This is a genomic window from Flavobacterium sp. F52 (assembly GCF_000278705.1).
GTDB classification, from domain to species: Bacteria; Bacteroidota; Bacteroidia; order Flavobacteriales; family Flavobacteriaceae; genus Flavobacterium; species Flavobacterium anhuiense.
In genome coordinates this window covers 1-230,686 of record NZ_AKZQ01000023.1, presented here as the reverse complement: position 1 = coordinate 230,686, position 230,686 = coordinate 1, and the positions used below count along the sequence as shown (strand labels likewise).

Genomic DNA, 230,686 nt, shown 5'->3' with positions numbered 1-230,686 from the left:
TGAAGCAATTTAATATAAGCAAATCCAAAGAAAGCACCGGCAAGATGCGAAATGTGTCCGCCCATATTACCTAAACGGAACTGCATTAAATCTAAAATTAGAATAACAGCCGTAATATGCCAAAGTTTCACATTTCCGAATAGAAACAAACGAACATTCATTAAAGGAGAATAGGTCGTTGCGGCCACCAAAATAGCCATAATTGCTGCAGAAGCACCAACAATAGAACCGCTGATATTAGAAAAATAAAAACTCAGTGCAAAAGCCACTCCTGCAAAAAGAGCGCTTAAAAGATACAATCCTAAATATTGCTTTTGAGTAAAATAAGTCAAAAACAAAGTGCTCGCAAAATTAAGCACCATCATATTGAACAACAGATGAAAAAATCCATCGTGAAAAAAAGCATAGGTTAAAAAAGTCCAAGGCTTAAACATAAAAACCTGAGGATCTGACGATAAAGCCAACCAACTTGGAAAAGCAAATTGACCTATTGAAAATTGATAGAAGAAGATAAGTGATACAATAAAACATGCTATATTCCAATACATAACACGCATAGCAATACCACCCAATCTATATTGTAATTTTAAATCGTCTAGAATATTCATAGAAACTCTTTTGTTTTAGAATTTGTACTTTAAAGTTAAAAATTAATTCCAACGGTTGTTATTAAACTGATTTTTTTTCCAGTACAACATCATTAAAAAACCAGCAATTGCACCGCCAACGTGAGCAAAATGCGCAATACCAGTTCCTCCGCTTCCAAATAAAGAACTTCCTTTAAAACCTAAAAATAAGTCAATTGCTAAAATTCCAGGAACAAAATATTTTGCTTTGATAGGAACGGGAATAAAGATCAATGCCAACTGAGCATTTGGAAACATAAATGCAAAGGCAGTTAATAAACCGTAAATTGCTCCAGAAGCGCCCAAAACTGGAGACTGAACTATACCGCTAGCCTGTGCCAAAGCATTAAATTGTTCTTGCGTGCAATGTGCTTTATTTAAAATTGTAGCGATTTCTCCTTGTACCATTCGGCCACTGGCATCGAATAAAGAAGAATAATTTGCATTCAAAATCAAGTGTAATTCTGATTTAGATAAATTCAATTCAGAAACAGAACTTAAAAGAGATTGCAGCTGAAGGTAGTTTACTCCAGTATGAAGCAATGCCGCACCTAATCCGCAAGAAATGTAGAAAAACAAAAACTTTTTTCCTCCCCAGAAATGTTCCAACGCAGACCCGAAGCTGTATAAGGCAAACATATTAAATAAAATATGCGCAAAATTTGGCCATGGTGCATGCATAAACATGTGCGTAATGATTTGCCAAGCTCTGAAACTTTCGCTTTCTGGATAGAACAATGACAAATATTCATAAGAAACTGGCACTAATTGAGCACCAATAAAGAATATTATATTAATAATTAGCAGTTGTTTAACTACTGGCGTGATATTCATCATAAAGCAAACTTTTTATCTATATCTTCTACACGCATAGTGATGAAGGTAGGTTTTTGAAAAGGTGAAATATTTGGATCTTTACAAGCAAACAAACCATTTACCAAATTATCTTGTTCTTTTTCGGTCAAATAACATCCTGTTTTAACCGCTAAACTTTTGGCCATCGATTTGGCAATTGTATCATTTTGACTGTAACTGTTTGCTGGAATTCCGTCTTGCAAGTCGCTCAATAATTGTTCTATTACCTGCGAAACTTCGCTTTCTGTAATATTTACAGGAATTCCGGAAATTACAATGTGATCTGTCTTACTTTCATCAAAAACAAATCCGGTAGTTTCCAAAGAAGGTTTCAATTCTTCGATCAACTTCATTTCTGAAGCCGAATAAAACAAATCTAAAGGAAAAAGCAATTGTTGGCTCGCCGCTTGATTGACAGTCATGTTCAGCAAAAATTGTTCATACAAAATTCGCTGATGCGCACGCTGTTGGTCAACAATAATCATTCCTGATTTTATTGGAGATACAATATATTTTCTATGAATTTGATACGTTTTCTGCGTTGCCTGTTCCACTTCTTCATCATCAAACAAAGAAGAGGTTACTTCTTCATTTTCGAATGTAAAAGGCGAACTTTCTATACTTTCAGGATTTTCGACATCCAAACCAACATACAAACTTTCCCAGCTTGCCGTTGGCTCAACTCTTTTAGAATAACCTGAATACGATGATCCAGAATATGACGATCCTGACGAAGAAGATGATGAACCTGAACTATATCCAGAAGATCCTGAAGTAGCTTTACTATAATGCTGATTGGTTTTATCATCAGTAAAAGGATTAAAAGTGCCGTCAACCTGAATTGTCGGAATTTCTGCTTCTACATCTTTATAATGATATGGTGTATCTAAATTGGCATCTCGATCAAAATCTAAAACTGGAGCGACATTAAACTGTCCTAAACTGTGTTTGATGGACGCTCTTAAAATAGCATATAATGCTTGCTCGTCATCAAACTTAATTTCTGTTTTAGTCGGATGAATATTGATATCAATTGTGTTTGGCGGAACCTGTAGATACAAGAAATAACTAGGTTGAGAACCATCTTTCAGCAATCCGTCGTATGCAGACATAACCGCATGGTGTAGGTAACTGCTTTTTATAAATCGATCATTTACAAAAAAGAACTGTTCTCCTCTATTTTTCTTTGCAAACTCCGGTTTACAAACAAATCCTTGAATGCTTATAATATCAGTTTCTTCATTTACTGGAACCAACTTTTCATTTGTTTTACCAGACATGATACCCACAATTCTCTGGCGATATCCCGCTGCTGGAAGATTGTACATTTCGCTTCCGTTATGATAAAAGCTAAAATGAATATTTGGATGCGCCAGTGCCACACGCTGGAATTCATCCATGACGTGACGAAACTCAACTGTATCTGACTTTAAGAAATTACGGCGAGCAGGAATATTAAAAAACAAGTTTTTAACCGCAAACGAAGTTCCCTTTGGCAAAACGGCCACTTCCTGCGAAATAAATTTACTTCCTTCAATTATGATATGCGTTCCCAATTCGTCTTGATCTTGCTTGGTTTTCATTTCCATATGCGCAATCGCTGCAATAGAAGCCAAAGCTTCTCCACGGAAACCTTTTGTCCCAAGCGAAAACAAATCTTCTGCCTGACGGATTTTGGATGTTGCATGACGGGCAAAACACAAGCGTGCATCGGTAACGGTCATTCCGACTCCATTATCGATAACTTGCACCAGCGATTTACCGGCATCTTTTATAATTAATTTAATATCAGTTGCTTTGGCATCAACAGCATTTTCTAACAACTCTTTTACGACTGAAGCAGGTCTTTGAACCACTTCTCCAGCAGCAATTTGGTTAGCAACGTGATCAGGAAGCAATTGAATAATACTCGACATTAAGCAAAAATAGGTTTTAAAGTTAGATTAGGTTTTTACAAACCAAGAAGTACAAATTTAATGAATTTTGGTTGGCTTTTAGAATAAGAATAATCATAAAAAAAACAAAAAAACCTATACCGTTATTACACAGTATAGGTTTTAATACTTTTAAAACAAATGTGCTTTATTCGTTCTCAATTTTTTTCGGAGAATCTTCAATTTGAAGTGCTCCCGAAGTCAATAAAGGCTGATTGTAAGCATGAGCTATTGAAGCTTGCTGACGTATGTAAGCCATTTTTATGGCCGCGATTGCAGCTTCGGTTCCTTTGTTTCCGTGCACTCCTCCGCTTCTATCAATTGACTGTTGCATATTATTATCTGTTAAAACGCAGAAAATAACTGGAATATCAGTCTGAACATTCAAGTCTTTAATTCCTTGTGTAACACCTTCACAAACAAAATCAAAATGTTTTGTTTCTCCTTGAATTACGCATCCAATTACGATAACCGCATCAACATTTTGAGTCTGAAGCATTTTTTTTGCTCCGTAAATCAACTCAAAACTTCCTGGAACATTCCAACGGATAATTTGCTGAGCCGGAACATCGCAATCAACTAGAGCGTCAAAAGCACCATTATAAAGTCCTTCAGTTATAGTATCATTCCATTCAGAAACAACAATCCCAAACCGAAAGTCTTTCGCGTTTGGGATTGTGTTTTTATCGTATTCTGATAGATTTTTATTTTGAGTAGCCATCTTATATATTTTAGATTTTTTATTTTAGAATTTAGATTCTTAATTACAAATCTACAATCTAAAATCTAAAGTCTAAAATTTTTATTGCGCTAATCCGATCAAAGCATCAACAGATGCCGCTTCTGGAGTACTGTCGTAATTATCTTTAATGTCGTTGAAATATTTCAATGCATCTTCTTTTTGCCCTAAAGCTAAAGCTGTTTTTCCAGCTTTTAACAAGAAACGAGGCGTTGTAAAATCATTTTTATTAGACTCAGCAGCTTTTACATAAAAATCTAAAGCTTCTTTTTGCTGATTTTTTTGAGAATAAGCATCACCTGTTGCCCCTTTAGCCAAAGCACTTAAGATTGCGTCTTCAGATTTAAATTCACCTAAATATTTAATTGCCTCATCAAATTTACCAGTATTTAGGTAAGCAATACCTGCATAGTAGTTTGCTAAGTTTCCAGCGTCTGTTCCAGAATATTCTTCAGCGATTTTAATAAATCCGAATTTACCTTCTGAACCGTTTAATGATAATTTGAATAATGAATCGCTAGAAACACCGTTTACAGCTTTTTCAAAGTTTTGCTGCGCAACAAACATTTCACTTGCAGCTTCTTCTTGTTTAGGAGTTTCAATAAATTTTTGGTAAGCCAAATATCCAATTGTAGCCACTGCAATACCTGCAACTAAACCAATAATGATTTTCTGATTTTTAGCCACCCAATCCTCAGTTTTTGAAGCCGTTTCATCTAATTTTGAGAAAACTCCAGCCGTTGTACTGTCTTTTTCGTCAATAATTACTTGCTGCTCTTCAGTAACTACCTCTTTTACTTCCTTTTCTTTTGGTGTCTTATATCCTCTTTTATTGTAAGTTGCCATTTAAAATTTATTTAGTGAACGGCAAAAATAAAATTTTTCTTGAAACTGAGGTAAAAAATTTCAATTTTATCACTATTTTAAAAAAAATATTTTCCGTATTGGCTCATACTTTCGCGGAAGCAATAAAATAAATATGCCCAAGAAAGCGCCAAAGCCAATTATATCGATAATTTTCGGTAATTTGCAGCCTCAAATTTTTACTGTTCAAAAAGGGTAAATTTTATACGTGGAAGTCCCGAAAAAATGCATTTAAACAAAATCTCATTATTCAATTATAAAAACTTTTCAGAAGCAAGTTTTGATTTTGACATCAAAATCAACTGTTTTGTGGGAAAAAATGGCATTGGAAAAACCAATGTGCTCGACGCTATTTATCATTTAGCTTATGGGAAAAGCTATTTTAATCCACTTGCTGTTCAAAATATCAAACACGGCGAAGAATTTTTTGTTATTGATGCCGAACTGGAAAAGAACGAAAGAACAGAACAGATTGTTTGCAGTTTAAAAAAAGGGCAGAAAAAGGTTTTAAAACGAAATGGAAAACCTTACGATAAATTTTCAGATCATATCGGGTTTATTCCGTTAGTAATTATTTCGCCAGCAGATCGTGATTTAATTATTGAAGGAAGCGAAACGCGCCGCAAATTTATGGATAGTGTGATTTCGCAGTTGGATGCCACATATCTCCACGAATTAATACAATATCAAAAGGTAATTACACAGCGAAATGCCCTTTTAAAGTATTTTGCCCTGAATCATGTTTTTGATAACGATACCTTATCTATATATAATGAGCAATTGCAAGGTTACGGAAAATCGATTTTTGAAAAGCGAAAAGATTTTCTTGAACAATTTATACCTATATTTAATAAACACCATCAGGTAATAACGGGATCTGAGGAAAGTGTACAACTGGTTTATGAAAGCCATTTATTTGAAAAAGATCTTTTAACGCTTTTACAGGAAAATATAAATAAAGACCGTGCACTTCAATACACAAGTGTAGGAATTCATAAAGATGATTTGTCTTTTGAAATCGACTCACATCCGATAAAAAAATTCGGATCGCAAGGACAACAGAAATCTTTTCTAATTGCTTTGAAATTGGCTCAGTTTGAATTTCTAAAAAAACAAAGTGGCGTAAAACCCATTCTTTTGTTTGATGATATTTTTGACAAACTGGACGAAACCCGCGTTGCCAAAATCGTTGAAATGGTAAACAGCGAAACGTTTGGACAGCTTTTTATTTCAGACACACATCCCGAAAGAACCGAAGCAATTGTAAAATCCACACATCAGACATATAAGATATTCAATTTGTGACTTGTGAAATTTGGTATAATTTGTATCAGTTTTTAGAAGTAATCACAAAATAGAAATCAGTAAATTAGCCTGAGCAAAAAACTTAAAGACAACTGCAATAAAATATACAAGGAATATGCTAACGAAAGAATCATTGCAATTTTTAGACGATTTAAAAAAGAACAATAACAGAGAATGGTTTCAGGACAATAAAAAACGATACGAAGTTTTTAAGAAAGACTACCATCAGTTGGTGAGTGATTTTCTAGATATAATGAAACCTCTTGATCCGTCGTTGGAACTTCTTGAGATAAAAGACTGCACCTTTAGAATCAATCGTGACATACGATTTTCTAAAGACAAATCTCCTTACAAATCTCATTTGGGCGTTTGGATGTCAGCAGGAGCAAAAGGTGCAAATCGTTCTGGCTATTACGTTCACATTGAAAAAGGAGGAAGTTTTATTGCTGGCGGATTTTATTCTCCTGATGCAGAAGAACTAAAGAAAGTCCGTAAAGAAATCGCTTTTTTCTATGATGATTTACAGGAAATCTTAAATGATAAAAACTTTAAAAAAGAATTTGGAAGTTTGGACGTAAACGAAAACAATTCATTAAAAAGCATGCCACGCGGTTACGAAAAAGACCATCCTGCAATTGAGTTTTTAAAATTAAAAAGTTTTACAGCAAGCCAAACCTACGATATTTCTGAGGTTACAAAAAAGGATTTTGTAAAAAAAATGAGCGAAAAACTCATTGCTTTAAAACCGCTAAACGATTTTATAAATCGCGCTTTAGATACTGAAGAATTTTAGACAAAAAAAATCGCCACGAATTCACGAATTATTCAAAATTAATTCGTGAATTCGTGGCGAAAAAACTTTTATAATGCAAAGGAAAATACTTTTTCTTGGAGAATCTTATCGCGCTGATGCCATCACTTGGATGAAAGGCCTTAAAGAATTTGGCGATTTTGAAATCATTACTTGGGAACTTCAAACATCAAACAATCGCAGATCTAAACGCATTTTAGAATATTTCTTCGCTCCTATTTCTATTCGAAGAATAATTAAAAAAGAAAAGCCAGATATGGTGATTGCAGAAAGAACCACCAGTTATGGTTTTCTTGCAGCATTATCTGGATCCAAAACCATTGCCATCGCACAGCAAGGCCGAACTGATTTATGGCCAGAAGAATCTAAATTATATCCTTTTAAAAAATTCATTCAGAAATACGCTTTCAAAAAAGCACATTTAATTCATGCTTGGGGTCCTGTAATGGCAATTCACATGAAAGCAACTGGAGTTGACATGAACAAAGTTTTGGTTCTCCCAAAAGGAATTTACCTATCACTTTTTACACCTTCAACCAATAATTCAAATAAAATTGAAGCGATTGTTACACGTTCGCTACAGCCAGAATACCGACATGATTCCATTTTAAAAGCTTTCGGAATTTTAAACCAAAAAGGAATTGATTTTTCTTTGACCATTGTTGGCGACGGAAACAGATTGCAATTTTTAAAAGATCTTGCAAAAGAACTCCAAATAGAAAACAAAGTAATTTTTACAGGAAGAATCCCGAATACAGAACTTCCAAAATTACTGCAGCAATCTAATATTTACATTAGTATGCCAACCACCGAAGGCGTTTCTGCCTCTTTATTTGAAGCAATGGCTTGCAATTGTTATCCTATTGTTTCTGATATTCCCGGAAATCAAAGCTGGATTACGCATCGAGAAAACGGGCAATTGATTGAAGTTGACAATATCGAAATGCTGGCCAATGAGTTAATTTGGTCTTTTGAAAATGCTGAATTACGAAACGAGACGATTATTCGAAATAGAAAATTTGTGGAAGAAAATGCGAATTACGATATTAATATGATGATTATTTCAAAGAAATATCATGAGTTGTTGAATTCTATAAATATTTAACCGCAAAGTTCGCAAGAGTTTACGCTATGAACGCGAAGCTTGGGTCTTTGCAATAAAAATTATTGGGGATAAACCATAGAAAGCTTTTCAGCATCCTTCAAAACCTTATTATTTGGAATCAATCGAATTGTTTCTCCTTCTTTATTAATGTAAAAAAAACCTAAATCTCTAATAATATCTTCTTTATTTAGATTTTTCATCTTGCAAGTTAAACCAATAAAATGAGCATCTTTTACAATCAATTGTATATGATCACTATCAACTTGCTTATAAGTTCCAGAAGTTAAAACGAAGCAATCATTAAGACATTTCACTGGCGCATCACAAAAAAATGTGCCATCTTGCTTAAATGTTACACTTCGTCCATTATTCTGTTGTTTGTCTTTTACTAAAGAATATTCAAGAACATCAGAATACCCAATTATATCTCTAGTCTCCCATTTCCCGACAATATCTGATTGAGCAAAAGAAGACAATGAAATAAACAGACCTAAAAAGAGTAAAATCTTATTCTTAAGAAAAAAAAGCTTCATTAATATAACATTATAATTCTTTCAAATTTACAAAAGAAATTGATTTAGTTTTCGAAACCTGATATTTATTTAAAACCCCTTCCGAATAAATTATAATCCTTACTTTTGACTCAGATTAAAAAGCCTTTTATTTATGGAAATCCAATCCAATTTTTCTTTAAAAAAATATAATACTTTCGGCATTGAAGCTAGCGCTAAACAATTTGTTGCCGTTCATTCTATTACTGAATTGAAAACCATTTTGTCAGCAAACAAAAACGAGAAAAAATTCATTCTTGGCGGCGGAAGCAATATGCTTTTAACCAAAGATATTGACGCATTGGTTATCCATATTGATCTAAAAGGCAAAAAGATCATAAAAGAAGACGACGATTTTGTTTGGGTTGAAAGTCAGGCGGGTGAAACTTGGCACGATTTCGTTCTTTGGACGATTGATAACAATTTTGGCGGATTAGAAAACATGTCTCTTATTCCTGGAAATGTTGGCACAACTCCAGTTCAAAATATTGGTGCTTATGGGACCGAAATTAAAGACACTTTTGTTTCTTGCGAAGCGATTAATATTGCGACTCAGGAAATGAAAACTTTCAATAACGCTGAATGCAACTTTGGCTATCGCGAAAGCATCTTCAAAAATGAGGTAAAAGACCAATTTATTATTACTTCGGTTATTTTTAAACTGACTAAACGCAATCATAAAATCAATACGTCTTACGGAGATATTTTGGCAGAATTGGCCAAAAACAACATTACAGAACCAACTTTAAAAGATGTGAGTAATGCTGTAATTGCCATCAGACAAAGCAAATTGCCAGATCCGAAAGAACTAGGAAATAGCGGCAGTTTCTTCAAAAATCCGATTTTATTGAAATCTGATTTTGAGAAAATCCATCAGAAATTCCCAGAAATGAAATTCTACGAAGTTTCAGAAACCGAAGTAAAAGTTCCAGCGGGATGGCTGATTGAACAAGCAGGTTTTAAAGGAAAACGTTTTGGCGATGCGGGAGTTCACAAAAATCAAGCTTTAGTTTTGGTAAATTACGGAAACGCAACAGGACAGGAAATTTTAGCTGTTTCGAAAGAAGTTCAGAAAACTGTTTTTGAAAAATTCGGCATTCAGATTGAAGCGGAAGTAAATGTGATTTAAAACACAAATTTCACTAATTGTCACGAAATTTAACCCATTGTCAGACTGAGCGGAGTCGAAGTCTTTGCTATAAAGCATTTCGACTCCGCTCAATGTGACAAATTGTATAAACAACAAGATCATGTATACACCAGATTTATACAAAAACGAAAATCAGGAAGAAATAAGAGCTTTTTTGAAAGAAAACAGTTTTGGAATCCTGATTAATCAGACTAACGGCAAGTTATGCGCAACGCATATTCCGATTGAATTGGAATTGAATGCTGATGGAAAAGAAATTCTGCAAGGTCATATTTCAAAGCTGAATCCGCAAGCTGAAGGTTTTAGCGAAAGTGACCAAGTTTTGGCTGTATTTACCGGTCCGCATAGTTATATTTCTTCTTCTTGGTACGATCATGAAAATGTTCCGACTTGGAATTATATAGCCGTACATGTTTATGGAAAAATCAAGATTGTTGATTATGAAACTTCAGTAGAGCAATTAAAAAAGCTTGTTGATAAGTACGAAGTGAATTCTAAGAATCCAGTACGTGTTGAAAATTTATCTGAAAAGACCATGCGCGAAGCAAGAGGAATCTTTGGTTTTGAAATCGAAATTGAAGAAATTCAAGCCACAAAAAAACTCTCCCAAAATCGTGACGATTACAATTATAAAAACATAATTTCGGAATTAGAAAAAACCGAAAACCCTCAGTCTATTGCTGTTGCAAAAGAAATGTCAAAATGCCGAAAGTAAATCGGCTTAAGCTATTGAATTTAGCGAATTGATAAGTACATTTGCAGTCGCAGAACGTGAAATTAATAGAACCTAATAAATCAGATGCTTATATACATATTTTACTTTTTTATTGCTATTGTCGTAGTTCAATTATTTTATTATTTAGGAGTTTTTGGCAAATTTGCTTTTGCCAAACCACAGCATGTGAAACCTAAAAATCTTCCGGTTTCTGTAATTGTATGTGCTAAAAATGAGGAAGAGAATGTAAAAAAATACGTTCCGCTTTTGGCACAGCAAGATTATCCAGATTTTGAAATTGTATTAATTGACGACGCATCTAGCGATGAAACTCTTGAAGTTTTTGAAGAATTTGAAAAAGAATTCTCTAATATCCGTCTAGTAAAAGTTGAAAATAATGAAGCTTTTTGGGGAAATAAAAAATACGCTTTAACGCTTGGGATAAAAGCTGCAAAGAAAGATTATTTACTTTTTACAGATGCAGATTGTTTTCCAAACTCTAAAGATTGGATCACTTCTATGACTTCGCAGTTTACGATGAACAAAACAATCGTTTTAGGTTACGGAGGTTATGAAAAAGTAGAGCGTTCGTTTTTAAACAAAATTATTCGTTTTGAAACTGTCCTAACAGCACTTCAATATTTTTCATGGGCAAAAATAGGACTTCCTTACATGGGAGTTGGAAGAAATCTTGCCTACAAAAAAGAAGAGTTTTTTAATGTAAATGGTTTTATCGATCATATTCAGATTCGCTCTGGCGATGACGACTTATTCATTAATCAGGCAGCAAATAAAGCGAATACTACAATTTCTTATACACCTGAAAGTTTTACCTATTCAGAACCTAAGAAAACTTATAAAGAATGGTTTACTCAGAAAAGGAGACATATTTCTACTGCAGAACATTACAAGTTTTTTGATAAAATGCAGTTAGGATTATTTTTCCTATCACAATTATTTTTCTTTATTTTAGTTATTATACTGTTAGCATTTCAATACCAATGGATCGCCGTATTAGCAATTTTAGCTACACGCTATACTATTGTGTGGACAGTCGTTGGATGTTCAGCAGGAAAATTAAAAGAAAAAGATATTAAAATTTGGTTTCCGGTTGTTGAGATAGCGCTTATATTAACGCAAATTAATATCTTTATAACTAATATCTTTTCAAAACCAGTATATTGGAAATAAATTCTAAAATAGAAAAAGCAAAAAAAGGCGATCAGATCGCCTTTACTTTTTTATTAGATCATTATTGGAATGAGGTGTATTCGTTTATGCTCAAACGTACCGAAAACGAAACCACCGCAGAAGATATTACGATAGAAACTTTCTCCAAAGCTTTTGACAAAATTGCTTCTTATAATCCAGAATTTCAGTTTAATACCTGGCTTATCGCCATTGCAAAAAACGTCTATATTGATTTGCTTCGAAAAAAGAAAACCAATCTTTTTATAGAAATCACGGACAACGAAGACCAACAGGCCTACAACATTGCCGACCCTACTCCATCGGCAGAAGATGCATTAATTAAAGAACAGAATCTTTCCCGCCTGCTTCAATGCATCAAAGAACTTAAACCACACTACCAAGAAGTAATTCAGCTTCGTTATTTTCAGGAAATGTCTTATCAGGAAATTGCTACTAAGATTGATGAGCCATTAAGCAGTGTTAAGGTAAAACTTTTACGCGCTAAAAAATTATTGGCCGAAATTATCGAACGTAATAGATAATTTATTATCTTTAATCAAAGAATAAATTATTCTCATATTTATTCTTAAAATAAAAACATTTCCACAACATTAAAACTACAACTTTTCGTTGCTAGCTCAAACCTAAACCTTTCTGCGCATGATTTAAAGTTACTTAACCTTAAAACCCAAAAATTATGTCTAAATTAAGCATTTATGAAAACAAGTGGACCGATCTTGTTTTCGAGAACAAAAACAAAGAATACGGCGCGTACCAATTACGCCAGGAGAACTCCAAAAATTCTGTTACAGCTCTCTTTATGGGTTTATTGTTATTAACGGCTTTAGGGAGTGCATCTGCACTTATTAGCAAATTTAATTCCTCAGTAGTTCCAGTCGAGCCAGAACCAATGATTTACGACCCGATAACGCCCGTAAACATTGACCCTACTGTTGTGCCACCGCCGCCAGCACCACCTGCACCGATTGTAGAACAAACTGCAGCAAGTCAAACAGATGCGGTTCAATTAACCAATCCTGTTGTTGCAAGAACTCAAGACGCTGTACAGGAAATCGCGCCTAATACAGAAAATGCACCAGTTGTTGAAAACGCTACCGGAACAGGAACTTCGGTAAATGTATTACCTACAACGGGAGGCGGAGGAGGAAATGGTGACGCCGCTACAGTTGCACCACCAAGCAATGAACCTGTTTCTACAGCTATATTGGATAAACTTCCTGAATTTCCAGGCGGAATTGCTCAGTTCTACAAGTATGTTGGAAACAATTTCCGCAGACCAGAACTTGACGTAGAAAAAACACTAAGAGTGTATGTTTCTTTTGTGGTTGAAAAAGATGGATCACTTACAGACATTATTGTAAAGAATGATCCTGGTTATGGAATGGGGAAAGAAGCCATTAGAGTTTTAAAATCATTAAAAACAAAATGGGCTCCTGGAATTCTAGACGGAAAACCAGTTAGAACTGCATACAATCTTCCTATCACAATAAAAACAGAAGTCGAATAATATAAATATTTTGAAAAGTCAAAGAAGCAGGACTTAGGTTCTGCTTTTTTGTTACATTTAATTCCTAAATCAAAACTAAAAATCAACTAAATGCCTTTCACTTTTTCGCATCCTGCAATAATTCTTCCTTTGAGATATTTACCAAAATCATGGTTCTCTCTAACAGCATTAGTAATTGGAAGCCTAACACCAGATTTTGAATATTTTTTGCGTATGAGAGTTAAAAGCGATTACAGCCACACTCTAAATGGTATTTTTTGGTTCGATTTACCTCTTGCTCTTTTATTGACTTTTCTTTTTCATAATCTTGCTAGAAATCTATTATTTCAAAATCTTCCTTCATTTATCAGAAGTCGAATTTTGATTTTTACAGATTTCAACTGGAATGTTTATTTTAAAAGAAATTGGCTTATCATCTTAATCTCTTTACTTATTGGAATATTTTCTCATATTTTGTGGGATGCCTTTACCCATAAACACGGCTATTTTGTGAATCAAATTGAAACTTTGAAAAGCACGATAGCAATCTTTGGAACAGAAATTCCATTCTGGAAAACAGCTCAACATTTAAGCACATTTATTGGAGCTGTAATCATATTAATAACTTTCTTTAATCTTCCGATAAAATTTACTTCTCCAATTCCGATTAAAAAATTCTATTGGGTTTCCGTGATTTTATTTACAACCGCAATCTTATTTATGAGATTTATAATAACCCCAAAAGATTTAAACATTGGGAATTTAGTTGTGACTTTTATATCATCTTTCCTAATTGCAATAACATTAGCCCCATTAATAATTAAATTTAATTCAAACCAAAAAAATTAACAAAATCCACTACATTTACTCCTTCAAAACGGAAATCATTTTAACTAAATTAAAACAAGGTAATGGGAATATTTTCAGCTATTCTTGGCAATGCAGGTTCTGTAAGTCAAGAAGATTTAATTAAAAAATACGGGCAGCTTTTAACAGCAAATGAAGAAATCGAAATGGGTTTTAAACTTATTCGCGACACTTTCATTTTTACGAACAAAAGACTAATCTTAGTAGATGTGCAAGGAATTACAGGAAGCAAAACAGAATACAAATCTATTGCTTACAAAAACATCACAAGATTCAGTGTAGAAACTGCAGGAACATTTGATCTAGATGCAGAATTAAAAATCTGGATTTCTAGCGAACAACAGCCAAGCATTGTAAAACAATTCAATAAATCCGTTAATGTTTATGAAGTGCAAAAGATTCTTGCTTTTCATGTACTAGGATAAAAAAAACAAACCCAGCAAATAGAAATTGCTGGGTTTTATAATTTAAGAAACAACTCTTATTTCTTTTTTGTGGTAGTTGTTTTCTTTGTGGTTGTCTTTTTTGCAACTGGAGCTGTATTTACAATTTTTTGCTGTACATACGGCTTATACAAACCATCTTTTTCTGCTCTTTTTTTGGCATCGTCAGCCCTTTTCTTTGAATCTGGATGCGAGCTCATCATTTGGTCAATAAATGAAGCCTCAGAACCTTCACTCATTTTTGCTAAAATTCTAAATGCAGATTCTTCAGCATTTACATCGTAGCCATTTTTCTTCATGAAATTGTAAGCAAATAAATCTGCTTCCGATTCTTGTTTACGGCTGTACTTGCTGTCAATAATTGCGCTTCCAATTTTCCCAAGTTGGCTGTCTGTAACTGTCGCCACAGTTGCCGATTGAGAAGCCGCACCATCCATTAATGCTTCTTTCTGATAAGCCGCACGAATTGCATCTCTAGAATCGTTGTTTGCTACGTGTCCAATCTCGTGCCCGATTACAGCGATTAATTCATTATCATCCATGATATCCATTAATCCTGAATACACACGAACGCTTCCGTCTGCGGTTGCAAAAGCATTTACTTCTTTTAATTTATATACTTTATAATTTAAAGTAAATCCGTCTCCCGATGCATGTTTTCCAAAAACACGATTTAATCGTATTGCATAACCATCAGTTGGCCCAGCAATTTCATGCTCTGCATCTAATTTAGCTACCGCTTCTTTAGATAATTTTGCTGCATCGGCATTACTAAAAGTAAAACCAGTGACCCCTTTTTGAACTGCCCCAATTGCTTTATCTCCAAAATTAATCTGTGCAGTCATTTTAGTTAAACCAAATGCTGTAAATAAAAGTCCTACTATTATAAATTTCTTTTTCATATTTTTTATAATTACAATTTAACAACAAATGTAGCATAACAAAATGCTATTTTAAATTCACACAAAACTTGTTTTTCAACAAATAAAGATATAACATTTTTATGAGCTGATAATCAACTATAACCGATTTTGATTCTATAATAAAAAAGAAAAAACCGGCCAATTATTAGATTTACCGGTTTGTATTATGTAGCGCTTATTTCTTCTTTGCAGTACTTGTTTTCTTTGTTGTTGCAGTTGTTTTCTTTGCTGTTACTGGAGCTGTATTTACAATTTTCTGTTGCTCATACGCATGATACAATCCATCTTTTGTTGCTCTTTTTTTGGCCGCGTCAGCTCTTTTTCCAGAATCAGGATGAGAGCTCATCATTTTAGTCATAAAAGACGCCTCCGCTCCTTCGCTTAAATTTTGAAGAATTCTAAAAGCCGACTCTACAGCATTCACATCGTAACCATTTCTTTTCATGAAATCATAAGAGAAATTATCCGCCTCAGATTCTTGTTTTCTGCTATGTTTGCTATCAATCATAGCGCTTCCTATTTGCCCTAATTGAGAGTTGGTAAGAGTTTCTACTTTTCCTGATTGAGACGACGCAACATCTAATAAAGCTTCTTTTTTATAAGCCGCTTTTATGGCATCTCTTGTATCATGATTAACAACATGTCCGATTTCGTGACCAATAACAGCAAGCAGCTGGTTATCATCCATAATATCCATTAAACCTGCAAACACACGAACACTTCCATCAGCACATGCAAAAGCATTAATATCTTTCACTAAATACACTTTATAATTTAAAGTAACTCCTTCGCTTGTAGTATGTTTCCCAAATAAACGGTCTAAACGAATTGAATATCCATATTTTGGATCTGCAACAGGATTGTTTGCATCCAATTCTGCAATAGATTGTTTTGCTAAAGCCGCAGCGTCTGCATCACTAAAAGTAAATCCTGAAACGCCTTTTCCTAAAGCTCCCATAGTTTTATCTGAAAGTATTTGTGCATTTGTTTTGGTGAGGCTTAAAATTGCAAATAAAGCTCCTAATACAATAATTCTCTTTTTCATGGTTTTAAAACTGTTAAATTAACAGCAAAATTAGTATTGCATGAATTTTGCAAGTTCCCAAGAAGCCAAATTTGTAACAGATTAAGACCGAACTTTTATATTCCACAAAAACCAAATGAAACATTAAAACATCAGACATAAATCAAAAAAAAGCAACCACAAAATACACTTAAAACAATTTATTAACACTTGATTTATATTATCCTCAATATCTTCTATAAATATGATATGTAAAGGAAAAGCAAATAAACGTCTCAAAATAAACTACATTCCGTATCTTTGTACTTTGAACATTGATATATGGAAACAGTCGCTGAAAATACACAAACCACAAAACCAAAATGGTTAAAAGTAAAATTACCTATCGGACAAAAATATACTGAACTTAGAGGTTTAGTTGATAAATATAGTTTAAATACCATTTGTACTTCTGGAAGCTGCCCAAATATGGGAGAATGCTGGGGTGAAGGAACAGCGACTTTTATGATTTTAGGAAATGTCTGCACGCGTTCTTGCGGTTTCTGCGGGGTAAAAACCGGAAGACCTGAAACGGTAGATTGGGACGAACCTGAAAAAGTAGCGCGTTCTATTAAGATTATGAATATCAAACATGCTGTCATTACAAGTGTTGACAGAGATGATTTGAAAGATGGAGGCTCTATCATTTGGATGGAAACTGTGAGAGCTATTCGTAGAATGAATCCTCAAACTACTCTTGAAACTTTAATTCCAGATTTTCAAGGAATTGAAAGAAACATAGACCGTATTGTAGAAGCAAACCCTGAAGTGGTTTCTCATAACATGGAAACAGTGCGACGTTTAACTCGCGAAGTTCGTATTCAGGCAAAATATGACAGAAGTTTGGAAGTGCTTCGTTATCTGAAAGAAAAAGGAATCAACAGAACCAAATCTGGAATTATGCTTGGTCTTGGAGAAACTGAAGAAGAAGTTTTCCAGACGATGAGAGATTTAAAAAATGCAAATGTTGACGTGGTAACAATTGGGCAGTATTTACAGCCGAGTAAAAAACATCTTCCTGTAAAAGAATTTATTACGCCTGAACAATTCGCCAGATATGAACAATTTGGTCTTGAATTAGGTTTCAGACATGTCGAAAGCGGACCTCTTGTTCGTTCTTCATACAAAGCACAAAAACATATTTTATAAATTTTTAAGTTAATCGTTTAATCGTAGAGACGTTTAACGGTTTGAAAACAATTAAGCGATTAACCAATTAAACGAATAAACCAAATAATTGAAAACAAGAATTGCTATTAATGGATTTGGAAGAATTGGAAGAAATTTATTCCGATTGCTTTTAAATCACCCTGAAATTGAAGTCGTTGCTATAAATGACATTGCTGACAACAAAACCATGTCACATTTAATTAAATATGACAGTATTCATGGGGTTTTGCCATATGAAGTAAGTCATGACGAAAATAGCATCATTGTAGACGGAAGGCATTTTTTCTTTTTTCACGAAAAAAGTATTTCAAATTTAGATTGGAAATCACACTCGATTGATATTGTTATCGAATCGACTGGAAAGTATAAAACGCATGAAGAACTAAATGCGCATCTTGAAGCTGGAGCAAAGAAAGTAATTCTTTCTGCTCCATCAGAAGTGGATACTATAAAAACAGTAGTTCTTGGAGTAAACGAACATATTTTGGATGGAAGCGAAAATATAGTTTCAAATGCAAGCTGCACCACAAACAATGCTGCTCCAATGATTAAAATCATTGAAGAATTGTGTGGAATTGAACAAGCTTACATTACGACTATACATTCTTTTACCACCGACCAAAGCCTTCACGACCAGCCACATAAGGATTTGAGACGTGCAAGAGGCGCCAGTCAATCGATTGTTCCAACAACTACAGGTGCAGCTAAGGCATTAACAAAAATTTTTCCTAAATTGCATAATAAAATGGGTGGCTGTGGTATTAGAGTCCCAGTTCCAGACGGTTCATTAACAGACATAACCTTCAATGTAAAACGAGCTGTTAGCATTGAAGAAATAAACAAAGCATTTAAACAAGCCTCAAAAACAAATTTAAAAGGAATATTAGATTATACCGAAGATCCAATTGTTTCGGTTGATGTAATTGGCAACACACATTCTTGTTTATTTGATGCTCAGCTAACTTCGGTTATCGACAAAATGGTAAAAGTTGTGGGCTGGTATGATAATGAGATTGGCTATTCATCAAGATTGATTGATTTAATTTTACTGATAAGAAAATAATAAGATTCATTGTAAAAGCATTGCCATACATGAAATACTGTCTTTTTATTGCTGTTTGTTTTTTTAACTCGCTTTTGTATTCTCAAGCCAAAAAGAATACGGATAGCTTGACCTATTATAACAAGCTGGCCAATTCTAATCTGAGCAATAAAAAGTACAATCAGGCTATTTTTTACACAGAAAAGTCAATTAATTTCTGTGAAGAAAATGGCAAAAAAGAGAATTTGGCCAATCAGACTTTTAAGCTTGGAAAAATTTACTACAATCAGGGAAAATTTGAAGATGCATTAAAAAATTTCCATAAAACGGTTTCTTTATTTGACACCTTAAAACCTAGCTGTACAAAAGTTTTAGCTCTGCATTATATCGGCGCAGCCAACACGGCCACAGGTGATTATAAAACAGCTGCCGCATATTACACAAAAGCTGCAGATCTACTAAAAGAACTGAACATCAATGACAATGCTCAAATTTTAGATTACCAGAAAGCCTTGGCATTTAAGACCAATAACGATCTTAAATCGGCAGCAAGGACTTTTAAGACCATTATTAAAAAACCTGACAATACTGCCAATATAAAAACCAAAACAGATGCGTATTATCAGCTTGGCTTAATTGAAAGCCAGCTTAAAAGAAATGATTCAACTATAATATATTTTAACAAAGCCTTAGATTACAACGCTAAAATCAATGATCTTCCCAAAAAAGCAAAAATCGTTTTAGCAATAAGCCAATACTACAAACAGAATAAAAATTATGATTTGGCGTATTCGTATCTAGATGAACATTATCAGCTGGAAAATTATCTTCTAAAACTAAAAAATGCCAAAATTGATTTGGACGAATATGAAAAATTCAAAAAAAATCAATCTTTAAGCAATAGCATAAAAAAAGAAAGCGAAGAAAAATTTCAGCTTAAAACCTATCGTTATTCTAAGTTAGTCAGCATTTTGGCAATTGCCTTGATTTCGATTCTATCTCTATTGAGTTTGGCTTTGTACAAAAACAATATCATAAGAAACCAAAACAATTTACTACTTCGCGAGAAAAACAAAGAATTAATTTTAGCCAAAAATAAAGCAGAAAAAGCATCAAAAGCCAGATCTGAATTTTTGTCGACAGTAAGTCACGAACTCCGGACACCGTTGAATGCCATTAACGGAATTACTCATATTCTACTTGAAGATAAACCAAAGAAAAAACAATTAAAATACTTAGAATCTTTAAAGTTCTCCGGTAATTATTTGACCACTTTTATCAATGAAATTTTAGAAATTAATAAAATTGATTCGACTAAAGCTGAAGTTGAAAATATCAGCTTTAATTTGAAAGAATTGCTTTTTAACATTCAAAGTTCGCTCAAAGAACTGGCGACAGCCAACAAAAACTACTTCAATTTAGAAATAGACAAAGCGATTCCAGACAATTTAATTGGAGACCCTACAAAACTATCTCAGATTATACTTAACTTAATCAACAATGCTTTAAAATTTACCCAAAACGGACATGTAAATGTAATTGCCAAATTATATTCGCAAGAAGAAGATAATGCAACAGTATATTTCGAAATTGTTGATACCGGGATAGGAATTCCAGAAGACAAGCTTCAATCTGTCTTTGAAAGCTTTTCTCAAGGTTCTATAGAAGTAAACAGAAAATATGGAGGAACAGGCCTTGGCCTTACTATTGTAAAAAAATTAATAGAACTTTTAGGAGGCGAGATAAAACTAAAAAGTGAAGTAGGTAAAGGCTCTACTTTTACCTTCAAATTAAATTTCAAAATTAACAACGAACCATTGGAAGTAATCGAAGAAGTAAAACCATATAACGATAAACAATTGAAAAACAAATCTATTTTATTGATCGAGGACAACAAAATCAATCAGATGATTACTCGTAAAATGCTCGAAAACAAAAACATTACCTGTGAGATTGTTGACAATGGAGAAGATGCTGTTGAGCTTTTAAAAATTAAGCGGTTTGACATGATTTTAATGGATGTCCATCTTCCTGGTATTAATGGAACTACAGCAACCAAATTGATTCGCGAATTTGACAAAGCGACTCCAATTATAGCTTTAACAGCAATTTCGCTTGACGAAAACCGCGATATGCTTCTTTCTTTTGGAATGGATGATGTAATTACAAAACCTTTTGTTCCAGACGATTTCTATAGCACTATTGCTAAGTTTTTTAATTAGCTAAGGTTCTAAGTTTTCTTTTACATACTCTAAAATCGTAGCATCGAAGTCTTGCTGATGGTTAATGAAAGAGCTTTTTATTGGCAGATAATATAATTGATCAACCAATTCGGAGTCTTTCAAGCGAACATAATCTTTCTCGGTTGTGATTATTTTTCTTCCGTTTGCTTTATTTCGAATGGCATCTAAATCTGCATCAGAAAAATGATGATGATCTGGAAAAGTAAGACATTCATCACTCTCATTTTTTAAACAATCAAAAAACGGTTTTGGTTTTGCAATTCCAGCCAGCAACAATTTTGATTCTGATTTAATTTCGTTGACAGCAATTTTTTCATTTTTACCGAAAATAACCATATCATAATCTATAAAAGTAAAAAAGACTTGCTGTGCAGCATTTAACTTCAATTTCAATCTAATTTTTGTCTGCTCTTCTTCAGTCAATATTTTAGGGCATTTTGTTACCACAACAATATTGGCTCTTGCTGCTCCGCTCCTGCTTTCCCTCAAATTTCCAGTTGGCAGCATAAAATCATCCGTATACAAATCTCCATAAGAAGTCAGCAGAATATAAAAACCAGCCTTTACTTTTCTATGCTGATAGGCATCGTCCAGCAAAATAATTTCAGGCTTTTCATCTTTCGAAAGCAATTGCTGAATTCCGTTTGCACGATTAGCATCTACGGCCACCATTACATTTGGAAATTTCTGATGAAACTGAAAAGGTTCGTCTCCCAAAATTTCAGCATTCGAATTTTCGTTAGCCAAAACAAAACCTTCCGATTTTCTTTTATAGCCACGGCTTAAAGTTGCAATTTTATATTTATCCGATAATAATCGAATTAAGTATTCTATCTGAGGAGTTTTTCCGGTTCCACCAACACTCAAATTTCCAACGGCAATAACAGGAAGATCAAATGAGGTCGATTTTAAAATTCCTTTATCAAAAAGAAAATTGCGGATTGAAGTGATGAATCCGTATAAAATAGCAAATGGAAAAAGTATTTTTCGAAGTAAGTTCATTTTACGAAAGTATAATTTTTTTCGTTAATTTGTTTTAGTTTTTGCACAAGTCAAACAACTTGAAACCTGAAACCTAAAACTTGAAACAAAAACTCAAAATGAAAATCAAAAATATTATATCGGTTCTTGAAGAAATGGCTCCTTTGGCTTACGCTGAAGATTTTGACAATGTCGGGCTTTTAGTTGGAGATTCCGAAACTGAATGCACGGGAGTTTTAGTCTGTCATGATGCGTTAGAAAATGTAATTGACGAAGCTGTTGCAAAGAACTGTAATCTTGTAGTTTGTTTTCATCCTATATTATTCTCTGGCATAAAAAAAATCACTGGGAAAAATTATGTTGAACGTGCAATTTTGAAAGCCATCAAAAATGATATTGCCATTTTTGCCGTCCACACCGCTCTTGATAATCATTCGCAAGGAGTCAATAAAATTTTCTGTGATGCTCTAGGATTGACAAATACAAAAATATTAGTTCCTAAAAATAATTTCATCCAAAAACTAGTCACTTATACTGTTCCAGAAAATGCCGATAAGGTTAGAAATGCAATGTTTGAAGCCGGAGCAGGAACAATTGGAAATTATGAAAACTGCAGTTTCAATTCTGAAGGAACTGGAACTTACAAAGGAAATGCAAATAGCAATCCTGTAATTGGTGAACGACATGAATTGACCAAAACTCAAGAAATAAAAATTGAAGTTACATTTGAAAAACACTTGCAATCCAGAATTTTAAAAGCGCTTTTTGCCAATCATATTTACGAAGAAGTAGCATATGAAATTTACAATCTCGAAAATTCGCACCAAAATATTGGTTTAGGAATGATTGGTGAATTTGAAAATGAAATGGACGAAAAAGACTTTCTTCGCTTTGTAAAAGATAAAATGATTGCCGATGGAATTCGCCATTCCGCTTTTTTAGGTAAAAAAATAAAAAAAGTAGCAGTCTTAGGAGGATCTGGAAGTTTTGCTATTAGAAACGCAATAAGCGCCGGAGCTGATGCTTTTTTGACAGCTGATTTGAAATATCATCAATTTTATGAAGCCGAAAACAAGTTGCTTTTGGCTGATATTGGTCATTTTGAGAGTGAACGCTATACAAAAAATTATATTGTTGATTATCTTCGAAAAAAAATTCTTAATTTTGCAATCATTTTATCGGAAGAAAATACAAATCCAGTTAAGTACTTATAAAATATGACGAATACGAAAGAATTAAGTGTTGAGGACAAGTTAAGAGCAATATACGATTTACAGCTTATTGACTCTAGAATTGACGAAATCAGAAACGTTAGAGGAGAACTTCCTTTAGAAGTTGAAGATTTAGAAGATGAAGTTGCAGGTTTGAGCACTCGTTCAGAGAAACTGAAAGGTGAACTTGAAGTGATTGAGGAGCAAATCAAAGCAAAGAAAATTGCTATTGAGGAGCATAAAGAGGTTATTAAAAAGTACACTAAACAACAAGAATCAGTACGTAACAACAGAGAATTTAATTCTTTGACAAAAGAAGTTGAATTTCAAGAATTAGAAATTCAATTGGCCGAAAAGCAAATCAAAGAAATGAAAGCTTCTATCGAGCACAAAAAAGAAGTTATTTCTAATTTAAAAGAAAAACTTGACGCTAAGAGCTCTCATTTAAAACATAAAAAATCTGAATTAGACGCTATTATGGCTGAAACTCAGAAAGAAGAAGCATTCTTAACTGAAAAGTCTGCTGAATTTGCTGCACAAATCGAAGAAAGATTATTGGCAGCTTACAACAGAATCAGAAGCAGTGTTCGTAACGGATTAGCTGTAGTTTCTATCGAAAGAGGAGCTTCTGCTGGATCTTTCTTTACAATTCCACCTCAAACTCAGGTTGAAATTGCGTCAAGAAAGAAAATCATCACTGATGAGCACTCTGGAAGAATTTTAGTTGATACGCAATTAGCTGAAGAAGAAAAAGAAAAAATGGAACAATTGTTCGCAAAATTCTAAATATCAAGTCCCGATTAAATCGGGACTTTTTTTTGCTTTTATTTTTGCTGTAATTCCACTAATTATCACTATTTACTTTTTTTACCTATTAATACTAAGAATAAAAATTCGGACTCATTTGTGTAATTCGTGACAGACCTTTTTTTACCTTTAGAAAAAAATTTAAGTTTTGGGAATTAAAAAAGGCATTCGTTTTATCACATTAAAATCAGTTGGATCTTATATTAACTTTTTGAGTTACGTGCGTCCGCAAAAGGCTATGGAACTTTCTTATGCGCTTTTCAGTCAGCCTCGAATTGGACGATTAAAAAAAGAAGAGCTTCCAAAAGTTTTGCGACATGCTGAAACAGAAATATTTCATCATAACGAACATCATTTTCAAACTTATGTTTGGAAAGGAAATGAAACTAAGATTCTTTTAGTCCACGGTTGGGAAAGCAATGCTGCACGCTGGAAAAAAACTTTGCCTCATCTTCAAAAATCTGGCAGCACAATAATTGCCATTGATGCGCCTGCACATGGACAAAGCAGCGGAAAAGAATTTAATGTGCCGCTTTATGCCGAATTCATCAATAAAGCGGTAGAAAAATATCAACCCGAAATTATTATTGGACATTCTATTGGCGGAGCTGCTTGTGTCTATCATCAATACTTATTTCCGAATACGAGCATTAACAAAATGGTTATTCTTGGCGCTCCTTCTGATTTAAAAACTTTGATTGATAATTATATTTCGATGCTTAGTTTGAATAGAAGAATACTACCTCTTTTGGAAAGCAAATTCATAAATCGATTCAATTTTAAATTAGAAGACTTTTCGGGACAAAAATTCGCATCAGAAATCACAATTCCTGGTTTCATTGCTCATGATACTTCAGACAAAATTGTTGCTTTCGCAGAAGGAAAAAAAATAGCGCAAGGTTGGAAAAACAGTCAATTTATTGAAACTAGCGGTTTAGGTCACGGTATGCATGATGATGATTTGTATAATAAAGTGATTGAGTTTCTTTTTGAAGGTTCTGAACCATTAAGTCGCTAAGACACTAAGTTTTTCAAATCCAAAATCTACAATTAAAATGATAGCTGTAATTTTTGAAGTTATTCCTAATGAAGGAAAAAAAGAAGAATATCTGGAAATCGCAGCGAGTCTGCGTCCGGAATTAGATAATATTGAAGGATTTATTTCGATAGAACGATTTCAAAGTTTTTCCGATCCTTCAAAAGTTTTGTCTTTGTCTTTTTGGCGAGATGAGGAAAGCATTCAGCAATGGCGAAATCTTGAAATGCATCGTGCCGCACAGGCAAAAGGAAGAAATGAAGTTTTTAAAGATTATCATTTAAGAATTGCATCTGTAGTTCGTGATTACGGAATGTTCGACAGAAAAGAAACTCCAGAAGACAGTTCCATCTTTCATGATTCGTAGAAAAAAGATGCTAAGATTCTAAGTTTTTTATAAAATCTAAAATCTAAAGTCTAAAGTCTGAAATCTAAAATTCTAAGAAGTCTAAACTTTTAGCTACTTTTGCAGTATGGAAGAAAATTTAAAACGTCTTAATAAATTTATTGCTGAAACGGGCTTTTGTTCTCGTCGCGAAGCCGATAAATTAATTGAAGAAGGACGCGTAACAATAAATGGTGCTGTGCCGGAAATGGGAACGAAAGTTTCACCAGAGGATGAAGTGCGCGTTGACGGAAAATTAATCGTTGAGAAAAACGAAAAAATGATCTATTTGGCATTCAATAAACCTGTCGGAATTGAATGCACGACCAATCTTGAAGTAAAAAATAATATTGTTGATTATATTAATTATCCTAAACGAATTTTCCCGATTGGAAGATTGGATAAAGCCAGTGAAGGTTTGATTTTTATGACCAATGATGGTGATATTGTAAACAAGATTCTTCGCGCTAGAAATAACCACGAAAAAGAATATACAGTTACGGTAAACAAACCGATCACTGAACGTTTTATTCAGAGAATGGGAAATGGAGTTCCGATTTTAGATACGGTTACTAAAAAATGTAAAGTCGAGCAGATCAGCAAATACACTTTTAAGATTATACTAACTCAGGGATTAAACCGCCAAATTAGAAGAATGTCTGAATATTTGGGTTACGAAGTTACTGCACTTAAACGTATCCGAATTATCAATATTTCATTGGATGTTCCTGTAGGCAGATATAGAGAACTAACCAATGACGAAATAAAAGAATTAAATCAGTTAATTGAACCTTCTAGTAAAACGGAAGAAGCTAGTTTTCCTAAAGTTGAAAGTTCGGCTTCAAGCGCAACTCCAACTAGAAGAAAAGCATTTATTTCAAAACACGATCCTCGATTTAAAAAAAGAGGTGATAATAAATAAAGAAAATCCCATTCGTTTAATATGAATGGGATTTTTTGTTATTTCTTTTCTTTATCCAAAAACTCATAATACAAAGCTTTTGACAAAAAACTTGAGTTTTGATAATTCAAAATCAATTCTTCTCTTACTGCTTCTACATATTTTCCATCCAGATTATTCTTTTGCAAATATTCACGACGAGCATCATCGTTGAAATTCAAACCGCTTAAAAAAACAGGTTCTACTCCTTTGTTTACAGAGATATTGTAATTTGTAATAAGGCTTCCCCAATTAATATAACTACACAAAAGAATTGTTCCGTAGAAATACCAAACCATCTGATTGAAAAGATAAGCGTTCGTTTTTTGTTTTCTTATCTTTTGAAATGAAACCACTAATCCGATAACAGCTAAAATTAAAAAAGCATAAACTCCAAGACGTTTGTATGTTAGGCCATAAAAAGAAACATACTCTGTATTCTTAACCATAGCACTCACAATTAAAACTAGATTTAAAACAAGCCAGGTTTTTGCCAAATTCTTTAAAGTTTTGGCTTTTTTATCAAAATTGAATCCTCCTTTAAAGTAAAACAAGATTATTCCAACTGCCATAAGAATTGAAAAAATTACAGCATTCACACGTTCGTGTGTATCTGCACTTAAATTTGTTTTTTCTACTGCTTCAAAAAACTGTTCATAGTTATAAGTTCCAATAAAAACCAAAAGCATGATATTTAGGAAAAACAATGTAATTTCTCCACTTTTCCTTTCGAAGTCCAAATCAAGAAATGAAAATGTGTTTTGGTTTGTAACTTCAGAAACATTTGTGAAATCATTATTCAATTTCGGATTGTATTCATAACAAGCATCTGGAACCCAATAATTCCAAAAACTGAACGAGATATAAAACCCTAAAATACACATTGCAATTAATTGCGGCAGATTGATATCTAACTCATAGTCTGTAAATAATGAAGAGAAATGATCGCTTCCAAAAGAATACACAATAAAAAACAGTCCTAAAAATAGCACTGGGATAACCACAAATGCTATTAGCTTTTTGGCAAAATCGTTGTGGATTTTTCGTTCAGGAAGCCATTGCGAAAAAATAAAAATGCGTCCTATTGAAGTAAATCCATTTAAAAATATGAGGGGAAAGATCTGTATGATTTTGAGCTCACCATCCTGCGTTTTAAATTGTAAAAATAGAATTGATAGTGCTAAAGCAAAAAACGATGCCGCATCTCCATACCAAGCAAAAGCAAAACATGACAGAATAGAAGTCATTACCAAAATAAGGTGTGATCTGTCTACAAGCTTTTCTTGAAAGAAATAGCTAATTAAAAGCGTTAGCAAAACGCCAAAAATAGAAATATTGATTCCGACAGATTCATTGTAAAAAAGCAGTATAAAAACCGCTGTACATGCGAAGATAATTTGATGTTTTTTCATGATTTTAGTTTTTAAAAGTACTTTGCAATTCAAAGTTTTTGGATAAAAAATTTTAGTTTCTAAGATTTCATTAATTTTTCGAGGTAAGAAAGGTGCTCTTTGAACGCCGCGCGGCCAAGCGGTGTTACCTGATAAGATGTTTTTGGCTTTTTGCCCACAAATTCTTTCTTAATCTCGATATATTCAGATTTCTCCAATGCGGAAGAATGACTCGCTAAATTACCATCTGTGATATTCAAAAGCGTTTTCATCTCGGTAAAATCTACCCAGTCATTAACCATCAGAACGGACATAATACCCAGTCTGACACGGCTTTCGAAATCTTTATTTAGTTTGTCAATAATTCCCATTCAATTATTTGTATTTTTTGAACATTACCAATCCGTATAAGATATGAAGAATTCCGAATCCAAGAATCCAGAAAATCAATCCATATCCGATATAGAAAAGAGCAATTAATCCTAAACAAAGTTCGCAGAAACCTAAATATTTTACATCAGAAAAAGTATATTTTTCTGCATTAATAAGTGCCAAACCATAAAACAGCAAAGTCGATGGCGCAACCAATCCGAAGTAACCGTGATACATCATCGCTAGACAGAATACACCTCCTGCAAAAAGCGGAACTGTTAAGTTGAATAGCATTTTTTTTGTTGCAGATGTCCAAATTGGCAAATTGTATTTTCGGCTTTTTCTAATAGTGAAAAAGATTCCGAATGCAAATGCGCAAACTAAAATTCCAATCCCAATCCAGAATAATTCCGAAACCAAATTGGCAGAATACAATCTATGCTCGTCGGTCAAATAATCCATTCCATTTGCTTTGAACAACTGGTATACATAGATCCCACCAATTAAAGCCGAAAGACCTGCGAAAACTCCTGAAAGTCCGCTTAACGATATAAATCTGGAAGAGCGCTCCATCATGGAACGAATATGTGCTAAATCTTCTTGGTGCTTTTGATTCATAATTAAAGTACTTTGCGTTACAAAGTTATTATTTATTTTGAATTGGCAAGTAAAAAACGTGAAAAAAATAATTGTTTTATATCGTAATCTGTACTCTGCCTTTTTAAATGTATAATCCCTACGGGATATCTTATGCGGGTATTTTGGGTTACCAATATTTAACTCCTAGCGGAGTTATCTCGGAGAGATTAAATATTGGCGCGCAAATTAATTTAATATTTGCCTTTTTGCCTGCCAAAGCCTACCGATATTTCACTCCTAGCGGGATTATCTCGGAGAGATTAAATATTGGTATAACAATAATTTACGTCGTTTTTTTTGTCCCGTAGGGACTATATTTAAAAGATATCCAACAAGACCTAACAGGTTTTAAAAACCTGTTAGGTCTCTCCGTAAAGTTGCGTGAGGGATAGTAGCAAGCTACCGAAATAGCGCGGATAGCCCGACCCCGACCCGTTGAGAGGGCGCATAAGCGAAAGTATATTTGCCCTCTCGATGGGTCGGGGTCACGCCCAAGATATAAAAACGAAAAAGCCCATTCTTAACGAGTAGGCTTTACATATTTAAAGTTTTAGAACCATCTTCTGCGTTTGAACAAAAAGACTCCAAAAGTGGATAGAATTATTGAAACTAAAAGTAAGATCCAGATGCCGTATTTGCTTTCTTCTAATCCGTTTGGGACGTTCATTCCGTACAAACTGGCGATTAGGGTTGGAATCATCAAAATGATTGAAATTGATGTCATTTGCTTCATGATGTTATTCATATTGTTTGAAATTACCGAAGCATAGGCATCCATCATTCCAGTTAAGATGTTGTTGTAAATATTGGCTGTGTCTTGCGCCTGATTTAATTCGATTTCAACATCTTCCAATAATTCGGGATCGTAACTAGCCTTGTGCGCTTTTAGATTTTTGATTCTTTGAAACAAAACGTCATTTGCTTTTAGCGACGTGATGAAGAATACAAAACATTTTTCGATTTGAAGCAGTGCCTGCAATTCTTCGTTTTTGATCGATTTCTCTAAATTATCTTCGGCTAATTTTATTTTCTGGTTGATTTGTTTCAGGTATTTTAAATACCATACGCTTGAAGACAAAAGCAATCTTAAAACTAAATTGAAGTTATCTTCTATGTCAATGTTTTTGCGCTGTGAATAAGCCACAAAATCTTTTATGATTTCTGTTTTATAAAAACTGATTGTAACGCAGATATGGTCTTTAAAAATGATCCCGAGCGGAACGGTATGAAATGGAATTTTCACATCGCCGCTTTTAATAGGAATGCGCATGATAATAAGTGTCCAACCGTCTTCGATTTCGATACGAGGTCTTTCGTCGATATCCTCTATATCATTGTAAAAAGCTTCAGGAATTTGAAGTTCTTCTAATAAATAATTTTTATCTGATTCTGTTGGAGATTCGATGTGAATCCAGCAATTTGAAGTCCATTTTTGGATTTCTACCAATCCGTTGTTGTTTGTGTAAAAGGCTTTCATTTCAAAATACAGGTTTTTAGCGCAGCATTTTGAAAATTTCAAAAGCTGCTTAATTTAATACTAACGAATAATAATAATCGTCCATTTGGAGAAGTGTTATTTTTAAAGTGCTGCAAAAGTATCCTTTATTTTTAAGACCCGAAACTTTAAACTATTAATTATATATTAAAATGACTGTTTCTGTTAGATTTTTAAACACATAGAAACATAGATATTCTAAATGCAGAAAAGGCGCTTCACTTTTTGTAAATAAACATAGCTTAGCTATGCGAGAGAAGTTTGTTTCTCTTTTATATTCTTTTTAGAAACCAATTCTATGTTTCTATGTGTTAGAAAATTTAACACAATAAAAAAAGCCTGCTCGACAGAACAGGCTTTCATAATATTTATAAAGAAATTATTGATTTCTTGCGCTTCTCATTTTTCTTGCTAAAAGCGTATTTTTAAGTAACATTGCAATTGTCATTGGTCCTACTCCACCTGGAACTGGTGTAATGAACGATGCTTTTTTGCTTACTCCTTCAAAATCAACGTCACCTTTAATAACGTATCCTTTTGGGTTTGAAGCGTCGTCTACGCGAGTAATTCCAACGTCAATAACGGTTACTCCTTCTTTTACCATATCTGCTTTTAAGAATTCTGGAACTCCTAAAGCTGTAATGATAATATCTGCATTTTTGGTGAATTCTGCCAAGTCTTTAGTTCGACTGTGCGTTAATGTAACTGTAGAATCTCCTGGATTTCCTTTACGGCTCATCAAGATGCTCATTGGACGCCCAACGATGTGGCTTCTTCCAATTACAACGGTATGTTTTCCTGAAGTCTCAACTTTATAACGCTCCAACAATTCCATAATTCCGAATGGTGTTGCTGGAATGAAACTTTCCATTTCAAGAGCCATTCTTCCAAAGTTTGTTGGGTGAAATCCGTCAACATCTTTGTCTGGATCGATTGCTAATAAGATTTTTTGCTCGTCGATATGTTTTGGCAAAGGCAACTGAACGATGTATCCGTCAAGATTATCGTCTTCGTTCAATTCCTTAATTTTTGTTAAAAGCTCATCTTCTGTAATCGTTTCTGGTAAAGCAACCAAAGTTGAATCAAAACCGATTTCTTGGCATGATTTTACTTTACTTCCTACGTAAGTTAAACTTGCTCCGTTGTTTCCCACTAAAACTGCTGCTAAATGAGGCACTTTTCCTCCCGCTGCTTTTATGGATTGAACTTCGGCTGCAATTTCGTTTTTAATGTCGTTAGATGTTTTTTTACCGTCTAGTAGCTGCATGTGTTGTGTTTATTTTGTTTCAAGTTTAAAGTTTCACGTTACTGGCGAAACTTAATAGTTATGTAATTAAAAAAGTTTCAAGTTTTGGCCCCTTAATTTGAAACCTTAAACTTGAAACTTTTTCTTATTTTATCTCGGCATTCCTCCTGGCATACCACCCGGCATCCCTTTCATACCTCCCATCATTTTCATCAGATTTTTTCCGCCTGGGCCCTGCATCATCTTCATCATCTTGCTCATTTGGTCAAACTGCTTCATCAGCTGATTTACTTGCTCGACTTTAGTTCCCGAACCTTTCGCGATTCTGGCTTTTCTTTTCACGTCGATAATGGCTGGTTTGCTTCTTTCAGCTGGCGTCATCGAATAAATGATCGCTTCGATATGTTTGAAAGCATCGTCTTCGATTTCAACATCTTTCATAGCTTTTGAAGCTCCTGGTATCATTCCAACCAAGTCTTTCATGTTACCCATTTTCTTCACTTGCTGAATCTGCGTTAAGAAGTCATCAAAACCAAATTCGTTTTTAGCGATTTTCTTTTGAAGTTTTCTTGCTTCTTCTTCGTCAAATTGTTCCTGAGCTCTTTCAACAAGAGACACAACGTCTCCCATTCCTAAGATTCTCTCAGCCATACGATCTGGGTAGAAAATGTCAATTGCTTCCATTTTCTCTCCTGTACCTACAAACTTGATTGGTTTGTTTACAACCGATTTGATTGAAAGTGCCGCTCCACCTCGAGTATCACCATCTAATTTCGTTAAGATAACTCCATCAAAATTCAAGATATCGTTGAAAGCTTTTGCTGTATTTACAGCGTCTTGTCCTGTCATAGAATCGACAACGAACAATGTTTCTTGAGGCTGAATTGCTTTGTGTACGCGAGCAATTTCGTCCATCATTTCCTGATCTACTGCTAAACGACCTGCTGTATCGACAATAACCACATTGAATCCGTTTGCTTTGGCGTGTTTGATTGCGTTTTGAGCAATCTCTACAGGATTTTTATTTTCTGGTTCTGAGTAAACCTCAACACCTATTTGATCTCCCACAATATGCAACTGATTGATCGCCGCAGGACGGTAGATATCACACGCTACAAGAAGTGGTTTCTTGTTTTTCTTTGTTTTTAAAAAATTAGCTAATTTTCCTGAGAAAGTAGTTTTACCAGAACCTTGAAGTCCTGACATTAAAATAACAGTTGGATTTCCTGATAAGTTAACACCAGCAACATCTCCACCCATCAATTCTGTCAACTCATCTTTTACCAGTTTTACTAATAATTGTCCTGGCTGTAATGTTGTCAATACATCTTGACCAATAGCTTTATCTTTTACTCTTGCTGTAAAATCTTTAGCAATTTTAAAGTTAACATCGGCATCAAGTAACGCACGACGAACTTCTTTTAAGGTATCAGCAACGTTTACTTCTGTAATTTTACCGTGCCCTTTTAATATATGGAACGCTTTATCTAACTTATCACTTAAATTATCAAACATATCATTTTCTTTATATGAAGTGCAAAGATAATCTAATTAGATATTTCAGGCAATTTTTATTTGAGCGCAATTTTTTGCCACAAAGGCACTAAGCCTCAAAGTTTTTTTGCCACGAATTATGCTAATTTCTCTAATTCCTTTAACTAATATTTTCCTCTCGCAGATTTTATAGATTATTTTTTGATTGAGAATATAAAATCTCTTAAATCTGCGTGATCTGCGAGAGAAAAAAACTTCGCGCCTTTTGCGCCTTCATGGCAAACAAAAAAAGGCGCAAAGAATAAAAACCTTTGCGCCTTTGTGCCTTCGTGGCCATATCTTTTTAGAATTGGAAATAAATAAACGGCTGTGAACCAGCTACTGCTGTTGCATAAACAATCCAGTATACAAATCCTAAGATTATTGCTTTTATCAGTAATGGCGTTTTGTCGAAAACAGATTTCATTCCGTTTGTGAAAGTTTCTGGCAAGAAATGCCAAACATAACCAAACAACATTAATCCGAAAACATTTTTATATCCAAGAACAATTGTTTTCCAAAGTTCTGGTTCGAAAGTCAATTGTCCGATATTATTAATTACTTGTAATGCTGTTTCAAAATCTCTTGCTCGGAAAAAGATCCAACAGAAAACTACAAAATGAAATGTAATTACGATTGAGAAAAATCTCCATAAGAAATTCGGACTTTTATCTTTTTTGGATGGAAAAAATTCCATGAATATTTTATGAACCGCCAAAGCCAATCCGTGAAGCGCTCCCCAAACAATAAACTGCGCTCCTGCTCCGTGCCACAAACCTCCTAAAAGCATTGTCGTAAACAAATTAAAATTGGTTACTAAGGTTTGTTTTATTTTGCTTGAAAGTAAAAATGACAAAGCGAAAATCAAAATACTGATTCCTGCAATGACAAGTGGAATTACACTTTCATTATAACAAGACATTCCCCAAAGCAATAATCCGAAGAAGAATAAACTTGGGAATAAAAATCCTGCGAAAGAACCTTCACGATTTCCACCAATCGAAATGTATAAAAAGTCTTTTAACCAAGTCGAAAGCGAAATGTGCCATCTTCTCCAGAAATCGGTAATCGAAGTTGATTTATATGGTGTTCTAAAGTTGACTGGCAATTTAAATCCAAGCAATAATGCAATACCAATTGCCATATCTGAATATCCTGAGAAATCGCAGTAAATCTGAATAGCATATCCGTATGATGCCATTAAGTTTTCGAAAGAAGTATAACTCATTGGCGTATCAAAAACACGATCAACAAAGTTTACTGATATGTAATTTGATATTACCGTTTTCTTGATTAAACCTCCAATAATCAAAAATAAAGCATTGTTTACATCTTGTTTTGTCAAATTTAATTTTTGATAAATCTGAGGAAGAAAATCTTTTGCGCGCACAATTGGCCCGGCAACTAACTGCGGGAAAAACGAAACGAAGAATAAATATTCGATGTAGTTTTTTGTCGGTTTGATTTCTTCTCTGTAAATCTCAATAATATAACTCATCGATTGGAACGTATAAAACGAAATTCCAACAGGAAGAAAAACATTATGCAGTTCAAAATTACCATGAAACATATCGTTGTATGTCACAATCAAAAAGTTCATGTATTTGAAATAGCCCAAAAGCGCCAAATTCAAAATAACACTTATCACCAAGTAAAATTTCTTGACGCTGTCTCTGCCTTCTCTGTAAATAATTTGGCTCAAACCATAATCTACAACCGATGAAAGCAATAAAAGAAGGAAGTAAATTCCACTTGATTTATAGTAAAAGAATAATGAGAAGAGGATAACATACGTTAATCTCAAATAAAATGTTTTGCGTAAAAAACCATACACAAAATAGAAAACCAGAAATAAACCTAAGAATAAACCGGTATTAAATAAAAGTTTTTCGTCTTCATTATAAACGAACCAACTTTTAACTTGTTCTATTGTAATTGCACCAAAGTTTTGAATGAACCAATTATTAATACTCTCTATTGTCGTCAACTTACTTCTTTAATTTAAAATTATCGTATGATCTTAAAATCGCTTGAGTAAACAAATCTCCTTGTTTCTCGTATCCTTTTTTTGAATAATGAACCCAATCTGGCCCAATTAATCCTTGCACTTTTAATTGTCTGATTCCGCTCATGCCTCCAAATTCGTCGTACAAATCCCAAACCGCAAGACCATCTTTCTGAGCTATATCTATAATTTGTCTCGCATAATTATCAATATAAGTATTGGGCTTTCTTCTTAGCAATGATGGCGGAGGTGTCATTACAATTATCGGTGCATCTATTTTTTGTGCTCTGATATTATTAATAAATTCTCGTAATTCTTTAATATAATTTTCCGAATCCAGATGATCATAGCTTTCATTTGTTCCCAGTGAAAAAACCAGCAGATCGGGATGCAACGATTTCAATTGTTCAAAGAATAATGGATATTTATTGTAATCTGAATATTTAGCTCCGTTTACTCCAATTCCGCTATAAATAATCCCTGGTGCATCTTTTTCCAAAACGATTCCGTTTAACTCATAATCCTTTGCTTCTTTGTTCGGAATCAAGAATATTCGGCTTAAAGCATTTTCCGAGTTGTAATAATGCGAAAAAGAATCTGATTCGATTGCTAACGGAACAAACTCTGACATTGAAATGGTCTTTGCTCTAGTTTCGTTTGTGGCAATTTTTAATGTTCTTCCTGCACGAATATTATTCCCTTTTAAACGATTGTCTCTTTTAATTTCAGCAATTGAAACATTGTATTTGTCTGCAATGGTCCCAAGTACTTCGCCTTTTTTAATCTTATGGGTAATAACTCTTCGCTCGGTTGTCTGAATAGAATTGATTTTAGACGAAATTGCCAAATCGAACATATTCTGATTCTGGGGCGTAATAATTTTAATTGTATTGAATTTATACGCTGGATCTTTAACATTCATTTCCAGAACAAATCCGCCAGAATCTCTCCAAAGCCCAATTCCGCTTATCCCAACCGGGCATTGTTTAAATGGGTGAATATTTCTATAGCTTTCCCAAGTTCTGTTAGATCGAAAACGTTCGTTGTAAGATCCGTTTGTTTTGGCCAATTGATATGGAAATACTAAACCACGCCCAGCATTACCAAACCTCTGCTGTAATTTTTTTCTGATTTCATTGGTCATCAAATCGCCTTGAATATGCGAATCGCCAATATGCACAATATTGATTTTTTGATTCTTCTGATCTTCGTTTTTTTCTAGTTTTTCAAAAAAATCACTTATCGCTTTTGCGTTATAAATCTGGCCATCAGAAGGAGCATCAATTGCTGCTGTATCCACTTTTTGAATCATACTTTTGGGTGTTGGCTGTACGTCTGTTTTAGGAGTTTTATCATTTGTTGTAAAAAAAAGACAACAAAAGAAAACCATAAGTTTATTTATCATACACTATCTTTTGTTACTGAAATAGAATCGGGTCTGGCTCTTTTTACTGGTTTTGGCTTAGTCCCTTCAGCATCTCTTTTTTGTCTGAGTACTTTATATTCTTCGTATCCTTTATTCAATTGTCCGTAAAGCAAATTACCAATTGCTTTTGCGCCACGCTGGTTAAAGTGCGTATAATCTTTATTTGCTTTTGCCGGAGTTTCGTCAACCCACTTTATCATAGAGCCGTCTCCACCCATCAAAGTATATAAGTTTACAAACCCTGCATGAGTTTCTAAAGCATAATGTTTTTGCGCTTTCATTAAAGGAACTACCGCAGAATCGGTTTTCATTTCCAAATCATATTTTGTCGATTTGTCAGCAGTTGAAACGATTAAAATTGAAACGCCTGGAAAAGATTCTTTAATTTTATTAACGGTTTTTGTCATTCCTTTTTCATACCAAGAATAATTTTTAGTTCCGTAATTTAAAACGTTGGTTCCGTAATGAAGGATAACCAAGTCATATTTCAAACTATTATTGAAAGCTCTCATTACATCAGCATTGAACATCGAAATCGGGAGTCCTGAATTTCCTCTCTGAGAAAAATTATCTACGTGAACTCCGCTTCCATTATCAAAATTAAAACCGTAAATCGGAATTGAATCTGCCTGAACAAAATTAGCTTTAAAAGCTTTTAAACTTCCCGATGAAACTTTTAACGTGTTCACTAAATTATTTGGAGAAAGGCTTTTCTTAATTGTATCTTTTCCGATAATGAAATTCACTTTTCCTGTTTTAGCAGCACGCCCATAAAATAATGTGGCGTTATCTAAAGAAGTTGAATATTTGTTCAATCCAGCTTCGTACTGAACCCAAGTCGGATTAGATTTATCATTTGCAAAAAACACATGTCCGTTAACTCCGAAAGGACTTGTCGGTCTTTTTACATTTAAGTAAGATTGCGTTTTCCAGTTTTTAGAATAAGTTGATTTTACAGAACCTCTCGAAGCAGCAGATTCTGAAGTAATAGGAACAAATCCAACTCCATTTCCTCCAAAACGTTCTTGATAATTGGCACGAACATCTTGAACGATTAAATCGCCATCAGTCATAGAATCTCCATAATAAGCGATTCTAACTTTGTTCTGCGGATTTTTCTCTAGCTGATACAGTTTCTCGTAAAAAGAAATCAGGTATTGATATCCTTTATAATTTTCGAATGTTTCAGCAGGAAATTCAATTCCTTCAGTTTCATCAAAAACAATTTTCTGCTGATTCAGTTCTCTTTCACTTTCAGCAATGCTGTCTTTGTCTATAGAAAGAGAATCTTCTGCCACAGATTCTAAAAGCAGACTGTCTATTAATATATTTTTAGAATCTAACTTACTCTCAGAAAATATTTTGTCTGGAAGGATTTGTTTGAATCCAATAAAAGCAACCAATGCCAAAGCAACAATCGCAAAAGACTGAAAAAAATAAGATTTTGTGTTCACTTAATAATTATAAAAAATATGAAGGACTGCATTCAAAAATTAAACCAATTCAATAATGTTTAATCTACAGCAGAAAAAATTTGTGCAAAGATAGAATAACATTTTGTTTCTATTTCATTTTAACAAGAAAGTAGAACAAAAAAAAGAGGTTAGAAAATTCTAACCTCCTTATCAAAAAAAAATAAAAAAAACAAAGCTAATGATTGACTAGATTTTTGATGTTTTTAAAAGTACCCTATATAAAATAATCTATTCGAGATTATTAGTTTTTATTAGAATGTAGTGGTACTGTTTGCTTGGTAAGCAAAATTAAAAGTGTAGTATGGCGACTCAGAAGTTAATGTTGGACTTGCAGGTGCATCTTTATAATAACTCAATATTTCAAATTTTGCATATTTACCATCGTGTGTTTTTACTACAAATACTTTTCCTGCAATAGGAGAAATAATATGAGTTTCTGCATTATAAGAATACCAACCTTTTCCGCTTCCTGTTGGAATTGAATAAACAGCAGCTGCATCTTGAGCAAAAGTACTAGCCGCAGGAAATGTAGTAATACTAGCAAATGTTCCAGATACAATACTTACTGCGCCAGACCCTGTTCTTTCTGGTTCATCTGTAAGACCAATTTTAGCTCCTCCATTTACAATGATTGTAGTCCCACGGAAAGCAATATCCCAGCTATTATCTGTTACCAACTTATTTTGAGAAAAACTAAATTTTGCAAATGCTCCACCTGCTGGTTGTCCCTGCCCGCCTGTCTGCGGTGCAGCAATATTAGAAACTTTTGTAGTTACTACTGGCACTACTTCATTTTTATCGTCATCGCTACTACAAGATGCTGTAAAAATAAATAATGCTAAAAGCGAAAGTTTTAAGAATTTTGTTTTCATTTTGAAAATGGTGTTAAATAAATATTGATTAAAAATTATATTGAATTCGTGCAAAAAACTGTCGACCTGCCAAATTGCTAATTTGGCTAGGATCTGTAAAATCAAATAGATTATTGGCTCCAGCTTGAAGCATAAATTTATCTGCGATATATTTTGAAATTGACAGGTTTGTTAAAAAGTAGCCATCGACAAATGTGTCATATTTGTCAAGTATCTGATTACCGTTTGTATCAAACATTCCGTATTTGCTTCTGTAAAAAACACGCAAATTAATGTCGGTCTTAATTTTAGGTATAGTGTAGGCTAACTTAACATTGGCAGTATGTTTTGATCTGTTAAACAATCCAAAATAATCGGATTTTTTAATCTGAATGGTCTGCAAATCTGAGTTGCGGATGTATTGGTAATTTTCGAAATTATCCAGAACAGATTTGTCTTTTGCTGTTAAAAACTGATACCCAAATGATACTGATAATTGTTTTGTAAAATCATAAGTTGAATTAAACTCTAAACCGTAGGTGAAAATTTTACTGATATTAAAATAACTGAAGACATTCTGACCATTATTTTTTTGAGCAACAACACGAGTATCAATTAAATTCTCTATTGAATTATAGAAAGCATTGACGTCCAATCTTAATTTATTTTTCTTATAAAAAGTTCCAAAATTGACATTAATTGAGCTTTCTGGCTTCAACGGCTCACCAAAACTTACCCCGTCAACTCTTGACAAAAGCTGTCCTTGTTCTTCAAGTTGATCTAAGCGATCTTCTGCAACGTTGTATCCTAAAACCGTATATCCAACTGATGGATTTGTAAAGTCAAAATACAATTGGCGAAAATCTGGCGCTTTATATCCATAGCCCACGGAAGACTTAAGAGAAAAGTTTTCATTAACCTTATAGTTGACTGCTAGTTTCGGACTAAACTGTGAAGCATATTCACTATGATTGTCATATCTAAATCCAGCAAGAACATTCCATTTTTCTGTCGGATTGTAATCATATTGAAGATAAAGATATTGCGAATTAAAATTGACTTGTTTCTCAAAATAAGTCCTGTCTAGAGTCTCATAATTTAATCCAACTCCACCAGTTAGTTTATCATTTTTCAGAGAAATTGTTGTTCGAAGTTCTGGTCGAATTAACCATTGATTGTAATAGGCACTTTCAAAAACGATATTATTCTGGTCTTTTAAAAATGAATCATTTTGATAGTTTGTAGCATAAAATTCATATTCAGAATATACTTTCGAACTCCATTTATGTTCAAATTTTAATTGCGAATTCCATTCTTTCTCTTTGGCGTCCCCCGTATAGTTTTCAGAATCTATAATTGCTCTATTATCCATTTTCATATCATAAAAACGGTTATTCACAATTAATTTTAGATTCTCCGAAAAGTCGTAATATATCTTAGGCTGAATAGTAAAATTGTAAAATGGTTCTAGATTCTTTAACGGTGTACTTTTATCTAAATCATAACCTTCTGTAGAATAAAAATTAGCAAAAAGATTAGCTGAGAATTTCTTCTTTTTCCACAGCAAATTTGTATTGGCATCACTGGTGTTAAAAGTTGCATATCGATAAGAAAGACTACCTGTAAACATATCTTTTTTTGGTCTTTTTGTAATTACGTTTATCACTCCTCCCATTGCTTCAGAACCATATAATGCAGAAGAAGCGCCTTTAACAATTTCGATTCTTTCTATATTCCCTACTGAAACCCTTGATAAATCTAAAACACCAGAACTTCTCCCTACTAATGGTACACCGTCAATTAAAATCATGGTATAAGCGGCATCCAATCCCTGCATTTGAATTCCTTCAAAACCACTTTCGTCTGGAATTAAAATAATACCGGTCTGTTCGCTTAAAATTTCATTTAATCTTGTAACGCCTGACTTCATAATCGCTTCAGATGTAATAATTGTCATTGGTAAAGGCAATGACGAAAGCACTCTTTCCGTTCTAGTTGCAGTAGTAACTTTAACTTCTGATAATTCATTTGTTTCGACACTATCTTTTTGAACCTCTTGAGAAACAGAAATTTGACAAAAAAGCACAACAGTAAAAAGAGTTATTTTAAAATTCATTATTTTTATTCAGTCTTAATAATCTATGCAAATATATAACTATTTTTAATTGTTCTAAATAAAATTTATATATTTGCGAAAATTTAAACAAAACAATAAGTTATGATTTCAAAAAGCCTTTTTTTGTCAGCCGCTATGGCTTTAACATGTGGTCTTGGTTTTAGTCAGGACAAAAAACAACAAGACATAAAATCTATTAAATCAATGTGTGGTTGTTATGAGGTAAAGTTTAACTTCACAGAAACTTTCTCATATCCAAAAGATTCTCTTACTTATAAACCTTCTGAAACGAAACACGAATCTGCCTTGGAATGGGTAGAGTTATTAGAAGACACTCCTAACAAAATTGTGATGCAGCACTTATTGATTGTAAGCGACGATATGATTATCAAACACTGGAGACAAGATTGGCTATACGAAAACACAGACTTATATACTTTTGATAAAGGCAATTCTTGGAAATACAAGAAATTAGACAAAAAAGCCGTTAAAGGTCAGTGGACTCAAAAAGTATATCAGGTAGATGATAGCCCAAGATATGAGGGATCTTCAACTTGGGTACATGTTGACGGACAAGATTATTGGGCAAACGTTGCTGATGCTCCACTTCCGAGAAGAGAGCAAACAAAACGTAACGATTATAATGTTTTGAAAAGAAGAAATATTCACGAAATCACTGCAACAGGATGGAATCACGAACAAGACAATGATAAATTAGTTCGCGACGATACTGGGAAAGATGTTTTACTAGCTCAAGAAAAAGGATTTGATGTTTACACTAAAGTTCCAGATGTAAAATGCATTGCTGCTCAAAAATGGTGGAAAGAAAATAATGCATTATGGAAAAACGTTCGCGATAAATGGCAAACTCTTTTTGACAGACATCAAGACTTAAACTTAGAGGCAAAAGTTGATAGAAAAGCACTTTACTCTCTTTTATTTGATTTAAAACCAGATACTGCAAAAGCAGAAACAGATAAAATCATTGACAAATTTGTTAAGTAATTAGAATTGGTTGTTAAAACGAAAAACCCGGAGGTTTAAAAACCTTCGGGTTTTGTTGTATTGCTAAATTTAAAACAGAAACTAAAGAATCCTATAAGGTGGTAATATGGATAAATTTGCAGCAATAATGTTCTATAAATTGAAAAAGCTGGTAACTTAAATTACCAGCTTTTTACTTAAATACATTTAGTATTCATCTTCTTTAAAACCTGTTCTTTTTGTTCCAACATAATCATACTTAACACCAGGTTCATTACTATACTCAACAGTAAATGAAATTTTATCGACAGTATGCCCTCCTTTTGATGTTCCTGCCTGTTTTTCAATTTTACCATTTGTAATCGTTACAGTTTGATTAGTCTGTCTCAGATTTGGAGTATTTGTATCAGACGCAAAATTTCCTGTACTCAAATTAATTGAATATTTGGCTTTCAAAAGTTGCGACGTAGGTTTAGTCTGAGACAAACCATTATCATCAATAAACATAGTATTGTCGTCTGCTGACGTATTGTAGGTAGAAAACCTGATAAACTTACTTACCCCTTCCACCTTTACATTAATAAACCAATCCCCCGCAAAGTCTTGCGTAGTCGTACCTCCTGCTTCAGGATCACCACCTGCATCACAAGACGCAAATGAAAACGAGACAAGAATACCGCAAAGTATTTTTATAATATTGTTTTTTAAATTTTTCATTTTCAATAATTTGTTTTTTTTATTATTTATTCCACCAAATTTTCACTGTTGCGGCTTGCAATTCAGGAGTATTTGGATTATAATTTCTTTCAGATAGGGGATAAGGAATTCTTTTTGGAAAAGTTCCATAAGGAACTACAACATCTGGACTTGCAGAAAAAGCAAATTGGCCACCTACATAACTTGAAATGTTTTGAGCCACTGGAGAAGTTCTCGGATAATCTGTTCTATTTTTCTCAAAAAAAGCTTCAAATCCATTTTCTGGAAAACTAGCTACCCATTTTTGAACAATAATTGCCTCTAATTTTTCATCGAATGTACCTGTTTCAGGGTAAGCGTACGTCCCACTAATAAAACTATTTGCTGTTGTAGAGTTAATACCATTTTTTCTGAAGTTTTCGACTATTGCAGCGTCATATTTTGTTTTCCCGCTTAAACCAATTCTTTCTAACGCCTCTGCTTGTAAAAACAAACTTTCTTCTAATGACAATAAATAGACTGGCTTTTTAGCCCCATCATAAATAACAGCAGGTATAGACGAATTTGTCGGCCCTTTTGCATATCCTAAACTTGAATTTACGTCGTAATTTCCTTGATCTTGAAAAACATAAGCTTTTGGACTAGTATTTGCAGGATTCCAATAAATAAACGGATCTTTTCTTGGATCAGCTTTATCAGTTAAAAACTGTCCCAATGTTCTGCTCATTCTTATATTTGTTCTCGTATTTAATTTATAATTAAACTCAAACAAAGGATTTTCATAATTCGGTGATCCTGTAAAATTAGATTCCGCAGCATCAGTATCTAAGAAAGAAACATTTGGATCATTAAGTAAAGATGCAATCCCGCTGTCTGAAATCGCTTTGTTTTTTTCTGACTGTCTGATGTAAATTTTTAATTTCAGTGTGTTGGCAAATTTCTTCCAAAGTGTCATATTTCCAAGAAAAATGAAATCATCTTTACCAGGAACAGCTCCTTTTGAAACTTTTAAATCTTTAGAAAGTGCATCATCCAAGTCTTTAATCATCAATTCATATACTTCTTGACCAGTATTAAATTTAGGAGTCAATATCGTTGGATTACATCCTTCTTCATAAGGAATATCACCATAAAAATCTGTCATTATTTGAGATGCTTGAACGTATAAAGTGGTAGCTATTAAATAATAATTCCAATTTTGTTCAGCTAAAGCCTTTCTCTGTATCATTCTTATATCGCTAAGTCCATCATACATAGTGGTCCATGCATAATTGTAGTCATTTGTCGTAATATTGTAAGAATCTATATTTCTAAATTGATTAGCACCTGATGACTGCGTGTAATATTGTGCCCAAAAACCTCCTATTATTGACATTATACCTCCTTCGGCACCAACAATACCAATAATTCCTGAAGGAAGTTGTGTTGCTAACGGAGTCTTTTCTGGAGTCAAAAGATCTGGATCTTGGTTAATATCCAAATCAGTACTGCATCCTATGAATACAGTAGATAAAATCAGTATGTTTATAATAATTTTTTTCATTTTATATTTTTTTAGAATGTTACTTTAAAACTTGCTCCATAAGATCTTTGAGAAGGATTCGTTGCAAATTCTCCAGCTTCACTCAACAATCCATCTCCATATGTTGATAATTCTGGATCCACATAAGGATTAGCTTTTGGTGTCCACATAAAAAGATTTTTCCCATATATACTTAAACTCGCAGTTGCAATCTTAAATTTTTGCACGAATGTCGTCGGAACGTTATATGTCAAAAACAAATCTCTCAAACGAATGAATGTTTTATCGATAACATGTCCAGCTTCTATACCAGGGTTTGAAGAAGTATTCCAAAAGCTAGTCACTTTACTTGTGGTCATTGGTACTGTGTTTTCAGCATAAGTAATATTTCCTGTCGCATCTTTTACCTCTATTACAGAGTTTGGTATAATATAAGTATTCCTGTCATTGAAGGTTGTTTCTATACCATTTCCAGAAAATTCGTTAATTCTTTTTGTATAAGAATACATTTTACCACCTTGTTTCCAATCAAAACTAGTACCTAATGTGAAGTTTTTATATTTAAAGTTATTTCGCAATCCCATTACAAACTTTCTCTGCGAAGTACCAACATTACTTTGATCGTTTCCAACAGTATAATAACCTGTACTAGGAGAAACAATTGGTCGTCCGTCTGGCGTTAACCTAGGGGTGAAGGCAGTAAACATACCTAAAGGCTGTCCTTTTTCTGCAACGAAATTTACTCCATACATAGATGCCAAAGTCAGTTTATCTAAGCCATAAGCTATATCAAGAACCTTTGATACGTTTTTAGAAAATGTAGTGGTAAAATCCCATTGGATTTTTTTTACCTTAACTGGCACGACGTTTAAAACCACTTCAACACCTCTATTTTGAAGATCTAAAATATTATCTGTCTGTGATGTAAATCCTGTAGAAGCTGCTAATGGTCTAGAAAATAATAAGTCAGTAGTTTTTTTATGGTACACTGAGAAATCTAGATTAACCCTTTTGTTAAAAAAATTGCTTTCAAAACCTAATTCATATTCGGTGGTTCTTTCTGGTTTTAAATTTGGATTACCTAAATTTCCGCTTAACTCATATCCGTTTACGCCACCGATTGGAAGAAGAATATTTCCAAATCCTAATGCAGCATTAGCAGGAATCATAGAACTTTTTGTTTGATAATACCCTGTATCATTTCCGATTGAAGCAATACTACCTCTTAATTTAACAAAGTGCTGGGTATTGTCTAAGACAACTCCACTTAAGCTTAACGAAGGATAGAAATAGGAATTTTTGCCTTGCGGAAGTGTCGATGTCCAGTCGTTTCGACCTGTTACCGTAAGATAAATTTTTTCTTTATATGAAGCTTCAACAGAAGCAAACACACCATAACTTCTTCTTAAATAATCATCTTGAACAACAATAGGTGACAATATTGAATTTGATAATTCGTAGAAGTTTGGAACATCTAAATTTGTAACATTTGCTTTTAATGAAGCCCCGCTTCTTTGGTTAGTATTAAATCCAATCATTCCATTAAAAGAAAAATCTTTGCCAACTGGAGTAACATACGTCAAATTGAAATTGGTATCTGTTTCAATATTTTCTGCTGTTTTTTCTGTAACACCACCCACTACAGGTGCTTTTGAAGCATCAGCATTTGCAGATCCTGGAAAATAATCCATTATTGCACCATATGATTTGATTTTTTCATTTCTGTAATCTCCTCCTATTTGGTACGTTGCCGTTAATTTATCAGTAATTTTATAACTCAAATTTACATTTCCGAAAAATCGATTTCCTTTAATGTTTGTTGAATTCTCTTGCAAATCCCAATATGGATTATCTACATATGGAGAGTAAAGATTACTTGGCGTATTGTATGGATTATTTTTATAATCTTTTAATCCAACAACATCAATATCTCTAGGAGTTTGCGCCAATGCTTGTGCAACTGTACCTCCTTCAGTACCACCTTGACCAGTATTAACTACATTTTGATTCTTGTTTATATAGTTAACACTCGTTCTTACAGTAAATTTGCCTGTCGAAATTCCAGCATTAATTCCTAAAGTATTTCTTTTATAAGCATCTGCTGTTGTTGGAAAAATACCGTCTGAATTAACTGTAGAAGCATTCAAAGAGAAATTAGAATTTTCGCCGCCTCCACTTATACGCATACTATTTGTAAATGTTGTACCCGTTGTGTAAAAATCTTTAATGTTATTAGGTAAAGCAACATACGGTTTAGCTTGCTGAACACCATTAATTATAGCGCCCCAAGGTCTTACTTCTCCATTATATTTTGCTCCCCATGAACCATTTTCATTACTTGCGGTATTATTGGCATTTGCAACTCCAGACCAAGTTGAATAAGAAAGCCCACTCCATCCTTGTCCAAATTCATTTTGTAAATGTGGCACTCTTGCCACTTGATTAAAGTCTGTTGAAGTTAAAAAATCGATACTAATTTTTGATTTGTTCTTTGCTGATTTTGTAGTAATTAAAACTACTCCATTTGCAGCTCTTGATCCATACAAAGCAGATGCTGCCGCGCCTTTTAGTATTGACATACTCTCAATATTATTTGGATCTAAATCACTAATACCATTTCCAGCATCAAAACTTCTAGTGCTATTAATTGATTTCCCATCGGCTGTTGTACCGCCACCATTACTACTATTATTGATAGGTGTTCCATCAACAACATATAGCGGACTGCTATTGGATAATGAATTAAAACCTCGAATAACAACCTTAGAGGAGGCTCCTGCTTGTGCAGGTGTTGTTATATCTGCACCCGCTACTTTTCCAGAAAGGGATTCAAATACATTAACATTGGTAACATCAGTCAAATCTTTGGCACTTACACTAGAAGTAGCATAACCAAGAGATCTTTTTTGTTTTTTAATCCCCATGGCAGTAGTGACAACAACACTTTCTAATTCTTGCGCTCCTGCATCTAACATTTTTACATTTATAACTGATGAATTTGCCGTAATTTCACTAGTTTTCATTCCAATGTAACTAAACACTAACACTTGATTTGATGATGCCTTAATCATATACTTTCCATCAAAATCAGTTTGAGTTCCCAATTTTGTACCCTTAACTAAGACACTAACACCAGGCAAAGGTATTCCCGCATTGTCCGAAACCACTCCTGTAATTTTTTTCTCCTGAGCAATGCTTGACTGCAGAATCAGAATGAAAAAAAGCATCATAAGTCCTTTTAATTTTTGTTTCATTATTTTGTTTTTTTAATTAGAGAGGGCGAACTTAAAAAATTTAAATAATTTTAACAAGAATAGATTTACTTTTAACATAATAATTTGAAATATTAATACTACAAATTGTGTACTAAATAACTTATGAGATATTAAAAAAAGGTTTTTATGATAGCTTATCGGAGTAGGAAATTAATTACTGAACTTTAATTAAGAATAAAAACCATCCAGTATATAGATGGTTTTTTCATTCTTTTCATCTCAACTAAAAGCGTACTAATTCAAAATAGTTAAAAATGAATATTTGAAGAATATAAATTGACTTGGAATTTATCACTTGCATTGTAACACTTACAAAGCCAGTGCAAAATTATCTAAGAATGAAACTACAGAAATGCCGGTAAAGCCAAAAAAGCAATAAAAAAAGCCAATAGTTTAAAACTACTGGCTTTTCTTCCTTAACTAGGTCTGTATTTTTTTTACATTCTCTCTGGAACTTCAATTCCTAGCAAATGAAATGCCGATTTAATTACTTCGGCTACTTTTTGAGACAGCTGTACTCTGAATATTTTTTTCGTTAAATCTACTTCTCCTAATATATGCACTGATTGATAAAAAGAATTGTATTCTTTTACTAAATCGTAAGTATAATTCGCAATTAATGCCGGACTATGATTTTGAGCCGCATTCTGAATTACTTCTGGGAAAAGCTCGATTTGTTTTACCAATTCTTTTTCCTTCTCGTGCAATTCTTCAATTTCAATTTTATTAGAAAAATCAAAATCGGCTTTACGGATTATGGACTGAATTCTCGCGTATGTGTATTGGATAAACGGTCCTGTATTTCCAGCAAAATCTACAGATTCTTCTGGGTTGAACAAAATACGTTTTTTAGGGTCTACTTTTAAAATGTAATATTTCAAAGCTCCTAAACCAATTGTTTTATATAGTTTAGCTTTTTCCTCATCAGAATAGCTGTCTAGTTTTCCTAAATCTTCTGAAATCTGTTTTGCTGTATCGGTCATATCTTGCATCAAATCATCAGCATCTACAACAGTTCCTTCACGGCTTTTCATTTTTCCAGAAGGCAAATCTACCATTCCGTATGATAAGTGATATAAACTGGAAGCCCAGTCAAATCCTAATTTTTTAAGAATTAAGAATAACACTTTAAAGTGATAATCCTGCTCATTTCCAACAGTGTAAACCATTCCTCCAACATCTGGCATATCTTTTACACGCTGAATCGCTGTTCCGATATCTTGCGTCATGTAAACCGCTGTTCCGTCAGAACGCAAAACAATTTTACGGTCAAGTCCTTCGTCTGTCAAATCAATCCAAACAGAGCCATCTGGATCTTTTTCAAAAACTCCTTTATCTAAACCTACCTGAACAACATCTTTCCCTAATAGATATGTATTGCTTTCGTAGTAATATTTATCAAAATCAACTCCAAGATTCGTATAAGTTGTAGCAAAACCATCATAAACCCATTCGTTCATTTTTTTCCAAAGTGCAATCACTTTTTCGTCGCCAGCTTCCCATTTCTTAAGCATATCTTGCGCTTCGATAATAATTGGAGCTTGCTTTTTGGCTTCCTCTTCTGTTTTTCCAGTTTCGATTAAACCGTTAATTTCGTTTTTGTATGCTTTATCAAACTCTACATAATATTTACCAACCAATTTATCTCCTTTTAAACCAGAAGTCTCAGGAGTTTCTCCGTTTCCGAATTTCTCCCAAGCCAACATCGATTTACAGATATGGATTCCTCTATCGTTGATAATTTGCGTTTTGTATACTTTTTTACCTGAGGCTTTTAAAATCTCTGCAACAGAATATCCTAACAAATTGTTACGAACGTGTCCTAAGTGCAAAGGTTTGTTAGTGTTTGGAGAAGAATATTCTACCATAACTGCTTTTTCATCTGGATTTGGAGCCACAAATCCGAATTGTTTTTGGTCTTTTATTCCGTTAAAGAAATTCACATAATAACTGTCTGAAATTACAATATTCAAAAAACCAGAAACTACATTAAAACGGGCAACTTCAGAAACATTTTCAACTAAATAATTTCCAATTTTATTTCCCAATTCAGCCGGATTGCTTTTAATCACTTTTAGCAAAGGGAAAATTACCATTGTAATATCTCCTTCAAACTCTTTTCTGGTAGTTTGAAACTCGATTTTATCAACAGTAACATCAAATAATGCTTGTATTGCTTTTTGTATAGAAGGTGTAAGAATTTGTTGTAATGACATGTAAACTTATTTTAAAGTGAGCAAAGATACTGCTTATTCATCAATTAGAGAAAATCAAAAACATATTAAATTAAAGAAAAGAGTTGCAATTTGACAAAAAAGAGCATTTTTTAATTGTTAAAATTATCAAAAAATTAAAACCCTAATCTCTTACAAAACAGCCAATGAGAAAAAAAATATATTTTTTTCTAGAATTTCTTGTAACATATCAACCGTAAAAGAGTCTTAATAGAGACTTTAATTTTTTGAAGTCAGGAAAAAACAAAAAAAAGAAAAACTAACAAAACGAAATCATCATCAATCAAATCAAAAAATAATCAGTAAAAAAATCATGAAATTAAAATTCTTTCTGTTTGCGTTATTAGGAATAATCGCAACTGCACAGGCCCAGAATACTGGAAGTGTTTCTGGAAAAATTACAGAAAAGTCAAACAACGCACCCATTTCTTATGCAACAGTTTCACTAAAAGAAAATGGAAAAGTAGTTTCTGGCGTAAACACAGACGATAACGGGGACTTTTCATTTAAAAATATTGCTTTAAAAAGTTATACGATCGAAATTCAATATATAGGATTTAGAAAATATATCGGTTCTGTGCTTTTGAGCGAAAACAAAAAAACGGCAACTATAAATGTTGCTCTTGAAGAAGAAGCAACACAACTTAAAGGTGTAAATATCGTTGCTGAACGTTCGACTATTGAACAAAAAATCGATAGAAAAGTGGTGAATGTTGGTAAAGATCTAACTACCGCTGGAGCTTCGGCGTCAGATATCATGAATAATATCCCTTCTGTGAATGTAGATCAGGACGGAAAACTTTCGCTTCGCGGAAATGACAATGTTCGTGTGCTAATTGACGGACGTCCAACAAATATTGATCCTGCTCAGTTATTGAAACAAATTCCTTCAACTTCTATCAAGAAAATTGAATTAATCACTAACCCAAGCGCCAAGTATAATCCAGAAGGAATGTCTGGAATCATTAATATTATTTTGCATAAAAATGCAAACACTGGTTTTAACGGAAGCTACAGTGGCGGTATTACTTTTGGTGAAACGGCAAAATACAATCAGTCTTTAGATTTAAACTATAAAACTGGAAAAGTAAACTTCTTCGGAAACGTGGGACAAAACTTTGGAAAATACCATAATAAAGGTTTCATTCAAAGATTTGATGAAGATATTACCCAAAAAATAGATGTTTTGAATGATAATGATTCATACTTATACAAAATCGGAATGGATTATTTAATCGATGATCACAATACTTTATCTATCTATACTAATCAGAATAAATCTACAGGAAAAGGTTATGTAGATACTGATATTGATTACAATAATGTAACCGGTTCTGATATTTCGAATATCTTTCAAAAATCAAGATATTGGGGGCCAGATCAGGTTGGGACATACAATTTAGCATACAAACACATTTTCAAAAAAGAAGGTCACACTTTAGATTTTGAAGCCAACTACAGTGACAATAAAGAAACTCAAAATGCTTCTTTTGATACTGAAACGAGAAAAACAGACAATACTGCAGGGAATGTCTTCTATGAAGATTATTTGAAAGGAACCCGAAAATTAAGCACAATAAACGTAGATTATGTTAATCCGTTAAACGAAAAAACAACGCTTGAAGCTGGTGCGGAAGCAAGAATTACAAGAACAGAAAATGATTATATTACTGGAAATCCTTTGCTACCTGTTGCAGATCAAATGTCTCACTATACTTATGACACAGATATTTATTCTGCTTATGTAACATTTGGGCAAAAATTCAAAAAACTAAGCTATCAAGTAGGTGCACGTTTTGAAAGCTATAAAGTTCAAGCCAACTTAAATTATGGTAAAGATAAATTTGACGATGATTACATTACTTTGTATCCATCAGCTTATTTAACATACAATATCACTGAGAAAAATACTTTACAGTTAAGCTACAGCCGTCGTGTTGACCGTCCGAGTTTAGAGCAGACAAAACCTATTCGTGAATTTGCTACTCCATTGGTGACTTCAATAGGAAATCCTGATTTAAGACCTCAGTTTACCAATTCTGTCGAGTTAAATTATACTAAAACCCTTGAAAAAGGAAGTTTTACAGCGGGTGTTTTTGTGAGAAGCATTAATGATCAAATTAGTAGAATTTTATATCCAGACCCTACGGATACAAGCGGGCAAAAACAGATCATGAGTTTTACAAATTTTGATCATAATACAGCTTACGGATTTGAAATGTCATTCAATTATAAAATCACAAAATGGTGGGATATTCAGCCATCGATTGATTTTTCTAGTATTGATCAATCAGGAGTTATATATGGTTTTATTCCAGAAAAAAATGAAATTGGGCCTAAAAACAAAACAGTTACTGTTTCTGCATTTAATGGACGTATGAACTCTAACTTTAAAGTAAACAAACGTTTAAGCTTCTTAGCTTTCGGATTCTACAGAGGCGCTACAGACGGACTTCAAAACAATAGCCACGAAATGTACAAAATGGATATTGGTACGCGCTACACATTGTTAGACAACAAAATGAATTTAAGTGTTCGTTTCAATGACGTTTTCAATACAATGAAATATGCTTTCGATACTGAGAATCCATATCCACAAGCTGGTCAGTTTAAATGGGAAAGTCAAACGGTTTACTTTGGTCTGACTTACAACTTTGGTGGTGGAAAAATCAAAAATTTACAGCGTAAACAAAGAGATGACAATACTAACAAAGGCGGGGGCGGAATGTTCTAACCTTGTCTGAGAAGATTTTTTAAATAATTTTTGAATAATTTCTTGTAGAAAAAAAGTCTGGAGCTTGCCAACTCCAGACTTTTTTTGTTTTATTTAATTCTACTAAAAATAATTTTGAAAATAATTTTTCACGCAGATTTAAAAAAGATTAAAGTAGATTTACACAGAGTAAATTAAGTAGCTTGGTAATATCACCCAACAAATTTTAATCTATAAAAAATTGCGTAATTCTTTTATTTCTTCTGGATTGGCAATTTCAGAATTATCTGTGATCGCAGAAGAATGATAAAAAGTTAAATCTAATTTTTCTTGCAGTAATTTTATATTTGAAGATCGCAAGCCGCCACCAGGCATAATTTCTATTCTATCTCCTGCCAATTCCTGAAGTCTAGCCAAAGCCTGAATGCCTTCTTCGACATTTACACCTTGCCCAGAAGTTAAAATTGTTTTGAAACCACAGTCAATGATAGATTCAAGCGATTTTTCGGGATTTTTTACCACATCAAAAGCACGGTGAAAAGTACAAGATAATGGGTGCGCCAAATGCACTAATTCTTTATTTTGCTTTTTATTTATTTTTCCGTTTTCTTTTAAGATTCCAAAAACAAAACCGTCAACCCCCAGCTTTTTATAGTGCTTAATATCTTGCTTCATTTCGGTAAGCTCTTCATCCGAATAAACGAAATCTCCTCCGCGAGGTCTTATAATGACATGCATTTTTATATTCAAACTTTCACGCACTTTCACTACCAAAATAGAATTTGGAGTAGTGCCTCCCAGTTTCATATTTTCACATAACTCAATTCTGTCCGCGCCATTTGCTTGAGCAATTAATGCCGATTCATAATTAAAACAAGCTATTTCCAGTTGATTTTTTTTCATTTTGATTTAAATAGTTTTTCTCCAAATGAAACCTAACAGGTTTTTAAAACCTGTTAGGTTTGAGTACGCAATTTATAAAAAAACCTGCTCCCAATAAGAAGCAGGTTTTAAAAAATATAAATGTAAGATGATTATTTTACCATTTAATAATAGCACTAGCCCAAGTAAATCCACTTCCGAAAGCTGCTAAAACTACAGTATCTCCAGATTTGATTTTTCCTTGTTCCCAAGCTTCTGTCAGAGCAATCGGAATAGATGCTGCTGTTGTATTTCCGTATTTCTGAATGTTGTTGTGAACTTGGTCGTCTGTTAATTTAAATTTGTTTTGAATGAATTGTGAAATTCTCAAATTTGCTTGATGTGGAATCAGCATATCAATGTCTGAAACTTGCAGCCCATTTGCTTCTAATCCTTCATTGATTACTTCTGCAAAACGAACTACTGCATTTTTGAACACAAACTGTCCATTCATATATGGATAATAACTTTCGTCATTTGGATCATTGTCTGCAATAATATCTGTTACCCAACGCGCACCCATTCCTGGCGCTTGCAAAGCTAACTCTTCAGCATGTTCTCCTTCTGAATGTAAATGAGTTGATAAAATTCCTTTTGTTAAGTCTTCTTCACGGCTCAAAACTGCCGCTCCTGCTCCATCTCCAAAAATTACCGAAACACCGCGTCCGCGAGTAGTCATGTCTAATCCTGTAGAGTGAACCTCAGAACCAATTACCAAAATATTTTTATACATTCCGGTTTTAATATATTGGTCTGCAACAGAAAGTGCATAAACAAAACCAGAACATTGGTTTCTAACATCTAATGCTCCAACTGTTCTTAAACCTAAATCTCTTTGAACCAAAACACCTGGTCCTGGAAAATAATAATCTGGACTTAATGTAGCAAAAACTACAAAATCAATATCTTCTTTGGCAACACCAGAACGCTCTATTGCAATTTTAGCTGCTTTTACTCCCATTGAAGTCGTGGTGTCTTCTCCACGAATGATGTGTCTTCTTTCTTGAATTCCAGTTCTTTCCTGAATCCATTCATCATTGGTATCCATTATCTTAGACAAATCATCGTTAGTCACCACATTGGAAGGAACATAATATCCTAAACCAGCTATTTTTGAATGATACATAATCAATTATTATTTATTAAAAATTTGGATTGCAAATTTACGCATACTTTAAAATATACGTATACAAAATACTATTTTTTTCGTTATTAGCAATTTAATATATTCTAATTATACAACCACTTATAATCATTTACTTCTTGAAAAGACAGCATTCAGACGCAAACATTGAAAAAAATTAAAAATCACGCATTAGATGTAACAACATAAAAGTATTTTAGACAAACATTTTGAATACTATTACAAACTCCTAAAATTTAAACTATGAAATTAAAGATTACGCTGTTTTTATTTCTAAATATAAGTTTTTTCTCTTTTGCTCAAGAGAATCTAACTTATCAAAAACCTTCTAAATCTATTTTAGATTTGGCAGATTACCAAAGAGTGCCTTCTGTATCTATGGATACCAAAAAAGAAAACATGCTTTTAATGTATCGCAGTACCTATAAAACACTAGATGACCTAAATCAAGACGAAGTTCGTTTAGCAGGTTTAAGAATTAATCCTGTTACTAATATCTCAAGTACTGTAACTTATCTAAACAACTTAAAACTAAGAAAAATAAGTGGTAAGCAAGAAATTCAGGTAAAAGGCCTGCCTGAAAATCCAAAAATAACAAACATTCTTTGGTCGCCAAACGACAAAAAAATCCTATTCTCCCATACTACAAATTCTGGGGTTGAACTTTGGGTTTTGGATGTGGCAACAGCACAAGCTACAAAACTTACAGAGGCTAGAGTAAATGCAAATCTTGGAAATCCGTTTAGCTGGTTTTTGGATAGTGAAACTATATTAGTAAAAATGCTTCCTAAAAATAGACAGCCACTTTTGGATTCTAAAAAAGATCTCCCAACAGGTCCGATTATTTCTAACACTTCAGGAGAAAAATCACAAAACAGAACCTATCCTGATATGTTGAAAAACAAAAATGACGAAGCTAATTTTGAAAACTGCATCACTTCTGAATTATATAAAATAAAACTAAATGGCGACGCTGTTTTATATAAAGAAGCGGCTATGTTTGCCGGAGAAAGAATCTCGCCAGATGGCAATTACATCATGCTGACAACCATTCAAAAACCATTTTCTTATGTAGTTCCATTAAATAGATTTCCATCCAAAACCATTGTTTATGATTTAAGCGGAAGAGAAATTAAAACGGTAAATGAGGTTCCTTTAAATGAAATTATGCCTAAAGGTTTTATGGCTGTCCGAAAAGGAAAAAGAGAAATGGCTTGGAGAAACGACAAACCTGCAACTTTATCTTATGTTGTGGCTCTAGATGAAGGTGATCCAGCAAATAAAGTTGATTTTAGAGATGAAGTTTTTCTTTGGGAAGCTCCTTTTGATAAAGACGCTTCTTCGTTGGCAAAAACGCCACAACGTTTTAGTGATATTATTTGGGGAGATGATAATCTAGCCGTTCTTTCAGAAGAATGGTACGACACGAGAAACACCAAAACATTTTTGATAAATCCATCAAATCCAAGTCAGCAGCCAAAATTGATTACTGATAGAAATTCTCAAGATGTTTATTCAGATCCAGGAGTTTTCGAAACAAGAAAAAATGCCTACAATAAATATGTTTTAGCTATCGAAAAAAATAATCTGTACAGAATTGGTGAAGGTTATACTAAAGACGGACAATTCCCTTTTGTGGACGAATTCAATCTGGAAACTTTAAAATCAAAACGTATTTATACTTCTCCATACAAAGACAAAAAAGAAGATATTTTAGAAATTGAAGATTTTAAATCTGGGAAAATATTAGTTCAGATTCAGTCAAAGACAGAATATCCTAATTATTATTTCAGAAATATTAAAAAACAAAACAGCTTAACACAAATTACTGATTTCAAAAATCCGTTTGAAAGCATTAAAAATGTTAGCAAAGAAGTAATTAAGTACAAACGTAAAGACGGTTTGGAACTTTCAGGAACCTTATATCTTCCTGCTGGTTACGATAAAGCTAAAAAAGAAAAATTGCCGCTACTGATTTGGGCTTATCCTGCAGAATATAAAGATCGAAATAGCGCTTCGCAATCGACTCAAAATTCTAACGAATTCACATTCCCTTATTATGGATCGTTTGTATACTGGGTTACAAAAGGATATGTTGTTTTAGACGATGCTGCTTTTCCAATTATTGGCGAAGGAACTACAGAACCAAACGACAACTTTATTTCACAATTAGTAGATAATGCAGCGGCGGCTATTGACGCGGTTGACGCTTTGGGTTATATCAATCGTAAAAAAGTAGCTGTTGGCGGACACTCTTACGGAGCATTTATGACAGCAAATTTATTGACGCATTCCAATCTTTTTGCCTGCGGAATTGCGAGAAGTGGGGCTTACAATAGAACTTTAACCCCATTTGGATTCCAATCTGAGCAAAGAAACTACTGGGAGGCTCCAGAAGTTTACAATGCAATGTCTCCATTTATGAATGCAGAAAAAATGAAAACTCCAATTTTATTGGTGCACGGAGAAGCTGATAATAACCCTGGAACTTTTACTTTGCAGACGGAACGTTATTTTCAAGCATTAAAAGGTTTAGGAGCGCCTGCAAGAATGGTTATTCTTCCAAAAGAATCTCATGGCTATGTTGCTAAAGAAAATATTCTTCATTTGCTTTGGGAGCAAGATCAGTTTTTAGAAAAGTATCTGAAAAACTAAATTTCTAATTTAATTCCAAAAGTAAACCCGACAGGTTTCAGAAACCTGTCGGGTTTATTATTTTAACAATTAGAAATTATCTAATATTCCCTAGTTATAAATAATTTAAAGCTAAAAACACTTCTTGTTCGAGCGGTAAATCTATTTCGCTTTCAAAGAAAATCAATTGCCTCTTATAAACCGTTTCAATCAAATAATGGCTTCCTCTAAAATAAGTTCTCCTAATTTTCACCATCAGTTTTGATTCTGAAACCATTTTAAATTGGTGTGGATAGACTAATGTTTTATGAGTTTCGTCTTCATATGACAATAATAAATGAGTTGGAATTTCATTCACTTCACCAAACAGAGAAGCGACATATTTAATTTTCGGGTCTTCATATATTTTTGCGGGATCATCCTTAACTAGCACTTCTCCGTTTCGCATCACTATGGCCTGATCTGCAAAAGACAAAGCATCGGTACTATCATGCGTTGCAATAATGCAGGTAATTCCTTTTTGCTTTAAATAACGGAACAAGTTACGGCGTAAAGCATTTTTTCTAAAAGCATCAATCTGACTGAATGGCTCATCCAGTAAAATCACTTCTGGTTCTAAAGCCAAAACTCTTACCAAAGCCACTCTTTGCTGCTGTCCTCCACTCAAGAATTTTGTTTTCACATTGGAAAACTGCTCCATTTCTACCATTTCCAATAATTCTTGAACACGAAGTTTTTTCATGTTTGCAAAACCATTTGATAGAAACTTACCGACGTTTTCTGCAACAGTCTCGTATGGAGACAAATCAAAATCCTGAGCCAGATATTTCATGTAAGGCATTCCTGGAATCAAATTAAACTTTGGTCCCAAAACTGGTTTATCCCCATAAAAAATCTTTCCCTCGTCTAGATCATAAAGTCCATATATAAGCTTGAGCAGCGTACTTTTTCCGCAGCCACTCTCACCAATAATGGCAATGTTCTGGCCTTTTTCAATAGAAAAAGAAATGTTTTTTATAACGGGACTTTCGGTGTACGAAAAAGATATATTTTGTATGTCGAGCATGAGTTGTAATATGAGACGTCAAATTTACAATGTTTAATTTCTAAAGTCAAAAAAAAGCTGCTTCAATTATGAAACAGCTTTTTTTATTATTTATTTTACTTGAAATTATTTTCCAGCTTCCGCTTTTGCGTCATTTACCATTTTGTCGTTTGCTGTAATGGCAAATTCAACACGACGGTTTTGTGCTCTTCCTTCTGGTGTATCATTAGTAGCAATCGGATCAGCGATTCCTAAACCTGAAGTTTTGAAACGGCTTGCTTTTAATCCTTTAGAAACTAAATAAGCCTGAACAGAAGCTGCCCTTTGACCAGAAAGCGTTAAGTTATATTCTGGTTTTCCTGTATTATCAGTATATCCAAAAATTTCAATATTAGTATCTCCGTAATCAGTAAATACTGGAACTAATTTGTCTAAGTTAGCTTTTGCCTGAGCTGTCAAAGTTGATTTGTTAGTATCAAAACGAACCGCATTTTCATTTAATGTCAAGTGGATTCCTTCACCAACTCTCTCAACATTAGCACCTGGTAAAGCTTGATCAATTTCACGAGCTTGTTTATCCATTTTGTTTCCAATCAAAGCTCCAGTTCCACCACCTACAGCAGCTCCAATTGCAGCTCCTAAAGCAGCGTTTCCGCCTTTACCTAAATTATTTCCTAAAATACCACCAATAACACCACCTGCTACAGCACCAATTCCAGCTCCTTTTTGTGTATTATTTGCATTTTTTACTGAATCGCAGCTTGTAAAAAAGCTAGCTAATACTAGTAAACTACTTAATCCTAAAACCGTTATCTTTCTCATTTTTTATACTTTAAAATATTAATTAGCTCTTTGAAATTGGTAAGTCACATCTTTTACTTGACCTCCAACATTAATGTTATCGATTAACTGAAAAGAGTTATCAGTCACACCAGCTACTTTTAGCAGATATCCTTCTTTAACGTTTTTAGATTTTGTTCCTGGATTTACAATTTTAAGAACAAAAAGACCTTGATTGTTGATACTCCAAACAATTGGCGAATTAAAAGCTGTACAACTAGGAGAATTTAAAGCCATTGTACCTTTATTATTGTTAGAAATAAAACTCCATGAACTTCCGATAAAACACTTAGAATCAGCCAAATCAAAAGAAGTTACTTTGATATAATCTGAACCAGGATAAGACACATTGGTAAGCACCCAATTTCCTTTTAACGCTACTTGAGTTGGTCTGTCAAGTTTTGTTGAAAGTGTAGTAGCCTCAGAAGACGAAGCTGTTGTCGACGAAGATGATTTACACGCAAAAAACAAAGCGGCAATCATACATATAAAAATACTCTTCTTCATTTTGTACAATTTTTTTAGATTAATAACTTGCCTTTTTAACAATTATTGTACCACAAATATACGATTCGTTGAGATAATTTTCGTTTTAGAATCTATTTATTTTCTTTCAAAATTAACATTTCCGACATTTTGTCACCCAAAAAACAATTGGTATTCTATTTGAATGAATGAAAATCATCAAATTAAATCAAAAAATAAAAAATATGGCAACAGGTAAAATTAATGTTTCAGTAGAAAACATTTTTCCTTTAATTAAAAAGTTCTTGTACAGCGACCATGAAATTTTCTTGCGCGAGCTTGTTTCTAATGGTACTGATGCTACTTTAAAATTAAAACACCTTATCAGCATTGGCGAAGCTAAAGTTGAATACGGAAACCCGATTATCGAAGTAAAAGTGGATAAAGAAGGCAAAAAAATCCACATTATCGATCAAGGTTTAGGTATGACTGCTGATGAAGTTGAAAAATACATTAATCAAGTAGCGTTTTCTGGTGCTGAGGAATTTTTGGACAAATACAAAGATTCTGCTAAAGATTCTGGAATTATCGGACATTTTGGTCTTGGTTTCTATTCAGCGTTTATGGTAGCTGAAAAAGTTGAAATCATTACAAAATCGTACAAAGATGAGCCAGCTGCACACTGGACATGTGACGGAAGTCCTGAGTTTACTTTAGGGCCTGCTGACAAAACTTCACGCGGAACTGAAATCATTCTTCACATTGCTGAAGATTCTCTTGAGTTCTTAGACGATTCTAAAATCAGCGGTTTATTAAACAAATACAACAAATTCATGCCTATTCCGATTAAATTCGGAACAAGAACTGAAACGCTTCCAAAACCAGAAGATGCTCCAGAAGATTACGTTAATGAAACTGTTGAAACTGACAACATCATTAACAACCCTAATCCAGCTTGGACAAAACAGCCTTCTGAATTATCTGATGAAGATTACAAAAACTTCTACAGAGAATTGTATCCAATGCAGTTTGAAGAGCCGTTATTCAACATTCACTTAAATGTAGATTATCCGTTTAACTTAACTGGTATTTTGTATTTCCCTAAATTGGGTACAGATATGCAGATCCAGAAAGATAAAATTCAGTTGTACCAAAATCAAGTTTACGTTACTGACAACGTAGAAGGAATTGTTCCTGAATTCTTGACGATGTTAAAAGGTGTAATCGATTCTCCAGATATTCCGTTAAACGTTTCTCGTTCTGGTTTACAGGCAGATGGAGCGGTTAAGAAAATTTCTAACTACATTACTCGTAAAGTAGCTGATAAATTAAAAGCTTTATTCAACGAAAACCGTGCTGATTTCGAGCAAAAATGGAATGACATTAAAATCGTTTTAGAATACGGAATGCTTTCTGAAGAGAAGTTCTACGAAAAAGCAGGTGCATTTGTTCTGTACCCAACGGTAGACGACACTTACTTCACTTTGGATGAATTAAAGGAAAAACTAAAAGAAAACCAAACCGACAAGGATGGTAAACTAGTTATTCTTTATGCAGGAAACAAAGATGCACAGCATTCTTATATCCAGGCAGCAAAAGATAAAGGTTACGAAGTATTGCTTTTAGATTCTCCGATTATCTCACACTTAATTCAGAAAATCGAAAACGACAATAAAGACTTGACTTTTGTTCGTGTCGACTCTGACCACATCGATAACTTGATCAAAAAAGAAGAAAATGCTATTTCTAAATTATCTGATGACGAAAAAGCAGCTTTAAAAACTTCTTTAGAAGCATACATTCCTAAAGCATACAGCGTTCAGCTAGAAGCTATGGATTCTCAAGCTGCTCCGTTTATCATTACGCAGCCTGAATTTATGCGAAGAATGAAAGAAATGAGCCAAACTGGCGGCGGAATGTTCGGAATGGGTAATATGCCAGAAATGTACAATTTGGTTGTAAACACAAATTCTGACTTAGCTTCAAGCATTTTAAATACTGAAGACAAAACACACCAAGAACATTTAGTGAAACAAGCTCTAGACTTAGCTAAATTATCTCAAAACCTTCTAAAAGGTGAAGCACTTACTGCTTTTGTTAAGAGAAGTTTTGAAATGATTAAATAATCATTCGAAAATAATATTTCTGAAATCCTGCAAATTAAGTTTTGCAGGATTTTTTTTTGATCGAAAATCGCTCTTAAAAAAGGGTCATTTTCCCCTTTTCTCAAAAACAAACATCACATATATTTGATTACCAGAATATTAAATAAAAAAATCTAAAATTCTAGAAATAATGGACAAGAGAAAGTTTACAGAAAACGGAGAAGTTCTAGCAATTATAAAAGATTTAAAAGAACAGATTAAAGGCAAAAAATTTTCTGATATTATAGATGATAATAACTGCCAATATGTTGATCTTGTACAAGAAGGCGGAGGCGTCCTCGGAATTGCATTGGTCGGCTATGTATATGTTTTGGAGCAAATGGGAATTCGGTTTTTAAGTCTGGCAGGAACCTCAGCAGGAAGTATCAATACCATGCTGATGGCTGCTGCAGGAACATGTGATATTCAAAAATCAGAATGGATCCTGGAATGTTTATGCAACAAAAATTTATATGATTTTGTTGATGGCGATCATGACGCCCGCGAATTTATCGACGCATTGCTAAGTGACGCCGGAAATCTGAAATTAATAATGAAAGGCTGTCAGGTTGTGGATAATTTTAAAGACGATTTAGGATTAAACCCTGGAAACAATTTTCATCAATGGATGACGAATCTTCTTTCGCAAAAAGGAATAAAAAACTATGCCGATTTGAGAGCTTTAAGAGAAAAAGGCGTTTCTGACAAAAACAAGTTATATCGAATTAATCTGCCAAATCACGGAGATAAAATAGAATATACCCGAGTGGATCATTGGAGCCAAATGGCAATAATAACTGCTGATATTACCACCGAAAGCAAAATCATTTTCCCTAAAATGATTGATTTGTTTTATTCGAATCCAGATGTTCAGAATCCAGCCGATTTCGTCCGAGCTTCTATGTCTATTCCTTTATTTTTCACTCCTTTTAAAATTACAAATATTCCAAGTGGAATTGACGCTTGGAACAAATGGAACGATGCAACTTGCCTAAGAACATCAGTACCATCTGAAGTTACGTTTATGGATGGCGGTATTATTTCAAATTTCCCAATTGACATTTTTCACGAAAATATGAATGTGCCCGCTTCTCCAACTTTTGGAATTAAATTGGGCTACGACAAAAACGAAATCAATAAAAATGAAAAATTTTCCAACCTAATAAGTTCAATGTTTGACACTGCACGCTATGGATATGATTATGAGTTCCTGCAAAAAAATCCAGATTTTAAAAACTTAATCGGATACATTGACACTGGAAGCCACAATTGGCTAAACTTCAATCTGACTGACGATGCAAAAATCGACCTTTTTATAAGAGGAGCTCAAAATGCGGCCGTTTTTCTAAACCGCTTTAATTGGGAAGAATACAAAAAAATCAGAAAAGCCAAAAGCAATTACTACAAGTCCGTTTAAAATTATTTCTAATAATACTAAACATAATTTTTTCTTCAAAAAGACGTTATGCAATCCTGTAAATAACCATTACAGGATTTTTTAATTGTAATTTATTTTTTTGTTACATTTGAACGCCTTATTAATCTAATCCAAAAACAAAACCATTATGAAAAAAACTGCTATTTTATTAACAGCTATTTGTGCTACAGCACTTTTATACGTTTCTTGTTCAAACGATAATCACGAAGAAACCACTTCAACAAGCCTTACAAACATTGGAGCTTCAGTGGCTGTAGACACTTCAAACGAAATGGATCTTAACACAGGTCTTTTAATCAGCACAAGCACCTCAACAACAGGAAAAACTGCTGAGACGCCTACTGGAATTTGCGCATCGATTACCATTTCATCCCCAAATGGAACTGAATATCCAAAAGTTTTTCTAGCAGATTTCGGAACAGTGGGCTGTACAGACAATAACAATCTTACACGCAAAGGAAAACTAAAAGTTACGCTTTCTGGACCAATCACTACAACTGGAAGCAAAATGACAATTGAAAGAATTGACTATTCTATAAAAGGCATCAAACTTGAAGGAACTATTGAATACACCAATACTACAACTGTTGCAACTGTACCACAATGGACCAGAAAAGTAACCAATGGTAAATTGACAGATTTGCAAGGAGGTGTTTATACCAATTCAGGAATTTATACTACTAAACAAACAGCTGGTGTAGATACACCACTTGTCTTATCTGATAATGTATATGAAATTACAGAAGGAACTCATACGGTAACGGCTTCAAATGGAGAAACGCTTACTTTGACTGTAAAAGAACCATTGATTAAAAAATATTCTTGCCTATTTATCTCTAAAGGACAACTAAAAGTTCAAGGTGGCATTTTAAACGGCGTAGTAGATTACGGAAATAACGACTGCGATGCACTTTACACTTATACGCACGAAAACGGATCTTCATTCAATTTATCGATGTAAGACCTTTTCCTGCACTATTTTAAAAATCCCAATCTATTCTAGATTGGGATTTATTTTTTTATAAAAATAAAACATCTGCCTCTTTACATTTAAACTATTTTCTTTATTTTGCACCAAAATCTCAAAAAACAATGAAAAAAACATTAATTGCTTTTGTTACTCTTGCAGTATTAGCATCTTGCAGCAAAAAAGAATCGGCTGCTGATAATCTACACATCACAGGAAACATTAAAGGTTTAAAAACCGGAACTTTATATATCCAAAGAATTGTTGACACTTCTCTTGTTGCCATCGACAGCATCAAAATTGACGGAAACTCGGCTTTTGAAAGAGACATTAAATTAGAATCTCCAGAAATGTTATACCTATATTTAGATCGTGGTGTAACAAACTCATTAGACAATAACATTTTATTCTTTGCTGAACCAGGAAATATCAATATTGACACCAACTTAGATAATTTCATCGCTGGCGCAAAAATTACTGGATCAAAAAACCAAGAATTATACGAAGAATATCAAAAAATAAATTCTCGTTTTAGAGATGAGAATTTGTCTATGGTTGAAGCAAAATTCAAAGCTTTAAAAAGAAAAGACCAAAAAGCTCTTGACAGTCTTGACGCAAAACAGCAATCAAATATCAAAAGAAAATATTTGTATGCAACAAACTTTGCTATCAACAATAAAGATCACGAAGTAGCACCTTACATTGCTTTAGCAGAAATTTACGATATCAATTTGAAGTTTCTGGACACGATTCAAAAATCGATGACTCCAAAAGTAGCACAATCTCTTTACGGAAAAAAGCTTACTAAATATGTAGCTGACATCAAAAAAGAAGAACAAAAAGCTCCTGCAGCTGCTAAAGCTGAAACGGCAACAACTGAAGCACAAAAATAATTTTTCGTTAAAAGACATTAAAAGCTCTGAGAAATTCAGGGCTTTTTTTTATGCTCTAAATTGAAATTTCAAACATAAAAAATAAACCCCACACTATTCAAAAAAGCCTCTTAAAAACAACAAAAGCCCCCAAATATTCAACTCTTGCATTTACCACCCGTTGAAAAAACTTTATAAGTTTAAAACTTGAAAGGTGATATTTGGAATTTAAAAATTGGAATTTAAAAATTGGAATTTATTTTCTTTTTGGAACAAAAAAAAACCACCACATTTCTGTGATGGTTTTTGAGCCGATAGAGGGACTCGAACCCACGACCTGCTGATTACAAATCAGCTGCTCTAGCCAGCTGAGCTACATCGGCCTATTTTGCGAGTGCAAAGATAGAAATGTTTTTTAATATTCCAAAAAAAATTTCACACCTCTCTCTATAATTAAAAAAACCACCACATTTCTGTGATGGTTTCCGTTTTTTGAGCCGATAGAGGGACTCGAACCCACGACCTGCTGATTACAAATCAGCTGCTCTAGCCAGCTGAGCTACATCGGCGTCATTACGGGTGCAAATATAAAGCGGTTTTTCAATTTCCCAAAATATTTTTGCACTTTTTTACGCTTTTTTTTTGCTTATAGTGCGTTGATTTTTTCAATCAATTGATTAGCAGCTTGTTCTAATTCAACATTAATTTGTTTGAAATGTGCTTTTTTATTTTCAACGTTTTTAGCGTTCACTTTTGTAATCAAAGTATCAAATACAGCAATAGCTTCATCAACCAAAGCATTCGTTTCTGGAGTTGGATTTCCTGTTGTTGACATCTCAAACAAGTAAACCGCCTCAATAATATCTCCTAATACAAAGTTGATGTCTTTCTTTAAATTCTTAACGTTTGCCATTTTTATTTTTATTTTAATTTGCGTCTGCAAAAGTACATATTATCTTTAAATTTAATGCTAAGAAATGTAAATTTCTAAAATTGAAGCTTTTCCGCTCAAATTAAATGCATTTATAGCAGCTGGAACCAAAACTGTATCGCCTTTTTTGTAAGCCTGTTTGAATCCGTCATATTCAATTTCAAAATCACCTTCAATACACATATATACCGTAAATGTTTCTCCATTTTTAGCAACTTCCAATTTATTTTCTAACGGAAGGAAATTAGTTGTAAAATAAGGACAGTCTACAACCGTATTTGAAGTATTAACCTTCGTCTCGTATTTTTTCTGAGTATCTACTTTATTATAGTTAATGGCATCTAGTGCTAAATCCACATGCAATTCTCTTTTGTTGCCTTGAGCATCTACACGATCAAAATCGTATAATCTATACGTTATATCAGATGTTTGCTGAATTTCGGCAACTACTAATCCTGCTCCAATTGCATGAACTGTTCCCGTTTCTAAAAAGAAAACATCTCCCGATTTTGCTTTCACATCGTCTAAGATTGAAACTAAAGTATTATCATGCAAATGTTTCAAATACTCTTCTTTGCTAGAATCTTCTTTAAAACCAACAATAATCCTAGCGTCAGCATCGGCTTGCATTACGTACCACATTTCTGTTTTACCAAATGAATTGTGACGCTCTTTTGCCAACTTATCGTTTGGATGCACTTGAATAGAAAGATCTTCTCTTGCATCTAAATATTTAAAAAGAAGCGGAAATTGTTTTCCAAATCTTTCGTAAACTTTAGTTCCTAAAATAGCGTCTGGTGTTTCATCAATTAAATCCATTAAAGATTTTCCTTTTAAAACTCCATTTGCAACCACACTTACATCTCCTTGTACAGTAGATAATTCCCAGCTTTCGCCCGTAATTTTAGAAACGATTGGTTTGTTTAAAATTGTTTTTAGCTTTTCTCCTCCCCAGATTCTTTCTTTCAAAATCGGTTCAAATTGCAAAGGGTATAAATTTTGATTCATGTTTTTAGGCTAATATATTTGTTTAATTAATTTTATTCTGATACTATTTTGGTATTTTATGATACTAATTCCTGTACGGCTTCTAAGGCTTTAGGTATATGTTTGGCTGCGTTTGCGCTATCAAATATCGAAATTACCAAACCATTTTTATCGATTATATAGGTAACACGCCCTGGCAGAAGTCCGAACAGATTATTGCGGACACCAAAAAGTTTTCTTAATCTTTTATCTTGATCTGAAAGCAAAATAAAAGGCAATTTATGTTTAGCCGCAAATTTATGTTGAGACTTCACACTATCGCTGCTAATACCAATTACCTCGGCCCCCAAATCTTTAAAATCTTCATATTGATCCCGAAAACTGCAAGCTTCAGTGGTACATCCTGGCGTATTATCTTTTGGGTAAAAATAAATCACCAGCGGCTTTCTTCCTAAAACGCTTTGGCTTTCAAAAAGGTCACCATTGTTGTCTTTCGCAGTAAAATTCGGAACTATATCTCCTATTTTTAATGACATTTTTTTATTCTCCTTTATAAGTTACAAAATTGCGTTCCGTTTCGTTCAGCACAACTTCAAGATCAAAGTCGGCATGAATTCGTTTTCTAATTTTATTCCATATCACAACAGCTATATTCTCTGCGGTCGGATTCAAATCTGCAAATTCTGGAACGTCCAGATTGAGATTTTTGTGATCAAACGGAATTTCTACTTCTTCTCGTATAATATCCGCTAATACTTTCACATCGAGGACAAAACCAGTTTCCGGGTCAATTTTTCCTGTAACACTTACTGTTAAACCATAATTATGACCATGAAAGTTAGGATTGTTGCATTTTCCAAAAACAGCATCGTTTTTTTCAAATGACCAATCCTTTCGATGCAGTCGATGTGCAGCATTAAAATGTGCTTTTCTTGATATGGTTACTCTCATTTATGTTTCTGGTTAGTTGGCTATAATTTATGGTCTTCGAGATAATGATCAAATTCATCAAAAATTATCTTAAACCATACGGTATAAATTTCGGGCTGTTTTTCAATATCTGCTTTCACATCTTCAATACTCATCCATTTCCAGTCTTCCACTTCATCTGGATTTATGTTTGGTTCTTCATTATAATAACCAATCATAACATGATCCAGTTCGTGTTCTGTCAAACCATTATCAAAAGGTGCTTTATAGATAAAATGAAATAATTCTTTCAATTCAGCTTTAAACCCCATTTCTTCAAACAATCTTCGGCTTCCTGCTTCAATATTGGTTTCGCCTTCTCTCTGATGACTGCAGCAAGTGTTTGTCCACAGCAAAGGAGAATGGTATTTATGATGAGCACGCTGTTGCAGCATAATTTCGTTTTTACTATTCAAAATAAAAACCGAAAAGGCACGGTGCAAAAGCGCTTTTTCATGTGCTTCTAATTTTGGCATTAAGCCAATCTGTTCATCGTTCTGATTAACTAGTATTACGTTTTCTTCTATCATAAGGCTTCTTAAGCAAACAAAAATACGAAAAAAGAAATGGCTTAAAAATGCTAATTCAGCTTGGCAAAAATTAAGGTTTTGACTCGATTCCTATTTCATTGATTTACAACGCTGTAATTTATACTAAATTTTAAAAGCAGTTAAAATTAAGACATAAAAACTACATTGCGTTGTTTTACGTAACTAATAAAAAGTTAAAACACACTTAAAAAAATCTCAATAATAACACACCTTGTATTTTGAAGCTAATTCTCAACGTATCTTTGATGTACAGATCAATTCACCCAAGAACTTATGAAATCTAAAAATCTAATTTTCAGTCTCTGCTTTTTACTCCCGCTTTTTGTTTTACAAGCCTGCGGACAAAACACAAAAAAACAATCTGCAAACACAGTTGTTATGGAAAATAAAATCAGCAAACCCGGAAATCCTTATTATTCTAATACTGACACGAAGAAATTAAACTTGAGCAATGCCGAATGGAAAAAGGTTTTACCAGAAGATGTCTATGCCGTAATGCGTGAAGCTGACACAGAAAGACCTTTTACTGGAAAATATTGGAACACCGATGAAAAAGGAACCTATTACTGCGCTTCTTGTGGCAACTTGCTTTTTAGATCTACAGCAAAATTCTCTAGCAGCTGCGGATGGCCAAGTTTCTATGAACAAGAAAACAAAAAAAGCATTGTTTTTAAAGAAGATAATTCTCTTGGAATGGAAAGAATTGAAACGCTATGCGGACGTTGTGGTGGACATTTAGGACACATATTTGATGATGGTCCTGCGCCAACGGGAAAACGCTACTGCATGAACTCGATTGCTCTTGATTTTATTCCAGATAATAAATAATTTAAAAATGAAAAATATACTTTTAATATATCTTTTTGCGCTTTCGCTAAATGGCATTTCCCAAAATAAAAAAGCCAATCTAGAAACAATTACACTAGGCGGAGGCTGTTACTGGTGCGTTGAAGCCGTTTACGAAAATCTAGATGGAGTAAAATCTGTTGTTTCTGGATTTTCTGGCGGAAAAACTGTAAATCCAACTTACGAAGAGGTTTGTACTGGAGAAACTGGTCATGCCGAAGTCGTGCAGATTACATACGATAAAAACATAACTGATATAAACGAAATCTTTAAAGTGTTTTTTACCGTTCACGATCCGACAACTTTAAATCGTCAGGGAGCAGATGTTGGCACGCAGTACCGTTCTGTTATTTTCTATAAAAATGACGAACAGAAAAAAGCCGCTCAAAGCATTATTGCTGAACTAAACAAAGCGAAGGTTTACAACAATTCGATTGTGACGAAATTGGAACCTTTTAAAGTTTTTTACAAAGCCGAAGATTATCATCAGAATTATTATGCTAACAATAAAAATCAGCCGTATTGCAAAATGGTAATTCAGCCTAAACTAGAAAAGTTTGAAAAGGTTTTTAAAGACAAACTCAAAAAGAAACAGTAAACGCAAACAAAAAAGGGGAAATGAATAATCATTTCCCCTTTTCTTATATTGTCATTTAAACTATTGTTTTGCTACTTTTTTAAATCGCATCATTGGTACGTCGCCCTGAATTAAATTTAATTTGCCGTCTTTATCAATAGAATAACTTGTAATTTGTCTAATTTGTTTTAGGAATACTTGCTCACCTCCACCCTCACAAAACATCATTGTAGTTGGTCCTTCTTCTCCAAAAGTCAAAGACTTTCCTTTTAAAGTATAAGACGCGCTATAACCGTTGCATCCATTATTGCCATATACTTTTGTTTCTTTTTCATCAAAAGTAAGCTGTGGTTTTTTATTTGGATATAATCCTTCAAAAGCAATTCTTGGTCCTGATATATATTCCAACTCCCAAGTTGTTCCAAACAAATCGCCTGTATTAGAAGCAGATTTTGATGCAGAACATGAAGCAATTAATAACGTTAAAACTGAAAGGACTGCAAATGTGTATTTTTTCATAAAAGTGGATTTTAAAGATTTATAATTTGTTTTTTGAAGTGTAAAATAATTCTATAAAAATTCTTTTCTCAATATTCATGCCCAGTTACAGGTTTATCGAAGTTTATTTTGAGGATAACCCGCAATTTTCTGTACCTAAGTTACTACAATTTATTTAAAGTTTTATCGCTCAAATGTTTAAAATAAAACAAGCGACATTATTTTTTTTGTAATTTGCATCGATCAAAAAACGAATAATCATCAGTAAAAAACCAAAAAATGAAACAATTTCTATTCTTGTTTGTATTTGCCTTGACTGCGCCATTTGCTCATTCGCAAGAAAACCTTCCAACAGATTACCTCACAAAAGAATTTCATCAAGGACGCCGTGAAGCTTTTAGAGCTTTAATGCCTGCTAATTCAGTTGCTGTTGTTTTTTCTTATCCTGAAAGAGTTTTTTCAAAAGATATTAATTACAACTATCACGGAAATCCTGATTTATATTATCTGGCGGGATATAAAGAACCAGACGCCATTTTATTGCTTTTTAAAGAACCACAGGGAACAGAAAAATATACTGAAGTGCTTTTTGTACGAGAAAGAAATGCTGCGCGCGAAATGTGGACAGGAAGACGTTTAGGGATTGAAGGCGCAAAATCTAAGTTAGGTTTTACAACCGTTTACAACGGAAAAGATTTTAATGCATTTCCAATTGATTTTTCAAAATTTGACAAAATCATTTATGACAAGTTTCCAACAGATGTTACAGAAAGTAATCATCCAGACAATTTGTTTGCATTGCTGAAATCGTTTACATCTAAAGCCGGAATTACAACAGAAAATGAAGCTTCGATAGATTTGTTTAACAATATCACAAATTCTCTTCGCGAAATCAAAACACCAGAAGAACTTGTTTTAATGCGCAAAACAGTAAAACTTTCCTGCGTTGCCCACAATGAAGTGATGAAAGCGGTTGGCCCTGATATGAGCGAAAATGAAGCTGACGGAATTCATGCATATATTCACAGGCACTATGGCGCCGAAGGCGAAGGCTATCCTCCAATTGTTGGTGCTGGTGCAAACGGATGTATTTTGCATTATGGAGAAAACAATGCTACAAAAATTGACAATCAATTATTATTAATGGATGTTGGTTCTGAATATCACGGTTATTCCGCAGATGTTACCAGAACAATTCCTGCTAACGGGAAATTTACCGAAGAGCAAAAAGCAATTTATCAGATAGTTTATGACGCTCAAGAGGAAGTTTTTAAACTTTGTAAAGAAGGAACTCCAATTCAGGATTTGAACAAAAAGGCAAAAGAAGTTATTGCCGCTGGATTAATTAAATTAGGAATTATTACAGATCCAAAAGACGCCCGAATATATTATCCGCACGGCTGCTCACACTTTCTTGGCCTAGATGTTCATGACAAAGGAAACTATATGGGAACTCTAAAAGAAAATATGATTCTAACTGTTGAGCCTGGAATTTACATTCCTGCAAACAGCAAATGCGATAAAAAATGGTGGAATATCGGCGTTCGTATCGAAGATGATATTTTAATGCTAAAAAATTCATACGAAAACCTTTCTGCAGAGTCACCAAGAAAATGGCAAGACATTGAGGCTTTAGCTAAACAGAAAAGCACTTTTAATGAAATGAAATTTCCTAAAATTTAATTTCTATTCTTTGCCACTCCCTATAGCTATCGGAGTGGCAAAGAAAAAATAAACCAAAGCCTCCAATTATTTTGAGGCTTTTCTTTTTGGATTTTTCACGAACTTTGCTTTCTTAAATATTAAAAAATGAAAGCACTTACCTTTTCTTCTTTTGGAGAATCAGATGTTTTAGAATATATAGAAATTCCTAATCCACAATTAAAACAAGATGAGATTTTAGTTGAGATGAAAGCCATCGGATTAAACTTTGCTGATGTTTACCGTCGAAAAGGGAATTATCATTTAAAAGGAAATCCTCCTTTTATTGCCGGTTATGAAGGCGCAGGAATTGTGGTCGATGCTAACAATCATCCAGAATTTAAAGTAGGTGATCATGTGGCTTTTGCCGACGTACCATTTGCCAATGCAGAATTGGTTGCCGTTAATGTAAATCACATTATTCCATTATCCGAAAAAATCTCTTTTGAAACTGCAGCTTCTGTTTTGCTTCAAGGCTTAACCGCTCATTATTTGGCTACAGACAGTCATAAAACGGCAAAGGGAGAAACTGTTTTAGTACATGCAGTTGCTGGCGGAGTTGGACAGATTTTAACTCAAATCAGTAAACTTTTGGGTGCGAGAGTTATTGGATTAACCTCATCTGCAGAAAAAGCCAAAATCGGTTTTGAGCAAGGTGCAGATCATGTTTTTCTTTATAATGAAGATTGGAAATCGCAAGTTTTTAAAGTGGTTCCAAACGGTGTCGATGCTGTTTACGACAGTATTGGGAGCACTTTAATGGAAAGTTTTGAAGTCACTAAAGAATGCGGACAAGTTGTTTTCTTCGGAATGGCAGGCGGCAATCCAGCACCTGTAGACCCGAGAATGCTTATGGACAGTTCTAAAACTTTGACTGGAGGCGATTTGTGGAGTTATTTAAATTCTAAAGAAGAACGAATCAAAAGAGCGACTCAGTTATTCAATTGGATTACCGAAGGAAAAATCAAACTTTCAGAACCAACATCTTTCAAATTATCAGAAGGAAAACTAGCGCACGATTTCCTAGAAAGCAGAAAAAGCACAGGGAAAATTATTTTGATACCGTAAAAATGTTTTTGCCACAAATTCACGAATTTTATTTTAAAAACTTTACGCATAGATTTTGAAATAAAATTCGTGAATTCGTGGCTATCTATTACAACTGAGCAACTTCAATTTTTGTAATTTCAGATAACTCTAGAATTCTTTCTACTTCATCTTTATTTGCCACAAAAAACAAATAATTGTCTCCATAGGTTTCGTAAGTCATTAGCTCTAGATTTAATTTTTCTAATTCCGACTGAATGTAAGGAAAAAGATCATGGCTATAAGTTTCTTCTGGATAATCGAACTTAAAATCTTTACCAATCAATTCAGAAATGAAATATTCAGCATCTTCGGGATCGAATTTCCAGTCACTGTTCCAAGCATTGATATTCTCAAAGAAATCAAAATGCCCCTCAACAATCGCGTGATATTCTTCACTGCCTTTTAGATAGTTTTTAAAAAGTATTTCTGACTGCTTTTTGAGTTCTTCTTCTTCAACATTTTCTCTAGAAACTAAATTGATAAATTCCTCAAAGGATTGTATGGTAGCTTCTTCTCTTTCTACTAAATTTTCAGACGAAGGAAGTTCAATTGTTTCTGGAATTTCAATATTTAAATATTGGCAGATTCCTTGTAAAACCACTTTAAGATCCCTAACGCCAATTGTCTCACTTTCATTCTTTGGATTATTCACATCAATAACTTCGCTCTCCAGCAACCCTCTTGTATAATCGAAGAAATGTTTCCCTGAATATAACATCCTAAAGTCATTTACATCCAAACTATTCGTACAGCAAAAAAAGATTACAAAGTTTTTTATAGAACGTTTAAAAAACTTTTTCTCCTCTGCAGTTGGCTCCGAATAAAACTGAATATGAATAAAATCATATTGTAAGTCATCTTGCATTGCTTCTTCTGACAGGCCTCCAATATTCAGTTTTTTATAAAGTTCGTTCAGAACTTCATACGCATTATTAAACCCCGCTTTTTTAATTTCTGCTCTTCCTTCTTCGTGATCTAATGAGGATGGAACAGAATATAAATTTACAGTAACATTTTCATGAACTCCTTTTACTTTGAATTCTAAACTATTAGATTCATGATACAAATGACTATAAATAGAATCAATCACATCAAAGGAAATAATCGATTTTGCATCATTATTTCTATTAAACAAATTGGAAAAAAAACCTGCCATTATATTGTTATTTTTTATGCAAATATAGTAGTATTTTTCTGTAAAGAATTATTCATTCGAATATTTAAAACTCTGATTCATTTTATCGAAAGGAATTACTTCATTAACAATCGATTCTAATTCGAAATCAGTCAGTAATCCTCTCGCAGATTCTACTATTTTTGGTGAAACATGTATTTCATAGTCAATGATGTTTCTTTTTAAAATGTTGGACAGGATGTCATTTTGCTGCTCAGTCAGATATTTTTTGTGCGATTTAAATACCGATTCTATATCTTCTCTAAATTCCTCGTCAGTAAGTCCATTATAAACATCTTGTTTTGACATATCGATCAATAAAACTTTAAAGATAAAATCCTGAAGGTTTTTAGCCAGGTAATTGACTTCGTTGGAGTCGTGCCAGACAAAAACAATCGGCACATCGTCATTGTTTTCTTCGTTTAAAAAGAAACAATAATGATCTCCACCTCCACTTTTGGCAAACGGAATAAATTTAAATTCTGGATTGATATTTCGATAATCCTCTGGATCTCTGAGCTCTTCTATTTCTTCGGCAACCGATTTCAAATTCAGCGATTCAAAATCATACGAATGCAAAAGCAGAGGCGGATTATCTTTTAAGGTTGGATAAACTTCTGTATACCAATTAGGACCATATTCTCCGACGTCCAACATACCGTCAGCGTCTAATTGCTTGTATAAAAGCGGAAAATTGAATCCGTATTTTTTTTCTATTTCTTGTATTGTCATCTTTGGGGCAAATTCTATTACAATCAAACCACTAAGATAACAATCTTTTTACTACACCAAAAAACCTGAAGTCAATTATTTCAAGGACTCCGCAATCATCAAGGCACATTTTTCTCCGTCAATGGCTGCAGAGATAATTCCTCCGGCATAACCCGCACCTTCTCCACATGGATATAATCCTTTGATTTGCAAATGTTCTAATGTCATCGGATCTCTCGGAATTCTAACTGGCGATGAAGTTCTGCTTTCTGGCGCATGCAAAATAGCTTCATTAGTTAAATAACCACGCATTGATTTTCCGAACTCTTGAAATCCCTGACGCATAATCTGAGTCAAAAATCCTGGAAAAACCTGACCCAATTCAACCGAAGTAGTTCCTGGCACATAAGAAGTTTTCGGAATATCTGCTGAAACTTTACTCTTAGTGAAATCAATCATTCTTTGAGCTGGAACTTTTTGGGTTTGCCCAGCCAAATGCCAAGCTTTTTGTTCGATACTTTTTTGAAATTCCATCCCCGCCAAAGCTCCAAATTTTGCAAAAGGCTTAAAATCTTCCAATTTTAATTCGACAACAATTCCTGAATTTGCAGTTGATTGATCACGTTTAGAAGGCGACCAACCATTTGTAACCACTTCTCCTGGACTAGTAGCACAAGGCGCAATTACACCTCCAGGACACATACAAAACGAATACATTCCGCGGCCGTTAACTTGTTTTACGATAGAATATGGCGCTGGAGGTAAATGTTCTCCACGGAAATCACAACTGTATTGAATGCTGTCTATTAATTCCTGTGAATGTTCTGCGCGAACTCCCAAAGCAAAAGGTTTTGCTTCAATTAAAATTTTCTTTTTATCTAATAATTCAAAAATATCACGAGCCGAATGTCCCGTTGCCAAGATTAATTTATTGGCGTGAATTTTATCTCCGTTTTGCGTTACAATTCCCTCAACTTCATTATTCTTTACCAAAATATCATCTACTCGGGTTTCAAACAAAACTTGCCCCCCGAATTCTCGGATTTTATTTCTGATATCTTCAATAATTTTAGGAAGCTTATTCGTTCCAATATGTGGATGCGCTTCTACCAAAATATCTTCAGAAGCACCAAAAGCCACTAAAAGTTCTAGAATTCGAGTTACATCTCCACGCTTTTTTGAACGGGTATATAATTTTCCATCAGAATACGTTCCTGCTCCACCTTCTCCAAAACAATAATTAGAATCCTCGTTTACGATATGCTCGCGGTTTATCGCTTTCAAGTCACGACGACGGCCTCGAACATCTTTTCCGCGTTCTAAAACAATTGGCTTTAAACCTAATTCGATTAATTGCAATGCCGCAAAAAGTCCGGCTGGGCCTGCTCCGACAACAATAACTTCCTGCGCATTGGAAACATCCTTATATATAGGAAGTTCAATTTTAGTTTCCTGAAAGGGTTCGCCTTTTAAATAAATAAGAACTTTCAAATTAATTTTAATTGCTTTCTGACGTGCATCAATAGAGCGTTTTAAAATTGAAACGTGCTGAATTTCTTGAGCAGAAACTTTAATCTGCTTAGACAAATAGTCTTTTAGCAATGATTCGTTTGCAGCAATTTCCGGTGTAACTTGAAGTAAAAGTTCTTTAGGCATTTTTGTATATTTATTCTATTAGCTTTTCTTTCTATGAAAAGAACATGCAAAAGTACTATTTTGAACTGACTTTATATAATTAACCGCAAAGTGCGCTAAGTTTTTTTAAAGGTATGGCTACAGAAAAACACAAAGTTCGCAAAGCTTTGTGTTGATATAGCTTTTCGAACTTTGTGTTTATTCTCAAAGAAAAATTAATCTTATCGCACTTTGCGGTTAGTTAAGCAGCAAATTTACTCTTCCTAAAATCTTACTATTTATTTTTAGCCACAGATTAATTGGATTAAAAAGATTTCTTCAAGAATGGTTACGCGCATTGCGGTTTGTTTTCTACAGAAAAAAGCTCAGAATCTTAGCTTCTCAGAATCTTTAATAAAGACTTTGTACCTTTGTCGCTATGTCACTTTGAAACTTAAAAAAATGTCAAGAAAAATAAAACTAATCTGGGATTTCCGCGGACCAGCTTCAGCTAAAACTGCTGAACACCACGAAATTCATTTAAAAGAATATATCGCAATAGAAAAATTGCCCTTAAATATTACGGGATATAAAGTCATAGACGAAATGTACGCCATTGCTTTTATGGTTGTAACAGACGAAAATATGATTCAAGTAAGAGATGCTTTGAAACCACATCGTGGGGAACTCTACGAGTAGTTTTCAGTTTTCGGTCACAGTTTACAGTTTTGCACTGAGACTAATTTTAAGTCGCAGTTTACTGAGACCGTAAACTGCGACTGTAAACTTTTTAATTCGCTACCTCGCTAATAAACTTTATACGCATTAAACGCAATTCATCAATATCGTAATCGCCATCAAATTCTTTTAGTGCGTCTTCGATTTTATCAGATTCAGATTCCATGAAATAATCATGAATTTCTTCCTGTTGATCGTCGTCCAAGATATCATCTAACCAATATTTGATGTTCAGTTTTGTTCCAGAATAAACAATCTGTTCCATTTCTTTGATCAAAGCATCCATCGTTAAACCTTTCGCGGAAGCAATATCACTTAATGGAAGTTTTCTATCAATATTCTGAATGATGTATAATTTGTTAGCAGAATTTACTCCTGTAGATTTAACAACTAAATCGTCTGGACGAATAATATCATTATCCTCAACATATCGGCTAATTAAAGCTACGAATTCGCTTCCATATTTTTTAGCTTTTCCTTCACCAACACCATGAATATTATATAATTCCTGAATTGTTATCGGATATTTTAAAGCCATATCTTCGATTGAAGGATCTTGGAAAACTACGAATGGAGGAACTCCAAGTTTTTTAGCTACTTTTTTACGAAGTTCGCGAAGCATTCCAGTTAAAACTTCGTCTGCTGTTCCAGAAGATTTGCCTCCTGTGACAATAGTTTCATCATCGGCTTCGGTATATTCATGATCTTCAGACATCATAAACGAAACTGGCTTTTTGATAAAATCTAAACCTTCCTTTGTAATTTTTATTACACCGTAAGTCTCAATGTCTTTTGACAAAAGTCCTGTTACCAAAACTTGTCTCAACAATGCCATCCAGTATTTTTCGTCGTGGTCTGAACCAGAACCAAAATAAGGCTGTGTATCTGTTTTATGCGCTTTAATAACCGCATTGATACGGCCAATTAAAGTAAATACAATTTCTTTTGATTTGTAAATATGTTTGGTATCGCGAACAATTTCAAGCAATTTAACTACTTGATCTTTGGCTTCAACTTTATGTTTCGGGTTGCGAACATTGTCGTCCATATCGGCTCCTTCGCCAGTTTCACTGTCAAATTCTTCACCGAAATAATGAAGAAGGAATTTTCTACGCGACATTGAAGTTTCGGCGTAAGCCACCACTTCTTGCAAAAGTGCAAAACCAATTTCTTGTTCGGCAACTGGTTTTCCAGACATAAATTTCTCTAGCTTTTCTACATCTTTATAAGAGTAATACGCTAGACAATGCCCTTCTCCACCGTCACGTCCTGCGCGACCGGTTTCTTGGTAATAACTTTCAAGAGATTTCGGAATATCATGGTGAATTACAAAACGAACGTCTGGTTTATCGATTCCCATTCCGAAAGCTATTGTTGCTACAACGACATCAACATCTTCCATCAAAAACATATCTTGATGTTTGGCGCGGGTTTTGGCATCTAAACCTGCATGATAAGGAACAGCACTGATTCCGTTTACTTGTAAAACTTCGGCAATCGATTCTACTTTTTTACGGCTTAAGCAGTAAATAATTCCAGATTTGCCTTTATGCTGTTTGATAAATCGAATAATATCCGACTCAATATTTTTTGTTTTGGTACGAACTTCATAATACAAGTTCGGTCTGTTGAACGATGCTTTAAAAGTATTGGCATCGGCCATGTCAAGGTTTTTCAGAATATCTTCCTGAACCTTTGGTGTTGCGGTTGCGGTAAGTCCAATAATTGGCACTTTACCCAGCTGCTTAATTATATTTCGCAGATTTCTATACTCTGGCCTAAAATCATGTCCCCATTCTGAGATACAGTGCGCCTCATCAATGGCCACAAAAGAAATAGGCACGCTTTGTAAAAAAGCAACATATTCTTCTTTTGTTAATGATTCAGGGGCGACATACAAAAGTTTGGTCAATCCAGATGTAATATCTTTTTTAACCTGAGCAATTTCTGTTTTAGTTAGAGAGGAGTTTAATACATGTGCAATTCCATTTTCAGACGAAAGGCTTCGAATTGCATCAACCTGATTTTTCATCAAAGCAATTAATGGAGAAACAACAATTGCTGTTCCTTCTTGAATTAAAGCCGGTAATTGGTAGCAAAGAGACTTTCCTCCACCGGTCGGCATAATTACGAATGTATTCTTTCCGTCTAAAATGCTCGTAATGACTTGCTCCTGCAAGCCTTTAAATTGGCTAAAGCCGAAATACTTCTTTAATTCTTTATGTATTTCAATTTCATTTGAATTCATTCTCTATATTAATGGTATTTTGTATAAATTTGCAACACATAAAGATACAACTTTCTTTTATACATACAAATTTTAAATATTCTGTTTTGATCACAAAAGAAAATATATTGGCGATCGCCAAGAAAACAATACTCTCTGAAAGTGAAGCAATTACAAAACTAATTGATTTTTTGGACGAAAATTTTTACGAAGCTGTCCAACGCATATACGAATCTAAAGGACGTCTAATCGTTACAGGAATTGGAAAAAGCGCCATTATTGCTCAAAAAATGGTAGCCACTTTTAACTCAACTGGAACCCCTTCTATGTTTTTGCACGCCGCAGAAGCTATCCACGGAGATTTAGGAATGATACAAAACGATGATGTTATTATTTGTATTTCTAAAAGCGGGAATAGTCCAGAAATTAAAGTCCTCGTACCTTTATTAAAAAGATTCGGAAATACTTTGATTGCCATTACAGGAAACACAACTTCATTCTTAGCAAAAGGCTCTGATTTGGTTTTAAATACAACTGTTGACACAGAAGCTTGCCCTATCAATTTAGCTCCAACAAATAGTACTACTGCTCAACTTGTAATGGGTGACGCTTTAGCAGTTTGTTTAATGGAAATGCGTGATTTCAAACCAGAAGATTTTGCGGTTTATCATCCTGGAGGTGCTTTAGGAAAAAAATTACTGCTTCGCGTAAAAGATATGATCGAGCATTCATTAAAACCAGCTGTTACTCCGGACACTTCTATCAAAAAAACAATTTTCGAAATCTCTGAAAAAAGATTAGGAGTTACTGCAGTAATTGAAGACAATAAAATTGTTGGAATTATTACCGATGGAGACATCCGAAGAATGCTAAACGACGTAGATACTATTGCAGATTTAACCGCAAAAGATATTATGTCAAAAAATCCAAAAGTAGTTTCGTCTGAAACTATGGCTGTGGATGCTTTAAATATTCTAGAAGACTTTTCAATCACACAATTGATTGTTGCGGATAATGGAGAATACAAAGGAGTTTTACATTTACATGACATTTTAAAAGAAGGAATCGTATAATGGCAAAGAAAAATCTTGGCGAGATGTCATTTTTAGATCATCTTGAGGAATTAAGATGGTTATTGGTTAGAAGTACACTTGCAACAATTATAATGGCAATTGTTACTTATTTTATTAGTGATTATTTATTTGATCAAATTATTTTGGGTCCAATTAGACCAACATTCTTTACGTATGTTTGGTTTTGTGACTTATCTCATTCATTAGGATTTGCTGACAGCATCTGTATTACAGAACTGAATTTCATTATTCAGAATACCGAAATGGAAGGCCAAGTAAACATCTTTGTTTGGATGTGCCTTCTAGCAGGTTTTATTTTGAGTTTCCCTTACATATTGTGGGAAATCTGGAAGTTTATCAGCCCAGCACTTTATGAGAAAGAAAGAAAAAATGCAAAATTATTCATCTTTGTTTCTTCTTTACTTTTCTTTTTAGGAGTATTATTTGGGTATTTTGTTGTAATTCCGATGTCGATAAACTTCGTTGCAACATTCTCTGTAAGTGATGTCGTAAAAAACCAATTCACGCTGGAATCTTATATGGGAATGGTAAAAACAAGTATTTTGGGAAGTGCCATCTTTTTTGAACTCCCAATTGCCATTTATTTCTTAACAAAACTAGGATTAGTTACTCCTGAATTCTTAAGAAAATATTGGAAATACGCTGTAATATTGATTTTGATCATCGCTGCTATTGTAACACCACCTGATGTTGTGAGCCAGACTATTGTTGCAATTCCAATGTTAATTATTTACGAGGTTAGTATCCTAATTTCGAAGATTGTCTATAAAAATAAATTAAAAGAAAATGTCTGATATAGTTCAAGAATTTAACGACTATCGTTCTAGAATGAACGAAAAACTGCTTGCTGACAACAACAAAATTGTAAAGCGAATTTTTAATCTTGACACTAATGCATACGCAGAAGGTGCTCTTGACGTAAAAACGAAAGAACTTTTAGGTTTGGTAGCCTCTACAGTTTTAAGATGTGACGACTGTGTAAAATACCATTTAGAAACAAGCTATAAAGAAGGTGTTTCTAAAGAAGAAATGATGGAAGCAATGGGAATTGCCACTCTTGTTGGAGGAACAATTGTTATTCCTCATTTAAGAAGAGCTTACGAATTCTGGGAAGCACTTGAAGAGCAGGGCAAATAATTAGAGAATAAAGATAATTAGTCAATTAGATAATTTTCATACGATATGTTAATTCGTTTAATTGATTAATTTATTTTATCTTATTTTGCCAACAGAGATAATAATTATCTCATTATCAAATTGACACATTATCTAATTAAGATATTATCTAATTAAAAAAATGAAGCTAAGAGCCGATAATTTAATCAAAACCTATAAAGGACGTAGTGTTGTAAAAGGAATTTCTGTTGAAGTAAATCAAGGAGAAATTGTGGGGCTTTTAGGGCCAAATGGAGCTGGAAAAACAACGTCATTCTATATGATTGTAGGATTGGTAAAACCAAATCAAGGAAATATTTTTCTTGATGATTTAAATATTACCGACTACCCAATGTACAAACGTGCTCAACAGGGAATTGGTTATTTGGCACAAGAAGCTTCTGTTTTTAGAAAATTAAGTATTGAAGACAATATCTTGAGCGTTTTACAATTAACGAAACTTTCTAAAGAAGCTCAAATTGCTAAAATGGAAAGCTTAATTGAAGAATTCAGCTTAGAACATATTCGCACAAACCGAGGCGATTTGCTTTCTGGAGGCGAGCGTCGTCGTACCGAAATCGCGCGTGCATTGGCAACTGACCCTAAATTTATTTTATTGGACGAACCTTTTGCTGGAGTTGACCCTGTTGCGGTTGAAGATATTCAGCGAATTGTAGCGCAATTAAAAAATAAAAATATCGGAATCTTAATTACCGATCACAACGTTCAGGAAACTTTAGCCATTACGGATAAAACATATCTAATGTTTGAAGGAGGAATTCTAAAAGCTGGAGTTCCAGAAGAATTGGTAGAAGACGAAATGGTTCGTCGTGTTTATCTTGGACAAAACTTCGAGCTTCGTAAAAAGAAATTGGAATTTTAGAAAAAAGTATTCAGTCGCAGTCTCAGTTTACAGTCTCAATAGAAACTGAAAACTGTGACCGTAACTGCAAACTAATTTAAAATGAAATCAGAAAAACCAACTCAGGAAGATTACGATAATTGGCATAAAGACCCAAAGAATTGGTATTTCTTCAATACCTGTTATTATAACCCAAAAGACAAAAGATTGCTTCCTCCTAAAAAGATTCAATGGATGGGTTATACTATAAATTTTGCCAATCCGTATTCTGTAATGCTTCTGTTGCCTTTTATAATAATTGTTATTTTGGTTTTATCAAATACTCTCTGAAAACTGAAGGCTTTTATTATTCCACTGTAATAAAATGCAATTGTTCTAAATCGCCGTTGTAAATATTAACATCAACGCGATGTTTGATTCCTGGCAGAGAAGCTTTTTCTGTAAACTGCCAAAACAGCCAATCATCTTCAATTTTCTCTCTGTAGAAATTATAATTCGCAATCCAGAACAAATAATCTCCGAATTCTTCTTTTAAAAAATCTGAATAATATCTTTCTCCAGAATAAATTATTGGGCGTACTTGATAATGTTTTTCAACTTTATTCAACCAACGTTTCAAGCCTTTTTTTAAACTGTCCAAAGGCTGATTTTTAGGTAATTTTTCAATATCTAAAACAGGCGGAAGATCTCCTTTCTGCAATTTTACTGTTTTAATGAATAGATCTGCCTGTTCAATAGAATTTTCGTTTGGGCGATAATAATGATAGGCGCCACGCATAATTTTATTCTCTTTTGCACCTTCCCAATTTCTTTTAAATTGCCTATCTACACGATCATTTCCAGCAGTTGCACGGATAAAAACAAACTGGACAGGATATTTTTCGTCCAAGATTTCGACTTCTTCCCAATCTACCTTTCCTTGAAATTCAGAAACATCAATTCCAATTACTTTTCCCTTATGATTTTCGAGAACTCGAATATTTCGCACATCAGAAAGATGTTTATCAACCTCATCCTCTTCTAAAACTTTTTCTGTTCTAAAACCTAAATAATAAGCAAGCCCTTTGCGATAATGATAAATTATCCCAATGAATAAAAGTCCGAAAAAAATCAATAAAAGTCCTCGAAAAAGTCTGCTTAGAAAAGATCTTCCAGCTGGTTTTCTTGAATATGTTTTACGATAAGTCGTTTTTCTTGCCATTAAACAGAATTACTTTTTCAAAAAAAGATTATTAATGATCGACAGCAATACATAAAAAGCAATAATCAATGGAATTGCCATATATTGAAGCAACACAATCATTAGTACAGAAATGATCAAAAATACAATTTGAAGTGCGTTTTCTTTAAAACTAAATTTTTTAATTTTTAAAGCAAACAACGGAATTTCAGCATTTAAAATATAAGCACTACACAGCGTTATCACCAATAAAACCCATTGATTGGTTAAAATTTCTAAAACCATTAACGAATCTGAAAATGAAATTACCAAAGGAAGGCTTAAAATAAACAAAGCGTTTGCAGGCGTAGGCAATCCGATAAAAGAATCCGTCTGACGTGTATCGATGTTAAAATTAGCCAAACGATAGCAAGATCCCAAAGTGATAATAAATCCTAAAAACGGAATTGCTGGATGCGATCCTAATTCATGTGCGCTGTTGGTAAACATGCTGTACATCACATATCCAGGCGTTACACCGCTTGTTACCATATCTGCCAAAGAATCCAACTGCAACCCAAGCGGACTTGACACTTTAAATAATCTGGCAAAAAAACCATCAAAGAAATCAAAAAAGATTCCTAAGCAAACCATATAAAAAGCCATTAAATAATCGTTCTGAGAAACATAAACAATTGCGACACAACCGCAGAAAAGATTTATTAATGTAATTAGATTTGGGATATGCTTTTTGATATTCATAGCTTAAAAATTTGATAATGGCAGAGAACAAATTTAGTATAATAACTGGATGCAAAACGAGTTTTTTCGAGAGTTTTTTATTTCGAAGCGCGACTTTGGGAATATTTAAGCAAAGGAACTTATTAGATGAGTAAAATATTATATTTTTGATAAAAATTTTTAAAACAGGCCTCGATCTGCAAAAACATATACGTTGAAGAAATATTTAGTGTTTTTATTCTTTTGGAGTTGTACTTTTCAGTATGCACAAACCGTTCGAAAATATTCGAATGAATTTATGAATATTGGGGTCGATGCTGCTGCTCTTGGAATGGCAAGTGCCGTAACTGCCTCTTCAAATGACGTAAATGCAGTTTACTGGAATCCAGCAGGTTTGACGCATCTCGAAGATCATCAAATCGCTTTAATGCATGCCAGCTACTTTGCCAATATTGCGCAATACGATTACATTGGTTACGCAAGTCCAATTGACGACAGAAGTGCTTGGGGAATTTCGATGATTCGTTTTGGGGTAGACGACATTATGGACACGACGCAATTAATCGATAATCAAGGAAATATTGATTATAATAGAATCAGCCTCTTCTCTACCGCAGATTATGGTTTTACTTTTTCTTATGCAAGAAAACTGCCTGTTGACGGATTTCAATACGGTGTAAACGCAAAAGTAATTCGAAGAGTAATTGGAAAATTTGTCAATTCGTGGGGTTTTGGATTTGATATTGGACTTCAATTTGAAAGAAATGATTGGAAATTTGGTTTAATGCTTCGCGACATCACTACAACTTACAACGTTTGGAATATTGATGAAGAAGAATATGAAAAAATCGCCAATGCAATTCCGGGAGAAAATAATACTTTGCCAGAAAGCACAGAGATAACATTGCCAAAAGCACAATTTGGAGTTTCAAAAAGATTTGATTTTCATAACGAATGCAGTCTTGTGACCTCAGCTAACTTAAATATGCGTTTTGAACAGACAAATGACATTATTTCTTCAAAAGCTATAAGTATAGACCCAGCTCTAGGGTTTGAGTTTGGTTATACCGATTTAGTTTTTGTGCGCGCTGGAGCAGGAAACTTTCAGAATGTAACGCAGCTGGATAACACCGAAAAAGTAAATTTTCAGCCTAATATTGGTTTGGGATTTAGATATAAAGGCATACAAATTGATTACGCTTTGACTGATTTAGGAAACCAAAGTACCGCATTATATTCTAATATTTTTTCGTTAAAAGTAGATTTGGGTATCTTTAGATAATTAGAAACCATAAAACATTTAAAATTTTAAATCATGAAAACTGTCATGTTCAAAAAAGCACTTTTTATTTTATTATTCTTAGCAAGTTTTATTGGTTTCAGCCAAAGTTTACCTTTATCTAAAGACGCCAAAATAAGCATTTTGACTTGCGGACTTGGAAATGAGACTTATTCTTATTTTGGACATACCGCTGTTCGAGTATTTGATCCATCAAATAATATTGATATCGTTTATAATTATGGCGCATTTGATTTTAGAACCCCTAATTTCGTTGCCAAATTCGCGAAAGGCGATTTACAATATTTTATTATTACTCATCCTTTTTCTGATTTTATAAGTGAATATAGCAATGATAAACGAAGTGTTTATGAACAAGAACTTCTCATTGGTCTTCCTTTAAAACAAAAAATATTTGACAATCTGAATCATTCTTTATTTTCTGAAGAAAGATATTATACTTATAAATTTATTGATAAAAATTGCACCTCGATGGTTGTTGATGTTATAAATAAATCACTAAATCAAAATGCAATAACTAAAAAAGGAGACACAGACAAGACCTATCGTTCTATCCTATTTCCTTATTTTGACGGACATTTTTATGATCAATTAGGAACTAGCATTATTTTCGGAACTAAAGTTGATCAAATGGGAACCAGAATTTTCCTTCCATTTGAATTGAAAAACAGTTTAGATAAAACCACTTTCCAGAATAAACCTCTTGCAGCTAAAAGCAAAACGCTATTAGAATTTACGAAAGAAACACCGAAATCTTGGTGGAATAACATTTACACATATCTCTTTATTCTGCTTTTTGTAATCTTTGCTAGAAACAAAACAGTAGATAAAATCTATTTTTTGATTTTATCCTTAATGGGGATATTCTTTGTAATAATGGGATTTTATTCATTCCACCAAGAGCTGGCGATGAATTATAATGTATTGCTTTTTAGTCCGCTTTTATTGGTTTTAGTTTTGTTTTCAATTTTCAAAAACAAACTATGGACGTATCGATTTTCGCTGATCAACTTTGTCCTGTTAGTGATTTACTTTTTATTTTTAATCAATAAGGCACATTTCTTTATCACTTTACCGTTGATCATTACAAGCGGAGTGGTTTTAGTGCGAACCGCAATCCGCAACAAAAAACCAATTCCGATTATAATCTAAAACTTTTATTGACCCCTGTAGAATAAAACCGTCGTAATGGTTTTGAAAGTAATACTTAGGTCGAGAAATATGCTTCTGTGTTTGATGTAATACAAATCGTACTGAAGTTTAACCAAACTTTCGTCAATTGATTCTCCATAAGAATAATTAACCTGTGCCCATCCAGTAAGTCCAGGTTTAATTACGTGACGTGTTTCATAAAAAGGCATTACAGCGGCAATTTCCTCAACAAAAAAAGGACGTTCAGGCCTCGGGCCAATTACGCCCATATCTCCTTTTAAGACATTAATAAATTGAGGAAGTTCATCAATTCTAGACTTCCGCATAAATTTACCAAATGGAGTAACTCTTTTGTCATTATGAGTCGCAAAAACAGCTCCATTTGCTTCTGAATTCTCAGTCATGGTTCTAAACTTATAAATCTCGAAGACTACTCCATTTTTCCCTACTCTTTCTTGAGTGTAAAAAAGGCTTCCTTTATTGGCAAATAGATTGCAGAGGAAAATTATCGGAATAAAAAATAGACTGATTAAAAGCCCCAGAATAGAAAACATGAGTTCGATAAGACGAACCAAAGACAAGTACAGTTTATTACTATTACTTCTGCTAAAGGGGAAAAATCTATAAAAATCTCTTTCTATGTGATGAACAGGAATTCGCTGTGTTTTGCTTTCGTAAACTTGTGTGTATTCGCGTATGATATATCCTTTTTCTAATAAATGAAGGAGCTGCTGATATAGGTCGGAAGTGATACCATCTGTTTTCTGAGAAGCAATTACAATTTCTGAGACATAATGTGTAGAGACGAAACGTTCTAAATCTTCTTTCTTTATTTCGCTTACATAATGAAAATCTAAATTTTCATCTGCAACAGAATCGGAATTAACGAAACCAATAATTTTGTAATGCGGATCAACGCTTTCCAATCCTAAGACTAATTTTTCAACTTCACTTTGATCACAAATCAAAACAACATTTTGCGAAAAACGATGAGAGGCTAGGAAATAGCAATAAAACAAACGCCAAAGCAATAATGTAATTAATATTGTAAAATAAAATATTACAATTACTAATCTTTGTTTGGGCAGTACCGGAGAAAGAACAGGCGTAAACAAATAAGCCAAAACAGTGGCTGTTGCGGTAAAAACGACATTTTGCAGAATCTGCAGATGATTGCTTGCTACCTGTAGATTATAGATTTCAAATATTACACCAAAGACAAAAAGATAGCTGACTAGTAAAAGTATGCTAAGCGAACTACTTAAATCAAAGGCGAAATAATGATAATCAAAGATTGCGCTTAATAAATATAAAGCAAATACAATAAAAACAGCATCGAAAGAAAGGAGTAAGATCTTCCTCTCCGAGATTTCGAAATGCATTTTCTTTTTTGATAACATCTCTTGTAGGTTTTAATTTGGTTAGGGCAAAGCAAATGTATCGCAAAAAAATATAACTAATCTATTAATTTTCTGTTTCTTCGGGAATTTTTATTTGCACTGAAAGTAGGCATAGTGCGTATACAAAAGCAGGGGCAGCTATTCGCATTGCCGCATGGTTAATAGTCAGTATCCAAAATATAAAAAATGATAGAAAATACAAATGCTGCTTGTTATTTATATAACTCACGATTGGTGTAAAAAAAAGAATTAAAAATGCAAATATGCCAAATACTCCATGTTCTGCACCTAGCCTTGTAATTTCACTGTGTGAAGCTACTTCCTGTCCTAATTCTTCAACTCGCTCAGATTTACTCATTCCAGCTCCTACGCCAAAAATAGGATTTTTCAAAAACAAATTTATTTCTGCATTCATAACCTCTTCCCTGCCTCCTAAACGATCTTTTTTCTCTCTCCCACGAGCATCTTTATTGGCATATCGTTTCTCAATTAGTCCATTTGTTCGTAAGGAACTGTAAGTCCATATTGCAATAGACATTAAACCCGTTAAAGCAAAAACTACAATAAATTTGCTCTTCCCTCTAGCATTAGAGAAATAATAAACAACCGCAAAAAGACAAATAACCATTGCTATTGCAGTGAAAACTCCTCCTCTTGAAAAAGTTACAATACCTCTATAGCTTATGAAGATAAGTAGGCTTCCATTAATAAAAATATCTTTTTTAGTTTTCGAAAATAAAATTAATTGCGTAAAGAATATAAAAATTCCAAGACCCAAAATAGTCGAAACCTGATTCGGACCAAAACCTCCAGAGGTTTCAAAATTTGACTGTGTTCCTGTTACAACATCTTTTATGCTTGGTGTGTATAAAAACAAATATACCGTAGTGCTAATAATAGGAAGTCCCATTGTAATTAACATATTCTGCAAATCCTTAAATAGAATTCTCCGTTTAAGCATATACAAAGAACATACGGCCAGACAAACAGGCCCGGATAGATTAAAGAAAAGAACCTTTTTTACATCAATAGATAGATTGGCAGTTGTGCTAGTAATTAAAATAGCTGGCAGTAATAAGGCAAGAAAAATTATATAGATGATTGCATCTCTGGAAAAATTGCTGTACATCATTCCATAAAACATAAAGAAGATAACGAGAAATTTGACATATTCATTATTAAAATTGCCATATGTCATTCTGAGAAAAACTTCTACTCCTATTAAGTATGCGGCAACAAAAAGTGCCTCATTATTCTTGTTTTGATTTTTATAGACTATATAAAAACCAATTATTGGAATTAAAGCACTATAAATTTTCGACAAAAAAGGAATAATAAAAACCGCAAAAGCAATGAAGGCATGAATTAGAATAAGGAAATTATATGAAATTGAATTATTTTTCATCTTATTATTTTAAGATATTCGACAAGAACTGCTTCTAGAATATTATTTTCACTATACATTCCTACAACAGAGCCTTTTAACTCCTCTGCTAAAATCAACCTTAACCCTTCATTTTGTGTTATTTTTTGAAATTGAGAAAATAGTTCATTCTCATTTTCAGGATCAAACAACAACCCGGTTTTACCATCTTCTATAATTTGCTGGCAATAACCTGAATTTGTAGACAAAACAGCTAGATTTGAGAAACCGTATTCTATCAGTGAAACTGGAAAACCTTCGTATGCTGAAGCCAAAACTCCAATAGAACATTGTGATAAGACAAAATCAACGTCGCTTATAACTCCGTAAAAAAACACATGACCATCGAGGTCATTAGTTTTTATAAAATCTTTTAATTTTTCAGAATACAAATCTAAATAATCTCTTCCTGCAAAATGAAGACTCCAATTGTCTTTATGCAATTTTAAATCAAAAAAAGCTTTTAAAATCTTAAAATGGTTTTTGGGATTTTTTAAATTTGCTAAAAGTATAATTCTTTTTCCCTGACTCCCTTTCAGATAAGTATTTTGTAATGTAAAATTTGTTTCTTTTATTATAAAATTTGGAACAAAGACTACTTTATGACAGTTTAAATTTAATTCGCTCCACTTTTTTAATTCATGGTTAGCTGCAAAAATTTTACTAAAAAAAAAGGAAAGAAAAACCAACATTCTATGGTGTTTTTTTGATTCGCGTGCACGATTCCCATAATGATCATGCCAAACAATTTTAATTTTTGGAAAAGTAATTTTAACCAAAGACGCAATAAAAAAAGAGGAACTATGAGCGTGAAGAACATCAATCTTATTTTTTTTTATAAATTTTCTTAATAAAAAAACAGATTTCAGATCGACTATTTTCCTTCGATTCAAAAAGAGATAAGGAACATTTTTATCTAATTGATGCAGCAAAAGTCCTTCGGCACGAGTTGCAACCAGCCCAGAAAAATCGATTTTTTTAGAAAGCGCATTTGCATAATTGACAGCCATTCTTTCTGCTCCGCCAATTTCTAAAGAATCTATAATTTGAACGACCCTCATTCAATCACAAGTTTTTTAATTTCAGATTCAAACAAATCTGTCGTATAATTCTGAGACCATTTTACGGACGCTGTACTTGCCTTTAAAAACTGCTCATCATTTTCAATAATTTTTTGTATTTCACTAACGTCCTTTTTCAGATCCATGCTAAGTAAAAGGCCTCTTTTTCCAAAATCAAGCATGTAAGGAAGACATGAAATCTTAGTTGTAATAGGGACACATCCCCAAAACATACCTTCTGCAATTGTTTTGGGCCAGCCCTCGCTTTTTGAGGGCAAAATTACAAAATGACTTTCTTTATAAGCTTCTTTTACAACATTTATATTTTGGTTGCCATGTAAAAAAACACTTTCTTCCAATTTATTATTTATGATATAATTTTCTAAAGATATTCTTTCTGATCCTTCTCCATAAATATTTAAAATGACATTAAATTGTTTCTTTTTTAGTTCATCTATAACTTTTAAAGCATATAATGGATTTTTACCTTCTACTAAACTTCCAGTAAAAATAAACCTCGATTCGTTTTTTAAATCTAATTTGTCAATGGCTTGCTTTTCTACATCAGAATAAGTAGCAGTAAAAAATGACTTTATATTTTTGGATTGATTTTCCCAATTGCCATATACCAAAACCTGCATATTCTTGGTTAAGAAAGTGTTGTTTAAAATATACTTCTGCAATTTATACGTCCAGGGTTGCTTACTTTTCGGATCCCAATTTCCTGCATATTTGGCAGTCTTTTTTTTCCATGGAAAAAGAATTTGAACCAAACACCCCAATAACCCCATATTTCCTGGACATCTTAAATGAATATGATCTGCTTGATACATTACAAAAAAAATTTTCCAAAAAACAACCGGCATTTTAAACATGGCGTAAAAAACATTTATTAATCCTATAAAATTAAATTCTGGAACCTTTTCAAAATGGATCTTTTGGTGTTTATAAGCGGCATCAATTGCCGTTATTTTATTATTCAATAATGGTGCTGCAATCAAAACTTCATCAACATAATTAAGCCAGATATCCATTTCTCGAACATATGGACCATACCCAAAATATTTATTGTCTCTTTTATTATGATTAACATGAGTAATTATTCCAAACTTCATTATTGCATTTTAGGTTTATTAAACAATAAAATCCACCAGCCAATTATTCTGCCAAGACTTTCATCAAAAGCAGCTTTCTTATTCTTTTCAGTTAAAATGTTTGTGAGACGAATAAAGGCTAACAATATAACTATTGCATTCCATTTAAATCGATCCTTTACAACGGGTTTCTCATTCTTAATTCTCCAGACATACCAGCCATTTCTAACAACCATTTTACCATATTTGTAATGATTTGGCCGGCCTGACGGCGCATGAAAATGATTTAATTTTACTTGTGTGTTGATAACATTTTTACCGAATTGTAATGCTCTTAGACTATAATCTGCGTCTTCATACAAACCATATCCCTCAAAGAATTTTGAAAATTGAATATTCTGATAAACATTTTTTCGAAATGCCATTGACATTCCGATAAGTAAATCAACTTCATATGTCTTATTATTTAGAGGAAATCCACAGGTTCTTCCATGCGAAAAATAAGGCATCTTTCCAGGTCCTAAATTTGATGCTAATCCTAAGTAATTTCGAACTACATTTCGCAATCCCTCTTTATAAACGTGTTCTTCAAAAGAATAATACTTTTTCTGATTATAAACTGTTTGTAGTTGTTTTTGCTGCCATCTGTTTTCATTAACAGCTATTCCTCCAACTGCTGTTACGTCAGGATTATTCTGGAAAGTCTCGACAATTTTAGCAAAATAATCATATTCTAAAACAGTATCGTCGTCTACAAACGAAATAAATTCAGAATTGGGATTCACCTTAGAGATCCCAAAATTTCTTTGTCTCGTAAGACCTCTATTTTCATTCGAAACTAAAAAATACTTTAGATTTGCAAAGTTTTTTTTTTGCAAAAGGATGTCCGTTTCATCATTTAGAGAACCGTCGATAATTAAGATTTCATCTGGATACAAGCTTTGTTTGCTAACCGATTTTAGCAACTCTAAAAGTGGTTCAGGACGCATATAAGTGCAGACAACTAAAGAAAAAATCATTTTACTTTTGATATTTGTTTTGAGAATTGAATAAAATAATCTATTCTATTTAATTTTTCTTTTATTAACTTTCTATTTCCAAATTGCATCGCTTCAAGTTCTACTTGAGATTTGGCATTATGAAAAGATACTATTTTTTCTAAAAGATTTTTTTCTGAAACCAGCAAACAATGTTTACTCCAATTAATTGTATTGGCAAACGGAAGACGCACATCTGTATCTACTAAAACAGGAATTCTTCCCATGATTAAAGCTTCATAAAAACGAATAGAAAAATTACCATTTCCTCTTAAACAAAAAACATATAAATTATTCTGAATATTGGTAAAGAATTCTAAAGTACTATCTTTTCTATTACCCGCATTTTTTTCTTTGGCTCTATACTTTTTTCTTAGAATAAAATTGCAATCGAGTTTAATACTTTTACTCATTTTATCAAGAAAACGGTATCTTTTATAACTAGACGGGTAAAAGCCATGATAATCCTCAAATTTACCAACTTTTATCGCTCGAAAGTTTCTACGCAGATAAAGAAAATATTCTTTAAAAAGTTTTAAAATTGAGCCGTCGGCATTACCAACAAAACCGATATTTGGCTTTGTTTTTTTTGGCAATGTATAAAAATCGTTTGTCATGATTTCATCGTAGGGATCATTTATAAATGCAGGCATGATTTGAGAATTAGTATTCATCTTTGAATCAAATCCTCCAAATCTAAATGTTTTAATGTTACTGCCTTGCAAATCTACACCAAAATCTCCAGCTGCATAAACCCAAATTTCAATTTCATATTTTGAAGCTTCATCAATCCATGTCTGAAGATATTTTTTTTGATCTCCATGTAAAAAAGAAATTATATCAACTGGAAATATCGCAACATTCGCGTCTTCTAAAGATCGTGTAAAGCAAAAATGTTCCTGCGTTTTGGGATTCGGTTTGTAAACCATATCGAAAAGCAATGGAAATATTCTTTTCCTATTATCTTCATTTAAATACTCATGATCAGTATATACTTTAATCATCTTATAATTTTGTAAAACGTTTTACCAATATTATTGGGTTATTATTTTAAAATTTGAATTACCAATTATAGCCGCATATTTTGAAAAATTGCTATTATGCATTTTATCCTGCATGACTAGAAAAACCTTTTCGCTGTTTATTATAAAATAAAAATCTATAAAGGTTTTTGCATGCGAATCTAAGTCATTAGGTCCTAATTCTATATGAGTTGGGGCTCCTTTTAAAACTTTATAATTCGTATTTTCTTTTATTGCTTCTAAAAAAGAAATACTGTCAGACAAAACATAAATCTCGTTACCTTGATGTATTAAGGCCTCTACATCAATCGATTTTAAAACCTTCCGAAGTAAAATTTGTCTTTCTTCATCGTCTAAGACCAAACTTACAGTATCTGAAAAATCCCCTAAGAGAGAAGTAAAACGAGTATGGAAGACAATATATGGAGTAATCGGTAAAAAACGCAATTGTTCTTTAAGATAATTTGATGTTTTGAAAAGTTCGTCATAATTATTTCTCCAAATTTCGTTTAATGCATCACGGCTTTTATCGGGAAACAAAACTGGCAAATAGTCTACATTACTATATACAAAAAATGTTTTTGACTTAGATTTTCGAATAATTTTTAAGGGATTTTTATCAAATTCATTAACCAAGTATAAAATTTTAGACGAAAACAGATAAAATTTTTCATCTTTTTCTATCGCTTCCCATTCAACTTGATTCGACTCCAAGAAGTATGACAATTGAAAAGGATGTTTAAAAATTATCTTAAACTCATAATCCAGCATTTTTGCAATTTGATAGAATGAAATGATTCCTTTTAATCTGTCAACCAAACCGCCATGCGAAATTCTGCCGTCAAAACATATAATTATTTTTGGCTTACTATCAGCGTTTATCCAGACACCTTTTCTAGAATGCGAGCCAATCAAAATCACTTTCTTAAGCCATTTTGATATTGTTTTTGTTATTCTAACTTTAATTTTACTTATCATTATTAAAGTAGTTTTTTACTCCACTTAATACTAAGATTCCATTTTTGTTTAGATTCAGTATAAAAATTAAACCATTTAAATAATGATTTCCCTTTAAGAGTTTTAATAAACAATAAAGTTCTATATCCAGAAATCTGTTCTAAACTAAAATATTTCTGTTTGACATACATTATGGTTGGTGAAGGTTTTGGAAATTCTCCTTCATTTTCCCACGGAAAAACAAACTTAGTTCTAAACCCTCCCATTGGAGCCTTTAAGTGCGTAATCTTTAATTCTGGAAAATAGATAATATCATTTCCTCCATTTCTAAGCTGTAATCCAAAATCAGCATCTTCTCCATAGCCAAATTCTAAAGCCATATTAAATTTAACAGAACTTAAAAATTTAGATTTTAAAAAACTATTACCTGAGCCGAAAATTCCTGATTGATGTATGATTTTAAACTTAAAAACTTCATTATTCTGAAGATAGGAAGTAGTAATACATTCTGCTCCGTATAGCGAAATGTTTTTCAGTGCATTTTCGAGCAGATTAGCTTCAAACCTATTGTCATCATCATTTAAAAACACCCATTCGCTTTCGACTTGCGATAATGCCAAATTTCTTGCATTACAAGCACCCGATTGATGTGTAAAAGTATGTTTAATGATAAATGGCCAGCTTTCTGAAACTAAATAATCAAGCTCGGAAACACTTTCTGGATTTGGATTTTGTTCAATAATAATTACATTGACAGGCAGATGAGTCTGTAATGTTAAATCTTTTAATACATCATATAGATATTGTTTCCTCCCAATCGTGGGAATTATGACATCTATAGTTCCTGTATCTATGACTTTCTTAGAAGAATTTACCTCAATAGTATCTAGACTATCATTTCTAATCTCCCGTTTTTTAAAAAAAAGTCCATATAGTAATGGAAATAATTTAATCTTTCGCTCATATAAAATTAAATTTAAAAATAACACAAGCGACCACCTTGTTTTATAATGCTGTTTTACAAATTGAAATAAAACAAAAAAGTTGTCTTTATATTCAATTAAAGATACTCGTTTGTTGTTGAGTAATTGAGGTTCCGAATAACAGAGAAGCCCCCTAACAGAAGCCAATTTACCCAAAGAAACTAAAAAATAATCGAAGCTTTTTGCTTTTCTAAAATCATTTTTTAAAGCTTTTAAAACAGAAGCATGAAGACCACCTACCCATGAGCTCATCATCCAAGTCGGATAGGTAACGTTTTTGTTAACATTCAAAAAAACAGATTCTTCTATATATCCTATAGCATTATTTAAAAAGAATTTTTCTCCTATATTATAAGAGGCCATTATTTTTCTATGATGAAAAATATCCGAAAGGCTTTCAGAACTTAGGCAGTCTTTTAAATCAATGTGACACCAAATAATAAAGTGATTTTCAAATTTCTCGGCTGCCTCAAATAAAACTTCTGTTGTATTTTTCTGTTGAAAACTAATGAAGCCTTGATCATTTTCAACTTCAACAACTTTATTTTTGTGATGATAAATAATTATCATGACCTTTTATTTGAATTTATAATCTGCTTGTAAAATTGTATGTTGTCTACAACCAGGTTGCTTATATCAAATTTTTCATTTACCCTTTCCTTTGCTGCTTTTCCTATTTGAAGTGCAATCGAATCGTTTTCCAAAATTTCTATTATTCGCTGTGCAAACAATTTATGATTCGTAGGATGCACCAAAAATCCGCTTTGCTGATCTACAATAAGTTCTTCCGCCCATCCCATACTACTGTTAACAACAGCTTTTTGCATTGCCATAGATTCTATAGTTACCATGCCTAAAGTTTCCGCATAAGTTGGAAAAATACAGGAGTTTGCTTTCTTTATATACTGTTGTACTTCTTGATACGGAATTTTTCCAGCATATATTACATTATTGAGATCATCTTCTGTAAATTGTTGCCTCATCAAATCCCATGTAGAGATCGAACCAGTCAAAATATCTGCTGCATCACCACCAATTAAAATCAATTTGGCTTCAGGAAACACTTGACGTACTTTGTTAAAAATCTCGGGCAGCTCTAAAACTCCCTTTTTTCGAATTAAGGTTCCTATGTATAAAATCATTCCTCTTTCAAAATTTTCAGGAGACTCATTCATAAATTTTTCCACTTCAAGTCCGTAATGTATGGTTTTGATCTCTTTGCCTTTAATTTGAAATAATTCCCTAGAAACTTTACCAGCAAATGCTGTTGGAGCTATAAAAGCTTTTGCTTTTGCAACCGCAGTTTTTTCAAACCAAAAGTTTTTACGTTTCTGCGGCCTGTTTTCTAGATGGCAGAAATAGGTATCACTTCCGTGAAAACGAATTACTAAAGGAATATGAAAATTCATAAAAGCAGTAATTCCTGTCCAGTCAGGAGCTTCTAACAATTGAATTTTTTCCTTTTTTATTATTGAATTTATATAGTTTTGAATGTGTTTTCTATGAAAAAACCAACCCAAAAATCTATATTTTTTATTCTGGATTAGATGAATGCTGAGGCCATTTTCCTCTAGAATTTCCTGAGTTTTCTGACCATAAACAAAAACAGTAACTTTAATATTTTTTTGTAGTAAAGCAGTCGTAAGGTTTTTTATACTTGTTCCTATTCCGGCAGCATGCGCCACTTTTGGATGAGGAAATTCGGGGGTTAGAAAAGCTATATGCATATTAAATTGTTTTTGAAAAAACAGTTTTTTTATTTTAATTATTATTTTCTGTCTTTAGAATTATTTTTTTAGCCAAATTCTGAAACGGGATTTCAATCAAACGGTAAGTTACAGTTGAAATAAGGACTGAAAAGGACAAGATTACTATAAATCGTAAGAATAAATTAATTAAGCTATCGTTACAGAAATCAATTAAATGAAACTTAGCTAACCATGCTATAACTATAAAATGTATTATGTAAATACTAAAACTTATTTTGCCAATATATCTTATGAATGATTTAGATAAAAAATTAAGTTTTCCTTTACTCAAAAGAAGAGCAAAAACTACGAAGATTAGACCGAAGATTATATGATTTAAATATAGCAAATCGAATTTTGATCCAATTTGCAATGGAAGCAAAATGAAAAAAGATACAAAATTTTTAGTCTTAACCAATTTTAAATTATCAGGATTTTGAATTAGAAAATATAATATTATACCTAATGCGAAAATTGGTAATTGACTTGGAAAATAATAAAAAATGAATTCTCTCCACAAATATGTGTCTGGAATAAAATTTCCATACTGAAAAAACTCTTGTAAAACCAATTTAGCTAATAAAGTAAAGTTTAAAAATATAACCCCAGAATTTATATTTTCTATTCTTTTAAACAAGAAAGGAAAAAGAATATAAAAAAACATTTCGACTGTTATGGACCACCCACCTGGAACAAGACTATTAATCCAATAAGGGCTTAAGCCATGACAATAAAAAAAATTAGAAATCACATTGCCAATTGTAATATTAGGTTGACTTGCCTGCCAATAAGGAAGATTGTACATTATCCTAAATATATAATATATAATGCCTAAATAATAAATTGGCGCAATTCTAAAAAATCTTCTGATGAAGAAGTTTTTAACTGAACTACTTTCAATTTTACTTCTTTTTTTATATGATCGAAACAAAGTAAAAGCACTGGCAATAAAGAAAAGCTGTACACCTCTAGCTCCAAAACTTAGAAATACAGATAACAGATGAGGCAATTTAAACAATCCCTGCTGAGCGGTATGGGTAATTACTACCATTAAAATAGCTATACCTCTAATAACATCAATGTAATCTAACTTTTCTAACTTAATTACATTCATAACAAAAAGAATCGTTTAATTTTTTTGCTGTAAAAACTTTCGCTCCCATATCATTCATGTGACTGCATGACGAAAAATATTTAGCTTCAGTCACATTGTTCTCATAATTGTAAATTTCAGGATACAGCTGATTAACTTTTTTGAAGTAATCTTTAACTATAGCCTTTTCACACATAGGTGTCATAATTGCAATGAGATTTATATTATTCACTTTACAGATCTTTTTATTATAAAAGGGATATAATAAAAACTATTAAAATCATCCAATTCTTAAAATGTTCCCTAATTGCATAAGATTCATTAAAATAGGGCGAAAATTTTAAAAAAGTTCCATCTGATTTATTTTCAGATTTTAGTATGACATCAACATCAATTATTACATTCTTGATTTTATCCCTTCTAAAAGCAATTTCAGAACCAAGTCAGATTCAAATAGCTTTGAGCCTTACATTCCGAAATTAAATGTTTTTAGCCCTTTATCTGTAAACATTTTTGTCATGAAATGATTATTTGCTCTAGACGAGTCCAACATTACAACATTATAATTTGTTGGTGGCGAATTATAGATAAAGCTAATTTTCACTTCTTTTATTTGATTGCAAATAAGCATATGAATAAACTTTGTCAATTAGAAACGTCAATACAAGAGTTAGTGCTAAAATTTTTAATACATAAAATAAAAAAGTTCTTCATTTCCATATATTAATTATTTCTCAAAAAAATCTTTAATAATTCTGGCCGTAAATAATCGTGCTCCTTCATTTGTCATATGCCCACACGAAGAAAAGTATTTATCCTCTACAACTATATTTTCGTAATTGTGAATTTCTGGATATAGTTTTTTCACTTTATCAAAGTAATTCATTCCAACTACATTTTCACACATTGGCGTCATAACAGAAATAAAATTGATATTATTTTTTTTACAGATATTTTTTATTTCTTCGTAATATTTATTGTGTGGCAAAGGATTTAAATTGACAATATTGTTTTTCATATTGCCATTTTTGTGTTTATCCAATGGATAATATCCTAAGTTATCCAAAGCATTTGTTTTTTCATTTACTTCTATTTTGTAAACTTCTCTAAAACCAATTTTAGAATCAAACTTTACATATCTGTAAAAAGGGATATAATACAATTCGTTAAAGTTTTCTTCTGTCGCAAAATGATCTTTTATAACTTTTGAGCAATGAATATAAGGCATAAATTTTGTTGCAACTCCTTCAGATTCTTGGTCATTTGAAAGATTTAAATCGGCTTCAAGAATTATATTTTTGATTTTATATTTTCTTTCTATCATCAATTTTAACATTAAAGATGCTTCAAATAGGTGTCCTCCACTCATTCCGTAATTAAACGTTTTTAATCCTTTATCTTCAAACATTTGCGAAACAAAGTGATTGTTGGCTCTTGAAGAACCTAAAATTACTACGTCGTATTTCTTTGCTGTAGAATTAAAAACAGTTTCTATTTTTCCACGATTTTTTGATTGCATAAAAACATAAGTATACAATCCGTCCAAAAGAACTGCAATCAGAACTGTTAAAAGAAAAATTCCTAATATGTATGATAAAAACTTCTTCATTAAAACTGGAAATAAATAAATTCTTTATAATCAGAATAAGTTCCGAAAGCAATAATTGCCATAATCGCCAGTGCCATTTTTAGCCAACTTCTTTTTCCTGAAATTGGTTCTACTTTAGTTTTATTATTCCATTCTACCAAAACAAACAGACCAATCATCAATAGTAATTCATAATTATATCGTTCGTTATCTAAATATTGAGGGCTAAACTCGCCATTTGTGAATATTCTTTTTAAATACAAAACTGCATCTATAATAGTTCTTGCTCTAAAAAACACCCAAGCAATACAGGTCAATAAAAATGTGGTTAGAATACTAAACAATACTTTCACAGAATCTAGATTCCATTTTAAAATTATGGAATCCATATTGTTTCTATTACTATTTGAAAGTAATAATGGAAGGAAATAAACAGCATTTATAAATCCCCAAACTATGTATGTCCAATTGGCACCATGCCAAAATCCGCTGACAATAAAAATGATGAATGTATTTCTAATTTTCATCCAAAGTCCGCCTTTGCTTCCTCCTAACGGAATATATAAGTAATCTCTAAACCAAGATGAAAGCGAAATATGCCAACGACGCCAAAACTCGGCTATATCTCTTGAAAAATAGGGGTAATTGAAGTTTCGCAATAAATCTAAACCAAATAATTTAGAAACTCCAAGCGCTATATCTGAGTAACCCGAAAAATCGCCATAAATCTGAAAAGCAAAATAAATTGCTCCCATAATTAATGAAAAAGAATTCATAGATGGATAATGATCAAAAATAGCATTTGCATATACAGCACAAGTATCTGCAATGACGACTTTTTTCACTAATCCCCAAACAATTTGATAAACTCCTTCTTTTGCTTTTTCAAGATTAAATTCGCGTTTTTCTTTTAGTTCCGGCAGTAAATGTGTTGCTCTTTCTATTGGTCCTGCAACTAAAAGTGGAAAGTAGCTTACAAAAAGAGAATAATCAATAAAGTTGTATTCTGCTTTTATTCTTTCATAATAAATATCAATTACATAAGATAATCCATGGAAGGTATAGAATGAAATTCCTACTGGAAGAATAACATTTAGCAAAAATGGACTTACTTTAAATCCAAAAGAAGTGAACATTTCTGCAAATGATGATGCAAAGAAATTATAGTATTTAAAAATTCCTAAAAAGCCTAAGTTTACTGAAATACTAAGCCAGAACCAAAACTTTCTACCTTTTTTGGAGTTACTCTTTTCGATTTGAATTCCTGTAAAATAATCTAGAAATGTAGAGAAAACCAATAAGAATAAAAATCTCCAATCCCAGCAAGAATAGAAATAATAACTTGCTACAATTAATAAAGCATTTTGTGTATTTTTCGTTTTATTGAAGACAAACCAATACAAGAAAAAGACTATTGGTAAAAAAACGGCAAAAGCCAGCGAATTAAAGAACATAAATAATTACTTTTTTAAAATGCTGTTTAAACTTGCCCAAATTTTTTCAGATGCCTGAGTCGGGTTTGGTCCAACGATAATTTCAAACCATTTCTTACTCTCTTTTACGCTTGAAGTTTTTCCGTCAATAATGTCTTTAATAATAGCTGTTAAATCCTTTTTATTTCTGACCCACAAAGCAGCTTCTTCGGAGGGTTGTGATCTAAAATGTATGTATTTGTAGTTTTGTCCAATATCACGAATTCCCTTTTTTAATTGTGGCTGTTCATAATCAAAAAAGAGGCAAGATTTATTGTGTGCAGAAAAATCAAATACCATAGAGGAAGCAATGTTTCCCACAAATTCTGTGTATTCACAAATATTTGTCTGTAGTGCAAAATCTTCTTTTGTTGGCATAATCTCATTCCAGCTTTGCCCAACAGGGCTCCATAATGGATTTATGTTTACAATTATATCCTTATATTTATTTAAAACCTCATCGTAACGATCTGTAAAATCGACAGGACATTTTCTATAAATGATGCCTAAAGAATATCCGTTTTGGTTTAACTCTCTTACCGATAATGCTAAATCTTCTAAATAATATTGATCTAAAGGAGAAGTCACAATATCATCTCCAGAATAGCAAATGTATTTTGTATTAAGATCTAGATTATGTGCTGCAAAAAACTCTTCTTTTGATTGTAAAAGAGTTTTATCAAAATGGCTTTCAAATTGAGGAGTTCCGGTAACAAAAATTTGTTCCTCTTTTACATACGGACAGTACATTAAAACCTCTTTTTTCATGTGCTCACTCCACACAAAATAGTAATCTGTTTCTACTAAAGTTGTTGCTTTTGGAAGATTATCCCATGAAAAAATAAAAGTACCTGTTGGAATTCCTAAATCCTGTGCAGCCAAAATAGAAGCAATTGCTTGAGTTGGACGCTGATTGGTACAGAATACAAAATCAGGTTTGTTTTCTTCCAACTGTTTTTTGCTTTCCTTATATTTACTAGTTGTACGTTCTCCTTTTTTTATCTGCTCACGGACAAACTTTATACCTTTTTCATTAGAACCAAAAGTTGTCAGAACATCAACCATTATACTTTTTACAGCATTATTTATCCCTTTATAAGATTGTGGAAAATTGTAAGTGTTATAAACTACTTCATTAAATTTCTTATCAAAAAAATTCAGCTCCATTCTTTTACGTGCACGACTATAAACTAAAGTCAAAGGATGCACTGACTTTTCCTGAAGCTTTAATTCCTTAAAACCTAATTTCTCTTCAATAGCAAATGGTGTGTTGTTCCAATACGTGATATCAAAACCATTCTTCTCACCAATTTCTTTGAAAGAAGTTAAGGCAAAATTACGAAGTCCTACTCCGTCTGGTAAAAAAATAAAAATGTTCTTTTTCATTAAAAATAAAAATCATTCAAAAAACGATTTGAGAAACAGCATTTATTTAAAAGGACAAACTTTCATTAGTCCATTACATAACTCATCTATTTTTTGTTTTTGAGGAAGGTTTGGTAATGAATCAAAAAGCATATTCATATCCTCTAAAGAATAAACTTCAGTTCTTATTTCTGGCTTATAAAAAGGAATTTCAACAGATTCCATATAATCCTGGTATTTTATATCATCTCCAAAAACCTTATCTGAGAACTTTTGCCAAACGGCTGGAATAGCGTAAGCATGCGCAACAATAATTCCATGAAGAGAAGATGAGACAATTTTTTCGCACTGCAGAAATTCAACCGTTTTTGATTCAATATCATTGGTCATCATATCGATAAGCAGTACTTCTGGATTATTCTTAAACCACTCTTGTACTTGTTTATAATCATTATAATGAGGCACAAAACCAAATTTATATTTTTTTTGGATTTTAGCGTTAAAATACCTTGGTAGTAATAACGCCGGATCTCCATAGACCTCTGGTACATCATACCCAAGATCTATGAGGTATTTTCTTGTCTGTGGCCCTCTAACAGCTAGAAAAATGGCTTTTTTTATTTTTATTTTTCTATCTATAATCCCACTTCCCCAGACAATGCATTTATGGTTGACATTTCCTAAAATACTTCCAATAGTAACATAAATAGGAGCTATAAAATCTAGTATCGAAAACTTTTTTGGCCAGGCAAATACAACTCTTTTTCCAGAAATTTTTTCAATAAGATATTTGCCAAGAACATCACCATAATTTTCTTTGGATTTGCCTTGAATTATCTTTTCATTCCACCAAAAAAGTCTGATTTTGTTTGAAAAAAACATACGATTTATACCTTTTTATTTTTCAGTTTATCTCTCTGAACTTGTTCAATTGGTAAAATATCAGCTGTTTTATATGTCAATGCTTGGTATACAGCATCAAGATCACGGGTTAATTTTCTAAGTCCCATTGGTTCAAGAGAAGCTGCATGATCAGTACCTTTCCAAGTTCTGTCAAGTGTATAATGTCTTTCGATAATATTAGCTCCTAAAGTAAAAGCAGCAATATCAACCGCGATACCTAAATGGTGGCCAGAAAAACCAATGTGTTTTACTTTGTGTTCGTACTTATCTCTAAGTAAGTTGATATCCAGAAGACAAACATCTTCAAAAGGAACTGGGTAGCCAGAAGTACAATTGTACAACACTAAATCTTTATTTCGTCCATTTTCGGTAAAAAAGTCAACTAAGACATCTGCTTCACTTTTGGTAGTCATTCCTGTTGAGATATGAATCTCTCCTCGGTAATTATCACAAAGCCATTTCAACATTTCATAATTATTATTGCACGCCGAAGGAATTTTAATAAACTCTGGATTCAAAGAAGCGATTTCTTTTGCCGATGTAGTATCCCATACCGAAGTTGAGTAAGTAATACCAATTTCTTCGCAATATGCTTTTAATTCTGCATGTTGATTCACGTCAAATTCTAAAAATTCTCTATGTGCTCCATAAGTATCTCCATAAGAATTAGAAGCATTTGGGTGTGGGGCATCATATTGTTCTTCAGTAAGAAGTTCTCTATTATTACGTTTTTGGAATTTTACAGCGTCCGCATTTCCGAAAATTTTAGCAATTTTGATTAATTCTTTGGCTATTGCCATTTCACCCTTATGATTACATCCAATTTCAGCGATTACATACGGTTTTTTAAATTCTTTCATATCGTTTATTATACTTTAGTAAAATTTCACAAGTTTCCCTTATTGCCCCTTCTCCAGATGCATAAGTCAGTACATAATCTGCGTTAGCTTTGACAATATCTGTTGCATCAGATGGTGTAAAAGACCAGCCAACACTGCATATATTAGCCAAATCGTTTACGTCATCACCTATGTACGCAACGGCGCCAAAACTACTATTTCTCTCTGAAAGAAAATGTGTTAATAAAGAAAATTTATCTTTGACCCCCAAAAAAGTTTCTTTGATCTGCAATTTCTTCATTCTTTGAGCCACCAACTCCGAGTTTTCAGAAGTCATTACTACAACTTCAACCTGATTTTGACGAAGAATTTCTAAGCCCATTCCGTCACGCATATCAAATTTTTTGGCTAATTCACCTTCTTTATCATAATAAACACATCCGTCTGTAAAAACCCCATCGACATCTAAAACCAAATAATCAATACGTTGATGTACCTTATTTCTTTTCTGGCGGTCTGCTAATAATTTTTCAACGATTTCCCAATCTGATAAACTATCAATTTCTACCAAAGATTCTTCTGGCATTTTTACTAATCCGATAGAATCGCTTATTCTGTTTTTTGATTTTAAAAATGCTGCTTTAGTAGTAGCATATACTGCTCCATTTTCTATTAAAAGACCTTCAAAATCCTGGCGTCTTGGCCTTTTAAAAACATCATAATTACTTGGAGTCCCATCAGAATTCCATATAAAACGATGCGTATTTACAACAGTCAAGGCCGAATCTTTTTTATTAATAAGAATTTCGTTTAATGCTGCATTGATATCTTGAGCATTTGTCATTGGAGAAGTTGCTTGCAATAGACACAAAATATCAAAGTCATTTTGTATCAATGCAGCAAATTCCAGCATCGCATTTTCTGTTGATGAAGTGTCGGATGCATTTTCATCATTTCTCAAAAGCGTTTTTACTTTTGGAGACCAAGAATATTCTCTTTTAATATAATCTATAATCTCTTGGTCATCTGTAAAAACGTATACCTCATCCAGTTCTGAAAAAATAGCTTCTCCTAAAACCCAAGAAAAAAGAGGACGTCCCAGCATCTTTTTTTTGTTTTTCCCTGGAATTCCTTTGGACCCTTTTCTTAACGGAATTATGGCAGTTTTTTTCATTTTTTATATTTTTACTATTAATATATAATTGCTTAGATTGAATAAAATTCTAAAAATTGATTAAATAGTATTTAATTTTTGAACAATTTTATCAAGCATTTTTATTCTTTCTTCCTTCACAAAAGCGGATCCTTTTTCATTAATTGAATTATAAACAGCAATACATTTGTTCATTCTTGATATATATTCCTTGCTATCCATTTTGTCAATATAGTCAAATAATTCTATTGGATTTTTAAAATTTGAATAATCTAAGAAACTGTCTTTAGGGAATAAATCATATGCATTTGTGTTTTTTCCATAATAAATGGGAAGGCAGTAATCTTGAATACTCCCCCATATTTTTTCTGTCATATAATTTGGTGAAGCTGTATTTTCAAAACATAAATTAAAGTTATATGGTTTTAAAATTTCTTTCTTTCTTGTCGGCCAGTCCCCTTCTCTCGAATCTTCTTTGGATACCCCTTCTGGCCAGCCTTTTCCATATACGTCTAATCTACCTAATTTATTTCCTTCTAATGCTATTTCTGTTCTTGCTGCTATTAAATCAATATTTTGATTGTTATAAATGAGTTTATCCGAATTTAATCCTTTATAGCAAGACATTAAAGCAACAATTTGTTTTGAACTTAATTGAAAATCTTCACTTATTGGCTCTAGTCTTGTACTCATCATTCCAGCATGAAATGTCAAATTAGAAACAAAAACATCCTGTGTATAAATATTCATGAAATGACATTTAAACAATCCAAAAAAATATTTTTTTGTAGAAAGAAAATGAGTGTCAAAACGAGGTTCTAATGTCCAAACAAGAAATTTTTTTCCTAATATGAATTTCCAAAAATGCTTTTTTATGTGTTTGAAATTTTGCGAGATAATTATGTCTGCTTCTTTTGAAGAATTTACAATTTCAATATTGTACGCTTTTAAATAATCTAAATCTCCTGGATTAAAATTATTAAACGGTGTGTAACTAAAATTAGAAACTTTAAATAATTTGATTTTATTTTGTGTCATCCACTAAATTGTATTTTTGATTAACTATCTTTTTAATGTGTTCAAAATCGTATTCTGAAGCGTCAATTTTACTATTATTGAGCAAAGAAAAACTTTTTAAAATTAAATTTTTAATTTCTTCACTGTTTTCACAATCTTCTATTAACAAACCATTTTTTTGATGCTGAATAACTTCTGCCGTTGCTCCTCCTGGATTTGATTGAATTGGAAAACAACCTAAACAAATTGCTTCTAATAAGGTGTTCGGAATTCCGTCAGAATTACTATTACCAATATAAATAAGAGATTTCCCCATTAATTCAAGAACCTCTGAGTGCGAAATTTTCCTAAAAATTGTTATATTTTTCCAGACACTTAAATCTGATGCATAGAAATAATCGCTTAATTCGATATCTGCACCGAAAATAACAACTTCAAAATTACTTAGTTCAATTTTTAATTTTTCAATCGCTCTAAGAATGTTAATTGCTCTTCCAGAACGGCCTTGAAATCCTTTTACTAAAATAATTTTTCGTTGTTCAAAAGGTATTTTATATCTTTCAATTTCATTAAGATCAAAACCACCGCCTCCTGGAAAAACCCCCAGAAACCTACCCTCAAAACCATATTTTTTTGCAATTTCTAGATCCCTTTTACAATCAGTAAATAAGTAATTAATTCTAGGCAAAACCTTTTTTATATCTTCTAAGTATTTTGATTTGTTCTGAAAGTAAAACAAGTCACTTCCCCATGATGAGTATATCCATTTTTGGTGTTGATACTTTTTCATAACATCGAAAATAGGAGTACAAGAAACATATAATGCAAAACTGTGTACTATGTCCGGTTTTATTTCATTTAGATACTTTTCAAAAACAGTTGCGGTTTCACGCTCATTAAATTTTTGAATATTTTTATAAATAATAGGAAATCGGTTTTTCATAAAAATTCGACCAGGATAATGATATTTTAGTTTCCAGTCAATTTTTTGATTTACCCAAGCTAATCGATCAACTTTAATGCTCATTCCCGAAATATCAAACCAATAGACTTCATGACCAGAATCCTGAAGCTGACTTGTCCATCTGAAGAAATGTAAAGTTGGCATTGAAACCATTAAAATTTTCATGATTACAATCTAATAGTTAGGATAATAATGTTTTTCTTACGATCAAAAGTATATTTATATGGGTTATTTCGGTAACCTTTAATAATTTCCAGCAAAATGCTGTTATTAATATCTTCCATTGAAAGAAATGACAAATATTTTTTATTTAAAAAATGCTTAATTCTATTTTTTAGTAATACAACAAAAGGTGCGTTAGTAATTTGAATTTGAATTGTTTCTCCCGCAAAATTAGCCATTTGAGCCAAAAGACCTTCAAAAGCAATTTGTGAATTATTGATATAAAAATTAAATTCTGTTTTTTGATTCAGTTTTTCATATTCTTGAGCTATAGGAGCTTTTCCAAAACCTAATTTATTGTTCGCAATTGTACGTTTTCCTTTTTGGGTCTGATACATATAATTATGATTTATACGTTCTAACTGACTGTGAAAAGGATGCTTACTTTCCTTGCTTCTGTATGCTTTTGGATGCCATTGATGCTTTACCAAAATTTCTTGATCATAAAATAAAACTGACAAACCAGCATTCCTCATTCTAATATGAATGTCAGTGTCTTCTCCTCCCCATCCATGATAAAACTCATCATAACCATTTAATTTTTTTAAAATTTCTGTTGGAAATGCAGTTGTGCCAGTTACTTCATAATTTCCCGCAAAATCAACTTGATAATCGTTAAATTCTTTATTTAATAATGACTCTTGTTTCGATAAAAATCCATATTGAAAATAATGAACCTCATTTGCTTTCATTAAACCTGAACATTTTTGAATAAATTGAGGACTAAAAATAAGATCAATATCACCTACCAAAAAGTATGGAGTTGTAGTTTGTTGCAAAGCAAGATTTATAGCTCTGGACTTATTCCATAACTGTCCAGAGACTGGACATGAAGTAAATCTTATTTTTGGAAATTGCAATAATAATTCCTTTAGTTCACTTAAATAATTTAATTCACTTCCATAATCAACTAAAAAACAGCAAAAGTTCTGATCGCTTTGCTGCATTAATGATTTAAGGCAGTTTTTTAAAATACGTAAATCACGATTTCGATTAGTTAAAACAAGGGTTAGCATTACAATATATTTAAATTTTGTATTAAAGATTTAAAAAGTGAAAACGTATAAAATTTTCCAGTTTTCCATTTATTTTCTTTCCTAATTATCATCTTAATGAATAATCTCAAACCTTTTAGGTATTTTTTTTCTCTATTATACCCAGCTAAAAGCGATATTTCTGTCGCATAAATACTTTTGATAATAATCTCTTTTTTGTTCTTAAAATTCGAATCTGCAAGTACATTTTTTAATATGTCTAAATTGATTTTTATAATAGCAGCAATACTTTTTCTAATTTTTGCTGATATTCCAATTTCCATTCTGTAAACAGCAGTAAAATCTTTTAAAATATGAATTTTGCCATTATTTTTAATTACCCACAAATAAGTTGGCCAATCGCCATAAGGGAAATTTAAAATCCAATTCGGTAAAGGTTCTTCTTTGGGAACATTTTTAAACAGTGCTGTAACAGACGGAACTACATTATTAAAAATTAAATCTGAAAATTCATAGTTAGACTTGAGCCCATCTTTCTGTGATTCTACCAGTCTGCCATCTGGATATAATTTATATAAATTTGTACCAACAATAGAAAAATCAGGATTATTTTCTAAAAAATCCACTTGTTTTTGTAATTTGTATTCATCTATCCAATAGTCGTCTCCATCACAAATCGCAATATATTTACCATCACATTCTTTTATGGTTCGCATATAATTTGCAATCAAGCCAATATTATTTTTCAATGAAGGCAACAACTTAATTTTTGAAGAATATAGTTCTACATATTTCTCACAAATTTCACGAGTAGTATCTGTACTGCAGTCCTCACCTATTACAAGTTGATAATCAAAATTTGTTTTTTGATTTACTATACTTTCTATGGTCTGAGCTATAAAACTTTCTTGATTGTAAGTAAGCATAAAAATGCTGACTGTATATTGAGTCATTTGATTAATTTTTAAATAATGAAACTCCAAAAAAAGTCTTTAGAAATAAATTCAATACTTTTTTTCTACCAATAATTCCTTCTGAGCAGTCTTTTTTAAAATCTTGAAAAGTTTTATTTAGCGCCATAAAAGATCCATATTGTTTCACATAAAAATCAGCATGTTTTACACTAATGTACTCAAATAAGTATTTTTTCTCTTCAGCTTTCAATTCTCTAATCATTGAATTGTTTTTTATTCTATAATAAAACCCAATGTAATCTAATTGCTTTACACCTCCACCATTTTTGAGAATTGCAATCCAAAATTCCCAATCTTCTAGACCATAGATCATATTAACATCATAACCTCCAACTTTTTCCCATTCTGATTTTCTATATAGGGCAGAACAAAAAATCATGTTAAAATAACCTAAGCTATCTAAACTAAACTCCGGCAAGTTCCAAACTGCAGATTCAGCTCCAAATTTTTCAGCTTTACAATAAACTAATTTGGTCCAACTCTCTTTCTTAAATACGGCAATTGATTTTTCTAAATATTCACTCCCAATTCTGTCATCTGCATCTAAAGGCAATATGAACTTTCCTATAGCTATATTAATACCATAATTACGTGCACTACTTAATCCTCCATTTTCTTTTTTTACATATTTAAACCTTGAATCTTTTGCTAACCACTTTTGTGCAATTTCCTCTGTATTATCAGGGCTTCCATCGTTTACTATTATACATTCCCAATCTGAGTATGTCTGTTCTAAAACAGATTGCAAGGTTTCGTCTAAAAATTTAGCCTGATTGAAACATGGAACTATAATGGAGATTGTTACCATTTGACTTAACTAATTTTTTTTAAGATTAGTCGTTTAAAAATATTGAAGCCAACCAAAAAACGTGACACAAAAATGCAGGATAAAATAAAATCATTGTAATTAAAATGCTTTAAATAATACTTTAGACTATCAATATTTGAAGGAGTTAAACATGTTTTAATCCATCTTCTAATCCATTTCGTTAAAAACAATGAGGCTTCTATTTGCTTAATATCAGAATAAGTAAAGTTTTTCGAAATAGATTTTAAAACTGAAATTGTTGCAAATCTATCTGCAGCAGTTGAAGAACTTTCCTGAACTCTGTAAATGGAAAGTGGATGGCTTACAGATTTGAACACATATCCCTCTTTTAAAAGCTTTAACCACAAATCGTAATCTTCTGCTGGCACACATTCTTCGTCAAAAAGACCAACCTTTTTCACAATATCTTTTTTTACCAAAACAGTTAAAATAGGAATTTTATTTCCATCAATAAAAGCTTTTATTGCGGTTTTGCCTCTATACTCTGTATCCAGAACATTCATTGTCTGAAATTTTGGCATAAGAGGATTAATTTCTGAATCACTTGAATAATATGAATTTGTAAAAATCAAGTCATAATTATTCTGATCAAAGAGATTTAAAGTCTTTTCGAGTTTATTAGGAAGCCACAAATCATCTGAGTCCAAAAAAGCTAAAATCTCACCTTTAGCATTTTTTATACCATTGTTTCTCGCTTTTGCTTGTTTGGAATTTGTTTGATATATGTATTTTATTCTATTATCTACTATTTGATTTTTTTTTATAATTTCAGCAGTAGAATCATTTGATCCATCATCAACAACTATTAGCTCCCAATTGCTGTAAGTCTGATTTAAAACGCTTTTTATACTTGCTTCAATATAGTTCTCGACATTATAAGCAGGCATAATAATACTCACTAATATTTCACCTTTCATTATCTCAATATTTAATTTTTCTAAGTATTATTTTAAGCGTTTTTTTTAGTCCAATAAATTTAAATCCATCTATAATTAGACTGAAATATTTCAAAGACAATTGCTTTGGATACAATTTCATGGAATCTATAAGTAAAGCATTTCTAATTGTTGTTAGGTTTAAATTATTACATTTTTTTATCTCACCTATAATTTCTTTAAGATTGAGATAACTATAATATTTTTGCTTAAAGATTGATGCATTTGAATAAATACCCCCTTCATGCATCCTGTAGATACTTGAGTAAAAATTCATTAATAGTCCTTTTCCCTTTGTTAAACAAATGAGGTATAAACTATTATCCTTACCATGTTTTAATTTTGCAAAAAAAGAAGTATCAAAACTATCTTTTCTAAACAAAACCGTTAAAGTATACGTACAATATGGAGTAAATATTGTGTTTAAATCTATGGTAACATTTTCATTACAATTTATTAAAGAAATCCAATTTGGTTCTTTGAGTTCTGAAGAAGTAATTGATTCTTGTTTAATTAGATATTTTGTCCAACAAATTGAGTAATCATTGTTTTCTCTTAAAAATTTAACTTGTTTTTGAAGTTTCAGAGAATCCGTCCAATAATCATCTCCTTCACAAACTGCAATAAATTCTCCTTTACATTGACCTAAAGCAAAAGCAAAATTAGGCATCATCCCTAAATTTTTGTCATGCTTAAAATATTTTACATAAGACTTTTTCGGATGCTTTTCTAAAATATCCTTGATAACAAAATCTGTTTGATCAGGCGAGCAGTCATTGGCAATAATTAGCTCAATATCAAAATCACATTCCTGCATTAAGACTCCCTCTATGGCCTGACGAATATAATTCTCATGACCATAAGTAATCATACAAACACTAACAGTGGGCGCTTTATTCATTTTAATTTTTGTCTTAAAACTCCAATTCCAATTAGTGATAAAAAAAGTTTGGCCCAAATTTGCATTGTTATTTTTCTACGAAAAATTTTCCAACTACAATATTTAAATATATCTATTATCAAGATGTTTTTTAATATTTTAATTACATCAGAATATTTATTTGCTATAAAAGCCTTATTTATCAAACCTCTATTGGTATTACAAATAAAGTCTGACAACCATAATGTATTTAAATTATTCCTTAGAACAAAAGATTTTCTACATAAATAGGAATCTTTTAATGCAAAAATATATTTATTAATTTCTTTTGGATGACTTGCACTACCTTCTAAAATTCTGTAAACTGTTGTTACTTCATTTAAATAAAACAATTTTGAATAAAATACTGTTTCAAGTATTATTCTAGTGTCTCCAATGACTTTGTTTTGTAGCTCTTCTTTAAGTATCAATACAACTTGATCTAAAACATCTTTTCTAAAAACAGTCGTTGCAAATTCAACAAATTTGCTTTTCAGCATTTCAGGAATAACTTCTGACTGATTTTTTACGTGTCTGGCTGGCAATTCTAGAAATTCACCCGTTTTGTCGATTAATTGTTTAACATTTGAGTAAACCAAACCGACCCCGCGATCAGCTTCCAAAATGTTAACTTGTTTTTGTAGTTTATCCTTAGTAATCCAAAAGTCATCTCCTTCACACATAGCAACATACTTTCCGGAACATTGTTTTAAGGCAAAAAACAAATTAGGCATTATACCTAAATTTTTATTTTGATTAAAATATTTAATCCATGACCTTCTAGGATGATCTTTTAAAATCCCTTGAATAATCACATCTGTTTTATCTGGTGAACAGTCGTTTGAAATTATTAATTCTATTTCAAAATTGCAATCTTGCATTAGAATTCCTTCTATAGCCTGACGAATATAATTCTCATGACCATAAGTAATCATGCAGACACTAACCTTTAGATTGTCATTCATTTAAAATCGTAATGGCTCTAATTCTTTCTTAATTCTTCCTGGAGATCCAACAATCAAACAATTATCAGGAACATCTCTGGTAATAACAGTGCCAGCTCCCACAATAACATTTGAACCAATATTAATGTCTGGCAATATAGTTGTATTTGCTCCAATTTGACAATAATTCCCTATCTTACAACGACCTAGGATTGTTACTCCTGGTGAGATTTCAACAAAATCTCCAATTATACAATCATGCGTTATAATTGAATTATAATATAAAATTGCACCTATACCAATTTTTACGCTATTTGAAATAGTCACACCTGATAGAAGATTTGAGCCCTCACCAATAATTACATCGTAACTTCCAATATAAGATTTGCTTATTGTTGAAGTAAAGATTCCTCCTAAAGCTGTAAATTTTTCATAAAGTTTTTTCCTTAAAAAAGGATTTCCTATTCCAATTGTAAATCGATTGTCGATAGTCTTAAAATAATTCGAAGTGTCTTCAATAGTTTTTAAAACAGGAAATCGATTAAATAAAGGTTCATTTATGTTATCATTAACATCATCATAAAATGCCAGATTTTCCAACTCATTTAATTGATGAGCAATTTCTAAAACCTCTTTTGCAAAACCTTTCGCACCTATAATTAACATAGACATGAATTAATTAATATTACAATTTTTTCTAATTGCTGTAGTTGTACCCCTACATACAAAGGCAAACACAATACGCGAGATGAGATACTCTCTGAGATTGGCATTTCTAAGCCTTTTGTATATTCAATTGTATTCAAAGAAGGATAAAAATAACGTCTTGGAAAAATTTGATTTTCGTTTAATTCTTTTTGCGCTTTTAGCAATTGTTCTTCTGTATCAAAAATTACTGGATAATAGCTATAATTCCAATTCGTGTTTTCTCTTAATTTTAAGCATTGTAACTTCGAAAAATCTAGGTTATCATTATAAAATTCAACTATTTTCTTCCTTTCTTTTATTATTTTATCCATATAAGGAAAAACAGCTAAACCCATAGCAGCCTGTAGCTCTGAAATCTTACCATTAATACCTAATCCATGAAAGGCCAAAGGACCATTATGTCCAAAGTTATGAGAATAAAATAATTTATGTCTTAAATCCATATCATTTGCAAACATTGCTCCTCCTTCTCCAGTATGGAATAACTTTGTTGCATGAAAGCTGCAAGTACTCACGTCCCCGTAATCAAAAATAGATTTATTATTGAATTTCACACCAAAACAATGTGCAGCATCATAAATAACTTTTAAATTATGCTTTTTTGCAATTGATTCAATTTCAACAACGTTGCATGGATTTCCAAAAACATGAGTAGCTAAAATAGCTTTGGTTCTGGGCGTAATTGCTACTTCTATTTTAGTTTCATCAATGGTTAAATATTCCGGATGAATATCTACAAAAACTGGTATACAATTCTCCCAAACTATTGACGCTGTCGTTGCTACATAACTAAAAGGTGTAGTTATAATTTCGCCTTCGCTTCCTAATAATTTCAAAGCAATTTGAAGCGGTATAGTACCGTTATTGGTTATTATAATATTTGAAACTCCTAAATACTTTTTCAGTTTTTCTTCCAGTTCTAATATTAACTCCCCCCTATTGGTTAACCATTCGTTATCCCATGCGCGTTTTATTTGTTTTTTATATTCCTGCAAAGGAGGAAGAAAGGTTTTGGTTACATTTATCATTTTGTTGTTTCAACTATTTCATTGAGTAATATTGCAATTCTTGGCTTCATTTGAGTTTCATTAGAATAAACCTGAATAAATTTTTCTTTACCATTTTGAGAAATTAAGTATAATTTTTGGGGATTCTCAATTAAATTAATAATGTTTTTTACAATAGAATCAATATCACTATCAATTAGTATTAAATCTACGTTCGGGACAAAAGCATTGTTTTGTTTCAACTCATCAGTAATTAAAACACAAACACCATTTAAAGCCGCTTCAACAACAGTTCCTAATGGGAAACCATCAAATGCGCCTTTACCTAGCATGAAAGCTTTATTTGGTGAAATTAATACATCCATTTTTTGAAAAATACTACTTAAAGAATCAAAATTTTGATACCCATAAAATTTCACTTTTTCTTTAAGCTCTGAAACGTCAATATCCTCCTCATTGAAGCCTCCTATAATATGAAAATTAATAAAATCATATCTGTTTACAATAGTTTTAGCAAACTCTATAAAAATATCATATCCTTTATCTTCTCCTTTAGATGTGTATTTTGCAGCACAAAAACATATATCAAATGTTGTTTTATTGATTAAGTAAGTTTTTTTATCTGTTAAGTCTTTACTTAATGAAATCTGAGGCACGACACAACCAAAAATAAATTCAATATTTTCTTTCTTACATAATTTTTTTTCAAGAAGATACTCATAAGTGATTTTTTGAGTTACTATAACTTTTCGAAACATAGGAGAAGTCAAAACTTTTTCTAATTTTTGATCACTTATATCTTCATTGATCTTAAAACCTCCTCCTGGATACAAAGTAAACACAAAGGGAATTTCGAACTTTTCTAACCATTTTAAATTTATTGATATATTATGAAGAAATACACAATAGAATAGTTTCGTATTAACATTAACAAATCCTTTTTTAAGATTTATTTTTTTTATTAAACCAGATTGAATTTCGAATTCCTTGATATGTATTTGATGATGTTTGATCGGCGTCTTAATGATTGAATATGCTGTTGGGTCTATTACAATTTTAGATTTTTTAAATACGTTTAGTAAAACTTTAAACTCTTCAAGCCTAAAACCTGAAATAGGGTGAGGAAAAATATCATCAAAAACTAGTATATCGTTCTTTCTTATCCCCTTAAACGGAATGAAAAAATCCTTATAGAAAAATCGTTTTATTAAAAGAAAATATTTTTTAAGTTTCTTTTTCAAAAGTCTTATAAACTTCATCTTCTATAATTCAATTTTATCGTTTCTCCATTTTAAATATGGCCGTACTATTCCTCCCCAATAACCAAAGTAATCTTTTCTATGAATACCTTCTTCATCAAGATCAATTGATAATATTTTATCTAATTGAGCAATTATTTCAAAATTATTCCCCACTAAAATTACAGTAAAATAATATTTTCCTTTATTTAAAAAATTCTCCGGAATCACACATACACTTCTATATTTACCTTCTTCCAGAAAACTTCGTTCTAAATTTGGAGAAGCCATGACATAATTGTTTTGATCATCAAAAATTGAAATGGAACAATTAATTCTTTGATTTTCAACTAAATTAAGATATTCTATCTCAATACCAATTTCATTTTCAATTAAGAAACGCTGGTTCTTAGATATCAATTTCGCAGAAGTAACTTTAGCGTTTAAATTACCTGGAGCTTTATCAATAGACCATTTAACTTCTGTTACTAAAGCATCTAAATTTACATTGTAAACATCTAATGCTTCGTGGATATTTCCCTCAAATTTTATTAATCCATGCTCCAAAACAATTCCTCTTGTACATAGTTGTTTTACTGCTGACATATTATGACTTACAAATAAAACAGTTCTACCCTGTCCTTTAGAGATATCTTGCATTTTCCCAATTGCCTTTTTCTGAAATTCAGCGTCACCAACCGCCAAAACCTCATCTACTACCAAAATTTCAGGTTCAAGAAAAGCAGCAACAGCAAATGCCAAACGAACAGTCATTCCAGAGCTATATCTTTTTACAGGAGTATCAATATAACGTTCACATCCTGAGAATTCAATAATCTCGTCTAGTTTTGAGGTAATTTCTTTTTTGGTCATACCTAAAATGGCTCCATTGAGATAAACATTTTCTCTTCCAGTCATTTCGCCATTAAATCCTGTACCCACTTCTAATAATGAAGCAATACGACCACGAGATTTAATGCTCCCAGTAGTAGGGGCGGTTACCTTCGAAAGTATTTTTAAAAGTGTAGATTTTCCAGCTCCATTCTTGCCAATGATTCCTAAAACTTCCCCTCTTTGGACTTCAAAATTAATATCCTGTAAAGCCCAAACATAATCTGAAGTTCCTTTTCTAGAACGATCATTAGTATCTCCAATTTTTAAATATGGATTTTCTTTTCCGCGAATTTTATGCCACCATCTATTCAAATCGTGACTTAAAGTTCCAGTTCCAACTTCACCTAAACGATATTGCTTCGAAATATTTTCGGCCTTTAAAATAATATCTTTCATTTATACGGTATCTATAAAGCTTTTTTCTGTCCTATTAAAAACCAATAATCCAGCAAAAAAAACAACTAAGGTAACTGCCATTGTATATATTAATCCTAAAATTGATATACTACCAATATTTAAAAGCATATATCGGGACGTTTCTATTACATAAGCCAATGGATTGTATTCTACAATCCAACCAATTTTTGGTAGTTTTTCTTTTATTAATTTCATTGGATACATTACAGCAGATATATACATTAGCAATTGCACTCCGAATCCAACCAAATTATTTAAATCTCGATATTTTGTAACCATTGAAGAAATGATCATTCCCAAACCTAGTCCCAATATTCCCATAAATATTATTAAGACCGGAAAAAACAAGAGCGATATATTTAAGCTTAAATCTGCACCTTGACAAAAGAAGAAAATATAAAAGACAACAAATATGCAAAATTGAATTCCGAATTTGACCAAATTTGAAATCACTATAGATAAAGGAGTAATAATCCTTGGAAAATAAACCTTTCCAAATATTCCTGCATTAGATTTAAATGTATCTGAAGTTCCATTTAAACAGGCAGTAAAATAATTCCAAACCATGATTCCAGCCAAATTAAATAAGAATGGTGGAATTGAGCCTGTTTTAATCCCTGCAACGTTATTGAAAATAATAGTAAAAGTTATAGAAGTAAATAAAGGCTGAATGAGGTACCAAAGCGGTCCTAAAACCGTCTGCTTATAAACCGTAATTATATCTCTTTTTACAAAGAGCATCAGTAAATCTCTATACTGCCAAATCTCCTTAAAATTCAGCGAGAAAAATTTATTCTTGGGTGTTATTTCAAACAACCAATCATTTGAGTTTTTAGAATCCATTAAAAAGAACTTTAAAATCTTGCATTATAAAATTTAACAAGATTTTTAACATTTTAGATTTGGGTTAAAAATGTCAAAAGGCGTTTTTAAAAAACACCTTTTGATTATATTTGATTTATAATTTAATTATTATACTATTTGTCTAGAACTTCAAAAGCAGAATTCATGCTCTTAAATTCTGGAACAATTTTTTTCATCTTTGCTACTATATCATCATTTTCGTAAAAATCAGCAATGCCAATTAATTCATCAACATCATTATGAAGGGTTTCGTACTCATCTTGAATCTCTTGTGCAATCATGATCTTATTATGATATGTTGGAAGAGTTTTAGAAGTATCATTCAATAATTCTTCATAAAGTTTTTCTCCAGGTCTTAGACCAACGATTTTAATTTTGATTTCTTTGTCTGGAATAAAACCAGCCAATTTAATCATTTTTCGAGCTAAATCAATAATTCTAACCGGCTTACCCATGTCAAAAATATAGATTTCTCCACCATTCCCCATTGCTCCAGCTTCTAACACAAGCTGGCAAGCTTCTGGGATTGTCATGAAATAGCGAATGATATCCTGATGTGTAATGGTTACTGGCCCTCCTTCTGCAATTTGTTTCGTGAACAATGGTACAACAGATCCGTTTGATCCTAGAACATTTCCAAAACGAGTCGTAATAAATTTCGTGCCTCCTTCAACATTCTCTCTTTGATTTTTTAAGAACAAAGACTGAACATATTTCTCGGCAATACGTTTACTTGCACCCATTACATTACTTGGATTCACAGCTTTATCTGTAGAAACCATTACAAATTTCTTCGCTCGATACTTACAAGCTAAATCTGCAAGGTTTTTAGTTCCTTTTATGTTAGTTTGAATTGCCTGAGCAGGGTTTTCTTCCATTAAAGGCACATGCTTATATGCAGCAGCATGAAAAACAACATGTGGATTATAATTTTTAAATACTTTCTCAAGTGCTTTCTTGCTTCGTACATCTGCAATTACAGCAACAATTTTTGTGCTGAAATTCATTGCTTGCGTTTCTAAGCACAAATTATGCAATGGAGTCTCAGCATGATCCAAAACAATAACATTTTTCGGATTGAAATTCAGAACCTGTCTTACAATCTCGCTTCCAATTGAACCAGCAGCGCCAGTAATTAAAATTGTTTTGTCTTTTAATTGTTTAGAAATTGATTTACTATCCAGAACTATCGGTTTTCTTTCCAATAAATCTTCAATCTGAATATTTTTTACTTTCTGAGAAATCTCTTTTTGGTTTTCCCAGTCGGAAATCAATGGAACGGTATATACTCTGTAGTTAAACTCTAAACACTGATCAACAATAATAAGTTGCTCGTCTTTAGTCAAGCTTTTGTCAGCAATAATTACACCTTCTGCAGCGACAGAGCGCATAAGAGCTGGAAGCTTTTTTCTTAAAATTAAGATAGGCAGATCAAGCATACGTTTAGACGCATTCTGATTATTCTTATCTACAAATCCAACAATTTTAAATCGTGAAGGAGTTTCAAATTTTAAAGCATTAGCTACTGAAATTGCATTTGCATCTGTACCATAAATAACTGTTCGCACGAGCTTTGTTGTAGCTTTTTCTGAAAAATACATTTCAAAAGTCTGTTTTACAATTACACGATATAAAAACAAACCACAAAAAGACAAAACTAAATTAATAAAAAGGGCAGTATTTAGAAAAGCTTTATGTCCTGTGTACAATTCAAATACTAAATTCACAAATAAGAAAAACACTAAAACTGACATCTGTGAAAAAAGCAGTTTTATGGCATCTATGTAGGAAGAGTGCCTAATAATGCCAGAATAGGTTCTAAAAAGCCAAAAGAAAAATATATTGACCGTTATTAAACTTGCCACAAAATAAAAATCATGGGATGTTATAATATATCCAATCGCCGTTCCGTCAAAAAGTAAATATGTAAATGAAAATGAAAAGAACAAAACCATCACATCAATTGCAACAATAATCCATCTCGGCAAATAACTCAAATTATTGATATTTGCCCTAAGATTTCTTGGAGAAAAGGTTTTATACAATAAAGAGGTTATATTATTTGGTTTATCCGTATTCAATTTAGCTTTTTTTAAGTCAGTAAAATTTGAACTTTATACAAAAATACAAATTAAAGGTTTTAAATAATTATTTAGAGGCACAAATTAAACTTTAACACCTTTTTTCTTTTGTTTAAGTAAATCTAACAAATATGCGCCATAGCCTGATTTAAGTAAAGGCTGAGCAAGTTTTTCTAATTGTTCATCACTAATAAAACCTTCTCTCCAAGCAATTTCTTCAATACAACCTACTTTTAAGCCTTGTCTGTCTTCTAAAACTTGAACGAATTGACCTGCTTGCATTAAACTATGGAAAGTTCCTGTATCAAGCCAAGCTGTACCTCGTCCTAATATCCCTACTTTTAGTTTACCCTCTTCTAAGTAAATCTTATTTATATCTGTTATTTCGTACTCTCCACGAGGACTTGCTTGTATATTTTTTGCAATTTCAACTACAGAGTTATCGTAAAAATATAATCCTGGAACTGCAAAATTCGATTTTGGTACTGCTGGTTTTTCTTGAATAGATATAGCATTTTTGTTCTCATCAAATTCCACAACACCATACCTTTCAGGATCAGAAACATGGTAAGCGAAAACCACACCTCCTTCAGGATCAGCATTATCTTTTAACAATTGGCGAAGACTTGTTCCAAAGAAGATGTTATCTCCTAAAACCAAGGCTACTTTGTCTGTCCCTATAAATTCTTCACCAATCACAAAAGCTTGAGCTAATCCATTTGGATTTGGCTGCTCTGCATAACTAAACTTACAACCTATTGCACTTCCATCACCTAAAAGCTTCTTAAAATTTGGCAAATCAAAAGGTGTTGAGATAACTAGAATCTCATTTATTCCTGCCATCATCAATGTTGACAACGGGTAATAGATCATTGGCTTATCATAAACAGGCATTAATTGTTTACTCACAGCCAAAGTTAACGGATGCAATCTTGTGCCAGAACCTCCAGCTAATATAATTCCTTTCATAATCTTAATTTCAGATTTTTAACCTCAAAAATTCTAGTCTTAGATTTTTAAACAAAACATTTTTTTTAAACTTTTCTTATAACCTGGGATATTCAGATTATAGACTGTTTTTATTTTTTCCTTATTTAATAATGAATAACTTGGTCTTTTTGCTGGAGTTGGGTAAGATGAAGATGGAATCCCTACAACTTTACAATTATACCCTCCAAGTTTTTTAATGCTTAACGCAAATTTATACCAGCTGATTTCTCCTTCATTCGAATAATTATAAATTCCTGGAATCCATTTTGCAGATCCGATAATATCAATCATTGCTTGCGCAAGATCGGCAGCATAAGTTGGTGAACCAATCTGGTCATTTACCACATTGATTTCATCTCTTTCCTGCATTAATCGTTGCATCGTTTTAACAAAATTATTTCCGAACGTGCTGTAAACCCAAGAAGTTCTAATAATAATTGATTCTGGGTTTTCTTTCAAACAAGCAATTTCACCAGCCAATTTACTTTCTCCATAAACATTTATAGGACTAGTTTCAGCTTCTTCATTTAAAGCTATAGACGAAGCGCCATCAAAAACATAATCTGTCGAAATATGAATTAATTTAACCTTCTTTTCTGTCGAATATTTTGCAATTAATTCTACTGCTAAATGGTTTATTTTAAAAGCTAATTCTTTTTCTGATTCAGCTTTATCAACAGCTGTATATGCACCGCCATTAAATATAATATCTGGATTAATTGTTTCTAATTGGGAATGTAGCAATTCTAAATTATCCAATGTCACTTTGGTGCGATCAGCAAATATCCATTTGTATTGAGGAAAAGCAGGAGCTAAAACTGAAAGCTCTGATCCTAATTGCCCTGTTGCTCCTGTTACAAGAATTTTTTTCATTAAAATAAGCTATTACAATTTTCGATAAAAGGCAGAATTTGATCTTTTTCTGAAACAATTGCATTTTTCAAATCCATTCCCCAATTAATATCTAACGATGGATCATCAAATTTAATTCCGCCCTCAGAAGCCTTATTGTAAAATTGGTCACATTTGTATAATACTGTAGCTGTATCGCTAATAACTGAAAAACCATGAGCAAATCCTTGAGGTACTAATAATTGTTTTTTATTTTCAGCTGATAAAAGCATTGTAAAAGGTTTTTTATAGGTGGGCGAATCCTTACGCAAATCAACGACCACATCAATAATTTCGCCATCCAAAACTCGTATCAATTTTGTTTGGGCAAACGGAGGATTTTGATAATGCAGCCCTCGTAAAGTTCCCCTTTTCGAAAAAGACTGATTATCTTGAACAAAATCAATATTAATTCCTAAATTTTCAAATGTACTTTTATTGTATGACTCGAAAAAATAACCTCTTTCATCACCAAAAACAGTTGGTTCAATAATTACTAAATCTTTTAGAAATGTCTCTACAATTTTCATATTTAAATTTGATGTTCATTTAAAGAAATTTATAATAACTCCTTTAATTCTGTCTTTATCTTCGTCACTCAGATTTGAACCAGAGGGTAAACATAGTCCTCTTTCAAATAAATCCTCAGCAACTTTATTTCCATAATATGGATATTGTTCAAAAATTGGCTGTAAATGCATCGGCTTCCATAATGGGCGACTTTCCATATTTGATTTTTCGAATGCAAGTCTCAAACTTTCCATTTCTTCTTTTGTCTCTAATAATATTGTATTTAACCAATAATTAGAAAAGAAATGGTTATTATCATTATCAAAAAGTTCTGCGTTTTTAATTCCTTTAAAAATTTCTCTATAAAAAAAATGGTTCTCTCTTCTTGATTTAATATTATCTTCTAATACTTTAATTTGCCCAAGACCAATTCCTGCGCAAATATTACTCATTCTATAATTATATCCAATTTCACTATGCTGATAGTGCACTGCTGGATCTTTTGACTGGGTTGCAAAAAAAATTGCTTTCTCCTTTATTTCCTTAGAGCTAGAAATAATTACGCCTCCGCTTGAGGTTGTTATTATCTTGTTACCATTAAATGATAGAATTCCTAAAGAACCAAAAGTGCCACATTTTTTCCCTTTGTAACTACTGCCTAGAGCTTCAGCACTATCTTCAATTATTGGAATGCCGTAACGATCTGCAATAGCATGAACTTCGTCAACTTTATAAGGCATACCATATAGATGAACTGCAATTATTGCTTTTGGTTTTTTACCTTTTTGTATTCGATCTTTTATCGCATTCTCTAAATTGTCTGGACATATATTCCATGTTTCACGTTCGCTATCAACAAATACCGGAATTGCATTTTTATATAAAATTGGGTTTGCTGAGGCTGAAAATGTCATGCTCTGACATATTACTTCATCTCCATCTTCGATTCCTAATAATATTAATGCCAGATGTATAGCAGATGTTCCAGAATTAAGTGCGGCTATATATGATCCTTGCTCAAAATAATCCTGAAGTTTATTTTCAAATTGATCCACATACGGTCCTCCAGAGGTAATCCAATTTGATTTTAAGGCATTTTGAATATACTCAAGCTCAAAACCACTTTCTTGACACAACGATAAATAAATTCTCTTGTTACTCATTAATTATTGACCAATAATCAGACGGATAACGAACGTCATCTTCACTCACATTTGCTAATGGCAATGTAGAAAATGACATTAATTTGGAATTTTCCTCCAACGATTCTACTGCATTTGCATAACCTGCAGGAATATGAACTATTTTACTGTCAGATTCCGAAACATTAACGGTCTTGACAACTAAATCTTTCGAAGGATTTTCCCAATTATCAATTTTTATAAAATGAATATTAAAAGCCCCTGAAAGACAATAGAAATTTTTAGCATCTAATTTATGTCCTTGCCAAGCTCGAATTGGATTTTCCTTCGAATTACTTATAATGTAAAACCTTTCAATATCAGTAAAGCTAAAATCATTTACATACGATATACTTCCTCGTTGATCTGAAAATTTTCCTCCCTGAATTATTTTAGGCTCCATGATTCAATCGTAAATTAATCTTGTTTAACAAATAAAATTTTGACGAATAAAGTAATAATAAAGGTAAAATTACAATTAAAAAAATAAGCGAATCTTGAACTTTTTGATAGAAAAGAATTACTATTAAAGAAATTCCTGTTTGAGTTAAGGCATAAAGAAGAGACACCAATCTATGTTGTATTTTATATTCATTGCTTAATACTTGATACAAATGCAATCTATGTGCTTCAAAAATATTCTGTTTTAGATAAAGCCTATGTAGAATTGTACAAACCGCATCAACCCCATATACAGCTAAAAACAACAGCCAAATAAGTGATTCGGTTATAAGAATTAGTTTTACAACCAAATAAATTATCCAAAAAGCTATAGCAATACTTCCAACATCACCAGCAAAACATTTTGCTTTTTTTCTATAATTAAAAAACAGAAAGATTAAACTAGCCACCATTGCATATTTTATGAACATTCCATCAGTAAAGAGCTGGATTTTTGTATTGACATACAATAATGCCCCCATTACGACTAAAGTATACAGTCCGGTAATGCCATTTATTCCGTCCATAAAATTATAGGCATTAATTAAGCCTATAGCAAAAACATAAGAAATTATGACTCCCCAGATTGGAATTAAAGTGAACAATTCTAAATCAAAGAATATTAATGTGATTGCAAGAAAGTGGATCGAAATCCTTATTTTATTTGATAGATTTTGAATATCATCCCAAAAACTAATCAAACTGACTAATGTTATTCCAGTAAAGAAAAAATAATTAGTTTGGATATGCTGTGCAAAATAAAGCAAAGCAGAAAACCAGAAAATTATTCCACCACCACGTAAAGTGATTTCTGTATGGGAACTTCTTTGATTTGGTTTGTCAATGATATTAAAATGATCTGCTACTTTAAAATAAAGTAACATAATAATCAATAAAACGACTCCTAAAATTATATATTCCATTATAATAATTTTTCTTTACTAAGATATTCTACAACTGATTCAGGTTTCCAATTTAATAATTCTTTTGCTTTAGAATCATCGAAAGTCAAATCTGATGTTATTTTTTTCACTTTTGATGTTGTAATTGGTGATTTATTACCAATATAATCTCCAACTTTGCCTATTACATTAGCTATACTTAGGGGCATGTTACGACTTTCTTTTCCAGAAATTGCAAAACTTAACTCAGAAAAACTGGGATGCTTCGTATCTGTCAAATTATAAATCCCTCCATATGAAGCTGATTGTCTTATAAAAACAGCTACATCCTTTGCTAAAACCATGCTTTTTCTTGCTTTTCCACCATCAATATTGAAATAATATCCTTTTTTAATTCCTTTCAACATTGCCCCCAAATTTCCTGGTGGGTTTTTACCAACCAACAATGGTAGACGCAAAATTGTACATACAATATTATTAGTCTTACACCATTCTGCAATTATTTTTTCTGCTTTAATTTTACTCAACCCATAAGGATCTTCTGCACTTAAATTAGAAGATTCTTTTATATGAGTTCCTGTTTCTTGACCATAAACCGAAACGGAGCTTATAAAAACAAACTGTTTTGGCATTCCTGATTTCTCTAGCCCCCTTAGCAAATTTAAAGTACCTAAAACGTTAACTTTATAAAATTCATCCTTTTCTTCTGTTGTACGAGGAATAGAATGTGCTTTTCCGGCAGCATGAATTACTAAATCGAAAGTTTCTAAAAAATCAGGAACTTCTTTATCAAGAGAAATGCTATAATTTGCTTCATTTCTAGACAGTGTTGCAATTTGAAAATTGCCTTTAAATGCTTCAACAATATGTTTTCCAAGAAATCCATTTGCTCCTGTCAATAATATTTTCATATCTTAATTTCTTAAAAAAGTATTATATACAAATAAAATAATTCTTGGGGGCAAAATGCGTAAAGGGAGCTTAGTCGAAATATAAAAAAGCCATTCAAAATAATTTAATTGTCTAATTTTCAACGCCAAAGCAGCAAACTTCCATTCGTTCTTCACATAAAAAAGTCCACTCCTCCTTTTTATAACTTCTATACCCAAACCTGTTCTAAAATTAAGTAATGATTCTTGAATGTTATAAAAATTAGAACCTTTTTTTAACATCCTTATGAATAATGAAAAATCTTCAAACAGAAGGATGTCTCCATTATAATTCCCAGCTTCTAAAACTTTCGATTTTCGATACATTACAGTAGGATGATTTAATGGATTTCTAAATTTAGAATACCTTAACAGCTCAACATCCTTTTCCGGCATTTTTCTAAAACGTTTCAAATCGCCAGGCACAACATTAAATTCTTCAACATTACTTCCAACAACATCTATGTGAGGGTTTAAAAGTAAAAAATCCATCTGTTTTTCAAAACGATTTGGATTACATATATCATCGGTATCCATTCTTGCAACAATTTCATTAGAGCATTCTAAAATACCAATTGAAAGCGCATTTCCTAACCCCTTATTTTCAGACAAGGAAATGATCTTAAATAAATTTGGAAATTCAACAACATAACGATTGATAATCTGATCTAAATCTTCAGTCAAAGGGCCGTCCTTAACTAAAACAATTTCATTTGCCTTCTTTGTTTGATCAATCAAAGAGTCCAGAGCCTTAATAAAAAAATCAGGCACCTCTTTATGATATATTGACATCAAAACAGAAAATTTTTCGGCTTCTTTAAACACAATTGATTTCATTTAATATTTAAATTATGGTAATTCTTTTAAAGCTTGTCTTTTAAATCTTCAATTTTAAACCATTTTTAGAATTTATTTCTACCAATAAAAATAGTAGTCATTAACATAGAAATAAAAAAAGACGCGAACAAAGTAAAGCAATAAAAGAGCAACTTTAAAAAATCTCCCTCCTGGGATTACTGCTAAACTTCCTAATAAAACAGGTTCTATTACAAAATAAAATAATGTTACTCGTCCAGATAATGCAGCAATAGGAGAAGTAAACAATGAAACCAAAAGAGTTATAATTCCAATCTTAATAAATCTTGTACGGTTAGCTTTGCTGAATGTAAAAAGAATTATTAGTAGACTAACAGTGCATATAATATATAGCAGAGAAACTAAAGAAATTGGTTCAACAAATTCACCTCCTCCCACATAATATTCAAATCTCGTAAATGAAACTAAATATTCGAATTGTTGAAATGCTAAAAAAGAAAAAATAAGTAAAAAGAATAGCACCAGAAAAGGCTTAATTCTATTTATTATAAAAAAAGAATCTGGTATTTTTCCAGCTATAAGACTTATGGCGCCTATTAAAACACCTCCATAATGAAATGAAGAAGCTACTACTATAGCGAAAAATCGAAATACGGGTCTAGAAACAGTAATCGAACAGTATGCTATTAATAATGCTGCTAAAGCATATCGCACTTGAGTACCATAAAAAAATTGACTCATTCCTATAATAGACGGAACTGCGAGAACGACCTGTATAAGAGTTTTATAAATTAACGCGAAAAATATCAATTCAAGAATCGATATTGAAAACCAAAATAAAAAAAAATCCCATCCTAAAAACTCTCTACAAAAATATGAATACCATTCATATAAAGGTTCATAAGTAAAATAACTATAAGCATAATTAGGAAAATAGTTTCCGTAATCCGCATTATATTCAAATGGAAAATTTATAAAGAATAAAAGGGGTGAAAAGATAAATATCCGAAATAGATACGGCAATTCTAATGAAAAAAAACGAAGACTTTTAATCATTATTAACTGTTCTTTATTTTAAACAACATCAATTTAATGTTTAATTTAAGAATTTGAAAAAAATCGGCCTTAAAAAAAAACGACTTTAGATATAAAAATAATTCTTTATAAAACCCTCTTAAATCGTTTGAAATAATCTTACTTTCAAGAACTTGATAGAGTTTCCCTTTAGGATTTAAAAGTTCTTCTTTTGACAATCTTAAAACTTCACTCGAAAAAAAAGAAGTAATTTCAGGATCTTCCCAATAAAAATTTTTAATTTTAGATGGATAAGCTGTAAAGATGCTTTTAACTAGTTTGTGTGAAAATATAAAAGAAGGATTACCATCTTTACTTAAAGTTAATGAGTTAGGCAATCGACGATAATTATAAAGCGTTTGAGGCAAACAAATGTATCTAAAAGTATTAGAGGTTCTCAACAACCATTCAAAATCTTCAGAACCGATTCTATCAAATAAAGGATTATACAGTCCAGAAATCTCTAGAACTTTTGTTCGAAACAAAACTGAACTACCGCACACATTAAAATTGTTAAGAGACACACTTTGGGGATATTTTATCCTTCTAATTGGTTTAGAATCTTTATCTATTAACATACAATAGCTCCCTACCAAATCGTAATCTGGATTATTTTTAAGATACTCCATTTGTAAAGAAAATCGATTTTTATCGCATGTATCATCTGCATCCCAAAATGCACAATACTCTGTTTTCACTAAAGAAAGTAAAATATTTGTAGATTTTAAATATCCTTGATTTTCTTCATTTCTAATAATTTCAAATCTAGCGTCATGTTTTGTCAGTTCATTGACGATTTCATAAGACTGATCTGTAGAATTATCATCTAATATAATAACATTAAATTTTTTATATGTCTGATCAATTATAGATTTAACCGTTTCTTCAATAAATTTATCTGCATTATACATAGGTATAATAACTGTTAAATCATTTATCATAACTTATTGCTTTTTTATATTCATATATTAAGCGCCTGCTTATTATATCCCAGCTAAAATTTTCAATCAAAAAAGTTTTGGATTTCTTAAAACCTCCTTTTTCTGATTCAATGAAAAATTTAAGCAACATCCCTTTGACACTTTCCGAATTTGCCTCACAGCTAAGTCCAAAACCATTATCTTCAATTAATTCAGCCATATTTGTCTCTTTTGAAACAAGACAAGGAGTATTAAAACTCAATGCTTCTAAAACACTAATAGGCAGTCCCTCGTATCTTGAGGTTAAAATATATGCAGATGCCTTACCTAAAAAATTAGTTTTATCCTGATTATTTGTTATTGATTCGCGAACGGACACTAAATCTTCTAAGTTATTCTTATTAACAAAATCATTAATAAATTTTAAAGAAATACCTGTAGGATCATAACCGTGCAAAATTATTTTATACCCATTATTTCTTAACTCATTATTTATTAATACTATAGCTTCCAAAAGAATATCAATTCCCTTGTGATTAATGTCATAACGCCCTAAATAAGCTATGTACTTTTCTCTAGTTTCTTCCTGTAAATTAGGATCAACATCTATACCATTTGGTACAATAAAACTATTAGAATAATATTTATAACTATTATCTTTTTCATTCTGATTTAAGAAATGAACAGCGGCAGATTTAAATATTAACTTTTTTAAAAATAAATTCATTACTAATTTCTTCTTTAACCTAGATTTTTTGAACGAAGAAACGGTAAGCCCTGAATGGGGAAAAATAATGTACGGAATATTTTTAAACAAACAATAAAAAATTAATATCCAAGACTTTATTGAAAAAATGCTATGAAATATAACAATTTCATTCAATTCAATTGTTTTTAACGAATTTAAAAGTGAAAAATTATTTAAATCAACCAATTCTGCGTTAATTCCTTCCTGTTCATTTTGATGCAACAAAAGCTTTTCAATGACATAGTCTATCCCATTAGTATTAGAACCAATCAAGCTTGCTATATGGAGTAACCTCATCAATATATTATTTTAATGTTTAAAACTTTAAAAATAGAATGCGAAGACAAACTCATTTATTATAAACTAAAAAAGTTAGCTTTCTATAAACACGATATGGTAGACTTAAGAAATCGTAAAAAAATTTAATTAGGGAATTGAATGAAGAATCATTAAACCTAAAGAAATAGTCCCTTAGAGCATAATAATAATCAAAAATTAATTTATCAAAAAAATTCACATTCTCACGAATATATTTTTCATAAATACTTTTTTCCACAGAATGAAATGGAGCAATTAAAAATTTATTTTCATTACTACTATAAACCGATTTTTCATGAATCCTATAAAGCACCATTTCTTTATTAAGAAAGTAAAATTTACTTCCATGATAAGTAAGTTTTAGCCAAAATGGCCAATCTTCACATAATTTTATTGACTCATCTAAATAGTCTAATCTTTCTAAAAGGTCTTTTTTCATAAATACGGTAGGAGCCAAAACCATCGTTGAAAACCTAAGCAATTTAAACTGAGTTTTAGGAAACATGTTTTGATGAAGTGTTTTTGGATACCTTTCAGCATTGATTTTCTCTATTTCACTCCCCCTATGAACCATTCTAACTACCTTAGAGTGAATAATCTCACACTCTTCATTTTGTCCTGCAAATCGAATATAATTTTCAATAGCATCAGGCAATAATATATCGTCACCTGCAATTATCTTAATCCAATCTCCTTTTGCAGCGTGTATTCCTCTATTGCAATTAGCAGGAATTCCAGAATTATTTGCAGTAACAATTATTTTTGAACTAGTAAATTCCTTTCTGTTTTCATCTAGCCATTTGTTACATATCTCAATTGTATTATCTTTTGACTTATCATCAGTAATGATTAACTCAATGTTTTTGTAGGTTTGATTTTTAATACTTTCTAACGTTTCCAAAACATAATCTGCAGAGTTGTATGTAATAACAATAATTGAAACTAATAATGTATCTTCTTTAATATTTTTCATATAATATTTACCCTAATGATAAATTTAACTTTTAAATACTTTATCTATTTCCGATTTTACTTTTGATTAAGGTCAAAATGCCTATTTTATCATCTAACTCTTTAAATGAAATGAAAAAACCTATTCCACATATAATAGTTCCCAAGAAATATTTATATGGATTTTCTATTTCTGTTACGATAAAAAACTGAGAAACTATCAATAATGTTCCTATTAAAAATACTTTCAATAGATTTTTATCAAAACTGTAATTATAAAATAGTTTTGTTGTAAAGTAGATTTGGATCGCATGTAAAAAATATATCGCCACAAATGCAATTCCAATTCCTTTTAAACCTAAAAATTTATATCCCAAAATATTCAGAGAGAAAATGTAAATTGTAGATATTAATTCACTCCAAAAAAATATTTTTGAATCTCCTTTTGCTAATAGAAGATAACCCATCGACCAAGAAATCGCCCTAAAAAACATTCCAAGTACCGCATACTGAATCATTTCTAATGCTGGTAAAAATTCTTTTGTATATAAAATAAGAATAATAAGATTTAAAAATAGTAGAAAAACGGTTAATATTGGTATTAGAAACAAAATAGCAATTTCGGTCTGTTGATTAACTTCACGGTTTCTCTCTACAACATCATTTGAAACCATACTTAGTCTGGGATAGTAATCTTTTGCCATTGCTGTAAATATTATTCCAACATATCCTTCAATAATTGCAAAACCTGCATTATAAAGACCAACATCAGCAAGACTTCCGTCTCGAGTAATAAATATTCTGAGCAAAAATGAACTACCTATAGAAATCAAGCCACTCATACTTAAAAGAAAACCCATTTTAAGCATATTTCTGCCTTCTACCTTGAAAACATCTTTATTAAATGAAACTTTCCCAATGTTAATTTTTTTTACTAAAAAGAAAGGAATAAGAAAATTAACAAATGCTGAAATTGTTATAGAAATTGCAATCCCATCTATACCCATAAAGTAATAAATTGGTACCGAAACAAAAAGCCCTGCAAATGAGCTTAAAACACTTGCTTTTGCTAAAAGTTTCATTTTTCGCATTCCCTGCAAAATGGCATTTTGTCCAACAGCAAGTTGCATAAATAATAATGAAGTTGCTGAAATAATAAATGATGCAGTATGAGTTTCGTTTTCAAAAACAATTGAACTAAGAAAAGGAGATAAAGACAAACACGTTAAAAAACCGAGTGTCCCAGTGTAAAATACCAATCTCCGAAATACTGAAATTGTTTTATATAGATAATCCTTGTTACCTGATGCCTCTGCTGAAGAAATGTTTTTTACAGCTGAAGATTCTAAACCAAAATTTGTTATAGCTGATAAAAAAGTTACAGTTTGAGTTAGTAGACCCAAAACCCCCATTCCTGATGCACCAATTAAAACGGCTACAGCCTTAGACTTTAATATTTGAAATAATATAACAACTATTTGTACTCCTCCAAATATAGTTGTAGCTTTTAATGCTTTAGCATAGGATTTTTTATGATTTTTATTCATCAATTTGGAAGTTCTTTAATTATTTTTGCAGGTACTCCTCCAATTATAACATTTGCTGGAAATCGCCCGCTGACAATTGCTCCTGCGGCAATTATCGTATTATCTCCAATTGATGAGTTTTTTAAAATAGTGACATTGTTACCAATCCAAACATTGTTACCAATTTCAACTGTACCAAATACACCAATCTGTTTTCTTTGATCTGCTCGTATTCCATGGCCTTCAAAATCAAAAATAGTTACCCTTTCTCCTATTACAGTATCAGCTCCAATAGCAATTTTTTTTGCACAACAAATAAATAGATTATTATTAGTACAAACATTATCACCTAAAATTATTTCAGAATCTTTGAACTTAACTTGAAATTCAGTTTCACCATAAGACCTTCCCCCTATTTCTGTACCTAAAAAACAATTGCAACCAATTTTTATTACACCAATTCCTCTAAATTTAATCTTTTGCTCAACGCCGTTAGGTTTACCGTCAACGATACTTAAATAATTTAAATTTGGTAAATAATAATATTTGACAAATCTATATTCAGAAGTTATTCTATTTAATATTTTTTTTAATAGCATTTTAAATTCTATCTATAATCTATCAATAAAATTATACTTCTTCACTTCAGCTTCAGAAACTTTAAGACCAATGAACTCGGCATAATTAATTCTTTTATTTGCGTTCCAAAGATCCAATAATTCTTCTAGTGAGTAATGACCCAAAATATTGTTGTACCCTTCTGTTTGTGTCAAATTAGTATGTACACAAGGAGTAGCTACATTTTCAAGACAAATCCCTCCTCGCTTAGTAAAATATGGTAAAAACATTTGTAAATTATGTTCCAGAGAATTAGGAGCTTTAAAATTTGTAGCTTTTATCATAGCCATAATTTCTAATCTAGAAAACATATACCCAGATACACCAATTGGGTAAGTCCAATCAGAAAACTCACTAATCTCATTCCATTTAAATTGATATAAATTTTCTGTGATTTTATTAAAAGAAGGAACTTCAAGTTTTTTAGCTAGAACTGTACTATAATTAAGATCTTTACCTCTAGACAGACAAACAATATTATTTAAGGGATCTATGTCTTTTAACCAGCTGTAGTCTATTTTCTGAGAAAAAAGCATGTCATCAACATAAAAAATAAGGCGATCTTCAGAAGATTTTTCTAAAGCATCAATTAGATTAGCTCTGAAATTTGTTTCCTGAATAAATTTTACAGGAAAATTTTCGTAAATTTTTTGCAGATCAAGATAAGATTTTTTATGTGCCTCATTGCTTACATGATACAAAACTTTTATTTCAGAGTAATTTTCAACATTTTCAAAATAGCTGGCCAAGAAACCATCAAGTTGCATAGCTCTGTCTTTAGAAAAAATTATAGAAACTATCTTATCATTTTTAGGAGTGAAAACATATTTCATTTGATCATATAGATTCACTTTGGGATCTTCGCCTATAGGTTTTCTTTGAAACCCATTTTTATCTAAGAAATTTAAAATTCTATTCTTAATATATTTTTTCATGTATAATAATTTACTGAAAGTTATTAAGTACTTTTATAATATGCTCAACCTCTTCATCTTTCATTACAGGGCTTATAGGCAGGCTAAGAACCTCTTCGTGAATCTGTTCAGTAATTGGGAAACTCAAATGATTATATATAGTATAAGCATTTTGCTTATGTGGAGGAATAGGATAGTGTATCAAAGTCTGAATGCCATTATCAGCAAGATAATTCTGAATTTTTTCTCTATTACTTGTTCTTATAACAAATAAATGCCATACATGTTCTTCTTCATTTTCAGGCATTTCAGGAAGATGAATTTTAGAATTTTTTATAGACGTAATATATTTTTTTGCTATATTTTTTCTTATATCATTTTCTTGATCTATATACTTTAGTTTCACACCTAAAACTGCGGCATGTATCTCATCTAATCGTGAATTTAAACCTTGGTAAATATTGATGTATTTCTGATTAGATCCATAATTTGCCAATGCACGAATTGTTTTCGCTAAAGTTTCATCATTTGTCGTTACCGCTCCCGCATCTCCTAAAGCTCCTAAATTCTTGCCTGGATAAAAACTGAAACCTGCAGCATCGCCTAAACTCCCAGCTTCCTTGTCTTTCCATTTTGCACCTATTGATTGTGCATTATCTTCAATAATTTTAAGGTTATTTTTCCTAGCAAGATCACTCAATTGTTCAGAAAAAATCACTCTTCCATACAAATGAACTATAAGAATTCCTCTTGTCTTCTCATTTAATTTTTCTTCAATTTTTGAAATATCAATATTATAAGTATTAATATCCGGTTCAACGAAGACTGGCACTAAGCCATTATCTGAAATTGCTAAAACTGAAGCAATATATGTATTTGCAGGAACAATGATTTCATCGCCCCTTTTCATAATTCCTAATTCAATATATGCTCTTAAAATTAATCTCAAAGCATCAAGCCCATTGGCTACGCCTATAGCGTGATTTACACCAATATATTTTGCTAAGTTATCTTCAAAAGCTTTAACTTCATTTCCTAACAAATACCAACCTGAGCGAAATGTATGAAGTAATCTTTCTTCTATTTCTTTCTGATGAGTAAGATTTATTTTTTGTAAATCAAGAAATTTAATCATTATTATCTTTATTTTATAAATAGGTAATTATTCCTTTTTCGTCTATAGTTCCTTTTTGTTTCGCAGGATTTCCAAACCACACAGTAAATGGTGGTATATCTTTAGTAACAACACTTCCAGCTCCAATTAGTGCATATTCTCCTATTGTATTTCCTGCAATTATTGTTGCATTAGCCCCAATAGAAGCTCCTTTTTGTATTGTTGTTCTCTCAAAAACCTCAGGATATTGTTTAGAACGAGGTATTAAATCGTTTGTAAAAGTGACATTGGGTCCAATAAAAACATGATCTTCCAAAGTAACACCATCCCAAATCTGTACTCCTGGTTTTATGGTTACAAAATTTCCAATTTTTACATCATTTTCAATAAATACTTGGCAATTGATATTACAATGATTTCCAATAATAGCATCTTTAAGTACTACACAATATTGCCAAATCGTAGTGCTTTCTCCTATATTTTGAGATTGGACATCCGAAAGTGGATGGATTTTAGCCATTTTTTCTGTAGTTTAAAAAGTCATCATAATTTCTAATATAATCCTCTTCATTGTAAACATGTGAAGCCAAAACCAAACAGATTGCTCCTGAAGAAAAATTAATCTCAGAAGCCCAAATTCCAGGCGGTATATGCAAGCCTATGTTTGGTCTGTTTAAAAAGACCTGTCTTTTATATTTACCATCGTCCAGACTCACTTCAAAACTTCCACTTGCCGCCAATAAAAATTGATGACACTCTTTATGAGCATGAGCCCCCCTACTTTCACCTCCTGCAATATCGTATAAATAAAAGACTCTTTTGACATCAAAAGGAAAATTAGAGTTCTCAACTACTGTTAAATTTCCCTCTTCGAAATCGATTTTACCTAAATCAATGACCGAACATTCAAAGACTGATAAATTATCCATTCTTCATAGTTTTAAATTGTTCAAAATCTCTCACATAATCACTTTCATCATATAATTTATCAGAAACAATCAATGCTAATGAATTAGTGGAAAAATTCTCGATACTTCTCCAATACATCTTTGGAACATACAAGCCCTTATATGATCGGTTAAGAGAGAATCTTTCCTCTTTCTCTCCATCATTTAATACCACATCAAAACTTCCAGAAAGTGCTATAATAAACTCCTTCTGCTGTTTGAAAGCGTGACTACCTCGAACTTGCCCACCAGGTACATCATATATCCAATAAGTCCTTACTATCTCAAAAGGCAGTTGATTGGGGTACTCAAAAAAAGACAGATTCCCCCTTTTATCCAAAATTTTTGGAAGATTAATGATTATCGGCTTATCCATGTTAGAACAATTTTAGATCACTTTGAATCATTTCTTTTACAAGAGCTTTTAAATCATATTGTGGTTCCCACCCCAATTTTGTTTTAGATTTTGTAGGATCTCCAATTAAAAGATCCACCTCTGTTGGACGATAATATTCTGGGTCTACTGATACAACTTTTCTTCCAATCTCTAATTGATACTGAGGATCATCACAAGAAATTACTTTTCCTATTTCATTTTCATTTTCACCTTCAAATACTAATTCAATACCGACTTCTTTAAATGCCATACGTACAAAATCACGAACAGAAGTTGTTACTCCTGTAGCTATAACAAAATCTTCAGGTTTTTCCTGTTGAAGAATTCTCCACATTGCTTCTACGTAATCTTTTGCATGCCCCCAGTCCCTAAGAGCATTCAAATTCCCTAAATATAGACAATCTTGCTTTCCTTTTGCAATTGCCGCAGTGGCCATGGTGATTTTACGAGTAACGAAAGTTTCTCCTCGTCTAGGAGATTCGTGATTAAACAATATACCATTGCAAGCAAACATATTATAAGCTTCACGATAGTTTTTTGTAATCCAAAAACCATAAATCTTAGCTGCACCATAAGGTGAGCGTGGATAAAACGGAGAATTTTCATCATAAAACCCTCTTTCGTTTTTGTTTTCAGGGAGACCTCCATATAATTCGGATGTTGAGGCCTGATAAATTCTGGTTTTTTTCTCTAATCCCAAAATACGAACTGCTTCTAAAATTCTTAGTGTTCCAATACCATCAACATTAGCAACATATTCAGGTGAGTCAAAAGAAACTTTAACATGAGACATTGCTCCCAGATTATAGATTTCATCGGGCTGTACTTCTTGTATAATTCTAATAATGTTAGTAGAATCTGTCAAATCACCATAATGTAATTTAAAATTCACATTTGACTCGTGCTGATCTTGGTATAAATGATCAATACGTTGTGTATTAAATGATGATGCTCTACGTTTCACACCGTGCACCATATATCCTTTTTCCAACAAAAGCTCTGCTAAATATGATCCATCTTGACCCGTTATACCTGTAATTAAAGCTATTTTCATATTATATTATCAAATGATTTTTTTTAAATCGTTACTTTTTTAATATTGTCAATATTTTCCAAAAACCAATTATAAGTTTTTCTAATGCCTTCTTCAAACTTCACTTGATGTTGCCATCCCAATGCATGCATTTTAGAAACATCCATTAATTTACGAGGAGTCCCGTCAGGTTTTGTGGTATCCCAAATAATATCTCCATTATGGCCTACAATATTTTGGATAATTTCTGCTAAGTCCTTTATTGTTAAATCTACTCCAGTTCCCACATTATATAAACTGTCAGGTAATCTATTTTCTAAGGCAAAAACAACAGCTTCAGCCATATCATCCACAAATAAAAATTCGCGCATTGGCGTTCCTGTACCCCATAGTGTAACAGATTCATGGTTGTTTAATTTCGCTTCATGAAATTTTCGGATCATTGCCGGTAAAACATGCGAAGTATTCAAATCAAAATTATCATGCGTTCCATACAAATTTGTCGGCATTAGACTAACATAATCTTTTGAAAACTGTTTTTTAATAGCTTCACAAACTTTTATACCAGCAATTTTAGCTATTGCATACCATTCATTTGTGGGTTCAAGAGTATCTGTCAGTAAATATTCTTCTTTCAAAGGTTGCGGGGCTAACTTAGGATAAATACAGGAGCTTCCTAAAAAAATAAATTTTTCTACTCCAGATTTAAGAGCCGAATCCATAAGATTATTTTGAATCTGCAAATTCTCCATAATGAATTGATATGGATAGTTATTATTTGCTAATATTCCTCCTACTCTTGCAGCAGCATCGATTACAACGTCAGGCTTTTCAATATTCAAAAAAGTGGCAACATCTTGATAGTTTCTTAAATCTAATTCAGCACTAGATCTGCCGATAAGATTTTGATATCCTTTTGCCTCTAAAGATCGCCAAATAGCACTTCCTACCATCCCTTTGTGACCTGCAATATAAATTTTAATATTAGTATTCATATTATTTTTTTTTGGAATCCCATCCTAAATTTTATAGCTAAAAATCTCGCCAAAAGCTTAATTTTCTTTTAATTGCGAATTTCAAGTTCACAATATAGTTATGAAACTTACAATAATTCTATTTAATTTTTTCCATTTCTTTTTGATGTACTTCTTGCCTTAAACCTGAACTAGAAAATCTATGATCTCTCGTATTAAAATATAATTCAATGCCTTTAGCTTCACAATACATCCTACCAGTAAAATTTTGTTCTTTATATTCATCCCCAACAATCCTAACGTCTATTTTAAAAGATCGTAAGATATCTTCTAAATCCTGCTCCGTTGCATAGGGTACAATTTCGTCAACAAATTTGCATCCTTTTAGCTGTATGTATCTTTCTACTACAGTTTGCGCAGGTCTATTTTTCTCGGGACGGTCTAAAGTTGGATCCGTTTGTAAACCAACAATCAGATAATCACATTGCCGTTTAGCTTCTTCTAACATTTTTATATGTCCTGCGTGCAGTAAATCAAAAGCACTAAAAGTAATTCCAATTTTCATTATTCTAATAATTATATAATAGCTTATAACTCATTCAAGATTTTCTTTACAGTTAACCCAATTACGCATAGTAATCCAGCTAAAATACCTCCAAATAGAATTCCTTTTGCTTTTCCAAATCTATCTATAGGCAGTGGCAAAATTGGTCTGTCAATCACTTGAATTAGAGGAGTCTCCTTTCTAAGAGTTACTTTGGCTAATTCACTTTGTTTCACTAATTCTGTCAATATAGCAGTATTAGCTTGAACATCAACTTGTCTTCTAGCTGATGGCGCTCTGCGAACATTTAAGGCTGGGTTCAAATTAAATGTATTATCATTAGCAATAGCAACTCCTGTTATAGCGCCATTTAATTCTGAACGTATAGAATCTACTTGATGTTCTAAAATTTCCATATTCATCCGAGCCTTTTTACTCTTCGTATCTATATAAAATTTCCCAACCTGCTTTGCGAGAGCTTGACAGAAATAAAGTGAAAACAATTCATTATTAGAAGTTACATCAATTGAAATAATTGAGATTTTTTTATCTTTTTGTGCTACTAACAATGAACTTTTAGATAAATTTTGATAAATCACACCTAATATACTATCGTTTACTCTAGTAAATTTTTTTCTATCAGCATTCGGCAAAAAAACTATCTTCTTCAGTTTTGGATTATCACTCCAACTAGTCCTCCATTTATTATTCTGAATATACATTTCTGCTAGTGAAATGACTTTTCCATCAATGGTAACCGGGCTTAATAAAGTTTGTTCCACCATAGAACGAGATTTAAAAAGTTCAGTTAAATTTGACCCTGTAAATATGCTTCCTCCTCCTCCTCCTAAATCAATCCCAAATGAGCTAGCTAGTCCTAAAGCACCACCAAGCCCACTTCCTGTTTTTTCATCTTCCAATGCAAATGTTAATGTAGCTGTATATAATGGTTTTTTTAAAAGAGAATAAGTTAATCCAAGAACTGCACCCAATAAAACTGCTAAACCAATAATTTTCTTCTTATGCAATAAATAAGACTTCCATTCATTTACTTTTTGAATTAACTCCTTTAACGAAACTTCATCTTTCTGTGTCTGTAAATTATCCATGCGAAATAATTATTTAAAAGCAGTTACAATTAACAAAGCTAAACTAGCAAAAGCAGTTCCAAGACCAGCCCATTCGCCAGCACTCATCTTTTTTCTTTCAGGTTTTTCTGGAACTACAATTTGTGAATCTGGTTCTACTTTAGGATAAGATCTAAAAAATAAAAATGAAGTTGTTACAGCCGCTTTACCATTGGGATAAATGATGTAAGCTTTTCTTTTCCATCCTTTATTATCAACCCCACCAACAGAATTAATATAATATTTAAACCCTTTTCCGCTCCTGTATGGAATTTCAGAAGTCAGTAGAACATTTCCCGTCACTTTTACGCCTTCATTGTATACAGCAACTTCTATTTCATCTCCAGGAAATAAGGTTACATTAGAATAATGATTTTTATCTTTTACAATTTTCTCCCAATTAACTGGAATGGTTGTGTATTTTAACTCATCTCTAAGTTTTTTTGACAATTTAGATTTAAGTGTATCTTTTCCCGTTAAATTAGATTTAGACTCGTCTTCAGAAATATTTTTTTTATCTAAATTTAGATTAATACTTTCCAATTGCTCAATCTGCTCTTCCTTAATTGGTCGTTTGATTTTCATACCATCCAAATTAGCTATAGATGTTAATCCTCCAGCTCTCATTACAACATTATAAACTTTTTCCTTTTTGTTGGCCAAGACATATTTTCCCGGATACGTAACAGCTCCGCTTACTTTAACCATTTCGGGTTTTTCATAAACCGCCATTCTACGAATATTAATAACATCGAAAGGTTTTAAAACAAAATTTTTAATTTGTTCATTATTGTCTGCGGTAATTTCTAACTCGACTAATTCTATACGTTTAGGATCTGCATCATCAATTGCGTCAGATTTGATCATTCTCGCGATCTCAACTCTTTTTGAAGCAGAACCTGTTAATCCACCAACCTGAACAACTAAATCATTTAAAGTTAAATTTTCAAAATATTCATATTCGCCAGGATTTTTTACTTCGCCATCAATTGTAACCTTGTATTCTTCCCTAAAATCTAAAATAGAATAGACCGTAACTATATCTTCCCTTTTCAACTCAATATCTGCATTTAAATCTCCCGACAAGGCAGCACCTAAATCAACATTAACAATTTCTGTTGTTAAATCTGTTTTTAAACGAATAATTCGTGCTCTTTTACTATATGCGTCTTCTTTTAATCCCTCTGCTCTTGTGACAAGATCTGAAATTCTCATTCCCTCTGTAAAAGAATAATAATCTGGCCTAAAAACAGCACCTTCAATTTTAATTCGATTCTCAAAACGATTTAAAATCTTTGTAACTCTAAAAACGTCTCCTGATTGAGGCTGATAGGTGTTATATTCACTCTCGTTAATATCATGCACTTTAAATTCTTTTCCTGTTTTTTGCAAAACATTTACTGAAGCTGTATAAGCAAACTCATTAAATCCTGAAGCGAAATTCAATAAATCAGAAAACTTTTCTCCTTTTTTCATTTCAAAGATTCCGGGTCTCTTTACTTCTCCTTCAACAGTAACTCTTTGACTATAGGCAGGAATTCTAATTACATCATTTTCTTTTAAGGCAACATTATCAGATTGATCTCCTTTTACTAAAAAACTATAAATATCGATATTCTTGTAAACCTTATTATTTCTTATTAATTCAATATTTCTATAACTTCCATTTTTTCCAGGTCCACCAGCTAAATGTAATGCATTGTAAACAGTTGCCAAAGAAGAAATAGAATAGTTACCTGGTTGTTTACCCCCAACTATTGTTACTTTTATAGTACGTATTTTTCCTAAACTAATGCTAACTTGAGATTGGCCAGAACGAACTGTACTGTAAACTCTAGCAATTGCCGCTTTTATTTTTTGTGTAGCAGCCTCAATAGACATTCCAGAAACAGAGATTTGTCCTACATAGTCTATACTTATCTTTCCTTCTACGTTTACGGGTATATTAGCATTATATTCTTGAACCCCATAAACGCTTACTTGTAATTCATCTCCAGGACCAAGAATATAATTCATAGGAGTAGCCAAATTCAAATCTGGCTCAAAATTTAAAGTAGGATTATCAAATAGCTCTGATCCAAAAATTAATGCATTTAAAGAATCTTTTACTTTCTCATTTTTTATCTCACCTTGTTTCCTTCCAAACTCTGAAGTTTTCTCTCCAGTTTTTGATTTACTATCCTTGTTTTTATCTTTAGCACTATCCTTAGTATTCTTCTTTTCATACTCATTAAGTTTGACTCTAAGTTTATTAAATTCTGTTTGACTCATACCTTTTGATAGAGCCATAGATTCAACTTGATCAATAGTTGCATTGTTACTTTTTAACTGGGCACTAATTTTTGCTAAATCATCATCAGATAAATAATCTACTTTTACTGTACTTAGATCTTTAGATCTCATTATATCCTGTGCAGTTGCATTAAAAGTAATTAATGTAAAAAAAAGAGTAAGAACGTATATTATTTTTTTCATATTAAATGAGAAATTAATTTAAAATATATTTTATTCCGAATATATCTTTATGAATATTGTTTTTGATAATAATCTTTGTAAGCTCCTGAAGTAACATTTTGAAGCCATTCTTGGTTATTTAAATACCAATTTATAGTTTTTTCTAATCCTTCTTCAAAAGTAACAGAAGGTTTCCATCCTAACTCTTTATTAATTTTTGAAGCATCTATGGCATAACGTAAGTCATGACCTGGCCTATCTTTAACATATGTAATTAGTTTTTCAGAAGCACCTGCCTCTCTTCCCAATTTTCCATCCATTATTTTACATAACAACTTAACCAGATCTATATTTTTCCATTCATTAAATCCACCGATATTATAGGTTTCATGATTCTTTCCTTCATGAAAAACCAAATCTATTGCAATTGCATGATCTTCTACAAATAACCAATCTCTGGTATAATTTCCATCGCCATAAACTGGTAGAGATTTATTAGTAATAATGTTATTGATAAAAAGTGGAATTAATTTTTCTGGAAAGTGATATGCTCCATAATTGTTTGAACAGTTAGTTAAGACATATGGCAAACCGTAAGTTTCTCCATAAGCTCTGACAAAATGATCCGAACTCGCTTTCGAAGCTGAGTATGGGGAGTTTGGATCATATGGCGTTTCTTCAGTAAATAACCCTGTGGCGCCTAGTGAACCATATACTTCATCTGTACTGATATGATAGAACCTCTTTCCTTCAAAGTTATCCTTCCATTGATTCTTAGCCGCATTTAACAAATTCATAGTGCCAATAACATTTGTCTTAACAAAAGCAAGAGGATCTTCAATTGAACGATCAACGTGCGATTCTGCTGCTAAATGTAAAATGCCATCGAAGTTATGAAGACTAAAAAGTTCATTTACAAAATTTTCGTCAACAATATCACCTTTTACAAATGTATAATTTGAATTATTTTCAATATCTTTTATATTCTCAAGATTTCCTGCATATGTCAATGCATCTAAGTTGAAAATTTGGTAATCCAAATATTTATTTACAAAACGTCTTACAACATGTGAGCCTATAAAACCAGCACCACCAGTTATTAGAATTTTTTTCATTCTGAAATGCTTTTTATTAATTTAATAAATCTGAATTTTGTTTTTCCAATTCGTTATATATATCTTTTACATCTTGCGAATTTTCTTTTTGCAAAATTAGATTTGCGGTTTCAGTGTAAACAAAAATAGTGTTTTTCAAACCTAAAAAAGTTGTATGTTTATTGCATCCAATAACCATATTCCCCTCTGAATCTGTCGAGTGTCCTTTTGAAAATAAATAATCATATACTGATTCAAATGAACCTAAATCTGACCATGAAAAAGAAGCAGGAACAACTTTAATTTTTTTGCTACGTTCCATTACTGCATAATCAATACTGATAGAAGGAATTTCCATAGACAGATTTAAATCTAAAAATCCTTCTTTACTTGCTTCCCACACTGCTTTTGATTTTTCATAAACATCAGGTTGAAATTTCTTTAACTCTTCCAAAAGAACACTTGCCTTAAAACAAAACATTCCACTGTTCCATAAGAAATTTCCTTTTGCAATAAACTCTTTAGCCGTAGTTTCGTTTGGTTTTTCACGGAAGGAAATTACATTGTCTCCTTCTGCTTCTATATAACCATAACCTGTTTCTGGTTTAGTTGGAATAACACCAAAAGTTACTATAAACCCATCATTAGCTTTTGCAACAGCTTCATTTATGGCTTGGTTATAATTCTCCATTTGATCTATAATATGGTCTGAAGGAGTAATTATTAAAATGTCATCAGGTTCAGATGCAAATGCGGCGAAAGCAATTGCAGCAGCAGTATTTCTCGGTGTTGCCTCAATAATATTTATATAAGAAGTACTCGTTTTTTCCATTACTTTCCCACTTAATTGATGATTATCAACATTACCCACAACCATTACTTTATTTGCTAAGTGGCTATTTCGTTCAACAGTCATCTCAAATAAAGATTTCCCTTCAAATATTTCAAGATATTGTTTTGGTCTACTTTTACGAGACAGTGGCCACAAGCGACTTCCAACTCCTCCAGTAAGGATAACATGTGTAATAGTTTTATCTGAATTCATATATTATAAATAAAAAAAGAAGCTAAAATCTACAGCCTATTATCAGCTAAAGATCCTAAAACTCCTTTTACGTCATAAATTAAACTTTTTTCTTTCTGCAAATTTGAAAATTCTAATTTTAAAAACTCCGCATGCGAAACTCCTAGAACTATTGCATCAAATTTATTATTGGGAACAGAGTTTAATGTTACTAAATTATATTCTTTTTTTACATCATGCACATCTGCTAGCGGATCAAATATCGTTACAACAATTCCATAATCTTTTAATGCTTTAACAACATCGACAATTTTAGTGTTTCGAACATCTGGGCAATTCTCTTTGAAAGTAATTCCGAGCATTAGTAACTCGGCACCATTAACAGAAATACCTTTTTTGATCATTAACTTCACTATTTGCGAAGCGACATATTCTCCCATGCTGTCATTCAAACGTCTACCAGCTAAAATTATTTCAGGATGATAGCCAAATTCTTGGGCCCTTTGTGCTAAATAATATGGATCAACCCCGATACAATGACCACCGACAAGACCTGGTTTAAATGGCAAAAAATTCCATTTTGTTGCCGCCGCTGTCAAAACTTCTTGCGTATCAATATTCATTAGATTGAAAATCTTCGCCAATTCATTAACAAAAGCGATATTAATATCTCTTTGAGAATTTTCAATAACCTTAGCCGCTTCTGCAACTTTTATAGTTGGTGCTAAATGTGTTCCAGCAATAATTACGGACTTATATAAAGCATCTACTTTTAATCCTATTTCTGGGGTTGAACCAGAGGTAACTTTTAGGATTTTTTCAACTGTATGCTCTTTATCCCCTGGATTTATTCTTTCTGGCGAATATCCTGCAAAAAAATCTTCATTAAATTTTAATCCCGAAACCTGCTCTAGCACTGGCACGCATTGCTCCTCTGTCGCACCAGGATATACGGTTGATTCATAAATAACGATATCTCCTTTTTTTAGAACTTTACCAACAGTTCCGCTAGATTTATAAAGAGGAGTTAAATCCGGCCTATTATTTTTATCAACTGGAGTAGGTACAGTAACTATATAATAATTGCAATTCTGAATATCATCTATCGAAGTCGTACAATATAGACCTGCTTCTTCATCAGGATTCGTAATCAATACTTTTTGTAAAACATCATCTTCAACCTCTAAAGTTGTATCGGTTCCCGATTTCAAAGAACTGACTCTAGACTCATTTATATCAAAACCAATTACTGAATATTTTGTTGCAAATAATCGAGCCAAAGGCAATCCTACATAACCTAAACCAATAACTGCAATTTTAATATTTTTATCTAATTCCATTTTCTTAATTTCTTTAGGCTTATAAAAACTCACGGCTTCGCCATTCCAAGTCACAATATTTGACTCAGATGCCTAAATTAATCATTTTCGCGCAAATATAGTATAATAAGTCTAGTTATTCAATACGGTTTCCCGTAATACTCACCAACAAATTGTTAAATAAAATGCTCTTAACCACAATCTATTATTAATCAGGCTGTAAATAATTCCTTCATAAAAAAAACAGAAGAAAAAATCTAAAAAAAGACTTCTCTTCTGTTAATTTTTATTTGATAACGTCGTTATTTATATTTTATTTTTAGAACACATCCTAAAGTTTCCAAGATTAGAGTATAATAATTATTAGAAACTTCTTGAACAATTGCATTTTGATTAATAAATGCACCTGATTCTAATTTGATTTTATCTCCCACTTGAAGCGCGGAAACAGTAACCTCACTAATATTTGTTGCTTTAAGACTATTTTTTATCGCTTCGATTTCCTGATCTTTTACAATTGCGGGCTTCCCTAACCAAAATAAATATCTTACAACTCCGGCAACCTGAAAAACTAAATTCCTGTCTGAATCTTCCAATTGAACAAAAACATAAGAATTAAAAAGCGGAGCTTCAATCTTTTTTTTTCTATCAGACCATTGCTTAATTTGGGTAATAAGTGGGCAATAGCATTCAATTCCTAATTGATTAAGCTTATCGGCAACTTTTTTCTCCCATTTAGGTTTTGTATAAACTACATACCAATTCATCATTTTATTTATAACGAAGCAAACCTTACTACTTCACATTTTCACATCCTTTTACTTCACCATCATACAAACTTACGAACCTATCCCATTGTAAACAAAACCGATTGATTCTAATTCTTTAGCATTTAAAATGTTTCTTCCGTCAAAAACAAAAGCGGGCTTATGCATAGAATCGTAAATCTTTTTCCAGTCATAAGTAGTAAATTCATCCCATTCTGTTAAGATTGCAATTGCATGAGCATCCTTACAAGCCTCATAAGCATTATCAAAGACATTCAACGCTTTTACGTTTTCTTCATTTGCTCTTGTTTCTAAATAGTTAAGATCGTTTAACATCTTATTTTCAGAGACTTTTGGATCGTAAACAGAAATATTGGCTTGCTCATTTATTAAGTCGTCAGCTACATAAATCGCGGCAGATTCTCTTGTATCGTTTGTATCTTTTTTGAAAGCCCAGCCTAAAAAAGTAATTTTTTTATCGGCTACTGTATTGTATAATGTTTGGACGATTTTATTTGAGAATCTTCTTTTTTGATGATCGTTCATAATAATGACTTGTTCCCAATAATCTGCAACTTCATTTAATCCATATGACTTTGCTATATAAACTAAATTCAGAATATCTTTTTGAAAGCAAGAACCACCAAATCCAACAGAAGCTTTTAAAAATTTAGAACCGATTCTGCTATCCATTCCTATTGCCCTTGCCACTTCATTGACATCAGCACCCGTTTTTTCACATAATTCAGACATCGCATTAATAGATGAAATTCGTTGCGCTAAAAATGCATTTGCAGTCAATTTAGACAACTCTGACGACCAAACATTTGTTGTTAAAATCTTTTCTTTGCTTACCCAATTTGCATAAACGTCTACTAAAGCGTTAATCGCTTCCTCGCCTTCAGGAGTAGTATCTCCACCGATTAAAATTCGATCTGGATTTAACAAATCTGTAACAGCAGTACCTTCTGCTAAAAATTCTGGATTAGACAAAATTTGAAACTGAACACCGTTTCCGGTATTATCTAATATACTTTTGATAGCTTCGGCAGTTCTAACTGGCAAAGTTGATTTCTCTACAACTATTTTATTTTGTTTTGCTACTCTTGCAATTTGTCTTGCGCATAACTCAATATATTTTAAATCGGCTGCCATTCCTTTCCCTTTACCATAAGTTTTGGTTGGAGTATTTACCGAGATAAATATCATTTGTGCTTCATCTATTGCTTTATCAACATCTGTAGAAAAAAAGAGATTTCTACCTCTTGCCTCTGCCACAATTTCAGACAAGCCAGGTTCATAAATTGGAATATTTTCAGGATTTGGGTCATTCCAATCTGCGATTCTTTGTTCGTTTAAATCAACAACTGTAACCTGAATGTGTGGACATTTTTGTGCTATAACTGCCATGGTTGGCCCACCAACATATCCTGCGCCAATGCAGCAAATTTTTGTAATTTTCATTTGATCTATTTTATTTTGATCTGTTTTTATTTTAAATTATTCCAATACCATCCCACAGCTTCTTTCAATCCATCTTGCAAAGAATATTTTGGATTATACCCTAATATCTTTTTTGCTTTTTCAATGCTCGCCAGTGAATGCGGAATATCTCCTGCTCTGTTTTCTCCATAAATAACCTGAACGTCCTTTATTTTCGGATCAAACTCTGATAAATATTCTTTTAAATATTTAACCAAATCATTTAATGTATTTCTATCACCAAATGCAGTATTGTAAACTGAATTAATGGCTTCTGGATTTTGAGAAGTCATTGCCAATTCATTCATCTGAATAACATTATCGATATAAGTAAAATCACGAGAGTAATTTCCATCTCCATTAATTACAGGACTTTCATGATTCATAAACTGTTTTACAAATTTTGGTATTACTGCAGCATACGCTCCGTTAGGGTCTTGTTTTCTTCCAAAAACATTAAAATAACGAAGGCCAATTGTTTCTAAACCATAGGTTTTACTAAAAATTTCCGCATACAGCTCATTTACATACTTAGTAATGGCATAAGGAGACAATGGTTTTCCTATAACATCTTCTACTTTTGGCAGTCCCTGAGAATCTCCATAGGTTGAAGAGCTAGCGGCATATACAAATCGCTTTATTTTAGCATCACGAGCTGCTGTAAGCATATTTAAAAATCCAGAAACATTTACTTCATTGGTCGTAATTGGGTCTTTTATTGACCTTGGAACAGAACCTAAAGCAGCTTGATGTAAAACATAATCTACTCCTTCTACTGCTAAATTACAATCTGCTAAATTTCGAATATCACCTTCGATTAATTTAAAATCAGGATTGCTTAAAAAATCTTTCAAATTATGACGATGCCCTGTGGAAAAATTATCCAAACAGACAACTTTATAGCCTAAACCTAAAAAATACTCGGTCAAGTTTGAACCTATAAATCCAGCTCCTCCCGTAATTAAAATTGTATTTTTTATTTTGTTTTCCATTTATCTAAATTTAGCTTTTTCTAACTCGATTTATAAATGCTTTCCAAAATCCAACTTTAGCTTCTTCATGGTAACCATTCGAATAAGCTCCATAGCCGTATCCATAACCGTAACCAGTACCATATTTAGCTTTATTTTCATAACCATTCAATACAATACTCACATTGCTTAACTCACCACGTTTCAGTCTGGTATTTAACAACGTTATCATATCTTTCTTAGTATAATTCTGCCTTACGATATACAATGTTACATCTGCAAACTGAACTAATTCTAATGAATCTGCCACTAAACCAACCGGCGGAGTATCCAAAACTATGTAATCATATTTCTGTTTCAATTCATCAATCAATTCCTTCATTCCATCACTTAAAATTAATTCTGAAGGATTTGGTGGAATTGGTCCAGAAAGAATTACATCTAAATTTGGAATTGGTGTCGAATTGGTAATTTCCTCTAAATTATTTTGTTTTATTAAATAATTGACAACACCCAAAGGTGATTTTATTTGAAATTCATCTGCCAATCTGGGTTTTCTCAAATCTAAACCAACAATTACCGTTTTCTTTTCGCTTAAAGCGAAAACCGTAGCAATATTTATAGAACAAAATGTTTTTCCTTCACCACTAATAGAAGAAGTAATCATTAATGTTTTTGATCCACTAACTTGCTGTTTTTTGTACAAAAACTGAAGTGACGATCGAATCCCTCTAAATGCTTCCGAAAGCGCTGATTTTGGCTTATCAAAAACTGCCAAACTTCCAGAATCCTTATTAACCCCAATTACACCAAGTAACGGAATTTGAGTCAATTTACTAATATCCTCTGTATTCTGAATTGAATTATTAATGAAAAAAATCACCAGGACAAACAGTAAAGGAATTAAAATTCCTAAAAATAAAGCCATTACATAATTTACAGAAGTCTTAGGACCTATCAAACCTCCTCCAATATCTTTTGCTGGATCAATAAAATGAATGTCTGACAAGTTAGACGCTCTGACAATTTCTGCTTCATTTCTTTTTTGAAGAAATTCTGTATAGATGTTATCATTTAAATCATATTTCCTTTTGATTTTCAATAACTCTTGCTGTTCAGCCGGAAGTCTTTTTACTGTACTTTCAGCTTGACCAATTTTTGCGTTTATCAAAGATAAGTCATATAACAAAGAAGCTTTTGCCGTAACAATATTCTCTTGGAGAACATTTTTTACTGCCGCCATTTGATTATCAAAATCTTTAAATATTTTTTCACTTTTTACAGCATAAGCCATTTCTGATCTTTGAGTAGAAAGTGCAATAAGTTTAGAAACATTCGCTACTATATTTGGATCTTCAATTCCTGCAACAGAAGGAGCAGGCAATCTCGAATAATCAACACTGCCGTTTAAATATGATTTTAACGAATTGTAATAAGCTATTTTTCTCGTTAACTGATCTTTTTGAACATCAAAATCCATTATTTTCTCTGAAACTCTGGAACCGCCGTCTTCTATTTCATAAATATTCTTATCCTTTTGAAAAGATTTTAGTTCGTTACCAGTCTGCTTAAGCTGAGATTCCATTGCCACAAGAGTACTATCAATAAACCTAATAGTATTTGTGGCAAATTGATTTTTGCCATCGAGCTGAATTTTGATAAGCATTTTTACAGTAGAATTCAAATAATCAACCATTCTGGTTTTATTTGTTCCCTGCATTGACAAAGTCAACAGTGACCCACCGCTTTTACCAGAATCTACATTTATTCCTTTATATCGAGATACCGTCCCGTCAAAATCATTAAATCTGACAAAATATTCTTTACCCTTGTAAAAACCTGGATTATCATTTATTTGTAGCTTCCAATTCAAAAACGGGAGATTTACGGTTTCCCCAACTTTGTATTTTTTTATGAAGGTTACAGGCTGTACAGAAGTATTGCTATAAGAATTATTGCTATATGTAATCAATGAAACGGAGTTGCTTTCAAATGGAATCTGAATTTGATATTCGTTTTCATTTAAAAACTTTATATTAATTAATGAATTTACAATCTGCCCTTTTGTCTTATCAATATCGATATAAAATGGAACAGCGCCGTAAGAGTCTATTAAATTGTATTTTCCTTGCTGCAAATAATCAATATAAAACTGAAGTTTATCTACAACCAATTCATTATGAGATCTTGACTGAAGAATTGTAGAAATTCCATTTACTTGATCAGAGATTCCTCCCCAATTAAAAACTAAACTTGTATTTGACGTAAAAAAAGGGTTGCTTTCTTCTTTGATAGAAATCATCGTCTGCATTTCGTAAATTTTTTCTTTACGAATATTTATCTGATAAGCAATTGTAAAAGTAATAATCAAACTGGCAAGAAACCATTTCCAGTAACTGGCAATTTTCAACAAAAACCCTTTAAAATCAAAATGAGAATGATTTTCAAAAATGGCGAAGTCTTTAATATCTAACATTTTTAAAATCTATTTTATTTTATAATTAGGTAAACTGTTGTAGCTAAAGATAACAATGTAATTATTGTCCCAATAGATTGTATTCCTGTTTGACCGGTTCCCCAAGTTTTTTGTCTCAATGGTTTTACATAAATATAATCATTCGGCTGTAAATAATAATAAGGTGATTTCATTACATTCACATCAGTAAGGTCAATATTATGCATTTGCACACCTGTTGGAGTCTGACGAATTACTGTTACTTCTTTTCTATTACCCACTGTTGTTATATCACCTGCATTTGCAACAGCCTCCAAAATAGTTACATTCTCTTTAAACAATGTTTTTGTTCCTGTATTTCCAACTTCTCCGTTAATGGTATATCTAAAACCCGCCAATTTAACAGTTACAAAAATATTAGCCTCACTTTTAAAATATTCTTCTAGTAATTTCTTTTCAATTTTTACGCGAACTTCTTCAAGAGTATAACCAATCACATTTACTTCTCCGAGAATTGGCATTCTAATATTTCCATGGTCATCAACTGTAAAACCGTCAAAGTATAACCCTGCTTCAGATTTACTAGTTTGACTAGATTGATTTTCTGTAGTATTAAAAATAGAAACTAGCTTAGAATCAATTGCTTTTATATTAATACTTAAAACATCATTGACTTGTAATCTATATGGTTTTGATTCGACAGCAGAAATTGCTGTTTGTTCTCCCGAATCATTTTTGTCCTGAAGATAAACTAAATCTTTAATCGGAATACATGAAGTAAATAATGTGGAAATTAATAAAAATAGAAAAAAACTTTTTTTTGTCATTCGTTCAGTTTATTGCAACTATATCCCCCTTCATCATCCAGGAAACATAGCTAGTATTTGGGGGTTAATTATTTTTAAATGTCTTCTCAAAAGGGACTCTGTGTAAAATACTTCGTCCTAACGTTATTTCGTCTGCATATTCCAATTCATCTCCAACCGATATTCCTCTTGCAATTGTTGAAATTATAATATCAGAATCTGCAATTTGCTTATAGATGTAAAAATTGGTTGTATCTCCTTCCATAGTTGAGCTTAATGCAAAAATAATCTCCGCTACATTTCCAGATTTTACTTTTGTCACCAAACTAGAAATATTCAACTGATTGGGGCCAACTCCTTCAATTGGAGAAATTTTTCCGCCAAGGACATGATATATTCCTTTAAACTGTCCAGTATTTTCTATTGCCATCACATCTCTAATATCTTCGACAATACATATTGTCTCGTGATTTCTAATTGGATTAGCGCAAATTTCACAAATTTTAGTATCAGAAATATTATGGCAGCTTTCACAAAATTTAATATCCTCTCGCATATTTAATAATGCTTGCGATAAAAAGGCCGTTTGTTCCTTAGGTTGTTTCAACAAATGAAGAACCAATCGAAGTGCTGTACGTTTACCAATACCTGGCAATTGCGACATTTCGTTTACTGCTTTTTCAATTAATTTTGATGAAAATTCCATGACGACAAATGTAATACTTTTAATGGTTTAGCCTACACTACAACCATTAAATTCAAGCCTTAACGATATTTAAAAATTATTACGAAACCCCTTTCTTTTCTATCCAAAATAAATGCATTATACAAACCTATTTCTAAGATATTTAAAAAGTTTAATATTGATTTGTAGCTAACAAAACTAAGGTGCAAGCAACTTCTACATCAATACTATTAGACTCTAACAATTGATAGAATTCTGGGTTTTCTGTTCCTGGATTAAAAATTACACGTTTAGGATGCGATTCTATAATATAATTATAATAATCTCTTTGACGAACAGGATTTAGATACAAAGTAATGGTATCGATATTTTTAACTGGCATTGCCTTAGTCTGAATTTTTACTCCTGCAACCTCTCCCGCTTTTTGTCCAATTGCTAATACTGAATGCCCTTTACCAACCAACATATTAACAGCTCTAAAAGAGTAACGTTCTGGATTTGTAGATGCTCCTATAACTAATGTTTTTTTACTTTTCATAGTTTTTATTTAGACTGCAAAAGTAATCAAAAAAGAATGATTAAGTCCTACATCTTTGATTCAGAATCGATAACCAATAAAAACATAATCATAACATATTTTCATGCAAAAGCATCAAAAAATAACTACATTTACTCCACTAACCAATATCATATGGAATTATTCATTTATCTATTTGCCGCATTGTTTTCGGTATTAAATCCAATAGGAACAGTACCCATTTTCGTCGGATTAACGCAACATGATTCGCAAAAAGAAAGATCCCGAATTTCTCTTTGGACTGCTATTAATGTTTTTATTATATTATTGGTTTCTTATTTTATTGGCCAATATGTTCTAACTTTTTTCGGCATTAGTATAGACGCCCTAAGAATAGCTGGCGGAATTGTAATTGTTAACTCTGGATTTTCTTTACTCTCTGGTAAATTCAATAAAAAACGAGGGATCAACAAAAAAATTGAAAATGAGGCACAACACAGAAATGATATTGCTCTTACACCATTAGCAATACCAATGCTTGCCGGGCCAGGATCAATGTCTCTTTTAATTGCTTTTTATCAGGAACATCATCAAATAAACGAAATCATAATTTCGTCATTAGCCATTTTTGCTATTGCTGTAGCTATTTTTGCTATTTTAAAAAGCGCACATTATTTAGCTAGAATTTTAGGAGCATCAGGAATTGTTGCTATTTCAAGAATTGTTGGTTTTATAGTTATTTCTATCGGCATTCAATACATTGTAAGTGCCATCGTTAATATTATTAAAGGAAATTTCTAGCTCAAATCATATTCTAAAAAAGAAAGGGATAAAATCTTAATGACTTTTATCCCTTTCTTTTTTACTAAATATTTTCTTTTAACTTCTTGGCAAGAAAACTTCTGCCATCATACATCTGGCGCTTCCTCCTCCACAAGCTTCGATTGTATCTAAACTTGAACTTAAAATTTCTGCATGATTTTCCAGTTGCGCAATTTGTTTTGGAGTCAAACTTTGATGTGCAGAACCACTCATTACAATATATCTCTTATCATCTTTCCCACGAACTTCAAGCATATTTCCAGCAAAATTATTTACCTGATCTTCTGTAATTAAAATAATCTCTTTCTTATCTTCTTTTAGATTATCCAAAACCATTTTGCGTTCTTTTTTATCATCAATAGAATCTGCGCAAATAACTGCAAAAGTTTCGCCCAAACACATCATCACGTTAGTGTGATAAATCAGTTTACGCTCACCATCAACAGTTTGAAAAGCTTCAAAAATTACAGGAGCATAATCAAAATCTTCACAGAATTCTATAAACAATTCTTCATCGGCTCTTGGAGATAATGCGCAATACGCTTTTCCGTTTGCTCTGTCTAATAATAAGCTCCCTGTCCCTTCTAAGAAAATACCATCTTCTTCTGCAGAAGTATAATCCATGATATTAGAAATTTCAAATCCTTTTTCTTCCAAAGTATCTAAAATATCTTCTCGACGTTCTTGACGACGATTTTCAGCAAACATTGGATAAAGAGCTACATCTCCATTTTCATGAAATGAAACCCAATTGTTTGGAAAAATACTATCTGGAGTATCAGTCTCTAAATTGTCATCAATAACAGTTACATCAACACCAACCGCTCTTAGCTTTTCTACAAAAGCATCAAATTCCTGCTGCGCTTTAGCATTAACTGTGCTAGCCAAAAGCCCATCCAATACTTTTTGATAATAGTTATTTACAGCCGTCTGTTCATTCATTCTGAATGCAACTGGCCTAATCATCACGATAGCATTAGTAGTTTGTTTCATTTTTATATTTTTTTGTTCAGGTTTCAGGTTTCAGGTCTTGTAAAAACTTGAAACAAAACTATTCTTAGTCTCTAATTAATGGAAGTGTTGAACATCTTAGTAATCCTTCTTGTTTCGAAATTTCAGCGTATGGAATCTCTTCAACCGTAAAACCATTTTCACGAAGCCAGTTATTCAATCTCGTAAAATTCTTCTCAGAAACCACTATATTTTCATCGATCGAAAATACGTTTGAGAACATATTATACATTTCGTTTCTCTCAATATGAAATAGATTTTCTTTTCCGAAAAGCTTCACTAGATAAAGATAATCTGCTTCTTCTCTAAAACCTCTTTTATAGATTATCCCTTTATCTTTTCCTACTGGCTGAAAACAGCAGTCTAAATGCAATGCATTATCTCTTGCTTCTAATTTTGATTTTACTAAATCAAATTCCTTTACAATCTTATTAGGAAACAAAGATTTAATATAATTTACGCCATGCATGTTTGTTCTTGCAGTTATGTAATCTTTATAATCGCTCCCTTTATAAGTCCCAATAAAAATATGATCATTCCAAAGCATAACATCTCCACCTTCTATATGAACTTCTTCTGGAGGACGAACTACTTTTAACGGATCAATCTGATCAATTACATATTGAATAGCATCCAATTCGCGTTCTCTATCTGGCAGAATATTAGATTTTACAAAAACATCGTCAATTACAAATCCAATATCACGAGCAAAAATCTGATTGTAATTTTCAATCATTTCTGGACGATAAACAGTTACATCATATTTCTGAAAAACAGCATTAAAAGCCTCCATTTCAGCAACCATATCTTTTTCTACAGGATAAGTTCCTGCCTTAATATGTTCCAATGATTTAGGGTCATAAGCCTCTTCTATAGTTGGAGTTGGACCATTATGAACAGCAGAACCCAGAACTACAGCACGAAGCCGAGACGTTTCGTTCTTTACATTTAATTGCAACATAACTTTATTATATTTTGAGCAAATATAAAAAAAGCTTCACAGTAAAGTGAAGCTTTCGTTTTTTATTTATTAGACTTAAATTCTCTTAAAGGATGCCCTGTATAAATTTGTCTTGGTCTTCCGATTGGCTCTTTATTTTCACGCATTTCTTTCCATTGTGCAATCCAGCCTGGTAATCTTCCAATTGCAAACATTACAGTAAACATATCAGTTGGAATTCCTAAAGCTCTGTAGATAATTCCAGAATAGAAGTCAACATTTGGATATAAATTTCTTGACTTGAAGTACTCATCTTCAAGAGCTGCTTTTTCTAATTTTCTTGCAATATCTAAAATCGGATCTTCAACACCTAAAGTTTCTAATACTTCTGTTGCTGCTTTTTTGATAATTTTAGCTCTTGGATCGAAGTTTTTGTAAACTCTGTGACCGAATCCCATTAAACGGAATGGATCATTTTTATCTTTCGCTTTCGCTAAAAACTTATCTGTATCTCCACCGTCTTTGTTAATTTCTTCAAGCATTTCAAGTACCGCTTGGTTTGCTCCACCGTGAAGTGGTCCCCAAAGTGCAGAAACTCCTGCCGAAACTGAAGCAAATAAACCAGCATGAGAAGAACCTACCATTCTAACTGTAGATGTAGAACAGTTTTGTTCGTGATCTGCGTGAAGAATGAATAATTTATCTAACGCATTTACGATTACTGGATTTGCTGCATAAGGTCCTGTAGGCAATTTAAACATTAATTGCATAAAGCTTTCTACATAACCTTTTGTATTATCATAGTAATTTAAAGGATACCCCATAGATTTTCTATAAGTCCATGTAGCGATCACTAAAAATTTTGCCATTGTTTTACAAATAGCTTCGTACATTTCTTTTTCGTTATCAACGTTAACTGCTTTAGGGTTAAAAGCTGTTAAAGCGCTTGTTAAAGCAGATAACACTCCCATTGGATGAGCTGTTTTAGGGAAACCGTCAATGATATTTTTCATTTCTTCGTTTACCAAAGAATGTTTTTTAATACCATTTTCAAAATCTTCTAATTGTGCAGCAGTAGGTAATTCACCAAAAATCAAAAGATATGAAACTTCTAGGAAGCTTGCTTTTTCAGCAAGATCTTCGATAGAATATCCTCTGTAACGTAAAATTCCTTCTTCTCCATCTAGGAAAGTGATTTCACTTGTACAAGATCCCGAATTCTTATAACCTGGATCTAGTGTAATATAACCTGTTAAATCACGTAATTTGTTAATATCGATAGCTGATTCGTTTTCACTCCCTGTGATTACTGGAAGCTCAACCTTTTTACCATCTATTTCTAATGTAGCTATTTTTGACATAATATACTGAAAATAATTCTTTAAATAATAATTTATCAAATCTAATGAATTTAAGACTAATTAAAAAAAGAATACTGCTATGAATTTGTTAAAAGTCCAAAAAAAAACCATCCGCCGCGGCGGATGGTTTTTTCCAATATATAATTTGCAGAATTATTTGATTTTAAAAGCATTTAAACCAGGGAAATAAGCTGTACTTCCTAGTTCTTCTTCAATTCTCAATAATTGGTTGTATTTAGCCATACGATCTGAACGAGAAGCAGAACCTGTTTTAATTTGACCACAGTTTAAAGCTACCGCTAAGTCTGCAATTGTATTATCTTCAGTTTCTCCAGAACGGTGAGACATTACAGATGTATATCCAGCGTTTTTCGCCATGTTTACAGCAGCAATTGTTTCAGTTAAAGTACCAATTTGGTTTACTTTTACTAAAATTGAGTTTGCAATTCCTTTTTCAATACCAGTTGATAAACGAGCAACATTAGTAACGAATAAATCATCACCTACTAACTGTACTTTATCTCCAATCTTTTCAGTTAAAGCTTTCCATCCATCCCAGTCATCTTCGTACATACCGTCTTCGATAGAGATAATTGGATATTTAGCCGCAAGTTCAGCTAAGTATTCAGCTTGTTCAGCAGAAGTTCTGATTTTTCCAGTTTCACCTTCAAATTTAGTGTAATCGTATTTACCATTTACATAAAACTCAGAAGCAGCACAGTCAAGAGCAATCATAATCTCGTCACCGAAAGAATATCCTGCTTTTTCAACTGCAAGTTTGATAGTATCTAAAGCATCTTCAGTTCCACCAGCTAAGTTTGGAGCAAAACCTCCTTCGTCACCTACTGCAGTACTTAAACCTCTGTCGTGTAATACTTTTTTCAAGTTGTGGAAAATTTCAGTTCCCATTTGCATAGCATGTGTAAAAGAAGTTGCTTTTACCGGGAAAATCATAAACTCTTGGAATGCGATCGGCGCATCAGAGTGAGAACCTCCGTTGATGATGTTCATCATTGGAACTGGTAATGTATTAGCAGAAACACCACCTACGTATCTGTATAACGGCAATCCAAGCTCGTTAGCAGCAGCTTTTGCAGCAGCTAAAGAAACACCTAAAATAGCGTTTGCACCTAATTTAGATTTGTTTGGAGTACCATCTAAATCAATCATTAATTGGTCAATTGTGTTTTGTTCGAAAACAGAAGTTCCAACTAATTCTTCAGCAATAATAGTATTTACATTATTCACTGCATTCAAAACACCTTTACCCAGATAAGCTTTACCTCCATCACGTAATTCAACAGCTTCGTGCTCTCCAGTTGATGCTCCAGATGGAACAGCAGCTCTACCTAAAACTCCATTTTCAGTTACTACATCAACTTCAATAGTAGGATTACCTCTAGAATCAAGAATTTGTCTTGCGTGAACTTTAATTATAATACTCATTATTTTTGTTTTTTATTAATAAATTATATTTTTTTTTCCGAAATTATAAAAATATTTAATACTATAAACGAGCTTTACTCATTAAACCCGTTTATTTATTAACTACATCGTTTTAGACTTTGCTAGTTTTAATATTCTCCACAAATTGATCAAATAAATAAGAAGAATCATGTGGTCCAGGACTAGCTTCTGGGTGATATTGGACTGAAAAACAATTCTTATTTTTCATTCTCATTCCAGCAACAGTGTCATCATTTAGGTGTATATGTGTAAGCTCTAATTCTGGATGACCTTCTAAAGCTTCTCTTTTTACAGCAAATCCATGATTTTGAGAAGTAATCTCTCCTTTACCAGTAAGAAGATTTTTTACAGGATGATTAATACCTCGGTGTCCACCAAACATTTTGTAAGTCTGAACCCCATTGGCTAAGGCAATAATCTGATGTCCTAAGCAAATTCCAAACAAAGGCTTATCATCTGCAATGATTTTTTTAGCAACATCTATTACTCCATGTAACGGATCTGGGTCACCAGGTCCATTTGATAAGAAATAGCCATCTGGATCAAATGCGCTCAATTCTTCATAAGTTGTGTCATAAGGAAAAACCTTAATATAACAATCTCTCTTTGCAAAGTTTCTTAGAATATTCTTTTTAATTCCCAAATCAAGCGCTGAGATTTTATATGTCGCATTTTCATCTCCAACAAAATAAGGCTCTTTCGTAGACACTTTTGATGCCAGCTCAAGACCTTCCATATTTGGAACATTTGCTAATTCTTTTTTAAGATCTTCAATTGAAGTTCCATCTGTACAAATAACAGCATTCATTGCACCATTATCGCGAATGTAACTTACAAGAGCTCGAGTATCAACATCAGAAATACAAATAAGATTTTGTTTTGTAAAATAATCCTCTAGACTTCCTGAAGCACCTTCCCTAGAATAATTAAAACTAAAGTTTTTACAAACTAAACCAGCAATTTTCACGCTGTCTGATTCAACTTCTAAATCATTTATACCGTAATTCCCGATATGCGGATTAGTAGTAACCATAATTTGACCAAAATACGAAGGATCTGTGAAAATCTCTTGATATCCTGTCATTCCAGTATTAAAACAAACTTCACCAAAAGTTTTACCGCTAATACCGATAGACTTTCCGTGAAAAATTGTTCCATCACTTAGTAATAAAATGGCGCTTTGTCGTGTTGTGTATTTCATTATTTAATTTGTATTGTTTTTTTAATCAAGTTATAAAACCTAATCAAGGTTTTAAGTGTAATTAGAATTTTGCAAATTTACTTCTTTAAAATAGCCCTTCCAAGATTTTTTAAAACTTTCACTCGTAAAAATAAAACCTATCATTTTAAATAAGTTAGATTTTTGCAGTTTCAAAAAAATCAAAAAAAAAGGATAAACTAAAAATTAGTTTATCCTTTATCTTTATAGAATGATTACTTTCATAATTATTCAGAAGCTTCAGTAGTCGTTTCTGATTCAGCAGCAGGGGCTTCAGGAGCAGCAGTTTCAGCTTTTTTAGCTTTACCACCACGACGGCTTTTCGCTTTTTTAACTTCTTTTTTACCTCCGTTGTAAAGTTCATTGAAGTCAACAAGTTCGATCATCGCCATATCAGCGTTATCTCCCAAACGATTTCCAACTTTAATGATACGGGTGTATCCACCTGGACGGTCACCTACTTTAGCAGCAACATCTCTGAACAAATCAGTTACAGCGTATTTGTTACGTAAGTAAGCAAAAACAATACGACGATTGTGAGTCGTATCCTCTTTTGATTTTGTGATTAAAGGCTCAACAAATTGTTTAAGCGCTTTAGCTTTAGCAACAGTAGTGTTAATACGTTTGTGCTCAATAAGAGAACAAGCCATATTAGCTAACATAGCTTTTCTATGTCCAGTCTGTCTGCTTAAGTGGTTGAATTTTTTTCCGTGTCTCATGACGTGTTTTTTTTATCTTCATCTTGCTACAATCCACCATGGAGAGCAAAATATGAAGTAAATTATTCTTTATCTAATTTGTATTTAGCTAAATCCATTCCGAAAGTTAAATTCTTCACTGCAACAAGTTCATCAAGTTCAGTTAAAGATTTTTTACCAAAATTACGGAATTTCATTAGGTCATTTTTATTGAACGATACTAAATCACCAAGTGTATCAACTTCAGCCGCTTTCAAGCAATTTAATGCTCTCACAGATAAATCCATATCAACAAGCTTAGTTTTAAGCAATTGTCTCATATGCAATGACTCTTCATCATACGATTCTGTTTGTGCAATTTCGTCAGCCTCAAGTGTAATTCTTTCGTCAGAGAATAACATGAAATGGTGAATTAAAACTTTAGCAGCTTCAGTAAGAGCATCTTTAGGATTAATAGATCCATCAGTTTTGATTTCAAAAACTAATTTTTCGTAATCTGTTTTTTGCTCTACACGGAAATTTTCGATTGCATATTTTACATTTTTTACCGGAGTAAAAATTGAATCTGTAAAAATCGTTCCAATTGCAGCATTCTGTTTTTTGTTCTCTTCAGCAGGCACGTATCCTCTACCTTTTTCGATAGTTAAATCGAAATTCAATTTGATTTTAGAATCTAAGTTACAGATAACAAGGTCTGGATTTAGAACTTGGAAACCTGAAATAAATTTCTGAAAATCACCTGCTGTTAATTGATCTTTACCAGAAACAGAAATAGTAACTGATTCATTATCGATATCTTCGATCTGACGTTTGAAACGTACTTGTTTTAGATTAAGGATAATTTCGGTAACATCTTCAACAACACCTGAAATAGTAGAAAACTCATGATCTACACCTTCGATACGAACAGATGTAATTGCATAACCTTCTAATGCTGAAAGCAAAACTCTTCTAAGTGCATTACCAACTGTCAATCCGTAACCAGGTTCCAAAGGTCTAAATTCAAATTTACCTTCAAAATCGGTTGAATCGATCATGATAACTTTATCGGGCTTTTGAAAATTAAATATTGCCATAAATTTCGACTAAGTCAATTATTATTTGTTGTACAACTCTACGATTAATTGTTCTTTAATGTTTTCTGGAATTTGAAGTCTTGCAGGTACAGAAACGAAAGTTCCTTCTTTAAGATCATTGTTCCAAGTAATCCATTCATAAACATGACTTGAATTTGATAAAGAACGTTCGATAGCTTCTAAAGATTTAGATTTTTCACGAACTGCAACTTTATCACCAGGCTTAAGGTGGTAAGAAGGAATATTAACTACCTCTCCATTTACAGTAATGTGTCTGTGAGAAACGATTTGACGCGCACCTCTTCTAGATGGAGCAATTCCCATTCTAAAAACAACATTATCTAATCTTGCTTCGCATAATTGTAATAGAACTTCACCAGTTACTCCTTTAGTCGCTGATGCTTTTTCGAATAAATTTCTGAATTGTTTTTCTAAAATTCCATAAGAATATTTAGCTTTTTGCTTTTCCATTAACTGAACAGCGTACTCAGATTTTTTTCCTCTTTTTTTAGCCATCCCGTGTTGTCCAGGTGGGTAATTTCTTTTTTCGAAAGATTTATCATCTCCGAAGATTGCCTCGCCAAATTTACGAGCGATTTTGGTTTTAGGACCAGTATATCTTGCCATTTTAAAAAAAATTTTAAGGTAGAAATTATGAATTCAGGTCTAATCCTTCGATAATTTATGTTCTACCTTGATTATACTATAAAATAAAAAATTAAACTCTACGTCTTTTTGGAGGACGACATCCGTTGTGTGGCATTGGAGTAACATCAATAATTTCAGTAACTTCAATTCCACCGTTATGAATAGAACGGATAGCAGACTCACGTCCGTTACCTGGTCCTTTTACATAAACTTTCACTTTTTTAAGTCCTGCCTCAAGTGCTACTTTAGTGCAATCTTCTGCTGCCATTTGAGCTGCATAAGGAGTGTTCTTTTTAGAACCTCTGAAACCCATTTTACCAGCTGAAGACCAAGAGATAACTTCACCTTTCTTATTAGTCAAAGAAATAATAATGTTATTAAAAGTGGCAGAAATATGAGCCTCACCCGTTGATTCAACGATAACTTTACGTTTTTTTGCAGTTGCTTTAGCCATATTACTTATTATTTAGTTGCTTTTTTCTTGTTAGCAACAGTTTTTCTTTTACCTTTTCTTGTTCTTGAGTTGTTTTTAGTTCTTTGTCCTCTTAATGGAAGACCAGATCTGTGACGAATTCCTCTGTAACATCCAATATCCATTAAACGTTTAATGTTTAAAGAAATTTCAGAACGTAATTCTCCTTCAATTTTGTAAAATGAAACAGCTTCACGAATTGCTCCGATTTCATCATCATTCCAATCTTGAACTTTTTTATCTTGGCTAACTTGAGCTTTTTCTAAAATCTCAATAGCTCTACTTTTTCCTAATCCGAAGATATAGGTAAGTGCAATAACACCTCTTTTGTTTTTTGGGATATCTACCCCTGCTATTCTTGCCATAATTATCCTTGTCTTTGTTTAAATCTAGGATTCTTTTTGTTTATTACGTACAGTCTCCCTTTTCTACGCACGATAATGCACTCGGCACTTCTCTTTTTTACTGATGCTCTAACTTTCATAGTGAATATCCTTTAATATCGATAAGTAATTCTTGCTTTTGACAAATCGTAAGGACTCATTTCTAGTTTCACTTTATCACCAGGTAATAATTTGATGTAATGCATTCGCATTTTACCAGAAATATGAGCAATTACAATATGTCCATTTTCTAACTCTACACGGAACATAGCATTTGACAATGCTTCTATAATTGATCCGTCTTGTTCTATTGCTGATTGTTTTGCCATAAATATATTAAGCTACCGCTTTTCTATTTTTACCAGTCTTCATTAAACCATCATAATGTTTGTTTAACAAGTATGAATTGATCTGTTGAATAGTATCTATTGCAACACCAACCATAATTATTAATGAGGTACCTCCAAAAAACATTGCCCAAGATTGTTGTACATCCATAATACTTACAACAATAGCTGGGAACACAGCAATCAAAGCAAGGAATAAAGATCCTGGGAAAGTTATTAAAGACATCACTTTATCAAGGAAATCAGAAGTTTCTGCTCCTGGACGTACGCCTGGGATAAAACCACCGCTTCTTTTTAAATCATCAGCCATTTTGTTAGTAGGAACGGTGATTGCAGTATAAAAGAATGTAAATACAATAATTAAAGTTGCAAAAACAAAATTATACCAGAAACCAAACATATTACTAAATGCACCAACAATAGATTGTGATGTATCTGATTTAGACAATCCAGCCACAGCTGCAGGGATAAACATAATTGCCTGAGCAAAGATGATTGGCATAACCCCAGAAGCATTAAGCTTTAGAGGAATCCATTGTCTATTACCTCCTGCCAAATCTTGTTCGTAATCTCCAGTTGTAGTACGACGAGCATACTGTACTGGGATTTTACGTACCGCCATTGTAAGCAATACACAAGAAATGATAACTAACAGCCACACAATAATTTCAATAACTAATAACATTGGACCTCCATTGTTATTGGTAACACGAGTTGTAAACTCTTGGATAAAAGCTTGTGGTAAACGAGCTAAAATACCAACCATAATTAACAATGAAATACCATTTCCAATACCTTTATCTGTAATTTTTTCCCCAAGCCACATAGCAAAAATTGTACCAGTAACTAAGATAATAACAGACGAGAACAAAAATTCAGGCGAATTAAAGCCTAGCAAAAATGCATTACTAGGCAATGTTCTGTATAAATTATAGATATAAGTTGGACCTTGAACCAATGTGATAGCGATTGTCAACCAACGAGTGATTTGATTAATCTTTTTTCTACCACTTTCCCCATCATTTTGAAGTTTTTGTAAATATGGAATCGCAATTCCCATCAACTGAACAACAATAGACGCAGAAATATAAGGCATGATACCTAAAGCAAAAACTGAAGCTTTAGAGAAAGCACCCCCGGTGAACATGTCTAGAATAGATCCTAGACCATTTTTAGTTTGTCCCGCTAAACCAGTCAATTGCGTTGCGTCAATTCCAGGAAGCGTAACGTGTGCTCCAAAACGATATACTAAAAGTAATCCTAAAGTAATTAAGATTCTATTCTTTAGTTCTTCGATTTTCCAAACATTACTTATTGATTCAATAAATTTCTTCATCTTAATAGATAAGTTATATAGTTACAGCTTCTCCACCAGCAGCTTCAATAGCAGCTTTTGCAGTAGCAGTAAATTTGTGGGCAGTTACTTTTAATTTTGCTTTCAATTCTCCTCTACCTAAAATCTTAACGATTTCATTTTTAGAAGCTAGACGATTTGCTACGAAATCTGCCATTGAAACAGAATCAGTAATTACACCGTTATCAACTAATAATTGAAGAGTATCTAAATTAACACCTTCGTATTCTTTACGATTGATGTTTTTGAAACCAAACTTAGGTACACGTCTTTGAAGTGGCATTTGTCCTCCTTCAAAACCAATCTTTTTAGAATAACCAGAACGAGATTTTGCTCCTTTGTGTCCACGTGCAGCAGTACCACCTTTTCCAGAACCTTCTCCTCTACCTAATCTTTTATTTTGATTGTGTGTAGATCCTTCAGCAGGTTGTAAGTTACTTAAATTCATAACAGTATTTGTTATTTAGCTTCTTCAACAGAAACTAAGTGTTTAACTTTGTTTATCATCCCAAGGATAGCAGGATTTGACTCATGCTCCACAACTTGTCCAATTTTGCGTAGACCTAAAGCCTCCAACCCTCTCTTTTGAGAAAGAGGACAGTTGATTTTGCTTCTTACTTGTTTTACTAATAATTTAGCCATAATTTCCTTGAATTAACCTTTAAAAACTTTCTCTAAAGAAACCCCTCTTTGTTTCGCAACAGTGTGAGCGCTTCTCATTTGCAATAAAGCATCAAAAGTTGCTTTTACTACGTTATGTGGATTTGATGATCCTTGAGATTTAGACAATACATCGTGAATACCTACTGACTCAAGAACTGAACGAACAGCTCCACCAGCAATAACTCCAGTACCATGAGATGCTGGAATTAAGAATACACGTGCACCACCAAATTTACCTTTTTGTTCGTGAGGAACAGATTGTCCATTTAAAGGAATTCTAACTAAGTTTTTCTTAGCATCTTCTACTGCTTTCGCAATTGCTTCAGAAACGTCTTTAGATTTTCCTAATCCGTGACCAACTACTCCATTTTCATCACCTACAACTACAATAGCAGAAAAACCAAAAGCTCTACCTCCTTTTGTAACTTTAGTAACACGATTAACACTAACTAGACGATCTTTTAATTCAAGACCACTAGGTTTTACCAATTCTACATTTTTGTATTTAGACATAATATATTAGAATTTAAGTCCAGCGGCTCTTGCGCCTTCTGCTAATGATTTAATACGACCGTGATATAAATATCCACCTCTATCAAAAGTGATGGTATCAATCCCAGCTTTTAACGCTTTCTCTGCAACTAGTTTTCCAACAGCAGCAGCTACTTCAACGTTAGTACCTTTTCCTATTTCTTTTTCTCTAGAAGATGCAGCTAAGATAGTAACTCCATTTACATCATCAATAATTTGAGCGTAAATTTCTTTATTACTTCTAAAAACAGAAAGTCTAGGTCTTGCAGCAGTACCACTAACCGATTTTCTAATTCTGAATTTAATTCTCTGTCTTCTTTCAGATTTTGTTAATGACATAATCTTATATTTTAAGCTGATTTACCTGCTTTTCTTCTTAATACTTCACCCACAAATTTAACACCTTTTCCTTTGTATGGCTCAGGCTTACGGAAACTTCTGATTTTCGCAGCAACTTGACCTAAAAGTTGTTTATCAAATGATGTTAATTTTACGATAGGGTTCTTACCTTTTTCAGATATTGTTTCTAAAGATACTTCTGGAGCAATTTCTAAAACAATATTGTGAGAATATCCAAGAGCTAAATCTAATTTTTGACCCTGGTTTGAAGCTCTGTAACCAACTCCAACTAATTCAAGTTCTTTTGTAAAACCTTCAGATACACCTACAATCATGTTATTGATTAAAGCTCTGTATAATCCGTGTTTTGCTCTTTGGTCTTTATAATCAGACGATCTTTCAACTGAAATCTGATCGCCTTCAACTTTTACAGTTACGTCCGAGAACTCCTGAGTTAGTTGACCTTTCTTTCCTTTTACTGTAACAACACCTTCGTTAACTTCAACAGTTACACCTGCAGGGATTACAATTGGACTTTTACCTATTCTTGACATCTTATTTAGTCTTTAAAAATTAGTATACGTAACAAATTACTTCACCACCTACATTTAATTGCTTCGCTTGTTTTCCAGTCATCAAACCTTTTGATGTAGAAACGATAGCAATTCCTAATCCATTAAGGATTCTTGGTAATTTGGCAGCACCTGCATATTTACGTAAACCAGGTTTACTAATTCTTTGGATATCTTTAATTACAGGCTCTTTAGTATCTTTATCATACTTTAAAGCAATTTTGATAGAACCTTGAACTGTGTTCTGCTCAAATTTGTAACTTAAGATGTAACCTTGATCAAATAAGATCTTAGTTATCTCTTTTTTAAGATTAGAAGCTGGAATTTCAACAACTTTGTGGTTTGCAGCCACAGCGTTACGAACTCTAGTCAAATAATCTGCAATAGGATCTGTATACATATGTATTTGATTGCGATTATGGTTTTCAGGAAGCACCCCGCTTCCTGAACCTTTAATCAATTTATAAACTTTTTTAAATTACCAGCTTGCTTTTTTCACACCTGGAATTAATCCATTGTTAGCCATTTCACGGAAAGTTACACGTGAAATACCGAATTGACGGATGTAACCTCTTGGTCTTCCAGTCAATTTACAACGGTTATGCAAACGAACAGGTGAAGCGTTTTTTGGTAATCTTTGTAAACCTTCATAGTCTCCAGCTTCTAATAAAGCTTTTCTCTTTTCAGCATACTTAGCTACCGTTTTCTCTCTTTTCACCTCGCGGGCTTTCATTGATTCTTTAGCCATGTCTTAATTCTTTTTAAAAGGTAATCCTAATTCAGCCAATAATGACTTCGCTTCCTTGTCAGTTTTTGCAGTAGTAACAAATGTAATATCCATTCCTGAAATTTTGTTTACTTTGTCAATATCAATTTCTGGGAAAATGATTTGCTCTAAAACTCCAAGATTGTAGTTACCTCTTCCGTCAAAACCAGTAGCTTTAATACCGTTGAAATCTCTTACACGTGGTAAAGCAGAAGTAATAAGTCTATCTAAAAACTCATACATTCTTTCTCCACGTAAAGTTACTTTTGCTCCAATAGGCATCCCTTTTCTTAATTTGAAAGACGCAACGTCTTTCTTAGAAATTGTAGATACTGCTTTTTGTCCAGTGATCTTTGTTAACTCATCAACTGCATAGTCAATAAGTTTTTTATCAGATACAGCTGCACCAACTCCACGGCTCAAAACGATTTTTTCAAGTTTAGGAACTTGCATTACGTTTGTATATCCGAACTCTTCTTTAAGAGCAGAGATTACTCTACTCTTATATTCTTCTTTTAGTCTAGGTGTATATGCCATTACTATAGTACTTGATTAGATTTTTTTGAAAATCTTACTTTCTTATCTCCTTCTACTCTAATACCTACTCTAGTTGTTTCCTTAGTTTTAGGATCAATTAAAGCAATGTTAGAAATTTGAATAGAAGCCTCTTTCTTAACGATACCACCTTGAGGGTTTTTAGCACTTGGTTTAGTGTGTTTTGAAACCAAGTTAACACCTTCAACTATCGCTTTGTTTTTTTCACGGTAAACACGTAAAACTTTACCTTCAGCACCTTTATGGTCTCCAGCAATAACTCTTACGATATCTCCTGATTTTATTTTTAGCTTTATCATCTTAAAACGAATTAAAGCACTTCTGGTGCTAATGATACAATTTTCATGAATTGTTTTTCACGAAGTTCTCTTGCTACCGGACCAAAAACACGAGTTCCTCTCATTTCCCCTGCAGCATTCAAAAGAACACATGCATTGTCATCGAAACGGATATAAGAACCATCAGCTCTTCTCACTTCTTTTTTAGTACGCACAACAACTGCAGTTGAAACAGCTCCTTTTTTCACGTTTCCGTTTGGAGTTGCATCTTTGATAGAAACTACAATTTTGTCACCAACAGAGGCATATCTTCTTTTAGTACCTCCTAAAACACGAATAGTTAAAACTTCTTTAGCTCCCGTGTTATCTGCTACTTTTAGTCTTGATTCTTGTTGTACCATAATTATTTAGCTCTTTCTAAGATTTCAACTAATCTCCAACATTTTGTTTTACTTAAAGGACGCGTTTCGCTAATTCTTACAGTATCACCAATGTTACAGTCGTTTTTTTCGTCGTGTGCAACATATTTTTTTGTTTTCAACACGAACTTACCGTATAATGGGTGTTTTACTTTTCTTACTTCAGAAATAACGATAGATTTATCCATCTTATTTGAAGTAACAACACCTATTCTTTCTTTTCTTAAATTTCTTTTTTCTTCCATCTTTCAGCAGAATACAATTATTGTAACTCTCTTTTAGTTAACTCTGTAGCTAGTCTTGCAACTGTTCTTCTAACGCTTCTGATTTGAAGTGGGTTAGCAATTGGAGAAATAGCGTGAGCCATTTTTAGGTCAGCATATACTTTCTTAGTTTGACTAAGCTTTTCTTGCAACTCCGCTGCAGAAAGATCTTTTATTTCTGATTGTTTCATAATAAATATAAATTATGCTTCGAAATCTCTAGCAACGACGAACTTAGTTTTTACTGGAAGTTTTTGAGCTGCAAGACGTAAAGCCTCTTTTGCAACTGACAATGGAACCCCTCCAACTTCAAACATAATTCTTCCTGGTTTAACAACAGCAGCCCAATACTCAACTGCTCCTTTACCTTTACCCATACGTACTTCAAGAGGTTTCTTAGTGATAGGTTTGTCTGGGAAAATTTTAATCCATAATTGTCCTTCTCTCTTCATGTAACGAGTTGCAGCGATACGTGCAGCTTCGATTTGACGAGATGTTAAGAACATTCCATCTTCATGTACAGATTTAATACCAAACATTCCATTTGAAAGTTCATGCCCTCTTTGAGAGTTACCCTTCATTCTACCTTTTTGTACCTTACGGTATTTTGTTCTTTTAGGCTGTAACATTTTTCTTTAGTTTAAAAATTTACTTTCTTTTACGAGCGTCTGGTTTTCCACCTTTGTTAAAGTTAGATTTGCCTCTAGGAGCATCTCCACCTTTTCCACCACCTGTACCAGATTGTTTTTTGTCCATTCCAGCAAGTGGAGAAAGTTCTCTCTTACCGTAAACTTCACCTTTCATGATCCATACTTTGATACCCATTCTACCATAAGTAGTGTGAGCTTCAGCCAAAGCATAATCAATGTCAGCTCTGAAAGTTGATAGAGGAATTCTACCTTCTTTGAAACCTTCTGAACGCGCCATCTCAGCACCATTTAAACGACCAGAAATCAAAACTTTGATACCTTCAGCGTTCATACGCATAGAAGCAGCAATAGCCATTTTGATTGCACGTCTGTAAGAAATACGGCTTTCGATTTGACGAGCGATGCTTGTAGCCACAAGATAAGCATCTAGCTCAGGTCTTTTAATTTCAAAGATGTTAATTTGAACCTCTTTGTCAGTAACTTTCTTAAGTTCTTCTTTTAACTTGTCTACCTCTTGTCCGCCTTTTCCGATAATAATACCGGGTCTAGCAGTAGTGATAGTAACGGTTACAAGTTTCAAAGTTCTCTCGATGATTACTTTTGATACACTAGCTTTTGATAAACGAGCATGGATATACTTTCTGATTTTGTGATCTTCAGCTAATTTATCGCCGTAATCATTTCCACCATACCAGTTTGAGTCCCATCCTCTGATGATACCAAGTCTATTTCCAATTGGATTTGTCTTTTGTCCCATGCTGCTTAAGAATTGCTTTGTGTGTTATTGATAGCTCCAAGCACGATTGTTACGTGATTAGAACGTTTTCTTATTCTGTGTGCACGACCTTGTGGAGCTGGACGAAGTCTTTTTAACATCATTCCACCATCTACTCTGATCTCTTTAACAAATAATCCAGCCTCTTCTAAATTACCTTCACTATTTTTTTGCTCCCAGTTATTGATTGCAGATAATAATAGTTTTTCTAATTTTCTTGAAGCTTCTTTAGAACTGAATCTTAAAATGTTAAGTGCTCTTTCTACCTTCTGACCTCTTACCAAGTCCGCTACTAAGCGCATTTTTCTAGGTGAAGTAGGGCAGTTATTCAATTTTGCGAAAGCGATAGACTTATTAGCCTCTTTTCTCGCATCTGCTGTTTCTCTTTTACGAACTCCCATTGCTTCTTTTATTTTTTACCTTTATTTTTTGCTCCAGCATGACCTCTAAAAGATCTAGTTGGTGAAAACTCTCCTAATTTGTGACCTACCATGTTTTCTGTTACGTAAACTGGTACAAATTGACGACCGTTATGAACTGCGATAGTTTGTCCAACGAAATCTGGTGTAATCATTGAAGCTCTAGACCAAGTCTTAACAACTGCATTTTTACCACTTTCTACGTTTTCTTGAACTTTCTTGTCTAATTTATAATGAACGAAAGGTCCTTTTTTTAATGAACGTGCCATATCTTATTATTTCTTTCTACGTTCTACGATATACTTGTTACTCGGGTTTTTCTTAGAACGAGTTCTGTAACCTTTAGCTGGCAATCCGTTTCTTGAACGTGGGTGCCCTCCAGAAGAACGTCCTTCACCACCTCCCATAGGGTGATCAACAGGGTTCATCGCTACTGGTCTAGTTCTAGGTCTTCTTCCTAACCATCTTGTTCTACCTGCTTTACCAGATACAACTAATTGGTGGTCAGAGTTAGAAACAGCTCCAATTGTAGCCGAACAAGTTAACAAGATTAATCTTGTCTCACCTGATGGCATTTTAATTGTTGCATATTTCCCGTCTCTTGCCATTAACTGAGCAAAAGTTCCAGCTGAACGAGCAATAACGGCTCCTTGTCCTGGACGTAACTCAATACAAGATATAACAGTTCCAAGAGGAATTCTGCTTAAAGGTAAAGTATTACCAATCTCTGGTTGAGATTCTGGTCCAGAAACTAATTTCTGACCAACTTTCAATCCATTTTGAGCGATAATATAAGTTTTCTCTCCATCAGCATAAGCTAATAAAGCAATAAATGCAGTACGATTTGGATCGTATTCGATTGATTTCACTGTAGCTGGAATTCCATCTTTAGTTCTTTTGAAATCGATGATACGATATCTCTGCTTGTGACCACCACCCGTATAACGCATGGTCATCTTTCCTTGACTATTTCTACCTCCTGAGTTTTTTATCGGTGCTATCAAAGAGCGTTCCGGCTTATCAGTTGTAATAGCGTCATAACCATTCACAACTCTAAATCGCTGACCCGGGGTAATAGGTTTTAATTTTCTTACTGACATTTTTCTATCTTAGATATTGTTGTAAAAATCAATTGTTTCTCCTTCTTGTACTTGAACAATTGCTTTTTTGTATGCATTTGTCTTTCCACTGATTAAACCACTTTTAGTGTATTTAGTAGATCTATCTGGTCTCACATTCATTGTGTTAACAGAAACGATAGTCACTCCATAAGCAGCCTCTACAGCTTTCTTAATCTCAACTTTGTTTGCTTTTTTGTTAACAACGAATCCGAAGCGGTTTAGAACTTCACTTTCTTTGGTTACTTTTTCCGTTACTATAGGTCTAATTATGATGCTCATATTCCTATTATTTACTTAAATTTTCTTCAATTAACTCTAAAGAACCTTCCAAAAGCACTAAATTATTAGCGTTTAATATTGCGTAAGTGCTTAATTCTGAGCTAGTTACGACATTTGAAGCCTTTAAATTACGTGACGACAAATATACGTTTTTATTTGACTCGCCCAACACAAATAAAGATTTTTTATTCTCTAACCCTAAAGCTTTCAAAACGTTAATGAAATTTTTAGTGTTTGGCGCTTCGAAATTAAAGTCTTCTACAACTACGATATTTGACTCTTTTGCTTTGATTGAGAAAGCAGATTTTCTAGCCAATCTTTTCAAACCTTTATTCAATTTGAATGAATAACTTCTTGGTCTTGGTCCGAAAACTGTTCCACCACCTTTAAACAAAGGACTCTTAACACTTCCTGCACGAGCAGTACCAGTTCCTTTTTGTTTTTTAATCTTACGCGTACTTCCAGTTACTTCAGCTCTTTCTTTAGCCTTGTGAGTACCCTGTCTCTGATTAGCAAGATATTGCTTAACATCAAGATATACTGCGTGATTGTTTGGTTCAATTGCGAATACTGAATCAGAAAGTTGAACTTTTCTTCCAGTATCTTTTCCGTTGAAATCTAATACTTTTACTTCCATTACTTCTGAATGATTACATAAGAGTTTTTGTGTCCAGGAACACATCCTTTAACAACAAGTAGATTCTTCTCAGCAACTACTTTTAAAACTCTAAGGTTTTGAACTTTTACATTTTCTCCTCCCATTCTTCCAGCCATACGCATTCCTTTGAATACTCTAGATGGATAAGAAGAAGCTCCTACAGAACCTGGCGCTCTTAAACGGTTGTGCTGACCATGAGTAGCTTGTCCAACCCCACCAAAACCGTGACGTTTAACAACCCCTTGAAAACCTTTACCTTTTGAGACACCTTGTACATCTACAAATTCTCCTTCTTCAAAAATAGTAACATCAATAAGATCTCCTAATTTTTGTTCAGTTGCAAAATCTTGGAATTCAACGACTTTTTTCTTAGCAACAGTTCCAGCTTTTTTAAAGTGACCTAAAGCCGCTTTAGTAGAATGTTTCTCGTTTTTGTCATCGAAACCAAGTTGTAACGCTTCATACCCGTCAACCTCATTGGTTCTGACTTGGGTAACAACGCATGGTCCAGCTTCGATTACTGTACAAGGAATATTTTTCCCGTTTTCGTCGAAGATACTAGTCATGCCGATTTTCTTACCAATTAACCCAGACATAAATATTAATTATTAATTACTAAAATTCCCTTCAATTTAAAAATAACAGAAATTTCCAAACAGGGAGTGCAAAAGTAGATATTAAAATTGAATAAACCAAACAGTTACAAAAATTAAATCGCTCATTATCAAAATCCAAGCACTAAAACAACAAGAAAACAAACTTCATCAACACCAAAATTCAAGCACTTCTTTTTATAGCAATAACATTTTCCATTTAAAAATTAAACAATAAAATCACAACTAAAAAAACTCGCACTACCCTAAAACAAAGGGATTTAGAATATTTAGAACATTAAAAAAATATTTAATTTTATTCTTTTTCAAATTAAAAACAACTTTTAAAAACAAAAAAAAGCGAGACAAAAAATGTCTCGCTTTTTATATAAAAAAATATAAAAAAATTATACTTTAATCTCAACTTCAACTCCACTTGGCAATTCAAGTTTCATTAAAGCATCAATAGTTTTAGATGAAGATGAATAAATATCAATCAATCTCTTGTATGACATTACTTCAAATTGCTCTCTCGCTTTTTTGTTAACGTGCGGAGAACGCAATACAGTGAAAAGTTTTTTGTGAGTTGGCAACGGAATTGGACCTGTTACAACTGCCCCAGTAGTTTTTACTGTTTTCACGATCTTTTCAGCAGATTTATCCACTAACATATGATCGTAAGATTTTAGTTTTATTCTGATTTTTTGACTCATTTTCTTAAAATTAAGCGTTACCTTTTGCTTTTTTGATTACCTCTTCTGAAATATTAGAAGGTGTTTCTGCATAATGAGAAAACTCCATTGTAGATGTCGCTCTACCAGATGATAATGTTCTTAATGTTGTAACATAACCAAACATCTCAGCTAACGGCACATCTGCCTTAATAGTTTTCGCTCCGTTTCTATCACCCATATCATTAACTTGACCTCTACGACGGTTCAAGTCACCTACGATATCACCCATGTTTTCTTCTGGAGTGATAACTTCGATTTTCATGATAGGCTCTAAGATAACAGCTCCAGCAGCTTTACCGGACTCTTTATAACCCATTCTTGCAGCTAACTCAAAAGAAAGAGCATCAGAATCCACAGGGTGGAAAGATCCATCTAATAAAGTCACTTTTAAACTATCAACAGCATATCCAGCTAAAGGTCCAGTTTTCATAGCTTCACGGAAACCTTTTTCAACTGCAGGAATATACTCTTTAGGAACGTTACCTCCTTTTACTTCATTCACAAACTGTAATCCAACAGGTACTTTTCCATCAACTTCATCAGCAGGCTCGATTCTAAATACGATATCACCAAATTTACCACGACCTCCAGATTGTTTTTTGTAAGTTTCTCTGTGTTGAGCAGATCTTGTAAACGCCTCTTTATACTCTACTTGTGGCTCACCTTGATTAACCTCTACTTTAAACTCACGTTTCATACGGTCAACTAAGATATCTAAGTGAAGCTCACCCATACCTGAAATAATAGTTTGACCAGAAGCCTCGTCAGTTCTAACCGTAAACGTTGGATCTTCTTCAGCCAATTTAGCTAAAGCCATACCCATTTTATCAACGTCAGCTTTAGTTTTTGGTTCGATAGCGATACCAATTACAGGATCTGGGAATTTCATAGATTCCAAGATAATTGGATGCTTTTCATCAGATAAAGTATCTCCAGTTTTAATATCTTTAAATCCTACAGCAGCTCCAATATCTCCAGCCTCAATAAATTCGATTGGATTTTGTTTGTTAGCATGCATTTGGTAAATACGAGAAATTCTTTCTTTATTACCAGAACGAGTATTTAAAACATAAGAACCTGCATCTAAACGTCCAGAATACGCACGGAAGAAAGCTAAACGACCTACGAATGGATCAGTAGCAATTTTAAATGCTAAAGCAGCAAACGGCTCTTTTACATCTGGCTTACGCAAGATTTTAGTTTGATCTTCTTCCAATAAATCAGCATCATCAGGATGAATTCCCTCAATACCTTCTTTATCTAAAGGAGATGGTAAATATTTACAAACTGCATCTAACATGAATTGAACCCCTTTGTTTTTGAAAGAAGAACCAGCAAGCATAGGAATGATCGCCATATCAATAGTAGCCGCTCTTAATGCATTGTTGATTTCCTCCTCTGTAATAGAGTTTTCATCCTCCATGTACTTATCTAAAAGATTTTCATCATAAGTAGCAATCTCTTCGATAAGGATAGAACGATAGTGCTTTACATCATCAACCATATCAGCAGGAATGTCAACAATATCAAAAGTAGCTCCTTGAGTTTCATCATGCCATACAATAGCTTGATTTTTAACCAAGTCAACAATACCTTTAAAATCAGCTTCATCTCCAATAGGCAAAGTAATTGCAACCGCATTCGATTTCAACATGTCCTTAACCTGTCCGCATACATTTAAAAAGTTCGCACCTTGACGGTCCATTTTGTTCACGAATCCCATACGAGGAACTCTATACTGATCAGCAAGTCTCCAGTTAGTTTCTGATTGAGGTTCAACACCATCAACAGCACTAAATAAGAACACTAAACCGTCTAATACACGTAAAGAACGGTTAACCTCTACAGTAAAGTCAACGTGTCCAGGAGTATCAATAATATTAAAGTGGTACGCTTTTGATTCTGGCAAAACTTTACCTTGCTCAGTTGGAAAGTTCCAAGTACAAGTTGTAGCAGCAGAAGTAATTGTAATACCTCTTTCTTGCTCTTGCGCCATCCAGTCCATTGTTGCAGCACCATCGTGAACCTCACCAATTTTGTGTGATTTTCCAGTATAAAAAAGAATACGCTCAGTTGTTGTAGTTTTACCAGCATCAATGTGAGCAGCGATCCCGATATTTCTTGTATATTTTAAATCTCTAGCCATTTCTTTACGAATTAAAATCTAAAGTGAGAGAATGCTTTATTAGCTTCTGCCATTTTGTGAGTATCCATTCTTTTCTTAACCGCAGCACCTTCTTCTTTAGCAGCAGCTAAACACTCAGCAGCTAAACGTTGCGCCATAGATTTTTCATTTCTTCTTCTTGAATAAAGTATTAACCACTTCATTGCCATAGAAATTTTTCTGTCTGGACGAATCTGCATTGGAATTTGGAATGTAGCTCCACCAACTCTACGGCTACGTACTTCTACGTGAGGCATAACGTTAGTTAAAGCATCTTTCCAGATCTCTAATGAAGTTTTCTCATCATTTTGCTTTTTAGTTTCAATGATATCAATAGCATCATAAAATACTTTAAAAGCTGTAGATTTCTTACCATCCCACATTAAGTTATTCACAAAACGTGTTACTAATTGGTCATTAAACCTTGGATCCGGTAAAAGTGGTCTTTTCTTTGCCGCTCTTTTTCTCATGTCTTTTTCTTAAAAGTTTTTAAATTACTTTTTTGCTTCTTTTGGGCGTTTAGCACCGTACTTAGATCTTCTTTGCGTTCTTCCTGCAACACCTGACGTATCAAGCGCTCCACGAACGATGTGATATCTAACACCTGGTAAATCTTTTACCCTTCCACCTCGCACTAATACTATCGAGTGCTCTTGTAGATTATGTCCTTCTCCTGGGATGTAAGCATTCACCTCATTACCATTTGTCAAACGCACACGCGCAACTTTACGCATTGCAGAGTTTGGTTTTTTTGGTGTAGTAGTGTAAACACGCGTACAAACCCCTCTTCTTTGAGGACAAGAATCTAAAGCAACCGATTTACTCTTCTTAGTGATCTGAGTTCTTCCTGTTCTTACTAATTGTTGAATTGTTGGCATAATTAATACTAAAAATTATTATGTTTATTAAATTCCCGCTTTTTACGGGGTTGCAAATGTATAAAATAATTTTCACTATACAAACGTTAAATCATTAATTTTCAACAACATTATTTATATCTATGATTTAACAAAGAAACATTAGATATTTGCTTTACATTTAACTAACAAAACAATTGCATTTGAAACAATTACAACACATACTTATTTTACTCCTATGCACAAATTGTTTCGCACAGTCATTTTATTTGAATATAAATGGAATTAACAAAAAACAAAGCCAAACAATCGACTCTCTTCCATATGCAAAAAAACACGTAAACATAAAATCATTAAACAACGAACTTTTTTCAGTAACAAACAAACTCTCAAAACAAGGCTATATAGATTCTAAAATATTAGAAACCAAAAAGATAAACGACAGCACTTATACAGCATTTATAGACTTAAAAACCAAAATCAAAGAAGTACATATATATATAGGTATAAATAGTTTTTTTAATGAATATAAGAAAAACACAAAAGACAGTATAATTATCCCTTTTACGGAGCTTGAAAACTTCCTTAATAAAGAAATTTCAAACAATGAAAAAGCAGGTTTTGCATTTTCCAAAATCAATCTAGCAAATATCAAAAAAAAGAATTCCATAATTTATGCTGACTTAAATCTTAATTCCGAAAAAAAAAGAACACTAAATTCCATTATTGTAAATTACACAGATCTCACTTTAAAAGACTACTTCCCAAAAGGAGCATTAAAACAATTAAATAAAAAATACACCAACAGAATATTCAACCAAGAAACTGTAAAAAGACTTTATGAAGATATAAACAGTTTTGAATTTGTTTCTCAAACCAAATACCCCGAAATTTTATTCACCAAAGACTCGACAAAAGTCTACACTTATATTGAAAAAAGAAAAGCAAACAATTTTGATGGCTATATTGGATTTTCGAACGACGAAAACAAAAAATTGATTCTAAACGGCTATTTAGATATTTCGCTAACTAATATACTTCACGCTGGCGAAAAGTTCTCCCTTTACTGGAAGAGCGACGGTAACCAACAAAAAACCTTTAACACTAAACTCGAAATCCCCTATTTATTCCAATCTCCTCTTGGAATAAAAGCGCAATTAAACATTTTCAAACAGGACAGCACATTTCAGAATACTAAAACAGATATCAATCTGGGATACTATCTAAATTATAACTCTAAAATCTATTTCGGATACCAATCTACCGAATCGAGCGACATCCAAAATACCAATAATTCTTTTATCAGCGATTTTAATAATTCTTACTTTACTTCCACATACGAATACAAAAAAATAGACTCTAACAACAATCTAATGCAGGGAAAAGCATTTCTGAGCTCAATTTTAGGTTTCGGAAAAAGAGAAACAAACAACGACCCTGACACAGCAAAACCAAGCAAGCAATTCTATGCAAATCTAAATGCGTCTTATAATTTTGAACTAAATAACAAGAATTTCATTAACCTAAATTCACAAAATTTCTATCTAGATAGTAAAAATTATATTTCAAACGAATTATTCAGATTTGGCGGAATGAATTCAATAAGAGGATTTTCCGAAAATAGTCTTCAAGGAAACTTTTATTCTGCAATTCTTACAGAATATAGATATATATTTTCAAAAAGCGCTTATATTCATTCTATTGCGGATTACGCTATATATCAAGACTTAACGAATATTTCAAATCCTAAAAAAATTATGAATTTAATAGGAATTGGAATAGGTGCAGGAATACAAACAAAAAATGGAGTTTTGCGAATTATTCTCACGAATGGCCAGCAAAATCAGCAAGAAATACAATTATATAACACTATCGTAAACATATGTTATAATGTTAAATTTTAAAGTTTACCAAAAAAAGATTTTTATTTATTAGGAAAGTTAACAAATTATTAAGAGTTTTGCGATACTAATTCAAAATATTTAAAAATGAAACTAAAGTTCAATGGATTCTTAGTGCTTTTATTAGTACTAGTTGCGCAACTTTCTTTTGCGCAAGAAAGAGCTGTTTCGGGAACAGTTTCTGACAATGCAGGAATGCCTTTACCAGGTGTTAGTGTATTAGTTAAAGGAACAAAAGCTGGAACGCAAACCGATTTTGATGGTAAATACACTATCAAAGCATCATCAAGCCAAGTATTGGTATTTAGCTACATTGGGATGAAAACTCAAGAGATAGCTGCAACTTCATCAACAGTTAACGTAAAATTGGCTGGAGATGCTCAAGAACTTGAAAGCGTTGTAGTAACAACAGCTTTGGGGGTTAAAAGAGAGAAAAAATCTCTTGGTTATGCAACACAAGAGGTAAAAGGAGGAGATTTAAGAAATGGTACTTCAAGTGGTAACTTCTTAAACGAGCTTTCTGGTAAAGTTGCCGGTGTTAACATTACAAGAAACACTAACTTTGGAGGTTCTACAAGTGCAATCTCTCGAGGAGTTAAAGCTATTGGTCAAAGCAATGAGATGTTAATCGTAATTGATGGTATGCCTATCAACAACGGTAACAACACAAACGATGGAACAACGGCTCAATCATCTGGAGCAAGAGGTTTTGACTATGGTAATAATGGTATGGATATCAATCCAGAAGACATTGAAAGCGTGAACGTATTAAAAGGTGCCGCTGCTTCTGCTTTATATGGATACTTAGCCGGTAACGGAGTTTTAATGATTACCACTAAAAAAGGTAAAGCTAGAAAAGGTTTAGGAATCACTGTTTCTTCTGAAGTAGTAACTGGTAGCCCAGACAAAAGCACTTTCGTTAAATACCAAAAAAATTACGGTGCTGGATACGGTTCTTCTTTTGACACTACACAAGACATTGATGGTGACGGTGTAAATGACAATGTTGTTTTCATGGGTGATGATGCATCTGTAGGAAATCGTTTTGATCCTTCTTTAAATGTTTACCAATGGGATGCTTTTTCTGCATATCCAGGAAATAACAATTATGGAAAAGCAACTCCATGGAAAGCTGGAGCAAACGATCCTTTTTCTTTCTTCAAAAACTCACTTTCGTTAGTAAATAGCATCTCTTTTGAAGATGGAAACGAAAAAACAAATGTTGTATTTAACTATACTAACACTGACCAAACTGGTGTTTTAATCAATAGTGAATTGAGAAAAAACAACTTTAGTTTAAAATTAAATCACCAATTTACAGACAGATTGTCTTTAAGCACATTTGCTAACTTCTCCGCACAACAAACAGTGGGAAGAAACATGACAGGATATAGTGACAACTTAGTTTCTGGTTTCCGTCAGTGGTGGCAAACTAACGTTGATATTAAAGAATTAGAAAGAGCATACAACAATTCAGGCGAACAAAACATTACTTGGAACAGAAAATCTGTTGAGGATGGAACTCCTGCATATTGGAACAACCCTTACTTTGAGCGTTACAAAAACTACCAAAATGATAGTAGAAATCGTTTTATTGGTTACGCAAACTTTACTTACAAAATTGCTGACTGGCTTTCTGCAACTGCAAAAATCTCTACAGATACGTATTCTGAGATTCGTGAAGAAAGAGTTGCTGTAGGTTCAGTATCAAAAACTTTTGGTATCAATGCTCTTGATGAGACTTCAGGATACCAACGTTACAATGGTAACTTCTCTGAGCAAAACTATGACTTACTCCTTACTTTCAACAAAAAGTTCGGAGAAGACTTTAGCTTAAGCGGAGTAGCTGGGGGAACAATTAGAAACACTTATTTTAACCAAATTACAGCTTCTACACAAGGAGGTTTAATCATACCTGGAATCTATAGTTTATCTAACTCTAAAGCTGCGAGCCCATATCCATATGAAAGAGAAACTAGAACATCTGTTAATAGTTACTATATTTCTGGATCTTTTGGATACTTAGACACATATTTCATCGATGCAACAGCACGTAGAGATGCATTTTCTAACTTGCCTGCTGATGATAACGCTTTAGCAAGTTACTCAGTTTCTGGCAGCTGGGTTTTCTCTAAAAACATAGATGCAAGCTGGTTAACCTTTGGTAAATTAAGAGGAGGTTACTCTGAAAGCCCACTTGGAACACCTGCATTAGCATTGGTTGATACTTATACTAAATACGATCCGTTCAACAATAACCAAATGTATTCAGTAAACTCTATTAAAAACAATCCAGATCTTAAACCTATTAAAACAAACACACAAGAGATTGGTCTTGAGATGCAATTCTTAAACAGAAGAGTTGGATTTGATGTGAGTTTGTACAAAAACGTGAATGACGGAGAAGCTGTTAGAGTACCATATTCTACTGCTACAGGTTATACTTCTAAATATGTAAATGCTGCTAAAGTAGAAAATAAAGGTATCGAGGTTCAGTTTAACGCTACACCAGTTAAGACAAACAACTTTTCTTGGGATATTAACGTAAACTGGTCTAAAAACGAGAATATGGTTACAGCTCTAGCTGATGGCGTAACTAACTTGCAAGTAGCTTCTTTCCCTGGTACAGTAACTTTAAATGCTGTAGTTGGACAACCATTTGGTGTATTAAAAGGCACTGATTACACTTATGATGCTAACGGACAAAGAATCGTTAACCCAGCAACAGGTAGATATGTAATCAATACTTCTACAAACAACATCATTGGAAATATCAATCCTGACTGGATTGGAGGTATTCGCAATAAATTCTCTTACAAAAACTTATCTTTCAGCTTCTTAATTGACACTAAACATGGGGGAGATGTATTCTCTACAGATCAATGGTATGGAGTTGGAACTGGTTTGACTGATGAAACAGGTGGAAACAACGATCTTGGAAATCCAAAAAGAAACAGCTTAGTAAATGGGGGTGGTGTAATCCTTCCAGGTGTTTATGCTGATGGAACTCCAAACACAACAAGAACTGCTTACTCAACAGGTGGAGCTATTACAAATGCTTATACTAACGGACCTAGAAGCCAATATGTATATGATGCTGGTTTTGTTAAATTAAGAGAGGTAAATATTACCTATACTTTACCATCATCTTTAGTTCAAAAAATGAAATTAGTTGATGCTAGAATTTCACTTATTGGATCTAACTTATGGATTATCCAAAAGAATCTTCCAGATGCAGACCCAGAAAGTGGATTAGGATCTAACGTAGGATCTCAAGGACTTTCTATCGGTTCTTTACCAACAACTAGAAATATTGGTTGTAACTTAACAATAAAATTCTAAGCTATGAAAAATAGACTAATAATATTAATATCGTTCATTGCCTTATTTTCATCTTGCTCAGATGATTTTGGGAACATGAACCAAGACACAAAAAATCCTACCACTACTTCTCCAGAATTCCTATTTACAAATGCTGAGAAATTTATGGTGGATCAAGTAACAAGTACATCTGTAAACTTTAACGTATTCAGATTATATGCACAACATTGGGCAGAGGTGCAATATCCGCAAGAAACTCAATACGATCTTACTGGACGTACAATTCCAGATCGTCACTGGGCAACTTACTACCGTGATGTACTTAGAGACTATAAAGAAGCTAAAAAACTTTTACTTGAGCAAAAAGCTAGTTATACTGGAGCTCCAGAAGGTTTAGTAGTACTTGATAATAAAATCGCAATTATTGATATTTTAACTTCTTACTGCTACGGTATCTTGGTTGACACTTTTGGAGACGTTCCTTACACAGAAGCTTTAGATATTGATGGCCATCCACAGCCTAAATATGATGATGCTCAGACAATTTACAGAGACTTACTTACTGTATTAACTGCTGCGTCTCATAAATTAGACACATCTGTTGGCAGTTATGGAGAGGCAGATCTTATTTACGGTGGTAACACTGCTAAATGGGCTAAGTTTGCAAACTCTCTACGCTTCAGAATGGCTATAATGATGGATGATGTTGATCATACTTATGCCAGTACTCAAGCTTTAGCTGCTCAAGCTGATGGTTTGATCTTAACAAGCGCTGACGGTGCATATATGCCTTATGCTACAAACACAACAAACAACAACCCATTATACCTTGATCTAGTGGCTAGTGGACGTGATGACTTTATTCCTGCTAATACTTTAGTAGATAAAATGAACTCACTATCTGATCCAAGAAGAGCTAAATACTTCACTGAATACCCAGAAGGCTCTGGATTATACAAAGGTGGTGTTTATGGAACCGTGAATGTTTATGGAAACTTCTCTCACATCACTGAAACAATTCAAGATCCTGTTTACCCTGGTGTACTTTTCACATACTCTGAAGTAGAATTCTTATTAGCTGAAGCTGTAGAAAGAGGTATTGCTGTTGGTGGTACTGCTGAATCTCATTATAATGCTGCTGTTACTGCATCTTTACAAGATTGGGGAGTGGCTTCTGGTGACATTACTACTTACTTAGCTAGAACCGACGTAGCGTATGCTACTGCTACTGGTACTTGGAAACAAAAAATTGGAGAGCAAGCATGGATAGCTTACTACAACAGAGGTTTTGAGGCTTGGACATCTTATCGAAGATTAGACTATCCTGCTTTAGTTGCACCTCCTGTAACTTTTGGTGATATCACTGAAGTTCCAAAACGTTACTCTTATCCGGGAATCGAGCAGACGTTAAACGCTGCAAACTTAGAAGCTGCTGTTGCTAAATTGGGTAACAATAATGTAACTACTAAACTTTTCTGGGACAAACATTAATATTTAATATTATAAACATGAAAAAATATATAAAACAGATCGTTGCATTTGCTTTTGTTGCTGTTGCATTAGTTTCTTGTTCTGCGGATGACAATACTCAATTAGGATCTGCAGGAGGAAATGTTATACTTACTACAACATCAATTAACAGAGTTGATACAAACGTAGACCTAAACTTAAAAATCAATACTAAAGCAGGAGTTACTGCAAGTAAAATTGAGGTTTACAACAATGTAGCTGTCACTACTGCTAGCGCTACAGTACCTACAACTACCATTAAATTGGGAACGAAATTTACTGACGCTACAATTGTTGACCCAACTGCAAGCGCAAAATTCAGTTCTTCAGTATTGACAACCAATGGTGTTTTTAATTTCCCATCACTTTCATCTGGAGTTACCCCAATTCAATTAGCAATTGTTGCAACTTATTCTGATGGGTCTACTACAACCAATGCATATGTATTAAGTGTAAAGGCTCCAGTAGCAAAATAAATAAAACTGACCTTTGATTAATATTTAAACCACCAGCTTAGCTGGTGGTTTTTTTATATAAACATATTACCTATATTTGTCCAATGGAAAAAGAACATCAAATATTTGGCATCAGAGCCATCATAGAAGCAATTCAGGCAGGAAAAGAAGTAGATAAAGTTTTCATTCAGAAAGACATTTCTGGTGAGCTTATGAAAGATTTAATGAAGGTAATGAAACGTACAAACGTTAACTTCTCTTATGTACCTGTAGAAAAACTAAATCGTCTTACTCCAAATAATCACCAAGGTGCCGTAGCAACCATCTCTCCTATTGGATTTATTGATTTGGAACATCTGGTTGAATCTACAATGGAGTCTGGTAAAAAACCTCTTTTTCTTATCTTAGACCAGATATCAGATGCTAGAAATTTTGGCGCAATTATTAGAACAGCCGAATGTACTGGAGTAAACGGAATTATTGTACAAAAAGCAGGTTCGGCTCCAGTAAATGGCGACACCGTTAAAACTTCTGCAGGCGCTGTATTCAATGTACCTATTTGCAAAGTTGAGCATATAAAAGATGCTATATTCTACCTGCAAGGCTCAGGAATCAAAACAGTTGCAGCAACTGAAAAAACCGATCAAAATATTTACGATATATCACTAGCAGAACCATTAGCCATAATTATGGGATCTGAAGATCGAGGAATAAATCCTTCTGTTTTAAAAATAGTGGACGAAAAAGCAAAACTGCCAATGTTTGGATCTATTGGATCTTTAAACGTGTCTGTTGCCTGTGGTGCTTTCCTATACGAAGCTGTTCGACAAAGAACCTAAAAATACATTTAGAGATTAAGATGCGAATGAAATAATTAAATACCTTTAATTAATGCTTTCAAAATCTAATTCAAAATCAAAAGTTATCATATTCCGATGCCTGTTTGTGATTTTATTGATTACAAACAGCTACGGACAAAATACTACGTATAATCAGTTTTGGAATGAAATTCAGTTTAACCAGACTTTAAGCAAAAAATGGGCAACTGAGATAGATTTTGCCGCAACTTATAGCAGTACTGAATCGTCACCAAATTTATTCGAAAATACAATCCAGAGATCTATTAGAGGCTGGGGACATTATTACTTTTCTCCAAGATGGAAATTTTCTGCATTTATCGCTTATTTCAATAATAGAGATGTTCCCGAAATTGGCCAATTCGAATCTCCTGAAACACGATTTGCTCTTCAAGGAATTTATTATTTTCATAAAACTGGATACACCTTAAGCACAAGAATGCGCACTGAATTCCGTCATATGAAAAATAAAGATGATGATTATGAAAATGTTTTTCGGTATCGCCAACAAATTAAATACATACAGCCTATTAACAGTAAGTTCTTAAGAAGCGGCGTAATATATGGAATTGCTTCAGATGAAATTTACTTTAAATCTGGAGCGAAAGTTACGGGTGAAAGTTTCTTCGATAGGAATCGATTCAATGTGGGGGCTGGTTATTTATTTACCGATGATTTTCAGGTCGAATTAACTTATTGCAACGAATACCTCCCACGAAACAACGGAAATCAAACCACTAACGCTGCATCCCTTACTATAACTTTCAATAACCTTACTCGAAATCTTCAAAAGAAATTTAAAGAAAGAAAAACTCCAGAGGCAAAAGATGAGGAGTAATCTAGTTTTCTTCTTTCTTTAAAAAGCATTTAAGCTGTTCAACAATTGCATTTTTATGAAGCTTAAAGTTATAGCTTCGCATAAATTCAGTACCCTGCATATTGATTTCTGCACTAACAGCCTCATAATTAGAAAATGCATCAAGATCTTTATCATCAATCAAATAAAGTACCTGCATTATCGAATCGTTACGTCTATATTGGGTATCATAATGCGCCAACTTGTACGTTTTACTATCTGCAAGATGAATTATTAAATCATCTTTGATTTTTTTTCCTTCTTTTTTTTCAGGAAATGGCATCGGCTGTAAGGCAACAAAATAGTGCTCTTTATCTGTAACAATATTAATTTTTAACGATTTTGACTTTGTAGTATAAAATACGGCAGGTTCAAAATAGTAAATCATACTTCCGTCTGCCTGTACCCTATTTTTTACTTCACATTGAGCATTTCCTTTTGCATGAACAAAAAAACACAAGAACAAAACCAAAAATTTCATTTTCTTCATAATGCTCAAAAGATTAAATAGTTATCTAACAAATTTAATCTTTTTATTTTAAAGACAGTTACTCATTATCTTTCTTCTTGCTCCTCCTGTTCTTCTTTTTTAATTACAATATAATTTACAGGATGACTAGAAAAAAAATATTCAAAACCTTCTTCTCCATCATGAGAACGGGGTACAAAATTTCCATTTTCGTCAAAATGCTTCATAAAAGGATCACTGCTGGGATCAAAATCAGGACGCTGCCAATCGTAAACAATCGGTTTTGCATATTCTGGTGCTTTATAGAATAGAGTGAGAACGAAACCTGTAATAAGTCCCGCCAAATGCCCTTCCCAAGAAATGGATCGATCAACATCTGGAAAAACATACCAAATCATTCCACCATAAAGCAAGATTACAGTTAATGACAACGCTACGAGTCTATAATATTTAGTCTGAAGCCCTTTAAAGAAAATAAAGCTCACGAGAACATAAATCAATCCACTTGCCCCAATATGGAAATTTTCTCGCCCAACAAGCCAAGTAATCAATCCTGAAAATAAAATACCATAACCGATTACACCTAATGTCTGTTTTGGATAAAAAAATCGCATCGCAGCTAATAGTATTACAAGTGGAATGCTATTATTATATAAATGATCTAAATTTTCATGAATAAATGGACTAAATAAAACACCGCGTAAACCAATTAGGTCTCTTGGGTAAATTCCGTATCGATAAAAATCAAAGTCAAAACGAATCTGAAGCCAATACACAATCCATAAAAAAAGGACAAAAAAAAGCGGAAGTCCAACAACCGAATTTGAAAACTTAAAATTAGTATTGCTCATATTTTTACAAAATAATATTTAACAGAACTCAAAAAACTATCCAAAAAAAAATTACTGATATTTTGTCATATCAAAATAAGAAATTGTCTCAAATTGGAACAATCCTTCTCCACGCGAAGTGTTTTAACTTTTGAATAAATGAAATTTAAATCTTAAAACAGTAATTTTGTAATATGGAAGCACCTTTAGCAGAGCGTATTCGTCCGCAGAAATTAGAAGATTATATCAGCCAGCAGCACTTGGTTGGACCAACTGGATCCTTAACTCAGCAAATTTCAAAAGGAATAATTCCTTCGTTAATTTTCTGGGGGCCACCTGGTACAGGCAAAACAACTTTAGCCCAAATCATTGCTCAAGAATCAAAAAGACCTTTTTATATTCTTAGTGCCATAAATTCAGGTGTAAAAGATATTCGCGATGTTATCGATAAAGCAAAACAAAGCGGCGGACTTTTTACTGCTAAAAATCCTATTCTATTTATTGACGAGATTCACAGATTTAGTAAATCACAGCAAGATTCACTTTTAGCCGCTGTAGAAAAAGGCTGGATAACTTTGGTTGGTGCTACAACCGAAAACCCGAGTTTTGAAGTGATTCCTGCATTATTGTCACGTTGCCAGGTTTACATACTAAATGCTTTTACAAAAGCCGATTTAGAAGCTCTTTTAGAGCGAGCAATGAAAACTGACACCTATTTATTGACAAAAAAAATAAATCTAAAAGAAACAGAAGCTTTACTTCGAATTTCTGGCGGTGACGGAAGAAAACTTCTCAATGTATTTGAATTGGTTATTAATGCGTCTGCAGGTGATGAAATTACTATAACCAATGATCGCGTTTTAGAACTTGTACAGCAAAATACGGTTCTTTATGATAAAACAGGCGAACAGCACTATGATATTATTTCTGCATTTATCAAGTCCATTCGTGGCAGCGATCCAAATGGAGCTGTTTACTGGCTAGCTAGAATGATTGAAGGCGGTGAAGATGTAAAATTTATTGCTAGAAGAATGCTAATTCTCGCGAGTGAAGATATTGGCAATGCCAATCCAACTGCTTTAATAATGGCTAATAATACTTTCCAAGCCGTTACCACTATTGGATATCCAGAAAGCCGAATCATATTAAGCCAATGTGCGATTTATTTGGCCACTTCTCCAAAAAGCAATGCTTCGTATATGGCAATAGGAAATGCACAACAATTGGTAAAACAAACTGGCGATTTGCCAGTTCCACTTCATTTGCGAAATGCTCCTACTAAATTAATGAAAGAACTAGGATATGGAGATGAATATAAATATTCGCATGATTATGTCAACAATTTTGCCGAACAAGAATTCTTGCCAGATGCCATAAAAGAAACGGTTCTTTACAATCCCGGAAACAATTCTAGAGAGAACAGTACCCGCGAATTTTTAAAGAACCGTTGGAAAGATAAATACGGTTACTAAACCGTATTTTGTATTTTAGAATTTAACTACAATTTTTTCTGAAACTAATTTATCATTCTGATAAGATTCAAAATACCATTGTCCATCTTCTTTCAAAATCAAAGAACCTTGAACATTATCTTTGGAAGCAATATAAACATTTGGTTGCGATGTTTTAAAAAGCTTCATAACCACTTTTGGAGTTTTATCAATCAATTGGTAACCTGATTCTGTAGGTTGAGCATACAATAAATTTGGATCTTTTAAATCTGGCGAGGGAGCTGCCGGTGTTGCTGCCACTTTTACTGCCGCTGCCGCAGGAGCAACAGAGGCTGTTGCTGCCAAACTTTCTGCTGTAATTTTCTGTGCAACTTTAGCCGAAGCAACAGGTTTACCGCTATATTTATAATGCAAAGCATAAACTGATGTAAAAGCATTGTCTAACGCTTCTTTATAGGCAACTTCATATTCTTTTTCTCTACTTTTACCTACCTCCGATGTATAAACCACCTGTCCGTAACAATCCTTAAATTCAACAAAAAGTTTAGTTACCAAAAAAGCATTATCTTTTTTCACGTCAATATACAAAACTTGACAACGATCAGTATAACCATCAGGAAGCTGTTCATTTGAATAAAAAGCCTCAAAACCAGCTTTAACTAAATTTTGTTTACTTAAAGTCGCCAAACGATATTGATTGTCAGTCTTCATAAACTCATATCTCAAAGGTATAATTACAGCTTTGTAATCATTAATAGATTGCGCAAATCCAACAACTGAACATAAAATTGCTGCGAGTAAAAATTTAATCTTCATCATTATAAATATTTTTTTAGTTCTAATAAATGGTTAATTTGTTTATATTCTCCCGAAACATCAACTTTTTTCTCATTAAAGAAAATAGCATCCAGACCTGCATTTAAAGCTCCATTTACATCAGCTTCAAAGTCGTCTCCAATCATTATACTCTTTTCTTTTGAAGTCTTTGCCAAATTTAAAGCATAGTCAAATATAATGCTATTTGGCTTTTTAACCCCTGCTAATTCCGAATTTGTAATCGTGCTGAAATAACCTCCAAGCGATGCATTATTAATTTTCTTTTCCTGCACATGTGCAAATCCGTTTGTAATAATATGGAGTTTATACTTCGGCTTTAAATATTCCAAAACTTCAATTGCTCCATCAAAAAGATAATTATTATCAGTAAGAAACTCAATATAGTCGTTGGCAATTTCCAAAATATTCTCTTCTGAAATCACATAATTCAAAGCATCAAATGAATATTTTAAACGATTATAACGTAACTCTTGATGCGTAATTTTATCATTCTGATACAATCTCCAACATTCTTGATTGATGGGAATATATTCCTTAATAAAATCTTGAGTAACGATTTCTTGATATTTACTTTTAAAAATTCGATCAAAAGCCATTTCTGAGTTTTTATCAAAATCCCAAAGCGTATGATCTAAATCAAAAAAGATGTCAGTAATATTGGTGTTCATGTATTAAAAAATTCCTTCATCTACAAAACTATAATATTTTGATTCAGTAATAATAACATGGTCTAAAACTTTAACATCTAAAATTTCTCCTGCAGTTTTAATTTTCTTGGTAATCTGCTTATCTGCGCTACTCGGAACTAAACTGCCCGAAGGATGATTATGGCACAAAATCAAGCCTGTAGCTCCATTTTCTAAAGCTAATTTAAAAACCAATCTTATATCTACAATTGTTCCCGCGATACCTCCTTTGCTTAATTGTGATTTATAAATTACTTTATTAGAATTATTAAGAAAAAGCACCCAAAATTCTTCATGCGGAAGTTCTCCAATGATGGGTTGCATAATATCAAAAACACCTTTACTTGAAGTTATTTTTTTAACCTTTAAAACGTCTTCTATTCTCTGCCTTCTGCCTAGTTCTAAAGCCGAAACTATTGAAACCGCTTTTGCTTCACCTATACCTTTAAATTGCATCAATTGCGAAATAGACATTTTTCCCAAAGCAGTCAGATTTTTTGTAGAGGCTAAAATTCGTTGGCTTAATGCAACCGCAGATTCGTTACGACTTCCTGACCCGATTAAAATTGCTAATAATTCAGCATCGCTTAAAGCATCTTTTCCTTTGAGCATTAATTTTTCACGTGGTTTGTCATCATCTGACCAGTTTTTAATAGCGAAATGTCCTACTTCCATAATAACAATTTAAAGAAGCGAAGATATTAAAAAAGAAGAAAATTCTTTCAATTAATTACAATTAGAAAATGTACCAATTTGATAATTATTTTTTTTTTAAAAAAAGTGCCAACTGCAAAGCAATTGGCACATTATCAAATTTCCTAATTTTCTAATTAATCAAACCTTTTACCTCATCAAAATTCAAACCTCCATAATTTCCAGAGCTCATTAATAAAAGTGCTGAATTGTCCAAATTCAAATTAAATAGATACTCTTTAAATTCAGCAGGATTAGTATAAATAATTAGATCTTTTCTATTAAATGCAGTAGCAATCTGTTCATAAGTTACTTCTTCCAATTGTTTTATTTTTACTGCGTCTGGGGAGTAGAAAACAACAGCAACATCAGCATATTCTAAAGCACCTTCATATTCTTTCAAAAATGACGCATTTAAACTGCTATAAGTGTGCAATTCTAAACAAGCCACCAAAGTTCTGTTCGGATATTGCTCTTTAACTGCTTTTGTTGTCGCAGCCACTTTACTTGGAGAATGTGCAAAATCTTTGTACGCTACTTTACCTTTTCCTTCAGCAATTTTTTCTAAGCGTTTAGAAGCGCCTTTAAAACTTGCAATTGCTTCGTAGAAATCAGCTTCGTCAACGCCCATATTTTGACAAATCCATTTTGCTCCGGCTAAGTTATTTAAGTTGTGTGCTCCAAAAACTTCAATCGGCATATCGCCTTCTGGAGTTTTTAATAACGTCACGCCATCGCTTACAGAATATTCTGGAGTTGAATATGCAATTTTTCTAATCGGATTTGTTGCTGCCTCAGAAACACGCTTTACTTCTGGATCATTTTCGTTGTAAACCAAAATTCCGCCATTTGTAATTTTTTCGATAAAAATCTCAAACTGCTCGACATAGTTCTCATACGTTGGAAAAACATTAATATGATCCCAAGCAATTCCAGAAATCAAAGCAATATTTGGCTGATACAAATGAAATTTCGGACGTCTGTCAATTGGAGAAGATAAATACTCATCGCCTTCCAAAACCATAAAATCATTTTCTTCAGTTAAATGAACCATCGTGTCGAAGCCTTCCAGCTGCGCCCCTACCATATAATCGACAGCGATATTATGATAATTCATAACATGTAAAATCATCGATGTAATAGTCGTTTTACCGTGAGAACCACCAATTACAACACGCGTTTTATTCTTAGATTGTTCGTATAAAAATTCAGGATACGAATAGATTTTCAGACCTAATTCTTGCGCTTTCAACAATTCAGGATTATCTGCTTTTGCATGCATTCCTAAAATAATCGCATCAATATCTGCCGTTATTTTTTCTGGAAACCAACCCAGTTCAGCTGGCAAAATTCCTTTTTTCTCTAATCTTGATTTTGATGGTTCAAAAATAGCATCGTCACTGCCAGTAACTTGATATCCTTTGTTATGCAATGCTAATGCTAAGTTGTGCATTGCACTTCCGCCTATCGCGATGAAATGTGTTTTCATTTAAATTCCAATTATTAAATTCCAAATTCTAATTGTATGAAGAATTTGTATTTTGAGATTTTTATTTTAAGCTTCGAATTTTCGTTTTAAATCCTGTGCTTTTTTTGTGTCTTTTAATTTGTTCAAATATAAATTATATAATTTTTGAAATGTGACTTTTGAATTGCCAATTTCATGTGCTTTTTTGTAATTTTTTTCAGCCGAATCATATCTTTTGAAATATTCATCAATTCGTCCTTTTGACAAATAACCATCAATTGGAGAAAACTGCGTCAATTCATTTGAATATGCAAGTGCTTTTGATTCGCTTCCGCCTAGAATTCCAGGCAATTGCAAATAAATTTCGATTAGTGCCCATCTGGCCTGAACATGTTTCGGGTTGAGTTCAATTGCTTTCTCAAAAGCTTCTTTCATATCGCCGACCATCCCAAAAGCTTTTATTTTATTTACTTCCAAAGAATGCATTGCCAGACAGCCCCCATATTTAAAAAAATAATCAGCCATAGTTGGCTTCAATTCTTTTAGTTTTTTGAAATATTCTGCGCCCTTCACCCAAGATTTTTGGTGCGCCGAAATTTCACCCAAATACTCCAAAGTTTTTATATCTGACGGATTATTTTTTAAAATTCCCTCGAAAAGCATTTGGGCTTCGCTGTATTTTTTTGACTGAAATAATTTTTCTGCTTTTTCAAAATTAGATTGCGACCAACAATACATTGGAACAACTAAAAAGAAAAGTAGCAGCTTTTTCATATATCAAAAATAGGGAAATATATAAAACAAAAACCCGACAAGTTTCAGAACTTGTCGGGTTAATTTTATATAGAAATTGAGATTATTTGGCAATCGTCAATTCGTCAATAATGTTTTTAGCTCCAGCGTATTTGTCGATAATCCAAAGCACATAACGAATATCTACGTTTATTGTTCTTTGCAATTTAGAATCGAAAATAACGTCTCCAGCCATAGCTTCGATGTTACCGTCAAAAGCAATTCCGATTAATTCTCCTTTTCCATTAAGAACTGGTGAACCTGAATTCCCTCCTGTAATATCATTATCTGTCAAGAAGTTTACTGGCATGTAACCTGCTTTATCAGCATATTGCCCGTAATCTTTTTTCTTGTTTAATTCTAATAAACGGGCTGGCAAGTCAAATTCCTGATCTCCTGCTTTGTATTTTTTAACCATACTTTCCATTGTAGTATAGTTGTTGATTTTAGCATCGTTACGAGGATCTGCTGGCAAAGCGCGAACTTTTCCGTAAGTCAATCTCAATGTAGAGTTTGCATCTGGATATTTAATTGCGTTTAATTTAGACTCTCTTAAACCTTCAACCAATTTACGGTAAGCTGTTGCAAAACCATCATCAGCTTTTGCTTGGTCGTCTGTTTTAGAACGGTATTTCGTCAATAAATCATTAGAAATAATATACAACGGATCGTGTACAATTGCCAATGGTTTTGGATCAGCTAAAAATGCTAATACTTTTTCTTTAGTTGAAAAATAACTTATTTCAGTTGCTTTTGCTACATCAGCAGTAAAGTCACCATTATTAGCCGTTTTCATTTTTGCAATTTCTGGAGCAAGTCCGTACTCAGCAGCTTTAGAAGCATATAAATTCAATTGGGCTGTTAGAACATCTTTTTCTAATGGAGCATAAAAATCTCCATAAATGCTTTCTACCATTGCATTGATTTTAGGAAGCATTTCTGCTTTCTTAGCGTCGTTTTCTTTGTAATAAGCAATCAATGCATTTCCTAAATTAGCTGGTCCTGTGGCATAAGCAGAAGTACGTAAAAGCTGAGTCAAATAATTATCATGGCGCGCTTTTAAGTTTGTTTCTCTGTAATAATCGTTGATAGTCGGAATTACGTTCTCGTACTTTTCTTTATTAGCAGGTTTACTCGCCCACTCATAAAATTTATCTTCTTGTTCTGCTTTTGTATCAACCGTTCCTGCTTTTGTTAAAGCATCGATCATACCTTGACGGTTTTTCCAGTAGTTTGCAGTCGAAGCATATTTAGAAGCATACTGTAAACGAACAGTTGCATCTTTATCCATATACTTTTTCATTACATCCATTCCTGTTTTTGCACCTTCAACCCATGCAGGATAAGCGTATTTAATGTTTTGCTCGATTCCTCCAGCTGGCATCCAACGGTTTGTTCTTCCTGGATAACCTAAGATCATCGCAAAATCATTTTCTTTTACACCTTTTAAACTAACAGGTAAATAATGTTTTGGTTTTAAAGGCACATTGTCTTTTGAGTAAGCAGCAGGATTTCCGTCTTTATCTGCATAAACTCTAAACATAGAGAAATCTCCTGTTTGACGAGGCCATTCCCAGTTGTCTGTATCTCCACCAAATTTACCAACGCTTTCAGGAGGAGTTCCAACTAAACGAACGTCTGTGTAATCTTGGTAAACAAAATAGTAATATTCATTTCCTTGAAAAAAAGGACGAACAGAAACTGTGTACTTTCCGTTTTCGCTATTTTCTTTTTCGATCAAAGCGATTTCTTGCTGAATGATTTTATTTCTTTCAGTTTCTGTCATGGTATCATTTACTTTTGACAAGATTCTTTTTGAAACATCATCCATACGAACGAAGAAACGAACAAATAAAGATTTTGGCTTCAATTCTTCAGAACGGCTTTTTGCCCAAAAACCATCTTTCAAATGATTTTGTTCTGCAGTCGAAAGTTCTGCAATCGCACCGTATCCGCAGTGGTGATTAGTCAATACCAAACCAGTATTTGAAACGATTTCTGCTGTACATCCTCCATTGAATTGTACAATCGCATCTTTTAAACTGTGGTGATTAATACTGTAAATTTCTTCGGCTGTCAATTGCAAGCCCATTTTTTCCATATCTCTATGGTTCAATCTTTCGATAAACATCAAAAACCACATTCCTTCATCAGCTCTCATTGGGAAAGCCATAAGGCACATGGTCAAGAATAAAATTACTTTTTTCATGTTATTTTGTTTAAGTGATGCGAATATAAACCATTTTGACAATTATCTCAACCTAAACAATCTTAAAATTAAAAATGATACTATATTTTTAGCAGTTTATTACGAATTTAACAGTATAAAACAAAAAAGGTACTCTGAGAACAGAACACCTTTTTTGAAAAGTTACTATGATACTAAGCAATTAAGATTCTAAGTTTTCTCTTTGAGCTTAGAATCTTAGAAACTCAGAATCTTATTCATTAAGCATTTTCCAAAGCCTGTCTTTCAAATCTGTTAAACCTTGCTGTGCAACAGACGAAATAAACATATATGGAACATCTTTGAATGATACATCTAATTCAGCTTTCAATTCAGCTTTTAATTCATCATCCAGCATATCGCATTTTGAAATCACGACAAGACGCTCTTTGTCCAACATTTCAGGGTTGTATTTAGTCAATTCGTTAACCAAAATATCATATTCTGCTTTAATATCTGCCGTGTCAACAGGAATCAAAAACAATAAAGTTGAGTTACGCTCAATATGACGCAAGAAATAATGCCCAAGACCTTTTCCTTCTGCAGCACCCTCAATAATTCCAGGAATATCAGCAATTACAAAAGATTGGAAATCTCTGTACGCAACAATTCCTAAATTTGGCTTTAAAGTCGTAAACGGATAATCGGCGATTTTAGGTTTTGCAGAAGTCAAAACAGATAATAAAGTAGATTTTCCAGCATTTGGAAAACCAACTAAACCAACATCGGCCAAAACTTTCAATTCCAAAATCACATCCATTTCTACACCCAACAAACCTGGCTGTGCATAACGAGGTGTCTGGTTTGTAGAACTTCTAAAATGCCAGTTTCCTAAACCTCCTTTTCCTCCTCTTGCAAGAATTTGTTTCTCTCCGTGTTCTGTAATTTCAAAAAGTGTTTCTCCAGTTTCTTTGTCTTTTACAACAGTTCCTAGTGGCACTTCAATGATTTTATCTTCTCCGTCTGCACCTGTACTTCTGTCAGAACCTCCATCTCCACCGTGACCTGCTTTAATGTGACGTGCAAATTTTAAATGAAATAATGTCCAGAGTCCTTTATTTCCAACCAAATACACATGTCCTCCGCGACCGCCATCTCCACCGTCCGGACCACCTTTTTCAATAAATTTCTCTCTATGTAAATGCGTAGATCCTTTCCCTCCTTTTCCGGAAGAAACATATATCTTAACGTAATCTACAAAATTTCCTTCTGTCATTTTTTCTTGTTTATGTATAGCTTCATGTTTCAAGTTTCAAGTCAACAGAACGTCAACTAACTTGAAACTTTAAACTTGAAACAAATTTTACTCTTTTAATGCTTTCACAAGCACTTTATCAATCTTAACACCATCCATATCGACAACTTCCAAGATGAATTTCTGCCAAATCAGTTTTTCACCTTCTTTTGGAATATGCGAAAGCTCAGTCATAATCATTCCGCTTACGGTGTTTACTTCGTAATCGTTTGTCAGTTCGTCTAACTCGAAATACGTTAAAAAATCGTGTAACGAATAATGTCCATCAACCAGCCATGAACCGTCTTCTCTTTCGATAAGCTGGAATTCATCTTTATAAAATTCTGAGGCATCTCCAACTAAAGCTTCTAAAATGTCATTCAACGTAATCATACCTTGAAAAACACCATATTCATCAGAAACTAAAGCGTAATGAACTCCTGTTTTCTTAAAATTTTCCAACGCTTTATAAGCCGTTGTCTGCTCCATCAAATAAGGCGCTTCAGTTATAATTGATGAAAAATCAAAATTATCATTTTCAATATTGGCAAATATATTTTTCAGTGTAGCAACTCCAACTATATCATCATAATTATCGTTGTACACCGGATAAACCGCATGAAGATCCTGAACTACAAGTTCTTTGATTTTTTCTTTGTCGGCTTTTAATGGCAACATGTCAACCGACTTGCGGTGCGTCATTAAAGAATTTACTTTTCTATCTCCAATATGAAAAACACGCTCCACAATATCTTGTTCAATTTCTTGAACTTCTCCAACTTCTGTTCCTTCTTTAATGATGGCTTTAATTTCTTCCTCGGTCACTTTTCCGTCAGCAGTTGGTTTAATCTGAAGAACATTCAATAAAAAATCTGTTGATGAAGTCAACAGCCAAATAAATGGTGCCGTAATAATAGAAATCACTTTCATTGGCATTGCAACCATTTTAGCGATAGCTTCTGGATAATTTAATCCGATTCGTTTTGGAAGTAATTCTCCCAAAACCAATGAGAAAAAAGTTAAAACTACAACTACAATCCCCACCGCAATTGAATGTGCGTAAGGTTTTAGAACTGCAATTCCTGCCACAAAAAGTTCAACATCTGCTGTGATTTTGTCACCAGAATAAATACCCGTCAAAATCCCGATTAAGGTAATTCCGATTTGTACTGTAGATAAAAACTTATTTGGGGAGTTGGCTAAATCGAGTGCCGTTTTAGCACTTTTGTTGCCTTTTTTCGCTGCTGTTTCCAACCTGTTTTTACGGGCCGAAATCAAAGCGATCTCTGACATGGAGAAAACTCCGTTTAGTAGAATTAGAAAAAATATTATTAGTATTTCCAATTGATAGGGGGATTCGTTATAAAATAGTCTCGTTATATAATTTGTAATCGTAATCTAAAATAGCCCAGATGGAAGAGAAGAGCCCAGAGCTAAAAAAACTAATTTTTCTTGCCAGAAAACAGCGACCGCAGGAAGCTCGTTTTATGGTATAGAAAAATAGTTTTTTTAGCGAGGACTCGTAACGTACAGCTGGAAAAAGCTTCTACAAATTATCTATAACTGACGTTAAGCGCTCTGTAATTTGTTCGATAGTTCCGATACCATCAACAGCATGAAACTTACCTTGTTCTTTATAATATCCAATTAGAGGAGCTGTTTTCTCATTGTACTCCTGATATCTCACACGAATTTTTTCTTCGTCCTGATCATCAACTCTCCCGCTTGTTTTTCCTCTCTCTAATAGACGTTTTACCAAAATTTCATCATCAGCTTCTAAAGCGATTGTTGCTGTTACGCTTGATCCGATTGTTGGTAAAAATTTATCTAAAGCCTCAGCCTGATTGATTGTTCTTGGGTAACCGTCAAACAAAAATCCTGCTGTATCTGGATGTTTTTTCACCTCATCAATTAACATGGCAGTTGTTACTTCGCAAGGAACCAATTCTCCATTGTCCATAAAAACTCTTGCTTGTTTTCCTAGTTCAGTATCATTTTTTAAATTGAAACGAAAAATATCTCCTGTCGAAAGGTGTGTTAAATTGTATTTCTCTTTTAAAAATTCTGCCTGAGTTCCTTTTCCTGCACCAGGCTTTCCAAATAAAACGATGTTAATCATAATTGAAATGAGTGTTGTTACTTCTGTCTTTCAGAAGTTTTTTTAAATGAATATTTAGTTGTGTTTTGTTATTCTCCTAATTTGTAAACTTCGGTTAAATTTCTTCCTAAACCATCGTAGTCTAAACCGTAACCTACAATAAATTTATTCGGAATTCGAATTCCGATATAATCTATTTTGATGTCTTTTTTATATGCTTCTGGCTTAAAGAATAATGTCGCAATTTTAAAATGCTTTACATTTTGTGCTTTAAACAAGTGTTTTAATTCTTCGATTGTATTTCCAGTATCAACAATATCTTCTATAACGATGACTGTTCTTCCTGTCAAATCATGGTTAATTCCGATCAATTCTTTAACCGATTCAGAACTTTGTGTTCCTTCATAAGATGCCATTTTGATAAATGAAACCTCACATGGCTTTTTATATTTTTTTAGAAAATCTGACACTACCATAAAAGCGCCATTCAGAACTCCAATAAAAATTGGCGTATCATCTCCAAAATCGTCTTCTACCTGAGCTACCAATTTAGTCAAAGCAAAATCAATTTCTTTAGCCGAAATAAACGGAACAAATTGTTTATCGTGAAGTTGTATCATTATTTTTCTTTTTAAAATAATGGACAAAGATAAAGAATTAGAACTTAACAGCTTCTATCAAAATAAACTGTATCGAGATATTTTTTATGAATGTTAAATATCAGTTAATGTTTACAATTTATTTTTTGACCCTATTTTAAATTTCAGTAAATTGTTGTGATATAATCATTTAACTGCAAAAACCGATGAAAAAAACCACAACCCTATTATCTATACCACTACTAGCCTTAATGACTGCCTGCAATGGGCAAGTAAAAAAAGAAGAAAAAGAAGCGCTCGCCAACCAGCCAGGCAATGTTGTAAAAACTGCCATTGGAGATATTACGCTTCCTCCTCCATACGCTACCGAATCTAAAACTAATAACAGTAAAGTAATTGGATGGCCAGCTGGCAAGACACCAAAAGCGCCTGAAGGTTTTACGGTAACCAAATTTGCTGACGGATTCGAAAATCCGCGATGGACTTATATTTCGCCAAATCAAGATATTTTTGTGGTTGAAAGCGGAACGAGATCGAGTAAAAATCAAATCACAGTTTTAAGAGATAAAGACAAAGACGGAAAATTTGAAACTCGCGAAGTTTTTATTTCTGGACTCAACAAACCCTTTGGAATGTTAGTTTTAAAAGACTTTTTCTACATTGCCAATACCGATGGATTATATCGCTATCCTTATAAAAACAATCCGCTGAAACTGGAAACCAAAGGAGAAAAAATACTTGAACTTCCCGCGGGCGGCTACAACAATCACTGGACAAGAAATCTATTGGCAAGTCCTGATGGAAGCAAAATCTATGTTTCGGTAGGTTCTGGAAGTAATAATGGAGAAAACGGAATGGATAAAGAAATCCGAAGGGCAGCAATTCTCGAAATTAATCCTGACGGAACTGGCGAAAAAATCTTTGCTTCTGGACTGAGAAATCCTGTAGGAATGGATTGGAATCCTGTCAATAAAGAATTATGGACAGCAGTCAATGAACGTGATGAACTCGGAGACGATTTAGTTCCTGATTATATTACCAGTGTAAAAAGAGATGGTTTCTACGGTTGGCCATATTCATATTTTGGAAGTATTCCAGATCCAAGAATGAAAGGCCAAAGAAAAGATTTGGTCGAAAAAGCAATTGTTCCAGATGTTCCAGTTGGCTCTCACACTGCTTCACTAGGATTGGCATTTTATACAAAAGAAAAATTTCCGGCAAAATATAAAAACGGAGCTTTTGTTGGACAGCATGGTTCTTGGAACCGTTCTAAAATTTCAGGTTATAAAGTTTTATTCGTTCCTTTTAAAGACGGAAAACCTTCCGGAAAACCAGAAGATTTTTTAACCGGATTTATTTCTGACGAAAACAAAGCCGAAGTTTACGGACGTCCAGTTGCTGTAACGGTTATGAATGACGGATCACTTTTAGTAAATGATGATAGCGGAAATACGATTTGGAAAGTGACAGCGAAATAAAACTCCAAACTAAAAATTCCAAATTCCAACTATAAAAACATTTAAACACATAGAGACATAGTCCCGATTCATCGGGATTGTTTAAAAAGATGTTATTAAGAAAACTAGTTTTCACACATAGTACTATGTGGCTTTTGACAAGTAAAACGCCTTTTTTGCCTCAATCATTGCTATGTTTCTATGTGTTAAAATAAACCGCACTTTAATCCATCTCCTTTTATGCCTTTCAAAAAATATTTTCTTCTTCTTTTTGTTCTTTTTATTTCTAAAAATAGTTCCGCACAAGAAAAAGAAGTTCAAAATATTGATTCAGTCAAAACTCAAAAACTGAATGAAGTTTTAATAAGTCCGCTTCATATTAATCGTAATTTGCAAAATAGCCCCGCTTCTATTGGCATTTTATCCGAAAAAGAATTGCTTCGAAACAACACAACAGACATAAGTAATGTCATTAATACTATTCCTGGCGTTTTTATGCAATCGTCTAATATTACCACAACCCGAATTTCGATTCGCGGAATTGGAGCGAGAACTCCATACGGAACCAATAAAATTAGAGCTTTTTACGGAAGCATTCCGCTAACATCCGGAAACAGCGAAACCGTGATTGAAGATATTGATCTTCAAAACATCAATCAAATTGAAGTTATAAAAGGTCCGCTTTCTAGTATTTATGGCGCTGGATTGGGCGGAGCAATTTTGATTTCGCCAGAAACATTCAATAAATCCAACTATCAAACTGAAGTTAGTTCTGTTTTTGGGTCTTTTGGATTATTGAAAAACAGAGTCGGTTTTAATTTGAATGAAAAAAGTGCTTCTTTAAATCTGAGTTATCATAATTTAAAAACCGACGGCTCGCGAAAACAGCGCATACAATCGGGAAGGGATTACACTCAGTGGTGAATTATTCAGAAAGAAAAACAGCAGACTGAATTATTTTTCCAATTATACTTATTTAAAAGCATACATTCCGAGTTCGATCAATAAAACCACTTTCGAAAATAATCCGCAAGCTGGAGCTCCAACTTGGGTTGCTTCAAAAGGATTTAAAGAATACAAGTCAACTTTAGGCGGATTGGCTTACGATTTTTCAATTAATGAAAACTTAAAAAATTCAACTTCAATTTTCATCAATTATAAAGACAGCAACGAACCGCGCCCTTTTCATATTTTGCGCCAATATACTTTTGCTTCGGGTGCGAGAACGCAGTTTTCGGGAGATTTTAGCATCGGAAAAGTCAAAAATCAATTTATTGCTGGATTAGAATATTTCAGAGATAATTATAGCGGGAATACTTTCGAAAACTTATATCAGCAGAATAATGGAAACGGAAGTTTGCAAGGCGATCAACTTACTGCAACCGACCAGAAAAGGCATTTCTATAATATTTTTTCTCAAATCAGAACTTTACTTTCTGATCGATTTGAAATTCAAGCAGGTTTAAATTACAACAAAACCAAATTTGAATTGCAGAATGATTTTCCCGCTTCCGCGAATAATCCAAAGAAAGAATATAGTTATGATGGCATTTTTTCGCCACAACTTTCTCTTTTATTTAAACCAAATGAAGTTCAAACTTTTTACTTTTCTGCAAGCCGAGGATTTTCACTTCCCGCAACCGAAGAAACGTTAACTTCAACGGGAAATATAAATCAAAACATCAAACCCGAAACAGGTTACAATTTTGAATTAGGAAGCAAACTTCATCTTTTTAGCAAAAAACTATATGCTGAAATTGCAGTCTATCGAATGGAAATTAAAGATTTATTGGTTGCCAAAAGAATCGGAGATGATCAATATGAAGGTGTAAATGCTGGAAAAACGTTTCATGAAGGAATTGAAATTTCATTAAATCACAATTGGACAATCAATCGAATTTTCAATTTGCATTCTTATGTAGGAGCTTCGATCGGGAATTATGAATTCAAAGAATTTGTTGATAACGGAAATGATTATTCTGGAAACAAATTAACCGGAGTTCCAGCCAATACCGCGAGCGCAGGTTTTAATTTCAATACCAATTCAGGATTTTATTTTTCAGCCGATTTTCAGTTTACTGATAAAATTCCGATGAATGATTCAAACACAGATTTTTCAGATTCTTATTCGATTTTGAATTTAAAAACCGGTTATCAATTTGAAATTTTATCGGGATTAAAAGCACATTTGGATGCAGGAATAAATAATGTAACAAATGAGAAATATGCTTCGATGATTTTAACTAATGCAACTGCTATCGGAAATGCGCAACCAAGATTTTACTATCCAGGATTACCTATAAACTATTACGGAATTATCTCATTAAATTATTTATTTTAGTGGCGTATTAAATTTCAAAGACAATGCTTTCCGAACTGCAGAAAAAACTGGATTATGTTAATGCTTATAGAGAAAACCGCCTCAAAACCGCGCAAGATGTTTTAGAAAACCCTTCACTTTTCAGCGCATTAGTTTCAATTTGCTTTTCACCCGAAGACAAAAACAACCACAAAGCCTGCTGGATTTTAGAATTTGTTTCTTACGAAGAATTGCTTTGGCTCCAGCCTCACCTCGATTTTTTCTGTTCCAATCTGAAAGTTTTAAAAGACGAAAGTGCCATGCGCCCGATTGCAAAAATCGTTCAGCTTTTAGTAAAATCACATTATAAGAAAAGCGAAAACAGCATCAAACTCTCCGAAGAAAATCTTCAAGACTGCATTGAAGCCTCTTTCGATTGGCTGATTAACGATACAAAAGTTGCAACAAAAGCATATTCCATCAGAACCTTATATATTCTAGGAAATTATTACGACTGGATTCACCCCGAACTAAAAGTGATTCTAGATAAAGATTTCGGAGACCATTCCGCCGCATACAAAGCCGTCGCCAAAGAAGTTTTAAAGAAAATAAAATAGGTTTTGATAGCCACGAATTCACTAATTATTTTTATGCACAAAGCAAAAGATAAATTTGTGAATTCGGGGCGGAAAAAAAATGCAAAATAATTATTTTACGTATATTTGCAAAAACATTACGTATATGAATACTAAACTCACATTATCTTTAGAGAAAGAAGTTATCGAGCAGGCAAAATCGTATGCAAAAAAAACAGGCAGAAGTTTATCTGAACTGGTAGAAAGTTATTTTAAAAATCTAACAGAAAAAGAACAAACTTACGATGATATTCATCCTAAAGTTAAAAAACTGATTGGAAGAATTACCTTACCACCAGATTTTGATGAAGAAAAAGTAAAAGAGGAACACTATAGAGAGAAATATGGCCTTTAAAAACATTTTTCTCGATACTAATATTCTGGTTGATATTGTTGCGAATAGATTCCCATTTTCAAAAAATGCTATTTCAATTTTCGACTATTGCCAACGTCATAAAATTAAAATGTATTCTACATCGCACTCTATTGCAACTGTACATTATATTGCAAAAAAAGTGGTTGATGAAAAAGAGTTGCGTTCCATTATTGAAGATTTGCTAGACACAATTTCAATAATAGCAGTGACTGAATCGATTTTGAAAAAAAGTTTAAAATCCAACCATAAAGATTTTGAAGATGCAATTCAGATTATATCAGCTCAATCAATAAATTCAATGGATTGTATTATTACTAGAGATTTGAAAGACTTTAAATTTTCTGAAATCAATGTTTACACTCCAGATGAATTTCTTAACACACTATAAAACAATGAATTATTTTTCTTCTGATTTTAAATTAGGAATATTAGGTGGCGGACAATTAGGTAAAATGCTTTTGTTCGACACTAGAAAATTTGACATACAAACTTACGTTCTAGATCCGAGTGATGAAGCGCCAAGTAAAATTGCCTGCAACAAGTTTTTTCAAGGCGATTTAATGGATTATGAAACCGTTTACAACTTCGGGAAACAAGTCGATGTTTTGACTTTCGAAATCGAATTGGTAAACCTTGAAGCTTTAACGCAATTGGAAAATGAAGGTTTAAAAGTATATCCGTCTCCAAAAACCTTAAAAGGAATTCAGAATAAAGGCGTTCAAAAAGATTTTTACGCTAAAAATAATATCCCAACCGCACCTTTCGCAAGATTTGAAAATTTAGATAAATTAAAAACTGCTGTCACATCGAGCGGAGTCGAGATGCCTTTTGTTTGGAAATGCACCGAATTTGGTTATGACGGAAACGGAGTGAAGATAGTTCGTCAAGCATCAGATTTAGACACCTTGCCAAATGTAGAATGCATTGCAGAAACTATGGTTCCGTTCAAAAATGAATTGGCGGTAATTGTGGTCAGAAATCCATCAGGAGAAATGAAAACGTATCCAGTTGTAGAAATGGAATTCCATCCAGAAGCCAACCAAGTTGAATACGTAATCTGCCCAGCAAGAATAGATGATAAAGTAGCTGAAAAAGCAAGAGCGGTTGCCTTAAAAGTTTCAGAAAACTTCAATCACGTTGGTCTTTTAGCAGTTGAAATGTTCCAGACTCAGGACAACGAAATTTTGGTTAACGAAGTTGCGCCACGTCCGCACAATTCTGGACATTATTCAATCGAAGCCAGTTATACTTCACAATTCGAAAATCATTTACGTGCCATTTTAGATCTTCCTTTAGGAAACACAGACAGCAAAGTTGCTGGAATTATGGTAAATTTAGTCGGTGCTGAAGGTCATTCTGGAAATGTGGTTTATGAAAACATTGAAACCATTTTAGGATGGAATGGCGTTACACCACATATTTACGGTAAAAAACAAACTCGTCCTTTTAGAAAAATGGGTCACGTGACGATCGTAAATGAAAACATGGCTGAAGCAAGAAGAATTGCAGAGGAAGTGAAGAATACTATTAAAGTTATTAGTGAGTAGTTTTCAGTCGCAGTTACAGTATTCAGTTTAAAAACTATATTTTTTTGAAGTCTCAGTATTACTTGAAACCTGAAACTTGAAACCAACAAAACAAAAAAACTCATGAGCAAAGTAGCTATTATAATGGGAAGCATCTCAGACATGCCAGTTATGCAGGATGCAATCGACATATTAAAACAATTTAATGTTGAAGTTGAAGTAGATATCGTTTCGGCACACAGAACGCCGGAAAAATTATTCGATTTCAGCAAAAACGCACACAATCGCGGGATTTCAGTAATAATTGCCGGAGCGGGCGGTGCAGCGCATTTACCTGGAATGGTAGCTTCAATGTCTCCGCTTCCTGTAATTGGAGTTCCAGTAAAATCAAGCAATTCTATTGATGGCTGGGATTCTGTATTATCAATTCTGCAAATGCCAGGCGGAGTTCCTGTTGCAACAGTAGCTTTAAACGGAGCAAAAAATGCCGGGATTTTAGCAGCGCAAATCATCGGAAGCCATGACAAAAAAGTTTTAGATACTATTATTTCTTATAAAGAAGAATTGAAAGCGGCAGTTAATAAAGCGGCTGAAAGCTTAAAATAGTATTCAGTTTCAGTTTTCAGTCAAAGTGAACACTGAAAACTGAGACTGAGACTGAAAACTCAAAAAATAAACTCTTTACTCTCAATTTCATACTGAAAACTGAGACTGAGACTGAAAACTAAAAATATGAGCGTATTAACACAATATTTCAACACCAAGCATAACACAGCGCCTTTTTCGCAAATTAAAATCGAAGATTACGTTCCTGCTTTTCAGGAGGGAATTGCTTTGGCTAAAGCCGAAATTGATGCAATTGTAAATAATCCAGATGAGCCGACTTTTGAAAATACCATTGTCGCAATGGATTTTTCAGGCGACATTTTAGATCGTCTTTCTAGTATTTTCTTCAATTTGAATTCAGCTGAAACCAATGACGAAATGCAGAAAATTGCACAGGAAGTTTCGCCTTGGCTTTCAGAATTAGGAAATGACATTCGCTTAAATGCAGAATTGTTTGCGAAAGTAAAAGCCGTTTATGATCAAAAAGAAAGTTTGAATCTGAATCCAGAACAAACTACATTATTAGACAAAAAATACAAAAGCTTCTCAAGAAACGGAGCGAACTTGCCAGAAGACAAGAAAAATCAACTAAGAGAAATCGACAAAGAATTATCCAAATTGAGTTTGCAGTTTGGCGAAAATGTTTTGGCAGAAACAAACAACTTCGAACTGCATTTAACGGATGAAAAAGATTTGTCAGGTTTGCCAGAAGGAACAATTGAAGCCGCAAGATTATTAGCCAAAAATCAGGAAAAAAAAGGTTGGATTTTCACTTTAGATCATCCAAGTTACGTTCCGTTTTTGACTTATGCCGATAATCGTGAATTACGTAAAAAAATGGCAATTGCTTTTGGAGCAAAAGGTTTCCAGAAAAACGAATTTAACAACGAAGAAATTGTTTTAAAGATTGCTAAACTTCGTCATGAAAGAGCCAATTTATTAGGCTATAAAACACACGCTCATTTTGTTCTGGAAGAAAGAATGGCAGAAAGTCCGGAGAAAGTTTTTTCTTTTTTAAATGATTTATTAGCAAAAGCAAAACCAGCAGCTCAAAAAGAATTTGCTGAATTAACCGCTTTCGCGAAAGAATTAGACGGAATTGAACAATTAGAAAAATGGGACGGCGCATATTATTCTGAAAAATTAAAACAGCAGCTTTTCAATTTAGATGATGAAAAACTGAAACCCTATTTTCAATTAGAAAAAGTTTTAGATGGCGCGTTTACCGTTGCTAAAAAATTATACGGATTAACTTTTACCGAGGTTTTTGATATTGATAAATACCACGAAGAAGTTACGACTTACGAAGTAAAAGATGCTGATGGCAATTTAGTTTCGATTTTCTACGCTGATTTCTTTCCAAGAAAAGGAAAAAGAAATGGCGCATGGATGACTTCATTCAAATCGCAATATGTAAAAGATGGCGTAAACGAAAGACCGCACATCTCTAATGTTTGCAACTTCACAAAACCAACCGAAACAAAACCTTCATTATTGACTTTTAATGAAGTTACCACTTTATTTCACGAATTCGGTCACGGTTTACACGGAATGTTAGCTGATACGGTTTACCCAAGTTTATCTGGAACTTCTGTTTATTGGGATTTCGTAGAATTACCAAGTCAGATTATGGAAAACTGGTGTTACGAGCCGGAAGCTTTGGCTTTGTTTGCAAATCATTACGAAACAGGAGAAATTATTCCGATTGAATATGTTCAGAAAATTAAAGAAAGTGCAAGTTTCCAAGAAGGTTTAGCGACTTTACGCCAATTAAGTTTCGGATTATTAGATATGGCTTGGCACGGACAAGATCCAACTAATATTACAGATTTAAAAGCTTTCGAAACAGAACAATTTGCCAACACACAATTGTATCCTGATGTAAAAGAAAACGCAATGAGTACAGCTTTTTCTCATATTTTCCAAGGCGGATATTCTTCTGGATACTACAGCTACAAATGGGCGGAAGTTCTGGATGCAGATGCTTTTGAATATTTCCATGAAAATGGAATTTTCAACGAAGATATTGCTAAGAAATTTAAAGACAATGTACTTTCAAAAGGAGGAACAGAACATCCAATGACGTTATACAAACGTTTCAGAGGTCAAGAACCTAAACCTGAAGCTTTGTTGAAAAGAGCGGGACTTCTCTAGACTTCTTAGATTTTTAGACTTCTTAGAATATTAGATAATTAGAACCGAGGTAGAAATTACTTCGGTTTTTTATTTGATTTTACTTTAGCTATCTTCGTATTTTAAATCATAATCTTACAAATCCAAGCCGTGAAAAAATATTTTAAAATAGCACTTTATCTTGCCATTATCGGATTGATTGCCGTTGTTTCTGTAAACTACTATGTAAAGTCTTCAACAAAAACTAAGATTTATTATTCAGCTAAAAAGTTCCCAAAGAATGATGTCGGAATTATTTTTGGTGCAGGAATTAACGGAAATCAGCCAAGCAAATATTTAAAAGATCGTTTGGATGCTGGAATTATGCTTTGGAAAGCCAAACGCATCAATAAAATTTTACTTTCCGGAGATAATGGTCGTGATGAATACGATGAATTAACGGTGATGAAAAATTATTGTTATAATCATGGCGTCGACACTACCAAGATATTTATTGATTATGCGGGTTTTGACACTTACTCGACAATGTATCGTGCCAAACATATTTTCAAAATTAAAAAAGCGACTTTAATTTCGCAGGAATATCATTTGAACCGAGCTATTTATATCGGACAAAAACTTGGCATCAAATCTTCAGGATATTCTGCAAATCGAGGAGAATATTTAGGATATAATTATGTTCGCTTTAGAGAATATGGCTCTATTTTTAAATCCTTTTTTGATGTTTTAAGAAATCGTGAACCTCGTTTTTTAGGCGGAGAAATTAATAGTAATGGAGAATCGAATTATTCGAAAGAAGATAAACGATAAAAAACAAAACCCTGCTAATTCTTTGGCAGGGTTTTTAGTTATAAATTTTAATGACATAGAACAGAAATCTTGTTTCTTTGCTCTTGTATCTTTTTAAATCTTTACTCCTTCTCCAAAACTCTATTTGCTAATTTTCCAACTGTCAATCCTTGAACAACAATAGAAAATAAGACTACAATATAAGTTACTTCCAATAAGAGGTTTTTGTATTCGCTCTCTGGCATAGAAAGAACTAATGCGATAGAAACTCCACCACGGATTCCACCCCAAACTAAAACCATTAAAGAGCCTTTGTTGTAAGCCGATTTGATTCCGAAGAATTTAAATATATCAAAGAATTTCCACGGTAAAACTATAGAAGTTAATCTTGAAAAGAGTACTATAAAAATAGCGATGAATCCTGTCAGCAATTGCTTATTTAAATCTGGCAACAATAACAATTCAAAACCAATAAATAAGAACAAAACAGCATTTAAAATTTCATCTATAAGTTCCCAGAATTTCCCTAAATAATCTTTGGTCACTTCACTCATAGCAACTTTTTTGCCATAGTTTCCAATAATCAATCCGGCAACAACCATCGCCAATGGACTAGAAACATGTAAACTTTGGGCAATTAAAAATCCTCCCATTACAATAGAAAGCGTTATAAGAACAGAAACTTTATAATCATCAATTTTCTTCATCACCTTAGATGCTGTAAATCCGAAAATTGCTCCTAATAAAAGCCCGCCAATTCCTTCTTTAATAAATAACCAAGATATTGAACCGAAAGTAGCATCAAATGTCGGGTCGGTCGCCATTTTTAGAACAACGGCAAACATTACTACTGCTACTCCGTCATTAAATAATGATTCTCCAACAATTTTGGTTTCGATTCTCTTGGGAACTTTAGCTTCTTTTAAAACTCCCAACACAACGATTGGATCTGTAGGAGAAATTAAGGTTCCAAAAACCAAACAAAATATATAAGGAATCGTAATTCCGAAAAACGGTGCGATATAATAAAGCAGAACAGAAATAATCAGGGCAGATAATACGACACTAACTGTCGAATAAATCATAATGGGAACTTTTTGCTCTTTAAGATCAAACATATTTACATGCAAAGCTCCTGCGAACAAAAGGAAATTTAACATCGCTCCCATTAGTATTTCATTAAAATCAAATTCTTTTATGAGATCAAAAAAATGCTTTGTTGTTGCAGGAAAATACGAATCTCCCAAAAGGCGAATTCCAACTGAAACCAGCATAGCAATAATCATAATTCCGATGGTTCCTGGAAGTTTTAAAAATCTTAAATTTAAATAGGCGAAGAAAGATGCTAAAACAATCAGCACCGAAAATGTGTAGTATAATTCCATAAAATGTGATTTTTACAAAAATAGCTGCATCATTATTTAATCGGAAATTTCAGGGTTTGAATTAACATAACTTTATAATCTGTTAAATATGTTTCATTTTTTATTGAAAGTTTAAAAACTTTTACATACATTTGATCCATGGAATTCAAAGAAGCAAAAAATAAGTTTGTACAAACCTGGGGAGCATTGGGTTCTCAGTGGGGAATTAATAAGACGATGGCACAGATCCACGCTTTATTAATGGTTTCAAACGAACCTGTTTCGATGGAAGACATTATGGAAGAATTGCAGATTTCTCGTGGTAATGCCAGTATGAACCTAAGAGCTCTTATGGATTGGGGAATTGTGTATAAAGAATTTAAAGCTGGCGAAAGAAAAGAATTTTTCACAGCCGAAAAAGATTTAGACGAATTGGCTGCAAAAATATCCAGAGAAAGAAGCAAAAGAGAAATTAAGCCTGCTCTTAAAATCTTAAAAGAAGTTTCGACAATTGAAGCTAAAGATTCAGCTGATGAAAAACACTTCGTTGATCAGACCACTAAGCTCTATGATTTTGTTTTAAAAGCTGACAATATGTTGGACAAAATGACTGAATTTAATGATAACTGGCTTGGCAAATTGTTTATAAAAATGATGAAATAAAAAAATTTAATGAAAACTTTCATTTTTTTCTGAAAGTTTAAAAATAAAAGTAACTATGAAAACAACTTTTAAAATAATGGAAATTATCAATATTTGTGCATTAACGTTTTTACTGGCAGGTGCTTATGGAATAGTAATTACAGGAGCATTACAAGTTTTAGCTGCATTTCTATTTCTTATTTTGTTTCCGAGAAACAAATTCATTTACATTTATTTCTCACTCGTAATCTTTTTCTTTTTGATCTGGGATGGAGAATTTACTTGGCTTTTCTTATTACCAGTTGCCTTAATATTCTTTCTAACGTTTATTATCTATAATCAAAAAAAGAAATTATGAATTTCAACATTATTGGATATTTAATCTATCTCGGCATTACAACTTTCATCATTCTAAAAGTTGGAAAAATCTGCTATAAAAACGGAAATATTTACGTTGCAGATTTAATCCCAAATCACGCGGATATTTGTCAAAAAATAAATCACGTTTTGCTCTTGGCCTACTATCTTTTGAACATTGGCTATTGTGCAATGACTTTAATTTCCTGGCAAAAAATTATCTCTTCTACTCAAGTAATTGAAACGATTTGCACCAAAACAGCTGTCATAATTTTTATTATTTCAATTCTGCATTACCTCAACATTTTAATTATAACTAAATACATTCAAAAATTAATTAACAACAACAAAAACTAAATATTATGGAAACTACAAAAATCTTAATCGGATACGGAATTTACTTGCCAGTTGCTTTATTTTTAACTTATTATGTTTCTAAAACACTTTTCAAAAACGGAAAAATCTTTATGTTAGATATATTTAAAGGCCGTGAAGAAATTGCTGACGCAACAAACAAACTTTTTGAAACGGGATTCTATCTTTTAAATATTGGTTTTGCATTAATGATTCTAGAACTGCAATTAAGTCAAGACAGTTATCAGGAATTAATTGAAAGACTAAGTTATAAAATTGGAGGATTTTCTATTTATCTTGGCATTATGTTATTCTTCAATTTGTATTTCTTTTTTAGAGGAAAAAGAAAAGCTAAGGAAGCTCAACGCGAAGAGAGATTAGTTTTTAAAGCTTAACAATGTCAAAACCTAACAGGTTTTAAAAACCTGTTAGGTTTAATAATAAACAACAAAATGAAAAAACTTCTAATCGCAGCTGGAACAGGTTTTCTTGGAAAAGTTTTAGCGAATCATTTCAAAAATAAATTTGATGAGATTGTAATTCTCACAAGAGAAAAATCACAGACAATTGACGGAATTAAATATGTAAACTGGAATGCCAAAACTTTTTCGGGTTGGGAAAAGGAATTGGAAAATGCGACAGTTTTAATTAATCTTGCAGGAAAATCTGTTGATTGTCGTTATACGAAAGAGAATAAAAAAGAAATTCTTTGGTCGAGAATTGAAAGCACGAAAATTCTAAATAAAGCAGTTTTAAAATGTCAAAATCCGCCTAAACATTGGCTGAATTCATCAACAGCAACTATTTATCGTTTTTCTTTAGACAAACAAATGGATGAAGTTGATGGCGAAATTGGAAATGATTTTTCTATAAACGTGGCGCTTTCCTGGGAAAAAGCATTCTTTAAAACCGAAACTCCAAATACCTTAAAAACAACTTTGCGGACTTCGATCGTTTTAGGAAAAAATGGTGGCGCTTTTATTCCGTTAAAGGCTTTGGCAAAAATTGGTTTTGGAGGAAAACAAGGAAAAGGGAATCAATTTGTAAGCTGGATTCATGAAGACGATTTTGCTAATGCGGTTAATTTTATTATCGAAAAAGAAATTACAGGCGTTATAAATATTGTTTCACCAACGCCAATTCGAAATGTCGATTTTATGCAGAAACTTCGAAAAGCTGTTGGTTTTCCTTTTGGAATTCCGTTGAATACATTCTTTCTGAAAATTGGATCTTTCCTCATTCGAACTGAAACGGAATTGGTTTTGAAAAGTAGAAATGTGATTCCTAAAAGACTTTTAGAAAATGGGTTTGAATTTAAGTTTGGGGAGATTGATAAGGCTTTTCGAGATTTAATATAGACATCAAATTCACGCATTTTTGTCATTTCGACCGAAGGGAGAAATGACAAGATTGTACAAAATATCTAGTAACTTAATTTAAGAATGCTTTCACTTAAAACTATAAACAGTCAAAAAATAGACGATCAAATTATCTCTTAAAAATGAATCTTCTCATTTTACGTTTTGCGTGAGGGATAGGAGCTAGCTACCGAAGTAGCACGGATAGCCCGACCGCGATAAAACAAGTGGGCGAATAAGCACAAAGTAATTTGCCCACTTGTTTTATTGGGGGCACGCCCAAAATATCTTTATAAAAAAACCACCATCAGCCACCAAAAAATCGGAACAGCTTCTACCCAAAAAGAAGTATAATACTTAGATCGGTTTGGATTGGCGAAAATGATAAAAAGCATGAGCATAATAACCATTATCAAATTGATGAAGGCATCATGATAATTAAAAGTTGATACGAAAATCTCTAAAAACCAAAACGGAACTAAAAGTGAAAGTCCTAAAATTTTGGTTCTTTTTACTCCAATTGTCTGCGGAACGGTTTGCAAATGTGGGTCATCGTTGGCTAAATCTAAAATTTCAAAAACCAGAATCAGCACAAAAACCAATATAAAACGTTGAATGCATTTAATAAAGAAATCTGTGGTAAACGGAATTTCAGCATTTATTAATGGTAAAACTAAAGTTGCTCCAACCCAACAAAGTGCGACAATGTAAATTTTTACACCGGCCCAGTTTCGGGCATTCTTTCTATTTGGAAAAAAAGGCAAAGTATAAAGCGCCGTTATGGCAAAAATTCCGACTGAGACTATTTGCGTAATTCTCTTTAAATGGAAAAAATAATAACCGACTAAAACAACCGAAATAAAACTCAAAATAGCAATAATTTTTAGCTGAGTTCCAATCGGATTTTTCTTTACGCGAACCAGCGCATCATATTTTACGAAATTATATCCTACAATTGTTCCAAAAAAAACAAAAAGCGCCATGGGTTCATCATACTGAATATGAAATACATGAAACGTTATTCGCACAAGTGCATAACACGACAAAGCTACATGAATACTGCTATTCAGATAAAAATCTAAGAAGCGTTTTGATACTATCATACCTCAAATCTAATCTTTTATTAACAAATCATATCATTAGTTAGAAATTTGACAAAAAATGAAGTTAAAAATACCTATTAAATTATTAATAATACTTAATTTTGCGCCACAAAAAACAACACATTTACTTTTAAATGTGATTCGTTCAGCAAAATGGTGTTCGAACACATTAATTTAAAAAACTTAGATAGCTACATGAAAACAGATGCTTTTGCTTTAAGACATATTGGTCCTAGAGAAACTGATCTTCAGCATATGCTGAAAACTATTGGTGTTGACTCCATCGAGCGACTTATTTATGAAACCCTTCCAGACGACATTCGTTTAAAAGCACCTTTGAATTTAGATCCTGCAATGACTGAATATGAATTCGCAAATCACATTCAGGAATTAGGAAAGAAAAACAAAGTATTCAAATCGTATATCGGTTTGGGTTATCACCCAACTATCGTTCCAGCTCCAATTCAAAGAAATATCTTTGAAAACCCAGGATGGTATACAGCTTATACGCCTTATCAGGCAGAAATTGCTCAAGGTCGTTTAGAAGCTATTTTGAATTTCCAAACTATGGTTATTGAATTAACTGGAATGGAGATTGCCAATGCTTCTCTACTTGATGAAGGGACTGCTGCTGCAGAAGCTATGGCTTTATTATTTGACGTTCGTACAAGAGATCAAAAGAAAAACAATACACATAAATTCTTCGTTTCTGAAGAAATTTTACCTCAGACTTTATCTGTACTTCAAACACGTTCGACTCCAATTGGAATTGAATTAGTGGTTGGAAACCACGAAACATTTGATTTTTCAAATGAATTCTTCGGAGCGATTTTACAATACCCAGGAAAATACGGTCAAGTAAACGATTATAGTGCTTTTGTTGCTAAAGCAAAAGAAAACGAAATCAAAGTTGCTTTTGCTGCTGATATTTTATCATTAGCAACTTTAACTTCTCCTGGAGAAATGGGAGCTGCTGTGGTAGTTGGAACAACTCAACGTTTTGGTGTACCAATGGGTTACGGTGGTCCTCACGCTGCTTATTTTGCAACTAAAGAAGAATACAAACGTTCTATGCCAGGCCGTATTATTGGGGTTTCTATCGATGCAAATGGAAACCGCGCTTTACGTATGGCTTTGGGAACTCGTGAACAACACATCAAACGTGAAAAAGCGACTTCTAACATTTGTACTGCTCAGGTTTTATTAGCAGTTATGGCTGGAATGTACGCTGTTTACCACGGACCAGAAGGTTTGAAATACATTGCAAACAAAGTTCACGCCTCTGCAGTTACTACTGCTGAAGCTTTAAATAAATTAGGAGTTTACCAAACTAACTCAGCTTACTTTGATACAATCTTAGTAAAAGCTGATGCTCAAAAAGTAAAAGCAATTGCTGAGAAAAACGAAGTAAACTTCTTCTATCCTGATGCTGAATCAGTTTCGATTTCATTTAACGAAACAACTTCGATTTCTGACATCAACCAAATTATTGCGATTTTTGCTGAGGCTTTAGGAAAAGAAACGGTTTCTGTTTCCGAATTAACTGAAGCTAGTCAATTACCAACTTCATTAGAAAGAACATCTTCTTTCTTGACACATGATGTTTTCAACAATCATCATTCAGAAAGTCAATTGATGCGTTACATCAAAAAATTAGAGCGTAAAGATTTATCATTGAATCACTCGATGATTTCATTAGGTTCTTGTACAATGAAATTAAACGCAGCTTCTGAAATGTTACCTCTTTCAATGCCAAACTGGAATAGCATTCACCCGTTTGCACCACTTGAACAAGCTGAAGGTTACATTACAATGCTTAAAAAATTAGAGCAACAATTAAATGTAATCACTGGATTTGCTGGAACAACTTTACAGCCAAACTCTGGAGCTCAAGGAGAATATGCAGGTTTAATGGCGATTCGAGCTTACCACATGTCAAGAAATGAAGGTCACCGTAATGTATGTTTAATTCCTTCATCAGCTCACGGAACAAACCCTGCTTCTGCTGCGATGGCTGGAATGAAAATCATTGTTACGAAAACTACTCCAGAAGGAAACATTGATGTAGAAGATTTAAGAGAAAAAGCTATTGAGCATAAAGATGACTTATCTTGTTTAATGGTAACGTACCCTTCTACTCATGGAGTTTACGAATCTTCAATTATCGAAATCACAAAATTAATCCACGAAAACGGCGGATTAGTATATATGGATGGTGCAAACATGAACGCGCAAGTTGGATTAACAAATCCTGCTACAATTGGCGCTGACGTTTGTCACTTAAACTTACACAAAACATTCGCTATTCCTCACGGTGGCGGCGGACCTGGTGTTGGACCAATTTGTGTGAACGAAAAATTAGTTCCATTCTTGCCAACAAACCCAATATTAAAAGTTGGTGGCGAAAATGCGATCACAGCTATTTCATCTGCACCTTACGGTTCTGCTTTAGTATGTTTAATCTCTTACGGTTACATCACAATGATGGGGGCTGACGGATTAAAAAGCGCTACTGAACATGCAATCTTGAATGCTAACTACATGAAAGCTCGTTTTGAAGGACACTATCCAATTCTTTATACAGGAGAATGCGGAAGAGCGGCTCACGAAATGATTTTAGATTGCCGTGCATTTAAAGAAAACGGAATTGAAGTTGGTGATATTGCAAAACGTTTAATGGATTACGGTTTCCACGCTCCTACAGTTTCTTTCCCTGTGGCAGGAACTTTAATGATTGAGCCAACTGAATCTGAAGATTTAGCTGAGTTAGATCGTTTCTGTGATGCTCTTATCTCAATCAGAAAAGAGATTGAAGCTGCGACAGCTGAAGATACAAACAACGTATTAAAAAATGCACCTCACACTTTAGCAATGTTAACTAATGATGCTTGGGATTTCCCTTATTCAAGAGAAAAAGCAGCTTACCCATTAGACTACATTGCTGACAATAAATTCTGGCCATCTGTTCGTCGTGTAGATGATGCTTATGGTGACAGAAATTTAGTTTGCAGCTGTGCTCCAATCGAAGCTTATATGGAAAGCTAAAATTAGTTTTCTTATAATATTCAAACCCGACAAGTTTTAAAAACCTGTCGGGTTTTGTTTTTGTTTCAGGTTTCGAAAAGCAACTTGAAACCTGAAACTTTTTTAAAACAAAAACACCAAAGAAGAAATCTGATTTAAAGAAACATAACTTTTAGCTAATCTTTTGTGAAATTATTTTGAATAAATTAAAATAATACCAAAAAAACTTTACCTTCATAATCGTCTTCAATCGTTTGAAATCTAGGAAATATTAAAAAATCATTAGAAAAAATACAATATATCAACCGAAAAATAGTTATTTCATAATTATATGCATGCATACTATTTTTTATGATTGTTATCATAATATTATTTATACATTAGCGCTAAATTTATCGGATAATAAAGGGAAAAATGAAAATAAAAATAATTGGTATTGGGAGCTATATTCCTAATTTAGAAGTAAAAAACACAGATTTTGATAAGCATGTTTTTTTAAATGAGGACGGAACTCCTTTTGGTTATCCTAATGAAGTTGTAATTAAAAAATTTAAAGGCATTACTGGAATTGAAAATCGCCGTTATGCTGAACCACAATACAATGCTTCTGATTTAGCTTTCTTTGCTGCTGAAAAAGCAATTGCAAATGCCGCAATTGATGCAGAAACTTTAGACTATATCATCATCGCCCATAATTTTGGAGATGTAAAACCAGGAACTACTCAATCTGATATTTTGCCGAGTTTAGCAACACGTGTTAAGAACAAACTAGGAATCAAAAATCCTAAGTGTGTCGCTTATGATATTATTTTTGGATGTCCAGGATGGATTGAAGGCGTTTTGCAAGCCAATGCTTTCATTAAATCTGGAATGGCAAAAAGAGTGATGGTAATTGGAGCCGAGACCTTATCAAGAGTTGTAGACGATCACGATCGTGATTCGATGATTTACTCAGACGGTGCTGGCGCTTCAATTTTAGAAGCCTCCACAGATGAAGCAGGATTATTAGCTTATGAAAGTGCAACTTACGCAACTGATGAAGCTAATTATCTTTTCTTTGGAAAATCATACAATAAAGATTTAGATCCAGATACGAAATACATTAAAATGTACGGACGCAAAATTTACGAATTTGCTTTAAGCAATGTCCCGTGTGCGATGAAAAGCTGTTTGGATAAAAGCGGTATTGCAATAGACGAAGTTAAAAAAATCCTGATTCATCAAGCAAACGAAAAGATGGACGAAGCGATCATCGAACGTTTCTACAAATTATATGACAAAACAGCTCCTAAAGACATTATGCCAATGAGTATTCATGATTTAGGAAACAGTAGTGTTGCAACTGTACCAACTTTATATGATTTAATTCTTCAAGGAAAAGTTGAAGGCCACGAAATCAACAAAGGTGATGTTCTTATTTTTGCTTCTGTGGGAGCGGGAATGAACATTAATGCTTTTGTTTACCGATACTAGTCGCAGTTTACAGTCGCAGTATTCCGTTTAACTAACTGTAAACTGTGACTGAGACTGAAAACTAAAAAAAGTCCGCATCTTATAGTGCGGACTTTTTTAGTATATTTGCGACCTAATTAACAATTCATGAACGAGAGATTCGTTCGCAATGACTATGTACGAAAAAACGTTTCCGAATAAAAGATTCAAACTTACTTTAGAGTTTTTAAAAAAACACGTTAGCACATCTGAAACCATTTTTGATTTTGGCGTACCAAATCCATTTTCTAAAATAATGGAAGAAAACGGATACAAGGTAAAAAACACTAAAGGAGAAGATTTAGACAACGATCATACTGCTTTACAAACAGAAGAATATACTGTTTTTACAGCATTTGAAATTTTCGAACATTTACTAAATCCGTACACGATTTTACAGAATGTAAAATGTGACAAATTGTTAATCTCAATTCCATTACGCTTATGGTTCTCGCCCGCTTATCGTTCTAAAACCGATATGTGGGACAGACATTACCATGAATTTGAAGATTGGCAATTGGATTGGCTTTTAGAAAAAACGGGATGGAAAATAACAGACCGTCTGCAGTTTACACATCCAGTAAAAAAGCTTGGATTAAGACCATTATTAAGATATTTCACTCCGAGATATTATATCGTTGTTGCGGAAAAGATAAAATAAATTCCAAATTTTAAATTCCAAATTCCAATTTTAACCATATCGTTAAGATTGGAATTTGGAATTTTAGAAGATTGGGATTTATTCTCAAGGTTTGGAATTTGGAATTTAAAAATTGGAATTTAAAATGAAGTACTATATCGTCATTCCCGCACATAACGAGCAAGATTTAATTGGCCTGACCTTACAATCTTTGGTTTCCCAAACTGTTTTGCCTTCTAAAGTTGTAGTCGTAAATGATAATTCAACCGATAAAACAGAAGAAGTTGTTTTAAGTTTTGCAAAAGAAAATCCATACATTTCTGTTGTAAACAAAACTTCAGATGCGATTCATTTGCCGGGAAGCAAAGTAATTCAGGCATTTCAAAAAGGTTTTGAAACTCTGGATTCTGATTACGATATTATTGTAAAAATAGATGGCGATTTAATTTTTCCTCCAAACTACTTTGAAACCATAATCAAACATTTCGAATCTGATCCAAAAATCGGAATGGTCGGCGGATTCTGCTATATTGATAAAAATGGCGAATGGGTTTTAGAAAACCTAACCGATAAAGATCATATTCGAGGAGCTTTAAAAGCGTATCGCAAAGAAACCTTTCTGCAAATTGGCGGTTTAAAACCAGCAATGGGCTGGGATACTGTAGATGAATTACTATGCAAATATTATGATTGGAAAATAGTTACTGACCAATCTTTACATGTAAAACATCTAAAACCGACTGGTGCAAATTACAACAAAACAGCTCGCTATAAACAAGGCGAAGCGTTTTATACTTTGGGTTATGGTTTCTGGATCACAGCAATTGCTTCTGCAAAATTGGCGATGATGAAGAAAAAACCATTTCTGTTTTTAGATTACATTAAAGGATTTATGAAAGCTAAAAGCGCCAAAACACCTTTACTTGTAACTCCTGAACAAGCTAAGTTTATCAGAAATTATCGTTTGCAAAAAATGAAAAAAAAGTTAATTTGATTCGGAAACGTGCCGAAAACTCTTAACTCATAACTCAAAACTCATAACTTCTTTTTACCTTAGCCAATATTTAAAACTTATGATGCTAATTCGTTATTTATCCCAAATAGGAAAATATTTTTTAATGTTGAAAGAAATTTTCAATAAACAGACCAAATGGTCGGTTATGAAAAATTTAATTTTCAAAGAAATAGACGATTTGATTATTGATTCACTTGGAATTGTATGCTTTATTTCTTTCTTCATTGGAGGAGTTGTTGCTATCCAAACGGCATTAAACTTGACTAATCCTTTGATTCCAAAATATCTAATCGGTTTCGCAACACGCCAGTCTGTGGTTTTGGAGTTCGCTCCTACTTTTATATCGGTAATTATGGCTGGAAAAATGGGATCTTACATTACTTCAAGTATCGGAACAATGCGTGTTACAGAACAAATTGACGCTTTAGAAGTTATGGGAGTAAACTCAGTAAACTATCTTGTTTTCCCAAAAATTATAGCTTTATTGATGTACCCTTTTGTAATCGGGATAAGTATGTTTTTAGGAATTTTTGGAGGATGGCTTGCTTGCGCTTACGGAGGATTTTCAACGGGAGCAGATTTTATTATGGGAGCTCAGAAAGATTTCATACCGTTTCATATTACATATGCCTTTATCAAGACTTTAATCTTTGCTATGTTATTGGCAACAATTCCATCTTTTCACGGTTATTACATGAAAGGTGGTGCATTAGAAGTTGGTAAGGCAAGTACAACGTCATTTGTATGGACATCTGTAACTATCATCCTTCTAAATTATATATTAACTCAATTATTATTAGGATAATGATAGAAGTAAAAAATATAGAAAAATCATTTGGCGACAGCAAAGTTTTAAAAGGCGTTTCGACGGTATTTGAAACTGGAAAGACCAACTTGATTATTGGGCAAAGTGGATCTGGAAAAACGGTTTTATTAAAAACTTTGTTAGGAATTCACACGCCAGACTCAGGAACAATTGAATTTGACGGAAGAGTTTATTCTGACTTAGATAAAGATGAAAAACGCGACTTGAGAACAGAAATAGGAATGGTATTTCAAGGAAGTGCTTTATTTGACTCTATGACTGTGGAAGAAAATGTAGCTTTCCCGTTAAAAATGTTTACCAATAATAGCAAAGGACAAATCAAAGAACGTGTTGATTTTGTTTTAGAAAGGGTAAATCTAGTAGACGCTCATAAAAAATTACCTTCTGAAATTTCTGGAGGTATGCAGAAACGTGTGGCAATTGCACGCGCTATTGTAAACAATCCGAAATATTTGTTTTGCGATGAACCAAACTCAGGTTTAGATCCAAATACTTCGATTTTGATTGACAACTTGATTCAGGAAATTACAAAAGAGTACAATATCACTACCGTAATCAACACGCACGATATGAACTCTGTAATGGAGATTGGCGAAAATATTGTTTTCTTAAAGAAAGGATTAAAAGCTTGGCAGGGAACTAAAGAAGAAATCTTTAGAACCGATAATGAAGCAATCGTAAAATTCGTTTATTCTTCAAACTTATTTAAGAAAGTACGTGAAGCGTATTTGAAAGGATTATAGTCTTTTAAATTCTAATATTTTAAAATCCCAAATTCCAATGGTAGTAAACTTGGAATTTGGGATTTTTTTATTGATTTTTCCAATTATTGGAATTTGGAATTTAAATATTGGAATTTTTCAACGTTATCAATTCAACTTCCGCATTTGGATTAAAAAGATAGGTTTTTCCAGAGCTGATTTCTAAACACTCAAAACGTTTTGTCCGAACGGCTATTTTTTTAAAAACTTTACCGTTTTTGATTCTAAAAATACTTCCATAGGGAATTTCAAAAACATAGTTCTTGTCATTGTCTTTGTCATATTGCTTTAAAGCCAAAGAAAGAGTTGTATCGGTATCACTACTTGCTGAAGGATTCTTAAAATGTCTCGCCAACAAAGGCAAAATATGTCCTGGAAATATTTCTGGCCGAATAAACGGAACCATTAAACGCTGAAAAGTAAATTTCCATTCATTACCATGCGGCTTTATATTTCGTCCAAATTTTTCAAAAGCAACCAAATGTGCAATCTCATGAATTAACGTGATTAAAAACCTGTATTTATTCAAACTAGCGTTAACCGTAATTTCATGCTTTCCACTCGGACCGCGTCTATAATCTCCATGACGCGTCTGACGTTCGTTTACAATTTTCAAATGCACCTGATTGGCCACTATCAAATCGAAAACGGGTTTTACCGCATGTTCTGGAATATATTTAGCTAAAGTTTCGCTCAAGGTAATTATGAATTATGAGTTTTGAGTTATGAGTTTTTTCTTTGACGTTATGATTATACTTTTTATGATCTTTAGCACTTCCTCACATTGCTTATGCATTGATTCAAATTCAGCATTAGAAATATAATTTGTTGCGTTTAATATTTCTAACCAATACATTGACTCATCACATTCTTTTTGAGAAATTGACAGTTTATGAATAAAATCAGTTTTGCTTTGTGCATTTACAGCTTTACGAACATTTGCACCAACAGAGGTAACAGAACGTAAAAATTGTTTACTCATTATAAATTCTTTCCTTTCCGCAACTAGCCATTTATAAAAATTAACTCCTCTTACAGCTAATTCAAAACTTTTAGTTTTCACAATACTCTCACTCATAATTCATAACTCATAATTTATAATTAACTAAGGGTTTGTTGATGAAACTTCAAGAACCTTTCCGTTAAAATACTTATTTCCGTTAAGCGTAAAATCATAAATATAAGTTGCCATTCCTTCTGCTGAAATTGGCGCTTGATAACCAGGGAAAGCTTCATTAAGCATTTCGGTTTGAACAGAGCCAAGAGCCAAAACGTTAAAAGAAATTCCTTTTTCTTTATATTCTTCTGCTAGCAATTCAGTTAAAGTAATTACAGCACCTTTACTGGAACTGTAAGCCGCTAATCCTGCAAATTTTAAACTTCCGCGAACTCCGCCAATAGAACTAATCGTAACAACATGGCTTCCTTTTTCTAAATACGGAATACAGATACGAGTTAAATTCGCCACTGCAAAAACATTCACTTTATAAATACTTTCAAAGTCTGCTTGAGTAGTTTCTGCAAAAGGCTTTAAAAGTAAGGCTCCTGCATTATGAACTACTGCATCTACTTTTTTCCAAGTTGAAGAAAGGAAATTTTCAACTTGATCTAAAGCAGTTTCATCTGCCAAATCAACAGATAGACAAGTTACATTTTGATGTTCTAAAAGTGTTTGCGGTATTTTTCTGGAAATGGCCAAAACTTGGTGACCTGCTTCAGCAAATTTCAAGGCCAATTCATAACCAATTCCTCTGCTTGTTCCTGTAACGATAATATTTTTCATGGAGCAAAAATAATCAAATGCTGTAAAACAGCCTCTTATTTATTCATGGTTATTTCTTGCGTAGGCGAAACCGCAATTTTGGTCACAGCTGGCAATAATTCTTGTGTGAATCTAGTTATATGAGGAATATCCATCACTTTAAATTCATCTGAAACGTGGTGATAGAAATCAAAGTTTTCAAAGTCAAAAGTACTTAAAGATTGACATGGTTTGCCAAAAGCTTGAAAGAATGAATAATTATCAGAACGGTAGAACAATTGATATTCTGCCTCTTTTGGCAAAAATCCGATAGTATTTTTTCCTGTGTACTCGTTTATTTTTTGCGCCATATTCGATTTATCAAAACCCGTAATGTAAGCCAGATAATCTCTTTTCATTGGCACACCAATCATTTCGATATTTAATTGCGTATAAAGATTGAAATTTTGTTTTTTCAATTTCTCCACTAAACTTTTAGATCCTAATAATCCTTTTTCTTCTCCTGCGAAGAATACAACTAAAATACTTCTTTTATTCGATTTTGTTTCGCTAAAATACTTTGCCATTGCTGCTACAGAAGTCACACCCGAAGCATCGTCATTAGCTCCGTTATTAATTTTGTCAGCTTGATCTTTTTTCTCCAAACCAATATGATCGTAATGTGCGCTCAATACTACAAACTCTTTTTTTAATTGAGGATCTGTTCCTTCAATAACCCCAACAATATTAAAAGCCGGCGTATTAAAATTAGTCAACGTATCTCTGTAAGTTTTAAAATAAGGTTTGATTTTATTTTTCTTTAAAAAGTCTTCCAAGAAAACTGCCGCTTTTTCAATTCCTTTTGTTCCGGTTTCACGACCTTCCAATTCATCAGAAGAAAGGTATTTAAGAAAATCTGAGATTTCATTTTCTTTTACTTTATAGCTGATTTCTATTGGCTTTGAATCTGTTTTTACTTCATTTTCCTTTGTTGTTGAAGTTCCCGATTTACAGGCTAAAAAAATAACTGGAAGCAAAAAGTATAGCTTTCTCATAGTTTTCTGTTTTTTATTGAGGATTGATTATAAAATTTATTGGACTATAAACTTATGAAAAGTAATAGAATATTCATAAAAAAACCCTTTCAACTAAAAGCCGAAAGGGTATAAAAAAAATTCTAAGATTATTTATCCAGCAATAACCGCTCTAGAAATTACAATTTTCTGAATTTCAGAAGTTCCTTCGTATATCTGAGTAATTTTTGCATCGCGCATTAAACGCTCTACATGATATTCTTTTACATATCCGTTACCTCCGTGAATCTGAACAGCCTCAACCGTTGTATCCATTGCAACTTGCGAAGCAAAAAGCTTCGCCATTGCACCGCTTACATCATAACTCTTATGCTGATCTTTATCCCAAGCTGCTTTCATACATAAATGGCGTGCTGCTTCGATATTAACCGCCATGTCTGCCAATTTAAAAGCAATTGCTTGGTGGTTGCAGATTTCAGTTCCAAAGGCTTTACGCTCTTTAGAATATTTTAGAGCCAATTCATACGCTCCAGAAGCAATCCCCAAAGCTTGAGATGCAATACCGATTCTACCTCCAGCAAGTGTTTTCATAGCAAATTTAAATCCGAAACCATCCTCTCCGATTCTGTTTTCTTTTGGAACTTTCACATCAGTAAACATTAAAGAGTGTGTGTCAGAACCGCGAATTCCCATTTTTTGTTCCTTTGGACCAACTGAGAAACCTGGCATATCTTTCGTCATAATCAAAGCGTTAATTCCTTTGTGCTTTAATTCTGGATGAGTTTGTGCAATTACCAAATATACAGATGCAGTATTTCCATTTGTAATCCAGTTTTTTGTCCCATTAACTAAATAATGATCCCCCATATCGATTGCAGTAGTTTTTTGCGAAGTTGCATCACTTCCAGCTTCCGGCTCACTTAAGCAAAACGCACCGTGAATTTCTCCCGAAGCAAGACCTGGAAGATATTTTTGTTTTTGCTCTTCAGTTCCATACTCTTGCAATCCCCAGCAAACTAATGAATTATTTACCGACATTACAACCGAAGCAGAAGCATCAACTTTAGAAATTTCTTCCATTGCAATCACATAAGAAACAGCGTCGAGACCGCTTCCTCCATATTTAGGATCAACCATCATTCCCATAAATCCAAGCTCACCCATTTTTTTGATTTGCTCAGTTGGAAAAATTTGTTTTTCGTCACGTTCAATAACTCCCGGCAATAATTCATTTTGAGCAAAATCTCTTGCTGCCTGCTGAATCATTAAATGTTCTTCGGTAAGATTAAAATCCATAGTAGTTTACTTTAAATGTTTTTCTCAACCAGATTTCAAACAGATTTCTTTAGTTGATGATTTTTTGTTTTTGTGTTTTTTCGATGCCTTATTTTTTTTATGCAAAGGCTTCCAAAGATAAATTTTTAATGTTTAAATTACAATGCATGCATACAAAATTAATAGATCAGCAAAGATTACGATAACGTTTTCGTTATTATTTATCTTTTTTTTCAAAAGGGAGTTAATTTCACAACAAAACCTATAAAATCTCTCATTCAAAAATGAGCTTAAAAAGTGTTTTAAAATCAGAAAAATGAAATTTCTTAGTACTTCAAAAATTAAACAATTCTTAAAATCAGTAAAACTACGTAAACCTACTCTTACTAAATTGATTGCTAATGCAATACAAAAATTAAACATGAAAATTTTAGTAAAAAAACATTTTCAATGTGACCTAAATATTGATAAATTACTATTATTTTTGCCCTAAAAATAAAAAATTGATGAATATGAAAAAGATTTTACTTTTACTGACAGTCCTTCTAAGCTTGCAATTTTCTACCGTTTCAGCACAAACTCAAATCGATGTTAATGGCGTTACAGTTCCAAGAAAAATAGAATTTCAAGGCAAGTCATTACAATTAAACGGAGCAGGCGGAAGATCAAAAATGTGGTTAGAAGTTTATGTTCAGGCATTGTATTTATCTCAATTAACTCAAGATCCACAATTCATTATTGACAGTGACACAGAAATGGCTGTGAGAATCGAAATCACTTCTTCTATGGTTTCTTCTAGCAAATTAACAAAAGCAATGAATACAGGTTTTGAAAAATCTGCTGGTGCAAATTTGGAACAATTGCGCCCTAGAATTGAGCAATTAAAAAGCTTTTTAAGCGATGCCATTACAGAAAAAGATGTTTTCATTTTAGCATACAATCCGTTAGACCAAAATGTTTATGTGAGTAAAAATGAAGTTTTAAAAGGAAAAATTCCTGGATTCGATTTCAAAAAAGCATTATTCGGAATCTGGCTTTCTGACAAACCAGTAGACGAAACTTTGAAAAAACACTTATTAGGACAATAATTCTTAATTTTTTGAATATTCAAAAAGCCGAAAACCAAATAGTTTTCGGCTTTTCTTTTTTGTTTTATAAATTTGATGCAAAATACATTATTCGCATTATTCTATTTTATACATTTACGCAAAATAAACATATCACAACAAAATGAAAGATTTATTACAACAATTTGAAAACAAAGCACCTGAAATTGTTTTCAATTGGAAAGATTCAGAAACAGAAGCCGAAGGGTGGACTGTTATTAATTCACTTCGTGGAGGAGCTGCGGGTGGAGGAACAAGAATGAGAAAAGGCTTAGACATGAACGAAGTTTTATCTCTAGCTAAAACAATGGAAGTTAAATTCTCTGTTTCAGGCCCTGCAATTGGCGGTGCTAAATCTGGAATAAATTTTGATCCGAACGATCCTCGCAAAAAAGGAGTTTTACAACGCTGGTACAAAGCGGTTTCTCCGTTACTAAAAAGCTACTACGGAACTGGAGGAGATTTGAATGTTGATGAGATTCACGAAGTAATTCCGATGACAGAAGAATGTGGCGTTTGGCATCCGCAAGAAGGAGTTTTCAACGGACACTTCAAACCAACAGAAGCAGATAAAATTAATAGAATCGGGCAATTGCGTCAAGGTGTAATTAAGGTTATCGAAAACCCAAAATTCTCACCAGACGTAACTAGGAAATACACAGTTGCTGATATGATTACTGGTTTTGGTGTGGCCGAAGCAGTTCGTCATTTCTATGCAACTTACGGAGGAGACATTAAAGGTAAAAAAGCAATCGTACAAGGTTTCGGAAACGTAGGTTCTGCCGCTGCTTTTTATCTAGTCGAAATGGGCGCAAAAGTAATTGGAATTATCGACCGTGATGGCGGATTAATAAAAGAAGAAGGTTTTTCTTTTGAAGAAATCAGAACTTTGTTCTTAAATAAAGACGGAAACAAATTAGTTGCTGATAATATGATTCCGTTTGAGGAAATCAATTCTAAAATCTGGACAATTGGCGCTGAGATTTTCACGCCTTGTGCAGCTTCAAGATTGGTAACTCAGGCTCAAATTGACAGTTTAGTCGCAAACGAATTGGAAGTAATTTCATGCGGAGCAAATGTTCCTTTCGCAGACAAAGAAATTTTCTTTGGTTCTATCATGGAAGAAGTAGATAGTAAAGTAAGTTTAATTCCTGACTTTATTTCAAACTGCGGAATGGCGAGAGTTTTTGCTTATTTCATGGAGAAAAAAGTTCAAATGACAGACGAGGCAATTTTTAATGACACTTCAGAAACTATTAAAAATGCAATTGTTAAAGCGCATGCTCTAAGCCCATCTAAAACAAATATCAGTGCAACTGCTTTTGAGATTGCATTGAAACAGTTAGTGTAATTTATTTATATCTCAATCTAAACGAGCCGCATTATTGTTGGCTCGTTTTTTTATGTGCATAGATTTTTTAACGCAAAGTACGCTAAGGCATTTTAATTTGAAGCGCAAGCAATATCTAAATATTAAGTTCGCAAAGCT

At 32.9% G+C, this 230,686-nt stretch carries 230 protein-coding genes and 2 tRNA genes (1 of these 232 cut by a window edge); 68 read left to right on the top strand and 164 right to left on the bottom strand.

All coding sequences use genetic code 11. The annotated features are described in order from the left end of the window. From FF52_RS08310 to FF52_RS08290, 5 genes are all read right to left on the bottom strand, one after another. Positions 1-608, bottom strand: partial view of a rhomboid family intramembrane serine protease gene (locus tag FF52_RS08310; protein WP_008464557.1) — the 5' portion only. The gene continues 256 nt to the left of window position 1, outside the view; the window shows 608 of its 864 coding nt (coding positions 1-608); the start codon lies at positions 606-608; its stop codon lies off the left edge, out of view. Positions 609-650: 42 nt separating this feature from the next. Continuing rightward, positions 651-1,463 (bottom strand): rhomboid family intramembrane serine protease, encoded by an 813-nt coding sequence (locus tag FF52_RS08305; RefSeq protein ID WP_083219832.1) that lies wholly within the window; start codon positions 1,461-1,463, stop codon positions 651-653. Further along, complete coding sequence (mutL, locus tag FF52_RS08300; RefSeq protein WP_008464554.1) at positions 1,460-3,397, bottom strand: DNA mismatch repair endonuclease MutL; 1,938 nt, start codon at positions 3,395-3,397, stop codon at positions 1,460-1,462. Before mutL ends, FF52_RS08305 begins: the two co-directional genes overlap by 4 nt. Before the next feature lie 166 nt (positions 3,398-3,563). Further along, positions 3,564-4,136 (bottom strand): 6,7-dimethyl-8-ribityllumazine synthase, encoded by a 573-nt coding sequence (gene ribH / locus FF52_RS08295; RefSeq protein WP_008464553.1) that lies wholly within the window; start codon positions 4,134-4,136, stop codon positions 3,564-3,566. A gap of 81 nt (positions 4,137-4,217) precedes the next feature. Further along, entirely contained in the window at positions 4,218-5,000 is a 783-nt protein-coding gene (locus FF52_RS08290; protein ID WP_008464552.1) for a tetratricopeptide repeat protein, read from the bottom strand. Between the two features lie 243 nt (positions 5,001-5,243). Here FF52_RS08290 and recF point away from each other — a divergent pair, with 243 nt between their 5' ends. The 3 genes from recF to FF52_RS08275 all read left to right on the top strand — a co-directional run bounded on the left by recF (position 5,244) and on the right by FF52_RS08275 (position 8,239). After that, the gene (gene recF, locus FF52_RS08285; RefSeq protein ID WP_008464551.1) at positions 5,244-6,323 is read left to right on the top strand and encodes a DNA replication/repair protein RecF; all 1,080 of its coding nucleotides are present in this window, start codon (positions 5,244-5,246) and stop codon (positions 6,321-6,323) included. A 115-nt stretch (positions 6,324-6,438) separates the two neighbouring features. Beyond that, positions 6,439-7,116, top strand: a complete 678-nt coding sequence (locus FF52_RS08280) for a DUF2461 domain-containing protein (RefSeq protein ID WP_008464550.1) — start codon at positions 6,439-6,441, stop codon at positions 7,114-7,116. 73 nt (positions 7,117-7,189) lie between these two features. Further along, a complete protein-coding gene (locus tag FF52_RS08275; RefSeq protein ID WP_008464549.1) occupies positions 7,190-8,239 on the top strand; it encodes a glycosyltransferase in 1,050 nt (349 codons plus the stop codon). A gap of 59 nt (positions 8,240-8,298) precedes the next feature. Here the strand turns inward: FF52_RS08275 and FF52_RS08270 are convergent, their stop codons facing one another. Then, positions 8,299-8,772: a hypothetical protein gene (locus tag FF52_RS08270; RefSeq protein WP_008464548.1), complete on the bottom strand. Its 474-nt coding sequence runs from the start codon at positions 8,770-8,772 to the stop codon at positions 8,299-8,301. Between the two features lie 133 nt (positions 8,773-8,905). Between FF52_RS08270 and murB the strand changes: the two genes are divergently transcribed. The 7 genes from murB (at position 8,906) to FF52_RS08235 (ending at position 14,645) form a co-directional block, all read left to right on the top strand. Further along, positions 8,906-9,919 carry a UDP-N-acetylmuramate dehydrogenase gene (murB, locus tag FF52_RS08265; protein ID WP_008464547.1) on the top strand — a complete coding sequence of 338 codons (1,014 nt, stop codon included), beginning with the start codon at positions 8,906-8,908 and terminating at the stop codon, positions 9,917-9,919. 121 nt (positions 9,920-10,040) lie between these two features. After that, complete coding sequence (locus FF52_RS08260; protein ID WP_008464545.1) at positions 10,041-10,655, top strand: FMN-binding negative transcriptional regulator; 615 nt, start codon at positions 10,041-10,043, stop codon at positions 10,653-10,655. Positions 10,656-10,739: 84 nt separating this feature from the next. After that, complete coding sequence (locus FF52_RS08255) at positions 10,740-11,846, top strand: glycosyltransferase (RefSeq protein ID WP_008464543.1); 1,107 nt, start codon at positions 10,740-10,742, stop codon at positions 11,844-11,846. Continuing rightward, positions 11,837-12,388, top strand: a complete 552-nt coding sequence (locus FF52_RS08250; RefSeq protein ID WP_008464541.1) for an RNA polymerase sigma factor — start codon at positions 11,837-11,839, stop codon at positions 12,386-12,388. Before FF52_RS08255 ends, FF52_RS08250 begins: the two co-directional genes overlap by 10 nt. 155 nt (positions 12,389-12,543) lie before the next feature. Beyond that, on the top strand, positions 12,544-13,374 hold the full coding sequence (locus FF52_RS08245) for an energy transducer TonB (RefSeq protein WP_008464539.1): 831 nt from the start codon (positions 12,544-12,546) through the stop codon (positions 13,372-13,374). Positions 13,375-13,464: 90 nt separating this feature from the next. After that, positions 13,465-14,202 carry a DUF4184 family protein gene (locus tag FF52_RS08240; RefSeq protein ID WP_008464537.1) on the top strand — a complete coding sequence of 246 codons (738 nt, stop codon included), beginning with the start codon at positions 13,465-13,467 and terminating at the stop codon, positions 14,200-14,202. A gap of 62 nt (positions 14,203-14,264) precedes the next feature. After that, positions 14,265-14,645: a PH domain-containing protein gene (locus tag FF52_RS08235; protein ID WP_008464535.1), complete on the top strand. Its 381-nt coding sequence runs from the start codon at positions 14,265-14,267 to the stop codon at positions 14,643-14,645. Between the two features lie 56 nt (positions 14,646-14,701). Here FF52_RS08235 and FF52_RS08230 read toward each other — a convergent pair whose 3' ends face one another. Then, on the bottom strand, positions 14,702-15,565 hold the full coding sequence (locus FF52_RS08230) for a M48 family metalloprotease (protein WP_008464532.1): 864 nt from the start codon (positions 15,563-15,565) through the stop codon (positions 14,702-14,704). A gap of 196 nt (positions 15,566-15,761) precedes the next feature. Then, positions 15,762-16,631 carry a M48 family metalloprotease gene (locus FF52_RS08225; RefSeq protein ID WP_008464531.1) on the bottom strand — a complete coding sequence of 290 codons (870 nt, stop codon included), beginning with the start codon at positions 16,629-16,631 and terminating at the stop codon, positions 15,762-15,764. 300 nt (positions 16,632-16,931) lie between these two features. On the opposite strand from FF52_RS08225, the gene lipA reads away from it, so the two are divergent. The 3 genes from lipA (at position 16,932) to FF52_RS08210 (ending at position 21,083) form a co-directional block, all read left to right on the top strand. After that, positions 16,932-17,798 carry a lipoyl synthase gene (gene lipA / locus FF52_RS08220; RefSeq protein ID WP_008464530.1) on the top strand — a complete coding sequence of 289 codons (867 nt, stop codon included), beginning with the start codon at positions 16,932-16,934 and terminating at the stop codon, positions 17,796-17,798. Positions 17,799-17,886: 88 nt separating this feature from the next. Next, positions 17,887-18,882, top strand: coding sequence for a type I glyceraldehyde-3-phosphate dehydrogenase (gene gap / locus FF52_RS08215; protein ID WP_008464529.1), 996 nt, complete (start codon positions 17,887-17,889; stop codon positions 18,880-18,882). 29 nt (positions 18,883-18,911) lie between these two features. Further along, a complete protein-coding gene (locus FF52_RS08210) occupies positions 18,912-21,083 on the top strand; it encodes an ATP-binding protein (RefSeq protein WP_008464528.1) in 2,172 nt (723 codons plus the stop codon). On the opposite strand, the gene lpxK is transcribed toward FF52_RS08210, so the two are convergent. Beyond that, entirely contained in the window at positions 21,084-22,106 is a 1,023-nt protein-coding gene (gene lpxK, locus FF52_RS08205) for a tetraacyldisaccharide 4'-kinase (protein ID WP_008464527.1), read from the bottom strand. Positions 22,107-22,204: 98 nt separating this feature from the next. Here lpxK and FF52_RS08200 point away from each other — a divergent pair, with 98 nt between their 5' ends. The 5 genes from FF52_RS08200 to rluF all read left to right on the top strand — a co-directional run bounded on the left by FF52_RS08200 (position 22,205) and on the right by rluF (position 26,446). Further along, positions 22,205-23,299 (top strand): Nif3-like dinuclear metal center hexameric protein, encoded by a 1,095-nt coding sequence (locus FF52_RS08200; protein WP_008464526.1) that lies wholly within the window; start codon positions 22,205-22,207, stop codon positions 23,297-23,299. A gap of 3 nt (positions 23,300-23,302) precedes the next feature. Then, positions 23,303-24,082: a zinc ribbon domain-containing protein gene (locus FF52_RS08195; RefSeq protein WP_008464525.1), complete on the top strand. Its 780-nt coding sequence runs from the start codon at positions 23,303-23,305 to the stop codon at positions 24,080-24,082. A gap of 169 nt (positions 24,083-24,251) precedes the next feature. Next, positions 24,252-25,121, top strand: a complete 870-nt coding sequence (locus tag FF52_RS08190; RefSeq protein ID WP_008464524.1) for an alpha/beta fold hydrolase — start codon at positions 24,252-24,254, stop codon at positions 25,119-25,121. Positions 25,122-25,158: 37 nt separating this feature from the next. Next, positions 25,159-25,506: an antibiotic biosynthesis monooxygenase family protein gene (locus FF52_RS08185; protein WP_008464523.1), complete on the top strand. Its 348-nt coding sequence runs from the start codon at positions 25,159-25,161 to the stop codon at positions 25,504-25,506. A gap of 106 nt (positions 25,507-25,612) precedes the next feature. Then, positions 25,613-26,446 carry a 23S rRNA pseudouridine(2604) synthase RluF gene (rluF, locus tag FF52_RS08180; RefSeq protein WP_008464522.1) on the top strand — a complete coding sequence of 278 codons (834 nt, stop codon included), beginning with the start codon at positions 25,613-25,615 and terminating at the stop codon, positions 26,444-26,446. Positions 26,447-26,484: 38 nt separating this feature from the next. On the opposite strand, the gene FF52_RS08175 is transcribed toward rluF, so the two are convergent. From FF52_RS08175 to FF52_RS08125, 11 genes are all read right to left on the bottom strand, one after another. Beyond that, complete coding sequence (locus tag FF52_RS08175) at positions 26,485-27,876, bottom strand: DUF4173 domain-containing protein (protein WP_008464521.1); 1,392 nt, start codon at positions 27,874-27,876, stop codon at positions 26,485-26,487. A 59-nt stretch (positions 27,877-27,935) separates the two neighbouring features. Beyond that, positions 27,936-28,226 (bottom strand): winged helix-turn-helix domain-containing protein, encoded by a 291-nt coding sequence (locus tag FF52_RS08170; protein ID WP_008464519.1) that lies wholly within the window; start codon positions 28,224-28,226, stop codon positions 27,936-27,938. 4 nt (positions 28,227-28,230) lie between these two features. Further along, a complete protein-coding gene (locus tag FF52_RS08165; protein WP_008464516.1) occupies positions 28,231-28,845 on the bottom strand; it encodes a hypothetical protein in 615 nt (204 codons plus the stop codon). Positions 28,846-29,416: 571 nt separating this feature from the next. After that, positions 29,417-30,343, bottom strand: coding sequence for a magnesium transporter CorA family protein (locus tag FF52_RS08160; protein WP_008464514.1), 927 nt, complete (start codon positions 30,341-30,343; stop codon positions 29,417-29,419). A gap of 397 nt (positions 30,344-30,740) precedes the next feature. Next, positions 30,741-31,628: a bifunctional 5,10-methylenetetrahydrofolate dehydrogenase/5,10-methenyltetrahydrofolate cyclohydrolase gene (locus tag FF52_RS08155; protein WP_008464511.1), complete on the bottom strand. Its 888-nt coding sequence runs from the start codon at positions 31,626-31,628 to the stop codon at positions 30,741-30,743. Between the two features lie 129 nt (positions 31,629-31,757). Beyond that, on the bottom strand, positions 31,758-33,122 hold the full coding sequence (gene ffh / locus FF52_RS08150; protein WP_008464510.1) for a signal recognition particle protein: 1,365 nt from the start codon (positions 33,120-33,122) through the stop codon (positions 31,758-31,760). A 322-nt stretch (positions 33,123-33,444) separates the two neighbouring features. Further along, positions 33,445-35,127 (bottom strand): MBOAT family O-acyltransferase, encoded by a 1,683-nt coding sequence (locus FF52_RS08145; RefSeq protein ID WP_008464508.1) that lies wholly within the window; start codon positions 35,125-35,127, stop codon positions 33,445-33,447. Position 35,128: 1 nt separating this feature from the next. Then, positions 35,129-36,550, bottom strand: coding sequence for a GDSL-type esterase/lipase family protein (locus FF52_RS08140; protein WP_008464507.1), 1,422 nt, complete (start codon positions 36,548-36,550; stop codon positions 35,129-35,131). Then, a complete protein-coding gene (locus FF52_RS08135; protein ID WP_008464506.1) occupies positions 36,547-38,025 on the bottom strand; it encodes an SGNH/GDSL hydrolase family protein in 1,479 nt (492 codons plus the stop codon). The genes FF52_RS08140 and FF52_RS08135 overlap by 4 nt, the downstream gene beginning before the upstream one ends. A 272-nt stretch (positions 38,026-38,297) precedes the next feature. Further along, the gene (locus FF52_RS08130; RefSeq protein ID WP_008464505.1) at positions 38,298-38,918 is read right to left on the bottom strand and encodes an HmuY family protein; all 621 of its coding nucleotides are present in this window, start codon (positions 38,916-38,918) and stop codon (positions 38,298-38,300) included. A 28-nt stretch (positions 38,919-38,946) separates the two neighbouring features. Next, positions 38,947-41,013 carry a TonB-dependent receptor plug domain-containing protein gene (locus FF52_RS08125; RefSeq protein ID WP_008464504.1) on the bottom strand — a complete coding sequence of 689 codons (2,067 nt, stop codon included), beginning with the start codon at positions 41,011-41,013 and terminating at the stop codon, positions 38,947-38,949. A gap of 102 nt (positions 41,014-41,115) precedes the next feature. On the opposite strand from FF52_RS08125, the gene FF52_RS08120 reads away from it, so the two are divergent. Further along, positions 41,116-42,018 carry a DUF6607 family protein gene (locus tag FF52_RS08120; protein WP_008464503.1) on the top strand — a complete coding sequence of 301 codons (903 nt, stop codon included), beginning with the start codon at positions 41,116-41,118 and terminating at the stop codon, positions 42,016-42,018. Between the two features lie 186 nt (positions 42,019-42,204). On the opposite strand, the gene FF52_RS08115 is transcribed toward FF52_RS08120, so the two are convergent. The 4 genes from FF52_RS08115 to argS all read right to left on the bottom strand — a co-directional run bounded on the left by FF52_RS08115 (position 42,205) and on the right by argS (position 49,706). After that, positions 42,205-42,714, bottom strand: a complete 510-nt coding sequence (locus FF52_RS08115) for a lipid-binding protein (RefSeq protein ID WP_008464502.1) — start codon at positions 42,712-42,714, stop codon at positions 42,205-42,207. Positions 42,715-42,736: 22 nt separating this feature from the next. Continuing rightward, the gene (locus FF52_RS08110; protein WP_008464500.1) at positions 42,737-44,236 is read right to left on the bottom strand and encodes a SusD/RagB family nutrient-binding outer membrane lipoprotein; all 1,500 of its coding nucleotides are present in this window, start codon (positions 44,234-44,236) and stop codon (positions 42,737-42,739) included. Positions 44,237-44,247: 11 nt separating this feature from the next. After that, positions 44,248-47,469 carry a SusC/RagA family TonB-linked outer membrane protein gene (locus FF52_RS08105; RefSeq protein ID WP_008464499.1) on the bottom strand — a complete coding sequence of 1,074 codons (3,222 nt, stop codon included), beginning with the start codon at positions 47,467-47,469 and terminating at the stop codon, positions 44,248-44,250. Between the two features lie 458 nt (positions 47,470-47,927). Continuing rightward, complete coding sequence (argS, locus tag FF52_RS08100; RefSeq protein WP_008464497.1) at positions 47,928-49,706, bottom strand: arginine--tRNA ligase; 1,779 nt, start codon at positions 49,704-49,706, stop codon at positions 47,928-47,930. A 331-nt stretch (positions 49,707-50,037) separates the two neighbouring features. Between argS and FF52_RS08095 the strand changes: the two genes are divergently transcribed. Beyond that, positions 50,038-52,458, top strand: a complete 2,421-nt coding sequence (locus FF52_RS08095) for a TonB-dependent receptor domain-containing protein (RefSeq protein ID WP_008464496.1) — start codon at positions 50,038-50,040, stop codon at positions 52,456-52,458. Positions 52,459-52,668: 210 nt separating this feature from the next. On the opposite strand, the gene FF52_RS08090 is transcribed toward FF52_RS08095, so the two are convergent. Beyond that, positions 52,669-53,340 carry a copper homeostasis protein CutC gene (locus FF52_RS08090; protein WP_008464494.1) on the bottom strand — a complete coding sequence of 224 codons (672 nt, stop codon included), beginning with the start codon at positions 53,338-53,340 and terminating at the stop codon, positions 52,669-52,671. A gap of 136 nt (positions 53,341-53,476) precedes the next feature. Beyond that, positions 53,477-54,484 (bottom strand): 3-oxoacyl-ACP synthase III family protein, encoded by a 1,008-nt coding sequence (locus tag FF52_RS08085; RefSeq protein WP_008464493.1) that lies wholly within the window; start codon positions 54,482-54,484, stop codon positions 53,477-53,479. A 261-nt stretch (positions 54,485-54,745) separates the two neighbouring features. Between FF52_RS08085 and FF52_RS08080 the strand changes: the two genes are divergently transcribed. Continuing rightward, positions 54,746-57,157: an alpha/beta hydrolase family protein gene (locus FF52_RS08080; RefSeq protein WP_008464492.1), complete on the top strand. Its 2,412-nt coding sequence runs from the start codon at positions 54,746-54,748 to the stop codon at positions 57,155-57,157. Between the two features lie 94 nt (positions 57,158-57,251). Here the strand turns inward: FF52_RS08080 and FF52_RS08075 are convergent, their stop codons facing one another. The 3 genes from FF52_RS08075 to FF52_RS08065 all read right to left on the bottom strand — a co-directional run bounded on the left by FF52_RS08075 (position 57,252) and on the right by FF52_RS08065 (position 59,528). Next, the gene (locus FF52_RS08075) at positions 57,252-58,202 is read right to left on the bottom strand and encodes an ABC transporter ATP-binding protein (RefSeq protein WP_008464491.1); all 951 of its coding nucleotides are present in this window, start codon (positions 58,200-58,202) and stop codon (positions 57,252-57,254) included. Between the two features lie 105 nt (positions 58,203-58,307). Next, positions 58,308-59,003, bottom strand: coding sequence for an OmpA family protein (locus FF52_RS08070; protein ID WP_008464490.1), 696 nt, complete (start codon positions 59,001-59,003; stop codon positions 58,308-58,310). Between the two features lie 18 nt (positions 59,004-59,021). Further along, on the bottom strand, positions 59,022-59,528 hold the full coding sequence (locus FF52_RS08065; protein WP_035691207.1) for a lipocalin family protein: 507 nt from the start codon (positions 59,526-59,528) through the stop codon (positions 59,022-59,024). Positions 59,529-59,731: 203 nt separating this feature from the next. On the opposite strand from FF52_RS08065, the gene htpG reads away from it, so the two are divergent. From htpG to FF52_RS08045, 4 genes are all read left to right on the top strand, one after another. Continuing rightward, positions 59,732-61,612: a molecular chaperone HtpG gene (gene htpG / locus FF52_RS08060; RefSeq protein WP_008464488.1), complete on the top strand. Its 1,881-nt coding sequence runs from the start codon at positions 59,732-59,734 to the stop codon at positions 61,610-61,612. 169 nt (positions 61,613-61,781) lie between these two features. Continuing rightward, positions 61,782-63,047, top strand: coding sequence for a patatin-like phospholipase family protein (locus FF52_RS08055; RefSeq protein WP_008464487.1), 1,266 nt, complete (start codon positions 61,782-61,784; stop codon positions 63,045-63,047). A 148-nt stretch (positions 63,048-63,195) separates the two neighbouring features. Continuing rightward, entirely contained in the window at positions 63,196-64,029 is an 834-nt protein-coding gene (locus FF52_RS08050; RefSeq protein ID WP_008464485.1) for a hypothetical protein, read from the top strand. Between the two features lie 131 nt (positions 64,030-64,160). Then, positions 64,161-64,928, top strand: coding sequence for a DUF4369 domain-containing protein (locus tag FF52_RS08045; RefSeq protein WP_008464483.1), 768 nt, complete (start codon positions 64,161-64,163; stop codon positions 64,926-64,928). A gap of 288 nt (positions 64,929-65,216) precedes the next feature. On the opposite strand, the gene FF52_RS08040 is transcribed toward FF52_RS08045, so the two are convergent. The 7 genes from FF52_RS08040 to idi form a co-directional block, all read right to left on the bottom strand. Further along, positions 65,217-65,290, bottom strand: a tRNA-Thr gene (locus FF52_RS08040). A 112-nt stretch (positions 65,291-65,402) separates the two neighbouring features. Then, a tRNA-Thr gene (locus FF52_RS08035) sits at positions 65,403-65,476 on the bottom strand. A gap of 77 nt (positions 65,477-65,553) precedes the next feature. Next, positions 65,554-65,820, bottom strand: a complete 267-nt coding sequence (locus FF52_RS08030) for a hypothetical protein (RefSeq protein WP_008464481.1) — start codon at positions 65,818-65,820, stop codon at positions 65,554-65,556. 57 nt (positions 65,821-65,877) lie between these two features. Continuing rightward, positions 65,878-66,846: a type I phosphomannose isomerase catalytic subunit gene (locus tag FF52_RS08025; protein WP_008464479.1), complete on the bottom strand. Its 969-nt coding sequence runs from the start codon at positions 66,844-66,846 to the stop codon at positions 65,878-65,880. A 56-nt stretch (positions 66,847-66,902) separates the two neighbouring features. Further along, the gene (locus FF52_RS08020) at positions 66,903-67,361 is read right to left on the bottom strand and encodes a peroxiredoxin (protein ID WP_008464477.1); all 459 of its coding nucleotides are present in this window, start codon (positions 67,359-67,361) and stop codon (positions 66,903-66,905) included. 4 nt (positions 67,362-67,365) lie between these two features. Further along, complete coding sequence (locus tag FF52_RS08015; RefSeq protein ID WP_008464474.1) at positions 67,366-67,776, bottom strand: 6-carboxytetrahydropterin synthase; 411 nt, start codon at positions 67,774-67,776, stop codon at positions 67,366-67,368. Between the two features lie 20 nt (positions 67,777-67,796). Beyond that, complete coding sequence (gene idi, locus FF52_RS08010; RefSeq protein ID WP_008464471.1) at positions 67,797-68,324, bottom strand: isopentenyl-diphosphate Delta-isomerase; 528 nt, start codon at positions 68,322-68,324, stop codon at positions 67,797-67,799. Positions 68,325-68,618: 294 nt separating this feature from the next. Between idi and msrB the strand changes: the two genes are divergently transcribed. Both msrB and msrA read left to right on the top strand, forming a co-directional pair. After that, a complete protein-coding gene (gene msrB / locus FF52_RS08005) occupies positions 68,619-69,173 on the top strand; it encodes a peptide-methionine (R)-S-oxide reductase MsrB (protein WP_008464470.1) in 555 nt (184 codons plus the stop codon). A 7-nt stretch (positions 69,174-69,180) separates the two neighbouring features. Next, positions 69,181-69,789, top strand: a complete 609-nt coding sequence (gene msrA / locus FF52_RS08000; RefSeq protein WP_008464467.1) for a peptide-methionine (S)-S-oxide reductase MsrA — start codon at positions 69,181-69,183, stop codon at positions 69,787-69,789. A 60-nt stretch (positions 69,790-69,849) separates the two neighbouring features. Here msrA and FF52_RS07995 read toward each other — a convergent pair whose 3' ends face one another. Beyond that, positions 69,850-70,287, bottom strand: a complete 438-nt coding sequence (locus tag FF52_RS07995) for an META domain-containing protein (RefSeq protein ID WP_008464465.1) — start codon at positions 70,285-70,287, stop codon at positions 69,850-69,852. Between the two features lie 258 nt (positions 70,288-70,545). On the opposite strand from FF52_RS07995, the gene FF52_RS07990 reads away from it, so the two are divergent. Continuing rightward, complete coding sequence (locus FF52_RS07990; protein ID WP_008464463.1) at positions 70,546-71,949, top strand: aminopeptidase P N-terminal domain-containing protein; 1,404 nt, start codon at positions 70,546-70,548, stop codon at positions 71,947-71,949. Positions 71,950-72,075: 126 nt separating this feature from the next. Next, positions 72,076-73,035, top strand: a complete 960-nt coding sequence (locus tag FF52_RS07985) for a quinone oxidoreductase family protein (RefSeq protein WP_008464461.1) — start codon at positions 72,076-72,078, stop codon at positions 73,033-73,035. An 88-nt stretch (positions 73,036-73,123) separates the two neighbouring features. On the opposite strand, the gene FF52_RS07980 is transcribed toward FF52_RS07985, so the two are convergent. The 3 genes from FF52_RS07980 to FF52_RS07970 all read right to left on the bottom strand — a co-directional run bounded on the left by FF52_RS07980 (position 73,124) and on the right by FF52_RS07970 (position 76,597). Then, positions 73,124-74,212 (bottom strand): hypothetical protein, encoded by a 1,089-nt coding sequence (locus FF52_RS07980; RefSeq protein ID WP_008464458.1) that lies wholly within the window; start codon positions 74,210-74,212, stop codon positions 73,124-73,126. 48 nt (positions 74,213-74,260) lie between these two features. Next, positions 74,261-74,962: an SMI1/KNR4 family protein gene (locus FF52_RS07975; RefSeq protein ID WP_008464457.1), complete on the bottom strand. Its 702-nt coding sequence runs from the start codon at positions 74,960-74,962 to the stop codon at positions 74,261-74,263. A gap of 75 nt (positions 74,963-75,037) precedes the next feature. After that, on the bottom strand, positions 75,038-76,597 hold the full coding sequence (locus FF52_RS07970; RefSeq protein WP_008464454.1) for an NAD(P)/FAD-dependent oxidoreductase: 1,560 nt from the start codon (positions 76,595-76,597) through the stop codon (positions 75,038-75,040). Positions 76,598-77,017: 420 nt separating this feature from the next. Between FF52_RS07970 and FF52_RS07965 the strand changes: the two genes are divergently transcribed. Further along, positions 77,018-77,254 (top strand): hypothetical protein, encoded by a 237-nt coding sequence (locus FF52_RS07965; protein ID WP_008464452.1) that lies wholly within the window; start codon positions 77,018-77,020, stop codon positions 77,252-77,254. Between the two features lie 91 nt (positions 77,255-77,345). On the opposite strand, the gene recQ is transcribed toward FF52_RS07965, so the two are convergent. After that, complete coding sequence (gene recQ, locus FF52_RS07960; protein ID WP_008464450.1) at positions 77,346-79,541, bottom strand: DNA helicase RecQ; 2,196 nt, start codon at positions 79,539-79,541, stop codon at positions 77,346-77,348. Positions 79,542-79,627: 86 nt separating this feature from the next. Between recQ and FF52_RS07955 the strand changes: the two genes are divergently transcribed. From FF52_RS07955 to FF52_RS07935, 5 genes are all read left to right on the top strand, one after another. Continuing rightward, on the top strand, positions 79,628-80,593 hold the full coding sequence (locus FF52_RS07955) for a KpsF/GutQ family sugar-phosphate isomerase (protein WP_008464447.1): 966 nt from the start codon (positions 79,628-79,630) through the stop codon (positions 80,591-80,593). Then, positions 80,593-81,408 (top strand): twin-arginine translocase subunit TatC, encoded by an 816-nt coding sequence (tatC, locus tag FF52_RS07950; RefSeq protein WP_008464445.1) that lies wholly within the window; start codon positions 80,593-80,595, stop codon positions 81,406-81,408. Before FF52_RS07955 ends, tatC begins: the two co-directional genes overlap by 1 nt. Then, positions 81,401-81,751, top strand: coding sequence for a carboxymuconolactone decarboxylase family protein (locus FF52_RS07945; protein WP_008464444.1), 351 nt, complete (start codon positions 81,401-81,403; stop codon positions 81,749-81,751). Before tatC ends, FF52_RS07945 begins: the two co-directional genes overlap by 8 nt. Positions 81,752-81,911: 160 nt before the next feature. Next, the gene (gene lptB / locus FF52_RS07940; RefSeq protein WP_008464443.1) at positions 81,912-82,652 is read left to right on the top strand and encodes an LPS export ABC transporter ATP-binding protein; all 741 of its coding nucleotides are present in this window, start codon (positions 81,912-81,914) and stop codon (positions 82,650-82,652) included. 81 nt (positions 82,653-82,733) lie between these two features. Beyond that, a complete protein-coding gene (locus tag FF52_RS07935) occupies positions 82,734-82,961 on the top strand; it encodes a DUF5808 domain-containing protein (RefSeq protein WP_008464442.1) in 228 nt (75 codons plus the stop codon). A gap of 16 nt (positions 82,962-82,977) precedes the next feature. Here FF52_RS07935 and FF52_RS07930 read toward each other — a convergent pair whose 3' ends face one another. Both FF52_RS07930 and FF52_RS07925 read right to left on the bottom strand, forming a co-directional pair. Next, a complete protein-coding gene (locus FF52_RS07930) occupies positions 82,978-83,832 on the bottom strand; it encodes a glycoside hydrolase family 25 protein (RefSeq protein ID WP_008464441.1) in 855 nt (284 codons plus the stop codon). A gap of 9 nt (positions 83,833-83,841) precedes the next feature. After that, positions 83,842-84,552 (bottom strand): CDP-alcohol phosphatidyltransferase family protein, encoded by a 711-nt coding sequence (locus FF52_RS07925; RefSeq protein WP_008464440.1) that lies wholly within the window; start codon positions 84,550-84,552, stop codon positions 83,842-83,844. Positions 84,553-84,829: 277 nt separating this feature from the next. On the opposite strand from FF52_RS07925, the gene FF52_RS07920 reads away from it, so the two are divergent. Continuing rightward, the gene (locus tag FF52_RS07920; RefSeq protein WP_008464439.1) at positions 84,830-85,813 is read left to right on the top strand and encodes a PorV/PorQ family protein; all 984 of its coding nucleotides are present in this window, start codon (positions 84,830-84,832) and stop codon (positions 85,811-85,813) included. Positions 85,814-85,846: 33 nt separating this feature from the next. Beyond that, positions 85,847-86,983, top strand: a complete 1,137-nt coding sequence (locus tag FF52_RS07915; RefSeq protein WP_008464438.1) for a DUF4105 domain-containing protein — start codon at positions 85,847-85,849, stop codon at positions 86,981-86,983. 5 nt (positions 86,984-86,988) lie between these two features. Here the strand turns inward: FF52_RS07915 and FF52_RS07910 are convergent, their stop codons facing one another. From FF52_RS07910 to FF52_RS07590, 65 genes are all read right to left on the bottom strand, one after another. Next, the gene (locus FF52_RS07910) at positions 86,989-88,383 is read right to left on the bottom strand and encodes a sugar transferase (protein ID WP_008464437.1); all 1,395 of its coding nucleotides are present in this window, start codon (positions 88,381-88,383) and stop codon (positions 86,989-86,991) included. 64 nt (positions 88,384-88,447) lie between these two features. Then, the gene (locus tag FF52_RS07905; RefSeq protein ID WP_008464436.1) at positions 88,448-89,788 is read right to left on the bottom strand and encodes an O-antigen ligase family protein; all 1,341 of its coding nucleotides are present in this window, start codon (positions 89,786-89,788) and stop codon (positions 88,448-88,450) included. Then, entirely contained in the window at positions 89,785-90,867 is a 1,083-nt protein-coding gene (locus FF52_RS07900; protein ID WP_008464434.1) for a glycosyltransferase, read from the bottom strand. The genes FF52_RS07905 and FF52_RS07900 overlap by 4 nt, the downstream gene beginning before the upstream one ends. Continuing rightward, on the bottom strand, positions 90,864-91,982 hold the full coding sequence (locus FF52_RS07895; protein WP_008464432.1) for a glycosyltransferase family 4 protein: 1,119 nt from the start codon (positions 91,980-91,982) through the stop codon (positions 90,864-90,866). The genes FF52_RS07900 and FF52_RS07895 overlap by 4 nt, the downstream gene beginning before the upstream one ends. Then, on the bottom strand, positions 91,982-92,980 hold the full coding sequence (locus FF52_RS07890) for a glycosyltransferase family 2 protein (RefSeq protein WP_008464430.1): 999 nt from the start codon (positions 92,978-92,980) through the stop codon (positions 91,982-91,984). Before FF52_RS07890 ends, FF52_RS07895 begins: the two co-directional genes overlap by 1 nt. Then, on the bottom strand, positions 92,977-94,002 hold the full coding sequence (locus FF52_RS07885; RefSeq protein ID WP_008464429.1) for an exostosin domain-containing protein: 1,026 nt from the start codon (positions 94,000-94,002) through the stop codon (positions 92,977-92,979). The genes FF52_RS07890 and FF52_RS07885 overlap by 4 nt, the downstream gene beginning before the upstream one ends. A gap of 30 nt (positions 94,003-94,032) precedes the next feature. Next, entirely contained in the window at positions 94,033-94,998 is a 966-nt protein-coding gene (locus FF52_RS07880) for a hypothetical protein (protein ID WP_008464428.1), read from the bottom strand. A gap of 2 nt (positions 94,999-95,000) precedes the next feature. Beyond that, on the bottom strand, positions 95,001-96,530 hold the full coding sequence (locus FF52_RS07875; protein ID WP_008464427.1) for a glycosyltransferase family 2 protein: 1,530 nt from the start codon (positions 96,528-96,530) through the stop codon (positions 95,001-95,003). Continuing rightward, a complete protein-coding gene (locus FF52_RS07870; RefSeq protein WP_008464426.1) occupies positions 96,527-97,687 on the bottom strand; it encodes a glycosyltransferase family 4 protein in 1,161 nt (386 codons plus the stop codon). Before FF52_RS07870 ends, FF52_RS07875 begins: the two co-directional genes overlap by 4 nt. A gap of 34 nt (positions 97,688-97,721) precedes the next feature. Next, a complete protein-coding gene (locus FF52_RS07865) occupies positions 97,722-98,822 on the bottom strand; it encodes an acyltransferase family protein (RefSeq protein WP_008464425.1) in 1,101 nt (366 codons plus the stop codon). Further along, positions 98,809-99,006 (bottom strand): hypothetical protein, encoded by a 198-nt coding sequence (locus FF52_RS23875; RefSeq protein ID WP_008464424.1) that lies wholly within the window; start codon positions 99,004-99,006, stop codon positions 98,809-98,811. Before FF52_RS23875 ends, FF52_RS07865 begins: the two co-directional genes overlap by 14 nt. A 522-nt stretch (positions 99,007-99,528) precedes the next feature. Beyond that, complete coding sequence (locus FF52_RS07855; protein ID WP_008464423.1) at positions 99,529-100,410, bottom strand: hypothetical protein; 882 nt, start codon at positions 100,408-100,410, stop codon at positions 99,529-99,531. Next, positions 100,410-101,843, bottom strand: coding sequence for an MBOAT family O-acyltransferase (locus FF52_RS07850; RefSeq protein WP_008464421.1), 1,434 nt, complete (start codon positions 101,841-101,843; stop codon positions 100,410-100,412). Before FF52_RS07850 ends, FF52_RS07855 begins: the two co-directional genes overlap by 1 nt. 6 nt (positions 101,844-101,849) lie before the next feature. Continuing rightward, complete coding sequence (locus FF52_RS07845; RefSeq protein ID WP_008464418.1) at positions 101,850-103,247, bottom strand: UDP-glycosyltransferase; 1,398 nt, start codon at positions 103,245-103,247, stop codon at positions 101,850-101,852. A 42-nt stretch (positions 103,248-103,289) separates the two neighbouring features. Beyond that, positions 103,290-104,108, bottom strand: coding sequence for a polysaccharide pyruvyl transferase family protein (locus FF52_RS07840; RefSeq protein WP_008464415.1), 819 nt, complete (start codon positions 104,106-104,108; stop codon positions 103,290-103,292). Between the two features lie 5 nt (positions 104,109-104,113). Continuing rightward, complete coding sequence (locus tag FF52_RS07835; protein ID WP_008464414.1) at positions 104,114-104,989, bottom strand: N-acetylneuraminate synthase family protein; 876 nt, start codon at positions 104,987-104,989, stop codon at positions 104,114-104,116. Further along, entirely contained in the window at positions 104,976-106,142 is a 1,167-nt protein-coding gene (locus FF52_RS07830; RefSeq protein ID WP_008464413.1) for an acylneuraminate cytidylyltransferase, read from the bottom strand. The genes FF52_RS07835 and FF52_RS07830 overlap by 14 nt, the downstream gene beginning before the upstream one ends. A gap of 60 nt (positions 106,143-106,202) precedes the next feature. Beyond that, entirely contained in the window at positions 106,203-106,871 is a 669-nt protein-coding gene (locus FF52_RS07825) for a glycosyltransferase family 10 domain-containing protein (protein WP_237718540.1), read from the bottom strand. 274 nt (positions 106,872-107,145) lie between these two features. Beyond that, positions 107,146-108,267, bottom strand: coding sequence for a glycosyltransferase (locus FF52_RS07820; protein WP_035691133.1), 1,122 nt, complete (start codon positions 108,265-108,267; stop codon positions 107,146-107,148). 2 nt (positions 108,268-108,269) lie between these two features. Further along, positions 108,270-109,340 (bottom strand): glycosyltransferase family 2 protein, encoded by a 1,071-nt coding sequence (locus tag FF52_RS07815; RefSeq protein ID WP_035691132.1) that lies wholly within the window; start codon positions 109,338-109,340, stop codon positions 108,270-108,272. After that, positions 109,340-110,272, bottom strand: coding sequence for a glycosyltransferase (locus FF52_RS07810; protein WP_008464409.1), 933 nt, complete (start codon positions 110,270-110,272; stop codon positions 109,340-109,342). The genes FF52_RS07815 and FF52_RS07810 overlap by 1 nt, the downstream gene beginning before the upstream one ends. A 4-nt stretch (positions 110,273-110,276) precedes the next feature. Continuing rightward, a complete protein-coding gene (locus FF52_RS07805) occupies positions 110,277-111,101 on the bottom strand; it encodes a glycosyltransferase family 2 protein (protein WP_008464408.1) in 825 nt (274 codons plus the stop codon). Positions 111,102-111,106: 5 nt separating this feature from the next. Continuing rightward, positions 111,107-112,039 (bottom strand): glycosyltransferase family 2 protein, encoded by a 933-nt coding sequence (locus FF52_RS07800; protein ID WP_008464407.1) that lies wholly within the window; start codon positions 112,037-112,039, stop codon positions 111,107-111,109. 4 nt (positions 112,040-112,043) lie between these two features. Then, on the bottom strand, positions 112,044-112,958 hold the full coding sequence (locus FF52_RS23135; RefSeq protein ID WP_008464406.1) for a glycosyltransferase family 2 protein: 915 nt from the start codon (positions 112,956-112,958) through the stop codon (positions 112,044-112,046). Continuing rightward, positions 112,955-113,941 carry a glycosyltransferase gene (locus tag FF52_RS07790; RefSeq protein WP_008464405.1) on the bottom strand — a complete coding sequence of 329 codons (987 nt, stop codon included), beginning with the start codon at positions 113,939-113,941 and terminating at the stop codon, positions 112,955-112,957. The genes FF52_RS23135 and FF52_RS07790 overlap by 4 nt, the downstream gene beginning before the upstream one ends. Then, the gene (locus tag FF52_RS07785) at positions 113,942-114,586 is read right to left on the bottom strand and encodes an acetyltransferase (protein ID WP_035691128.1); all 645 of its coding nucleotides are present in this window, start codon (positions 114,584-114,586) and stop codon (positions 113,942-113,944) included. Beyond that, positions 114,580-115,656, bottom strand: coding sequence for a DegT/DnrJ/EryC1/StrS family aminotransferase (locus FF52_RS07780; RefSeq protein ID WP_008464403.1), 1,077 nt, complete (start codon positions 115,654-115,656; stop codon positions 114,580-114,582). The genes FF52_RS07785 and FF52_RS07780 overlap by 7 nt, the downstream gene beginning before the upstream one ends. Then, the gene (locus FF52_RS07775; RefSeq protein ID WP_008464402.1) at positions 115,653-116,894 is read right to left on the bottom strand and encodes a glycosyltransferase; all 1,242 of its coding nucleotides are present in this window, start codon (positions 116,892-116,894) and stop codon (positions 115,653-115,655) included. The genes FF52_RS07780 and FF52_RS07775 overlap by 4 nt, the downstream gene beginning before the upstream one ends. Positions 116,895-116,897: 3 nt before the next feature. Continuing rightward, positions 116,898-118,163, bottom strand: coding sequence for a polysaccharide ABC transporter ATP-binding protein (locus tag FF52_RS07770; RefSeq protein WP_008464401.1), 1,266 nt, complete (start codon positions 118,161-118,163; stop codon positions 116,898-116,900). Beyond that, complete coding sequence (locus FF52_RS07765; RefSeq protein WP_008464400.1) at positions 118,164-119,027, bottom strand: ABC transporter permease; 864 nt, start codon at positions 119,025-119,027, stop codon at positions 118,164-118,166. 134 nt (positions 119,028-119,161) lie between these two features. Beyond that, complete coding sequence (locus tag FF52_RS07760; RefSeq protein WP_008464399.1) at positions 119,162-121,129, bottom strand: polysaccharide biosynthesis protein; 1,968 nt, start codon at positions 121,127-121,129, stop codon at positions 119,162-119,164. A gap of 84 nt (positions 121,130-121,213) precedes the next feature. Next, on the bottom strand, positions 121,214-122,098 hold the full coding sequence (rfbA, locus tag FF52_RS07755; RefSeq protein ID WP_008464398.1) for a glucose-1-phosphate thymidylyltransferase RfbA: 885 nt from the start codon (positions 122,096-122,098) through the stop codon (positions 121,214-121,216). Between the two features lie 39 nt (positions 122,099-122,137). Continuing rightward, positions 122,138-122,992, bottom strand: a complete 855-nt coding sequence (rfbD, locus tag FF52_RS07750; protein ID WP_008464397.1) for a dTDP-4-dehydrorhamnose reductase — start codon at positions 122,990-122,992, stop codon at positions 122,138-122,140. Then, positions 122,992-123,540, bottom strand: coding sequence for a dTDP-4-dehydrorhamnose 3,5-epimerase (gene rfbC / locus FF52_RS07745; protein WP_008464396.1), 549 nt, complete (start codon positions 123,538-123,540; stop codon positions 122,992-122,994). The genes rfbD and rfbC overlap by 1 nt, the downstream gene beginning before the upstream one ends. A 15-nt stretch (positions 123,541-123,555) precedes the next feature. Then, positions 123,556-124,683, bottom strand: coding sequence for a DegT/DnrJ/EryC1/StrS family aminotransferase (locus FF52_RS07740; protein ID WP_008464395.1), 1,128 nt, complete (start codon positions 124,681-124,683; stop codon positions 123,556-123,558). Continuing rightward, positions 124,676-125,104 carry a WxcM-like domain-containing protein gene (locus FF52_RS07735; RefSeq protein ID WP_008464394.1) on the bottom strand — a complete coding sequence of 143 codons (429 nt, stop codon included), beginning with the start codon at positions 125,102-125,104 and terminating at the stop codon, positions 124,676-124,678. The genes FF52_RS07740 and FF52_RS07735 overlap by 8 nt, the downstream gene beginning before the upstream one ends. Next, complete coding sequence (locus FF52_RS07730) at positions 125,094-126,065, bottom strand: MraY family glycosyltransferase (protein ID WP_008464393.1); 972 nt, start codon at positions 126,063-126,065, stop codon at positions 125,094-125,096. The genes FF52_RS07735 and FF52_RS07730 overlap by 11 nt, the downstream gene beginning before the upstream one ends. Then, positions 126,065-126,955, bottom strand: coding sequence for an NAD-dependent epimerase/dehydratase family protein (locus tag FF52_RS07725; RefSeq protein WP_008464392.1), 891 nt, complete (start codon positions 126,953-126,955; stop codon positions 126,065-126,067). Before FF52_RS07725 ends, FF52_RS07730 begins: the two co-directional genes overlap by 1 nt. Positions 126,956-126,958: 3 nt before the next feature. After that, complete coding sequence (locus tag FF52_RS07720) at positions 126,959-127,810, bottom strand: glycosyltransferase (protein WP_008464391.1); 852 nt, start codon at positions 127,808-127,810, stop codon at positions 126,959-126,961. 78 nt (positions 127,811-127,888) lie between these two features. Beyond that, positions 127,889-128,845: an EpsG family protein gene (locus FF52_RS07715; RefSeq protein WP_008464390.1), complete on the bottom strand. Its 957-nt coding sequence runs from the start codon at positions 128,843-128,845 to the stop codon at positions 127,889-127,891. Between the two features lie 2 nt (positions 128,846-128,847). Beyond that, positions 128,848-129,804 carry a glycosyltransferase family 2 protein gene (locus FF52_RS23130; protein ID WP_008464389.1) on the bottom strand — a complete coding sequence of 319 codons (957 nt, stop codon included), beginning with the start codon at positions 129,802-129,804 and terminating at the stop codon, positions 128,848-128,850. After that, positions 129,794-130,828, bottom strand: coding sequence for a glycosyltransferase (locus FF52_RS07705; RefSeq protein WP_008464388.1), 1,035 nt, complete (start codon positions 130,826-130,828; stop codon positions 129,794-129,796). The genes FF52_RS23130 and FF52_RS07705 overlap by 11 nt, the downstream gene beginning before the upstream one ends. A gap of 52 nt (positions 130,829-130,880) precedes the next feature. Next, positions 130,881-131,822: a glycosyltransferase gene (locus FF52_RS07700; RefSeq protein ID WP_008464387.1), complete on the bottom strand. Its 942-nt coding sequence runs from the start codon at positions 131,820-131,822 to the stop codon at positions 130,881-130,883. A gap of 40 nt (positions 131,823-131,862) precedes the next feature. Further along, on the bottom strand, positions 131,863-133,347 hold the full coding sequence (locus FF52_RS07695) for an oligosaccharide flippase family protein (protein WP_008464386.1): 1,485 nt from the start codon (positions 133,345-133,347) through the stop codon (positions 131,863-131,865). Continuing rightward, positions 133,347-133,925, bottom strand: coding sequence for an acyltransferase (locus FF52_RS23125; RefSeq protein WP_008464385.1), 579 nt, complete (start codon positions 133,923-133,925; stop codon positions 133,347-133,349). The genes FF52_RS07695 and FF52_RS23125 overlap by 1 nt, the downstream gene beginning before the upstream one ends. A 12-nt stretch (positions 133,926-133,937) precedes the next feature. Further along, positions 133,938-134,879, bottom strand: a complete 942-nt coding sequence (locus tag FF52_RS07685; RefSeq protein ID WP_008464383.1) for a hypothetical protein — start codon at positions 134,877-134,879, stop codon at positions 133,938-133,940. Positions 134,880-134,889: 10 nt separating this feature from the next. Then, positions 134,890-135,993, bottom strand: a complete 1,104-nt coding sequence (locus tag FF52_RS07680) for a DegT/DnrJ/EryC1/StrS family aminotransferase (RefSeq protein WP_008464382.1) — start codon at positions 135,991-135,993, stop codon at positions 134,890-134,892. 13 nt (positions 135,994-136,006) lie between these two features. Next, on the bottom strand, positions 136,007-136,492 hold the full coding sequence (locus tag FF52_RS07675) for an acyltransferase (RefSeq protein WP_008464380.1): 486 nt from the start codon (positions 136,490-136,492) through the stop codon (positions 136,007-136,009). Then, positions 136,485-136,901, bottom strand: coding sequence for a sugar 3,4-ketoisomerase (locus tag FF52_RS07670; RefSeq protein WP_008464379.1), 417 nt, complete (start codon positions 136,899-136,901; stop codon positions 136,485-136,487). The genes FF52_RS07675 and FF52_RS07670 overlap by 8 nt, the downstream gene beginning before the upstream one ends. Next, a complete protein-coding gene (locus FF52_RS07665; protein ID WP_008464377.1) occupies positions 136,894-137,295 on the bottom strand; it encodes a sugar 3,4-ketoisomerase in 402 nt (133 codons plus the stop codon). The genes FF52_RS07670 and FF52_RS07665 overlap by 8 nt, the downstream gene beginning before the upstream one ends. Position 137,296: 1 nt before the next feature. Continuing rightward, entirely contained in the window at positions 137,297-138,370 is a 1,074-nt protein-coding gene (gene gmd, locus FF52_RS07660; RefSeq protein WP_008464375.1) for a GDP-mannose 4,6-dehydratase, read from the bottom strand. Positions 138,371-138,393: 23 nt separating this feature from the next. After that, positions 138,394-139,344, bottom strand: coding sequence for a GDP-L-fucose synthase family protein (locus FF52_RS07655; protein ID WP_008464372.1), 951 nt, complete (start codon positions 139,342-139,344; stop codon positions 138,394-138,396). 118 nt (positions 139,345-139,462) lie between these two features. Continuing rightward, on the bottom strand, positions 139,463-139,888 hold the full coding sequence (locus FF52_RS07650; protein ID WP_008464371.1) for an adenylyltransferase/cytidyltransferase family protein: 426 nt from the start codon (positions 139,886-139,888) through the stop codon (positions 139,463-139,465). Positions 139,889-139,911: 23 nt separating this feature from the next. Beyond that, positions 139,912-140,976 carry a Wzz/FepE/Etk N-terminal domain-containing protein gene (locus FF52_RS07645; protein WP_008464368.1) on the bottom strand — a complete coding sequence of 355 codons (1,065 nt, stop codon included), beginning with the start codon at positions 140,974-140,976 and terminating at the stop codon, positions 139,912-139,914. A 9-nt stretch (positions 140,977-140,985) separates the two neighbouring features. Further along, positions 140,986-143,469: an SLBB domain-containing protein gene (locus tag FF52_RS07640; RefSeq protein ID WP_008464366.1), complete on the bottom strand. Its 2,484-nt coding sequence runs from the start codon at positions 143,467-143,469 to the stop codon at positions 140,986-140,988. A 47-nt stretch (positions 143,470-143,516) separates the two neighbouring features. Further along, a complete protein-coding gene (gene rfbB / locus FF52_RS07635) occupies positions 143,517-144,563 on the bottom strand; it encodes a dTDP-glucose 4,6-dehydratase (protein WP_008464364.1) in 1,047 nt (348 codons plus the stop codon). A gap of 16 nt (positions 144,564-144,579) precedes the next feature. Further along, positions 144,580-145,587, bottom strand: a complete 1,008-nt coding sequence (locus FF52_RS07630) for a mannose-1-phosphate guanylyltransferase (protein ID WP_008464362.1) — start codon at positions 145,585-145,587, stop codon at positions 144,580-144,582. 29 nt (positions 145,588-145,616) lie between these two features. Next, positions 145,617-146,906, bottom strand: a complete 1,290-nt coding sequence (locus FF52_RS07625) for a nucleotide sugar dehydrogenase (RefSeq protein WP_035691125.1) — start codon at positions 146,904-146,906, stop codon at positions 145,617-145,619. Between the two features lie 281 nt (positions 146,907-147,187). Continuing rightward, entirely contained in the window at positions 147,188-147,652 is a 465-nt protein-coding gene (locus FF52_RS07620) for a UpxY family transcription antiterminator (RefSeq protein WP_008464358.1), read from the bottom strand. 72 nt (positions 147,653-147,724) lie between these two features. Then, complete coding sequence (locus FF52_RS07615) at positions 147,725-149,116, bottom strand: UDP-glucose 6-dehydrogenase (protein ID WP_008464356.1); 1,392 nt, start codon at positions 149,114-149,116, stop codon at positions 147,725-147,727. Positions 149,117-149,142: 26 nt separating this feature from the next. Further along, a complete protein-coding gene (locus FF52_RS07610; RefSeq protein ID WP_008464353.1) occupies positions 149,143-150,126 on the bottom strand; it encodes an SDR family oxidoreductase in 984 nt (327 codons plus the stop codon). A gap of 10 nt (positions 150,127-150,136) precedes the next feature. Further along, on the bottom strand, positions 150,137-152,581 hold the full coding sequence (locus FF52_RS07605) for a polysaccharide biosynthesis tyrosine autokinase (protein WP_008464352.1): 2,445 nt from the start codon (positions 152,579-152,581) through the stop codon (positions 150,137-150,139). A 14-nt stretch (positions 152,582-152,595) separates the two neighbouring features. Then, positions 152,596-153,387: a polysaccharide biosynthesis/export family protein gene (locus FF52_RS07600; protein ID WP_008464351.1), complete on the bottom strand. Its 792-nt coding sequence runs from the start codon at positions 153,385-153,387 to the stop codon at positions 152,596-152,598. A gap of 64 nt (positions 153,388-153,451) precedes the next feature. Next, a complete protein-coding gene (recR, locus tag FF52_RS07595; protein WP_008464349.1) occupies positions 153,452-154,072 on the bottom strand; it encodes a recombination mediator RecR in 621 nt (206 codons plus the stop codon). 151 nt (positions 154,073-154,223) lie between these two features. After that, positions 154,224-154,589 carry a CoA-binding protein gene (locus FF52_RS07590; RefSeq protein ID WP_008464347.1) on the bottom strand — a complete coding sequence of 122 codons (366 nt, stop codon included), beginning with the start codon at positions 154,587-154,589 and terminating at the stop codon, positions 154,224-154,226. 153 nt (positions 154,590-154,742) lie between these two features. On the opposite strand from FF52_RS07590, the gene FF52_RS07585 reads away from it, so the two are divergent. Next, positions 154,743-155,369 carry a MarC family NAAT transporter gene (locus tag FF52_RS07585; RefSeq protein ID WP_008464345.1) on the top strand — a complete coding sequence of 209 codons (627 nt, stop codon included), beginning with the start codon at positions 154,743-154,745 and terminating at the stop codon, positions 155,367-155,369. Positions 155,370-155,447: 78 nt separating this feature from the next. Here FF52_RS07585 and ctlX read toward each other — a convergent pair whose 3' ends face one another. The 37 genes from ctlX to rpsL all read right to left on the bottom strand — a co-directional run bounded on the left by ctlX (position 155,448) and on the right by rpsL (position 179,023). After that, a complete protein-coding gene (gene ctlX / locus FF52_RS07580) occupies positions 155,448-156,383 on the bottom strand; it encodes a citrulline utilization hydrolase CtlX (protein WP_008464343.1) in 936 nt (311 codons plus the stop codon). A 64-nt stretch (positions 156,384-156,447) separates the two neighbouring features. After that, entirely contained in the window at positions 156,448-157,362 is a 915-nt protein-coding gene (locus FF52_RS07575; RefSeq protein ID WP_008464340.1) for a dimethylarginine dimethylaminohydrolase family protein, read from the bottom strand. A gap of 62 nt (positions 157,363-157,424) precedes the next feature. Then, entirely contained in the window at positions 157,425-158,702 is a 1,278-nt protein-coding gene (locus tag FF52_RS07570) for a citrate synthase (protein ID WP_008464338.1), read from the bottom strand. A gap of 153 nt (positions 158,703-158,855) precedes the next feature. After that, positions 158,856-160,148, bottom strand: a complete 1,293-nt coding sequence (eno, locus tag FF52_RS07565; RefSeq protein WP_008464336.1) for a phosphopyruvate hydratase — start codon at positions 160,146-160,148, stop codon at positions 158,856-158,858. 112 nt (positions 160,149-160,260) lie between these two features. Further along, entirely contained in the window at positions 160,261-161,370 is a 1,110-nt protein-coding gene (gene carA / locus FF52_RS07560; protein ID WP_008464334.1) for a glutamine-hydrolyzing carbamoyl-phosphate synthase small subunit, read from the bottom strand. Positions 161,371-161,615: 245 nt separating this feature from the next. Continuing rightward, entirely contained in the window at positions 161,616-162,107 is a 492-nt protein-coding gene (rplQ, locus tag FF52_RS07555) for a 50S ribosomal protein L17 (protein ID WP_008464331.1), read from the bottom strand. 62 nt (positions 162,108-162,169) lie between these two features. Then, positions 162,170-163,162 carry a DNA-directed RNA polymerase subunit alpha gene (locus tag FF52_RS07550; protein WP_008464329.1) on the bottom strand — a complete coding sequence of 331 codons (993 nt, stop codon included), beginning with the start codon at positions 163,160-163,162 and terminating at the stop codon, positions 162,170-162,172. Positions 163,163-163,183: 21 nt separating this feature from the next. After that, complete coding sequence (gene rpsD, locus FF52_RS07545; RefSeq protein ID WP_008464326.1) at positions 163,184-163,789, bottom strand: 30S ribosomal protein S4; 606 nt, start codon at positions 163,787-163,789, stop codon at positions 163,184-163,186. A 91-nt stretch (positions 163,790-163,880) separates the two neighbouring features. Beyond that, entirely contained in the window at positions 163,881-164,264 is a 384-nt protein-coding gene (gene rpsK, locus FF52_RS07540; protein ID WP_008464324.1) for a 30S ribosomal protein S11, read from the bottom strand. Positions 164,265-164,272: 8 nt separating this feature from the next. After that, the gene (gene rpsM / locus FF52_RS07535) at positions 164,273-164,647 is read right to left on the bottom strand and encodes a 30S ribosomal protein S13 (protein WP_008464322.1); all 375 of its coding nucleotides are present in this window, start codon (positions 164,645-164,647) and stop codon (positions 164,273-164,275) included. Positions 164,648-164,649: 2 nt separating this feature from the next. Further along, the gene (gene ykgO / locus FF52_RS23400) at positions 164,650-164,766 is read right to left on the bottom strand and encodes a type B 50S ribosomal protein L36 (protein ID WP_002987490.1); all 117 of its coding nucleotides are present in this window, start codon (positions 164,764-164,766) and stop codon (positions 164,650-164,652) included. Positions 164,767-164,778: 12 nt separating this feature from the next. After that, a complete protein-coding gene (gene infA, locus FF52_RS07530) occupies positions 164,779-164,994 on the bottom strand; it encodes a translation initiation factor IF-1 (RefSeq protein WP_007136545.1) in 216 nt (71 codons plus the stop codon). 7 nt (positions 164,995-165,001) lie between these two features. Beyond that, entirely contained in the window at positions 165,002-166,348 is a 1,347-nt protein-coding gene (secY, locus tag FF52_RS07525) for a preprotein translocase subunit SecY (protein ID WP_008464318.1), read from the bottom strand. A gap of 13 nt (positions 166,349-166,361) precedes the next feature. Then, complete coding sequence (gene rplO, locus FF52_RS07520) at positions 166,362-166,814, bottom strand: 50S ribosomal protein L15 (protein WP_008464317.1); 453 nt, start codon at positions 166,812-166,814, stop codon at positions 166,362-166,364. Between the two features lie 11 nt (positions 166,815-166,825). Beyond that, entirely contained in the window at positions 166,826-167,008 is a 183-nt protein-coding gene (gene rpmD, locus FF52_RS07515) for a 50S ribosomal protein L30 (protein WP_008464315.1), read from the bottom strand. Between the two features lie 12 nt (positions 167,009-167,020). Continuing rightward, a complete protein-coding gene (gene rpsE, locus FF52_RS07510) occupies positions 167,021-167,545 on the bottom strand; it encodes a 30S ribosomal protein S5 (RefSeq protein WP_085949269.1) in 525 nt (174 codons plus the stop codon). 3 nt (positions 167,546-167,548) lie between these two features. Continuing rightward, entirely contained in the window at positions 167,549-167,899 is a 351-nt protein-coding gene (rplR, locus tag FF52_RS07505) for a 50S ribosomal protein L18 (RefSeq protein ID WP_008464310.1), read from the bottom strand. A gap of 11 nt (positions 167,900-167,910) precedes the next feature. Further along, positions 167,911-168,453 (bottom strand): 50S ribosomal protein L6, encoded by a 543-nt coding sequence (gene rplF, locus FF52_RS07500; protein WP_008464308.1) that lies wholly within the window; start codon positions 168,451-168,453, stop codon positions 167,911-167,913. A 19-nt stretch (positions 168,454-168,472) separates the two neighbouring features. Beyond that, complete coding sequence (gene rpsH, locus FF52_RS07495; protein ID WP_008464306.1) at positions 168,473-168,871, bottom strand: 30S ribosomal protein S8; 399 nt, start codon at positions 168,869-168,871, stop codon at positions 168,473-168,475. A gap of 78 nt (positions 168,872-168,949) precedes the next feature. After that, positions 168,950-169,219, bottom strand: coding sequence for a 30S ribosomal protein S14 (rpsN, locus tag FF52_RS07490; protein WP_008464305.1), 270 nt, complete (start codon positions 169,217-169,219; stop codon positions 168,950-168,952). Between the two features lie 3 nt (positions 169,220-169,222). Continuing rightward, on the bottom strand, positions 169,223-169,774 hold the full coding sequence (gene rplE / locus FF52_RS07485) for a 50S ribosomal protein L5 (protein WP_008464302.1): 552 nt from the start codon (positions 169,772-169,774) through the stop codon (positions 169,223-169,225). A 2-nt stretch (positions 169,775-169,776) separates the two neighbouring features. Next, positions 169,777-170,091 (bottom strand): 50S ribosomal protein L24, encoded by a 315-nt coding sequence (rplX, locus tag FF52_RS07480; protein ID WP_008464300.1) that lies wholly within the window; start codon positions 170,089-170,091, stop codon positions 169,777-169,779. A gap of 11 nt (positions 170,092-170,102) precedes the next feature. Beyond that, positions 170,103-170,471, bottom strand: a complete 369-nt coding sequence (gene rplN / locus FF52_RS07475) for a 50S ribosomal protein L14 (RefSeq protein WP_007803649.1) — start codon at positions 170,469-170,471, stop codon at positions 170,103-170,105. Between the two features lie 2 nt (positions 170,472-170,473). Then, a complete protein-coding gene (rpsQ, locus tag FF52_RS07470; protein ID WP_008464298.1) occupies positions 170,474-170,734 on the bottom strand; it encodes a 30S ribosomal protein S17 in 261 nt (86 codons plus the stop codon). Between the two features lie 17 nt (positions 170,735-170,751). After that, entirely contained in the window at positions 170,752-170,943 is a 192-nt protein-coding gene (gene rpmC / locus FF52_RS07465; RefSeq protein ID WP_008464297.1) for a 50S ribosomal protein L29, read from the bottom strand. Positions 170,944-170,955: 12 nt separating this feature from the next. Further along, positions 170,956-171,381 (bottom strand): 50S ribosomal protein L16, encoded by a 426-nt coding sequence (gene rplP, locus FF52_RS07460; protein WP_008464295.1) that lies wholly within the window; start codon positions 171,379-171,381, stop codon positions 170,956-170,958. A gap of 19 nt (positions 171,382-171,400) precedes the next feature. After that, complete coding sequence (rpsC, locus tag FF52_RS07455; RefSeq protein WP_008464292.1) at positions 171,401-172,159, bottom strand: 30S ribosomal protein S3; 759 nt, start codon at positions 172,157-172,159, stop codon at positions 171,401-171,403. A 5-nt stretch (positions 172,160-172,164) separates the two neighbouring features. Beyond that, complete coding sequence (gene rplV, locus FF52_RS07450) at positions 172,165-172,578, bottom strand: 50S ribosomal protein L22 (protein WP_007803631.1); 414 nt, start codon at positions 172,576-172,578, stop codon at positions 172,165-172,167. A gap of 8 nt (positions 172,579-172,586) precedes the next feature. Further along, positions 172,587-172,865, bottom strand: a complete 279-nt coding sequence (rpsS, locus tag FF52_RS07445) for a 30S ribosomal protein S19 (protein WP_008464288.1) — start codon at positions 172,863-172,865, stop codon at positions 172,587-172,589. 6 nt (positions 172,866-172,871) lie between these two features. Then, the gene (rplB, locus tag FF52_RS07440) at positions 172,872-173,696 is read right to left on the bottom strand and encodes a 50S ribosomal protein L2 (RefSeq protein WP_008464287.1); all 825 of its coding nucleotides are present in this window, start codon (positions 173,694-173,696) and stop codon (positions 172,872-172,874) included. 9 nt (positions 173,697-173,705) lie between these two features. Then, positions 173,706-173,996 (bottom strand): 50S ribosomal protein L23, encoded by a 291-nt coding sequence (rplW, locus tag FF52_RS07435; protein ID WP_008464286.1) that lies wholly within the window; start codon positions 173,994-173,996, stop codon positions 173,706-173,708. Between the two features lie 7 nt (positions 173,997-174,003). Then, on the bottom strand, positions 174,004-174,633 hold the full coding sequence (gene rplD, locus FF52_RS07430; RefSeq protein ID WP_008464285.1) for a 50S ribosomal protein L4: 630 nt from the start codon (positions 174,631-174,633) through the stop codon (positions 174,004-174,006). Next, on the bottom strand, positions 174,633-175,250 hold the full coding sequence (gene rplC, locus FF52_RS07425; protein ID WP_008464284.1) for a 50S ribosomal protein L3: 618 nt from the start codon (positions 175,248-175,250) through the stop codon (positions 174,633-174,635). Before rplC ends, rplD begins: the two co-directional genes overlap by 1 nt. A gap of 404 nt (positions 175,251-175,654) precedes the next feature. Further along, positions 175,655-175,960 carry a 30S ribosomal protein S10 gene (rpsJ, locus tag FF52_RS07420; RefSeq protein ID WP_007803605.1) on the bottom strand — a complete coding sequence of 102 codons (306 nt, stop codon included), beginning with the start codon at positions 175,958-175,960 and terminating at the stop codon, positions 175,655-175,657. Between the two features lie 10 nt (positions 175,961-175,970). Next, positions 175,971-178,127 (bottom strand): elongation factor G, encoded by a 2,157-nt coding sequence (fusA, locus tag FF52_RS07415; RefSeq protein WP_008464283.1) that lies wholly within the window; start codon positions 178,125-178,127, stop codon positions 175,971-175,973. Positions 178,128-178,138: 11 nt separating this feature from the next. Then, a complete protein-coding gene (gene rpsG, locus FF52_RS07410; RefSeq protein ID WP_008464282.1) occupies positions 178,139-178,615 on the bottom strand; it encodes a 30S ribosomal protein S7 in 477 nt (158 codons plus the stop codon). Positions 178,616-178,639: 24 nt separating this feature from the next. Further along, the gene (rpsL, locus tag FF52_RS07405) at positions 178,640-179,023 is read right to left on the bottom strand and encodes a 30S ribosomal protein S12 (RefSeq protein WP_007136570.1); all 384 of its coding nucleotides are present in this window, start codon (positions 179,021-179,023) and stop codon (positions 178,640-178,642) included. A gap of 248 nt (positions 179,024-179,271) precedes the next feature. On the opposite strand from rpsL, the gene FF52_RS07400 reads away from it, so the two are divergent. The 6 genes from FF52_RS07400 to FF52_RS07375 all read left to right on the top strand — a co-directional run bounded on the left by FF52_RS07400 (position 179,272) and on the right by FF52_RS07375 (position 187,883). Further along, complete coding sequence (locus FF52_RS07400; protein WP_008464274.1) at positions 179,272-180,906, top strand: membrane protein; 1,635 nt, start codon at positions 179,272-179,274, stop codon at positions 180,904-180,906. An 84-nt stretch (positions 180,907-180,990) separates the two neighbouring features. After that, the gene (locus FF52_RS07395; protein WP_008464273.1) at positions 180,991-184,245 is read left to right on the top strand and encodes a SusC/RagA family TonB-linked outer membrane protein; all 3,255 of its coding nucleotides are present in this window, start codon (positions 180,991-180,993) and stop codon (positions 184,243-184,245) included. A 3-nt stretch (positions 184,246-184,248) separates the two neighbouring features. Then, positions 184,249-185,715 carry a SusD/RagB family nutrient-binding outer membrane lipoprotein gene (locus FF52_RS07390; RefSeq protein ID WP_035691116.1) on the top strand — a complete coding sequence of 489 codons (1,467 nt, stop codon included), beginning with the start codon at positions 184,249-184,251 and terminating at the stop codon, positions 185,713-185,715. 17 nt (positions 185,716-185,732) lie between these two features. Continuing rightward, positions 185,733-186,209, top strand: coding sequence for a hypothetical protein (locus FF52_RS07385; RefSeq protein WP_008464269.1), 477 nt, complete (start codon positions 185,733-185,735; stop codon positions 186,207-186,209). Positions 186,210-186,292: 83 nt separating this feature from the next. Further along, a complete protein-coding gene (gene rlmB / locus FF52_RS07380) occupies positions 186,293-187,027 on the top strand; it encodes a 23S rRNA (guanosine(2251)-2'-O)-methyltransferase RlmB (protein WP_008464266.1) in 735 nt (244 codons plus the stop codon). A 52-nt stretch (positions 187,028-187,079) separates the two neighbouring features. Continuing rightward, positions 187,080-187,883, top strand: coding sequence for a DUF2490 domain-containing protein (locus FF52_RS07375; RefSeq protein ID WP_008464264.1), 804 nt, complete (start codon positions 187,080-187,082; stop codon positions 187,881-187,883). A gap of 1 nt (position 187,884) precedes the next feature. Here the strand turns inward: FF52_RS07375 and FF52_RS07370 are convergent, their stop codons facing one another. Together FF52_RS07370 and FF52_RS07365 are read right to left on the bottom strand one after the other, a co-directional pair. Next, positions 187,885-188,391: a hypothetical protein gene (locus tag FF52_RS07370; RefSeq protein ID WP_157498545.1), complete on the bottom strand. Its 507-nt coding sequence runs from the start codon at positions 188,389-188,391 to the stop codon at positions 187,885-187,887. A 65-nt stretch (positions 188,392-188,456) separates the two neighbouring features. Beyond that, positions 188,457-189,221: a rhomboid family intramembrane serine protease gene (locus FF52_RS07365; RefSeq protein WP_008464261.1), complete on the bottom strand. Its 765-nt coding sequence runs from the start codon at positions 189,219-189,221 to the stop codon at positions 188,457-188,459. A 173-nt stretch (positions 189,222-189,394) separates the two neighbouring features. Between FF52_RS07365 and FF52_RS07360 the strand changes: the two genes are divergently transcribed. Continuing rightward, the gene (locus FF52_RS07360) at positions 189,395-190,672 is read left to right on the top strand and encodes a replication-associated recombination protein A (RefSeq protein ID WP_008464259.1); all 1,278 of its coding nucleotides are present in this window, start codon (positions 189,395-189,397) and stop codon (positions 190,670-190,672) included. 15 nt (positions 190,673-190,687) lie between these two features. Here the strand turns inward: FF52_RS07360 and FF52_RS23745 are convergent, their stop codons facing one another. From FF52_RS23745 to hpt, 10 genes are all read right to left on the bottom strand, one after another. Continuing rightward, positions 190,688-191,467 (bottom strand): hypothetical protein, encoded by a 780-nt coding sequence (locus FF52_RS23745; protein WP_035691113.1) that lies wholly within the window; start codon positions 191,465-191,467, stop codon positions 190,688-190,690. A gap of 2 nt (positions 191,468-191,469) precedes the next feature. Next, complete coding sequence (locus FF52_RS07350; RefSeq protein WP_008464256.1) at positions 191,470-192,156, bottom strand: YjjG family noncanonical pyrimidine nucleotidase; 687 nt, start codon at positions 192,154-192,156, stop codon at positions 191,470-191,472. Positions 192,157-192,159: 3 nt separating this feature from the next. After that, positions 192,160-192,849 (bottom strand): RadC family protein, encoded by a 690-nt coding sequence (radC, locus tag FF52_RS07345; RefSeq protein ID WP_008464254.1) that lies wholly within the window; start codon positions 192,847-192,849, stop codon positions 192,160-192,162. A 151-nt stretch (positions 192,850-193,000) separates the two neighbouring features. Further along, entirely contained in the window at positions 193,001-194,356 is a 1,356-nt protein-coding gene (locus FF52_RS07340; RefSeq protein WP_008464252.1) for a UDP-N-acetylmuramate--L-alanine ligase, read from the bottom strand. A gap of 66 nt (positions 194,357-194,422) precedes the next feature. Beyond that, entirely contained in the window at positions 194,423-195,109 is a 687-nt protein-coding gene (locus FF52_RS07335) for a tetratricopeptide repeat protein (RefSeq protein ID WP_008464251.1), read from the bottom strand. A gap of 82 nt (positions 195,110-195,191) precedes the next feature. Further along, entirely contained in the window at positions 195,192-197,336 is a 2,145-nt protein-coding gene (locus tag FF52_RS07330; protein ID WP_008464250.1) for a S46 family peptidase, read from the bottom strand. A gap of 232 nt (positions 197,337-197,568) precedes the next feature. After that, a complete protein-coding gene (gene obgE, locus FF52_RS07325) occupies positions 197,569-198,570 on the bottom strand; it encodes a GTPase ObgE (protein ID WP_008464249.1) in 1,002 nt (333 codons plus the stop codon). A gap of 87 nt (positions 198,571-198,657) precedes the next feature. Then, positions 198,658-199,932, bottom strand: a complete 1,275-nt coding sequence (locus tag FF52_RS07320; protein WP_083219824.1) for a hemolysin family protein — start codon at positions 199,930-199,932, stop codon at positions 198,658-198,660. 202 nt (positions 199,933-200,134) lie between these two features. Continuing rightward, positions 200,135-200,707: an adenylate kinase gene (locus FF52_RS07315; RefSeq protein ID WP_008464247.1), complete on the bottom strand. Its 573-nt coding sequence runs from the start codon at positions 200,705-200,707 to the stop codon at positions 200,135-200,137. 68 nt (positions 200,708-200,775) lie between these two features. Further along, positions 200,776-201,306, bottom strand: a complete 531-nt coding sequence (hpt, locus tag FF52_RS07310) for a hypoxanthine phosphoribosyltransferase (RefSeq protein ID WP_008464246.1) — start codon at positions 201,304-201,306, stop codon at positions 200,776-200,778. A 185-nt stretch (positions 201,307-201,491) separates the two neighbouring features. Here hpt and FF52_RS07305 point away from each other — a divergent pair, with 185 nt between their 5' ends. The 10 genes from FF52_RS07305 (at position 201,492) to FF52_RS07265 (ending at position 211,127) form a co-directional block, all read left to right on the top strand. Further along, positions 201,492-202,763 (top strand): PQQ-dependent sugar dehydrogenase, encoded by a 1,272-nt coding sequence (locus tag FF52_RS07305; protein WP_008464244.1) that lies wholly within the window; start codon positions 201,492-201,494, stop codon positions 202,761-202,763. Between the two features lie 219 nt (positions 202,764-202,982). Then, positions 202,983-203,666 carry a Plug domain-containing protein gene (locus FF52_RS23870; protein ID WP_237718538.1) on the top strand — a complete coding sequence of 228 codons (684 nt, stop codon included), beginning with the start codon at positions 202,983-202,985 and terminating at the stop codon, positions 203,664-203,666. After that, positions 203,650-205,083 (top strand): TonB-dependent receptor, encoded by a 1,434-nt coding sequence (locus FF52_RS07300; protein WP_316928754.1) that lies wholly within the window; start codon positions 203,650-203,652, stop codon positions 205,081-205,083. Before FF52_RS23870 ends, FF52_RS07300 begins: the two co-directional genes overlap by 17 nt. Positions 205,084-205,106: 23 nt before the next feature. Beyond that, entirely contained in the window at positions 205,107-205,658 is a 552-nt protein-coding gene (locus FF52_RS07295; RefSeq protein ID WP_008464243.1) for a hypothetical protein, read from the top strand. A gap of 124 nt (positions 205,659-205,782) precedes the next feature. Beyond that, positions 205,783-206,031 (top strand): DUF6364 family protein, encoded by a 249-nt coding sequence (locus tag FF52_RS07290; RefSeq protein WP_008464242.1) that lies wholly within the window; start codon positions 205,783-205,785, stop codon positions 206,029-206,031. Further along, the gene (locus tag FF52_RS07285; RefSeq protein ID WP_008464241.1) at positions 206,021-206,440 is read left to right on the top strand and encodes a type II toxin-antitoxin system VapC family toxin; all 420 of its coding nucleotides are present in this window, start codon (positions 206,021-206,023) and stop codon (positions 206,438-206,440) included. Before FF52_RS07290 ends, FF52_RS07285 begins: the two co-directional genes overlap by 11 nt. A 4-nt stretch (positions 206,441-206,444) precedes the next feature. Then, complete coding sequence (locus FF52_RS07280; RefSeq protein ID WP_008464239.1) at positions 206,445-207,599, top strand: 5-(carboxyamino)imidazole ribonucleotide synthase; 1,155 nt, start codon at positions 206,445-206,447, stop codon at positions 207,597-207,599. Between the two features lie 102 nt (positions 207,600-207,701). Then, positions 207,702-208,184: a 5-(carboxyamino)imidazole ribonucleotide mutase gene (purE, locus tag FF52_RS07275; RefSeq protein ID WP_008464237.1), complete on the top strand. Its 483-nt coding sequence runs from the start codon at positions 207,702-207,704 to the stop codon at positions 208,182-208,184. Positions 208,185-208,310: 126 nt separating this feature from the next. Beyond that, positions 208,311-210,338: a M3 family metallopeptidase gene (locus FF52_RS07270; protein WP_008464235.1), complete on the top strand. Its 2,028-nt coding sequence runs from the start codon at positions 208,311-208,313 to the stop codon at positions 210,336-210,338. A 129-nt stretch (positions 210,339-210,467) separates the two neighbouring features. Further along, the gene (locus FF52_RS07265) at positions 210,468-211,127 is read left to right on the top strand and encodes a SanA/YdcF family protein (RefSeq protein WP_008464233.1); all 660 of its coding nucleotides are present in this window, start codon (positions 210,468-210,470) and stop codon (positions 211,125-211,127) included. A 101-nt stretch (positions 211,128-211,228) separates the two neighbouring features. Here the strand turns inward: FF52_RS07265 and FF52_RS07260 are convergent, their stop codons facing one another. Beyond that, a complete protein-coding gene (locus FF52_RS07260; RefSeq protein WP_008464231.1) occupies positions 211,229-212,491 on the bottom strand; it encodes a cation:proton antiporter in 1,263 nt (420 codons plus the stop codon). 138 nt (positions 212,492-212,629) lie between these two features. Between FF52_RS07260 and FF52_RS07255 the strand changes: the two genes are divergently transcribed. The 5 genes from FF52_RS07255 to FF52_RS07235 are packed head-to-tail and all read left to right on the top strand — an operon-like array spanning position 212,630 to position 215,181. Beyond that, positions 212,630-213,133 (top strand): GbsR/MarR family transcriptional regulator, encoded by a 504-nt coding sequence (locus tag FF52_RS07255; protein WP_008464228.1) that lies wholly within the window; start codon positions 212,630-212,632, stop codon positions 213,131-213,133. Between the two features lie 55 nt (positions 213,134-213,188). Then, a complete protein-coding gene (locus FF52_RS07250; RefSeq protein ID WP_008464227.1) occupies positions 213,189-213,470 on the top strand; it encodes a hypothetical protein in 282 nt (93 codons plus the stop codon). Further along, positions 213,467-213,826, top strand: a complete 360-nt coding sequence (locus tag FF52_RS07245) for a hypothetical protein (RefSeq protein ID WP_008464225.1) — start codon at positions 213,467-213,469, stop codon at positions 213,824-213,826. Before FF52_RS07250 ends, FF52_RS07245 begins: the two co-directional genes overlap by 4 nt. 5 nt (positions 213,827-213,831) lie before the next feature. Further along, positions 213,832-214,218: a hypothetical protein gene (locus FF52_RS07240; protein ID WP_008464224.1), complete on the top strand. Its 387-nt coding sequence runs from the start codon at positions 213,832-213,834 to the stop codon at positions 214,216-214,218. A gap of 57 nt (positions 214,219-214,275) precedes the next feature. Further along, the gene (locus FF52_RS07235; RefSeq protein WP_008464220.1) at positions 214,276-215,181 is read left to right on the top strand and encodes a TIGR01777 family oxidoreductase; all 906 of its coding nucleotides are present in this window, start codon (positions 214,276-214,278) and stop codon (positions 215,179-215,181) included. A gap of 290 nt (positions 215,182-215,471) precedes the next feature. Here FF52_RS07235 and FF52_RS07230 read toward each other — a convergent pair whose 3' ends face one another. Beyond that, on the bottom strand, positions 215,472-216,284 hold the full coding sequence (locus tag FF52_RS07230; protein WP_035691108.1) for a hypothetical protein: 813 nt from the start codon (positions 216,282-216,284) through the stop codon (positions 215,472-215,474). A 195-nt stretch (positions 216,285-216,479) separates the two neighbouring features. On the opposite strand from FF52_RS07230, the gene gcvP reads away from it, so the two are divergent. From gcvP to FF52_RS07200, 6 genes are all read left to right on the top strand, one after another. Then, the gene (gene gcvP / locus FF52_RS07225; protein WP_008464218.1) at positions 216,480-219,329 is read left to right on the top strand and encodes an aminomethyl-transferring glycine dehydrogenase; all 2,850 of its coding nucleotides are present in this window, start codon (positions 216,480-216,482) and stop codon (positions 219,327-219,329) included. Between the two features lie 393 nt (positions 219,330-219,722). Beyond that, a complete protein-coding gene (locus FF52_RS07220) occupies positions 219,723-220,781 on the top strand; it encodes a 3-oxoacyl-ACP synthase III family protein (protein WP_008464216.1) in 1,059 nt (352 codons plus the stop codon). A gap of 154 nt (positions 220,782-220,935) precedes the next feature. Continuing rightward, positions 220,936-221,460, top strand: coding sequence for a methyltransferase (locus FF52_RS07215; protein WP_008464214.1), 525 nt, complete (start codon positions 220,936-220,938; stop codon positions 221,458-221,460). A 124-nt stretch (positions 221,461-221,584) separates the two neighbouring features. Beyond that, the gene (locus FF52_RS07210; protein ID WP_008464212.1) at positions 221,585-222,433 is read left to right on the top strand and encodes a glycosyltransferase; all 849 of its coding nucleotides are present in this window, start codon (positions 221,585-221,587) and stop codon (positions 222,431-222,433) included. A gap of 79 nt (positions 222,434-222,512) precedes the next feature. Continuing rightward, positions 222,513-223,259 carry an MlaE family ABC transporter permease gene (locus FF52_RS07205; RefSeq protein WP_008464210.1) on the top strand — a complete coding sequence of 249 codons (747 nt, stop codon included), beginning with the start codon at positions 222,513-222,515 and terminating at the stop codon, positions 223,257-223,259. Then, positions 223,259-224,023 (top strand): ABC transporter ATP-binding protein, encoded by a 765-nt coding sequence (locus FF52_RS07200; RefSeq protein ID WP_008464208.1) that lies wholly within the window; start codon positions 223,259-223,261, stop codon positions 224,021-224,023. Before FF52_RS07205 ends, FF52_RS07200 begins: the two co-directional genes overlap by 1 nt. A gap of 100 nt (positions 224,024-224,123) precedes the next feature. On the opposite strand, the gene FF52_RS07195 is transcribed toward FF52_RS07200, so the two are convergent. The 5 genes from FF52_RS07195 to FF52_RS07175 all read right to left on the bottom strand — a co-directional run bounded on the left by FF52_RS07195 (position 224,124) and on the right by FF52_RS07175 (position 228,112). Further along, the gene (locus tag FF52_RS07195; protein ID WP_008464206.1) at positions 224,124-224,738 is read right to left on the bottom strand and encodes a SprT-like domain-containing protein; all 615 of its coding nucleotides are present in this window, start codon (positions 224,736-224,738) and stop codon (positions 224,124-224,126) included. Positions 224,739-224,750: 12 nt separating this feature from the next. Further along, positions 224,751-225,119: a four helix bundle protein gene (locus tag FF52_RS07190; protein ID WP_008464204.1), complete on the bottom strand. Its 369-nt coding sequence runs from the start codon at positions 225,117-225,119 to the stop codon at positions 224,751-224,753. Positions 225,120-225,146: 27 nt separating this feature from the next. Continuing rightward, positions 225,147-225,824, bottom strand: a complete 678-nt coding sequence (locus FF52_RS07185) for an SDR family NAD(P)-dependent oxidoreductase (RefSeq protein ID WP_008464203.1) — start codon at positions 225,822-225,824, stop codon at positions 225,147-225,149. 35 nt (positions 225,825-225,859) lie between these two features. After that, positions 225,860-226,837: a M20/M25/M40 family metallo-hydrolase gene (locus tag FF52_RS07180; protein ID WP_008464202.1), complete on the bottom strand. Its 978-nt coding sequence runs from the start codon at positions 226,835-226,837 to the stop codon at positions 225,860-225,862. A 132-nt stretch (positions 226,838-226,969) separates the two neighbouring features. Beyond that, positions 226,970-228,112, bottom strand: a complete 1,143-nt coding sequence (locus tag FF52_RS07175; RefSeq protein ID WP_008464201.1) for an acyl-CoA dehydrogenase — start codon at positions 228,110-228,112, stop codon at positions 226,970-226,972. Between the two features lie 491 nt (positions 228,113-228,603). Between FF52_RS07175 and FF52_RS07170 the strand changes: the two genes are divergently transcribed. Together FF52_RS07170 and FF52_RS07165 are read left to right on the top strand one after the other, a co-directional pair. Beyond that, positions 228,604-229,179 carry a chalcone isomerase family protein gene (locus FF52_RS07170; protein WP_035691184.1) on the top strand — a complete coding sequence of 192 codons (576 nt, stop codon included), beginning with the start codon at positions 228,604-228,606 and terminating at the stop codon, positions 229,177-229,179. 142 nt (positions 229,180-229,321) lie between these two features. Beyond that, on the top strand, positions 229,322-230,548 hold the full coding sequence (locus FF52_RS07165) for a Glu/Leu/Phe/Val dehydrogenase dimerization domain-containing protein (protein WP_008464197.1): 1,227 nt from the start codon (positions 229,322-229,324) through the stop codon (positions 230,546-230,548). Positions 230,549-230,686: the final 138 nt, after the last annotated feature.

What these genes read in the sequence shown, in the direction of transcription:
- FF52_RS07730 (WP_008464393.1), bottom strand. Translation starts at nt 126,065, where the DNA reads ATGGAATATATAATTTTAGGAGTCGTTTTATTGATTATTATGTTACTT.
- rplR (WP_008464310.1), bottom strand. Translation starts at nt 167,899, where the DNA reads ATGTCATTAACAAAATCTGAAAGAAGACAGAGAATTAAATTCAGAATT.
- FF52_RS07360 (WP_008464259.1), top strand. Translation starts at nt 189,395, where the DNA reads ATGGAAGCACCTTTAGCAGAGCGTATTCGTCCGCAGAAATTAGAAGAT.
- rpsL (WP_007136570.1), bottom strand. Translation starts at nt 179,023, where the DNA reads ATGCCAACAATTCAACAATTAGTAAGAACAGGAAGAACTCAGATCACT.
- FF52_RS08195 (WP_008464525.1), top strand. Translation starts at nt 23,303, where the DNA reads ATGACGAATACGAAAGAATTAAGTGTTGAGGACAAGTTAAGAGCAATA.
- ffh (WP_008464510.1), bottom strand. Translation starts at nt 33,122, where the DNA reads ATGTTTGATAATTTAAGTGATAAGTTAGATAAAGCGTTCCATATATTA.
- FF52_RS07985 (WP_008464461.1), top strand. Translation starts at nt 72,076, where the DNA reads ATGAAAGCACTTACCTTTTCTTCTTTTGGAGAATCAGATGTTTTAGAA.
- FF52_RS07260 (WP_008464231.1), bottom strand. Translation starts at nt 212,491, where the DNA reads ATGGAATTATACTACACATTTTCGGTGCTGATTGTTTTAGCATCTTTC.
- FF52_RS07810 (WP_008464409.1), bottom strand. Translation starts at nt 110,272, where the DNA reads ATGACTCAATATACAGTCAGCATTTTTATGCTTACTTACAATCAAGAA.
- rpsH (WP_008464306.1), bottom strand. Translation starts at nt 168,871, where the DNA reads ATGTATACAGATCCTATTGCAGATTATTTGACTAGAGTTCGTAACGCT.
- FF52_RS07865 (WP_008464425.1), bottom strand. Translation starts at nt 98,822, where the DNA reads ATGAATGTAATTAAGTTAGAAAAGTTAGATTACATTGATGTTATTAGA.
- FF52_RS07615 (WP_008464356.1), bottom strand. Translation starts at nt 149,116, where the DNA reads ATGAAAATTACAAAAATTTGCTGCATTGGCGCAGGATATGTTGGTGGG.
- FF52_RS08115 (WP_008464502.1), bottom strand. Translation starts at nt 42,714, where the DNA reads ATGAAAAATTTAAAAAACAATATTATAAAAATACTTTGCGGTATTCTT.
- FF52_RS07640 (WP_008464366.1), bottom strand. Translation starts at nt 143,469, where the DNA reads ATGAAAAAAATAATATACGTTCTTACTCTTTTTTTTACATTAATTACT.
- FF52_RS07340 (WP_008464252.1), bottom strand. Translation starts at nt 194,356, where the DNA reads ATGAAAACACATTTCATCGCGATAGGCGGAAGTGCAATGCACAACTTA.
- FF52_RS07685 (WP_008464383.1), bottom strand. Translation starts at nt 134,879, where the DNA reads ATGAAAAAATATATTAAGAATAGAATTTTAAATTTCTTAGATAAAAAT.
- FF52_RS07570 (WP_008464338.1), bottom strand. Translation starts at nt 158,702, where the DNA reads ATGTCAAAAATAGCTACATTAGAAATAGATGGTAAAAAGGTTGAGCTT.
- FF52_RS07200 (WP_008464208.1), top strand. Translation starts at nt 223,259, where the DNA reads ATGATAGAAGTAAAAAATATAGAAAAATCATTTGGCGACAGCAAAGTT.
- FF52_RS07965 (WP_008464452.1), top strand. Translation starts at nt 77,018, where the DNA reads ATGTCAAGAAAAATAAAACTAATCTGGGATTTCCGCGGACCAGCTTCA.
- tatC (WP_008464445.1), top strand. Translation starts at nt 80,593, where the DNA reads ATGGCAAAGAAAAATCTTGGCGAGATGTCATTTTTAGATCATCTTGAG.
- FF52_RS07700 (WP_008464387.1), bottom strand. Translation starts at nt 131,822, where the DNA reads ATGAAAAATATTAAAGAAGATACATTATTAGTTTCAATTATTGTTATT.
- FF52_RS07990 (WP_008464463.1), top strand. Translation starts at nt 70,546, where the DNA reads ATGAAACAATTTCTATTCTTGTTTGTATTTGCCTTGACTGCGCCATTT.
- FF52_RS07605 (WP_008464352.1), bottom strand. Translation starts at nt 152,581, where the DNA reads ATGTTAGATATTAAAGACTTCGCCATTTTTGAAAATCATTCTCATTTT.
- FF52_RS07315 (WP_008464247.1), bottom strand. Translation starts at nt 200,707, where the DNA reads ATGATTAACATCGTTTTATTTGGAAAGCCTGGTGCAGGAAAAGGAACT.
- FF52_RS07295 (WP_008464243.1), top strand. Translation starts at nt 205,107, where the DNA reads ATGCTTTCCGAACTGCAGAAAAAACTGGATTATGTTAATGCTTATAGA.
- rplO (WP_008464317.1), bottom strand. Translation starts at nt 166,814, where the DNA reads ATGAATTTAAGTAACTTACAACCTGCTGAAGGATCTACACACAATCAA.
- mutL (WP_008464554.1), bottom strand. Translation starts at nt 3,397, where the DNA reads ATGTCGAGTATTATTCAATTGCTTCCTGATCACGTTGCTAACCAAATT.
- FF52_RS07220 (WP_008464216.1), top strand. Translation starts at nt 219,723, where the DNA reads ATGAAAATAAAAATAATTGGTATTGGGAGCTATATTCCTAATTTAGAA.
- FF52_RS07905 (WP_008464436.1), bottom strand. Translation starts at nt 89,788, where the DNA reads ATGAAAAATAATTCAATTTCATATAATTTCCTTATTCTAATTCATGCC.
- FF52_RS08175 (WP_008464521.1), bottom strand. Translation starts at nt 27,876, where the DNA reads ATGAAAAAACATCAAATTATCTTCGCATGTACAGCGGTTTTTATACTG.
- FF52_RS07900 (WP_008464434.1), bottom strand. Translation starts at nt 90,867, where the DNA reads ATGAGGGTCGTTCAAATTATAGATTCTTTAGAAATTGGCGGAGCAGAA.
- FF52_RS07850 (WP_008464421.1), bottom strand. Translation starts at nt 101,843, where the DNA reads ATGTTCTTTAATTCGCTGGCTTTTGCCGTTTTTTTACCAATAGTCTTT.
- FF52_RS07890 (WP_008464430.1), bottom strand. Translation starts at nt 92,980, where the DNA reads ATGATTTTTTCTTTAGTTGTCTGCACTTATATGCGTCCTGAACCACTT.
- FF52_RS07230 (WP_035691108.1), bottom strand. Translation starts at nt 216,284, where the DNA reads ATGATAGTATCAAAACGCTTCTTAGATTTTTATCTGAATAGCAGTATT.
- FF52_RS07215 (WP_008464214.1), top strand. Translation starts at nt 220,936, where the DNA reads ATGTACGAAAAAACGTTTCCGAATAAAAGATTCAAACTTACTTTAGAG.
- rlmB (WP_008464266.1), top strand. Translation starts at nt 186,293, where the DNA reads ATGGAAAAAGAACATCAAATATTTGGCATCAGAGCCATCATAGAAGCA.
- FF52_RS08050 (WP_008464485.1), top strand. Translation starts at nt 63,196, where the DNA reads ATGAAAAAAACTGCTATTTTATTAACAGCTATTTGTGCTACAGCACTT.
- FF52_RS07375 (WP_008464264.1), top strand. Translation starts at nt 187,080, where the DNA reads ATGCTTTCAAAATCTAATTCAAAATCAAAAGTTATCATATTCCGATGC.
- FF52_RS07930 (WP_008464441.1), bottom strand. Translation starts at nt 83,832, where the DNA reads ATGGCAAGAAAAACGACTTATCGTAAAACATATTCAAGAAAACCAGCT.
- FF52_RS07625 (WP_035691125.1), bottom strand. Translation starts at nt 146,906, where the DNA reads ATGGAATTAGATAAAAATATTAAAATTGCAGTTATTGGTTTAGGTTAT.
- FF52_RS07350 (WP_008464256.1), bottom strand. Translation starts at nt 192,156, where the DNA reads ATGAACACCAATATTACTGACATCTTTTTTGATTTAGATCATACGCTT.
- FF52_RS07285 (WP_008464241.1), top strand. Translation starts at nt 206,021, where the DNA reads ATGGCCTTTAAAAACATTTTTCTCGATACTAATATTCTGGTTGATATT.
- lipA (WP_008464530.1), top strand. Translation starts at nt 16,932, where the DNA reads ATGGAAACAGTCGCTGAAAATACACAAACCACAAAACCAAAATGGTTA.
- rpsS (WP_008464288.1), bottom strand. Translation starts at nt 172,865, where the DNA reads ATGGCACGTTCATTAAAAAAAGGACCTTTCGTTCATTATAAATTAGAC.
- FF52_RS07680 (WP_008464382.1), bottom strand. Translation starts at nt 135,993, where the DNA reads ATGATTAAATTTCTTGATTTACAAAAAATAAATCTTACTCATCAGAAA.
- FF52_RS08080 (WP_008464492.1), top strand. Translation starts at nt 54,746, where the DNA reads ATGAAATTAAAGATTACGCTGTTTTTATTTCTAAATATAAGTTTTTTC.
- FF52_RS07175 (WP_008464201.1), bottom strand. Translation starts at nt 228,112, where the DNA reads ATGGATTTTAATCTTACCGAAGAACATTTAATGATTCAGCAGGCAGCA.
- FF52_RS07610 (WP_008464353.1), bottom strand. Translation starts at nt 150,126, where the DNA reads ATGGAAAACAAAATAAAAAATACAATTTTAATTACGGGAGGAGCTGGA.
- FF52_RS07575 (WP_008464340.1), bottom strand. Translation starts at nt 157,362, where the DNA reads ATGTTGCAATTAAATGTAAAGAACGAAACGTCTCGGCTTCGTGCTGTA.
- FF52_RS07695 (WP_008464386.1), bottom strand. Translation starts at nt 133,347, where the DNA reads ATGAATAAAAATCATAAAAAATCCTATGCTAAAGCATTAAAAGCTACA.
- FF52_RS07245 (WP_008464225.1), top strand. Translation starts at nt 213,467, where the DNA reads ATGAATTTCAACATTATTGGATATTTAATCTATCTCGGCATTACAACT.
- FF52_RS08020 (WP_008464477.1), bottom strand. Translation starts at nt 67,361, where the DNA reads ATGTCATTAAAAATAGGAGATATAGTTCCGAATTTTACTGCGAAAGAC.
- FF52_RS07770 (WP_008464401.1), bottom strand. Translation starts at nt 118,163, where the DNA reads ATGAAAGATATTATTTTAAAGGCCGAAAATATTTCGAAGCAATATCGT.
- rplP (WP_008464295.1), bottom strand. Translation starts at nt 171,381, where the DNA reads ATGTTACAGCCTAAAAGAACAAAATACCGTAAGGTACAAAAAGGTAGA.
- FF52_RS08140 (WP_008464507.1), bottom strand. Translation starts at nt 36,550, where the DNA reads ATGATAAATAAACTTATGGTTTTCTTTTGTTGTCTTTTTTTTACAACA.
- FF52_RS07970 (WP_008464454.1), bottom strand. Translation starts at nt 76,597, where the DNA reads ATGCCTAAAGAACTTTTACTTCAAGTTACACCGGAAATTGCTGCAAAC.
- FF52_RS07395 (WP_008464273.1), top strand. Translation starts at nt 180,991, where the DNA reads ATGAAACTAAAGTTCAATGGATTCTTAGTGCTTTTATTAGTACTAGTT.
- FF52_RS07845 (WP_008464418.1), bottom strand. Translation starts at nt 103,247, where the DNA reads ATGAAAAAGAACATTTTTATTTTTTTACCAGACGGAGTAGGACTTCGT.
- FF52_RS08015 (WP_008464474.1), bottom strand. Translation starts at nt 67,776, where the DNA reads ATGAGAGTAACCATATCAAGAAAAGCACATTTTAATGCTGCACATCGA.
- FF52_RS08085 (WP_008464493.1), bottom strand. Translation starts at nt 54,484, where the DNA reads ATGTATCATTCAAAAATAGCTGGTTTAGGATATTATGTTCCTTCCAAT.
- FF52_RS07205 (WP_008464210.1), top strand. Translation starts at nt 222,513, where the DNA reads ATGATGCTAATTCGTTATTTATCCCAAATAGGAAAATATTTTTTAATG.
- rluF (WP_008464522.1), top strand. Translation starts at nt 25,613, where the DNA reads ATGGAAGAAAATTTAAAACGTCTTAATAAATTTATTGCTGAAACGGGC.
- FF52_RS07920 (WP_008464439.1), top strand. Translation starts at nt 84,830, where the DNA reads ATGAATATTGGGGTCGATGCTGCTGCTCTTGGAATGGCAAGTGCCGTA.
- msrA (WP_008464467.1), top strand. Translation starts at nt 69,181, where the DNA reads ATGAAAAATATACTTTTAATATATCTTTTTGCGCTTTCGCTAAATGGC.
- FF52_RS07720 (WP_008464391.1), bottom strand. Translation starts at nt 127,810, where the DNA reads ATGAAATCAATTGTGTTTAAAGAAGCCGAAAAATTTTCTGTTTTGATG.
- ykgO (WP_002987490.1), bottom strand. Translation starts at nt 164,766, where the DNA reads ATGAAAGTTAGAGCATCAGTAAAAAAGAGAAGTGCCGAGTGCATTATC.
- FF52_RS08270 (WP_008464548.1), bottom strand. Translation starts at nt 8,772, where the DNA reads ATGAAGCTTTTTTTTCTTAAGAATAAGATTTTACTCTTTTTAGGTCTG.
- FF52_RS08045 (WP_008464483.1), top strand. Translation starts at nt 64,161, where the DNA reads ATGAAAAAAACATTAATTGCTTTTGTTACTCTTGCAGTATTAGCATCT.
- FF52_RS23135 (WP_008464406.1), bottom strand. Translation starts at nt 112,958, where the DNA reads ATGAATAAAGCGCCCACTGTTAGTGTTTGTATGATTACTTATGGTCAT.
- rplB (WP_008464287.1), bottom strand. Translation starts at nt 173,696, where the DNA reads ATGTCAGTAAGAAAATTAAAACCTATTACCCCGGGTCAGCGATTTAGA.
- FF52_RS08130 (WP_008464505.1), bottom strand. Translation starts at nt 38,918, where the DNA reads ATGAAAACAAAATTCTTAAAACTTTCGCTTTTAGCATTATTTATTTTT.
- lpxK (WP_008464527.1), bottom strand. Translation starts at nt 22,106, where the DNA reads ATGAACTTACTTCGAAAAATACTTTTTCCATTTGCTATTTTATACGGA.
- FF52_RS08305 (WP_083219832.1), bottom strand. Translation starts at nt 1,463, where the DNA reads ATGATGAATATCACGCCAGTAGTTAAACAACTGCTAATTATTAATATA.
- FF52_RS07735 (WP_008464394.1), bottom strand. Translation starts at nt 125,104, where the DNA reads ATGGAGCCTAAAATAATTCAGGGAGGAAAATTTTCAGATCAACGAGGA.
- FF52_RS07975 (WP_008464457.1), bottom strand. Translation starts at nt 74,962, where the DNA reads ATGACAATACAAGAAATAGAAAAAAAATACGGATTCAATTTTCCGCTT.
- fusA (WP_008464283.1), bottom strand. Translation starts at nt 178,127, where the DNA reads ATGGCTAGAGATTTAAAATATACAAGAAATATCGGGATCGCTGCTCAC.
- FF52_RS23745 (WP_035691113.1), bottom strand. Translation starts at nt 191,467, where the DNA reads ATGAAGATTAAATTTTTACTCGCAGCAATTTTATGTTCAGTTGTTGGA.
- rpmC (WP_008464297.1), bottom strand. Translation starts at nt 170,943, where the DNA reads ATGAAACAATCAGAAATAAAAGATCTTTCTGCAGCGGAGTTGCAAGAA.
- rplC (WP_008464284.1), bottom strand. Translation starts at nt 175,250, where the DNA reads ATGTCTGGGTTAATTGGTAAGAAAATCGGCATGACTAGTATCTTCGAC.
- FF52_RS07705 (WP_008464388.1), bottom strand. Translation starts at nt 130,828, where the DNA reads ATGAGGTTACTCCATATAGCAAGCTTGATTGGTTCTAATACTAATGGG.
- argS (WP_008464497.1), bottom strand. Translation starts at nt 49,706, where the DNA reads ATGTCATTACAACAAATTCTTACACCTTCTATACAAAAAGCAATACAA.
- FF52_RS08160 (WP_008464514.1), bottom strand. Translation starts at nt 30,343, where the DNA reads ATGAAAGCCTTTTACACAAACAACAACGGATTGGTAGAAATCCAAAAA.
- FF52_RS07180 (WP_008464202.1), bottom strand. Translation starts at nt 226,837, where the DNA reads ATGAGAAAGCTATACTTTTTGCTTCCAGTTATTTTTTTAGCCTGTAAA.
- hpt (WP_008464246.1), bottom strand. Translation starts at nt 201,306, where the DNA reads ATGATACAACTTCACGATAAACAATTTGTTCCGTTTATTTCGGCTAAA.
- FF52_RS08155 (WP_008464511.1), bottom strand. Translation starts at nt 31,628, where the DNA reads ATGCAGCTACTAGACGGTAAAAAAACATCTAACGACATTAAAAACGAA.
- FF52_RS07855 (WP_008464423.1), bottom strand. Translation starts at nt 100,410, where the DNA reads ATGAAGAAGTTTTTATCATACATATTAGGAATTTTTCTTTTAACAGTT.
- FF52_RS23870 (WP_237718538.1), top strand. Translation starts at nt 202,983, where the DNA reads ATGCCTTTCAAAAAATATTTTCTTCTTCTTTTTGTTCTTTTTATTTCT.
- FF52_RS07600 (WP_008464351.1), bottom strand. Translation starts at nt 153,387, where the DNA reads ATGACAAAAAAAAGTTTTTTTCTATTTTTATTAATTTCCACATTATTT.
- murB (WP_008464547.1), top strand. Translation starts at nt 8,906, where the DNA reads ATGGAAATCCAATCCAATTTTTCTTTAAAAAAATATAATACTTTCGGC.
- FF52_RS07840 (WP_008464415.1), bottom strand. Translation starts at nt 104,108, where the DNA reads ATGTTTTTTTCAAACAAAATCAGACTTTTTTGGTGGAATGAAAAGATA.
- FF52_RS07780 (WP_008464403.1), bottom strand. Translation starts at nt 115,656, where the DNA reads ATGATAAATGTAACCAAAACCTTTCTTCCTCCTTTGCAGGAATATAAA.
- carA (WP_008464334.1), bottom strand. Translation starts at nt 161,370, where the DNA reads ATGAAATACACAACACGACAAAGCGCCATTTTATTACTAAGTGATGGA.
- FF52_RS08275 (WP_008464549.1), top strand. Translation starts at nt 7,190, where the DNA reads ATGCAAAGGAAAATACTTTTTCTTGGAGAATCTTATCGCGCTGATGCC.
- rplF (WP_008464308.1), bottom strand. Translation starts at nt 168,453, where the DNA reads ATGTCAAGAATAGGTAAAAGTCCAATTGTAATCCCTGCAGGTGTAACT.
- FF52_RS07655 (WP_008464372.1), bottom strand. Translation starts at nt 139,344, where the DNA reads ATGAATACTAATATTAAAATTTATATTGCAGGTCACAAAGGGATGGTA.
- rpsJ (WP_007803605.1), bottom strand. Translation starts at nt 175,960, where the DNA reads ATGAGTCAAAAAATCAGAATAAAACTAAAATCTTACGATCATATGTTA.
- FF52_RS08260 (WP_008464545.1), top strand. Translation starts at nt 10,041, where the DNA reads ATGTATACACCAGATTTATACAAAAACGAAAATCAGGAAGAAATAAGA.
- FF52_RS07785 (WP_035691128.1), bottom strand. Translation starts at nt 114,586, where the DNA reads ATGTTAATTATAGGTGCGAAAGGTTTTGCAAAAGAGGTTTTAGAAATT.
- FF52_RS08065 (WP_035691207.1), bottom strand. Translation starts at nt 59,528, where the DNA reads ATGAAGAAGAGTATTTTTATATGTATGATTGCCGCTTTGTTTTTTGCG.
- FF52_RS07335 (WP_008464251.1), bottom strand. Translation starts at nt 195,109, where the DNA reads ATGAAAAAGCTGCTACTTTTCTTTTTAGTTGTTCCAATGTATTGTTGG.
- FF52_RS08025 (WP_008464479.1), bottom strand. Translation starts at nt 66,846, where the DNA reads ATGAATCAAAATTTATACCCTTTGCAATTTGAACCGATTTTGAAAGAA.
- FF52_RS07240 (WP_008464224.1), top strand. Translation starts at nt 213,832, where the DNA reads ATGGAAACTACAAAAATCTTAATCGGATACGGAATTTACTTGCCAGTT.
- FF52_RS07190 (WP_008464204.1), bottom strand. Translation starts at nt 225,119, where the DNA reads ATGAGTGAGAGTATTGTGAAAACTAAAAGTTTTGAATTAGCTGTAAGA.
- rpsD (WP_008464326.1), bottom strand. Translation starts at nt 163,789, where the DNA reads ATGGCAAGATATACTGGTCCTAAAACCAAAATCGCTCGTAAATTTGGC.
- rplV (WP_007803631.1), bottom strand. Translation starts at nt 172,578, where the DNA reads ATGGGAGTTCGTAAAAGAGAAACAGCAGATGCGAGAAAAGAGGCTAAT.
- ribH (WP_008464553.1), bottom strand. Translation starts at nt 4,136, where the DNA reads ATGGCTACTCAAAATAAAAATCTATCAGAATACGATAAAAACACAATC.
- FF52_RS07250 (WP_008464227.1), top strand. Translation starts at nt 213,189, where the DNA reads ATGAAAACAACTTTTAAAATAATGGAAATTATCAATATTTGTGCATTA.
- FF52_RS08110 (WP_008464500.1), bottom strand. Translation starts at nt 44,236, where the DNA reads ATGAAAAAAATTATTATAAACATACTGATTTTATCTACTGTATTCATA.
- idi (WP_008464471.1), bottom strand. Translation starts at nt 68,324, where the DNA reads ATGATAGAAGAAAACGTAATACTAGTTAATCAGAACGATGAACAGATT.
- FF52_RS07870 (WP_008464426.1), bottom strand. Translation starts at nt 97,687, where the DNA reads ATGCATATAGCTTTTCTAACCCCCGAATTTCCTCATCCAAAAGTGGCG.
- gmd (WP_008464375.1), bottom strand. Translation starts at nt 138,370, where the DNA reads ATGAAAATAGCTTTAATTACAGGTATAACGGGTCAAGATGGATCATAT.
- FF52_RS07715 (WP_008464390.1), bottom strand. Translation starts at nt 128,845, where the DNA reads ATGATTAAAAGTCTTCGTTTTTTTTCATTAGAATTGCCGTATCTATTT.
- ctlX (WP_008464343.1), bottom strand. Translation starts at nt 156,383, where the DNA reads ATGAAACAAACTACTAATGCTATCGTGATGATTAGGCCAGTTGCATTC.
- rpsC (WP_008464292.1), bottom strand. Translation starts at nt 172,159, where the DNA reads ATGGGACAAAAGACAAATCCAATTGGAAATAGACTTGGTATCATCAGA.
- FF52_RS07830 (WP_008464413.1), bottom strand. Translation starts at nt 106,142, where the DNA reads ATGAAAAAAACTGCCATAATTCCGTTAAGAAAAGGGTCCAAAGGAATT.
- rfbB (WP_008464364.1), bottom strand. Translation starts at nt 144,563, where the DNA reads ATGAAAAAAATTCTAATAACTGGTGGTGCTGGTTTTATAGGCTCACAT.
- FF52_RS08290 (WP_008464552.1), bottom strand. Translation starts at nt 5,000, where the DNA reads ATGGCAACTTACAATAAAAGAGGATATAAGACACCAAAAGAAAAGGAA.
- FF52_RS07330 (WP_008464250.1), bottom strand. Translation starts at nt 197,336, where the DNA reads ATGAAAAAAGTAATTTTATTCTTGACCATGTGCCTTATGGCTTTCCCA.
- FF52_RS08230 (WP_008464532.1), bottom strand. Translation starts at nt 15,565, where the DNA reads ATGAAAAAGAAATTTATAATAGTAGGACTTTTATTTACAGCATTTGGT.
- FF52_RS23130 (WP_008464389.1), bottom strand. Translation starts at nt 129,804, where the DNA reads ATGATAAATGATTTAACAGTTATTATACCTATGTATAATGCAGATAAA.
- FF52_RS07370 (WP_157498545.1), bottom strand. Translation starts at nt 188,391, where the DNA reads ATGAAGAAAATGAAATTTTTGGTTTTGTTCTTGTGTTTTTTTGTTCAT.
- FF52_RS07935 (WP_008464442.1), top strand. Translation starts at nt 82,734, where the DNA reads ATGAAATCAGAAAAACCAACTCAGGAAGATTACGATAATTGGCATAAA.
- rfbD (WP_008464397.1), bottom strand. Translation starts at nt 122,992, where the DNA reads ATGAAAAAAATTCTTGTAACAGGAGCAACAGGGCAATTAGGATCAGAG.
- htpG (WP_008464488.1), top strand. Translation starts at nt 59,732, where the DNA reads ATGGCAACAGGTAAAATTAATGTTTCAGTAGAAAACATTTTTCCTTTA.
- FF52_RS07995 (WP_008464465.1), bottom strand. Translation starts at nt 70,287, where the DNA reads ATGAAAAAATACACATTTGCAGTCCTTTCAGTTTTAACGTTATTAATT.
- FF52_RS08200 (WP_008464526.1), top strand. Translation starts at nt 22,205, where the DNA reads ATGAAAATCAAAAATATTATATCGGTTCTTGAAGAAATGGCTCCTTTG.
- lptB (WP_008464443.1), top strand. Translation starts at nt 81,912, where the DNA reads ATGAAGCTAAGAGCCGATAATTTAATCAAAACCTATAAAGGACGTAGT.
- rfbC (WP_008464396.1), bottom strand. Translation starts at nt 123,540, where the DNA reads ATGAAAATTGTAGAGACATTTCTAAAAGATTTAGTAATTATTGAACCA.
- FF52_RS08170 (WP_008464519.1), bottom strand. Translation starts at nt 28,226, where the DNA reads ATGGGAATTATTGACAAACTAAATAAAGATTTCGAAAGCCGTGTCAGA.
- FF52_RS08185 (WP_008464523.1), top strand. Translation starts at nt 25,159, where the DNA reads ATGATAGCTGTAATTTTTGAAGTTATTCCTAATGAAGGAAAAAAAGAA.
- FF52_RS08075 (WP_008464491.1), bottom strand. Translation starts at nt 58,202, where the DNA reads ATGCTCGACATACAAAATATATCTTTTTCGTACACCGAAAGTCCCGTT.
- FF52_RS08125 (WP_008464504.1), bottom strand. Translation starts at nt 41,013, where the DNA reads ATGAATTTTAAAATAACTCTTTTTACTGTTGTGCTTTTTTGTCAAATT.
- FF52_RS07725 (WP_008464392.1), bottom strand. Translation starts at nt 126,955, where the DNA reads ATGAAAATATTATTGACAGGAGCAAATGGATTTCTTGGAAAACATATT.
- FF52_RS08070 (WP_008464490.1), bottom strand. Translation starts at nt 59,003, where the DNA reads ATGAGAAAGATAACGGTTTTAGGATTAAGTAGTTTACTAGTATTAGCT.
- FF52_RS07665 (WP_008464377.1), bottom strand. Translation starts at nt 137,295, where the DNA reads ATGGATAAGCCGATAATCATTAATCTTCCAAAAATTTTGGATAAAAGG.
- FF52_RS08235 (WP_008464535.1), top strand. Translation starts at nt 14,265, where the DNA reads ATGGGAATATTTTCAGCTATTCTTGGCAATGCAGGTTCTGTAAGTCAA.
- rfbA (WP_008464398.1), bottom strand. Translation starts at nt 122,098, where the DNA reads ATGAAAGGAATTATATTAGCTGGAGGTTCTGGCACAAGATTGCATCCG.
- FF52_RS07910 (WP_008464437.1), bottom strand. Translation starts at nt 88,383, where the DNA reads ATGTTATCAAAAAAGAAAATGCATTTCGAAATCTCGGAGAGGAAGATC.
- recQ (WP_008464450.1), bottom strand. Translation starts at nt 79,541, where the DNA reads ATGAATTCAAATGAAATTGAAATACATAAAGAATTAAAGAAGTATTTC.
- infA (WP_007136545.1), bottom strand. Translation starts at nt 164,994, where the DNA reads ATGGCAAAACAATCAGCAATAGAACAAGACGGATCAATTATAGAAGCA.
- FF52_RS07875 (WP_008464427.1), bottom strand. Translation starts at nt 96,530, where the DNA reads ATGATAATTATTTATCATCACAAAAATAAAGTTGTTGAAGTTGAAAAT.
- FF52_RS07835 (WP_008464414.1), bottom strand. Translation starts at nt 104,989, where the DNA reads ATGAAAGAATTTAAAAAACCGTATGTAATCGCTGAAATTGGATGTAAT.
- FF52_RS07880 (WP_008464428.1), bottom strand. Translation starts at nt 94,998, where the DNA reads ATGATAAGTAAAATTAAAGTTAGAATAACAAAAACAATATCAAAATGG.
- FF52_RS07915 (WP_008464438.1), top strand. Translation starts at nt 85,847, where the DNA reads ATGAAAACTGTCATGTTCAAAAAAGCACTTTTTATTTTATTATTCTTA.
- secY (WP_008464318.1), bottom strand. Translation starts at nt 166,348, where the DNA reads ATGAAGAAATTTATTGAATCAATAAGTAATGTTTGGAAAATCGAAGAA.
- FF52_RS07290 (WP_008464242.1), top strand. Translation starts at nt 205,783, where the DNA reads ATGAATACTAAACTCACATTATCTTTAGAGAAAGAAGTTATCGAGCAG.
- FF52_RS07805 (WP_008464408.1), bottom strand. Translation starts at nt 111,101, where the DNA reads ATGGTAACAATCTCCATTATAGTTCCATGTTTCAATCAGGCTAAATTT.
- rplW (WP_008464286.1), bottom strand. Translation starts at nt 173,996, where the DNA reads ATGAGCATCATAATTAGACCTATAGTAACGGAAAAAGTAACCAAAGAA.
- FF52_RS07650 (WP_008464371.1), bottom strand. Translation starts at nt 139,888, where the DNA reads ATGAAAATTGGAATTACTTTTAGTGCTTTTGATTTACTGCACGCAGGA.
- FF52_RS23125 (WP_008464385.1), bottom strand. Translation starts at nt 133,925, where the DNA reads ATGCTATTAAAAAAAATATTAAATAGAATAACTTCTGAATATAGATTT.
- FF52_RS07885 (WP_008464429.1), bottom strand. Translation starts at nt 94,002, where the DNA reads ATGATTAAAGTATATACTGATCATGAGTATTTAAATGAAGATAATAGG.
- rplD (WP_008464285.1), bottom strand. Translation starts at nt 174,633, where the DNA reads ATGGAAGTAAAAGTATTAGATTTCAACGGAAAAGATACTGGAAGAAAA.
- FF52_RS07645 (WP_008464368.1), bottom strand. Translation starts at nt 140,976, where the DNA reads ATGGATAATTTACAGACACAGAAAGATGAAGTTTCGTTAAAGGAGTTA.
- rpsQ (WP_008464298.1), bottom strand. Translation starts at nt 170,734, where the DNA reads ATGGAAGAAAAAAGAAATTTAAGAAAAGAAAGAATAGGTGTTGTTACT.
- FF52_RS07800 (WP_008464407.1), bottom strand. Translation starts at nt 112,039, where the DNA reads ATGAAAGGTGAAATATTAGTGAGTATTATTATGCCTGCTTATAATGTC.
- FF52_RS08280 (WP_008464550.1), top strand. Translation starts at nt 6,439, where the DNA reads ATGCTAACGAAAGAATCATTGCAATTTTTAGACGATTTAAAAAAGAAC.
- recF (WP_008464551.1), top strand. Translation starts at nt 5,244, where the DNA reads ATGCATTTAAACAAAATCTCATTATTCAATTATAAAAACTTTTCAGAA.
- FF52_RS07365 (WP_008464261.1), bottom strand. Translation starts at nt 189,221, where the DNA reads ATGAGCAATACTAATTTTAAGTTTTCAAATTCGGTTGTTGGACTTCCG.
- FF52_RS07675 (WP_008464380.1), bottom strand. Translation starts at nt 136,492, where the DNA reads ATGGCTAAAATCCATCCACTTTCGGATGTCCAATCTCAAAATATAGGA.
- rpsG (WP_008464282.1), bottom strand. Translation starts at nt 178,615, where the DNA reads ATGAGAAAAAGAGCGGCAAAGAAAAGACCACTTTTACCGGATCCAAGG.
- rpmD (WP_008464315.1), bottom strand. Translation starts at nt 167,008, where the DNA reads ATGGCTAAATTATTAGTAAAACAAGTAAGAAGCAAAATCAACTGTCCT.
- rpsK (WP_008464324.1), bottom strand. Translation starts at nt 164,264, where the DNA reads ATGGCTAAAGCAACTGCAAAAAAACGTAAAGTTATCGTTGAATCAACG.
- FF52_RS07550 (WP_008464329.1), bottom strand. Translation starts at nt 163,162, where the DNA reads ATGGCAATATTTAATTTTCAAAAGCCCGATAAAGTTATCATGATCGAT.
- FF52_RS07165 (WP_008464197.1), top strand. Translation starts at nt 229,322, where the DNA reads ATGAAAGATTTATTACAACAATTTGAAAACAAAGCACCTGAAATTGTT.
- FF52_RS08105 (WP_008464499.1), bottom strand. Translation starts at nt 47,469, where the DNA reads ATGAAACAAAAATTAAAAGGACTTATGATGCTTTTTTTCATTCTGATT.
- obgE (WP_008464249.1), bottom strand. Translation starts at nt 198,570, where the DNA reads ATGACAGAAGGAAATTTTGTAGATTACGTTAAGATATATGTTTCTTCC.
- FF52_RS07280 (WP_008464239.1), top strand. Translation starts at nt 206,445, where the DNA reads ATGAATTATTTTTCTTCTGATTTTAAATTAGGAATATTAGGTGGCGGA.
- FF52_RS07620 (WP_008464358.1), bottom strand. Translation starts at nt 147,652, where the DNA reads ATGAATTGGTATGTAGTTTATACAAAACCTAAATGGGAGAAAAAAGTT.
- FF52_RS08225 (WP_008464531.1), bottom strand. Translation starts at nt 16,631, where the DNA reads ATGAAAAAGAGAATTATTGTATTAGGAGCTTTATTTGCAATTTTAAGC.
- FF52_RS07945 (WP_008464444.1), top strand. Translation starts at nt 81,401, where the DNA reads ATGTCTGATATAGTTCAAGAATTTAACGACTATCGTTCTAGAATGAAC.
- FF52_RS07820 (WP_035691133.1), bottom strand. Translation starts at nt 108,267, where the DNA reads ATGAAAATTTTAATGGTTTCAATGCCAACTTTACATTTCTTCAGATGG.
- FF52_RS07740 (WP_008464395.1), bottom strand. Translation starts at nt 124,683, where the DNA reads ATGAGTAACAAGAGAATTTATTTATCGTTGTGTCAAGAAAGTGGTTTT.
- FF52_RS07825 (WP_237718540.1), bottom strand. Translation starts at nt 106,871, where the DNA reads ATGAATATTTATACACAGGATGTTTTTGTTTCTAATTTGACATTTCAT.
- FF52_RS07590 (WP_008464347.1), bottom strand. Translation starts at nt 154,589, where the DNA reads ATGAAAAGTAAAAAAACATTAGTTATAGGAGCATCTACAAATCCAGAA.
- rplN (WP_007803649.1), bottom strand. Translation starts at nt 170,471, where the DNA reads ATGGTACAACAAGAATCAAGACTAAAAGTAGCAGATAACACGGGAGCT.
- FF52_RS07630 (WP_008464362.1), bottom strand. Translation starts at nt 145,587, where the DNA reads ATGAATTCAGATAAAACTATTACACATGTTATCCTTACTGGAGGAGTT.
- FF52_RS08095 (WP_008464496.1), top strand. Translation starts at nt 50,038, where the DNA reads ATGAAATTAAAATTCTTTCTGTTTGCGTTATTAGGAATAATCGCAACT.
- gcvP (WP_008464218.1), top strand. Translation starts at nt 216,480, where the DNA reads ATGAAAACAGATGCTTTTGCTTTAAGACATATTGGTCCTAGAGAAACT.
- FF52_RS07210 (WP_008464212.1), top strand. Translation starts at nt 221,585, where the DNA reads ATGAAGTACTATATCGTCATTCCCGCACATAACGAGCAAGATTTAATT.
- FF52_RS08090 (WP_008464494.1), bottom strand. Translation starts at nt 53,340, where the DNA reads ATGAAAAAAAATCAACTGGAAATAGCTTGTTTTAATTATGAATCGGCA.
- rpsM (WP_008464322.1), bottom strand. Translation starts at nt 164,647, where the DNA reads ATGGCAAGAATAGCAGGGGTAGATATCCCAAAAAACAAAAGAGGTGTT.
- FF52_RS07235 (WP_008464220.1), top strand. Translation starts at nt 214,276, where the DNA reads ATGAAAAAACTTCTAATCGCAGCTGGAACAGGTTTTCTTGGAAAAGTT.
- FF52_RS08255 (WP_008464543.1), top strand. Translation starts at nt 10,740, where the DNA reads ATGCTTATATACATATTTTACTTTTTTATTGCTATTGTCGTAGTTCAA.
- FF52_RS07765 (WP_008464400.1), bottom strand. Translation starts at nt 119,027, where the DNA reads ATGGATTCTAAAAACTCAAATGATTGGTTGTTTGAAATAACACCCAAG.
- FF52_RS07925 (WP_008464440.1), bottom strand. Translation starts at nt 84,552, where the DNA reads ATGAATATCAAAAAGCATATCCCAAATCTAATTACATTAATAAATCTT.
- FF52_RS08240 (WP_008464537.1), top strand. Translation starts at nt 13,465, where the DNA reads ATGCCTTTCACTTTTTCGCATCCTGCAATAATTCTTCCTTTGAGATAT.
- FF52_RS07270 (WP_008464235.1), top strand. Translation starts at nt 208,311, where the DNA reads ATGAGCGTATTAACACAATATTTCAACACCAAGCATAACACAGCGCCT.
- msrB (WP_008464470.1), top strand. Translation starts at nt 68,619, where the DNA reads ATGAAATCTAAAAATCTAATTTTCAGTCTCTGCTTTTTACTCCCGCTT.
- FF52_RS07670 (WP_008464379.1), bottom strand. Translation starts at nt 136,901, where the DNA reads ATGGATAATTTATCAGTCTTTGAATGTTCGGTCATTGATTTAGGTAAA.
- FF52_RS07185 (WP_008464203.1), bottom strand. Translation starts at nt 225,824, where the DNA reads ATGAAAAATATTATCGTTACAGGAACAAGCAGAGGAATTGGTTATGAA.
- FF52_RS07390 (WP_035691116.1), top strand. Translation starts at nt 184,249, where the DNA reads ATGAAAAATAGACTAATAATATTAATATCGTTCATTGCCTTATTTTCA.
- FF52_RS08210 (WP_008464528.1), top strand. Translation starts at nt 18,912, where the DNA reads ATGAAATACTGTCTTTTTATTGCTGTTTGTTTTTTTAACTCGCTTTTG.
- recR (WP_008464349.1), bottom strand. Translation starts at nt 154,072, where the DNA reads ATGGAATTTTCATCAAAATTAATTGAAAAAGCAGTAAACGAAATGTCG.
- FF52_RS07255 (WP_008464228.1), top strand. Translation starts at nt 212,630, where the DNA reads ATGGAATTCAAAGAAGCAAAAAATAAGTTTGTACAAACCTGGGGAGCA.
- rplQ (WP_008464331.1), bottom strand. Translation starts at nt 162,107, where the DNA reads ATGAGACACGGAAAAAAATTCAACCACTTAAGCAGACAGACTGGACAT.
- radC (WP_008464254.1), bottom strand. Translation starts at nt 192,849, where the DNA reads ATGGAAGTAGGACATTTCGCTATTAAAAACTGGTCAGATGATGACAAA.
- FF52_RS23875 (WP_008464424.1), bottom strand. Translation starts at nt 99,006, where the DNA reads ATGACACCTATGTGTGAAAAGGCTATAGTTAAAGATTACTTCAAAAAA.
- purE (WP_008464237.1), top strand. Translation starts at nt 207,702, where the DNA reads ATGAGCAAAGTAGCTATTATAATGGGAAGCATCTCAGACATGCCAGTT.
- rpsN (WP_008464305.1), bottom strand. Translation starts at nt 169,219, where the DNA reads ATGGCTAAAGAATCAATGAAAGCCCGCGAGGTGAAAAGAGAGAAAACG.
- FF52_RS07585 (WP_008464345.1), top strand. Translation starts at nt 154,743, where the DNA reads ATGGAATTATTCATTTATCTATTTGCCGCATTGTTTTCGGTATTAAAT.
- FF52_RS07170 (WP_035691184.1), top strand. Translation starts at nt 228,604, where the DNA reads ATGAAAAAGATTTTACTTTTACTGACAGTCCTTCTAAGCTTGCAATTT.
- FF52_RS08055 (WP_008464487.1), top strand. Translation starts at nt 61,782, where the DNA reads ATGGACAAGAGAAAGTTTACAGAAAACGGAGAAGTTCTAGCAATTATA.
- FF52_RS07815 (WP_035691132.1), bottom strand. Translation starts at nt 109,340, where the DNA reads ATGCTAACCCTTGTTTTAACTAATCGAAATCGTGATTTACGTATTTTA.
- FF52_RS07775 (WP_008464402.1), bottom strand. Translation starts at nt 116,894, where the DNA reads ATGAAGTTTATAAGACTTTTGAAAAAGAAACTTAAAAAATATTTTCTT.
- rplX (WP_008464300.1), bottom strand. Translation starts at nt 170,091, where the DNA reads ATGATAAAGCTAAAAATAAAATCAGGAGATATCGTAAGAGTTATTGCT.
- rplE (WP_008464302.1), bottom strand. Translation starts at nt 169,774, where the DNA reads ATGGCATATACACCTAGACTAAAAGAAGAATATAAGAGTAGAGTAATC.
- FF52_RS07895 (WP_008464432.1), bottom strand. Translation starts at nt 91,982, where the DNA reads ATGAAGTTTGGAATAATTACTCATGTTAATCATAATAAAAGAGACAAT.
- FF52_RS08165 (WP_008464516.1), bottom strand. Translation starts at nt 28,845, where the DNA reads ATGAATCAAAAGCACCAAGAAGATTTAGCACATATTCGTTCCATGATG.
- FF52_RS07385 (WP_008464269.1), top strand. Translation starts at nt 185,733, where the DNA reads ATGAAAAAATATATAAAACAGATCGTTGCATTTGCTTTTGTTGCTGTT.
- FF52_RS07980 (WP_008464458.1), bottom strand. Translation starts at nt 74,212, where the DNA reads ATGGCAGGTTTTTTTTCCAATTTGTTTAATAGAAATAATGATGCAAAA.
- FF52_RS07790 (WP_008464405.1), bottom strand. Translation starts at nt 113,941, where the DNA reads ATGAATGACAATCTAAAGGTTAGTGTCTGCATGATTACTTATGGTCAT.
- FF52_RS08245 (WP_008464539.1), top strand. Translation starts at nt 12,544, where the DNA reads ATGTCTAAATTAAGCATTTATGAAAACAAGTGGACCGATCTTGTTTTC.
- FF52_RS08120 (WP_008464503.1), top strand. Translation starts at nt 41,116, where the DNA reads ATGATTTCAAAAAGCCTTTTTTTGTCAGCCGCTATGGCTTTAACATGT.
- eno (WP_008464336.1), bottom strand. Translation starts at nt 160,148, where the DNA reads ATGAGTATTATAATTAAAGTTCACGCAAGACAAATTCTTGATTCTAGA.
- FF52_RS07305 (WP_008464244.1), top strand. Translation starts at nt 201,492, where the DNA reads ATGAAAAAAACCACAACCCTATTATCTATACCACTACTAGCCTTAATG.
- FF52_RS08030 (WP_008464481.1), bottom strand. Translation starts at nt 65,820, where the DNA reads ATGGCAAACGTTAAGAATTTAAAGAAAGACATCAACTTTGTATTAGGA.